Source organism: Photobacterium sanguinicancri, from assembly GCF_024346675.1.
In the GTDB taxonomy this organism is placed as follows: Bacteria; Pseudomonadota; Gammaproteobacteria; order Enterobacterales; family Vibrionaceae; genus Photobacterium; species Photobacterium sanguinicancri.
In genome coordinates, this window is the sequence record NZ_AP024850.1 from 230,686 (window position 1) to 461,371 (window position 230,686).

Sequence of the window (230,686 nt, forward strand, 5' to 3'; positions counted from 1 at the left end):
TTAGAGCGCATCTTGGATCTTGATATTCGTTGGCTTAATCCCTTTCAGCGTTTTTCGGTGAATAACAAGCTAGCGCTTGAGCCGCACCGTCAATATTGCCAGTTTGGTGTCGCGACAGGGTTAGCCCTTCGAGGAGCCTTACGATGATTAAACAAATTAACTTGTTACCTTGGCGCGAACAGCAAAAGCTGCAGCATAAAAAACGGTTTCTCAGTGGGATTGGTGGCGCGTTGCTATTGGTCCTTTTTGTGCAGATTGGTGTTGCACAGTATTTCCTTGAGCAGCAAGACATCCAACAAGCACGTAATCAAACGTTGCATCAAGAAATTGCGGTGCTTGAACACCGCCTAGCTATTTTACCTGAGTTAGATCGCCAACGAGATGCGCTGAATAAACGCTTACATGTGATTGCCGAGATCCAGCGAGAGCGAAATCGAGTGACGCGTTTATTCAGCGTATTACCAGGACTAATTCCGCAAGGGGTGTATTTGGAGTCACTCGTGCTGAACGAGCATACGGTGGATTTGCATGGATTCGGTGATTCAAATGGGCGATTAGCCACCCTGCTGGGCAATATTGAAAAAACGGTATGGCTAAATGAAGTCGCTATGCATTCCATCGTCGCGACAAAAGGGGATTCGCAGCAGAACCTTACACGGTTTAATGCTTCATTTTCGATGCTAGAGCGTGGCGCGATGAAGCAAGCCGACACGCCCCCCGCAGAGCAGCTCGTCAGGAGAACGCAATGAGCCAGTGGCAAGACCTCGAACTTGATGAAATTTTAGAGTGGCCCTTTGGCCCGCAATGCGTGGTGCTGGTCTTGATTGTTGCTTTGCTCTCTGGTGGTGGTCATTGGTATTGGCAACAGCCACTCAATGATGAGTTAGAGCAACTCAAGCAAACTGAAATTGAATTACGAACCAAAATCAGTAACCGCGCCGCACAGGTTGCCGCGTTACCTAAGATGCAGGCGCAAGTTGAAGAATTGAATCGGCGCTATCAACAAGTGATTAAGCAGTTACCTGAAGAAGATGAGCTCGCAAGCTTTTTAGCGGGAGTTAATGATGTTGGTGTGCGTAATGGCTTAGATTTTCAACGCATTGAATGGGCGCCCACACGTGAAGACCAATGGTATTACGAGCTGCCCATAAATATGGAAGTCACGGGTAACTATCAACAGATGGGGCGCTTTGCGTCATCGGTCGCTAAGTTATCTCGGATTGTGACCTTGAAAGATATTGATTTATCCGTGGTGTCGTTGACGCCTGATGAACAAATCTTGTCATTGAGAGTATCAGCGAGTACCTATCGCTTTAAGCCGCCGACAGAAACAGGTACAGAGGAGCGACCATAATGAAGAAAGGATGGCTCTATATTTCGATGATCTTGTTATTAGTTGGTTGTCGCGCGAATACAGACTCGATTGATCAATTTGTCAGTGATGCTCACACCCATGCCAAAATCCACGTAGATCCACTGCCTGAGCCTTATTATTTTGTTGCTGATGATTTCGTGATGACCAGTGACCGACTCCCTTTTGTACAGCCCCAGCCTGAAAAAATTGATGGTCAAGAAGCGCAAGGCAAAGATTGCTGGCAACCAGATAATACCCGTCACCCGCAATCATTGGAGCGTTTCCCGCTTGATCAGTTAGCGATTAAAGGTGTGATGGATGGCGGCAAACAACGGTGGGCACTTATTTATACCCCTGAGTCAAAGTTAGTCAAAATTCGAGAGGGACAATACCTCGGCCTTAATCATGGTCGGGTGCTTAAAGTCACTCCACAGTTTATTGATATTGAAGAAATCTTATCGGACGGTAAAGGATGTTGGTTGAAGCGTGAAACGCAACTGGCACTCAAAGCTGAAGATACACCTGTATTTTAAGGGAAATGTTGAAATGAGAAGGATGTTCACAAAGTTAGTGACTGAAAAGCGGTTCTCTGTGCTGCTATATGGGGTTGCTTGGCTGATGTTGCTATTAATGTTTCCCCGTTGGGCGTATGCAAGTAATCAAATTGCAGAACTTGATTTCCATCGTAGTGAAACAGGACAAGGTATTCTCAGCGTTCAATTAGATAAAGCGCAATCATTGATTGATATCCGTCAGTCTGGTTTACAGCTCTATGTCGAGGTGGTCGATGCCACAATCAATGATGATATGCTGTATGTACTTGATGTTAATGACTTTGCTACTGCGGTGAAAACCGTAGAAACTTTTCGAAGTGAGAAAGGCGTTAAGTTATTACTGACGATGTCAGAACGTTTTGATTATGACTATACAACCAAAGGCAATCAGCTTGACGTGATTGTGACGGCTAAGCCAAAAGCAAGTGAAGCAGATCCAGAAAGTATTACTTACAAAGGCAAACCGATATCAATTAACTTCCAAGATGTACCTGTGCGTAATGTTTTGCAATTGATTGCGGATTACAACGATTTTAACTTGGTTGTTTCGGATACCGTTGAAGGTAATGTGACATTACGCCTTGATGATGTGCCGTGGCCGCAAGTGCTCGACATTATTTTACAGTCAAAAGGTTTAGACAAGCGTGTTAATGGCAAAGTACTACTCGTAGCGCCGAAAGTGGAACTTGATGGTCATGAACAACAAGCGCTAGCGGCGAAGCGTAAATCGGAAGAATTAGCCGCATTACGTTCTGAGCTGATTCAAGTGAAATACGCTAAAGCCATCGACTTAGCCAGTTTATTACTAGGGGATGAAGACGGTGTTAGCATGCTTTCTGCTCGTGGCTCTTTACATGTGGATGAACGCACTAACTCACTAATCATAAAGGATCTTCCTGAGAGCATCGAAAGTATAAAAGATATTTTGAGTGCCTTGGATATTCCAGTTAAGCAGGTCCAAATTGAAGCTCGAATCGTCACCGTGAGCGAAGGGGATTTGGAAGAGTTGGGTGTTCGTTGGGGGGTGATCAGCAACAATGGCGATACCACTATTGGTGGCTCAGTAGAAAGCAATTTGCACAACTCAGGTTTGTTAGATCGTAAAGCGACAGTGGATGATTTCTTGAATGTAAACCTAGGTGCAACCACCGCTGGTGCATCAAGTATTGCATTTCAGGTGGCAAAAATGGGTGATATATTGCTAGATTTAGAACTGTCTGCACTGCAGTCTGAAGAAAAAGCTGAGATTATCTCAAGCCCTCGCTTAGTGACGACAAATAAGAAAACAGCGTATATCGAACAAGGTACTGAGATCCCATATCTTGAAGGGTCGTCCAGTGGTGCGGTGACGGTTAGCTTCAAAAAAGCGGTTTTGAGCCTAATGGTGACCCCACAAATTACGCCGGATAATAAGTTAGTACTGGATTTGGTAGTCACGCAGGATAAAGTCGGTAAAACGGTGAAAACAGGTACAGGTGAAGCCGTTGCTATCGATACTCAGCGAATTGGTACTCAAGTGTTAGTGAATAATGGCGAAACCTTAGTTTTAGGTGGTATTTATCAGCATGCGTTGTCGACCAAAGTCGAACAAGTGCCACTTTTAGGGGATATTCCTTTTCTTGGGGCGCTATTTCGCCGTACAAAAGAAGACTTAGACAAGCGTGAGCTGTTGATTTTTGTCACTCCGAAGATTGTTTTTCAGTAATCTTGCTAATTGAGGGGCTCTAGCTATTGCCAAGTGGCGGTGAGTCCTGAGATAATTTTCGGTCTTATCACGAATTACATGTGAGGAAGTTGGCGCCTCGGGCTTATTTGAATAAAGCCTGCGGGCGGTGTCGTTTTATTAACCGCGCGTAAAATTGCTAAAAATGGCTGAAAAACGAAATATTTTCCTGGTCGGCCCAATGGGTGCCGGCAAAAGCACTATTGGTAGACACCTTGCACAGCAACTGCATATGGAGTTTTTAGACTCCGATACAGTTATCGAAGAACGTACAGGGGCTGACATTAGTTGGGTTTTTGATGTTGAAGGTGAAGGCGGGTTCCGCATTCGCGAAGAAGGCGTCATTGACGATTTGACTCAAGAGCAAGGTATTGTACTTGCGACTGGCGGTGGCTCTGTAATGAGCAAAGAAAACCGCAATCGCCTATCTGCTCGTGGCATCGTGGTGTATTTGGAAACCACCATCGAGAAACAATTGGCGCGTACACAACGCGACAAGAAGCGTCCATTGCTACAAACTGATGCTCCACGTGAAGTATTGGAAGCGTTAGCTGAAGAACGTAATCCATTGTACGAAGAAGTCTCAGACTACGTCGTACGCACTGATGATCAAAGCGCAAAAGTTGTGGCTAATCAGATCATCAAAATGCTTGAAGAGCGTTAATTACTTGCAGAGAAGCTGACCATGGAACGGATCAACGTTAATCTTGGTGACAGAAGTTACCCAATCTCTATCGGCGCCGAGTTATTTAATAACCCGGCGTTGTTTTCGTCTGCAATCAAAAGTGGTCAGCGTGTTGTTGTTGTGAGTAACGAAACCGTTGCTCCCTTATACGCTGATCAAGTGATTGCAACGTTAGCATCGCTTGAATGTGATGTTGCACTACTGTCTTTACCTGATGGTGAGCAGTACAAAACATTAGAAACCTTCAATCAAATCATGTCGTTCTTGCTCGAAGGCAATTATGGGCGTGATGTTGTGATTGTGGCATTAGGCGGTGGAGTGATTGGTGATGTGGTCGGCTTTGCTGCTGCGAGCTATCAGCGCGGCGTCGATTTTGTGCAAGTACCGACAACTTTGTTGTCACAGGTAGACTCCTCGGTAGGGGGGAAAACCGCTGTCAATCACCCGCTTGGTAAAAACATGATCGGTGCGTTTTATCAACCAAAAGCGGTTGTGATTGATAATTATTGTTTACAGACCTTACCGGCTCGTGAATTTGCAGCGGGTATGGCTGAAGTGATCAAATACGGCATTATTGCTGATTATGATTTCTTCGTATGGCTTGAAGATAATATAGAAAAACTTCAGGCACTCGATAACAAAGCACTTTGCTATGCGATTGCGCGTTGTTGTCAGATCAAAGCGGATGTCGTGGCTGCCGATGAAAAAGAATCGGGTGTGCGCGCACTGCTTAATTTAGGTCACACCTTTGGCCATGCCATCGAAGCCGAAATGGGCTACGGTAATTGGTTGCATGGTGAGGCCGTGTCTACGGGTACCGTACTTGCGGCACATACAGCGCAGCGTCAAGGGCTGATGTCTAGTGACGACGTTGCCCGCATTACCGCGTTATTGCAACGCGCTCAACTACCTACTCATATTCCTGAATCGATGGATTACGACTGTTTTATTAAGCACATGATGCGTGATAAAAAAGTATTGTCTGGCCAACTTCGGTTAGTACTACCTACTGCTATTGGTAGTGCTGAAGTGGTTACTGATGTGACGGAATCTACGCTACGTGATGTTATTAATGGTTAGCGTGGCGGCTGAGTATGGTCAGTGACCTAACTTTGAAAAGTTTGGATTTGGATAGTCAAATCCAACTTTTGTCTCGCCTCCAATTCTTAACGCGCTTTAGCTCTAATCTTATCCAAGTATCTGGTCGTGAAGGTTCAGGTAAAACATGGTTAGCGCAGTGTTACCTCGAAACATGGGCAAAAGATAGCAAACAAGCGTTGCTTTTATGCCACCCAAGCCAATCTGATGCTCAGCATCGCACGTTTATTCTTAACCAACTTGTACCGTCCCCATTGTTCAATGAGCAAGATCCATTGCTGCAAAGCATCGATCGGATGTTAGGGGGAGATAAAGTACAATTGCTATTGGTGATAGATGATGCTCATCTACTGAGCCCAACCATGATTGCCGAATTGTGGGCTTTGGTAGTGAAGGCGCAGACGATGCCTCATTGGCAAATCAATGTGTTGCTTTTTAGCCAAACGGGACGGCTAAATAAGTATTTAAGCCAAGTGTCACACGGCCAAGGGCAAACACCATTAGAATTAGAAATCGGTGACTTTAGCGAAGCAGAAGTACAGATGTTTGTGGAAGTGATGTTCACTACCTCTGGCCTGGATGCAACCGCTCGTCGCCAATTAAAGGAACAAGCTAAGCTGGTAGAACCTAGGCCTGGTGAGTTAGTCCGTTTGAATGACAAGGAAGACCAAGGAATGGTGAACACCTCAAATCGAAAATTATCTCCCGCCTTGTTGGTGACTTTGTTGGCTGTTGTTGTTGGTGCTGCTGCCATATGGCTGTTCTTACCAAGTGAAACCTCTTCTTCATCTTCTGTTCCATTGATTACTGAGTCAACAGAAGTGCCAATGGAGCTAACACCGTTACGTGATGTTTCTGCAGCATTGTCGGCGGACTCTGATTTACTTTCGGTCAGTGACGCATCAGCTACCTTGCCAAGTAGTAACGGTGCGAGATTTGATGATCCATCGGTGTTACCGCCTGAAGTAAAAGTAGACGGGTTGACGGTCGGCCGTCGTGATGAAGGCAAACGTATCGTTGTCCCTGCTGAATTAGTTGATGGTTTATTGGCAGAACAAGCACAAGGTGGTAGCGGCGAAAGAGCAGTGCACAGCTTGTCAACGGAGCACGCTCAACCGACTCATATCAATGAGAATTCGCCAGTTACTCCTTCTGTTCCAGAGGAGAGTGCAAATGCGCCGATGGCCTCTGCTCAACCGAGTGTGGCACCGCGTGAAAATACCTTAGGCTATGAATTGAAGCGGGTTCCTGCACGCCAATATGCACTCCAACTCGCCGCACTTAGGTCATTATCGGCAGCACGCAATTTCATTGCGAAACATGGCATTAATGATATCGCCAGTATTTATGAAACACGACGTAGCAATGAACCATGGTTTATTGTGGTAACGGGTGAATTTAATACAGTGGCTGCGGCTCGTCGTGCCGAGCAAAACCTGTCAAATAGCGTAAAAGCTGGTCAACCTTGGGTAAAATCATACAGCCAAATTCACCGTGAGATAGACCGCGTAAAATAATCTAATGTGATGGCAAATAATTCCGCCAATTGGTATCAGCTTACCCATGAAATGGGGTACAATCCGCCACCTTTCGTAACATTCGTGCTATTGGTGGTGGCTAGCTAAATGAAAAAGCATCGTGCATTCCTGAAGTGGGCTGGAGGCAAGTATTCTCTGGTCGAGGAAATCGAGCGCCATTTACCGCCCGCGCGTAAGTTGGTCGAGCCTTTTGTTGGTGCCGGTTCTGTGTTTTTGAATACAGATTTCGACCAATATCTTCTGGCGGATATCAATCCTGATTTGATCAACCTGTACAATATTCTCAAAGAAAATCCTGAGCGATACGTCGAAGATGTTCGTCAATTTTTCACGCCTGAATATAATCAGAAGGGCGCCTATCTTGAGATCCGTGCTGCGTTTAATGCAACCAAAGATCCTTACCTGCGTTCACTGTATTTTCTTTATATGAACCGTCATGGTTTTAATGGCTTATGTCGCTATAACAAGAAAGGTGGTTTTAACGTCCCATTTGGTTCGTACAAAAAACCGTATTTCCCAGAAGCGGAAATGTACTACTTTGCTGAAAAAGCCAAGCGTGCCACATTTGTGTGTGAAGGGTATCAGCAGACGTTTTCACGTGCCCGTAAAGGCAGCGTAATTTACTGCGATCCACCGTATGCACCATTATCAACTACGGCTAATTTTACTTCGTATTCAGGTAATGGCTTTAGCTTAGATGATCAAGCAGCGCTTGCCGATGCGGCAGAAAATGCAGCGAATGAGCGTGGGATCTCGGTGTTGATTTCAAACCATGACACCACTTTGACGCGTCGTTTGTACCATGGTGCTGATTTATCTGTGGTAAAAGTGAGACGTACCATTAGTCGCAATGGCAGTGGGCGCAATAAGGTTGATGAGCTACTGGCGTTATTCAAAGTCAAGTAAGTCACCGTTATATTTTTTCTGTGATACAGCCTTTTAGTGGGTAACTAGCCAAGTTACCCCTAATAACCCTCCGACAAAACAACCAATTGCCACCACTCCTGCAATAATAAATGGCCATGGACTTGATTGCCCAAAGTCTCTTTGGTGATTGCTTTGTGATTGCACCCCAAATAACGCTGCGATAGCGCTGGTAAATACCTTATAAATGGATGGTTTCTCCTGATCCGCCATTTTAGCCTCATCATTATTCTGCCACTACAATGAGCATAGCGTGAAATGGAACAGATATTGATATAGGACAACGTTTGCGTGATCGGGTAGAATTGCGCCGATTTCTCTTATTCGGTGGCATACACTCTCGGTATCGCCATCGGCAATAACGTGTTTCTAATGAGGCTGAACATGAAGGACTTTTTGATCGCACCATCTATCTTATCGGCAGACTTTGCGCGTCTAGGCGAAGATGTAGAGAAGGTACTCGCAGCAGGTGCAGACGTGGTGCACTTTGATGTAATGGACAATCACTACGTACCTAACCTGACGTTTGGCGCACCAATCTGTAAAGCTCTACGTGATTACGGCATCACAGCACCAATCGACGTTCATCTAATGGTGAAGCCTGTTGATCGCATTATCCCAGACTTCGCGAAAGCGGGTGCAACCATGATCACTTTCCATGCGGAAGCGACCGAGCACCTTGATCGCACGTTACAGTTGATCAAAGAAAATGGCTGTCAGGCTGGTGTGGTCTTTAACCCAGCAACACCATTACACCACCTTGATTATGTGATGGATAAAATCGACATGATCTTACTGATGTCGGTTAACCCAGGCTTTGGTGGTCAATCATTCATTCCTGCAACGCTAGACAAACTACGTGAAGTGCGTAAGCGCATTGATGAGTCTGGTTACGATATCCGTCTTGAAATTGATGGTGGCGTGAAAGTGGATAACATTCGTGAAATCGCTGAAGCGGGTGCCGATATGTTCGTGGCGGGCTCTGCCATCTTTAGCCAACCGGATTACAAAGCGGTTGTTGATGAAATGCGTGCTGAACTAGCGAAAGTTGAACGCTAAGATGACGTATCTAGAAGGCATTACCTTTATTGCTTTTGACCTAGATGGCACTTTGCTTGATAGCGTGCCAGATCTAGCAGAGGCCGCCGATAAGACCATGCAAGTGCTTGGTCGTGAACGCGTGACGGTTGAGCAAGTCACTACATGGATTGGTAATGGCGCTGATATTTTGATTGGTCGCTGTTTAAGCCAAAGTCTCGAGGTTGATCCCAACCTTGACCCTGCAATTCATCGTGAAGCTCGCCAATTGTTTGATCGCTTCTATGATGAAGGCGGCCACCAAAAAAGTGCCCTTTATACCGGAGTTAAAGACACGCTTGCCGCTTTCCATCAAGCTGGTATCCCGATGGCGATTGTGACTAACAAACCAGCGCAGTTTGTACCGCATTTGCTAGATCAACATGGTATCAGCGAGTACTTTGTTGATGTGATCGGTGGTGATACTTTCCCGTTGAAAAAGCCGGATCCTTTTGCATTAAACTGGTTACTGGAAAAGCACCAACTCACACCAGCACAAATGCTGATGGTTGGCGATTCACGCAATGATATTTTGGCGGCTAAGGCGGCATCGTGTTATGTTGTTGGGCTGACTTATGGTTACAACTATGGTCAACCAATTAGCGCAAGTGAACCCGATATTGTGCTGGATCACTTTAGTCTTTTGACAGAAGTGGTTAAACTAGACAGCTAGTACGAACAGCCTAGCTGATCATCGGAAATATATTCAGCGGCCACTTTGGCCGCTGCTTAGTTTGGTTAATGAGCAAATCAGGGAAATCCCATCATGAGTAAACCCATTGTATTAAGTGGCGTTCAGCCATCTGGCGAATTAAGTATTGGTAACTACCTGGGTGCGCTGCGTCAGTGGGAACAGATGCAAGATGATTACGATTGTCAGTACTGTGTTGTCGATCTGCATGCAATCACTGTGCGTCAAGACCCCAAAGCCCTTCATGAAGCAACATTAGATGCGCTGGCTATTTGTTTAGCGGTTGGCGTTGATCCGAAGAAGAGCACCTTATTTGTTCAATCGCATGTACCAGAGCATGCCCAACTAGGCTGGCTACTTAATTGTTACACCCAAATGGGTGAGTTAAGCCGCATGACCCAATTTAAGGATAAATCAGCGCGTTACGCGAATGATGTAAACGCGGGTTTATTTGGTTACCCAGTACTGATGGCTGCTGATATTTTGCTATACGGCGCTCATCAAGTGCCTGTCGGTAACGATCAGAAACAACACTTAGAGCTAGCGCGTGATATCGCGACTCGCTTTAATAATATCTACACGCCGGAAGCGCCATTGTTCCAAGTGCCAGAACCTTACATTCCAACCGTGAATGCACGTGTAATGAGCCTGCAGGACGCGACTAAAAAAATGTCGAAGTCGGATGATAACCGTAAAAATGTTATTACCCTGCTAGAAGAACCGAAGTCGATTTTGAAGAAAATCAAAAAAGCGCAGACAGATGCTGAGATGCCACCGCGTATCGCTCATGATGTCGAGAACAAAGCCGGTATTGCTAACTTGATGGGTTTATATTCAGCAGCAACAGGTATGAGCTACGCAGAAATTGAAGCGAAATACCAAGGCGTTGAAATGTATGGTCCATTCAAAAATGACGTTGGTGAAGCTTTGGTTGCTATGCTAGAGCCGATTCAAGCGGAATATAAGCGTATTCGCGCTGATCGTGCTTACATGGACGAAGTGATGAAAGCGGGTGCCACGAAAGCCTCTGAGCGCGCAGCTGTTACATTGAAAAAAGCCTACGAAGCGGTGGGTTTTGTTACGCGTCCATATTAAAGTTTATCTCGTAAGCTGACGAGCGCGAACTGAATGCGTATTGATGGCTAAGCGATGCTAACGAATGAAGAAGCAGTCACCCCGGTGGCTGTTTTTTTGTTTTTAAAGGCTGATGTAGATTTGCTCGGGCTAAAATGAAATAACCCAGCCAATGGCTGGGTTATCGCAAGAGGAAAGCTGTCAGAGAGAGTAGGGGGATTACTCTGCTACTGCAATTGCTTCAATTTCTACCTTTGCATCCATAGGTAGGCGTGCCACTTCGACACAGCTACGCGCAGGATATGCGCCGCACTCTTTATCAAAGAATGCACCGTAAACTTCATTTACTTTAGCGAAGTCATTGAGGTCTTTAACAAAGACTGTCGTTTTCACAATGTTGCCCACGGTTAGACCAGCTTCTTCAACGATCGCTTTCACGTTCATTAATGATTGAAGTGCTTGCTCAGCAACGTCTTCAGGCATGGCTTTTGTTTCGTGGTTAATTGGAAGCTGACCAGAGGTGATTAGCATGTTGCCAAACTTTTTCGCTTGTACGTAGGGACCGATTGCTGCTGGTGCTTGGTCGCTGGCGATAGTTGTTGTCATTTCAAACCTCAAAGTTATCAACAATAGATGTTCTAAATATTCCACAATGCTTTTCAAAGCGGGTATGACTTGTCTGACTCAACAAAATCAAACTAATGATAACCGCTGAAAAAAAAGCGCCGTCAGTTGTGGAGCAAAAGAGGCGCAGCCTTGGGTTCCGTCTTTGCATACCGCGATAACGCCGTATACCGAAGAATTGGATACATTTTTATTATGTTGCGAAGTATCACATCAAATTTTGAGTGATGCAAATTTTTTCTAACTAAATTTGATATATTAAAAAATATTTAAGTTTGTGCGCATTTTTTAACTGGTCATGATCGTTATCTTCAGTGGATCTTTATATAGAGTGGGTAAGCCTGAGAATTACCTTGCCTTTCATCGAGGGATTTGCAAAATACCAACCAGCCAAGTAAGGATGTAACGCTATGCTGTTGATGATCGATAATTATGATTCGTTTACCTATAACCTGTACCAGTACTTTTCAGAGCTGGGCGCCGAGGTCAAAGTAGTACGTAATGATGATATTGATATTGCGGGTATTGCAGCGTTAGCACCAAGCCATTTGGTTATTTCCCCTGGGCCTTGTACACCAGATGACGCCGGGGTATCTCTGGATGCTATTCGTCATTTTGCCGGTAAACTGCCCATTCTTGGGGTATGTTTGGGCCATCAGTCTATTGCGCAAGTGTTTGGCGGCGATGTGATTCGAGCGCGACAAGTTATGCATGGTAAAACCTCCCCCGTTATTCATACTAATCGTAGTGTCTTTGAAGGCCTTAATAACCCGCTAACCGTCACCCGCTACCATTCACTGGTAGTAAAAGCAGATACTTTACCAGCGTGTTTTGAAGTAACAGCTTGGACTGAGCGTGATGGTGAGTTTGATGAAATCATGGGGATTGCCCATAAAACATTGCCGATTGAAGGGGTGCAGTTTCACCCAGAGAGTATTTTGACCGAGCAAGGTCATCAGCTATTAGCCAATTTCTTACGCCGAACCTGAAAAAAACATCAATATAGAGCTGTAAAGGTCTCTCAAATACGAGATCTTTATCACTATTGTTAACATATATTTCATTTTTATCTGCATTTTTAGGCTGAGGTGTTATTTGGGAGAATATTCTTCTGAATAATCGCGGCTAAAACATAATATTTCCCTCGTATTTCCTACTTTTTCTACTTTTCCCTTTTAACCTCCTTGTTATACAGGGCCTAAAGCTGTCGTTTACTTTTTTATTTCCTTAAGGGAAAGACACTCTTTATTACTGTGCTCTTCATAAATCCGCTTATTACGCGCATAAATATCTACTCATAATCCAATCGTCGGGGAGCTTTAACGTGCAAAAAGAATTTTCTGCTATTGGAATTCGTTAATAAAATGTAAATACTATGCTTAAGGCGGTATACACAGAAGGAAAGTGTGATGGCAATGGAACAAAAAGTAGAACGTCATTTATTTGATGAGGTGATGGTGCCTTGTTACTCCCCAATGCAGATTATCCCTGTTAAGGGGCAAGGTGCTCGCATATGGGATCAGAATGATCGCGAATATATCGACTTTGCCGGTGGTATCGCGGTGAGTTGTTTAGGGCATTGTCATCCTGTGATGGTGAACGCACTGAAAGCGCAGGCAGATAAACTTTGGCATTTGAGCAATGTGATGACCAATGAGCCCGCATTACGCCTAGCCAAAAAGCTGACTGAGCACAGTTTTGCTGAACGAGTATTTTTTGCCAATTCTGGGGCAGAAGCAAATGAAGCGGCGTTAAAATTAGCGCGTCGTTACGCGGCTGATAAATTCAGTGCTGAAAAATCAGAGATTATTGCGTTTAAACAAGGGTTCCACGGTCGTACTTTCTTTACGGTGACGGTTGGCGGGCAAGCGGCTTACTCGGATGGTTTTGGTCCTAAGCCGGGGGATGTTACGCACCTTCCTTACAATGATTTAGCGGCACTTGCTGATCATATTTCAGACCGTACTTGCGCTATTATGATGGAGCCACTGCAAGGTGAAGGTGGCATTATCTCGCCAACACCTGAATTTATTCAGGGTGTACGTGAGCTTTGTGATAAACACAATGCACTGCTGATTTTTGACGAGGTGCAAACAGGTAATGGCCGTACGGGTGAGTTTTATGCTTACCAAGGTTTAGGGATAACCCCTGATATTCTCAGTACCGCGAAATCACTGGGTGGTGGCTTCCCGATTGGTGCCATGCTCACAACTGCGGAATTAGCCAAGCATTTAAAAATTGGTACGCACGGTTCAACTTACGGTGGTAACCCGCTGGCGTGTGCGGTGGCTGAAGCTGTGGTGGACGAAGTCTCTAAGCCTGAAGTATTGGCGGGCGTGAAAGAACGTGAGCAATGGTTCCGTGATGGTATTGCTGTCATTAATGCTAAATACCCAATTTTTGCTGAAGTGCGTGGCAAGGGACTATTACTGGGCGCTGCTTTAAACGATGAATGGCAAGGCCGTGCGCGTGATGTTCTGTTAGCGGCTATTGATGAAGGTTTGATGGTGCTTGTCGCGGGTACTAATGTGGTGCGCTTTACGCCGTCGTTAGTGATAAGCAAAGAAGATGTTGATCTAGGCTTAGCGCGTTTAGAAGCGGCAATCGCCAAACTCTATAACGCGTAATTTTTTATGTCACAGTAACACCACGTGTAATGCTCATGCATTACACGTCTTTTCTCTCTCGCAGCGCGAGAGCATAACGGCTGGCCCGTTTATAACTGACTACAGCATTGGCAGGAGCTTGATCGCTGTAACTTTTCGCCCCCTACACTGGCGAAGTTATTTCCACACTTAGTTAGCGACATGATCGCTACCTGCATCAGGAGGGAGTTCGATGCTGGTTATTCGTCCTATTACTGCAACAGATTACCCGGCGCTTATGCGCTGCGCGGAAGAATCTGGTCATGGTTTTACTTCACTGCCTGTCAACGAAGGCATGCTTCGTAATCGTATTGCCCACTCAGAAGAGAGTTTTGCGAAAGAAGTAACGGAAATTGGTACCGAAGGCTACTTGATGGTGGCTGAAGATACTGACACGGGTGAAGTGGCAGGTACTACTGGGATAGAAGCTGCCATTGGTTTAGATACCCCTTTTTATACGTATCACTTGAGTACTGTGGTGCATGCGTCACGTCGCCTTGATGTTCACAATGTGGTGAAGTTACTGACTTTTGGTAATAACTACACCGGCAATAGTGAGCTGTGTACGTTATTTTTGCGTCCTGAGTGGCGTAAAGGCCTGAATGGTCGTTTGCTGTCTAAAGCGCGTTTTTTGATGATGGCTGAACATAGCCATCGATTTTCACCGACAGTGATTGCCGAAATGCGTGGCGTGTCAGATGAAGACGGTCACTCACCATTTTGGGAGTGGCTGAAAGAGCATTTCTTCTCGATTGATTTTACCCATGCCGATTACCTAACGGGGATTGGCGCCAAAGGCTTTATTGCCGACTTAATGCCGAAGCTGCCGATTTACGTCAATTTGCTCAGTGAAGAAGCGCAGGCGGTGATTGGTCAGGTACATGACAATACCGCCCCCGCATTGCGTTTATTGGAGCAAGAGGGCTTTACCTGCCGTGGTTACGTCAACATCTTTGATGCTGGCCCTATGGTGGAGTGTGAGGTCCGTAATATTGAGTCGGTGCGTCACTCTTTGCGTTGCCGTGTCGAAATTGGCGAACACAGTAGTTCGCACGATTATTTGATCAGTAATACCTCGTTTGAAAACTTTCGCGCCACGGTAGGAAAAGTAGCGGTAGATGGTGAGCGTAATATCGCGATTATTTCACCTGCGATGGCAACAGCATTACAGCTACAGCAAGGCGATATGGTTCGCTTGATGGGACAATAGGATAAGGGGAATATCATGACACAATCATTCGCAGTAAATTGGATTGCAGGAAAGTGGGTCGCAGGTCTTGGTGAGTCTTTTCATTCGTTAAACCCATTTAGTTCTGAGGTGATTTGGCAAGGACAAGCAGCCACTGCAGATCAAGTTGAACATGCGGTGAAAAGTGCTCGTGAAGCCTTATTAAGCTGGCGTCATACCTCGCTTGAGGAGCGTCAGGCGATTGTTGAAAAGTACGCTGAGTTGCTAAAAGAGCACAGCGAAGATATTGCCACCACCATAGCGGAAGAAACGGGTAAACCTTTGTGGGAAACCCGCACCGAGGCGGGGGCTATGGTCGGTAAGATTGCGCTTTCATTGCGTGCTTACCATGAGCGTACTGGTCACAAAGAAAAAGAAGTGGCAGGGGCGACAACGGCTGTGCTGCGCCATCGTCCACTCGGTGTGATGGCGGTCTTTGGTCCGTATAACTTCCCTGGACATTTACCGAATGGCCATATTGTTCCTGCATTATTGGCGGGCAATACCGTGGTATTTAAGCCGTCGGAGCTAACACCCAAAACGGCCGAAGTGGCAATGAAACTCTGGCAACAAGCAGGCTTACCTGCTGGTGTGATTAACTTAGTCCAAGGTTCGCGCCCGACAGGAGAAGCCCTTGCCAGTTCGACGGGTATCGATGGCTTGCTGTTCACGGGCAGTGCCAATACAGGTCATATCCTTCATCGGCAGTTTGCTGGGCAGCCTGGTAAAATGTTGGCACTTGAAATGGGTGGCAATAATCCGATGGTGATCTCGAACGCCCATGGTGAGGTTGAAGCAACCGTATACACCATTATTCAATCGGCGTTCATTAGTGCAGGCCAGCGTTGTACTTGTGCCCGTCGCTTGTATTTACCGAACGGTGAAGTGGGTGATGCCATCGTCAAACGCTTGGTAGAAGCAACAGCACAGTTACGCATTGATGGCCCATTTGCTGATCCTCAGCCATTTATGGGGCCACAAATCTCTAAGCAGGCCGCTGATGGCATTATTGCTGCACAAGCTAACCTTATTAGCCTTGGTGGGAACGTCTTACTAGAAGCCAAACGTGGCCAAGGGGCGATTGTCTCACCAGCAATCATTGAAGTGAGCGCCATTGCTGAGTTACCTGATGAAGAATACTTTGGTCCGCTGCTACAGGTGGTGCGCTACGACGATTTAGCTCAAGCGGTTACTTTGGCTAATAATACCCGCTATGGGTTATCGGCGGGCTTGATCTCAACCGACGATGCGGAATGGCAATATTTTATTGATCATATTCGTGCCGGCATTGTAAACCGTAACCGCCAGTTGACGGGCGCGAGCGGTGATGCGCCATTTGGTGGGCCGGGTGCATCCGGTAACTTACGCCCAAGTGCTTACTATGCCGCTGACTATTGTGCTTACCCTATGGCATCGATGGAAGGTGAACAAGCGGAGCTACCCACTCAGTTATCACCGGGCATTACGCTATAAATGTACGAGTGGGCACCAAATGGTGCCCATTTTTATGAATACCACCACACACTGTAACGCTACCACTCAGTAACAAGATAAATAGCCAATAAGTGCCATACTGATTAGGTCGGATCAGGGCATTGTGACAACTATCAATTAACGGGGAGCATCTCAACATGGAAAGAGTAGAGCAACTTTTTGACAATCTGTGGCAAGACTATATTCAGCGCCTGTGTCCATCAGCCGATCAAGTGCATACTTTGCTAACGGAAGATGAGCCTTTATTGAATGATCATATTGCGTTGCGTACCTTCAATCTGCCTAAGGTAGGATTAGATGTGTTGGCAGCACCATTTATTGCGATTGGCTACCAGCCTTGTGGCACCTACCATTTTGAGGGCAAAAAGCTGTATGCCGAGCACTTTGAGCACCCTAATCCAGCCGCACCAAAAGTGTTCATCAGTGAACTATTAGTCGGGCAGTGTTCATCACTGTTGCAGCAAGCGGTTCGTGACTTAGTGAAACAAGTGCCAGAGATGGCGATGAAAGATCCCGCTTTTTTATACGGCGGCCGTTTGTGGGATATTGATTTGGCAACCTATGAAATGCTTGCCGCGGAAAGCGAATACGCGGGTTGGTTAGCTGCGCATGGGTTTGGTGCTAATCATTTCACGGTCAGTATTAATCAACTTGAGCAATTTACCGAAGTCGCAGAGGTGAATCATCTGCTGGAGCATAATGGCTTTGCTATCAATATGTCAGGGGGGGCGGTCAAGGGGAGTCCCGAAGAGATGCTGGAGCAATCTTCCACTATGGCCGATAAAGTACCAGTGGCATTTTTAGAAGGCGTAAAACAGGTCTCGGGTGGTTTCTATGAATTTGCCAAGCGTTACCCCAAAAGTGATGGAGAGCTGTATACCGGGTTTGTAGCGGCATCTGCAGATAAGATATTTGAAAGTACAAATAGCGATTAAGGATATCCCCAGCTCCTATGGCGCTGAGGAAAGATAGCGCTTCGGAAAGATAGCGCCGAGAAAATATGGCACTGAGAAAGCATGACAATAAGAATAATCGCCGTAGAGCTGATAACAGGTAATTGTGGGATCAGTGCAAGCTGTCTAGTGGTGGGGACCACTGCACATTACTTTGGCGATGTGGCATCTGCGTCAGCGCGATATGCTGCTCAAGATAATGGCGTTGACCATTAAAACCTGTCATTTCAACAGTGCTTGGTAGTGGGGCTATCGCTGTTGGTGGTGTCGCAGTTGCGCAGTGCGGAGAAAAACGTTCGATATCCATATCGTAAATCCCATAGTACTTGCCATCTGATGGCGATTGTCAGGCGAGGTTCTTAGTATCACCGGCCTGATAGTTGTTATGCATAATGTAGCACTGGTGGTGAAGTTAGCAAGAGAATAATCAGTGACAGCGCTAGCAAATGTATAACTGAGTATACGCTGAGAGTATTGGGTATTTTAGGTACAAAAAAAGCCGCAAAAGCGGCTTTTTTATTAGCTGTAATCGAGTCATCAAAAGATTAACGAGTACCGTATACCACGATAGTTTTACCGTGTGCAGAAATTAGGTTCTGCTCTTCAAGCATTTTCAAGATACGACCAACGGTTTCACGTGAACAACCCACGATTTGACCGATTTCTTGGCGAGTAATTTTGATTTGCATGCCGTCAGGGTGAGTCATTGCATCAGGTTGTTTTGCTAGGTTTAGTAGCGTCTGTGCAATACGGCCTGTTACGTCTAAGAACGCAAGGTCGCCCACTTTTTGGCTTGTTACTTGAAGACGAGTCGCCATCTGTGCAGATAGGCGCATCAAAATATCTGGGTTTACTTGGATTAGTTGACGGAATTTCTTAAATGAAATCTCAGCCACTTCACAAGGTGTTTTAGCACGAACCCAAGCTGTACGCTCTTGACCTTCTTCGAAAAGACCAAGTTCGCCGATGAAGTCACCTTGGTTTAGGTAAGAAAGAATCATCTCTTTGCCTTCTTCATCCTTGATAAGAACAGCAACAGAGCCTTTTACAATATAGTAGAGCGTTTCCGCTTTCTCACCAGCATGAATCAAAGTGCTTTTTGATGGGTACTTATGAATGTGGCAATGTGAAAGAAACCACTCTAGTGTTGGATCTGTTTGAGGTTTACCTGGAACCATATTACTAACTTCCTCTGCGTTTGTTGCCCAACAACGACATCCCTATAATTTCAGTTTGGGCTTAACAATAGAATTGTTCACTGGCTAGAATATAAAGCCAGCCGCTGGGCTGCAAGCTCACTTGAATAATTAATTGAGAGTTTAACTTTTTTCGGTGGGCATTTCTTGATATTGATCTATCTGAAATCGTCATTTTGTACTCATAAGTGTGCACATGATCACACGGTTGTTAGATTATGCAGAATTGACGCCAAAACACTAAGGAGAAAGCAATGCAATCACGTGTGAAATGGGTTGAAGGAATGACATTTTTAGCCCAGTCAAATTCCGGTCACAGTGTGGTAATGGACGGTAATGGTGGTGAAAAAGCACCCAGTCCAATGGAGCTAGTGTTAATGGCTGCTGGTGGGTGTAGCTCGGTCGATGTGGTGAGTGGTCTCCAATCAGCCAATCAAAAAATCACGGGCTGCGAAGCACAAATTTCCTCTGTTCGTCGCGAAACCGCCCCTCGCATTTTCACAACGGCGAATCTGCACTTCGTGGTAACAGGTCATGATCTTGATGATGCCTTAGTGGCGAAAATGGTTGCTGATTCACTCGAGAAATATTGCTCAGTGTGTTTGATGTTAGGCGAGGGCGTTGAGCTAACGCATTCGTATGAGGTGGTTGTTGCGTAAAGCCATTGTAAAATGAGCTTATCGTAGTCGCGTAAAACGGAGACATTACGGTCTCCGTTTTTGTTGGTGCTGAATGTGGGAGCCAAATTCGAGGCGTTAACCAATTTTTCCGGTATCAATCAGTTGTTGGATCAACGGGCGCATAATCAACTCCATTGCAAAGCTCATTTTTCCCCCGGGAACAACCAAGGTGTTATGGCGTGACATGAAAGAGCCCTGAATCATCGACAGTAAATACGGGAAATCGACATTTTTGATACCACGAAAGCGGATCACGACAAAACTCTCATCCAAGCTTGGGATCCCTTTGGCGCTGAGTGGGTTCGAGGTATCCACCGTAGGAACTCGCTGAAAGTTAATATGAGTGCGTGAAAATTGCGGCGTGATGTAATTAAGATAATCATCCATCGAACGGACGATAGATTCCATGACGGCTTCGCGCGAATGGCCCCGATCGCGGGTATCGCGCACAATTTTTTGGATCCACTCTAAGTTGACGATAGGCACCATGCCAATCAGTAAGTCGACATGCTGTGCAACATTGGTTTCACCATCGACAACCCCACCGTGCAAGCCTTCATAAAACAAGACGTCGGTATTTTCGGGTAATTCTTGCCATGGGGTGAAGCTACCTGGCATTTGGTTGTAGGGGACGGCTTCGTCAAAGGTGTGGAGATAACGGCGGAATTTACCTGTGCTGTCTTCACCATATTGGCAGAAGAACTGCTCTAGTTGTGGAAAGTCATTTGCTTGTGGGCCGAAATAACTGATATGACGACCTTGTTCTTTGGCTTTACGAATTTCAACATCCATTTCAGGACGGGTAAATCGGTGGAAACTATCGCCTTCAAGCCATGCTGCGTTGATGCTCATCATATTGAACATTTTGCGGAAGGCTTCTGAAGTGGTCGAGGTGCCCGCACCGGACGACCCTGTTACTGCAATGATGGGATGTTTTGCAGACATGACAAACCCTGTCGTTAAGATTAACGATGAGTTATTAACAGGATGTTGCGATTAGATCAAGCGTAAGCGTCCGCGAGTATTAGAAATTGAGATCTCGACGAAGCTTAATGTCCACTGATTCATGCAACTCTGAGAACATGACAACGGCATCGCCTTTCGCCAATTGGCCGCGAACATGTTGGACTTTTTGTTCTAGCGTTTTTTCGTGTTCACCATAATCGGTGCCTTCTCGTAGCACGAAGTGCTCGATCAAGTTGTCGAGTGTTTCTGGGGCGATGTCTTGCCAAGGAATAATCATAACAACCGCTTACTGCTAGGGAGGGTATATTAACCACTGATAACATTATTATCAGTGGTTAAGGATAGTAATGGCAAGAGCCGCTTTTGCTATTCGCGCTTATTTACGCCAGCAAAAGGTGCAAACCAAGCGGGTACTGTTGTTTCTAACCAAAATGTAGGATTACGCCATGAGCCCGTTAAAAAGCCGACATGCCCCCCGTTAGGGCTGAGGTGGTAATCGATATGGTCAGGTAATGGTTGTGAGGGGATCACATCATGCGTCATGAAAGGGTCGTCCTTCGCATGAATGACCCGCAGCGGTACTTTGACCTGATGCAAACGTTGTAAGCCGCTACAGCGCTGATAATAGTCATTGGCGTCCTGATAGCCGTGCAAAGGGGCTGTCACTAGATCATCAAACTGGCGCAGAGTGCTAATGGCTTCGATACGTGTTTGATCTAATGGTAAGGCGTCAGGCAGCAGGGCCATTTTCTTGCTGATGTTCTTTTTCATCGAGCTGAGCAAGTATTGCTTATAAACCTTAGAGAATCCCTGCTCGATACGTTCTGAACACGCGCTTAAATTTAGCGGGGGAGAAATGACTTGGGCGGCACACAATTCACTGTCATCGCCATGCTCAGCAAGGTAATTGACCAGCATATTGCCCCCTAACGATACTCCGACTGCAAATAACGGCGAGTCAGGAAACTGCTGGCGGATCCATTGAATGAAAAAACGCGCATCGCTGATTTCACCTGAATGATAACTGCGGGCTTGGCGATTCATCTCGCCGCTACAGCCACGGAAATGCATCATTACTCCAAGCCAGCCTTGCTGCATAGCGGCATGTAATAGTCCATTGGCATAGGGGCTATTGAAACTTCCTTCTAAACCATGAAACAGGATCATAATCGGCAATGGTGTCTGCTTGGTTTTCGTTTCACTCTTTCTTTGATGATTGCTGGGAACATCGGTCCATGCAATATCGAGAAAGTCACCATCAGGTGTTTCGATCCTCTGAGTATGTGGCGTAAACAACGGCTTGCGACGAATAAATCGAGGCAATAAGGTTTGTAAATGTGGATTACCTAACCCGACTGCCGGTGTAAATGCTGCGGTCATCATGGTGTCCTTATAGTGGAAAGTCTGAAATGGGATCCGTACGCAGTAAATCACTCAGGATCTGTAATCCTTGTTCTAATTGTTGGTGATTGACTGGCGCACTGATAGCGAGCCGTACCGCGGGGGGCGTGGTGCAACCCGGTGGGGTAAATAGCTCTGCAGATTTCACCGTCACCTTGGCATCTTCGGCCGCTGAAACAAAATCACTTAATCGCCAGTGTTCTGGCAGCGTCAACCAGACATGGAAGCTGGCATTATCATGAGCGATAGTAAATTCCGCCAAGTAATGCGTCACTAGCCGCTGTCGCGCTGCAATATCATGTCTTATCTGTTGCAAGATACGATCCGCATCGCCTTGCTGGATCAATTTACACGCTAATGCACTCAGCAGTGGGCTGATCATTAAGCTGTGATTATGCAGTGCGGTATTTAGCCGTTTTTGATGGCGAGTAGGGACTTGGATATAGCCTAAGCGTAGCCCAGGCGCGAGACACTTCGATAGCCCACCGATGTGGATCACCTGCTCACTATTGAGATTCACTAGCGGGCTAGGACGGCGAGTGGGCATTAAGCCGTTGACGTCATCTTCAATGATCAACACTTGATGCTGCTGGCATACCGCCAAAATATCACGGCGGCGCTGTTCGCTCATCGTTACTGTCGTTGGGTTTTGCATGGTGGGAGTACAGTAAATCAAACGTGGCTGATATAGCTGGCACGCTTTCTCTAAACTGGCGGGTATTAATCCCTCGCCATCCATCTCAACACTCTTCACCGTCACTTGCTGTTGCTTAGCTAAGCTCAAAAATCCCGGGTACGAGACGGATTCTACTAAAACGGTATCACCGCCGTGACAAAAAGCAGAAAGGGCGAGCTGGGCGGCATGTTGTCCGCCAGAGGTGAAGTGCATCCGCTCTGCGTCAATCGTGATGTCTTTTTGTTTGAGCCACTGAGCAATGATTTGGCGGTGGGCTGTTAAGCCCTGTGGGTCTTGGTACAGCATCAGTTGATTGAGTTGTTGCGGGTCGCTACTCAAGCTTTGCATGGCTTGGGTCAACATCGCGGCACGATCAAGCTGTGGTGGGATGTTATAGCCGAAATTACAGCCATCCGCAGGCGATGCCTCTGAGTAGTTGTATACCCAGTTAGGCTTATTGGCTTGGCTGACAAAGGTGCCGGCCCCAATACGTGCTTCGACTAATCCTTGGCGTTCTGCTTCCGCGTAGGCACGGGTGACCGTACCGACCGTGACAGCGAGATGATCTGCCAATGCACGATGGGTCGGTAATTTTCCGCCGCCAGTTAATGTGCCATTGAGGATCAACTGATTGATCTGTTGTGCTATTTGGCGATAGATGGGATCACTTTTAGGGTGATCTGTGGTGATGATAGGGGTGAATGCTTCGATTGTCATGGTGACAATAAACCTTTTGATCCAAGAAAACAGCGCTGTTATGGTGTGATTGTGCGTATTTTAGCACGAATTAACAACCCTTAGCTCCAATTGTATCGGTACAATTTAGCGCTAAGGGTTAGTTCTCGAATCAAATCACCATGGGTAGCAAAGAAGGGAGGAATGCGTCATGTCATCAATGCTGTTTTTTGAATGGTCATTTATTTTATCACTGATCACTTTTGCGACCACAATGACAGGCACACCGGGTCCCAATAACCTGATGGTGACGGCATCAGGCGCTAATTTTGGTTACCGCCGCACTGTGCCACATATGTTGGGGATAGGCAGTGGTTTGGTGTCGATGATTTTACTTGTGGCTGGTGGCCTTGGCGTTATCTTCACTCAATTTCCCGTTTTGCATGATGCTTTACGTTGGTTAGGCAGTGGCTACTTACTCTATTTAGCATGGAAAATTGGCTCTTCAAGCAGTGGCTTTGCTGAGACTGAACAAGAAGCCAAGCCGATGAGTTTTATGGCGGCGGCTATCTTTCAATACGTAAATCCGAAAGCATGGATGATGTCAGTGACCGCCATCAGTACATTTACTTTTACTGGGGAGCTGTATTGGTATTCCGTGGCTGCTATTGCAACTATCTTCTTTTTAGTCTGTTACCCCTGCGTATCCTTATGGGCAGGCTTTGGTATTTTTATACGACGTTGGTTGGCGCAGGCAAAAACACGTCGGATATTTAATGGATTGATGGGCGTATTAACGGCAGCTTGTGTGGTGATGATTTGGCAGTAAGTGCACTGTCGGTGGCTGGGTAGAAAGGGATTAGAGTCGGTGAAAAAATAGAGGAGACATTCTCCTCTATATATCTGGTTCTCAAAGGGATGATTAGGTTAGCGAGCTTGCAGTTTTTCGACTAACGATAACGCATCCAGTGACTGGCAGTAGCGTACTAAATTTGTCGCTAATGCTGTAGGGTGACCTTGTTCGATGAGTGTTGCGAGTGGCATGGTATTGAGCTGTGCCACTAAATCGTGTTGCTGCTGACGTTCAACCGTTAGCTCAAAATCCATCAACTGTTGATAACCTGCTTGGTCGAGTTGCGGTTTGAGCGAGCGGCGCATGGCGCGGTACTGCTGCAATAAGCCATCCGTCGGTTGTAAGCCTGCAATTAATTGGTTGCGTTGCTCACCAGTAAGCAAATATCCCTGTTCATCTAACCACAGCATAAGTAGTGCCAGGTTCACACTGCCATGATGAAAGGTTTGCAAACATAGGCATGTCGCTTCAACATCCGCTTTAAAGTAATGGGTGTAGCTGAACTGCCAAAAGTCATCGTGATTGAAAAGCTTAACTATCGGCATTGAGTTCATGCTCCATCTCTTCGAGTTGCTCATGCAGATCCATCCACGTCATTTCTACATCTTCAAGGGCCGACTTTGCTTCAGCCTGACGTTTAAGCTGTTCGGTTAAACGGGCTTTATTCTCCGCTTCATAAATACTAGCGTCGCTCAGCTGTTCTTCCGCTTCGGTGATCGTCGCATTTAGCTTATCCATTTGATCATCGAGCTTGCTAATTTGCTTACGCAAAGGGGCTGTTTTCTTACGCAGTTCAGCTTCAAGGCGCTTTTGTTCTTTGCGTGATGCGGCACTGTTGTCTTTATTGACGTCAGGTTTGCTCGCTTGCTGTTCACGACGTTCGTTGCGTTGTTGCTCGGTCAGCCATTTATGGTAATCCTCAAGATCGCCATTAAACGGTGCCACTTGACGATCATGGACTAGGTATAAATCATCAGTGGTTGCTCGCAATAAGTAACGGTCGTGACTGACGATAACCATCGCACCTTCATAAGATTGCAGTGCAAACGTCAATGCTTGGCGCATATCTAAATCAAGGTGGTTGGTCGGTTCATCGAGTAGCAACAGGTTAGGGCGCTGCCATACAATTAATGCCAAGACTAAACGGGCTTTTTCACCGCCCGAAAACGGACCGACTTTTTCGAGTGCTTTATCACCTAAGAAGCCAAAGCTACCTAAATAATCACGCAATTGTTGTTCTGTTGATTGTGGTGCAATGCGTGCCATGTGCTGAATAGGCGTGTCATCAAGGTATAACGTTTCAAGTTGATGCTGAGCAAAGTAGCCAATTTTAACCCCTTGTGAATAGGTTAAATCACCGGCTTTGGCTGGTAAGTCACCCGCCAGCATTTTAATCAGGGTCGATTTACCCGCACCATTACGGCCAAGTAAACCAATACGGCTACCAGGAACCAAGTTCAAACGAATCTTTTCGAGGATCAGGTTGTCATCGTAACCTGCGGCCACTTCATCCATCATCATGATAGGGTTCGGTAGTGCAGTGGGTTCACGAAATTCAAAGCTAAATGGGTTATCAAATTGTGCGGGTAGCACTTTTTCCATTCGCTCTAACGCTTTGATTCGACTCTGTGCCTGACGAGCTTTACTGGCTTTATAACGGAAGCGATCGATGTACGATTGCATGTGCGTCATTTGCTTTTGCTGTTTCTGGTACATGGCTTGTTGCAGTACCAGCTTCTCAGCACGCTGAGTCTCAAACGATGAGTAGTTGCCGGTATATTCATTCAACCCTTGGTTTTCAACGTGAATAATACGGTTGACCACAGGGTCGAGGAAATCACGGTCATGCGAGATCAGTACGAGCGTACCACGGTAATTTTGCAGCCATTTTTCCAGCCACATTACGGCATCTAAATCTAAGTGGTTGGTTGGTTCATCGAGTAGTAAAAGATCTGAACGGCATAATAGGGCTTGGGCGAGGTTTAAACGCATACGCCAACCACCAGAAAACTGGGTAAGGTGCCATTGCATTTGCTCTTGTGAGAATCCCAGACCATCAAGCAGTTCGGCTGCGCGAGCATTAATGCTATAGCCACCAATGGTTTCGAGTTTACCGTGTAACTCAGCAACCCGGTGGCCATTATCGGCAGCTTCTGCCGCGGCTAAGTCACGCTCAAGCTGGCGGTATTCGCGATCACCATCGATAACATATTCAAGTGCGCCACGTTCAAGTGCGGGGGTCTCTTGGGCAACCCAAGCCAGTTCCCAGTTAGATGGGAAGCGACAATTACCCGCATCAAGGCTTAACTCGTCTTTGAGTAAAGCAAATAAGGTAGATTTACCGCAGCCATTTTTCCCCACTAAGCCGACTTTATCGCCGGGATGAATGGTGGCTGTAGCTTGATCAAGCAGGACTTTCCCGCCTCGTAATAGTTGGATATCTGAAAAGGTAATCATCGAACTGTCTCGGGGACGGATCCCGCTCCGCATTAAACTGCCATAAACCAGCGGCAGTCTATACCAATCTTAAGGGGATACCAAACTAGCGCGAAACACGTTACCCATACCGAGAATTAAAGGCTGACGGAAAATCAGTGGTTTGGATTACGTTATAATTAGGTATGATGCCTTTAGCGCGGTTAAACATCGCGTTAACGTATCTCATGCTATTCACGTATCGTGTGCCAAATAATTCAATAACACAGGGAAGGAGTGTTATGACGTTACACGCACCACCGAAAATTTTGGTGATTTACGCTCACCCCGATCCTCAAGCCTCATTAGCTAATGCTGAAATGGTCGATGCCATTGCAGGGTTACCTCATGTCACTATTCATGATTTGTACGGCGTTTACCCTGACTTCTTTATTGATGTTACTCGTGAACATGCATTACTTGCTCAGCACGATATCTTCGTTTTTCAACACCCACTTTATATGTATTCGTGCCCCGCACTATTAAAAGAATGGATTGATGTGGTCTTGGGTAAAGGTTACGCCCACGGCGAAGGCAATGCATTACAAGGCAAATATTGGCGGTCAGTGATCAGTACGGGCGGTGCTGCCGAAGCCTATACACCTGACGGGTACAACCGTGCCAATATCGATGCAATTTTGAAACCGTTTGAGCTCACCGCTGCATTATGCCAAATGCAATGGTTGCCGCCATTGGTGTTGCACTGGGCACGCCGCATTCCTGCACTGGAGCGCCAACAGCATGCCAAGCTTTATCATGATTGGTTGATAAACCCTATGGCCGTAATCCACAGCGAGGTGGCACATGGCGAATGATTTACTGTCGGTTAGCGTTATTTTTCTCGCGGCTGCGGTAGTAGCCGTGCCGATCGCTCAGCGTTTAGGCTTGGGATCTGTACTGGGTTATTTATTGGCGGGCATTGCGATTGGTCCATGGGGCCTCGGGCTCATTTCTGATGTGGACGCCATTTTACACTTCTCTGAATTTGGGGTGGTGCTGCTGCTCTTTTTGATTGGTTTAGAGCTGAATCCGAAAAAATTATGGCAAATGCGTAAACCCATCTTGGGGTTAGGCGGTGGCCAAGTCGTTATTACGAGCTTAGTGATCACGGCCATCATGATGGTGGGCGCTTATGGTTTAGCCCTCATAGGTTTACGTGCTGAAATGAGTTGGCTGGTGGATATACGCTGGCAAGATGCCCTGGTGGTTGGGATGGGGTTGGCACTGTCATCCACAGCGATTGCGTTACGGGTAATAGAAGAGCAAGGACTGGATGGCAGTGAAACCGGGCAATCAGGTTTTGCTGTTTTGCTGTTTCAAGATATTGCAGTGATCCCCATGTTGGCGATTTTGCCAGTGCTTGCTGGCGGTGGGGGCGGAAGCTGGCTAGATTTTGCATGGATGATTGGCGGCATTGCAGCGCTACTTATTGGCGGACATTTTTTATTGCGGCCTTTGTTTCGCTGGGTCGTGTTAAGTGGTGTACGAGAACTGTTTAACGTCGCGGCCTTACTGCTCGTGATTGGTATTGCGGTTGTCATGCAATCTCTCGGCTTATCGATGGCGTTAGGCACATTCTTAGCGGGCGTGCTGCTGGCAGAAAGCGAGTACCGGCATGAACTTGAAATTGCGATAGAACCCTTCAAAGGGTTACTACTTGGACTGTTTTTTATCTCTGTTGGGATGGCGGTTAACCTTGGTTTACTGGTGCAATATCCTTTGATGATCCTTGCTGCTGTGGTCGCGTTGGTGTCACTTAAAGGTTTCATACTCTATGGATTGGCGCGGTTGTTCGGTACACGCGCCAAAGCCCGTAGCCAGATGTCGGTGATATTAAGCCAAGGCGGTGAATTTGCATTTGTGTTGTTTACCGCCGCTCAAGGCGAAGGTCTACTTGGCCAGCAGTTGAACAGCATGCTACTGGTCGTGGTGAGCCTTTCGATGATGACGACACCGCTACTGTTAGTGTTGCAAAATCGTTGGTTTGCATATCGCTTTAAATCGGCAGGCAGCGATTTAGAAACTGATGTTATTGACCGCGAGCCACGGGTGATCATTGCGGGTTTTGGCCGGTTTGGCCAAGTCGTCGGGCGATTGTTGTTTGCTAATAAAATTCGGGTCACAGTACTCGAGCGAGATCCCAGCCAAATCCAATTCCTGCGCAAGTTCGGCTATAAAGTGTATTACGGCGATGCCACTCAACTGGATCTATTACGAGCAGCTGGCGCTGATAAGGCTGAGGCCATTATTATCTGCACCGATGAACCGAGTGAAGTCATTGAAGTTGTTGAATTGTGTCAGCAGTATTTTCCGAACTTAAAAGTGTTAGCGCGGGCGAGGAGTCGGGTTGAAGCACACCAACTGTTAAATCATGGTGTTGAAAGTTTTTCACGAGAAACCTTTGCGGGTGCCCTTGATTTAGGCCGACAAGCCCTAATATCTCTTGGCATGCACCCGTATCAAGCGAAGCGTGCGGAAGCGCATTTTAGTAAGCTCGACGATGTCGCCCTACGTGATTTATTACCACAGCACTCCGAAGATGTGCATTTAGCGACACGGGCAAAAGAAGCACGTAAAGAGTTGGAAGACATTTTTGAACGTGAAATGCGTGGTGAACGTGAACGGCATAACGGTTGGGACTGAACCTGATTGTGTCTTATTGCTATATGCGCTGGAATACGCACGAGTGATATAGGGAAGGTAACATGGTGAAGAAACGTTTTATTGCAGGCGCGATTTGCCCTGCATGTAAGCAACAAGATACGTTGCGCTGGTGGCAAGAAAATAACATTGAGATGGTGGAGTGTGTCGAATGCGAACATACTGACCGTCGCTTGCCGCAAGCTGCAGAAAACAGTGAACATATTGCAGATGATAAGCCAGAGCAAGTCATCGGAATTTTTAAGCCAGAGTGACAGCGAAAAAATCCGCTGTGCTTATGAGACCGATTTTAGGTATCATGCCCACTTTGCACCCCGCTCAAATTTGGAGTTAACATGAAAGTCACTAAAGACATCGTAGTAAGCTTAGCTTATCAAGTAAAAACAGAAGAAGGTGCAGTAGTTGACCAATCAACGACTGAAGCGCCATTAGATTACCTACACGGTCACGATAACCTAATCGTAGGTCTTGAGAAAGCGCTTGAAGGTCGTGAAGCTGGCGACAAATTTGAAGTGACAGTTTCTCCTGAAGAAGCATACGGCGAGCACATGGACGAAATGGTTCAGCGTGTTCCTGCTGACGTATTCCAAGGTGTAGATGAAATCACTGTTGGCATGCGTTTCCTTGCGGATACAGACCAAGGTCAGATCCCAGTAGAAGTAACTGAAGTTGATGGCGACCACGTTGTTGTTGATGGTAACCACATGCTTGCTGGCCAAACACTGTCTTTCGTTGTAGAAATCGTAGCAGTACGTGAAGCAACAGCAGAAGAAGCTGAACACGGCCATATCCACCAAGGTGGCGGTTGTTGTGGTGGCGGTAGCTGTGGCGACGACCATGGTCATGATCACGGCCACGAGCACGGTGAAGGCGGCTGTTGTGGCGGCGAAGGCAAAAGCGAAGGCGGTTGCTGCTCTCACTAAGTTGAGCTTTACTGAGCATAGCTCGGTAATAGTGATACCTAGCTGAAAAGAATATAAAAACGGGAAGCCAAGGCTTCCCGTTTTTGATCCTGCATCATTACGCTATTAATAATGCGGCGGTGGTGTTTCTTCTGATTCGTCTGCAAGATTCGATGTTTGGCTGCTTTTTTGTTTATCAACCAAGAATTTCATTTGCACCTGCATGCGTTCAATTAAGAACTGCTGAGCGGTTAACGCTTCATTGAGGTCTTCAATTGTTTGGTCTTGAAACGCTTGTTTCATTTCCAATTCATCGATTTGTGTACGTAGATGTTCAAGTTCAGTCATAGCAATAAACACTTTCTCAATCGGTTGTCCATGCCTGAGCAATGCCAGAAGAAGCCCCTGATATTACCTGCCCAGTAGACGTAATGGCCACATCATACACGACTGCCGATGGCGGTCGAGCATCTTGCTGCGTTGCAGCTTCCCAGCGACCTAAGTTTTCTCCTGTGGTGGTATCCCACAATTCGACCCGTTTAGCGGGCGTCCCCGTTGCTAACATTTTACCGTCATCAGAGAAACGTGCGCTGGATAAATTCTGTTGGCGTAATCGAACAGATAACTGTGCCTGCTGTTCGCCCGTGGTTAAATCCCAAATGTAAGCTTCATTGGTGCCATCTGCGGTTAAGGCTAATAGGCCATCACGCTGCAGCGCAACACGGCTGATCCGTGATTGATGTTCAAAGCGGTTACGCACCTGTCCCGTCTTCGTATCCCAGAAGTACGCCATGTAATCATTGCCCCCTGATAATACATATTGTCCATTAGGAGAAATGGCGACGGAATTAACTTTTTCTCGGTGAGCAAGGAACTCTAAGCGCCGTCCGGTGCCCAAGTCGATATAAAGTGCTTTGCCATTTGATAGCCCAAGCACGACATGCTGGCCATTATTAGCGATATCGACATCGCGAATGATGCCATCTGAAATCGACCATAAGCCGTCAGATTGCCCCCAAGCGAGATCCCAAACAGCAAAGTTTTGGGCTGTTGCTGTAATGGCGTAGCGGTTATTGTCTGAAATTGCACTACTTATTACGGTATTGTGCGCTGGATCTTGTGAACCAAACTTTGCTAAGTTTTTGTTTTGCTGTAGATCCCACAGTACGATACCTTGTGCATTAGTGTAGTACAGCGCAAAACGGCCATTACGGCTAAGGCTAAAACTGGTGGCGCCATCAGTGGCAAGTTGCCAGCGCTGTACCTCTGAGCCTGTGAAAAAACAGCCGCTTAGGGCTATAACTGTCAGGATTAAGCAAATTCTTTGCGAAATTGAACGCATTAAGCTCGAGTTCCGGTTGTTTTATCGGGAAAGAGATTAGTATATTGATATGGCATGCTTTTCACACCTTCTAGATGAAAAGCTAAGCATAAAAAATGAGGGAAAACCTCGGTGAGAATGGAGAATTACATGAAACCTGTTCTAAAAATGTCAGTTTTGGCTGCAACAATTTTGCTTGTAGTGGGCTGCCAAGATGAAAAAGCGGCGGAAACAAAATCGGCAGAGCCAGCAAAAGTAGAGCAGGTTGCAGCTGAAGCAGCACCAGCCACTTTCGCAACTGAAGACGAGAAAGCAGCATACGCAATTGGTGCTTCGTTAGCGCAATACTTATCTGCAAACCTTGAGCAACAAAAAGAGCTAGGGTTGAACTTAGATCGTGAAAGCGTGCTTGCCGGTGTAAGTGACGTATTTTCAGATAAGAGCCGTCTAACGCCAGAAGAGACGCAACAAGCACTGCAAGATTTAGACAAGCGTGTTTCTGATATCGTAGAAGCAAAAGCACAAGCTGAAGCTGAAAAAACAGTGAAAGCGGGTGAAGAGTACCGTGCTGATTTTGAAAAATTGGACGGCGTAACGAAAACTGAATCCGGTCTACTTTACCAAGTAGAGACGGCAGCTGAAGGTGATAAGCCAGCAGCAACAGATACTGTAAAAGTACACTACAAAGGTATGCTAACAGACGGTACTGAGTTCGATAGCTCGTACAAGCGTAATCAACCAGCAACTTTCCCACTTAACCAAGTGATCCCAGGTTGGACTGAAGGTGTTCAACTGATGCCTGTTGGTTCTAAATTTAAGTTTGTTATCCCGCCTGAGCTTGCATACGGCGCACAAGCTAACCCAACGATTCCGGCTAACTCAACACTTGTCTTCGAAGTTGAGCTACTGGAAATCGTAAAAGCAGAAAAACCAGCGACCGACGCTAAAACGCAGTAAAGTTACATGCGTTAATTCGCAAAATCTGCAATGACTTTGATAAGACCCAGCTATTGCTGGGTCTTTTCATATCAATTTTCTGATAAACTTGCCACCAACAGTTGAATTTATGCTCATACTATTGCTATAGCCATACTTGAGAGGCGTAGCTATTGATACCAATCGGCATACTATCGAGCACTCGATACCTTTGTGCCGATTGGTATATGAGTATTAGCAAGGAAGAGTTGATAGTGGTATCTACAGATAATTTTGGTCCTGAAATGATGGTCGAAGGTGAAGTGGTAAAAACCCGCGTTTTCACTGAACACGACTTCATTATTTTACGTTCATACGAAGCCGTGGTTGATGGCCTTGCCGCATTGATCGGTCCTTTTTGTGAAATCGTATTGCACTCGCTCGCTGATATTAATACTTCAGCCATTAAAATTGCCAATGGCGAGAATACCGGCCGTAAAGTGGGCTCACCGATCACCGATTTAGCATTACGTATGCTACGTGATATCGAAGGGTCTGAGCGCAACTTCTCTCGCGCTTATTTTACCCGCGCTAAAGGTGGCAGCTTGATGAAATCGATCACTATTGCGATTCGCAATGGTGATAATGTGATTATTGGCTTGCTGTGTATCAACGTAAACCTTGATGCACCTTTTGCTCAAATCCTGCAATCTTTCATGCCAACCGATGAAGCGAAACAAGCGGCATCAACCGTTAACTTCGCGAGCGATGTGGATGAATTGGTTGACCAAACGGTCGAGCGTACTATCGAAGAAATTAATGCCGACAAGAACGTCTCGAACAATGCGAAAAACCGTCAAATTGTGATGGAGTTGTTTGATAAAGGCATCTTTGATATTAAAGACGCGATTAATCGTGTTGCTGATCGCTTGAATATCTCGAAGCACACCGTGTACCTATATATTCGCCAGCGTAAAACCGAGGACGGCGACAAATGACATTGAACTATGTCTTAGTCGTTGATGGACCTGCTTATGGAAGCCAAGCTGCGCGCTCGGCTTACCAGTTTGCGATCGCACTTTTAGAGGCAGGTCATCAGCTTTCTCGGATCTTCTTTTATCAAGATGGGGTCTATAACGGTTCAGTGTTAACGGCCCCAGCTTCTGATGAATTTGATTTAGTGTCGGCATGGCAGGCACTCGCAAAGCAACATAATATTGAATTGCAAACCTGTGTGGCTGCGGCGCTTCGCCGTGGCATTGTTGGCGAGCAAGAAGCAACGCTAAATGCATTACCCAGCCAAAATCTTGCCGAAGGTTTTGAACAAGCGGGGCTAGGGGGGTTAGCGGAATCTCTGCTTACCGCCGATCGCGTTATCCAATTCTAAGTACCTGTTATTAATGCTAGTAATGCAGTAAGCAATTGCATTTAAGAATTTCATTACTTATCCCCAAGCGTTAATAACGGTAAATCATGGTAGACAAAACATGAAACCGCTAGGCTTTGTATTTCGAACAGCTCCGCACGGCGTTACTGCTGGGCGTGAAGGGCTAGATGCTGTGTTGGCGACCTCAGCCTACAGTGAAGACCTACATCTATTTTTTATTGGCGATGGTGTTTTTCAATTATTGAAAAATCAGCAGCCCAAGGCCATTCTTTCGCGCGACTATATTGCGACGTTTAAAATGTTAGCACTGTACGATATTGAGAATATATTCGTCTGTCAGCAGTCTTTAGCTGAGCGTGGAATAACAGAAGACGACATGCTGATTGATGTTTCTGTGTTATCCCCTGACGCACTTACTGAGCGTCTGCAAACCTGCCAACGTGTACTAAGCTTTTGAGGTCGAGATGCTCCATACCGTCACAACATCACCGTTTCAAACTGCTGCACTTGCCGATTGCTTACGCTATAGCAGCCAAAATGATGCAATTTTATTGCTACAAGATGCCATTATTGCCGCAATAGATGAAAATAACTGGTGCGAAGCATTAAAAAAATCAGGGCGAAAAATTTACGTTCTTCAAGAGGATGTAGTCGCCAGAGGTCTCGCTGGAAAAGTTGCCGAAAGCTTTGAAGTTGTTGATTATAATGGTTTTGTTTTGCTTTCTGTTAAGTGTGAAACACAAATGAAATGGTGATAATTCTTACGCTATAACCCCACGAAAGACACGGATTGTAGATTGTTTAAGAAATGATCACCTGATTGATCGTTGGTTAGATCTTGACACCCTCAAGTGCGACGCCTAAAATTTCGCGTCCTCCTGTTGTTGGGAGGCAGATTTTTCACATTTACGAAAGTAATATTTTCAGGAGCTATTTAATGGCAACTATTAACCAGTTGGTACGCAAGCCACGTGCAAAGCAAGTTGTTAAAAGCAACGTGCCTGCGCTAGAAGCGTGTCCACAAAAGCGTGGTGTATGTACTCGTGTTTACACTACTACACCTAAAAAACCGAACTCAGCATTACGTAAAGTATGTCGTGTTCGTCTAACTAACGGCTTTGAAGTTACTTCATACATCGGCGGTGAAGGTCACAACCTTCAAGAGCACAGTGTTGTTCTTATCCGTGGTGGTCGTGTTAAAGATTTACCAGGTGTGCGTTACCACACTGTTCGCGGTGCACTTGACTGTGCAGGCGTTAATGACCGTAAGAAAGGTCGTTCTAAGTACGGTGTGAAGCGTCCTAAGTCTTAATGGATTCCGTTAAGTAAGGCCAAACACTCAATTTAATTATTTGAAGAAACTGCAAAGTTTTGGATAACCTGAAGAAGACAACGGAGAATATCCATGCCACGTCGTCGCGTAATCGGCCAGCGTAAGATCCTTCCAGATCCTAAGTTCAAATCTGAACTGCTGGCAAAATTCGTTAACATCCTAATGGTTGACGGTAAAAAATCTACTGCTGAAAAAATCGTTTACACTGCTCTAGAAGCAATGGCTGAAAAGTCTGGTGAAGAACACCTAGCTGTATTCGAAAAAGCTCTTGAAAATGTACGCCCATCGGTAGAAGTTAAATCTCGCCGTGTTGGTGGTTCAACTTACCAAGTACCTGTAGAAGTACGTCCGGTTCGCCGTAACGCACTTGCTATGCGTTGGTTGGTTGAAGCTTCGCGCAAGCGTGGTGAAAAATCTATGGCTATGCGTCTTGCAGCTGAAATGCTAGATGCGGCTGACAACAAAGGTTCTGCTGTTAAGAAACGTGAAGACGTTCACCGTATGGCAGACGCGAACAAAGCGTTCGCACATTACCGCTGGTAATACCGCTGGTAATAATAATGGCGCGACAGGCTTCTGCCTGCCGCGCCAATTTTACTCTAAGGACTTCCTTAGTAAGAGGATACAATCGTGGCTCGTAAAACTCCTATTGAGCGCTACCGTAACATCGGTATTTGTGCTCACGTAGACGCTGGTAAAACCACTACAACAGAGCGTATCCTGTTCTACACCGGCCTATCCCATAAGATCGGTGAAGTACACGACGGCGCAGCAACCATGGACTGGATGGAGCAAGAGCAAGAGCGTGGTATTACTATCACATCTGCTGCTACTACTACCTTCTGGCGTGGTATGGAAGGTCAATTTCCAGAGCATCGCGTTAACATCATTGACACCCCTGGACACGTTGACTTTACTATTGAAGTAGAACGTTCTTTGCGCGTACTAGATGGTGCTGTTGTTGTATTTTGTGGCTCTTCAGGCGTTGAACCTCAGTCTGAGACTGTATGGCGTCAAGCTGATAAATATGAAGTTCCACGTATGGTTTTCGTTAACAAGATGGACCGTACTGGTGCAGACTTCCTACGTGTAGTTGACCAGATCAAAAGTCGTCTTGGCGCAAACCCTGTTCCTATTCATTTGAATATTGGTGCAGAAGAAGATTTTAAAGGCGTTGTTGACCTTATCAAGATGAAAGCAGTCAACTGGAATGAAGATGATCAGGGTATGACATTTACCTATGAAGATATTCCAGCTGATATGCAAGACTTGGCCGAGGAATGGCGTGAAAACTTAGTAGAAGCAGCTGCAGAAGCAACTGAAGAACTAATGAATAAGTACCTGGAAGAAGGCGAATTGTCAGAATCTGAGATTAAATCAGGTTTACGCCAGCGTACTATTAACAACGAAATCGTCCTAGCGACTTGTGGTTCTGCATTCAAGAACAAAGGTGTTCAAGCAGTACTAGACGCGGTTATCGAATTCCTACCATCACCAACGGAAGTAAAAGCTATCCATGGTGAGGATATGGACGGTAACACTGTAGAGCGTCACTCTAGCGACGAAGAACCTTTTGCGGCTCTAGCATTCAAGATCGCAACAGACCCATTCGTTGGTAACCTTACGTTTATGCGTGTTTACTCTGGTGTTGTTAACTCAGGTGACACGGTCTATAACCCAGTTAAAGAAAAACGTGAGCGTTTTGGTCGTATCGTACAGATGCATGCTAACAAGCGCGAAGAAGTAAAAGAAGTTCGTGCTGGTGATATTGCTGCTGCAATCGGTCTTAAGTATGCGACTACGGGTGATACCCTATGTGACCAAGATCATAAAGTGATTCTAGAGCGCATGGAGTTCCCTGAACCAGTTATTCAGATCGCGGTTGAACCGCGTTCTCAAGCGGATCAAGAGAAAATGGGTGTTGCACTAGGTAAACTAGCTGCAGAAGATCCATCTTTCCGTGTAGAAACAGACGATGAATCAGGTCAGACGTTAATTTCTGGCATGGGTGAACTTCACCTAGATATCATCGTTGATCGTATGAAGCGTGAATTCAGCGTTGAATGTAATGTTGGTAAACCTCAAGTTTCTTATCGCGAAACTATTCGCGGTAGTACTGAAGTGGAAGGCAAGTTCATTCGACAATCTGGTGGTCGTGGTCAATACGGACATGTATGGCTAAAAATCGAACCGTCAGAGCTGGGCGAAGGCTTTGTATTCGTTGATGAAGTTGTGGGTGGCACTGTACCTAAAGAATATATTAGTTCAGTCGCTAAAGGTATCGAAGAGCAGATGAACAACGGTGTACTAGCGGGTTACCCGGTACTCGATGTGAAAGCAACGCTATTCGATGGTTCTTACCACGATGTTGATTCAAACGAAATGGCGTTTAAGATCGCAGGTTCAATGGCATTCAGGAAAGGTGCCCTTGAGGCAAACCCTGTAATTCTTGAACCTATGATGAAAGTTGAAGTAACCACACCAGAAGACTGGATGGGTGATGTTGTTGGTGACCTAAACCGTCGTCGCGGCATGATTGAAGGTATGGATGATGGCCCTGCTGGCCTTAAAATTATTCGTGCACAAGTGCCACTATCTGTGATGTTTGGTTACGCAACTGACTTACGTTCTGCAACACAAGGTCGTGCATCTTATTCAATGGAATTTAGCGAATACGCTGAAGTACCAAAGAATGTTGCTGATAGTATTATTGCAGATCGCACGTAATTGATATTGCGTCAACGTTCGTTGGCGCATAAAATACAAACTTCGGACGCGCTCCCTAACCTAGTAGGGGGCGCATCTTAACTAGGAAGGAACACGATTGTGTCTAAAGAAAAATTTGAACGCGTAAAACCGCACGTTAACGTTGGTACTATCGGCCACGTCGATCACGGTAAAACAACTCTAACAGCTGCTATCTGTACTACACTTGCAAAAGTGTACGGTGGTGTTGCTAAAGATTTCGCATCTATCGATAACGCTCCTGAAGAGCGCGAGCGCGGTATCACAATCTCAACTTCTCACGTTGAGTACGATACTCCAAGCCGTCACTATGCACACGTTGACTGTCCTGGACACGCCGATTACGTTAAAAACATGATCACTGGTGCTGCTCAAATGGACGGCGGTATCCTAGTTGTTGCTGCAACTGATGGCCCTATGCCACAGACGCGTGAGCACATCCTTCTTGGTCGTCAAGTTGGTATCCCTTACATCATCGTATTCATGAACAAATGTGACATGGTTGATGATGAAGAGCTACTAGAACTAGTAGAAATGGAAGTTCGTGAACTTCTTTCTGAATACGAATTCCCTGGCGATGATTGCCCAGTAATCATGGGTTCTGCTCTTGGCGCTCTAAACGGCGAACAACAGTGGGAAGACAAGATTGTTGAGCTTGCAGAAGCACTAGATTCTTACATCCCAGAACCAGAGCGTGCTATCGATCTACCGTTCATCCTTCCAATCGAAGATGTATTCTCAATCCAAGGCCGTGGTACTGTTGTAACTGGTCGTGTTGAGCAAGGTATCATCACTGTAGGTGACGAAGTAGCTATCATCGGTATCAAAGACACGACTACAACTACTTGTACTGGTGTTGAGATGTTCCGTAAACTTCTTGACGAAGGCCGTGCTGGTGAGAACGTTGGTGTTCTTCTACGTGGTACTAAGCGTGATGAAGTTGAACGTGGTCAAGTTCTAGCTAAGCCTGGTTCAATCACTCCACACACTACTTTCACTTCAGAAATCTATGTTCTTTCTAAAGATGAAGGCGGTCGTCACACTCCTTTCTTCAAAGGTTACCGTCCACAGTTCTACTTCCGTACAACTGACGTAACAGGTACTATCGAGCTACCTGAAGGCGTAGAAATGGTAATGCCTGGTGATAACATCTCTATGACTGTTACTCTAATCGCACCTATCGCGATGGATGAAGGTCTACGTTTTGCTATCCGTGAAGGTGGCCGTACAGTTGGTGCTGGTGTTGTTGCAACTATCGTTGCTTAATAGCAATTAGTGCATAACTAAGTACTAAAAAGGGAGCTTCGGCTCCCTTTTTTAATGCCTGCAGTTTCACTGGCTAACTATTTAAATTTTATACTTATACTTTTCCTCCCCACATATCCCTTATTGATAGCTAAATCATCTAATAAATACCTCACCATAAGTGGTAATGAAAACCGTTCTTGTTTATATTTACTTTTAAATAAGTAATCAGTGAGTCGATCATGTACGTGTGTTTATGCCATGCAATATCCGATAAGAAGATCATGAAGTTAACGATGGAACATAATCTGACTGATATTCGCGGCATTCGAGATATCACACCGCTAGGCTCACAATGCGGTAAATGTATTCGGCAAGCTAAGGTCATTATCGAACAGACGATTATCTCTAAGTACCAAAAAGCCAGTTAATTACGCCTTTTTCATCATGGGCTTTTTTGACACTCTTCGATTCGGTTCTATTCTTTTATGAACTGACAGAGGAGCGTTACTGCATGAAAGCTGATCCGAAAATTATCCAACACCTCAATAAAATACTCGGTAACGAGCTCGTTGCCATTAATCAGTATTTTCTTCATGCCAGGATGTATAAGGACTGGGGGCTGAAGCACCTCGCCGATAAGGAATATCATGAATCTATCGACGAGATGAAGCATGCCGATCACCTAATAGAGCGGATCTTGTTCCTTGAAGGTCTTCCGAATTTGCAAGATTTGGGCAAATTGAACATAGGTGAAGATACCCAAGAAATGATTGAGTGTGACTTGGCTTTAGAGATGGCTGCAATTCCAGATTTACGTAATGCTATCGAATACGCGGAAGGAGTAAGGGATTATGTCTCTCGGGATTTATTCCAAGACATCCTTGAAGACGAGGAAGAACATGTTGATTGGCTCGAAACACAATTAGGCTTGATAGATAAGGTTGGGATTGCCAATTATAATCAAGCGCAAATAGTCGATGATGATTGAGCTGTCGTAAATGTGGTTTCTTTAGCACCATAATCAATCACTGTTTGACGTATATAAAAGAGGGCCATTGCTCTCTTTTTTGCTTTTTTGGATAAAGAAAATAAGCATGATATTTGAGGCTTTAACCTCCTTATGATTAATTTTCACACAAGGGTTGCGTTCTAAAATGTGATCTGTATAATGCATCGCACTGCCAGAGGTCACCATATCTTGTAGGCGCAGTTGTGAACCAATAAGCATTGAGGAAGAAGCTGTTTACAGCTTGAAAATGTATACTCTGACTTATGTTCGCAGTCATTAAATTGGCTGACAATGTATCCGATAGGGATGCTACGTTCACATAAATCAATCGGCATTCCCTCGTCTTGACGAGCGTGAGTGGCGATATTGTTTGTGTAATTTTTATTTGGAGCTCTGTCTCATGCAGAACCAACGTATTCGTATCCGCCTTAAGGCTTTCGATCACCGTTTGATCGATCAGTCAACTGCGGAAATCGTTGAAACAGCTAAGCGTACTGGCGCGCAGGTTAAGGGTCCAATCCCTCTTCCTACACGTAAAGAGCGTTTCACTGTTCTTATTTCTCCTCACGTTAATAAGGACGCACGTGACCAGTACGAAATTCGTACTCACAAGCGCCTTATCGACATCGTTGAGCCAACAGATAAAACTGTTGATGCTCTTATGCGTCTAGACCTTGCTGCTGGCGTTGATGTTCAGATCAGCCTAGGTTAAGGGGAGATAAGAGAATGATTGGTCTAATCGGTCGTAAAGTGGGCATGACCCGCATCTTTACCGAAGAAGGCGTTTCTATTCCAGTAACAGTGGTTGAAGTTGAAAACAACCGTGTAACTCAAGTTAAATCTCTTGAGTCAGACGGTTACAACGCAATCCAAGTAACTGCTGGAACTAAGAAAGCTAGCCGTGTTAATAAGCCAGAAGCAGGTCACTTTGCGAAAGCAGGTGTTGAAGCTGGTCGCGGTCTTTGGGAATTCCGTCTAGATAGTGGTGAAGAGTTTGCAGTTGGCGCTGAGCTAAACGTAGAACTGTTCAACGAAATTAAAAAAGTAGACGTTACTGGTACATCTAAAGGTAAAGGTTTCCAAGGTGCTATTAAGCGCTGGAACTTCTCTACTCAAGATATGACCCATGGTAACTCCTTGTCTCACCGTGCTCCGGGTTCAATTGGCCAATGTCAAACTCCAGGTCGCGTATTTAAAGGCAAGAAAATGGCTGGTCACATGGGAGCTGAGCGTGTAACGACTCAAAACCTAGAGATCGTACGTGTTGACGCTGAGCGCAATCTGCTTCTTATTAAAGGTGCAGTACCAGGTGCTACAGGCGGTAACGTGATCGTAAAACCAGCTGTTAAAGCGTAACGTCGAGGAGTTAGTAATGGAATTGGTAGTCAAAGGCGCAGACGCGCTAACTGTCTCCGAAACTACTTTTGGGCGTGACTTCAATGAAGCGCTTGTACACCAAGTAGTTGTTGCTTTTGCAGCAGGTGCTCGTCAAGGTACACGCGCTCAGAAGACTCGTTCTGACGTTTCTGGTGGTGGTGCTAAACCATGGCGCCAGAAAGGTACAGGTCGCGCTCGAGCTGGTACAATCCGTAGCCCAATTTGGCGCTCGGGTGGTGTAACTTTTGCTGCACGTCCACAGGACCACAGCCAAAAAGTTAACAAAAAAATGTACCGTGGTGCTATGAAGAGCATTCTTTCTGAGCTAGTTCGTCAAGAGCGTTTAATCGTTGTTGATGAGTTCTCTCTAGAAGCACCAAAGACAAAGGCACTAGTTGCTAAGCTTAATGAGCTTGAGCTAACTGATGCACTGATCGTAACTGGCGAATTAGATGAGAATCTATTCCTTGCAGCACGTAACCTATACAAAGTAGACGTACGTGACGCAGCGGCAATCGACCCAGTTAGCTTGATCGCTTTCGATAAAGTTGTGATGACTGCAGCAGCAGTTAAAGCAGTTGAGGAGATGCTAGCATGATCACTGAAGAGCGTATTTTAAAAGTTCTACGTGCTCCGCACATCTCTGAAAAAGCTACAATGGCAGCTGAAAATGCGAACACTATCGTATTTAAAGTAGCTATGACAGCAACGAAGAAAGAGATTAAAGCAGCAGTTGAAAAACTGTTCGAAGTTGAAGTTAAGTCTGTTAATACTCTTATCACTAAGGGTAAGACCAAACGTCAAGGTATGCGCCAAGGCCGTCGTTCAGACGTGAAGAAAGCGTACGTTATCTTGAAAGAAGGTCAAGACATCGACTTCGCTGGTAGTGCAGAGTAAGACTAGGAGCTAAGAAGAATGGCTATTGTTAAATGTAAGCCGACTTCCCCGGGTCGTCGCCACGTAGTTAAAGTGGTTAACTCTGACCTGCATAAGGGTAAGCCGTACGCACCACTACTAGAGAAAAACTCTAAGTCTGGTGGTCGTAACAATAACGGTCGTATCACAGTACGTCACATCGGTGGTGGTAATAAACAACATTACCGTCTAATCGACTTTAAACGTACTAAAGATGGTATCCCAGCTAAAGTAGAGCGTTTGGAATATGATCCAAACCGTAGCGCAAACATCGCGCTAGTACTTTATGCTGACGGTGAACGCCGTTACATCATCGCGCCAAAAGGCATCCAAGCTGGTGATTCAATCCAGTCTGGCGTAGATGCTGCGATCAAAGTTGGTAACACGTTACCAATGCGCAACATCCCAGTAGGTTCAACAATTCACTGTGTTGAACTTAAGCCTGGTAAAGGTGCTCAGCTGGCTCGTTCAGCTGGTGCATACGCTCAGATCATTGCACGTACAGGCACATATGTGACTCTACGTCTACGTTCTGGTGAAATGCGTAAAGTTCTTGCTGAAGGTCGTGCGACTCTAGGTGAAGTTGGTAATGCAGAACACATGCTACGTGAGCTAGGTAAAGCTGGTGCTTCACGCTGGCGCGGTGTTCGCCCAACTGTACGTGGTGTTGTAATGAACCCAGTGGATCACCCACACGGTGGTGGTGAAGGTCGTACATCAGGCGGTCGTCACCCAGTATCACCTTGGGGTGTTCCAACTAAGGGTTTCAAAACTCGTAAGAACAAACGTACCGACAAGTACATCGTACGTCGTCGTAACAAGTAATTATAAAGAGGATACGCCATGCCACGTTCTCTCAAGAAAGGTCCATTTATTGACCTACACTTGCTGAAGAAGGTAGAGAAAGCGTTGGAAAGCGGTGACAAGAAGCCTGTAAAGACTTGGTCCCGTCGCTCAATGATCATTCCACAAATGATCGGTTTGACCATCGCTGTCCATAATGGTCGTCAGCACGTTCCTGTTTTCGTTTCTGAAGAAATGATCGGTCACAAGCTAGGCGAATTTGCACCAACACGTACTTACCGCGGTCACGCTGCGGATAAGAAAGCTAAAAAGCGCTAAGGAGTAAGTAATGGAAGCTATCGCTAAACATCGCTTTGCTCGCATTTCGCCGCAAAAAGCTCGTTTGGTTGCAGATCAACTGCGCGGTAAGCCAGTTGACCAAGCTCTAGAAATTCTTCAGTTCAGCAACAAGAAAGCTGCTGACCTGATCAAGAAAGTTCTAGAATCAGCTATCGCTAACGCAGAACACAACGAAGGCGCAGACATTGATGATCTTAATGTTGCTAAGATTTTCGTTGATGAAGGTCCTATCATGAAGCGTATTATGCCTCGTGCTAAAGGCCGTGCCGATCGCATCTTGAAGCGTTCTAGCCACATCACTGTTGTTGTAGCAGACCGCTAAGAGACTAGGAGAGAAAGCAATGGGTCAGAAAGTACATCCTAATGGTATTCGTCTAGGCATTTGTAAGCCTTGGAATACCACTTGGTTTGCTAACAGCCAAGAGTTCGCTGACAACCTAGACGGCGACTTCAAGGTACGTCAGTTTCTTACAAAAGAACTGAAAAAAGCATCTTTATCACGCATCGTTATCGAGCGTCCTGCTAAGAGCATCCGTGTGACTATTCACACTGCTCGTCCAGGCGTAGTAATCGGTAAGAAAGGCGAAGATGTAGAAAAACTACGCGCTGCAGTAGCTAAGATCGCGGGCGTTCCAGCTCAGATCAATATCTCTGAAGTACGTAAGCCAGAGCTAGACGGTCAATTAGTTGCAGACAGCATCGCGTCTCAACTAGAACGTCGTGTTATGTTCCGTCGCGCTATGAAGCGTGCAGTTCAAAACGCTATGCGTCTTGGCGCTAAGGGTATCAAAGTTGAAGTAAGTGGTCGTCTAGGCGGCGCTGAAATCGCACGTACTGAGTGGTACCGTGAAGGCCGTGTGCCTCTACACACTCTTCGTGCTGACATTGATTACGCAACTTCTTCGGCTCACACCCAATACGGTGTAATTGGCGTTAAAGTTTGGATCTTCAAAGGTGAAGTTCTAGGCGGCATGCCAGTTGAAGAGCCTAAGGCTGACAAGCCTAAGAAGCAGCGCAAAAGCCGTAAATAAGGAGTTTATTGATGCTGCAACCTAAACGCACTAAATTCCGCAAGACTTTTAAAGGTCGTAACCGCGGTTTAGCGAACGGTACTGACGTAAGCTTCGGTACATTTGGTCTTAAAGCTGTTGGTCGTGGTCGTTTGACTGCTCGCCAAATTGAAGCTGCTCGTCGTGCTATGACTCGTCATATCAAACGTCAAGGCCAGATCTGGATTCGTGTTTTCCCAGACAAACCTATTACATCTAAGCCTCTTGAAGTTCGTCAAGGTAAAGGTAAAGGTAACGTAGAATACTGGGTTGCTCAAATTCAACCAGGTAAAGTTCTATATGAAATGGATGGTGTTTCTGAAGATCTAGCTCGTGAAGCTTTTAAACTTGCTGCACGTAAGCTACCAATCAAGACAACATTTGTAACTAAGGCGGTGATGTGATGAACGCACAAGATCTGCGCGCGAAAAGCGTTGAAGAACTTAATGCTGAGCTTGTTGGCCTGCTACGTGAACAGTTTAACTTGCGCATGCAAGCTGCGACTGGTCAACTACAGCAGACTCACACTCTAAAAGCTGTACGTCGCGATATCGCACGTGTTAAAACCGTTCTGACTGAAAAGGCTGGCGCATAATGAGCGAAATTCGTACTCAGCTTGGTCGTGTTGTTAGCGACAAAGGCGATAAGTCTATTGTTGTTGCAATCGAGCGTAAAGTGAAGCACCCGATCTACGGTAAGTACATCACGCGCACGACTAAACTTCACGCACATGACGAAAACAACGAGTGTGGCCTAGGCGATACTGTTGAAGTTCGTGAGTGTCGTCCAATGTCTAAGACTAAGTCTTGGTCACTGGTACGTGTAGTTGAAAAAGCTCGCGGTTAAGCGAACTTAGCAACTAACTAAACAAACGGCCCTGAGAAAGTTTGGGGTCGTTTATTTTTTGTCTACCCATCGGTCGAAAATGGTGTTATCATTCGCCGCCTTTGAAGAAAAGGCATATCGATCCGAAAGGGTTTAGATGTTTTAAAATAAGCGGAGCACTAACATGATCCAAATGCAAAGTACGCTTGAAGCAGCCGATAACTCCGGCGCTCGTCGCGTAATGTGTATTAAGGTTCTGGGTGGTTCTCACCGTCGCTATGCACATATCGGTGACATCATCAAAGTTACTGTGAAGGAAGCAATTCCTCGCGGTAAAGTTAAGAAAGGTGATGTTCTGAAGGCGGTGGTTGTACGCACCCGTAAAGGCGTTCGTCGTCCAGACGGCTCTGTCATTCGCTTTGACCGTAATGCTTGCGTACTGTTGAACGACACAAGTGAGCAACCAATCGGTACTCGTATTTTTGGCCCTGTGACGCGTGAACTTCGTAACTCGAAATTCATGAAAATTGTGTCACTAGCGCCTGAAGTACTGTAAGGAGCGATCAAAATGGCAGCAAAAATCCGTCGTAACGACGAAATTATCGTTCTTGTTGGTAAAGATAAAGGCAAGAAAGGTAAGGTAACTAAGGTTTTAGCAACCGGTAAAGTTATCGTTGAAGGTATCAACATGGTTAAGAAACACCAGAAGCCTGTACCGGCAATGGGTGTTCAAGGCGGCATCGTAGAGCAAGAAGCTGCGATTGACGTATCAAATGTTGCTATCGTTAACGGTCAAGGTAATGCGGACCGTGTAGGCTTCCGATTTGAAGACGACAAAAAAGTTCGTTTCTTTAAGTCGACTGGCGAAACTATCAAGTAAGTTTGGAGTAGTACTATGGCGAAACTGCATGATTACTACAAAGAGTCTATTGTAAAAGAGCTTTCTGAAAAGTTCGATTACAAGAGCATCATGCAAGTCCCAAGGATCGAAAAAATCACACTTAACATGGGTGTGGGCGAAGCGATCAACGACAAGAAGCTTTTAGAGAACGCTGCTGCTGACATGACTGCTATTGCAGGTCAGAAGCCGCTAATCACTAAAGCTCGTAAGTCTGTTGCTGGCTTTAAGATCCGTGAGGGCTACCCGATTGGCTGTAAAGTAACCTTACGTGGCGAGCGTATGTGGGACTTTTTCGAGCGTCTAATTTCAATTGCTGTACCTCGTATTCGAGATTTCCGTGGTCTTAACCCGAAATCATTCGATGGTCGTGGTAACTACAGCATGGGCGTTCGCGAGCAGATTATCTTCCCAGAAATCGACTACGACAAAGTAGATCGAGTGCGTGGTCTTGATATTACTATCACGACTACAGCAGCATCTGATGAAGAAGCTCATGCTCTGCTTTCTGCTTTTAACTTCCCATTCCGTAAGTAAAAGTAAGGGTTACTAATGGCTAAAGAATCGATGAAGGCGCGTGAAACTAAACGCGCTAAGCTAGTAGCTAAGTTCGCTGAGAAGCGTGCTGCGCTAAAAGCACTAATTAATGACGTGAACACGTCTGAAGACGACCGCTGGAATGCAGTTCTTAAGCTTCAGTCACTTCCACGTGATTCTAGTCCTTCTCGTCAGCGTAACCGCTGTAACCAGACAGGACGCCCGCACGGCTACCTACGTAAGTTTGGTCTATGCCGTATCAAGGTTCGCGAAACTTGCATGAAAGGCGAGATTCCGGGTCTACGTAAGGCAAGCTGGTAATTTACTTACCAATTTAGAATCACGGAGTATTGACTTATGAGCATGCAAGATCCGATTTCGGATATGCTGACCCGCATTCGTAACGGTCAGGCAGCGCAAAAAGTTGCTGTTAAAATGCCATCTTCTAAGCAGAAAGTTGCAATTGCTGCACTTCTAAAAGAAGAAGGTTTCGTGGCTGACTACACTGTTACTGGTGAAGTTAAGCCTGAGCTAGAAGTTACACTTAAGTACTTCGAAGCTAACCCAGTTATCGAGCAAATCCAACGTGTATCACGTCCTGGTCTGCGCATCTACAAGAAAAAAGATGCTCTACCTTCAGTGATGGGTGGCCTTGGTGTTGCTGTTATTTCCACTTCCAAGGGTCTTATGACCGACCGCGCTGCACGCAAAGCGGGTCTTGGCGGTGAGATTATCTGCTACGTAGCTTAATAGGAGTAGGACATGTCTCGTGTTGCAAAAGCACCTGTAGTAATTCCTGCTGGCGTAGAAGTTAAACTTAACGGTCAGGAAATCACTGTGAAAGGCGGTAAAGGCGAACTAGTTCGTGTTATCAACCAAGCAGTAGTTTTAACCCAGGAAGAGAACACCATTACATTCGGTCCTCGTGAAGGTATCGATAAAGCTTGGGCACAAGCAGGTACTGCTCGTGCACTAGTTAACAACATGGTTGTTGGTGTTACCGAAGGTTTCACTAAGAAGCTGATTCTTAAAGGTGTAGGTTACCGTGCTGCTATCAAAGGCAACGCTGTAGGTCTAACCCTTGGCTTCTCTCACCCAGTTGAGCACGAATTGCCGGAAGGTATCAAAGCTGAATGTCCATCACAAACTGAAATCGTACTTACGGGTACTGATAAGCAGTTAGTTGGTCAAGTAGCTGCAGATATTCGCGCTTACCGTAGCCCTGAACCTTACAAAGGTAAAGGTGTTCGTTACGCAGATGAAAATGTGCGTACTAAAGAAGCTAAGAAGAAGTAAGGTAACACTATGGATAAGAAAGCATCTCGTATCCGTCGTGCGACCCGTGCACGTCGTAAGATTGCTGAACTGGGCGTTACACGCCTAGTTGTACACCGCACTCCACGTCACGTGTACGCTCAGGTTATCGCACCTAATGGCTCCGAGGTTATCGCTGCCGCTTCTACCGTAGAAAAAGCGATCCGCGAGCAAGTTAAGAGTACCGGTAACAAGGACGCTGCTACAGCTGTAGGTAAAGCTATTGCTGAGCGCGCGATTGAAAAAGGCATCTCTAACGTTGCATTCGATCGCTCTGGTTTCCAATACCACGGCCGTGTAGCTGCACTAGCAGAAGCTGCTCGTGAAGCTGGTCTGAAATTCTAAGGTAGGCGGAAGATGGCTAACGAAAAAACTCAATCAGATTTGGCTGAAAAGCTGATCGCTGTTAACCGTGTTTCAAAAACGGTTAAAGGTGGTCGTATTTTCAGCTTTACTGCACTAACAGTAGTTGGTGACGGTAACGGTCGCATCGGTTTTGGTTACGGCAAGGCACGTGAAGTTCCTGCTGCAATCCAGAAAGCGATGGAAAAAGCACGCCGTAACATGGTTACTGTTGCGCTAAACGACGGTACTCTACACCACGCTGTTAAAGGTCGCCACACTGGTTCTAAAGTGTACATGCAACCTGCATCAGAAGGTACTGGTATCATCGCCGGCGGTGCAATGCGTGCAGTGCTAGAGGTTGCGGGTATCCGTAACGTACTAGCTAAAGCATACGGTTCTACTAACCCAATCAACGTTGTTCGCGCAACAATTGATGGTCTAAGTGGAATGAACTCTCCAGAAATGATCGCTGCTAAGCGTGGTCTTTCTATCAAAGAAATTCTGGAGTAATCGACATGGCTAAGACTATTAAAGTAACACAGACAAAGAGCTCTATCGGTCGTTTACCGAAGCATAAAGCATCTTTGCGTGGCTTAGGCCTTCGTCGTATCAACCACACTGTTGAACTTGAAGATACTGCTTGCGTACGCGGCATGATCGCTAAAGTTTACTACATGGTTAAAGTTGAGGAGTAATCAGAATGCGTTTGAATACTCTATCACCGGCTGCGGGTTCTAAGCCTTCTGCGAAGCGCGTAGGTCGTGGTATCGGTTCAGGTCTGGGCAAAACTGGTGGCCGCGGTCACAAAGGTCAGAAATCACGTTCAGGTGGTTCTGTGCGTCCAGGCTTCGAAGGCGGTCAAATGCCTTTGAAACAGCGTCTACCAAAATTCGGTTTTACATCTCGTAAGAGCTTGGTAACAGCTGAAGTTCGTCTAGCTGAGCTAGCGAATGTTGAAAGTGACGTAGTTGATCTAAACAGCCTAAAAGCTGCGAACATCATTACTAAGAACATCCTTTTTGTTAAAGTTGTTCTTTCTGGTGAGATCGCACGCTCTGTGACTGTTAAAGGTCTTCGCGTGACTAAAGGCGCAAAAGCTGCAATCGAAGCTGCAGGCGGTAAAATCGAGGAATAATTAACTCGAGGATGAGGTACAGATGGCTAAACAACCAGGACAAGATTTTCGTAGCGCACAAGGTGGCCTAGCAGAGCTTAAGACTCGCCTATTATTCGTAATAGGAGCTATCTTAATTTTCCGAGCTGGCTCTTTTGTGCCTATTCCTGGTATTGACGCTGCTGTACTTGCCGATCTGTTCGAACAGCAAAAGGGTACCATCATTGAACTGTTTAACATGTTCTCTGGTGGTGCACTTGAGCGTGCATCAATCTTAGCATTGGGCATCATGCCGTATATATCGGCATCGATCATTGTTCAATTGCTAACGGTTGTTCACCCGGCGTTAGCCGAGTTGAAAAAGGAAGGAGAGTCTGGTCGTCGTAAGATTAGCCAGTACACTCGTTACGGCACGCTTGTTTTGGCAACCTTCCAAGCAATTGGTATTGCGACGGGGTTACCAAGTATGATTCCAGGCCTGGTGGTTAACCCTGGGCTTGGTTTCTACTTTGTTGCGGTTGTGAGTTTGGTTACCGGTACCATGTTCTTAATGTGGTTAGGTGAGCAAGTTACAGAACGCGGCATTGGTAACGGTATATCTTTGATTATTTTCACTGGTATCGTTGCTGGTTTGCCACCGGCTATTGGACAGACCGTAGAGCAAGCACGTCAAGGTGAATTGCACGTACTTCTTCTACTGTTAATTGCAGTTATTTCTTTCGCTGTAATTTACTTTGTAGTGTTCATGGAACGTGGTCAACGTCGTATCGTCGTTAACTACGCCAAGCGTCAACAAGGCCGTCGTGTCTTTGCTGCGCAGAGCACTCACTTGCCGTTGAAAATCAACATGGCAGGTGTTATTCCAGCGATTTTTGCATCAAGCATCATTTTGTTTCCAGGCACACTTGCACAGTGGTTTGGTCAAAATGAAAGCCTAGGTTGGCTAAGTGAAATTTCACTGGCTTTAAGCCCAGGTCAACCGCTTTATGTAATGCTTTATGCTGCTGCGATTATTTTCTTCTGTTTCTTCTATACCGCGTTGGTGTTTAACCCTCGCGAGACAGCTGATAACTTGAAGAAGTCTGGTGCGTTCGTACCTGGTATTCGCCCGGGTGAGCAGACTGCGAAATATATCGATAAAGTGATGACACGTTTAACCCTAGCGGGTGCAATGTACATTACCTTTATATGTCTGATCCCCGAGTTCATGATGATTGCATGGAACGTACGCTTCTATTTTGGCGGTACGTCGCTACTAATCGTAGTTGTAGTAATCATGGACTTCATGGCTCAAGTTCAGACACTTTTGATGTCTCAACAGTATGAGTCTGTTTTGAAAAAGGCTAATCTTAAAGGCTCAGGCCGTTAAGACTGGTTATTCCATTTACGGAGTTTAGCAATGAAAGTTCGTGCTTCCGTTAAGAAAATCTGCCGTAACTGTAAAGTTATCAAGCGCAACGGTGTTGTGCGTGTAATTTGCAGCGAGCCAAAGCATAAACAACGCCAAGGCTAATTAGCAGAAATATTTCTTGCAAATTGAAGATAGGTTGGCTAAATTAGCCAACCATCTTTTGTGTGTGCAAAAGAATTGTACCCCCGCTGCGTATCCTACACGGGCTTTGCAGCGGTTATTCTTGAAAAGTACTAGGAGTGAATAGTGGCCCGTATTGCAGGCATTAACATTCCTGATCATAAACATTCTGTAATCGCTTTAACAGCGATCTACGGTATCGGTAAAACCCGTTCTCAAGCTATTCTAGCTGAAGTGGGTATTGCTGAAGATGTTAAGATCAGTGAACTGAATGAAGAGCAGATCGATCAACTGCGTGATGGTGTAGCTAAGTACACTGTAGAAGGTGATCTACGTCGTGAAGTTTCCATGAACATCAAGCGTCTTATGGACCTTGGCTGTTACCGTGGTCTTCGTCATCGTCGCAGTCTACCACTACGTGGACAGCGTACTAAAACCAACGCTCGTACCCGTAAGGGTCCGCGCAAGCCGATCAAAAAATAATCGGATAAGGTAGAGTACAATGGCAAAACAACCAACTCGCGCGCGTAAGCGCGTACGTAAGCAAGTAGCTGATGGCGTTGCGCATATTCATGCTTCTTTCAACAACACAATCGTAACCATTACTGACCGTCAAGGTAATGCTCTTTCATGGGCAACTGCAGGTGGTTCTGGTTTCCGTGGTTCTCGTAAATCTACTCCGTTCGCTGCACAGGTTGCTGCTGAACGTTGTGGTGAAATGGCCAAAGAATATGGCGTTAAGAACCTAGAAGTTATGGTTAAGGGCCCTGGTCCTGGTCGTGAGTCTACAATCCGCGCTCTAAACGCAGCGGGTTTCCGTATCACTAACATTGTTGATGCGACTCCGATCCCTCATAACGGTTGTCGTCCACCTAAGAAACGTCGCGTATAACGTTTCGTTTTTAGGAAAACTGGAGAAAGAACATGGCAAGATATTTGGGTCCTAAGCTGAAGCTTAGCCGTCGCGAAGGTACTGACTTATTCCTTAAGTCTGGTGTTCGCGCGATTGATACCAAGTGTAAGATTGATAACGCGCCGGGCCAGCATGGTGCTCGTCGTGGCCGTCTATCTGATTACGGCGTTCAGCTTCGTGAGAAGCAGAAAGTTCGTCGTACATATGGCGTACTAGAAAAACAATTCCGTAACTACTACCAAGAAGCTGCTCGCATTAAGGGCAATACAGGTGAAAACCTGCTTCAACTTCTTGAAGGTCGTCTAGATAACGTAGTTTACCGTATGGGCTTTGGTGCAACTCGCGCTGAATCTCGTCAACTGGTAAGCCACAAAGCGATCCTAGTTAACGGTCAAGTCGTAAACGTTCCTTCTTTCAAGGTAGCGGCTAACGACGTTGTTAGCATTCGTGAGAAAGCTAAGAACCAAGCACGCATCAAAGCAGCTCTAGAAGTTGCTACGCAGCGTGAACTACCGACTTGGGTCGAAGTAGACAACAGCAAAATGGAAGGTACGTTCAAGCGTCTTCCAGAGCGTTCTGATTTGTCTGCCGACATCAATGAACACCTGATCGTCGAGCTTTACTCTAAGTAAGGCTATAGTTAAGAGAGGACACAATGCAGGGTTCTGTAACAGAATTTCTTAAGCCACGTCTTGTTGATATCGAACAAGTTAACACGACGCATGCAAAAGTAACTCTAGAGCCACTAGAGCGTGGTTTTGGCCACACTTTAGGTAACGCTCTTCGTCGTATTTTACTTTCTTCAATGCCGGGTTGTGCCGTAACTGAAGTTGAAATCGACGGTGTGTTACACGAGTACAGCACCAAAGAGGGAGTACAGGAAGATGTTCTTGAGATCCTTCTAAACCTTAAAGGTCTAGCCGTTAAGGTTGAGGGTAAAGACGAAGTTATCCTTACTCTGAACAAATCTGGTGCAGGCCCTGTTGTTGCAGGTGACATCACCCACGACGGTGATGTTGAGATTGCGAACTCAGAACACGTAATCTGCCACCTAACTGATGACAATGCTGATATCAGCATGCGCATCAAGGTAGAGCGTGGTCGTGGCTATGTACCAGCATCTGCTCGTATTCACACTGAAGAAGATGAGCGTCCAATTGGTCGTCTGTTAGTTGATTCAACTTTCAGCCCAGTTGACCGTATCGCTTACTCTGTAGAGGCAGCTCGCGTTGAACAACGTACTGACCTAGACAAATTAGTAATCGATATGGAGACAAACGGTACGCTTGATCCTGAGGAAGCTATCCGTCGCGCAGCAACTATTCTTGCTGAGCAACTGGATGCATTCGTAGATCTACGTGATGTACGAGTTCCTGAAGAGAAAGAAGAGAAGCCAGAGTTCGATCCGATCCTACTGCGTCCTGTAGACGATCTTGAACTAACTGTTCGCTCTGCTAACTGTTTGAAAGCAGAAGCGATCCATTACATCGGTGATCTTGTTCAGCGCACTGAGGTTGAGCTACTTAAAACGCCAAACCTTGGTAAGAAGTCTTTAACAGAAATTAAAGACGTGCTGGCATCTCGTGGTCTGTCTCTAGGCATGCGCTTAGAAAACTGGCCGCCAGCATCAATCGCTGAAGATTAATAGTTACTGATATCTAGTTAGAAGGATTAGGTCATGCGCCATCGTAAGAGTGGTCGTCAACTCAACCGCAACAGCAGTCATCGCAAAGCGATGTTCAGCAACATGGCTAGCTCTCTGGTACGTCACGAACTTATCAAGACTACCTTGCCTAAGGCAAAAGAGCTACGTCGCGTAATTGAGCCGTTGATTACCCTAGCTAAGACAGACAGTGTTGCTAACCGTCGTCTTGCATTCGCTCGTACTCGTGATAACGAGATCGTTGCGAAACTATTTAACGAATTAGGTCCACGTTTCGCTCAACGCCCAGGCGGTTACACTCGCATTCTTAAATGCGGTTTCCGTACTGGCGATAAAGCCCCAATGGCTTACATTGAGCTTGTAGATCGTCCTGCAAAGGAAGAAGCTGCTGCTGAATAAGCACTAGCCGTTAAATTAAAAAGAGCCGAGTCTTAGACTCGGCTTTTTTTTTGCATTGAATTTCTTGATAGCATAAGGAGTTTGATGTGATTTACTTACTACTCGATAGTTCAGGCTTTGGTGGCATTGAAAGCCATGTTCTACAATTGGCTCGCTTACTGAAAAACAAGCAACAAGCGGTTACCGTTGTTTTTATTCGTCATTATGTTGATCACCCTCTGTATCAGCAGTTAGAGGATGCTGCTATCCCTTTTCATTTCTTGCATGCTTATGGCAAGAAAATTCATTCTGCATACACATTTGCAAAGCAATTGAACGGTGATGATGTGCTGCACGCACATGGTTACAAAGCATCTATTTTTATCCGCGCCCTTCGTTTTTTTACTACTTCCACTATCGTCACGACATTTCACGCCGGTGAAACATCATTCGGCCGCGTCGCTTTCTATGAATGGTGTAATCGTGTCTCTAGCTTTATGTCGTATAACCTTGCAGTTAGCCAAGCAATACAATCTTCGATTCCAGCTCGGTGTGAGCTACTTTCTAATTTCGTTCCTATTTCCGCCAATGTCGATTGCTTACCGTTTGGCAAGCCGCGCCGTTTGCAGGTGGGATTTGTTGGGCGACTGTGCGCTGTAAAAGGGATTGATCGGTTTTTATGGTTAGCGGCTCAAAATGATGGATGTGATTACCATGTTTTCGGTGATGGTGATGGTGAAGATGTTGAATTGCTCCAGAGTATTGAGAGCCTGAGCGCTAAATTCTCTATCCATTGGCATGGTCGAGTTGATGATATGGCTGAACATTGGCATGTGTTAGATATTTTACTGATGCCTTCTCGTGCAGAAGGCTTACCTATGGCCGCATTAGAAGCTATGTCGCATGGGGTGATTACTATCGCGACCGATGTTGGTGATCTTGCTCGTTTATTACCAAACAACTGTATTGTTGAACAATCAAAATGGAAGACCTTGGCTGACATAGTCAAGACTTTTGATAACGACAAAGCTTTGGCCTTGGATGTTGCCATTAAGCAACAGCAACATATTAAAGATACTTATAGCTGTGAAGCTCGGTGGCCGCAATTGAAAGCTATTTATCAACTAACAGAGTAACTCACAGTCAGATTTAGTGGTGGCTATGGCAGTAGCTAATGCTAACTAACGTTTTATCATCGGCAGTCATGGAGGCGTTGTATTGCCACAATTCTTGGTGGCGTTGTTCGGGGGTAAGATCTGTTAATAGCCTAAGAGCTTTCTTATTCCACTCCGATTCCGCTAGACCATCACTATAGCAATGGATGCTGGCACCTGAACTCAATGTGTTTAGCCATGGCTCATCATCTATTTCATCAAATAGCCCCAGCAATCCAGAAGTTTGTTGAATCTCATCGCTTTGCTTTTGTGAACAATACAAAGGTGCTGGCATACCCGCGTTGAAACACGCAACTTGGCCATCTTCTTGTAAATGGATCAGCATTAAGCACAGTAGATGCTGTGATTGGCTTAGATACAGCCTAGTATTGAGGTGCTGGTAAAGCTGGGCCGGACTAATGTCATCATTTTCCAACAGCCCACTAATATAACCTAGCCATACTGCGCCATTGGCTTTCGCTATAGCACCGTGTCCCATGTGATCACCTAAGATGACTAACGTCGTGCCGTCAGCTAGGCTATGTTGCATTACAAAGTCTCCACTGTTTTCTGCTTGTTGGCTGATTTCGATGTGCCAGTGGGTTACTTCTGTTTGACGTATAGGTAGCGGAAGACATAAAGCTAGCTGTTGCTCGAATTGTAATTGGTATTGAGTCGTAAGGTGCTGATGCCTTTCTAACACTCGCTGGATAACGCCGAGTAAATGAGGTTTATTGATTGGTTTCAGTAAGTAGTCATCAATGGCTGATTGTCCTGCCAGTTCTATGCTGTCAGCTAAGCTGTCACCAGAGATAAAGACAAAAGGTAATATTGCATGTCTTCGTTGCTGTTTGACGTGATCACGGAAGGTAATCCCACTCATGATAGGCATGTGAAAATCAGTTAATACAAGGTCACAATGATTATGAGTCAGCCATTCAATTGCTTCTGTTGCTTGGCTAAAAATAGTGAGCTGATAATTATCTTCAAGGAAGTGCGCTAATAGCTTCAACTGGCTTTGGCTGTCATCAACAATTAATAGATGCTGTTTTTGCTTTTGATTAGACAGGTAAAACGTAATTATATTGGTATCGTTTGATGTTCGGTAATCAAAATCAGCAAAGGTAGCTTTGATAATAGCAAGCCCCATACCTGACTCGCTCAACATATTGGGGAGATCAGCTGCGTTGATCATTGCGTTCAGCTCCTCCCATGGTGAACCATTATCATGAATTTCTAGGCAGTCTCCTTGCTTGTTTCTTCCGTAGCGAATTGTGATGGTGCTGGGTGGCTGTGGAGGATGTTTCAGTAAGTTAGTACTATATTCACTACATACGAGTTGTAATTGCTGTAAACGAGTAGGGTTAATGTCTAGCGCTGCTGCTTTATCAGTGAAAAGACTACGAATATGACTTAGTGTCGAGTAGTTAAGTTGAAAGCGGCGTTGCAGCAATACTTGATCCATTACTGATACTTACCTTGTAATAATGGATTGGTTTGTAAGTAGTTTCTGATTTGCTGTTTCATTATTTTGGGTAACCACTTCGCTTTATTTTCCATAACCCGTCGTATCTCTTCTGCCAATGTTGGATTAATTTGATCGTTAATTAAGGTCCCGATTAAATCTACATTCCCTTGCTCAAGTCGCTGGACACTTGCGAGCACTTCGCTTTCGGTTGTTTTACCCGCAGCAATACACAAGATAGTGCCATTACTTGCATGACTGATAGAGGCAATAGCAAGATTTCGCCAATTGGCTGTATTGATATTGCCTACATCACAGATAATGTACTGATAGTCATCAAGCCATTGCTTAACCGCTGCGGCGAGTATTTGTGGTTGGCGCAGCTCTAAAATTGTTTGTTGTGATTGAGGCTGAGGTAGTAAATCGAGCTCTTCACTTAACACTCTGATGTGTTTGGAAAAGTCTGCAGCCTGACACGACCAATCGGCTTTGGGGTAACCTTGACCTGATCCAGCAAGATCGAGGTCGATCAGTAATGTCTTCGGCTGATCGGCGGATAAACGTTGTGCCAGCCAATAGGCTTGCGTTGAGGTGCCACAGCCTGAACTGGCACCAGCAAAGGTAATAATACGGCATTGACGCTGATGGATTTGTTGAAATAGTTGGTCAAATTCCTGACTTAGCCACGGCTTCATAATGCAGCTCCTAATACGACCAAAGTGACGATGCCGAGTGCATCGCGGAGTGTTTGACGAAGTTGTGAAGCGGTCGAGTCATCTTCACTAGGTACATAAACTGTGTCGCCAGGCCGCAACAATGGCAAGGGGGATTGGCCTGGATTTTTGACGTATCCCCGTAAATCGAAGGTCTGTGCTTGATCGCCACAGCAAGAGGTATTCACTATCATGATGCGTTCGATATAAGCGGTATCTTTGGGGCCGCCAGCTTCGGCTAATAGATCTAAGATATTCATTTGATTATTAAAGGCATAGCGGCCGGGCTTATTGACTGAACCCATCAGGCGAACCACCCGTTCTGCGGGTTTATCTAGCCAGTTACCTTGTTCTTTAGGGACATAGATAACATCGCCAGGTACCACGCGGGGGATCAGCGTCTCATCGCCTGTTTCAAAATACAGCGAAAGATTCAGTTTGGTGACTTTACTGGTGTTGCCGCTGCGGTGACTGATGCGGATCTGACGAAGATCGGCCTCGCCGTTAGGGCCATCAGCCGCTGAGAGAATATCGAGAAAGCCTAATTCGCGATTGAAGGCGTAGCGTCCAGGTGCGCCGACTTGGCCAAAGACGTAAATAGAGTCATCTGCAGATTGGCGGATCCAACTAGATTTGTTGTCGGTCGGATCATGGGGTAATTCGTCAATTACGATTGTATCGCCAGTCGCTAGCCGAGGAAGCCCCGCAAAACTGCCCCCTTCGGTAATGAAGTTATCGAGATCGAAATAAAGGACATTCTCTTGTGCTTGACGGTGTTCTTTAATGATACGAATGTTGGTGATATTGGCTTCTTTAGTTGGGCCGCCAGCCATCGCGAGTACATCAAGGAATGTCATACTGGCATTCCAATTAAATCGGCCAGGTGCTTTAACCGCACCGATGACTTTGACTGCGTCTGTATCGGCAACAGCATCAACTTGCGGTAAGAAAATCACATCGCCAGCCACCACTTTGGGGAGCAGGGCTTCATTACCTGTCTTAAAGTAACGTGCCAAGTTAAAGCGACTGACTTTGGTGGTTTTTCCGTCACGGTGAGTGATCAGTACTTCTTGAATATCGGCTTCACCTGTTGGGCCATCGGCAGCAGAGAGAATATCGAGAAACCCTTGATCGTTGTTGAATGCATATCGGCCAGGAGCACCGACCTGGCCAAATATATAGATAGAGTCTTGTGCTGATTGACGTAACCAGCTGGCTTTATTATCGCTAGGGTCGTGTGGGAGCTCATCGAAGATAATGGTATCACCCGCTTGAAGCGGAGGAAGTTGGCTATTTGGTTTGTTTTTTTGGGTAAAATCTTCGAAGTTGAAGGTGATTATTCTCGCTTCATCGGCGGCTGCACTCTCGCGCACAATACGAATATTCGAGAGGTTGGTTTGTTGTTTTGGTCCGCCAGCATGTGCGAGTAAATCCATGAAACTCATGGTGTCATTCCACTCAAAACGTCCAGGATTGTTGACGGCTCCGATGATCTTGATGGCACGATCATTGGTCACTTTAAGCCAAGATTTTTCATTAAAATCAATTTTCTCGGGAATGAAAATGACATCGCCTGGCATCATTGTCGGCAGGGTGTATTGATCGGGTGCTTGGGTGTATTTCACCAAGTTAATCGCAATAGCGGGTTTGGTATTGCTCAATAATTTGATTTGGGTGGTATCAGCAAAGCGGGTTGGGCCGCCTGCGTTGGCGAGTACATCGATAAACCCTGTACCAGCACTGCTTTCATAGGCGCCGGGAGCTTGTACTTCCCCCATGACATAGACGGTACGAGAGGTGGTATTAATATCTTCAACTTCTATTGGCGCAAAAATAGTGGTACCAGGCTTGATTGGGGGGAGGTTAGTGGTATCGCCACTGTCTAAATAGGCTTTAAGATCGAATTGATAGGGAACATTATCGGTGATCACTCGGATCTTGGTTACATCGGCATATCGAGTCACGCCATCGGCTCGCATAATGGCATCAACCACTGTCATGTCGGGCTTATAGCTGAATGTGCCAGGATTGCGGAGTTCACCAAAAATGGTGAGTCCTTGCGCCTCATCGGCATCGCCTCCCTCGCGTAAAGAGGCGGCATCAAAATTCACTTCTATGTTGCCAAGTAGTGGCGAGGTAGGTACGAAAATCGTATCCCCCCCCTTTAAAGCGGGCAGAGGTTGTGCTTGTTTACCATCAAGATAGGCTTTGTAGTCAAACACAATTGACTTATCGCCGCGGATTAACTTGAACTGATCTAGCTGTGCGCCGGGTCTCGCACCGCCCGCTGCGGCGAGTGCCATTTGAACATTACTGTCTGTTTTTAATGAGACCATCCCTGGCTTTTCAACATAGCCGAGAACTTTTACCCGCAAGAGGTGTTCCATAATCCGCAGCTCGAATTCATCTAGATTTCGGTAGATCACCTGGAGGAGCTGTCTGATTTTTTGCTCTGCTTGTGGAACCGTTAATCCTGCGACGGCGACGAGCCCCACTTCAGGAAGTAAAAGTTGCCCTTGATCGTCGATAGTAAAAGGATCCTCAAAATCACTTTCGCCTGGTAGCTGAAGGTATACGCGATCCCCTGCAGTCAAGGTCGTGGCTTGCACGCCCATAACTGGGAAGATGAGTAATACGATCAACAGCAGGAATCTCATAATGACTCCTTCACTGCATGCCAATCTTGCAGCGAGTAAACACGATGCTGCGAACGGGTGTGATGCTCGACTAGAACCACGGCTTCCACTTTTCGGTTACTCAAACGTTCAGTTCTTGATGTTGGATCTTCAACTGAAGTTTTTTCTCCTGCACTAAAGATGGCGATTTGCTTAGGTTCAACCCCTAGCTCAATTAAGAAGCGTTTGACGGTATCAGCGCGGCGCATACCGAGGTCGTCGTTATAAGATTCAGTGCCGAGAGTGTCGGTGAATCCAGTCAGCTGAAGGTGCCAATGGTTCTGACGTTTGAGTATTGAGGCGGCGCGGCGCAGGGCTTGCTGATAGTCTGGCAGTAACTGAGTGCGGTTAAAGGCAAACTGATTGTCTATTTTCATTAAGACTAAGAATTTATCGCGCAATTCTACTTCGGAGTAATGTGGGTTTAAACATAAGGTATGGTATTCCAACCAGTCCATTTGCTGTTGGATTTTGGCAAATTGCGTTTGATATTGCAGAAGAGTGATATCGGCATCATCATCAAAGCCAGCCTTCGCTTCTTGACGTGCTTTGCTATAGAGATTTTCTAACGTTCGGTATTGGCCGGGAAGACAAGATTTTGCCCCGCGGGTTGCCAGGATCTGTAATTCAAAATCATGATGCTCAAGTTCATGCCATTGATCGGTTTCTGGTGGGGAATAAGGATTTTCTCCTGCGGCAGGCCAGCTTGAACACCCATTAAGCATGAGGGCGGTCACAACGAGAGATAATCTGATCATATTAATGCAGCTCCGCTGTGGTGATCAGCGGGATCACCTTGTCAATCCGTAACATTATTATCAGCTGGCGAGGTTGGCCATTCACGTTAAGTAGGCGTAACGCTTTGCCGCGGCTTTTCAACCGCTTGTATAAGAAAACAATGGCACCAATTCCACAGGAGTCAATAAATTGTACCTTGGTCATGTCAATAACGAGCTCAGATAGCTCGGTTTTACTCAGGGTTTCTAACTGGCTTTCCATCTGCTTGGCAACATGCGCATCGAATTCATCCTGCAGAGAAAGTGCGATTACTGATTCAGTCATACTTGGCATATTAACCTCTTTATAGTGCCATCAGCGTTGTGATTCTGTGTGATGGCCATGTGTGTATCGAGAGGAACAAGCGTGATGAGATTACTCCTGTTCCATTAGGGTAATAATGTCTATTCAAGCTATATGCCAAATTGCTGGGTGAAGGTGAGCACGGGAGGATATGTCGTGATCGTGACGATTATTGGCCGCGTTTAGTCACCATAACGAGAATGGTTTTGAATATGATAAACGTGTCCATCTTTAGCCATTGCCACGGCGAGCCTAGTGCGGCGGCATAAGCATGGTCCCAGGCTATTTTGGCTTTTACATCGTCAAGACAGCGATCATAGCCTTGGCTGACCTGTGCTAACCCAGTTATCCCAGGGCGTAAACCCACGGTGCGTTCTATGTAGAATGGCAATGCATTTTGCAAATCGCCACAAAGTTGTGGTCGCTCAGGGCGTGGCCCTATCAGTGCCATATCGCCTTTAATGACATTGATAAATTGTGGTAGTTCATCTAATCGTGTTACACGTAAAAATCGGCCGATACGGGTGATCCTTGGATCGTCTTGTTGTGCCCATACTGCGCCTGAATCTTGCTCGGCATTATGAGTCATAGTGCGAAATTTAATGACTTCAAATAAGTCCGTGTGTTGTTCACTGATTTGACCGACTCGCAGTTGACGATAGAAAACGGGGCCTTTTGAATCGAGCTTAATCAGCAGTGCGATCACAGGCCAAAGCGGCAAAGTAAGCACTAATCCTATAAAACTTAATACGAGATCACTGAGACGCTTACAGCATTGTGTTGAGCGCGCCTGGTAGTCGTAGAGCGGTGGTAGGTGGCGCCAACCTTGTTTAAATTGACCATTGAGATAACGCACCATGCCAAACAGCGAAGAGTAATAGCCGCCCACTAAATAATGCCATTTACTCAAGTGCTTCTGATTAACCCCCCAGGCTGGCAGCACTGCGAGGAAGTAGGCGCTGAGTTGGCCAATGACAAGCAGGCCCGCCAGTAACGATCCTTGGATAGCGAGTGCACTGGTTGCAAGAAGATAGCCAATCAAAATGAAAGGCATGACAGTGCGAAGCCCTTTACCTGAACCAAATAGCCATCCCAGCTTTTTTTGTTTTGGCGAAAATAAGAATCGACAGCGTATCAGTTGTTGCAAATTTCCTGCCCCAATGCGTTGACGACGCTGGTGGTTTTGCTGGTCTGTTGATGGTGAAATTTCTACGCTGTTTATGTCTTGGTTGAGGAGAACGTTGTAGCCTTGTTTTATCACCATCATAGGCAACATGAAGTCATCATTAATGGTGTCTTCTGGCAAGGGCGTAAACAGGGAGGCGCGCATAATATAAAAAGCCCCGTTGCCTCCCATTACACTACCAAGTTGGGATTCAGCGTGACGAATTTTATTTTGCCATTGCCAATACTGCTTTTCCCCTTCAGTCGCATCTGCGAGTAGGTAACAACTGGTAATAGCACCGGTTTCAGTGTTTTGAAAACTGTGGGCAGCCTGAGTGAGTGCATCAATAGAAATAAGTGCAGAGATATCACTGAGCGCAATAAGATCGTATTGGGTGGACACTTGCGCCATCAAGGCATTCAGACGTGCAAGCTTACCTCGGTTGTTTGCTTTATCTGTCCATTCTAGCTTAATCCCCGCTTGCTCAAATTTGGGGTGCCATTCTTTAATGATCTCAGCGGTATTATCGCTACAGCCATCGCAGCAAATATGGACGCTAAGTTTTTCTGCAGGGTAATCGAGCATTAATATGTTCGCCAGTTTGGCGGCCATATAATTGGCTTCATTATGAGCGGGCATGACTAAAGCAATACTCGGGTATTCGTCATGGTGAGAAGCGGCCGGCGAAGTGGATCGATCATCGGTGTGATACTTACCTAAACGGATCATTACCGCGGTGTACACAATATGATGATAGATAATCAAGATGCTTAGAAATATAACGATAAACCACAACATCATTACGCTCCTTTGCTAAAAAGCTAATGATTCATAACGGGTTGTCATGGTTCTCACATCGGCACAGTCACGTACAAACCGTGCATTGTGAATGCTGACTTCTTTATTGTGTTTCAACCCTTCGATTAATGCATTGGCAAACAGTTGAGGGAGGTCTGACTCAACCAGTATTCCTGATAGTGGACACAGTAGATCAGGGATCCCACCCACTTTTGTCGCCACCACACTTTTGCCACAGGCTTGGGCTTCAAGCAAAGCCAGTGGTAATCCTTCTTGTCGTGATGGCATACAAAAAAGATCAATAGCACGATAGAAGTTTCGCATTTTGCTGCAATAGCCTAACCAATGAATGCGATGGCTTACTTGGTATTGTGAGGCGAGTTGTTTGAGGGCGGATTCTTCAGGGCCCTGTCCGGCAATCACAAGGTGATGATCGTTAGGTAGTTGGGTAAGTGCCATTATCGCAATATCAAGCCCCTTTTCTTTGACTAAGCGTCCAGCACAGCCGATTAATATTTTATCGAGAGGGAGGCATAAGTGCTGACGAGAAAAAAGCTGATGCCCGGGTGAAAAGTAGTTGGTATCTATACCGTTGAGGATGATGTGATCTGCTGGACGACCAAGCATTCGTTCAAGCTGTAATGCAACACGAGGAGCATCTGCGACCAACTGTACTTTGTTGCTACTTAATAACCATTTGGTTAATCGACGCTGTTTCGCATTTTGCAAATGCCAACTATCATGTTCGGTTTGGATGTGACGGATAGAGGTTGTGATAGTGGCAAGACGGCTATATAAGAGTGGGCCTATGTGGTGTGAGTGAACCACTTTGACCTTCAGCTTACGGATCAAGTGACGTAGCTTAATCACGGTCGTGAAGCTTTTTCCTGTGGGTTTGTTCAGGAAAAAAAGTTGGTCTTTAAAAGGAAGCAGTTCAGGCCATGCTTTAATCGCGTCGACTTTGTTGCCTTCAAGCGCTACCACATACTGCTTATAGCCTGGTGAAGAGAAGCGCAATAGGTTTAACACCAGGTGTTCAATGCCACCAGGATGAAGATGCTGAACGACTTGCAAGGTGACATGATCCATAGTGACTCCCTAATTAGCAGTATGTTGAAAATTTGGAATACGAATAAGCACGGGGGCATTCGTGAGTCGACTAATATGTGCACTTTGGTATAAACGCGTATCAAAGAGTTGCACTACACAAGCGAGCGACAATCCAAGCCCAAGCCCTCCAGCTATACCTAAGCAAAAGTTGAGCCACCAAGGCCAATTGAGTGGTTGGGTCGGTACGCTCGGGCGGTCAATGATTTTAAGTTTGTCAGGTTCTTCAAATCGCCCTAGTTGACCTGTGACTTTTGCCATTTCAAAGCGCTCAAATAAGCGGTTGTAAATACGAGACTTTACATCATGATTACGCTGTAGCGTGGTGAGCTGTTGTTCCAACTCTGCGTATTCAGATCGCATCATGTTAACGTTATCGGCTTGTTTGTTTAGTAGTTTTAATTCTTCATCGAGTGCCAGTATTTGATTTTCTGCTTGCTGTAATTTCTCAAATTGACTGAGTAAAATGGGTTGCGATTTGCTATCACTGGATGAAGAGTGGCTGGCGATACGCTGCCAAAGTTGACTGATCTCTTGTTGAGTCAACGATTGCTGCGAATTCATTAACCTTGCACGTTCTTGCTTGAGTCGATTCAGTTTAAGTAATAATGCTTTTACCGATGAATGCTTGTCGGTGTAGCTGGCGCGTAAGATGGCGAGCTTTGCTTCCGCAAGGACGATTTTTTCTTCCATCATCCCTATAACGGGGTTGGTACTGGCGAGGCGTGCAAATAAGTTGTCACGTTGGGATTTAGCATGAAGCTGCTTGAGCTCAGTATCGCGAATCAGGGTTTTAAGCTGCGTATCATTTTGAATATTAGAACCCTGTAAGTGGGGCAAGTTATCCGCATTATTAGCCTTGAATATCGCAAGCTCTTTTTCAGCAGCCTCTAAATCTTGTTGGGTGGCTGTTAGTTGACGCTGTAGAAAAACTTCAGAGTTATCGATTGATGCGCGTCCTGGGGCGCGAAGCTTTTCAAGAAAAACGGTGGATATTGTATTGAGGATAAGAGGGATCTCTTGGGGTTCATGCCAAGTTAAACCGAGTTGAACCACGTCATTACCAATGAGCTCCAGCCTCAGTTGCTGATTGATCATCTTACAGTAATAAGCAATGGCATCTGGATCTTGCGCGCCGGCCAAGCCTGATTGAACCGCGACATCATCCAGTACACTTTTACTATGAATTAAAACCCGTAATGCTTTGATCCTTTGCTTTAAATTCATTGAGATAGAAAGATCTTCTAGGAAAGGATTTAGCATAGCAGTTTCTTGTACCAGGATGGTTGTCTTCCCGTAGTAGCGCTTGGCTTTTACCATGCTGCCTGCGGTCATCAAAAGTGGCACGACGATCATTGGGATCACCACTAAATAGCGATGTTTCCACAAGGCCAGCAGTAACGGATAAAGTTGGGCAAATAACTTAGAACGCATTGTTATAGCCTCTTGAGTAGCACGGTATCAGGTTGTTGTTTGGGGGCGAATTCAGTGCGTAAAGGTATGTTTTTCGCTGAGGATATTTTGTTGATTGCCTGCATCCGCTTTTGGCTTTGTAGTAGCGAATCAAAAGGATTGTTGAGATTCGCAGGGGCAATATAAGCCGCAAGCTGGTGGTAGGGATTATCCTCAAAAAATTGTTGGACCTTACGTTGTTGCTCAACATTGAGTGAGACTTGCTCTGGGCTAAAAAAGATCTCAAGTTGCTGAGCTGTTTGTGTGGTTGTCGCGCAGCCACTCAGTAATAGCAACCCTAAGTAGCTAACACGTAAGATGTGTTTGGTTGTGCTTGGCATACTTGATCCTTTATTTATTCGAATATCCTTCTCTCAGTAGTAGCAAAAAAAGTGCCGTGTTGTCGTTTGATTAACTTACTTTGTGTTTTAGCTGATGAGATATGCGATCTGTCACTTCTTTCGCCCTGACTTGCCATGTTTCAGCGGCTATCAGTTGACGCGTTTGTGTTTGGTAGTGATTGCGCTCGATTCGCCCCCAATGGCTGTAGTGGTCAATAGCCTGTAGCCATTGCTCGGTTGTGGTGGCTGTTTTAATGGCAGAGCGATAAGGCTGTGTTGCAGGAAAGTCACTGCTGATAGTGGGACAACCTGCGGCTAAATACTCTCTTAATTTTAAAGGGTTGCATGCTTGGATTTGTGGTGTGTTTTTAAAGGGTAGGATTGCCATATCCCAGTGCTGTAGATAGCGTGCAAGTTGCTCATGCGGTTGGGCTGGGAGTAAGTGAATATTGTTAAGATCAGTCAGTGCGGAGATATCCGTATTAATGGGCCCAAGTAAATAGAAGTTAATAAGCGGCCGCTTTATGGCGAGCTCTCTTAGCAATTGTTGATCTAACCATTGATCGATACTGCCGTAGAAGCCAATGCTCGTTCGCTTAAGGTTGATATTGGCTGGTGCGGATTGAGGCGTCGCAAATTGCGAAAGTGAAACGCCATGTGGCAGCAATATAACTGGGTTCTGTGGATTCAGTTGCTGCAATTTTGCTTGCAGCATCGGGCTGCAAGCGAAGACTAAATCAGCGCGAAGCATTAAGCGTTGCTCGGCAGCCGCGGTGGCTTGATGATCGACTCCTGCTAATGCTGAAAAGTCATCGCCACAGTAATAAATGACTAAGTCACTGTCGCAGATAGAGAGGAGATCGATAGCGCTTGGTAGTGCAGTCCAGATAACGCGTTGATAACACTTTTTAGGCAGCTGCCGTTGTAGGCTCAATTTATTTAATATTTTCAACCAAGCATGCTGTGCCAGTGGCCAAACTAAGGGCTGAATGATTTGGGCGGGTTGTGGATTTGCTTGCTGGTGGTTTTGTATAGTGTTAACCGCTGAAGGTGTGTGGTGTTTTACGGCGTTGAACTTGGCGAATACCTTTTCCTTTATTCGCATAATGTCACGGTAGTTAAGGCTGGGTTGGCGCAGTCCTATCGAGTTAATCCAGGTCACTGGGTAGGCGTGAATGAGTTGCGAAATAATATGTTGGCTACTGGATGGGTGGCGTCCCCAGTCTTCTCCAAAAACAACAAATTCCATGTTCAGTACTCCAGTTGTTTGATGACACGTGCTGGATTACCGCCAGCGAGCACTCCGCAAGGGATATCTTTTGTGACAACACTCCCCGCAGCAATGATGCTGTTTTCCCCAATGGTCACGCCAGCCATCACCATAACGCCAGTTCCTAACCAGACATTACGGCATAAATGAATATCCCCCACTTGATGCGCTAAATCAGGCTCGCCCGCTGCTCGGTCATGAGGATTGAGTGGATGTCCTGGAAATCCGGCGAGAAAGACTTTTCCAGCTAGGCGAACATTGTCATCAATCTGAATCTTGCGGCCCACAGCTAAGGTATTTTGCCAGCCAATATCGACGTTTTTACCAATGATGAGCTCTGGCGTTTTACTTCCCCACACTCGGCCACACAGGGTTGAGATCCCTGAGATACGGCAGTCATCGCCAAGGGTGATATGTAGTTGCCCTAAGATTTGCGGCATCCCTGAGTACAATTGAAGTTGTGTAGGGCGGGAGAGTACTTGTGATAGAAAAAGTGGCGTGTAATAGCCTTTTTGTAAGCACCAAGCAAATAGGTTTTTGAGCGAGAGGTGACACTGATAAAGACTAGCGTGGAAAAATGGGATCACAGGGAAAGCATAACCACGGAAAGTGCGAGCACTGTGCTTTAATTTAGAGAGTTGGACTGGCGTTAAGTGTTGTTTTAGTAATGCACGCATAGTGCCTCTCCTTAATAATTAAATATGCTTAGTTAGCCGATGCAAAGCGAGTAATAGGGCGATTAAAATATAAATCGGCCAGGTCGTGCCTTGAGTAAGAAAGGTGCCACCGACACAAAATGACAGCAGTCCCAGCCATAACCCTTGTGCAAAGGGGGCCATATAGTGTTGAGATAAACGTTGCAGTAACTGATAACTCAACCTAAGGGCACCTATAACCATAAGCAGGAATAGTACCAACCCGACAAAACCCGTTTCGGACAGTATTTGGAGCCAAGTACTGTGTACAGCATGGTTTTTACCATCCCAATGGGGGGAATAGAGGTAGTAGTTAAAATAGAAGTTATCAAGCCCGACACCTGTAAATGGATGATTGAGCGCCATTCGCCATGCTGCCTGCCAAGCATAAATCCGCCCCATCGCTGATTCATCGACCCCAGATTCTGCAGCGCCACCAGATGCGCGATCGCTGATCCCTGCGAGTGCAATAAGTGCAATACCCCCTATCGCAGTGATGATAGTGGGTAAAACAAACGAGCGGCTTTTGAGCACGAGAATGGTAAAGATACCGCAACCAATGCCGAGTAATCCGCCACGACTTTGTGTTGCGATCACCCCGATGATTAAGATGACGAGAATCACAGCGCAACATGCGCGTAGCCAGACTTTTCCATTGAAGGTATAGGCGAGTGCGAAGGCGACAGGAAATTGTAAAACTAACGCGAGATCATTGGGGTCGCCGAGCATCGAGCCGATATCTCGGCTAATGGTGACACGTGTGCCTTCCACTAAACCTATGCCATTGGCTTTATTCATAATGGCGAGCACAGCAATCGCAAGTCCACTTATGAGTAAGAAGAAAGGCACAATCTTAAGCTGGCTTAATTGGGTGGGTAGCCAAGCAATCGCAAAAACCATGATAAGGATCTTGATGAAATTACCATTGAAGTTGGCAAAGGCTTCTGCGCGGTTGGTGGCCAAGAAGCAACATACCAAGACCCAGCAACTAAAAAGGATAAGATAGGTTTGCAAAGGGTGCCATTCAAGTTTGTCGCGACTTAGCCAAAGTTGCCAGAATAGCCCTGCTAAGCTTGCCAATGCTAGCAGCTGAGGGATTTTGAAAGGCATAAGTACAGGGAAGGCTTCGTGAATCCGAAAGTATGAAAAGATGATAAATCCTAAGCACACCCAAAAGGCTTGGTTTATCACAAAGGGTAAGATAAACAACACGCCAGCAACGAGCACGATATTGCCTTGTTTGTACCAAGCGATCACGAACAAGAGACTGCAAATGAAGGCGAGTAATTGCTGCTTTGCTATAGCCATGAGCGCCTCATGACTTGAGTTTGTTGCCATAAAGTCATTCGCCATGGCCAAATAACCGATGACATTAGCATGAGTGTGATTAGACACTTGATGCTGAACGAGCCCCAGTAATGGGCAATAAGTAGCAAGATAATAAAAAGATAACTAATGAGTAAGCGCACTTTGGGGTAAGGGAGCGGCAATAGTCTTTGGCTCCATGTATAAAAGAGAGCGAGTCGAAGCAATTGGACACTGACTCCTCCAATTAATAAGGCGGACAGCCCCCATATGGGAAATATAGAAAAAATGATAGTGATAGCAACGATAGCGCTTATCACATTAATCAATAGAACACTTCGTCCATCCTCTTGCTGATAGCAACCCATATTTAAGTAGGTTGATGCTTGTTTTAGCATCATCATAGTGGCCAATATCGGTAAAATATCAGCGCTTGCATGAAAATCATTAGGAAGCCAATACGTTAGAAACATCGGACCTATAGTGATGACGCCTGCAGCAATTAGGCTGCTTAATTGGCAAGCGCTGATACTGACGAGTGCTGCATGAGCAATTCCTGTTGAACAATTAATAAAGCTGAATCGTTTCGGGAACCACCACAAGCCCAAAGGTTCAAGTAGAAGACTTGCCGCCATGGCCCACTGCATTGCGATCGCATAAGTGGCTAATTCAGCCAAGCTGAGCATGTCGGCTATTGCCCAGCGCTCAATGCCTAATGTCATAAAAGCCAATAGTCCGGCAAGGGTGATTGCTCGCCCATAACGTATTAGGCGTTTTAAATGATAGAGCCCAGGGCGAGGTAAATGAGGGGATAGGTAGATAAGTTGAATAAATTGGCCAATAAGCCCTGCAGCCATAATGCCGTTGATGCCGTAGCGTGGCGCAAGCAATACAATCAATATTGCTTGGCTAAATGAGAAGAGCAGTAATGCGGTGACAAATTGTTTGGGCTTGTGGGCGAGACGTAACTTAGTTAAAGGGACGGTACAAACCGCATTTAAGCATAAATTAACCACTAAACAATAAAGGGAGAACAGCGGAGGTGACCCAGGTAACCAGTCTTGGATGGTGGTGATGTTTGTAATGAATAGAAGCGAAGATCCACCGCAGATAAGAAGCAATACGCCTAAAGCGCCACTTAATAATTCATTTCTTTTTATCGCGCTGTCATGAGCAAAGCGACAGAGCGCATCTGGAATACCAAAAGTGACTATTAACGATAGACACGTGATTAATGTAATTAATACATCTAGTCGACCATACTCTGTCGTGCCTAACCATTGGGTAACCCAAGGCTGTAATAATAAGCCAACTAACTTACTTGTGATTAAGGCTATGCCATAAATAAGTACGGTTAAAGGTGCATTCATTGCGTCGACCTAATTCTAAGTTAATCGCAAAATGCAGTTAGTATTGCAAGTTGAGCCTCAAGATGAGGGGCAAATCTAAATTACGAAAGATCATGCGCAGGACTTACTAACGGCATCGTATGTAAAGTGAATCTGTCCTGGGGGAGATACAAGTTTGATGCCACAAGTCTGCTGGCTTATAGATTGCATAAGGTTGGAGATACTTATGACGTAAGTGAGGAGATAGGTATGAATAATGAAATCGGCGTGAGTGTGGTTATTCCTAACTACAACTGTTTATCGTCGTTACCTCGGGCCATTGACAGTATTCGAATTCAAGGGATGAAGACTGAGATTATTGTTGTAGATGATGGTTCGACAGATGGCTCTCGTGAGTGGCTGTTAACGCAAGACGATATCAAAGTCATACACAGCCAGCGCATTGGAGCTTCTGCTGCAAGAAATTTGGCGATCACTCATTGCATGCACGAACTTATTGCCTTTCTTGATGCAGATGATTATTGGATGGAAGCTAAACTACGACATCAATTAGCCTTACATCAATTGTCTCCGGAGATAACCTTCAGTTTTAGCGATTATCAGCATGTCACAGAGCAAGGATCTAAAATCATTGGCTGCTTTGATTTTTGGCCGCGTTTTAATGTATTCATTAATCAAAAAGAGCCCCACCGGATTGAAGGGGCTCTATTTCCTCTTATATTTGCAGAGAACGTAGTGGGAACAAGTACAGTTATTGCCAATAAAGCCGCACTAATGGCTGTGGGTGGTTTTGATGAGAATTTGCGCTCAGCATCTGATTGGGATTTATGGTTGAAATTGGCACAACGAGGATCAGTTGGCATTGTTAACCGAGAGCTTTGTCATTATGTATCTGATCGTGTTGGTGCGATCAGCAGAGACCAACAGACTCGGCTGAAAGCGATGAAAGCCATTCTATGGCGACATACTGGGGCGATAAAGCGTCATCCTTCAGCCTTGATTGCGGGTTATAGTCGCTGGGTGTTGGGTATTGCGGAGTATAACCGTAGTCAGCAGGCGTATATATTGGCTTTCTTACAGCAAACACTGGCTTGTTGTACTCAACCTAATCGTCGACATTTCCGAGCTATGGGCGGTGACATACTTCGTATATTGATGGTTAAAAGGGCAGAATAAACCCTTCTGTCTATTATCTGTTCGCTCGGTTGTTTTTTTTAATTTTCTGCTTGCCAGCAGGAAAGTAATCTCTATAATGCCGCCTCACTGACACGGAGAGCTGCTTCTCAAAACGAGATGACTAGCAACGAGTTAGTACGGTGAAAGCCTTTAAAAATAAAGTTTCAAAAAGTGTTTGACACTTACCTTGATTTCTTTAGAATGGCGCACCTCTTCAGAGCGAAAGCAACGAAGAAAAGCTCTTTAACAATTTGACCATGCAATCTGTGTGGGCACTCGTGAAATGAATAGTCAAAACTGTTCATTGTTACTTTTTAAGTGACAATGAATTTGGCATCAATGAACTGAGTGACCAATACAAAACTTAAGTTTACTTAAGCTTTGGCACAGTCAATTCGAATATAATGACTAGCTTCTAGTTATCGATATTCAATCAGTATTCATTGAGCCATCAAAAACTTTAAATTGAAGAGTTTGATCATGGCTCAGATTGAACGCTGGCGGCAGGCCTAACACATGCAAGTCGAGCGGTAACAGGAATTAGCTTGCTAATTTGCTGACGAGCGGCGGACGGGTGAGTAATGCCTGGGAATATGCCTTGATGTGGGGGATAACTATTGGAAACGATAGCTAATACCGCATAATGCCTACGGGCCAAAGAGGGGGATCTTCGGACCTCTCGCGTCAAGATTAGCCCAGGTGGGATTAGCTAGTTGGTGGGGTAATGGCTCACCAAGGCGACGATCCCTAGCTGGTTTGAGAGGATGATCAGCCACACTGGAACTGAGACACGGTCCAGACTCCTACGGGAGGCAGCAGTGGGGAATATTGCACAATGGGGGAAACCCTGATGCAGCCATGCCGCGTGTATGAAGAAGGCCTTCGGGTTGTAAAGTACTTTCAGTTGTGAGGAAGGCGGTAACGTTAATAGCGTTGCCGTTTGACGTTAGCAACAGAAGAAGCACCGGCTAACTCCGTGCCAGCAGCCGCGGTAATACGGAGGGTGCGAGCGTTAATCGGAATTACTGGGCGTAAAGCGCATGCAGGCGGTCTGTTAAGCAAGATGTGAAAGCCCGGGGCTCAACCTCGGAACAGCATTTTGAACTGGCAGACTAGAGTCTTGTAGAGGGGGGTAGAATTTCAGGTGTAGCGGTGAAATGCGTAGAGATCTGAAGGAATACCGGTGGCGAAGGCGGCCCCCTGGACAAAGACTGACGCTCAGATGCGAAAGCGTGGGGAGCAAACAGGATTAGATACCCTGGTAGTCCACGCCGTAAACGATGTCTACTTGGAGGTTGGGACCTTGAGTCCTGGCTTTCGGAGCTAACGCGTTAAGTAGACCGCCTGGGGAGTACGGTCGCAAGATTAAAACTCAAATGAATTGACGGGGGCCCGCACAAGCGGTGGAGCATGTGGTTTAATTCGATGCAACGCGAAGAACCTTACCTACTCTTGACATCCAGAGAATTCGCTAGAGATAGCTTAGTGCCTTCGGGAACTCTGAGACAGGTGCTGCATGGCTGTCGTCAGCTCGTGTTGTGAAATGTTGGGTTAAGTCCCGCAACGAGCGCAACCCTTATCCTTGTTTGCCAGCACGTAATGGTGGGAACTCCAGGGAGACTGCCGGTGATAAACCGGAGGAAGGTGGGGACGACGTCAAGTCATCATGGCCCTTACGAGTAGGGCTACACACGTGCTACAATGGCGTATACAGAGGGCTGCCAACCAGCGATGGTGAGCGAATCCCAGAAAGTACGTCGTAGTCCGGATTGGAGTCTGCAACTCGACTCCATGAAGTCGGAATCGCTAGTAATCGTGGATCAGAATGCCACGGTGAATACGTTCCCGGGCCTTGTACACACCGCCCGTCACACCATGGGAGTGGGCTGCACCAGAAGTAGATAGCTTAACCTTCGGGAGGGCGTTTACCACGGTGTGGTTCATGACTGGGGTGAAGTCGTAACAAGGTAGCCCTAGGGGAACCTGGGGCTGGATCACCTCCTTAAACGATAGACTGCTTGTTTGATGCAGTGTCCACACAGATTGCTTGGTTAAAATGTAAAAGAGTGAAAAATCATTAGTGATTTTTCAAGAAAGTACTTAGTCCCGTTCGTCTAGAGGCCTAGGACACCGCCCTTTCACGGCGGTAACAGGGGTTCGACTCCCCTACGGGACGCCACTTTCTAAAAACATTCGCTTGAGTGTAATTAGAAAGTGGATGTCTACGGACAAACACAATGCTCTTTAACAATCTGGAAAGCTGACTAGTAAATTCAATCGAATGATTGAATTACAATAGTTTTTATCTTTAATGATAAAAACGAGTTCTCAAAACAACACACATTCAAGTGTCTTGTGTAGAGTCCGGCGAAAAACCAATGTCCTCATTTTTCTTGATCGGAAATGAGTGACGATAAAACCTTGGTTGTTTGAACATACAGACCTCTTGGGGTTGTATGGTTAAGTGACTAAGCGTACACGGTGGATGCCTTGGCAGTCAGAGGCGATGAAGGACGTATTAACTTGCGATAAGCCCAGTTTAGATAGTAAAAATCACTTGAGACTGGGATTTCCGAATGGGGAAACCCACGTGCATAAGCACGTATCGTTACGTGAATACATAGCGTAACGAGGCGAACTCGGGGAACTGAAACATCTAAGTACCCGAAGGAAGAGAAATCAACCGAGATTCCGAGAGTAGCGGCGAGCGAAATCGGATTAGCCCTTAAGCCAGTCTTGCGTTAGGTGAATGTGCTGGAAAGCACAGCGATACAGGGTGATAGCCCCGTAACCGACAACGCATTATTAGTGAAAACGAGTAGGACGGGACACGTGATATCCTGTTTGAACATGGGGGGACCATCCTCCAAGGCTAAATACTCCTGACTGACCGATAGTGAACCAGTACCGTGAGGGAAAGGCGAAAAGAACCCCTGTGAGGGGAGTGAAATAGAACCTGAAACCGTGTACGTACAAGCAGTAGGAGCCCACTTGTTGGGTGACTGCGTACCTTTTGTATAATGGGTCAGCGACTTAATTTTAGTAGCAAGGTTAACCGTTTAGGGGAGCCGTAGGGAAACCGAGTCTTAACTGGGCGTCATAGTTGCTAGGATTAGACCCGAAACCAGGTGATCTAGCCATGGGCAGGTTGAAGGTGAGGTAACACTTACTGGAGGACCGAACCGACTAATGTTGAAAAATTAGCGGATGACTTGTGGCTAGGGGTGAAAGGCCAATCAAACCTGGAGATAGCTGGTTCTCCCCGAAAGCTATTTAGGTAGCGCCTCGGACGAATACTACTGGGGGTAGAGCACTGTTAAGGCTAGGGGGTCATCCCGACTTACCAACCCTTTGCAAACTCCGAATACCAGTAAGTACTATCCGGGAGACACACGGCGGGTGCTAACGTCCGTCGTGGAGAGGGAAACAACCCAGACCGCCAGCTAAGGTCCCAAAGTTATAGCTAAGTGGGAAACGATGTGGGAAGGCTCAGACAGCCAGGATGTTGGCTTAGAAGCAGCCATCATTTAAAGAAAGCGTAATAGCTCACTGGTCGAGTCGGCCTGCGCGGAAGATTTAACGGGGCTAAGCTATACACCGAAGCTGCGGCAATATGACTTGTTCATATTGGGTAGGGGAGCGTTCTGTAAGCCGTTGAAGGTGGTCTGTAAGGGCTGCTGGAGGTATCAGAAGTGCGAATGCTGACATGAGTAACGATAAAGGGAGTGAAAAACTCCCTCGCCGGAAGATCAAGGGTTCCTGTCCAACGTTAATCGGGGCAGGGTAAGTCGACCCCTAAGGCGAGGCCGAAAGGCGTAGTCGATGGGAAACGGGTTAATATTCCCGTACTGCTTATAACTGCGATGGGGGGACGGAGAAGGCTAGGTGGGCTTGGCGACGGTCGTCCAAGTTCAAGGGTGTAGGCTGATAGTTTAGGCAAATCCGGACTATCTTAAGGCTGAGACCCGATGTCGAGTCACTACGGTGATGAAGTCATTGATGCCATGCTTCCGGGAAAAGCCTCTAAGCGATAGGTTATAAGCAATCGTACCCCAAACCGACACAGGTGATCAGGTAGAGAATACCAAGGCGCTTGAGAGAACTCGGGTGAAGGAACTAGGCAAAATGGTACCGTAACTTCGGGAGAAGGTACGCTCCTCGCGGTGATGAGACTTGCTCTCTAAGCTGCTGGGAGTCGCAGATACCAGGTGGCTGCAACTGTTTATTAAAAACACAGCACTGTGCAAAATCGAAAGATGACGTATACGGTGTGACGCCTGCCCGGTGCCGGAAGGTTAATTGATGGGGTTAGACTTCGGTCGAAGCTCTTGATCGAAGCCCCGGTAAACGGCGGCCGTAACTATAACGGTCCTAAGGTAGCGAAATTCCTTGTCGGGTAAGTTCCGACCTGCACGAATGGCGTAATGATGGCCACGCTGTCTCCACCCGAGACTCAGTGAAATTGAAATCGCAGTGAAGATGCTGTGTACCCGCGGCTAGACGGAAAGACCCCGTGAACCTTTACTACAGCTTGGCACTGAACATTGACCCTACATGTGTAGGATAGGTGGGAGCCTTTGAAGCATTGTCGCTAGATGATGTGGAGGCAATCTTGAAATACCACCCTTGTATGCTTGATGTTCTAACGTCGCCCCCTAATCGGGGGTGCGGACAGTGCCTGGTGGGTAGTTTGACTGGGGCGGTCTCCTCCCAAAGAGTAACGGAGGAGCACGAAGGTGGGCTAATCACGGTCGGACATCGTGAGGTTAGTGCAATGGCATAAGCCCGCTTGACTGCGAGAATGACAATTCGAGCAGGTGCGAAAGCAGGTCATAGTGATCCGGTGGTTCTGAATGGAAGGGCCATCGCTCAACGGATAAAAGGTACTCCGGGGATAACAGGCTGATACCGCCCAAGAGTTCATATCGACGGCGGTGTTTGGCACCTCGATGTCGGCTCATCACATCCTGGGGCTGAAGTCGGTCCCAAGGGTATGGCTGTTCGCCATTTAAAGTGGTACGCGAGCTGGGTTTAGAACGTCGTGAGACAGTTCGGTCCCTATCTGCCGTGGGCGTTAGATGATTGAGAGGGGCTGCTCCTAGTACGAGAGGACCGGAGTGGACGAACCGCTGGTGTTCGGGTTGTTATGCCAATAGCATTGCCCGGTAGCTACGTTCGGAATCGATAAGCGCTGAAAGCATCTAAGCGCGAAGCGAGCCTCAAGATGAGTCATCTCTAGACCTTTAAGGTCTCTAAAGGGTTGTCGAAGACTACGACGTTGATAGGCAGGGTGTGTAAGTGCTGCGAGGCATTGAGCTAACCTGTACTAATTGCCCGTGAGGCTTAACCATACAACACCCAAGGGGTTTTACGGACTCCATAAACGCTTGAATGCGTGTTAAGAACGATATTGTAACTAGTTAGATTTTCCCAGATTGTATCTTCCGCCAACGGCGTAAGATAAACCGAATTTGCTTGGCGACCATAGCATTATGGACCCACCTGATCCCATGCCGAACTCAGTAGTGAAACGTAATAGCGCCGATGGTAGTGTGGGGTCTCCCCATGTGAGAGTAGGTCATCGCCAGGCTTTAATTTCGACTTGTCTCAATGAGACGAGTCAACATAATGTTTTGTGTGAATTACATAGAATTTTATGTTGACTTTCAAAGTAGAAAGCGTATTATACGCCTCCTGCTTAAGTGTTAAGGCACTGAAAGCAAAGCTCTTTAATAATTTGACCATGCAATCTGTGTGGGCACTCGTGAAATGAATAGTCAAAACTGTTCATTGTGACTTTTTAAGTAACAATGAATTTGGCATCAATGAACTGAGTGACCAATACAAAACTTAAGTTTACTTAAGCTTTGGCACAGTCAATTCGAATATCATGACTAGCTTCTAGTTATCGATATTCAATCAGTATTCATTGAGCCATCAAAAACTTTAAATTGAAGAGTTTGATCATGGCTCAGATTGAACGCTGGCGGCAGGCCTAACACATGCAAGTCGAGCGGTAACAGGAATTAGCTTGCTAATTTGCTGACGAGCGGCGGACGGGTGAGTAATGCCTGGGAATATGCCTTGATGTGGGGGATAACTATTGGAAACGATAGCTAATACCGCATAATGCCTACGGGCCAAAGAGGGGGATCTTCGGACCTCTCGCGTCAAGATTAGCCCAGGTGGGATTAGCTAGTTGGTGGGGTAATGGCTCACCAAGGCGACGATCCCTAGCTGGTTTGAGAGGATGATCAGCCACACTGGAACTGAGACACGGTCCAGACTCCTACGGGAGGCAGCAGTGGGGAATATTGCACAATGGGGGAAACCCTGATGCAGCCATGCCGCGTGTATGAAGAAGGCCTTCGGGTTGTAAAGTACTTTCAGTTGTGAGGAAGGCGGTAACGTTAATAGCGTTGCCGTTTGACGTTAGCAACAGAAGAAGCACCGGCTAACTCCGTGCCAGCAGCCGCGGTAATACGGAGGGTGCGAGCGTTAATCGGAATTACTGGGCGTAAAGCGCATGCAGGCGGTCTGTTAAGCAAGATGTGAAAGCCCGGGGCTCAACCTCGGAACAGCATTTTGAACTGGCAGACTAGAGTCTTGTAGAGGGGGGTAGAATTTCAGGTGTAGCGGTGAAATGCGTAGAGATCTGAAGGAATACCGGTGGCGAAGGCGGCCCCCTGGACAAAGACTGACGCTCAGATGCGAAAGCGTGGGGAGCAAACAGGATTAGATACCCTGGTAGTCCACGCCGTAAACGATGTCTACTTGGAGGTTGGGACCTTGAGTCCTGGCTTTCGGAGCTAACGCGTTAAGTAGACCGCCTGGGGAGTACGGTCGCAAGATTAAAACTCAAATGAATTGACGGGGGCCCGCACAAGCGGTGGAGCATGTGGTTTAATTCGATGCAACGCGAAGAACCTTACCTACTCTTGACATCCAGAGAATTCGCTAGAGATAGCTTAGTGCCTTCGGGAACTCTGAGACAGGTGCTGCATGGCTGTCGTCAGCTCGTGTTGTGAAATGTTGGGTTAAGTCCCGCAACGAGCGCAACCCTTATCCTTGTTTGCCAGCACGTAATGGTGGGAACTCCAGGGAGACTGCCGGTGATAAACCGGAGGAAGGTGGGGACGACGTCAAGTCATCATGGCCCTTACGAGTAGGGCTACACACGTGCTACAATGGCGTATACAGAGGGCTGCCAACCAGCGATGGTGAGCGAATCCCAGAAAGTACGTCGTAGTCCGGATTGGAGTCTGCAACTCGACTCCATGAAGTCGGAATCGCTAGTAATCGTGGATCAGAATGCCACGGTGAATACGTTCCCGGGCCTTGTACACACCGCCCGTCACACCATGGGAGTGGGCTGCACCAGAAGTAGATAGCTTAACCTTCGGGAGGGCGTTTACCACGGTGTGGTTCATGACTGGGGTGAAGTCGTAACAAGGTAGCCCTAGGGGAACCTGGGGCTGGATCACCTCCTTAAACGATAGACTGCTTGTTTGATGCAGTGTCCACACAGATTGCTTGGTAAATTAGTTTTAGAAATAGCGAAAGCGCTAATGAATGACTTCGGTTATTGATTAACGCTTTTTGCGTTATGCTCTTTAACAATCTGGAAAGCTGACTAGTAAATTGAATCAATAGATTCAATTACAATAGTTTTTATCTTTAATGATAAAAACGAGTTCTCAAAACAACACACATTCAAGTGTCTTGTGTAGAGTCCGGCGAAAAACCAATGTCCTCATTTTTCTTGATCGGAAATGAGTGACGATAAACCTTGGTTGTTTGAACATACAGACCTCTTGGGGTTGTATGGTTAAGTGACTAAGCGTACACGGTGGATGCCTTGGCAGTCAGAGGCGATGAAGGACGTATTAACTTGCGATAAGCCCAGTTTAGATAGTAAAAATCACTTGAGACTGGGATTTCCGAATGGGGAAACCCACGTGCATAAGCACGTATCGTTACGTGAATACATAGCGTAACGAGGCGAACTCGGGGAACTGAAACATCTAAGTACCCGAAGGAAGAGAAATCAACCGAGATTCCGAGAGTAGCGGCGAGCGAAATCGGATTAGCCCTTAAGCCAGTCTTGCGTTAGGTGAATGTGCTGGAAAGCACAGCGATACAGGGTGATAGCCCCGTAACCGACAACGCATTATTAGTGAAAACGAGTAGGACGGGACACGTGATATCCTGTTTGAACATGGGGGGACCATCCTCCAAGGCTAAATACTCCTGACTGACCGATAGTGAACCAGTACCGTGAGGGAAAGGCGAAAAGAACCCCTGTGAGGGGAGTGAAATAGAACCTGAAACCGTGTACGTACAAGCAGTAGGAGCCCACTTGTTGGGTGACTGCGTACCTTTTGTATAATGGGTCAGCGACTTAATTTTAGTAGCAAGGTTAACCGTTTAGGGGAGCCGTAGGGAAACCGAGTCTTAACTGGGCGTCATAGTTGCTAGGATTAGACCCGAAACCAGGTGATCTAGCCATGGGCAGGTTGAAGGTGAGGTAACACTTACTGGAGGACCGAACCGACTAATGTTGAAAAATTAGCGGATGACTTGTGGCTAGGGGTGAAAGGCCAATCAAACCTGGAGATAGCTGGTTCTCCCCGAAAGCTATTTAGGTAGCGCCTCGGACGAATACTACTGGGGGTAGAGCACTGTTAAGGCTAGGGGGTCATCCCGACTTACCAACCCTTTGCAAACTCCGAATACCAGTAAGTACTATCCGGGAGACACACGGCGGGTGCTAACGTCCGTCGTGGAGAGGGAAACAACCCAGACCGCCAGCTAAGGTCCCAAAGTTATAGCTAAGTGGGAAACGATGTGGGAAGGCTCAGACAGCCAGGATGTTGGCTTAGAAGCAGCCATCATTTAAAGAAAGCGTAATAGCTCACTGGTCGAGTCGGCCTGCGCGGAAGATTTAACGGGGCTAAGCTATACACCGAAGCTGCGGCAATATGAACTTGTTCATATTGGGTAGGGGAGCGTTCTGTAAGCCGTTGAAGGTGGTCTGTAAGGGCTGCTGGAGGTATCAGAAGTGCGAATGCTGACATGAGTAACGATAAAGGGAGTGAAAAACTCCCTCGCCGGAAGATCAAGGGTTCCTGTCCAACGTTAATCGGGGCAGGGTAAGTCGACCCCTAAGGCGAGGCCGAAAGGCGTAGTCGATGGGAAACGGGTTAATATTCCCGTACTGCTTATAACTGCGATGGGGGGACGGAGAAGGCTAGGTGGGCTTGGCGACGGTCGTCCAAGTTCAAGGGTGTAGGCTGATAGTTTAGGCAAATCCGGACTATCTTAAGGCTGAGACCCGATGTCGAGTCACTACGGTGATGAAGTCATTGATGCCATGCTTCCGGGAAAAGCCTCTAAGCGATAGGTTATAAGCAATCGTACCCCAAACCGACACAGGTGATCAGGTAGAGAATACCAAGGCGCTTGAGAGAACTCGGGTGAAGGAACTAGGCAAAATGGTACCGTAACTTCGGGAGAAGGTACGCTCCTCGCGGTGATGAGACTTGCTCTCTAAGCTGCTGGGAGTCGCAGATACCAGGTGGCTGCAACTGTTTATTAAAAACACAGCACTGTGCAAAATCGAAAGATGACGTATACGGTGTGACGCCTGCCCGGTGCCGGAAGGTTAATTGATGGGGTTAGACTTCGGTCGAAGCTCTTGATCGAAGCCCCGGTAAACGGCGGCCGTAACTATAACGGTCCTAAGGTAGCGAAATTCCTTGTCGGGTAAGTTCCGACCTGCACGAATGGCGTAATGATGGCCACGCTGTCTCCACCCGAGACTCAGTGAAATTGAAATCGCAGTGAAGATGCTGTGTACCCGCGGCTAGACGGAAAGACCCCGTGAACCTTTACTACAGCTTGGCACTGAACATTGACCCTACATGTGTAGGATAGGTGGGAGCCTTTGAAGCATTGTCGCTAGATGATGTGGAGGCAATCTTGAAATACCACCCTTGTATGCTTGATGTTCTAACGTCGCCCCCTAATCGGGGGTGCGGACAGTGCCTGGTGGGTAGTTTGACTGGGGCGGTCTCCTCCCAAAGAGTAACGGAGGAGCACGAAGGTGGGCTAATCACGGTCGGACATCGTGAGGTTAGTGCAATGGCATAAGCCCGCTTGACTGCGAGAATGACAATTCGAGCAGGTGCGAAAGCAGGTCATAGTGATCCGGTGGTTCTGAATGGAAGGGCCATCGCTCAACGGATAAAAGGTACTCCGGGGATAACAGGCTGATACCGCCCAAGAGTTCATATCGACGGCGGTGTTTGGCACCTCGATGTCGGCTCATCACATCCTGGGGCTGAAGTCGGTCCCAAGGGTATGGCTGTTCGCCATTTAAAGTGGTACGCGAGCTGGGTTTAGAACGTCGTGAGACAGTTCGGTCCCTATCTGCCGTGGGCGTTAGATGATTGAGAGGGGCTGCTCCTAGTACGAGAGGACCGGAGTGGACGAACCGCTGGTGTTCGGGTTGTTATGCCAATAGCATTGCCCGGTAGCTACGTTCGGAATCGATAAGCGCTGAAAGCATCTAAGCGCGAAGCGAGCCTCAAGATGAGTCATCTCTAGACCTTTAAGGTCTCTAAAGGGTTGTCGAAGACTACGACGTTGATAGGCAGGGTGTGTAAGTGCTGCGAGGCATTGAGCTAACCTGTACTAATTGCCCGTGAGGCTTAACCATACAACACCCAAGGGGTTTTACGGACTCCATAAACGCTTGAATGCGTGTTAAGAACGAAATTGTAACTAGTTAGATTTTCCCAGATTGTATCTTCCGCTTGACGGCGTAAGATAAACCGAATTTGCTTGGCGACCATAGCATTATGGACCCACCTGATCCCATGCCGAACTCAGTAGTGAAACGTAATAGCGCCGATGGTAGTGTGGGGTCTCCCCATGTGAGAGTAGGTCATCGCCAGGCTTCAAATTTAAGAAGTTTGTAATAACGAGCTTCATAACAAAATTGTGTGCTGGTATGGCTCAGTTGGTAGAGCGCACCCTTGGTAAGGGTGAGGTCCCCAGTTCGAATCTGGGTACTAGCACCATTAAATTTTTTCAGCGACCATAGCGCAATGGAACCACCTGATCCCATGTCGAACTCAGTAGTGAAACGTTGTAGCGCCGATGGTAGTGTGGGGTCTCCCCATGTGAGAGTAGGACATTGCTGAAACCCATTCTAAAACCCAGCCTTCGGCTGGGTTTTTTCATTTCTACCGTTTAATAATTCAAATTCAGACTAATCAGCCTTTCTCGCTTGCGTATACCTCTTATATTGTATATTTTTATTTAGATATCTGGACGTCTAAACATCTTAAGGAGTAAGAGAGATGCCAATTAAAATCCCCGATCGTTTGCCTGCAACGGATATTTTGCGAGGGGAAAATATCTTTGTCATGACAGAGGCACGTGCTGCAAGCCAAGGGATACGTCCATTGAAAGTGCTGTTATTGAATTTGATGCCCAAGAAAATAGAAACAGAAACGCAATTTTTGCGTTTGCTCTCTAATAGTCCACTTCAAGTCGATGTTGAGTTGCTAAGAATCGATAATCGTCCTACTCGAAATACGCCACAAGAGCACCTTGATACTTTCTATCGTCAATTTGAAATGGTGAAGTCACGTAATTTCGATGGCTTGATTGTGACGGGAGCGCCGCTAGGGCTCGTACAGTTTGAAGATGTGCTTTATTGGGAAGAGATCCAAGCCATCATGAATTGGGCGAAAGAGCATGTTACCTCAACATTATTTGTGTGTTGGGCAGCTCAGGCTGGGTTGAAGCTGCTATATGATTTACCTAAGAAAACGCGCAAAGAAAAGTTATCAGGTATCTACAATCATGCCATTCATGACTGTCATCATCCTCTTCTACGTGGATTTGATGAGACGTTTAAAGCCCCTCACTCCCGCTATGCTGACTTTTCTCCTGATTATTTAGCGGAACACACGGATCTTGATATTTTAGCAACGTCAGAACAAGCAGGCGTGTATTTAGCCGCAACCAAAGATAAACGTAATGTCTTTGTGACTGGCCACCCTGAATATGATGTTAGTACCTTGCACAATGAATATGTGCGTGATTGCGGTGAAGGGATGGAGCCGAATATTCCACTTAATTATTATCCAGATGATGATCCTAGCCGATCACCGATTGCGAGCTGGCGAAGTCATGGTCATTTATTGTTTGCTAACTGGCTTAATTACTGCGTTTACCAGCAAACGCCTTTCGATCTCGACCACTTTTCTGAAGACAATTTTACAAAAGACTGATGCTACATATCCATCAATAACAATTTATCTTGTCAGAATTAAGAATATAAAAAAGGCCTGCGACTGCAGGCCTTTTTTGTATTGAGTGTAGCTTAAATCAGCTGTTCTGTGATTCCCAACCTTTCGCTTTTTGGATCAGGGAGGTAATGGTTGAGCCTTGAATCAAAATAGAGAACACGACTACGGCATAAGTCATGACGAGGATGATTTCTCGGACATCAATGTTCTTTTCTGGAATAACAATGACACCAGCAGGAATTGCCATTGCCATGGCGAGCGCTAAGCCACCACGCAAGCCACCCCAAGTAAGGATTCGTACAGAGTAAGGGTTGTAGTCTCGGTATCGGTTAAAGCCGACATACGATAAACGTACGCTTAAGTAGCGGCTAAGCAGTACTAGCGGTACGGCAATCGACATTAGAATCCAATCTTCAGAGTGGAAATTAAATTGCAGCATACTCATACCAATCAATAGGAAAAGTACACCATTTAGGAATTCATCAACGAGTTCCCAGAAGTGATCTAAGTGATCTTCACTTTCTTTTGAGAAGCCAATGTAGCGTGTCCAGTTACCAATCATGATACCTGCAACCACCATTGCTAGCGGGCCAGATACATGAATCACATCAGCAAAGACGTAACCTGCAGTAGGAATACCTAGTGTCAAAAGCAATTCCATTGAGTGATCATCGGTTGCGCTGATCAAGTAATGGAATAGCAGGCCGAGTGCAAAGCCGTAGGCTATACCGCCAATTGCTTCTTGTAGGAATAGTTGACCTACACCTAATACCGTCGGTGCTTCTTGGCCAAAGGCGACAGTAAAAAGGGTGACGAAAATTACAAGGCCAAAACCATCATTGAAAAGTGACTCACCTTCAATTTGGGTTGAAATACGGCGTGGCGCATCCATTTTCTTCACAATGGCCAGAACAGCGATGGGGTCGGTCGGTGAAATAAGAGAACCAAAAATCAGGCAGTAAATGAAATCAAATTGAATGCCGATAACTTGGCAAATACCCCAGAGAGCACCACCGATAAAGAAGGTTGAGAAAAGAGTGGCACCTAATGCCAATACGGTGATTTCCCATTTTTGGTCTTCGAGGTTTGGTAGTTTAATACCAAGGCCGCCAGCAAAAAGAAGAAAGCCTAAGATCCCTTTGAGAAGGAAACTTTCAAAATTTATTTTCCCCAGTTGTTCTGCGGCGATGTCTTGAAGATTAAACCACCCATTTTGTCCGGCAATAACGATCCCTATAGATAAAACCAGCGCTCCTGCTGTAATGGCTATGGTTGTTTGCATCTTGCCTATTTTGCTATTAACAAAAGCGATGAGCATCGCCGCTGCGGCAAGGAAACATAAGGTACTGTATACGGACATTCGAAACCTCGGGTTGGTGAATGTGTAAAGTTAAAAATTGTCACAAAATATAAAACCATCGGGTCATGATAGCCATAAAAAAATCAGGCTTTTGATGAATTAGTTTTTCTATTCCAATTATCTTTAGACGTCTAGATTTCCATTGTTGCTGTGATAGGATGTGAATTAGCTGTAACACTAAAAAAGGAAGTAGATAGTGGCTAAGGGCAAAGGAATACTTGAACAAAGGTTAGCACAACAGATCCTAATCATAGATGGTGGCATGGGCACCATGATTCAGGGGTATAAATTAGAGGAAGAAGATTACCGGGGTGAACGCTTCCGCGATTGGCATTCAGATCTGAAAGGTAATAACGACCTACTTGTCCTGACCCAGCCACAGTTAATCAAAGATATCCATCTTGCTTATTTAGAGGCAGGCGCTGATATTTTAGAGACGAACACTTTCAATGCCACCACGATTGCGATGGCTGACTATGATATGGAAAGCTTGAGCGCAGAAATCAATTATGAAGCTGCGAAGCTTGCTCGCCAAGCTGCTGATGAGTGGACAGCTAAAACGCCTGATAAACCTCGCTTTGTTGCTGGTGTGTTGGGCCCAACGAACCGTACGTGTTCTATTTCTCCTGATGTTAATGATCCCGGCTATCGCAATGTCACCTTTGACCAGTTGGTGGAAGCTTATTCTGAATCGACGCGTGCGCTTATTGCGGGCGGAGCTGATATTATTTTGGTGGAAACTATCTTTGATACCTTGAATGCAAAGGCCTGTACTTTTGCTGTTGAAACGGTATTCGAAGAAGATGGTATCCACTTACCTGTGATGATATCAGGTACGATCACCGATGCTTCTGGTCGTACACTCTCAGGTCAAACGACCGAAGCATTTTATAACTCATTGCGTCACGTAAAACCGATTTCATTTGGCTTGAACTGTGCGTTGGGGCCTGATGAGTTGCGTGAATATGTGAGTGAATTATCGCGTATTTCAGAATGTGCCGTTTCTGCTCACCCTAATGCAGGCTTACCTAATGCTTTTGGTGAATATGATTTAAGCCCTGAAGAGATGGCTGAACATATTCAAGAATGGGCGCAAAGCGGTTTCTTAAATCTGGTTGGTGGGTGTTGTGGTACAACCCCTGATCATATTCGTCAAATGTATGAAGTCACGCGTGACCTTCAACCTCGGCAATTACCTGAAATCCCGGTTGCTTGCCGATTATCCGGCCTTGAGCCACTGACCATTGATGCGGATACTTTGTTTGTAAATGTTGGTGAGCGTACTAACGTTACGGGCTCCGCTCGCTTTAAACGGCTTATCAAAGAAGAACTATACGACGAGGCATTGGAAGTCGCACGACAACAAGTCGAAGCGGGAGCACAAATCATCGATATTAATATGGATGAGGGGATGCTGGATGCAGAAGCTGCGATGGTGCGCTTTTTAAACCTTTGTGCCACCGAGCCTGAAATCTCAAAAGTGCCCATTATGGTCGACTCCTCTAAATGGGAAGTGATTGAGGCGGGCCTTAAATGCGTTCAAGGTAAACCGATTGTTAATTCGATTTCTTTGAAAGAAGGAAAAGAGAAATTTATAGGCCAAGCTAAATTACTGCGTCGCTATGGTGCTGCGGTGATAGTGATGGCATTTGATGAAGTAGGTCAGGCCGATACTAGAGAGCGAAAAGTTGAGATTTGTACCAATGCGTATCGAGTATTAGTCGACGAAGTGGGTTTTCCACCTGAAGATATTATCTTTGACCCTAATATTTTTGCCGTCGCAACCGGTATTGAAGAGCATGATAATTATGCGGTCGACTTTATTGAAGCGGTCGGTGATATCAAGCGCACGTTGCCATACGCCATGATTTCGGGCGGTGTGTCTAACGTTTCTTTTTCTTTCCGTGGTAATAACGCGGTACGTGAAGCTATTCATGCTGTTTTCCTTTATCACTGCTTTAAGCAAGGCATGGATATGGGGATCGTCAATGCAGGTCAATTAGCTATTTATGATGATTTACCGGATGAATTACGCGAAGCCGTTGAAGATGTTGTCCTTAATCGTCGCTCTGACAGCACTGAACGTTTACTCGATATTTCAGCAAAATACCGCGATAGCGGCAAAGTAGAAGAAGATCGCAGTGCGCAAGAGTGGCGTGGTTGGCCTGTTGAAAAGCGCCTTGAACATGCGTTAGTTAAAGGCATTACAGAGTTTATCGTTGAAGATACAGAAGAAGCGCGCGCCAAAGCGAGTAAGCCTCTTGAAGTGATTGAAGGCCCATTAATGTCGGGCATGAATGTGGTCGGTGACTTGTTTGGTGAAGGTAAAATGTTTTTACCTCAAGTAGTCAAATCGGCTCGTGTAATGAAACAAGCCGTTGCCTATTTAGAGCCTTACATTAATGCTGAAAAGCAGGCGGGTTATAGCAACGGAAAAATATTGCTGGCGACGGTAAAAGGCGATGTCCATGATATTGGTAAGAATATCGTAGGGGTTGTTTTGCAGTGTAATAACTATGAGATTATTGATCTTGGAGTGATGGTATCTTGTGAAAAGATCCTCAAAGTGGCGAAAGAAGAAAATGTCGACATTGTTGGGTTAAGTGGCCTGATTACCCCATCGCTTGATGAAATGGTCCACGTAGCCAAAGAAATGGAACGACAAGGTTTTGATTTACCGCTTTTGATTGGCGGTGCCACCACTTCAAAAGCACATACAGCGGTTAAGATAGAGCAAAATTATCATGCGCCTGTGGTGTATGTATCGAATGCATCTCGTGCTGTTGGAGTATGCTCTGCGTTATTGTCTGATGCGCAGCGACCAGCTTTTGTTGAGCGGTTAGATAAAGAATATGACGTAGTACGCGATCAACATAGTCGTAAAAAAACTCGCACCGCCCCTGTCACGCTAGAGCAAGCTCGTGAGAACTGTGTTGATATTGATTGGAATGAATACACGCCCCCTATTCCTGCGAAGCCGGGTGTACATATATTCAAAGACTTTCCGGTTGCGGAATTACGCCAATATATCGATTGGACACCCTTTTTCATGACTTGGTCGCTAAGTGGTAAATACCCGACGATTTTACGCCATGAAGTGGTAGGGGAAGAAGCACAGCGTTTGTTTAATGATGCGAATGCATTATTGGATGAGATCGAACAAAAAGGCATGATCAAAGCAAATGGTGTTTGTGGCTTATTCCCGGCTAATAACATTGGCGATGACGTTGAAGTATATACCGACGACACTCGCACGGAAGTATTAACAGTGCTGCATGGTTTACGTCAGCAGACAAAGAAAACCAAAGGGGCTAACTACTGTCTGTCGGACTATATTGCACCGAAGAAAAGTAATAAGCCTGATTGGATTGGTGCGTTTGCGGTAACTGGTGGTATTGGTGAATATGACATTGCCGAGCAATTTAAAGAAGCGGGTGACGATTATAATGCCATCATGATCCAAGCCGTTGCGGATCGATTGGCGGAAGCATTTGCTGAATGTTTACATAGAAAAGTACGCACAGAACTATGGGGGTTCTCCCCTGATGAAGAGCTGACTAATGATGATTTGATCCGAGAGAAATATCAGGGCATTCGCCCTGCACCGGGTTACCCTGCATGTCCAGAACATACTGAAAAAGGCGCGATTTGGTCACTGCTAGAACCTGAACAAAATGCTGGAATGACGTTAACTGAAAGCTATGCGATGTGGCCGGGAGCTGCAGTTTCAGGTTGGTACTTCTCTCACCCAGAATCTCGTTATTTTGCAGTCGCACAAATTCAGAAGGATCAGGCGGAAGACTATGCACAACGAAAAGGTTGGACATTAGAAGAGGCTGAAAAGTGGTTAGGGCCAAATTTATAGCGATTACCCTTACGCATTAAAATGGAAAGGCACTCACAGAGTGCCTTTTTATTTTTTATCTATTATGAGAGCTTAATGCTCTTCAAATAATTGCTGATGTAGCTGTTGCACGATTGGCTTCGCATTGTCTTGATCAATCAAGAAACAGAGATTGTGCGGGCTTGCGCCATAGCAGACCATCCGAAGCTGATAATCATCGAGAGAACCAAATACTTGACTCACAGAGCCTTGGATATGGCTCATTTGGTTACCAATCAATGCGACTAAGCAGAGCCCTTGCTCTACTTCTACTCGGCACCATTCGTTCAGAGCTTCAATTGCTGCTTGTGGTAGTGTCGGAGCACCACCTGCCGTATCGGTTTGATCCAGTGTCAGTGAAACGCTAACTTCTGATGTCGTAATTAAATCAACCGATATTTTATGCTCAGCTAAAATACGAAAGACTTCAGCGAGAAAACCATAAGCATGGAACATATTCAAACTAGTGAGCGTCACCATAGTTTGGTTGCAACGTAGTGCTACCGCTCGAAAAAGAGGTGCATCGCTAACTGTTTGTCGAATCCAAGTCCCTCCTTGCCCTGGTGCTTTTGACGAGCCAACAAAAACTGGAATTTGTTGGCGTATCGCAGGAACTAAGGTTGAGGGGTGGAGAATTTTCGCTCCGAAATTGGCCATTTCAGAGGCTTCGCTAAAGCTGATTTCTTTAATGGGTTGTGCTTTGGCGGTAATACGAGGATCTGTGGTGTACATCCCTGGCACATCGGTCCAAATTTCTAAGGTGGTTGCATTGATTGCCTCTGCCATTAATGCGGCACTGTAATCACTGCCGCCACGACCTAGAGTTGTCGTGTGGTTGCTCTCATCAGAACCAATAAACCCTTGGCTAACCACAACGTGATGCTGTAATTGGCTGCGGAGGTGATCGTTACTGAGTTGACGAATCGCAGTGGGGTTAGGAATGGCTTTGCCGTGTTGACTGTCCGTTCGCATCACTTGGCGGATATCGAATCGAATTGCATCAATACCTTGCTCTCGAAGAATTTGTGTAAATAAATGGGTCGAGAGTAGTTCGCCATTTGCTACTAATTGATCGGTAATCGCAGCACTCGGTTGCTCAATGGCTTGCTCTGAAAGTGCAGCTATATTCTCTAATAGAACTTGGATAGCGGCGGCTGGGATTTCAGGTGACTGAAGTTGATCGAGCACGGATTGGTGGGTATCGTTCAGGGTTTGGAGTCGCTGCTGACGTAATGCATTATCTGCAATGCCCTGAGATAATTCTACTAGCAAGTTGGTGACCCCAGAGCATGCGCTGATCAAGACAAGGCGTGTTGCTGGGCTATTTGCCACAATGTGAGCACTACGCTGCATCGCATTAAAGTCGGCAACACTAGTGCCACCAAACTTAGCGACGGTCAGGGCTGGTGATGTTGAGGGTGATACAGTCGGGCTCAAAACATGTCTCCTAAAAACAGCATAAAGTATAGGAATCGGATGAAATAAGCGGGAGGTGCTGCTAGTACTGTAGCAGTATCAAACGGTGAACGGATAAAAATCACGACAACCAGAAGCTCCCCATATCAGACCTTTTTGATTCCATTCAAAAGGCAAAATATGACAGCCAGAAGGATTCAACCTTCAAAGCCGATATAGCCGATCCCCTGTTCGGACATATCTCGGCGTTACTCCCCCTCTTAGCTTGGCATTGGGGTGGGGCCCCGCCAAACAAATACCTGGGTAACGCTCCTCTTCTGTTTTTACCTGCTGAGAATATCAGCAGGATGAACAAAAACTGAATAGCCATTCAATAGGATTTATGGTGGGGTTGTCAATACATCAATGATTGATTATGCAAATAAATTGAAATAACTTGTGTAGGTAAACCGAAATCGCGAGCTTTGAAACAAAGATAAACATCGACCTACATTATTCTGATATATAACTACACATAAGCGTCAGATACCTTTTAAGGAGAATTACAATGACAATAGGAAGCTTCTACCCACCTCAACGTACTTTGATGGGGCCTGGTCCATCCGATATCTACCCACAAGTATTACAAGCGTTAAGTCGTCCGACTGTTGGTCACCTTGATCCGAGTTTCATTGGTATGATGGATGAACTAAAGCAGTTATTACAGTACGCATTTCAGACCAAAAATAGCTTTACGATTGCGGTCTCTGCGCCGGGAAGTGCGGGGATGGAAGCGTGTTTTGTTAACTTGGTTGAACCAGGCGATAAAGTCATTGTATGTCGCAATGGGGTATTTGGCGATCGTATGCGCGAGAACGTAATTCGCTGTGGTGGTGAGGCGGTTATTGTTGATAACGCATGGGGAGAGCCCGTTGATCCCGCATTGGTTGAACAAGCGTTGGTACAGCACCCCGACGCTAAAGTGGTCGCTTTTGTGCATGCCGAAACATCAACAGGGGCATTGAGTGATGCAAAGGCAATCGCAGAAATCGCACGTCAGCATGATTGCTTAACCATAGTTGATGCAGTGACATCTCTGGGTGGGGTTCCTTTGCTGGTGGATGAGTGGCAACTTGATGCTGTCTATTCTGGCAGTCAGAAATGTTTATCTTGTGTTCCGGGATTATCACCACTGACGTTCTCACAACGCGCTATCGATAAGATAGAAGCGCGTACGACCCCTGTTCAGAGCTGGTTTTTGGATCAAAGCTTAGTACTGGGTTATTGGAGTGGGGAAGGTAAGCGTAGCTACCACCATACCGCGCCAGTGAATAGCCTTTATGCATTACATGAAGCGTTAGTATTATTGCAGCAAGAAGGCTTAGAAAATGCCTGGCAGCGTCATCAAGATGCGCACTTAGCTTTACGTGAAGGTCTTGAGCAACTCGGTATTCAATTTGTGGTGGCAGAAGAACACCGTTTACCGCAATTAAACGCTATTTATATTCCTGATGGTGTAGATGATGCCGAAGTGAGAAAGACCTTACTGATGCGATATAACCTTGAAATAGGGGCTGGCCTAGGTGCATTAGCGGGTAAAGCATGGCGTATTGGCTTGATGGGGTATGCAGCACGGAACGAGAATGTCGCTCTGTGTTTAAAAGCATTAGAAAGTACCTTGAAATAGTACGATGAGACAGTGATGTAGAAATGGCGACCGTTATGGTCGCCATTTTTATATGTTAAATGATCGATAGGTGGCGAAAAGAGGGTTATTCAACGGCAGGTTTAGCTGCTGATGTGACATCTGATAGCTCACTCAACGATTGAACCGCGAGTGCATCACTGAAATCACCCTCAGGAAATAAGAACTTAGCCTCTTGATAGATCTGTTCGGCATGAGCGTTATCTCCGAGTAAGCAATAAGACAATATTAAGTTGCCATACAGTTGTTCCCGTGGCCATGTTTTTGCTTTCACGGTCGCCCAGCGAATATATTCTTCAATCAATTCGGGTTTATTCAGCGTTTGAGCCAGTTCAAGCTGGGGCTGATGTAATGCCCACTCATAGCGGTGTTTCCAGGCCCAAGGGTTATTGACCTTCATTAAATAATCGATATTTAACGGTAAGGTGCTTTCAAACTTTGTCAGCATACGACCTGAATATAGGGTGGTGATCATATAACTACTGACGAGTAGCGGAATGAGTAAGGCACTGACCTTTATCCCTAATACGTAATTCAGTCCTTTTTTATGGTATTTCGCGGTGAGGTTATCCACCCAGTAGATCAGAATAATAAAGATCACCCAATGTACCAGCGAGTGATAAAACGGATACTCTAATTGGGTATGCAGTGTGATTGGGAAAAACAGAGCGACAAGTGCTAACTGCGTGCCATCACGGGCTTTTTTAATTTTAAATATAACCGCAGCGGCTGCAATCAGTAATACGATAAGTGGCACTATGCCACCTTCAGCAGCCCAAAAGGTTAACTCATTGTGTGGATGATCAAGTGCCGGCAATCCCGCAGGTTGCGATGGATCTGCGTGATGCCAACGGGCTGTTTGGGTAAGGTAAGACACTTCAAAAGTGCCGTAGCCATAACCTGTTAAGGGCTCAGTGGTGAACATCTTAATAGCTTGAGGTGTAATTGTGCTGCGTACATCAGATAATGTGATCTTATTTGTATTGGTCTCTATTTGTGAGTGTTGATTTACAGCATAAGACGTCGTTAGACCGAGTACGATCATCAATAGCCACATCCGCCACTGTGCTTTAGCGGCGAATTGTTTGAGGTAAGGGATCAGTAACGCAACACCGACAATTGCGCCAAGCCAACCCGTGCGAGAACTCAGCACGATAAGAATTGGAATAATCAGTACAGGCGTAATAAGTAGCAGCAGTTGTTGGAACGACCATTTACCACGGTACATCGGCATACGTGCAAGTAAGTATCCTGAAAGCACGAGTCCTGTCGCTAAGAAGCTGGCCATGACATTAGGCTGTTGGAAAATACCGTGCGGACGACTTTGGGTTGGATCAAAGCCAAAGGCGTTATTCGGTTCTATCCATAAGTATTGATACCAGCCAAATAAGGTCTGAGTCAGAATGCCTAATAGGATAAACCATAAAATGAGTTGGCGGCGACTTGGGGTGAACGCGAATTGTTGCAGGGCAACAAAGAACAAAAAACCGGCCCATAAACCAATGATGCGATCACTGACCGCTGCAATATCTGCGTTGTCGTATAGCATAGGAATCGACAATAAAATGCAGCAAATGAACAATACGATCGTTAAGCGAGTGTAGCGCCAAATACGTTGGCGGCTGATTTCAAGTAAACCTACACCAATCGCAAAGCTAAAGGGCATCCAGCTGGTGGCATTAAAGGGGAGTTCTAACCCTGATCCCCCTGGGTTGTGTTGGAAATATAACAGCGCATGTACGAACAGCGCACAAAGGGCCGCGAGAAAAGGTTTAACCAAAGGTTTACTGATCCCTGGTTGAGCAAGCCGGGTTCCTTGGATATGTAGCACTGTCATGTTGCGTCCATTAATAATGATTCAAAAAACGATCCAGTTTTATAAATAAAAAGCAGGTAACCATGTGATCACCTGCTTTGGCTGACAACATTATAAATGTTATTGGAGTGCGGGTAGCATAGGTTTTAAGAACCGTGCGGTATGTGAGCCTTCCACTAATGCCACCTCTTCTGGTGTGCCAGTTGCAATAATTTTACCACCGCCGCTGCCACCTTCTGGGCCCAAATCGATGATCCAATCAGCCGTTTTAATGACATCGAGATTATGCTCGATAACCACAATGGTATTGCCGTGCTCACGTAAGCGGTGCAGAACCACTAACAGCTGCTGGATATCATGGAAATGAAGGCCGGTTGTCGGCTCATCCAGAATATATAATGTTTTGCCTGTATCGCGTTTAGATAGCTCGCGTGCCAACTTAACGCGTTGTGCTTCACCCCCTGAAAGGGTTGTGGCAGCTTGACCTAAGCGAATGTACGATAAGCCTACATCCATTAAGGTTTGCAGCTTTCTTGCAATTGCTGGCACAGGGTCAAAAAATTGGCGAGCATCTTCGACGGTCAAGTCTAACACCTCATCAATGGTTTTTCCCTTGTATTTCACTTCCAACGTTTCACGGTTATAACGCTTGCCTTTACACATGTCACACGGTACATAAACATCAGGTAAAAAGTGCATTTCGACTTTGATAACACCATCTCCCTGACACGCTTCACAGCGTCCACCTTTTACATTAAAGCTAAATCGGCCGGGCTTATAGCCTCGCGCTCGTGATTCTTGTGTTCCTGCAAAGAGCTCACGGATAGGGGTGAATATCCCAGTGTAAGTGGCAGGGTTCGATCTCGGGGTACGACCAATAGGGCTTTGATCGATATCGATGACTTTATCGAAGTGTTCGAGATCTTGAATTTCACGATATGGTGCAATCTCCCCAGTAGTTGCACCATTGAGCTGGTGGTGTGCAATACGGAAAAAAGTGTCATTGATCAGGGTTGATTTACCTGAACCAGATACCCCCGTGATACAAGTAAACAGACCAACTGGAATTTCGACATCGACGTTGTTGAGGTTGTTACCACTTGCGCCAAGTAGCTTCACTGTCTTGGCTGGATCCATCGCAATGCGTTGCTCTGGGATCGCAATAGATTGCTTGCCACTTAAGTATTGGCCTGTGAGCGATTCTGGCGCTTTTAGAATATCTTCCATAGTGCCTTCGGCAATAATCTGGCCACCGTGAACGCCAGCGCCAGGGCCAATATCAATCACGTGATCGGCTGCACGAATCGCATCTTCATCGTGTTCAACCACAATCACGGTATTACCTAAATCACGAAGATGTGTCAGGGTTTTGAGTAAGCGTTCGTTATCACGTTGGTGTAAACCGATTGAGGGTTCATCCAGCACATACATCACCCCGACTAAACCTGCACCAATTTGACTCGCTAAGCGGATACGTTGTGCTTCACCACCAGAGAGCGTATCGGCACCACGAGAAAGGTTAAGGTAATTCAGGCCAACATTGACTAAGAACGATAAACGATCGCGGATCTCTTTTAAGATCTTCTCGGCAATTTTTGCTCGTTGACCTGTAAGGTTTAGTTGTTCAAAGAAAGTCAGTGCTTCTTGAATACTGAATTCACAGATTTCAGGCAGCGTGGTTTCGGTGATGAACACATTACGGGCTTCTTGGCGAAGGCGAGAGCCATCGCAACTGGCACAGGGCTTTTTCGAGACAAACTTACTGAGTTCTTCACGCACCGCGTTTGATTCTGTTTCGCGATAGCGACGCTCCATATTATTGAGGATCCCCTCAAAGGGATGACGACGTACCGTGATATCACCGCGATCATTGATGTACTTAAACTCAATATCCGTTTTGCCTGAACCATTTAAAATGATGGTTTGGATTTTTTTCGGTAAGTCATTGAACGGGCTTTCAACATCGAAGCCATAATGATCAGCTAAAGAGTTGAGCATTTGGAAGTAATAGAAATTGCGTTTATCCCAGCCTCGGATTGCTCCGCCTGAAAGACTGAGCTCTTCATTCTGTACTACACGGTCGGGATCAAAATATTGCTGAACACCCAGTCCATCACAAGTACCACAGGCGCCCGCCGGGTTATTGAAAGAGAACAGGCGAGGCTCTAGCTCCTGCATGCTATAGCCGCAATGTGGGCAAGCGAAGTTGGCAGAGAAAACGATATTTTCATGTTCGCCTTCGGTCATCGGGATTACCGTAACAGTACCGCCAGAAAGCTCTAACGCGGTTTCAAATGACTCAGCCAAACGCTGCTGAAGATCATCTCGCACCTTAAAGCGATCCACGACCACTTCAATGGTGTGCTTCTTGTGGAGTTCTAATGTTGGAGGATCGGATAGATCGCAGACCTCGCCATCAATGCGTGCACGGATATAACCTTGTGCGGCAAGATTGGCGAGCGTTTTAACATGTTCACCCTTACGGTCTTGTACGATTGGCGCGAGCAGCATCATTTTGCTGCCTTCAGGTAGCGATAATACTTTATCAACCATTTGACTCACGGTTTGTGCCGCAAGGGTAACATTATGAGTAGGGCAACGAGGTTCTCCGACACGGGCATACAATAGACGCAAATAATCGTAGATCTCAGTGATGGTACCCACTGTCGAACGTGGATTGTGGGATGTTGATTTTTGTTCGATAGAAATCGCAGGAGAGAGGCCTTCGATGTGATCAACATCGGGCTTTTCCATTAATGATAAAAACTGACGCGCGTAGGCAGATAATGACTCAACATAGCGGCGCTGTCCTTCCGCATAGAGAGTATCGAAGGCAAGCGAGGATTTACCTGAACCAGATAGTCCTGTGATAACAATCAGCTTGTCACGTGGAATAGTAAGATTGATATTCTTGAGGTTGTGCGTACGCGCACCCCTGACTTCGATTTGATCCATAATCTACCGACTAATTATTGATGACAATTAAGACAATGATTATGGCATAGGGTTTTGGGGCTTGAAAGAGTAAGCTGTATAAAGATACAGTAATATGAAGAGACTATTTGATTGCTATCGCAGTGCAACACTACCTATTTCGGTGAAGCGTAGCCGTAAGATAGTTATCCGTGATAGACTTCGCGATCACATCTAAACTTACATTTGTAGCAGCGACGAATAGACGCTGCGTCTGAAGAAATTTGGAGCTAACTATGGCCAGTCGTGGCGTAAATAAAGTTATCCTAGTCGGTAACTTAGGTAATGACCCAGAGATCCGTTACATGCCAAGCGGCGGTGCAGTAGCAAACATCACTATTGCTACTTCAGAGTCATGGCGTGATAAAAACACTGGCGAACAACGTGAGAAAACAGAATGGCACCGTGTGGCGCTATTCGGTAAAGTTGCAGAAGTTGCTGGTGAATACCTACGTAAAGGCTCACAAGTTTACATTGAAGGCCAACTACAAACGCGTAAGTGGCAAGACCAAAACGGCCAAGAACGTTACACAACAGAAGTTGTTGTTCAAGGCTTTAACGGCACAATGCAAATGCTTGGTGGTCGTCAAGGCGGCGGTCAAGGTATGGGTGCTCCTTCACAGGGTGGCGGTCAGCAGCAAGGTAACTGGGGTCAGCCTCAACAACCTGCAGCGCAACAGCAGAATAACTTTGCACCACAGCAACAGTCTGCACCGCAACAACAAGCGCCGGCTCAACAGCCACAGCAGCAATACAATGAGCCACCAATGGACTTTGATGACGATATCCCGTTCTAAGGATCTTCGTACTGAAAGTCGATTATGATAATTGGTAAATGACAATAAAAAAGCAGCGTATTTAGCTGCTTTTTTTGTGTCTGTTATTTGGCGTTATGTTTATTAGGTTGTTGGTGGTGTTGCTTTTTCTTTAATAAAATCAATGAATAGCTTGGTTTTGACGTGATTGTAATCCAGCTTAGGATAGTAAGCGTAAGCGGTACCTGTTGCCTGTTTTAATTCGGGTAATACCGGAACTAATAAGCCTTTACCTAACTCGCGTTTAATGGTGTTTTCACCCGTGAGGATGATGCCCATCCCAGCGACAGCCGCAGCCACTAAAGCTTCGGGATTTTGAGTGGTAAAATTACCACGTAAGCGAAGCTGAATGTCATTTTCAAACATATGCACTTGTTCATGGCCATAAACGCCAAACAACAGGCAATTATGCTGAGTCAGTTGTTCTGCTGTTTCAATTAACGGCTTACTCGCCAAGTAAGATGGTGCAGCATAAAAACACGGCTGGAAATTAAAGAGCTTGGTTGCGATGTAGCTCGAAGAATTAAAATCAGTCAGCTCGCGAGTGATAAATACATCCAAATTCAAATCGGGTAATTGACCCGCTGTAATGGTGTGCAGCTCGACTTGAATATTAGGGTAGCGCTTCATAAATTCAGCAAGGTAGTGGACTAATACTCGGCTCCCTGTCGCTAACGGAGCGCCAATACGAAGCACACCACTGACTTCTCCATAGGCCGATGTTGTTTCTGCCAGCATCTGGTGCCAATCATCCAGTAACCGAGTACTTCTTTGATAGAACAATTCTCCTGCATCTGTCACGGTTAAACTACGCGTTGTGCGTTTTAATAACTGGACTCCTAGTTGTTTTTCTAACCATGAAAGGCGTTTCGAGAGGGCTGAACTCGACGTGTTGAGCTGAGTCGCTGCTTGTGCCAGCGAGCCTTGGTCAACCACAGTCACGAAACTTTTGGTGCAGGTAATCCAATCCATAAAAATCCAGTGATGAAAGATGCGAAATAGCGTAGTAGCAGTTCACATTGTATGTGGAACAAGTGATAATCATTACAAATAGGCAACATAAACGATCATAACAGTCTGTATGTGAAGGCAGCACACTGTTTTCGATACTTGTAGGGTGGCGCATTGTAATCATCTAGCAACCCTTTATATTTTATTCAGAACGTTATGTGAAGCAGGAAGTTATGAGAAAAGCCTCAGGGATGAAGTTAACTAATCGACTGGTTACTTTTGTCACGCTTATAGTGATTTGTGCCATCTTCGTCATTTTTATTGGCGGGGCGCTGAGTTTTCGAAAATTAGGTCAAGATTACCTCACGCACTACCTTGATGGTGTCGTCGAGGTGATAGATCAAGAGTTAGCCGATCCACAAGGTTCACAAGCTATTTCTCGTTGGTTACCCAAGTTACTTAAAGCCAGTAATGTGGTGGAGTTGGATGTCAGTAGTGATGCTGGGGTGATTTACTCTTTTAGAGGGCTTCAAAAAATTAATGATCCTAACATTCTTCATCAGGGACATTATCAACTAGAAAAAAACTCCGGCTTTTACATTGATCTGAAATCACTGCCACCATATACCGAATTTACCTACTCTTTAGGGGCGATGTCATCGATTAGTCTCGCGATTGCCATGATCATTATGGGGCTCGTTTGGGGGATGAATTGGCTGCGTTTGCAACTGTATGGTTCTGAGTTATTGGAAGAGCGTGGCCGGATGATATTAGCCGGTCGGGTTGAAGATTATGAAGTCGGTGATGAAAAAGAATGGCCTGCAACGGCAAGCTTAGCACTTGACCAAATGGTTGCAGAGCTGAAAGATGCCCGCCAAGAACGCAGCCGCTTTGATACTTTTATCCGAACTCATACTTTCCTTGATCAGTTAACGGGCGCAGCAAATCGAGTGTTATTTGATAGCCGTTTAGAATCGGCAGTACAAGATCAAGAAACACACGGCGCTGTCATATTGATCCGTCTTGCGGATTGGGATGAGCTCTTAGCGGAAAAAGGTAAAGAGGCCGCTGATGAACTTATCCATGATGTGGGTATGATTTTATCTAACTTGGTTCAGCGTTACCCTGATACGGTTTTATCCCGATATTTTGATGCTGAGTTTGCAATTATGCTCCCTCAGCAATCAGCAAAAGACGTTCGTTTGTTTACCAACCAGATGTTAAATGCATTAGAGCGCCTGGTACCACCGGCACCGCTAGAGCTAGATAATTGGTGTCACATAGGGATGACATCTTTTGTGAGTGGTGAACGCCGTGGGCGAATTATGGATGAAGCGGATATGGCGCTCCGAAGCGCCCAATTGCAGGGCTCAAATAATTGGTTTGCGTTTAAAAAAGAGCAGCAAACGGAAGATGCCCGTGGTAGTGTGCGATGGCGAACCTTGTTGGATGCGGTTCTCGATGCAGATGCAATTCAGCTTCATCAGCAACCCGTGATAAATGCAAGTGATGGTCATATTTTACAGCGAGAGTTGTTGGCTCGAATTCGAGATGAAAATGGTTTACAAATCAAAGCATCACGATTTTTACCTGCAGTCGAGCAGGTTGGGTTTACCATTCGGATGGATAAGCAAGTCGTTAGTCAGGCGTTAGCGACATTAAAGCTGATGCCTTCCAGTGAGGTCTTTTCTGTTAATCTCAATGTGGCTTCATTGCTAGAGCGCAGCTTTGTCAGATGGTTACGAGATGAGTTATTACAAACCCCTCGAACAGTGTTGAACCGTTTATCATTTGAAGTGACTGAAGGGGCTTTAGTGAAGCATTTAGATGCCATGCGGCCGATTGCTCGGATGATGATTGGATTGGGCTGTAAGTTAGTCGTTGATCAGGCTGGGCGTACTATTGTTAGTACTCACTACATCAAGGATTTAAATATTGATTATATCAAGCTGCATCGCAGCTTGGTTCGTGAAATTAATTTGCGACAAGAAAATCAACTTTTTGTTCGTTCAATGCTTGGTGCTTGTGGTGATAGCCGAGCAAAAGTTATTGCGGTTGGCGTTGAAAATGAAAAAGAATGGGATGTATTGAAATCGCTGGGTGTCTATGCAGGACAAGGCCGCTATTTCTCTCCAGAAATGAGCTTAGAAAAGCATTTAATCGCTGATAGGAAAGAAACTAGTTCTGTATTTCACAATAATACCAAAAAGTAATTTATCAATATTCTTATTGTGAATGATTTAATGTAAAATAGTCAAACTATTGACGAGGTGGCTCTGCCACTAGTTGTACTGTTTATAGCCGTCGAATTGGAAAATCATGAAAAATCACCCTTTTTTCAGCCGTTTTACTAAAAACAAAAAGCAGGCTCCAGTCCTCTGTTTGGCTGTGTTTCCAGAATCGATTACCTTAGCGTTTGAATCAAAATCATTATGGATAGTTGATAACCATGATGCCGTTAATACCGCTCAACGTGAATCTGCTATTCAGGCGTTATTAGCGAAACATCAATTAGTTGGTTTCCAAGTGAAGCTCGTAATAGGGCACGGTTTATATCAATCTTTACTGATTGAAAAACCAGAAATTCCACAGGATGAACTATCTACAGCGTTACCTTTTTTGATCAAAGATTTGGTCAATGAGTCACCAATGGAGTTGGTTGCCGATGGCTTTCCTGCGCCATTAAAAGAGCGTTTACAAGTTTTTGCTGCTGGACGGAAAAACCTTGAACCATTGATTAAGGTTATAGCCAAAGCAGGCAGTGAAGTTTCCTCTATCTCAACAGAGGAAGTGCAATGGGGGGCGTTAACTTCGCCATCCATGAGTCAATTAATATTGCATCGCCGTGAAAATGCAGGGTTACAGTTAACCGCATTTAAACAACAGGTGATGTGCTTCCAACGCCAGTTGCGAGGGGTGAGCTTCCCGCTGATGGCAGAAAACGACAGTGATCAGCAAGTTGCCTTGCAACTAGATAGTCTCGCCCTTGAGCTACAACGGTCATTAGACTTTTTAAGCGCTCAGCTACGGAACCATCCCATATCTCAATTATTGATTTCGTGTGATGGTGAAGATGACACAGCATTAGCACAGGCTTTGAGTCAACGTTTGAACGTAAAAGTCGTCGCAATTGTACCGCCGTCAGACGTTTTGCTGTCGAATGCCTCGCGTATTGCATGGGCCGCGAGCCACGAAATTAAAGGGGCCGCTCTCGACCTTTATACAGATAGCCTGAAACCAAAAACGCAGTTACTAACGTTACGTAACATTATGGCGAGTTGGTTAATGGGCGGCATCTTGATGACCTCGTTATTTGGTTGGCAGCAGTGGCAAAGCTATGTGGTTGAGCAACAATTGGCAGCAGAGCAAAGTCGATTATCGCTAAAACAAGGCGAAATCAATCGGTTGAAAGAATCGTTATCTCAGCACCTCCCAAGTGAGGTGAAAGTTGAGTTAGCGGGTAACCTTGAGCAGCATGTAGCGACGCAACAAGCGACATTAAATGCAATTGAAGGCCATGATAGTAGCCTGCGAGTTGGGTTTTCTGGCATGTTGCGAGAGCTCTCTGATGCTGCAAATGGTGATATTTCACTGAGTCATATTCATGCGACAGGACAGTCACTTGATTTATCTGGTGTTGCGCGTAGCCCTGAATCAGTGCCGAGTTGGATTCAAGCTTTTAAAGATTACGAACACCTGATGGATCGCCGTTTTCAAGTGATGTCATTAGGCCGTAATGACAAAAATATCGTCACGTTTGAGTTACAAGCCCGACGAGTCAGTAAAGCGGTAGGAGAAGTGAAATGATGAACCTATGGCATCAACTGTCTGACCGTTTTGATGAGCTTAGCCAGCGTGAGCAAATTTTGATTTTTGTCTCTGGCTGGATAGCGCTGCTTTTTGTGGGATATTTACTGTTCCTTGAACCACAAATGAAGCAGTTGTCGAGTATTAAGCTTGCGGTTATCAATACCAGTAATCAGCTAATCAATAGTGAAAATCAAGTTCTGGTGATGGAGCGCAAGCTCAATGTTGATCCAGATGCAGAAGTGGATCAACGCATCGCGAACCTAAGAGTGCAAAATCGTCAGTTGAATGCTCAGCTTGAAGGGCGCGTGGGTAGCTTAGTCACGCCAATGCAAATGTCGACGCTAATGGAAGATGTATTGCGTCGTAGTGACCGGTTGAAGTTGGTTAGTTTGCAGTCTCAAGCACCAGCCCAATTGCTCAGTGGTGAAGATGAAGGCTATTACATTCACCCTGTGCGCCTTAGTTTACGTGGTCGATATTTTGATGTGGTTAATTATTTACAGCAGCTTGAAGCCTTACCCGTTAAGTATTACTGGCAGAGCTTAAATTATCAGGTCGATACATACCCGTGGGCAGACATCCAGCTCAATGTGTACACCTTGGGTGAAAGTAAGGACTTTATCGGTGGGTAATCACTTGGTAGCGAATAAATCAGTGATGAAAGGAATTTTTATCATTTCATTGGGGTTGGGCATGCTGACAAGCAATGTGCATGCAAATCAAGATCCAACAGCCCCGCTTGGGTGGCAAGCACCCGCGAAAAAACATACGTCAACACGTGCACGGTTACCACAGTTACAAAGCATTCTTTGTGATGAGCAAAGTACTTGTACTGCCATTTTGAATAATACCGTGGTTAGCGTGGGCGGGCGAGTGAGCGGTTACACCTTATCGTCAATACAAGATGAGAGCGTCACGATTCGTCGCGGAAATAAGCAGTGGCGATTGGACATGTTCGCTGAAAATATAAAAACAGATTAAGGGTTAGTAGTTAAGATGCGTAGATTAGTTATTGGAGTACTTTTAGCGTCGTTACTTGGCTGCTCAACTAACATGGGACACCGCGATCCTGTTGAGATCAAGCAAGAGCTAAATACCGCAGCGAATGAAGCCAGTAGCCGCCCGTTGATGGATTTGCCTTCTGCGGTAAACGACGACTTGATGCCGAGCCTCGACGGGAAAGATTTTGCGTCGACGTCGTCATTAGAAAAACGCTTTCGTGTTAATGCCCGTAATGTTGATGCGCGTGTATTTTTTGGCAGCTTAGTAAAGGGTACGCCGTTTAATATGGTGATCCACCCAAAAGTCGCTGGTCGCATCTCGTTAACGTTACGCGATGTCACTTTGGACGAAGTATTAGCGGTAGTGTCTGATATTTATGGTTATAACGCGACGCGTCAAGGCAACATTATTAAAGTATTTCCTGCCACTTTACGCACGGAAGTGATCCCTGTTGATTACTTGCAACTGCAACGTCGTGGGGTTTCTCTTACTTCCTTAACGACAGGGTCGATGACCAGTAATAGCCAGAATTCTAATTCTGGTTCAAATAATAAAAACAGCAGTAACAAAGACAATAATTCAAATAACAATTCTAATAAGAAAACGAGCACACCAACCGGTGGCAGTAGTATTGAAACGGTGTCAGAAAGTGATTTTTGGCAGCAGTTAGAAAAAGCAGTCACCGCGATGATCGGCAACGGTCAGGGACGAAGCATTGTGGTTTCACCGCAAGCGAGTTTGATCAGTGTTCGTGCTTACCCTAACGAACTACGTGAAGTGAAAGAGTTCTTGAATATTTCACAAGAACGCCTTAAACGCCAAGTGGTACTTGAAGCAAAAATTATGGAAGTCACGTTAAGCGATGGTTACCAGCAAGGGGTTAACTGGAGCAACATAACTTCCAGTATTGGCGGCACTGATATCATCTTTGGGCGAACTGCCGCTAACGCGGCGGCTGGCATTGTTCCTCTTCCTGGTGGCGACGCTATTGCTGCAGCCCTTGGGGGGCAAACCAACATCACGATTAAAGACGGTAACTTTGAAGCTGTATTGAGCTTCTTAGAAACCCAGGGTGATCTTAATGTGCTATCAAGCCCTCGAGTCACCGCAGCCAATAACCAAAAAGCGATCATTAAAGTTGGTGGTGATGAGTATTTCGTGACAGATATTTCTGGCGGTGAAGTGAATGGTGATAACAGCACAGCGTCACCCGATATTGAACTTACCCCATTTTTCTCCGGGATTTCATTAGATGTCACACCACAAATTAATGATAGTGACGAAGTGCTATTGCATGTGCATCCTGCGGTTGTTGATGTTGTTACCGAATCGAAAGAGATTGATTTAGGTAATACATTTGGAGTGTATAAATTACCGTTAGCGAAAAGCTCTATCCGCGAATCTGATTCTGTGATCCACGCACGTAGCGGGGATGTGGTGGTGATTGGTGGTTTGATGAAATCACAAACCGCAGATCAAGTCTCTAAAGTACCAGTACTTGGCGATATTCCAATGCTTGGGCATTTATTCCGTAACGTTAATAAGATCACGCAAAAGACTGAGCTGGTGATTTTGCTGAAGCCTACCGTGGTAGGTGAGCAAACATGGCAAAATGAAATTGAACGCTCACGTGCACTTGTAACTGAATGGTTCCCTGAAGATAACTAAGCAGTGGCAGTATGTATGAATCGTACTTCGGCTGTCAGCAGTCGCCCTTTACCCTAACACCGAATACGGCAATGTTTCATGCATTGCCACCGCATCTTGAGGCGATCCAAACGGCCTTGGCTGCGTTGGATATGGGTGAGGGTATAGTGCATATTTCGGGGGAAGTAGGCACAGGGAAAACATTGGTCTGTCGCATGTTGATCAACCAATTGCCTGACCATTTTGACTTGGCTTATTTACCTACGCCAGCGGCATCAGCGCAAGAGTTACGTGTTGCGATTGCCAATGAATTAAATATTGCCAGCGATGGCGATATGACTACCCTGACGGCATGTTTACACCGTGAGTTGATTGCCCGTAAAGAAAAGGGGCAATCAGTGGTAGTGATTCTGGATGAGGCCCAAGCTTTACCCGATGAAGCACTCGAAGCTATTCGTTTACTGGGTAACCTAGAAACCGAACAAGAAAAACTGCTGCATATTGTGCTGATTGGTCAACCAGAGTTGGATGCCCGACTACAGCTACATCATTTACGTCAGTTTCAACAACGCGTGACATTCAGAGCGGCTCTACGGCCTCTGGATTTAGCTGAAACTATAGCTTATATCGAATTTCGTTTAGCCTGCGCTGGCTGCTATCGAACGCTATTCACTTTGCCTTTGTATAAGGCATTGTGGCAATCGAGCCAAGGTATTCCGCGTGTTGTTAACTTGCTGTGTCATAAAGCGTTGTTAGCAACGTACAGTCGAAAATTACCTGTTGTGGGTCAGCAAGAATTGTTGCTGGCAATGAAAGAAACCAATGGTGCCCGTCAGCCCCTATGGACATATCCAGTACTGTGGGGATGGAAATTAGCATGAGTGAACTAAATAAAATGCTCTCGCGTTTAGCCGAGAAGCAACAAACCCGCGGTAATCAACACGCAAAGCACAAACAGCAAGCGCCATTAGTTGCTGCGAAAATTCGGCCTGTTCCGTCAACTAAAGCGCCACGTGCCATTTTCGGAACGTGTTGCGCAGTGCTACTGGCCGGAGGTGTTGGCTGGTGGTTTGGACAACAACCAGATACGAGCGTGGCACAAACATCTACATCAGGAGATAGTTTTTCTCCTGTCATGGCGGCGAATGCGGCGGAGTTAGCGCTTGAAGAACCGACGACAGCTATCGTTGCAGGTTCAAGTCTGTCTCCTAAAGCGACTGCACCTAAAGTGACAACACCTGTACAGCGTCAGGTTGATGAACCGTTATTATCATCGACTACAACACCGGTGCCAGAGAGTAAGTCTAACTTAGCCGCCCCTCAATCAGTCGCGCTACCTGCTGAAGAACAACGTCAGCCTGAGATGAAAACAACGTTAAAGATTGCTGCAGTTTCAAATCCGCCAGTGACGCACTCTCGGGCGATAGCTAAGCGTGCTCCATCAGTAGTACAAGCCCCTACAGTGGAAGATGATGCTTTACAGGAAGACGCAAGCTTAAGTATTGAAGCGGTTGAATTAACGGGGCCTGAGTTAGCTAAAATTGAATACTCACGAGCAATGAAAGCCGTCAAAGCGGGTGACAGTAAAAAAGCCGTTGAGTTTTTAACTAAGGCGATCCAATACCATCCCGATTGGATTGATGCCCGCCAGCGCTTGTCGGCTTTGCATTATGGCCGCGGTGAAGTACGCCAAGCCATTTTGGTTTTACAGCGTGGTTTGGCCCGTGATAGTGAACAACCAGAATTACGTCTAACAATGGCCAAGCTGTTAGTGAACGAGTCACAACCTCAAGCAGCATTAACAGTATTAAGTGATCTACCGACAGACGCCCCAAGCAAATACATTGCAATGCGGGGGGCGCTAGCACAGCAGCTTAAAGACAACACGCGCGCACTTGAAAGTTATCAGCACTTAGTGAAAAGCGAGCCGTTTGATGGACGCTGGTGGTTAGGGTTAGGGATTGCACTTGAGCGAACTCATGATGCAGAAAAAGCGTTACATGCCTATCAACAAGCCTTGGTAATGGGGCAAATATCAGCCCAAACACAGCAGTTTATTCAACAGCGTGTGTCATACCTTCAGTCGCAGGGGAGCTAAAACCATGCAAATCCGATTACGTAAACGTCTTGGTGATTTGTTGGTTGAGGAAGACATTATTTCTCAGCAACAGCTGGAGCATGCGCTTGATCAACAACAAGTATCAGGCCGAAAGCTAGGTGATACCTTAATTAGCTTAGGCTTTTTGACTGAAAAACAGATGCTGGAATTTTTGGCGCGCCAGCTTGATATTCCACTGGTCGATTTGAACCGCGCCAATATTGATGCAGAAGCGGTAGCCCTATTGGGTGAAGTTCATGCTCGTCGCTTACGCGCCTTGGTGATCAGCCATCGCGGCGATACTGTGCGTGTTGCGATGAGTGATCCCGCAGACCTTGCGGCTCAGGAAGCAGTTTATGATCAGTTGCAGGATTACCGTGTTGAGCTGGTGATCACCCGTGAAGGTCAATTAATTAATGCATTTGATCGTTACTACCGACGTACTAAAGAAATTGTCTCGTTTGCTGAGCAATTACAAGCTGAGCATCAAAGCGACTCTGATTACACCTTTGGTTTAGAAGATACTGAAAACGACGAAGTAACCGTTGTAAAACTGATTAACTCTTTATTTGAAGATGCGATCCAAGTGGGCGCTTCAGATATTCATATTGAACCGGATACAAACGTATTACGTATTCGCCAACGGATCGATGGTGTCCTTCATGAAACCTTACTTAATGAAGCGAGCGTAGCGTCTGCGCTAGTACTGCGCTTAAAGCTCATGGGGGGATTAGACATTTCAGAAAAACGTCTTCCGCAAGATGGCCGCTTTAATGTCAAAGTGCGTGGTCATTCGGTTGATGTGCGTGTGTCCACTATGCCTATACAGCATGGGGAGTCGGTCGTGATGCGTTTGCTCGATCAGTCTGCGGGGATTTTAAGCCTTGACGAAGTCGGAATGCCTGCCGGTATTTTGGTGCGTTTTCGTCGTCAACTTAAACGCCCACACGGCATGATATTAGTCACTGGGCCTACGGGTTCTGGTAAAACGACCACACTTTACGGCGCATTGAGTGAGCTGAATAAGCCTGGGAAAAAACTGATCACCGCAGAAGATCCTGTGGAATATCGATTACCTCGCGTTAACCAAGTTCAGGTGAATGCCAAGATAGGTCTGACATTTTCATCGATTCTACGGACTTTCTTACGCCAAGATCCCGATATCATTTTGGTGGGGGAAATGCGAGATCAAGAAACGGTCGAAATTGGCCTGCGCTCGGCACTAACAGGACATCTTGTATTATCGACGTTACATACCAATGACGCGATTGATAGTGCACTGCGAATGATGGATATGGAAGCGCCAGGTTACCTTGTTGCCAGTGGTGTGCGTGCTGTTTTAGCACAGCGTTTAGTGCGAAAAGTCTGCGCGGACTGTGGTGAGCCCGAGCAACTTGATGACGGCAAAGCACAGTGGTTGAAAGCACGCTTTCCTGATGCACAGGAAGAAGTATTCCAACAAGGCCGAGGGTGTCAAAGCTGTAACTTTACGGGGTATCGTGGACGTATCGGTGTCTTCGAGTTACTTGAATTTGATCAATCGATGATGGACGCTTTGCGAGATAACAATGCCGTACTATTTAGCCAAATTGCCCGTATGAGTAAAGGTTATAAGCCACTGATTAATTCTGCGTTAGAACTCGCATTAGCGGGAAGAACGAGTTTAGATGAAGTGATCCAGCTTGGCGAAGGGGATTTTATCGATGATAGCTTGTTATAGAGAGCGAAAGCATGCCGATTTTTAACTATCGAGGACGTGACAGCCAAGGCAAGATGCTGCGGGGTCAATTGGATGCGGCGTCGCAAGAAGCGGCTGCTGATGTATTGATGCGCCAAGGTGTTATTCCACTCGATATTCGTCAAGGAAGGGCGAAGTCTGCTGGCCTCGATGTGAAAGTGCTTTTCCAAAGTACAGTGCCACTCGATATGTTGGTTATCTTTTGCCGCCAGATGTTCAGTTTGACGAAAGCGGGTGTTCCACTGCTGCGCTCAATAAATGGATTGGCTCAGAGTGCAAACCATCCTCTGATGAAAGCTACACTGGAAACGGTTTCTGCAGAACTGACCAATGGTCGTTCATTGTCATCATCAATGGGCCAGCACCCTCGCGTTTTCTCTGAACTTTTTGTGTCGATGATCCATATTGGTGAAAATACTGGCCGTTTAGACGATTCGTTATATCAGCTCGCACTTTATTACGAGCAAGAAATGGAAACCCGTCGTCGGATTAAATCCGCGATGCGTTATCCCATTTTTGTTTTATCGGCCATCATGATTGCGATGACAGTGCTGAATATTAAAGTGATCCCGCAGTTTGCTTCCATGTTTGAACGTTTCGGTGTTGAGCTGCCACTGCCAACGCGGATTTTGATTGGTACGTCTAACTTCTTTGTTAACTATTGGCCGTTAATGTTCGGTGGGCTTGCTATTACTTGGATTGGTGTACGTTTGTGGCGTAATACCGCAGAGGGTAAAGAAAAGTGGGATGGCTGGCGCTTAAAAGTACCGATTATCGGCACCATAGTCAATCGAGCTCAGTTATCACGTTTTTCTCGCACTTTCTCATTGATGATCCGAGCGGGTGTTCCACTTAACCAGGCGTTGCAAATGGCAGCGGAAGCGTTAGGTAATCGTTATTTAGAAAAGCGCCTCATTGAAATGAAAAATGGCATCGAGGGCGGTAACAGTATTTCACAAACAGCCACTCAGTCTGGGGTATTTACGCCTTTAGTACTGCAGATGATAGCGGTAGGCGAAGAAACCGGCCAAGTCGACGAGTTACTGCTTGAGGCGTCTGATTTCTATGATCGTGAAGTGGATTACGACCTCAAAACGCTAACCGCGCGTATCGAGCCTCTTCTATTGGTGGTGGTTGCTGCGATGGTGCTAGTCCTAGCTTTGGGGATCTTTGTCCCAATGTGGAGCATGCTTGATGTTGCCCGAGGCGTTTAATTTACGCCAAGTTAGGCGCTATAAATTTTTCATATGGTTTGTCTTGATACTAACGCTGGTTTTTGTGCTGCAAAATGAGTGGCGAAAAGTGAATGCCAAGGCGGAAGATGTTGCCTTGAAACTGACCATCAATTCATTGTATGAAAGTGCGTCTTCCTTACGGCAATCATGGGAGTTAAACAACCGGCCTGATCATTTGGAAATTGATGGTGTGGATCTCCACTTTACCAAGCTAGGCTGGCCTCTTATTGAGCAAAATAATAACCTAGATTGTTATCAATTATGGCGAATATTAACCCCCGTCAATATATCGGCACCCTATGTTTCTTTGCTGTATACAAAAGAAGCAAGAACTGTGACTTCCGAGTCATGTATATACCAAATAAGTACAGGGAAATGGCTGGAATTATTTTACGAAAATGAGACAATAAAGTTTAACGACTTTGTGGCAATAAAATAGTCGTAAAGTTGACGCTTTGCGTGGGGTGGGTATGAAAAAACAAGTAGGCTTTTCATTAGTCGAATTAGTGATTGTGATTATTGTTGTCGGTTTACTGGCAGTTGCAGCACTTCCTCGCTTTTTGAATGTGACGGATGAAGCTAAAAAAGCGTCTATTCAAGGCGTTGCGGGTGGTTATGCGACGGCTGCGTTATCTGCGAGGGCGCAATGGGAAGCTTATGGTCGTCCCGTTGAGGGCTCTGGTGCAAGTCGCGTGCAAAAAGTAAATTATGATGGCACTGAATTTTACCTAACAGTCGCAACGACAGATGGCACTGTTAGTGATGGTTACCCAGTATCTTTGAGTGACAAAAAAATTACAGCTGTGGACAGTTCAGATTGTGTGGATTTAATGCAAAACCTATTGCAAAACCCACCTTTGGTAACCAGTAGCAGTGCAGAAGCAGAAACAGGGAAATACCTGTTTTATGTAACGAAAGAAACAGCAGATGCACAAAGTGCCTGTCGTTATTATCAGTTAGCGTCAGCTAACTCTCAAGGTGATGTCGTGAGTAATTTAACCTCCGGACATTCATTCATTTATAAGCCTGCAAAAGGGCAAGTAGAAGTAGTGCTTAATTAGCCTATAACCAAGTTATTAAAAAGGTAGGAGTTATTTATGAAGCGTCAAGGTGGTTTCACGCTTATAGAGTTAGTGGTTGTTATTGTTATTCTGGGTATTTTAGCGGTGACCGCGGCACCTCGATTCTTGAATCTGCAAGGCGATGCGCGTAATGCCTCGCTGCAAGGCTTAAAAGGCGCAATCAATGGCGGTGCAGGTATCGTTTACGGTAAAGCTGCGATTGAAGGTAAAGAGGCCGATACATCTGCAAGTACACTTGGTAAAGCACCAAATGAAGTCAGGGTTATTCATGGCTACCCAACAGCAACATCTGCTGGGATTGTCGCAACGCTTTCAAACTTTAATGATGATTGGGAAATAGTCAAAAGTACAGGAGCAACTGAAGCTGCTGGTGGAACTATCCAATTAACGTTCAAGCAATACAAAGATACGCTAACTGCTGATATCCCAAATAACTGTTACGTTACTTATACAGCTGCGGATGCATCGAATCCAGCAAAAGTAACTGTTGATACAGACGCTTGTAAATAAGCTTAATTAAAGTAAAGAGTGAATATAATGAAACGTCAGAATGGTTTTACCCTAATTGAATTAGTGGTTGTGATTGTTATTTTGGGTATTCTTGCGGTAACAGCGGCACCACGATTCCTTAACCTACAAGATGATGCGCGTGATGCATCGCTAGAAGGTCTTAAAGGTGCCATTAACGGTGCAGCAGGTATCGTTTATGGTAAATCTGCGATTGAAGGTATTGAAAGTAAAGTATCAGATAAAATTACGGTTGATAATCAAGATCTAGAAGTTGCTTATGGTTATCCGACAAAAGCATCTGTAGAGAAAGCTGTTCAGCTTGATTTAACTAATGAATGGCAGAAAGTAACTGCGGTTGATCCTGCACCTCAAGGTAACTATATTGCATTTACTCTACAAAATTACACTGTAAGTGGCGCAGCTAAGTCTTGTTACGTTTTATATGAAGAAGCGACTTCTGTAACTTCGGCAGCTAAAACAACTGTTAAAACGTGTAAGTAATCATTTTAATAGAGCCTCTTCCTGAGGCTCTATTTCATAAGTACATACCGTGTTTTTATGAAATAGAGTCAGCTATCGCAAGGCAATGTATGACCCACCGTAATAGAGGTTTCACCCTCATTGAACTCATTGTCGTGATTTTACTGATAGGTATCGTTAGTGGAACGGTTGCTTCTCGATTTGTTGGTCGTGATAGCTTCGATGCTTTCCTCAATCGTGATGTCGGTATTTCCCTCGCTCGACAAATACAAATTATGACGATGAATCAGTCGATATCATCCCCTGATATTTGCTACGCCTTAATTATTGCACCTGATTATTTAGGAAGCTCCAATAGTGCGGCGTGTAATAAGCAACTACCTGATTTACTTCCACCATTAACCTCAAACGATAAGTTAGCGATTCGTTCAAGTGAATTTGGTATCTCGCAAGAAACAGTAGAAATGTACTTTGATATCACGGGCAAACCTTTTTATTTTACTGGTAAAGGGGTGACTGCCAAGAAGGTACAGGCGTGTACTACAATCTGTCAGTTTGATTTTTTAAATAGTAATAACCAAAAAAGCAGTATGTGTATCAACAAAGAAGGGTACATATATGCCTGCTAAATTATCATCGAATAGACAAGCGGGTTTTACCCTTATCGAAGGCGTGATTACCATTGTCATTCTGGGGATTGCTATGGTGACCATGACCAGTTTTATCTTCCCGCAAGTTGAGCGTTCCGCCACGCCGCATTACCAAGCTCGTGCAGCTGCAATCAGTAATGCTTTTTTGAATGAAATTTTGTCACGCAAGTTTGACCATAATTCTGAACCTGTACGTGATGTACATTTACGTTGTGGTGAGAGTGGTATTGCTTGTACCGTGCCTGATGTTGTAACTGGCCGCTGGCCCGAAGATGATCCGTTGGAATATACCGATATTCTCGATGGTCACGGGAATGTGATTGGTAAACGCTTAAACGTCGAGTTTGCCGATGATGTCGATGATTTTCATGGTTGCTGGGGAGATGCCAAGCTGTGCCGCCAGCGCTATTTATCTTATCAATGGCAAGGGTTGATTGAGAATTTATTAGACCCAAGCCGCACCCCAGATGAAGATGTTGGCTATAACAATATGACGCTGCGGGTTGATGTGAGTTACGGCTCACCTTCGACTGGGGTGGGAGACCCAGCTCAACGAACCTTTAAGCGGATTACAATTGAAGTTGATACTGGGCGCTATGGTCGGTATGACTTTGTTGCCTATCGAGGGAATTATTAATGAAGCTCTCTCGTGGTTTTACGCTATTAGAGATGGTGATATCACTGGTCGTGCTAGGGGTGATCTCTTTAGCGGTTGGTAGTTACTTTCAATTAGGCGTGCAAGGATATACCGATACGGTCAATCGTGATCGTGCGCAAACGGAACTGCGCTTTGCGGTAGAGAAGATCACCCGTGAAGTCCGTCATGCTGCACCTAATAGTGTCTTTCTAGATTCAAATACTGTTGGTGAAGCAAATACCTGTCTATCGTTTTATCCTGTTACTCAATCGGGCTTTTACTTGAGGCAGCCACAAGGAAGAAGTGTTGATTTTATTTTGAGTGGCTCAGACCAAGAATCAAAAGCGTTAGTTACGGATATTAACAAACAGCTAAGCAATTATTTTTTGGCTATTGGGTTTGGCTCTTCATCACAATATATCAATGGCAATAAAGTCACTAAGGCCGCAGCGGATCCCGCTGGTCATATTGAGCTAACGACTCAAGATGACTTAACCGTTACCTCACCAGCGAATCGGGCTTACTTGTACAGAGAACAAGTATCATATTGTTATTTTCAAAATAAAATTTATCGATTTACTGGTGATAAGAAGCCATTGGCAAAGTATATGCCTGAGAATCTCATAGCGGGGGGGGTATCAAATATGGATATCTCGGCGCAAGCACCTGGATTAAGCCGTAATGGGATGATTCATATTAGCCTTTCTGCTGACGTTGATGGTGAGGTAACGAGTTATGATCATACAGTGCAGGTGTTGAATGTCTTATAAAAAACAACAAGGTAGTGCACTGGTTCTGTCTCTGGTAGTCATTACTGTCATGGCGGTGTTTGCGGCTGCCATGGTCAAACTGGATTGGTCGAATCAAGAGATGACCAGCCGTGAAGTGTTTGCCACACAAGCGTGGTTTGCGGCCCATAGTGCCAATGAGTATGCGCTTACTCAGTTGTTTCCGCTAGGCAGTAAGCAGTCGAATCCAAAGGCTTGTATATCTAATTATCCAATATCAGCAGATAAGTTTTCTTGTTCATCAGTATCGGCATCTTGCACTGCCACAACAATTACAGAAAACGGTAAGACGATTAATCGCTATCAGCTGGAAGCGACAGCAACATGTGGTACGGGTAAGTATGCGGTGACACGGATCCAAGAAACTTGGGCAAAAGATCTGAGTGAGAATGAATAATGAAAATAATAAAATATTTGATCAGTATTTGCCTTATTGCGTTTAGTTTTTCACTGCATGCGGCCGAGCCACAGTTTGAGTTTGGTGAGTTGAATGTTAGTGGTTGCTTTAATCATGAATGTGAAATTACCTTTAAAAAGACGTATACAAAAAAACCATTGGTTTTTGTTATGTCGACTATTACACGCAATGGTTTAGATGCACCGTCTGCATTGAATATCGTTAATATCACTAATAAGTCGGCTAAAATTCGTCAATTCTTGGCTCCTTATGACAGTAGCTTAGTGCAAATAAAGCCTGAAAGTAGCGTATGTTCTTCGAGTTATTGTTTAAAAAAAATAGCCAACAAAAAAATATATTATTTTGTTATAGAGGAAGGTGAGGTTAATTTTGGGTCCAAAGGTCGAATAAAGGCTGGACTAGCAAAGGTAGATCGTTATGTGGTGAGTGGAAGCCGACCATCATATTCCGAACTTAATCAAGTTGATTTTGGTAGCGGCTTTGGCTCACCAGGTGTGATTGTTTCACTACAAGGGAATCGAAGTGATATGACCACCCGTCCAAAATGGATTACGCCTGTCGTTCCTTATATCGAAAATAATTCATCTAATCATGCTTTCTATGTTGGACTTGATCATTCTGAAGTTAATCAGTGGAATCATCGATATCAGAATAACTATAAGGGCGGTAATCGAGATGTTGCTTATTTAGTCGCAGAAGGTACCGGTGTTTATAAGGGCCTTCAATTTACTATGGGCTCTGGTACGACCCCTAATACACTTGATAACTCGCTAAAGTGGTTTCAGAAAGTAACTCAGCCGGTTCTTGATCAATGCGATGGCATGATGACGATTCCTAGTTCAAGTGCATTTACAGAAGAACCTTTTATTCTGGCTTCAAAAGCGTCACGTCAAGGGCCTAACGGCGGTTGGCTACGAATGTGCCAACTAAAGAAAAAAAATGGTAACTATGCAGTTAGCTTTGTTAATGATGAAGATTTAAATGAAGCAAAGCAAAAACAATTAGAACGAAAACATGCCGATGAAGAAGTGGGCTTTATGGCTTTTCAGCGCAAAGTCAGCGAAGAGGTTTGCGATATTTTTACTGGGCCTGCGCAGACATGGAGCCATAGTGCGGAAGCTGAAGTAAAAGAATACTCTAAAATTTATAATGCGATGAGTGGCTACCAGCTTGGTTTTCCTCAAAATGGTGACATGAAATTTAGCTACGATAGCTGTGTTAATCGAGCCTGTGAGCCTACACCTAGTTTAATGATTCCATCGCCATCTTTAGAAACTTTCCGTTATGGTAATAAAGAAGTTAAATTAAGTACCGGTAGTAAAACTATTTCGCCTGACCGATATAAAGAGATAAAAGTCGAAGGTTCTTCAAATTTAACTTTAAATTCTGGTGAATATTGGGTGCAAGAGTTTAAGTTGGAAGGGAGTTCTAAGCTTATTGTCAATGGTCAAGTTACCGTTCATATTTTAGATGAATTTAAAGTGAGTGGCTCAGGGTTTATTAACTATGAACAAGGTAGCAAGCCTGATAATTTAATTATTCTTGGTCATAATTCAGATTCTGAAGTCAAAATGGATGCGGGAAGTGCAGGTCAAGATAATCGCCAGGGAATTGTGGCTAAAGCCCTAATCTTGGCTGGCGATGAGGTATTATTAAAAAATACCGTGTTGTATGGCGCCGTCACTACTCGTGAATTAAAAATGGAGTCTTATGCCAAAATTATTGGCGATAGTGACTGTTTTGATTCTGGCCCGACTTATCGCTTAGAAATATCGCCAGATAAAAAAGATAAAGTATTGGCCTGTGATGGTGAAGAAATTACTTTCTCCATCATTGATGAAACCACCAATAAAGTAGCGCAAAACTTTACAGGCACGATGGCAATCACAGCGCCATCAACAACACCCAATAACGCCGATGTTTGTTGGTTTGATAGTGCTTCAGCACCCATTGGTACGTGTCCTTCAAAAATCACTCATCGGTTTAATAGTGAAACCGGCTCGGTTAAATACAAGCTATCAAGTAAAGATCTCGCATCAATCAATATTCAAGCCAAACTCACCAGTCATGGTGATGTTACTAAAACAGCTGGTGCTTACACTTTTGTGCCTTTTGCATTAGCCATTGAGAATAAAGACTTTGTCGATAATGTCCCATTTGGCCAAATTGCTGGGCGCGAATTTAGCTGGGATATTGTCGCTAAGGCTAGATCGGGGAATAGTCGACGTTGTGATGTGATGGAGGATTATACGGGGGAGCGTAAATTAGCCGTTACTCATAGCCAAAGTATTTCTACAGCGGGCAAACAGTTACAAATTAAAGCTAATAAATCGGGTTCAACGTATAAAAATGCGACCGGTGATTTTCACTTTACTTTTGTTAAAGGGAAAGCGGCAGGTAACAAGGGTAAATATCCCGAAGCAGGGCGAGTGACGTTAACGCTAAAAGATAAAGCATTTGAAGGTAAACCGTCAGAGATGACTGCCAGTGAAGACTTTTATTTCCGTCCATTTGCATTGGCGCTATGTGATTGGAAAGATAAAAATCACTCTTTGTTTAAAGGCGATGCAACCAGTGGCGCTGGGTTAGCTAAATCCGGTGAGCACATTAATTTTTATGCTAAGCCGCTTGCATGGCTGGGTAATAGCTATGCATCGAATGATGATTTTAAAACCCCAATAGTTAATCAAAATGAAGATTATTACTGTGCTGCGGCTCGTCCTGAGTTAACTCAGTTTGTTGATGATACCGTTCAAACGAATTTAAACGTGGGGGTTTATTCGTTAGATACCCCGACTAATGGGCAACTTGGGGGCAATGTTTTTGGTGGTGATGCTAAATTCAAAGCGGGTTCTGAATATGGTAAAGGTATTGTTGGCTGGGGTGATGTAGGCAGTTTCAAGGTCGGATTAGGATCGGATGATTACTTGAAAAAGGGCTTTGCGGTTCCACCTGCACCGTTTCGAATTGGTAGGATCTATCCTGCCTATTTTGAGTTAACCTCAAGCGCAGTGAAAAATACTCACCCTGCAAATTCGCTGACAGGGTTCACCTACATGAATCAAGGGTGGAGTTATGATTTTACGCTAACGGCAAAAGCGAATGGTTACACCGAAGCAACAACCAATTACAGTAAGTTTGCTGAGTCGCTAAAAGCTAAAGTGAATGTGGCCTTAGTGGATGGTGATGCTGCGCTAAAAGCTAATAATGACTGGCGTTCACGCGTTACACCGACGATGCCGACTGGGTTGGTTAATTGGAATAAGGCAACAATTTCTAAAGCGGTTTCTGGTGCTAAATTTACTCGCTTGATTGATCCAAAGAAAAGCACTGCAACGGTGACAGACAATCGCAATTTTCCAAATATGAAAGTAGTGCTCTATAGCAAAGGAAGTGATCATACCGATCCCATTGATTATCGTTCATCACCGCAAAATCTAATCACTGACAATGAAACCTTTGTCGGTTCAGCGTTAGCTGGTCGACTTGATGCCCGTTATGGTCGAATGGCTTTGGATGATGTTGGCACTGCATTTGATAAAACGGTTACTGTGCCGATGCGTGTTGAGTACTGGGATGGCCAGAAATTCATATTAAATACTGATGATAGCTATTCGCCATTTGATGGTGGCAATTACTGTAAGCAAATGATTTGGCCTGCTGATAGTGCGAATTCTAAGTCGGTTCTACAAGGTAACGGTACGCATGTCACTACGGGTAAGACACTAGATATTCAGGCTAACCCAAATCGCACTGATTACTACCGTGAGCAGGTGCGTTTTTGGCATAAGTTAGTATCCACTCCACCAAAGGCAAAAGCTGGAGAGCAAACTATTGCTTGCCCTGCAGGCCTTGGTGTTACCAAGTTGCCTTGGTTGACGTATAACTGGCGGGGAGAAGGTGACGAAAGCCCTTCAACTGTCGTGACCTTTGGGGTTTATCGAGGTAATGACCGAATTATCTATCGAGGCGAAAAAGGTATGACAGCCTTGCCGAATTAAGGTGATTGTGAAATAAAATGCCGATCTGTGGCAGGTTTGACAAAGCATACCTTGTGTCACTTCCTGCCCCTTGGTACATTTAGCGCAATTTAACGAATTTGTAAGCTTGCAGGATTAGCCGAAGACTATGTTTAAAAAACTTCGTGGCATGTTTTCTAATGACCTGTCTATTGACTTGGGTACAGCCAATACTCTTATTTATGTCAAAGGACAGGGCATCGTACTTGATGAACCATCTGTTGTTGCTATTCGCCAAGATCGTGCGGGTGGTACAAAAAGTGTTGCCGCTGTTGGCCACGATGCGAAGCAAATGCTTGGTCGTACACCGGGCAACATTGCAGCTATTCGTCCGATGAAAGACGGTGTGATCGCTGACTTCTACGTGACAGAAAAAATGTTGCAGCACTTTATTAAGCAAGTGCATGACAACAGCATTCTTCGCCCTAGCCCTCGCGTGCTAGTGGCTGTTCCTTGTGGTTCTACCCAAGTTGAGCGCCGTGCAATCCGTGAATCAGCACAAGGTGCTGGTGCGCGTGAAGTCTACCTAATCGATGAGCCAATGGCAGCTGCTATTGGTGCTGGTATGCCAGTGTCTGAAGCGACAGGCTGCATGGTGATCGATATCGGTGGTGGTACAACGGAAGTTGCGGTTATCTCACTAAATGGTGTGGTTTACTCATCGTCTGTTCGCATTGGTGGTGACCGCTTCGATGAAGCTGTGATCAACTACGTTCGCCGTAACTACGGTAGCCTAATTGGTGAAGCAACGGCAGAACGTATTAAGCACGAAATCGGTTCAGCTTACCCTGGCGATGAAGTACGTGAAATTGAAGTGCGCGGTCGCAACCTTGCTGAAGGTGTACCACGTAGCTTTACGCTGAACTCAAACGAAATCCTAGAGGCGCTACAAGAGCCGCTAACAGGTATCGTATCAGCAGTAATGGTTGCACTAGAGCAATGTCCACCAGAACTAGCATCTGATATCTCAGAGCGCGGTATGGTATTGACTGGCGGTGGTGCACTACTACGTGACTTAGATCGTCTACTAACTGAAGAAACAGGCATTCCTGTTGTTGTTGCTGAAGATCCACTAACGTGTGTTGCTCGTGGGGGCGGTAAAGCGCTTGAAATGATCGATATGCACGGTGGCGACTTATTCAGCGAAGAATAATGCCAGCAATGGCAATTTTAAAAACAGGTTATAGCGTTACATGAAACCTATCTTTGGCAGAGGCCCCTCTCTGCAACTGCGCCTGTTTCTAGCCATATTACTATCGGTCAGCCTTATGCTGGCCGATAGTCGCCTTGATGCTTTTGCCAATATCCGTTACCTGCTTAACTCCGCGATAGCGCCGCTGCAATATGCTGCGAATATTCCTCGCGCGATGCTCGATAATGTGTCTGGTCAACTCAGCTCGCATCAGCAATTATTGGCTGAAAACAACAGTCTAAAACGCGATATATTGGTTCAACAAAGCGATGTATTGTTACTTGAGCAACTAAAGCAAGAAAACAAACGTCTGCGTGATTTACTTGGTTCGCCCTTTATTCGGGATGAACGAAAAATGATCACCGAGGTGATGGCTGTCGATTCAGATCCTTACAGTCACCAAGTGATGATTGATAAAGGGCGTACTGATGGTGTCTACGAAGGCCAGCCTGTTATCAATGATAAAGGCATTGTGGGGCAGGTGTCTTATGTGGGCGCCCATAATAGTCGCGTATTATTGCTGATCGATCCGACGCATGGTATTCCTGTTCAGGTTGTGCGTAACGATATACGCGTGATCGCATCGGGTAGTGGGCAGATTGATCAAATCCAGCTAGAGCATGTACCAAGCAGTACTGATATTGAAGTGGGTGATTTACTGGTGACATCAGGCTTAGGTGGCCGTTATCCAGAAGGTTATCCGGTTGCAAATGTGACGGAGTTTTCGTTCGACAACAAACGCCCTTTTGCTCAGATCAAAGCGCGTCCAACGGTGCAGTTTGACCGTTTACGTTATTTGTTACTGGTATGGCCGACACCACAAGAACTGAATAACACGGGAGGGCTAAGCGATGGCTTATAGTCGCTCTAATGGGCGCATCTGGATATGGCTGTCCATTATGGTAGCCTTGATATTACAAGCTGCGCCATGGCCCGGAGAATTAGACCCATTTCGCCCATCTTTGGTATTGTTAGTGACCTTTTACTGGGTGCTCGCCTTACCTCATCGCGTGAATGTGGGGAGTGCGTTATTTATCGGCTTATTGTGGGATCTTATGCTAGGTTCCACGCTAGGTGTTCGTGGTTTAATGATGGCGATTGTGTGCTATTTAGTGGCACTCAACTTCCAAGTCTTACGTAATCTATCCTTATTACAGCAGGCACTTTTGATTGCCATGTTGACGTTACTTGGAAAGTTAATTGAGTTTTGGGCGGAATACTTAGTCTCAGAAGTCACGTTTGAGCCGCAACGCACTTGGGCTATTTTACTTAATTTTATCTTGTGGCCTTGGGTGTTTTTGTTATTACGAAGGATGCGACGTAAGTTCTCAATTCGTTAATAATGTGCAGTGTGGGTGCAAAAATAAAAGTAAAAACACGGTATATACGTATATTTAGCAGAGCTCCAGATGGAGCTCTGTTTGTCTGATTTAGCCTAAAAGCCCACTCTTTGAAGACGTTTTTAGGTGGATAATAGAAAGAAGGTTTTCATGTCAGCGATACAACTGCTTTTAGCTTCGGGATCACCACGTCGACAAGAATTATTAGCACAGCTCGGTTATACCTTTAAGCGAATCGTTGTCGATGTAGAAGAGCAGCATCAAGCTCATGAAAGCCCAGCGCAGTATGTACAGCGTCTCTCACAAGATAAAGCGTTGGCTGGCGTCGCCGCTAGTGAGGGAAATAAGCCCGTTTTAGGGGCTGATACCATCGTTGTCGTTGACGATATTATTTTAGAAAAACCTGCTGACTTCGCAGATTCCCATCGCATGCTGCGTATGCTATCTGGTCGCGAACATCAGGTTTTAACCGCCGTGACGCTTGCAAAAGCGGGTCATATTGAAACCCAGTTAGTTACCACGAAAGTCTGGTTTAAAACCCTGTCAGAGCAAGAAATAGAACTATATTGGCAGAGTGGTGAACCGCAAGATAAAGCGGGTAGCTACGGCATTCAAGGTATTGGCGGCAAATTCATTGAGCGTATCGATGGCAGTTATTACGCTGTGATGGGGTTACCTTTAGTAGAAACCGACATCATGGTTACAGCATTTTTAGAATTAGATTAGAGGCAATAATGAGTACAGAATTGCTAATTAATGTAACGCCAAGTGAAACACGCGTTGCAATGATTGAAGCCGGAACATTACAAGAAGTCCATGTTGAGCGTGAATCTAAGCGCGGCATTGTGGGTAATATTTACAAAGGCCGAGTAAGCCGCGTTTTACCGGGGATGCAAGCCGCATTTGTTGATATTGGTTTAGATAAAGCCGCCTTCTTGCATGCGTCTGATATTGTTCCGCATACTGAATGTGTTGCTGAAAATGAAAAAAAACAATTTCAGGTACTGGATATATCAGAGCTTGTTCGCCAAGGCCAAGATCTTGTAGTTCAAGTTGTCAAAGATCCTCTCGGGACCAAAGGTGCTCGCCTGACGACGGATGTTACATTACCGTCGCGCTACCTTGTCTTTATGCCTGGGGCTGGCCATGTTGGTGTTTCTCAGCGCATTGAAAGTGAAAAAGAGCGTGATCGTCTAAAGAAAGTGGTTTCTCACCATTGTGATGATTTGGGTGGCTTTATTATTCGTACTGCAGCGGAAGGTGCAACGGAAGATGAAGTGGCACAAGACGCAGCCTTCTTGAAGCACTTATGGCGCAAAGTATTAGAGCGTCGTGTCAAGAATAAGCCTAAATCTATGTTGTACGGTGAGCTTGGTTTAGCACAACGCATTTTACGTGACTTTGTTGGTACTGAATTAGACAGTATTCAAGTGGATTCGCGTTTAGGCTTCGAAAAACTAAAAGAGTTTACCGATGAGTTTGTCCCTGAGCTCAGTGATAAGCTGCAGTATTACGCTGGCGAACAGCCAATTTTCGATTTGTTTGACACCGAAAGTGAAATTCAACGTTCACTGGATCGTAAAGTAGAGCTTAAATCGGGCGGCTACTTGATTATTGATCAGACTGAAGCCATGACGACAGTTGATATCAATACCGGTGCGTTTGTTGGTCGTCGTAATCTCGAAGAGACTATCTTCAACACCAATATTGAAGCGACTAAAGCCATTGCTCGTCAGCTACGTTTACGTAACTTGGGTGGCATTATCATTATCGACTTTATCGATATGGCCTCAGAGGATCACCAACGTCGGGTGTTACTTGCGCTTGAACAAGCATTGTCTTACGACCGAGTGAAGACCAACATTAATGGTTTCACTCAGTTAGGTTTAATCGAGATGACGCGTAAGCGTACGCGTGAAAGCATTGAACACGTACTTTGCGGGACTTGTCCTACATGTGAAGGTCGAGGTTCGGTTAAAACGGTTGAAAGCGTGTGTTATGAAATACTACGCGAGATCACGCGTGTAAACCGCGCTTACGATGCCGATCGCTTTGTCGTATATGTTGCCCCAGCAGTAGCGGAAGCATTGGCTGGTGATGAGTCTCATGCATTGGCAGAGCTAGAAGTTTTCATTGGTAAGCAAGTGAAGATCAAAGGCGAGCCGTTATATGTGCAAGAGCAGTTTGATGTAGTCATGATGTAAGTGAGGCTCTGCGTGACAAACGTTACCGTTCGTCTGGCGAGAGGGATGATGTGGCTGGTACTAATTATGTTAGTACTGGCTTCGATTGCTGTTAGTGGTTTACGTCTTCTTCTTCCTCAGCTTAACGAATATCGCGAACCCATTCGTCAATGGGTTTCTGCGCAGGTCGACATGGACCTGCAAATTGAACAAGTCGAAGGGCACTGGCGCACATTTGGTCCTTCTTTGATGTTGCAGGGGATCAGCGTTGGTTCATCTGACCTAACTCCATCTTTGGTTAAAGTGGGTGATGTTGAAGTCCGCTTTGATTTATGGCGATCTGCATTTCAATTACGTCCAGTTTTTAAAGATGTTAGCATTCATGGTCTTGCTGTCGATCTGACTCAAATCCCCAGTTTAAACCCAAACTTGCCTGACGTAGAGGTAGATCAACCGACACCTGAACATCAAGATAAATTGTCGATTGCCCAGCAATTAGAGCAAGTGTTTTTTGTTCGCTTAGGTCATTTCTCATTGAAAGATGCCAAAGTGAAAACGTGGACGCCATCGGGTGAAATTGTCCAAATCGATATTAACCAACTTAAATGGGCGAATAATAAAGGCGATCATCGTGCGGAAGGCGTGATTAGCATTGTTGGCACCCATTTAAGTGAGCTTGATGTTAGTGCCAATTTATCGGAACAGGGCGATCTTGAATCGTTATCAGGGCAGATTTATGCCAACGGCAAGAAGTTGTCGTTTACCCCGTGGTTGCGCAAGCAGCTGACTGGTGGTGTCGACATTACCAGTAGTGAAGTGAATGCGGAGCTTTGGATCTCGTTACAAAACGGTGATGTGACTAATGGCCAAGTCCAACTGACAGACAGTAGCTTATCCTGGCATCAGAACAAACAAAGCCACCAAATGGGTATTAAGAACGGGATCATTACGGTTAAGCCTGATCGCGAAGATGATGGTTCAGTCTCGTGGCGGGTTGATACGAATGCGATGTCATGGCAAAGCGATAATACGAGCTGGCCAGCATTGAAGCTTGCTGCTGAATGGCAAATGGGTAAGTGGCAGTTAGCGGTTAATACGATCAAACTCGATCATTTGCAGCCATTGATGGATTTTTTACCTGACAACGAAGGGATGGATGTATTACGTAAGTTATCACCCTCAGGCTTTGTCAGTGATATCCGTGTTGCTCAAGTGGGTGAGCAGTCTCCGCGCTTTTCTTTGAAGCTTGAGCAGTTTGGTATTAAGCAATGGGAACTGATTCCAGGCATACACAAACTGGACGCAAATGTCAGCGGCGATTTGCATTCAGGCCGAGCCATTTTGAGCGTGCAAAATGATGTGCTGCCGTTTGGCGATGTGTTCCAAGCGCCGCTAGCGGTTGATAGTGGTGATGTTACAGCTTATTGGCAAGTGAACGATGGTGGTTGGCGACTTTGGAGCGATAGCTTAAAAGTGACCACACCACACCTAGCGATTAATGGTGAGTTTCGGATTGATTTCCCAGCAGATAAACCAAGTTGGTTATCATTTTATGGTGAAGCTTCTGCGTATGAAGTAGGTGAAACGTGGCGCTATTTACCGACGTTGTCGTTGGGAAGAGAACTCACTGATTATCTATCTGCCGCCATTCGCGGTGGGCAGGCGAAAGGCGCTCAACTGCTGTGGTATGGCGATCTGCAAGATTACCCATACAGCGATCATAGCGGGATCTTTCAAGCAAAAGTACCACTGGAAAATGCAAAATTCAGCTTTGATACGGAATGGCCCGAGCTGACTGATTTGCAGCTGGACCTACTGTTTGAGAATGATTTCATGTATCTCGATTCTCGCCATGCTAAAACCATGGGAGCGACAGCGAAAAAGGTCACTGGCGTATCAGAGCTGAGTGAAAATGGCCATTTGGAGCTCAACGTTGCTGTTGCTGCTGAAGGTGAAGCTGTTCGCGATTACATGATGGCAACGCCATTAGTTGATTCTGTCGGAGCTGCATTATCAACAGTACAAGTTTCGGGGCCTGTTACTGCTGATTTTAAATTGGATATTCCTTTTGATGGCACTGATGTTCGAGCATGGGGTTCAGCCAAACTAGATAACAATACGGTTCTTATTGATGCGCCACCACTTGCGCTAGCGCAGGTAAGCGGCAGCATTGGGTTTGATAACGATGTAATTTCAGCGAAAGGATTGAGTGGCAAGTTACTGGATCAAAAAGTCGATATTGGTTTTGACGGTAAAAGTCTTGAAACGGGTTATCAGGTTGATATTGGTGTGAAAGGCAATTGGCAAGTTGCACCGCTTCAGATGCAACTTAATGATCCTTTGCTAGCACATGTTGATGGCCACAGTGAATGGCAAGCGGATGTAGGGGTGAGTTTGCATGATATCGGCTTTAAATATCAGGTCGATCTTAAAGCGCCGTTATCGAGCCTGTCTAGTGATCTTCCGTATCCATTAACCTTATCGAGCAAGCGCTCAGGCCAAATGGCTAGCTTGCATGTCGAGGGTAATGGCGATGTGTTAACCGCCGATCTGTTATTGCCGGATGTGAAGTACCGCACGCGTTTGGCATTGACCAAACCGCGCCTAACTTTAGCATCGAGTTATCTTGCTGTCGGAGGAAGCCAGTTACGCCCATTGGGTAAGCGTACTCATATCGTCAACATTAATAGTGATTACCTTGATGGTGATCGTTGGATTGATTTGGCCAACGAGGTGATTGAACGTTATGACTCAGCATCGCTGAAAAGCATGAAAACGCCCCCTTCAGCCTTTCCTGAGTTACCGCTACCGACTAGGGTGAATGTCCAGCTTAAACGTTTGAGTCTAGCGACGCTTGATTGGCATGATGTTGCGCTTGCTGCGCGTGATAGTCGTAAGCAGTGGCACTTTATTGTCGGCAGCCGAGAAGCAACCGGTGAAGCATTCTGGCCGCAATATAAGCCGCTGAATGTGGTAATGGATAAAATTCACGTTAATTTACCATTGTTAGAAGGGATAGAAGACGATCTTCCTACTGATAAGTACGTACCACAAACGGATGTACCTTTAGCTACCAGTTTTGATCAGAGTGTGATGAAAAACATGCCTGATATGGATCTCACGATTAAAGATGCTTGGCTTCAAGGTTACCGTTTAGGGAAGGTATCAGGTCAACTTCGCCATGATGAGTCCACATTAGTACTGCAGAACCTACAAATTGATTCTGGGGTAACTTCGTTGAGCCTTGATGGTCACTGGACGTTGGCAAATGGTCAGAATGAAACCCACATCGCTTTTGATATTGATGGTGAAAATAGCTCTGACTTAATGGGACGTTTTGGTATTTCGGGCGGGGTAGAAGATGCGTCCTTCAGTAGTTATGCATCGATTCAGTGGCAAGGCGCACCTTGGTCAATGCACCGTGAAACGTTATCCGGTGAGATTAAAACGGAAACGGGTAAAGGCTTTATCAGTAATGTGGGTGGAGCCGGACGTTTATTAGGTTTATTCAGTATTGATTCGATCATCCGTAAAATGCAGCTCGATTTTTCAGGTGTATTTGATAATGGTTTAGCGTTTGATTACATTCGAGGTTCAGGCAAGTTAGATAACGGCATTTTCACGACTGACGACATAAAAATGAAAGCCCTAGCAGGTGACATGTTTATTCAAGGTAAAGCGAATTTAGTCGATGAAACTGTTGATGCTCGGGTACGATTTAATCCCGATCTGACGTCTGGTATTCCGGTCTTAACGGCTTTTGCCATTGCACCGCCGACGGCGTTATATGTATTAGCTATTTCGACTGCGCTAGCGCCAGTAGTTGATGTATTTACCCAGATTAACTATCAGATCAAAGGGCCAATTGATGCGCCTGTTGTGTCTGAAAAATCCCGCTTTACAGGGGAGTTTGTGGTACCAGAATCGATGGGTGAAAGTGACAGTAAATAAACGTCGATAGATAAGTGGCAGGGTACTTTTTTCATTGTCGAGGGGCAAAAGTACTGCTGTAAGCGAAATCAACAATCATTCAAGGAGTGAGAATGATGAAGAGCATGATCAATAAGGTTGGCGTCGTACAGATGAATTCAGGTCGAGATCCTGAAGTGAATGTCGCCAAGCTTAAAAAGAAACTGAAAGGATTGCAGTTACAGGGTGCTCGTTTAGTGATTACGCCAGAAAATGCCCTGATCTTTGGTAGCACTGATGACTATCAGCAACATGCAGAAGCATTAGGTGATGGCCCTTTGCAGTCGACAGTTGCCCAAATGGCCGAAAGATTGGGGGTCTGGTTACTGATTGGATCATTTCCAATTCGTCAGCAAAGTGGTGCAATGACGAGTACTGCACTGCTTTATGATGATAAAGGCCAGCTTGTCGCACACTATAATAAGCTTCACATGTTTGATGTGGAGATTGAAGATAAGCACCACAGCTATCGAGAATCAGACACTTTTCAAGCTGGTGACGAAACGGTTGTTGTCGATACACCGTTTGGTCGATTAGGGCTTTCGATTTGTTATGATGTACGATTCCCCCAGCTTTACAGCGCACTTCGTGCGAAAGGTGCGGATATCATTATCGTGCCAGCTGCATTTACCCGAGTCACAGGGCAAGCGCACTGGGATGTATTGTTACGTGCTCGTGCGATTGAAAACCAGTGCTGGTTAATTGCCGCTGCACAGTCGGGTGAGCATTTTGACGGTCGTGAAACATGGGGCCATTCGATGATTATTGACCCTTGGGGGCAGGTAGTGGCATGCCAAGCACAAGGGACTGGGGTATTAACCGCAGACATTGATTTGAAATTAAGCCACACTATAAGAACAAATATGCCGGTGATGCAGCATGCAAGATTTGCAGTGCATCAGCGCAACGATAAGAGCTGAGTAGATGACGCTAAAAACTGTAGAAAACACCATGCTGGATCAATCAGGGATTGGGCGTGACGATCTTCAACGTATTCTTGGTCAAATTGCGACGCGAGATGTTGATTATGCTGATATTTATTTTCAGTCATGCTGGCACGAATCTTTAGTGCTAGAAGATAGCATTATCAAAGATGGCTCCTTTAACATTGACCGTGGTGTTGGCGTTCGTGCTGTCACTGGTGAAAAAACAGGTTTTGCTTACTCGGATCAAATTAACGAATTAGCTTTAACGCAAAGTGCAAAAGCTGCACGTGGTATTGCGCGTAAAGGTACCAGCGGTAAGGTACAAGCCTTTACGGCGGTTGAAGCGCCAATGATTTATGCGGCGATTGATCCGCTCTCAAGTTTTGATAAGTACCAGAAAATCGCGTTACTTGAAGAAATTGACGCGTATGTTCGCAGTAAAGAACCTTTGGTAACCGAAGTTTCAGTCAGCATTAATGGTGTGTACGAGCAAGTGCTGGTGGCAGCGCTTGATGGTACTTATGCTGCTGATATTCGCCCATTAGTACGTCTGTCAATTAGCGTATTGGTGGAACGTGGTGATAAGCGTGAACGTGGTAGTGCGGGCGGCGGTGGCCGTTACGGTTATGAATTCTTTATCCAAGAGGAAGCGAACGGTAAAACGGTCGCACTGAACTTTGCTGATGAAGCGATTCGACAGGCATTGGTTAATCTGGATGCTGAAGCGGCACCTGCGGGTACTATGCCTGTTGTTTTAGGCGCAGGTTGGCCTGGGGTGCTATTGCACGAAGCAGTAGGTCACGGTTTAGAAGGCGATTTTAATCGTAAAGAATCATCCATGTTCTCAGGTCAAATGGGCGAACAAGTGACTTCATCGCTTTGTACTATCGTTGATGATGGTACCTTAGCTGATCGTCGTGGCTCGTTGAACATTGATGATGAAGGCACCCCAGGCCAATACAATGTATTGGTTGAAGGCGGTAAGCTAAAAGGTTACATGCAAGATAAGTTGAATGCGCGTCTTATGGGCGTAGCTCCAACTGGTAATGGCCGTCGTGAATCTTACGCGCATTTACCTATGCCACGCATGACCAATACTTACATGTTACCAGGCGAACATTCGCGTGAAGAGATTATCTCAAGCGTGAAGAATGGTATTTATGCGCCAAACTTTGGTGGCGGTCAGGTTGATATTACATCCGGTAAGTTTGTATTCTCGGCATCGGAAGCATACTTGATCGAAAATGGTAAAATCACTCGCCCAATTAAAGGTGCAACCTTGATCGGTAGTGGTATTGAAGCCATGCAGCAAGTGTCGATGGTGGGTAATGATCTAGAGATCGATCGCGGTGTGGGTGTGTGTGGTAAAGCAGGTCAAAGCGTGCCTGTTGGTGTAGGACAGCCAACCTTGAAAATTGATTCCATGACGGTGGGTGGTACTGACTAGGTTAGTACTCACTTCATCGTTAAAACAATAACGCCAGCATCATGCTGGCGTTATTGTTTGAGTCTAATACAGAGTATTAGTTGCTCATGTACAGTTCTTTTAAGTACTGGAAAATTTCGCGATATGCTTTCGCTGGCTTTTCCTGTTCTTTTTCTTTATTCGCTTGGCGAACAAGTTGGCGTAGACGCTGACGGTCAGCATCTGGGTGATCAACTAAAATAGCATTGATCATACTGTCGCCATTAGTAATGAGCTTATCGCGCTTTTGCTCAAGCTTTTTCAACTCAACAGTGGTTTGTGAGTGCTTGTTGTTTAGCTTATCCAATGCCGCTTGGATTGGATCAAGATCGATATAGCGCATTTGCTTACCGATGTATTGCAGTTGGCGACGACGCGCTTCATTTTTAAAGCGTTGTGCATCTTTGACTGCTGCATGCATATCGTCATCTAGCGGTATTTTTGCTAGTGCATTAGGCGTTAAGTTTACTAACTCTTCCCCTAGTTTTTGCAACGCTTCCATGTCACGTTTCATCTCAGTTTTACTTACCCAGATGATTTCTTCTTCTGGTTCCCAAGGGGCTTTTTGATTTTTACGGCTCATAAAAGGGCTCACTAACCTGCTAATGACAAACCGCACTAATGTCGGTTTGGTGGTAATGGTTCTATTTTATCAGTTTAAACACAAATTTGGGCGCAAATTAGCACACGAGAGTGTTATTCTAATTATATCAGCATAACAATAAGTGAAATTATGGACGTGAGAGAACAGGTCGCACAACAGCGCGTGGAGCTGGAAGCTGCGGTTGCTAAAGCATTAGAGCTAGCAGGCCAACAAGCCGACGCGGCAGAAGTTGCTATTAATAAAACAACAGGCATTAGTGTTTCTACCCGTATGTGTGAGGTGGAAAACGTTGAATTTAATAGTGATGGTGCACTTGGCATCACCGTTTATCGTGGTCAGCGTAAAGGTAGCGCATCAACATCTGATTTAAGTGAGAGCGCCATTGCTCAAACGGTTGCCGCTGCGTTAGACATTGCACGTTACACCTCTGAAGACCCTTATGCCGGCCCCGGCCCTGAAGAACTGATGGCGCGTGAGATCCCTGATTTAGACTTATTTCACCCAGATGAACCTGAGCCTGACCGTGCTGCTGCGATTGCGATTGCTGCTGAGCAGGCGGCGCTCGATTTCGATCCTCGTATCAAACAAAGTGATGGTGCAAGTTACGACAGCCATTACGGGGTACGTGTTTACGGTAACAGCCATGGCATGCTAGCGAGCTATGCATCAAGCCGTCATAGCACCAGTTGCTGTGTGATTGCACAGGGCAAAAATGGTGAGATGGAGCGAGATTACAGCTACACCTCGGCACGTGTCGCATCAGAATTATGGACGCCTGAGTGTGTTGGTCAACATGCGGCTGAGCGTACTGTTGGTCGTGTTGATGCTCAAAAGCTAACAACCCGTGAAGCGCCAATTATGTTTGCTGCTGATATTGCGACAGGCTTGTTTGGCCATTTAGTGATGGGGATTAGCGGTTCAAATTTATACCGTAAATCGTCTTTCTTACTGGATCAGCTGGGTGAGCAAATTTATCCAGAGTGGATGAACATTAGCGAACGTCCTCACATTTTACGAGGGATGGCGAGTACACCGTTTGATAGTGAGGGTTTAGCCACTCACGATCGTGAAATTATTACTGATGGCTGTCTGCAAACGTATCTGATGACCAGCTACGCTGCTCGCAAGTTGAAGATGCAACCGACAGGTCATGCTGGTGGTATCCATAACTGGATGGTGAACTCGACTGGCGAAAGCTTTGAGCAGATGCTGAAAAAAATGGATCGTGGTTTATTGGTCACCGAGTTAATGGGCCAAGGCGTGAATATCATTACGGGTGATTACTCTCGTGGCGCGGCTGGCTTCTGGGTAGAAAATGGTGAAATCCAATATCCAGTCAGTGAGATTACCATCGCGGGTAACTTGAAAGACATGATGAAAAATATTGTCGCGATTGGTACGGATACCGAAATGCGTAGCCAGATCCAAACGGGTTCTATTTTGCTTGATACCATGAAGATTGCTGGCGAATAAGCCATACGCGAGCATCATATTCGATGTAATAAAAAAACCGAGACGCTAGCGCCTCGGTTTTTTGTGCCTTTTGAAAAGAGCTTTGGTTACACCAAGAAGATAGTAGCTAGTCCCAAGAACACAGATAGACCAACAATATCGGTGATGGTGGTCAATGCCATGCCTCCCGCTAAGGCGGGGTCGATATTGAATTTTTTGAGCATAACAGGAATACAAACCCCCGCCACACCGGCAATGATCAAGTTGGTGAGCATGGCGCCAGCGATGATCGCTCCGAGTATGATGTCGCCTTTCCACAGAACAACGACGCCACCAATGATCAGTGCCCATAGCAGGCCATTGATTAAGCCAACGCGAGCTTCTTTGCTTAGTAGCCAGCGGGTGTTCGAATCCCCGATATGACCAACGGCTAAACCACGGATCACTAGCGCGACCGTTTGGTTACCAGCCACCCCACCCATCGATGGCACAATCGTCATTAGAACGGCAATGGCAGCCATTTTATCGAGTGTGGCTTCAAACATGTTAGACACAGATGCCGCCGCAAGCGCTGCCAGTACGTTAACCCCAAGCCAAATACTACGGCTACGGGCCGACTTCATAACTGGTGCAAAGGTATCCTCTTCATCATCCATACCCGCCATACTCATCATGGAGTGCTCAGCGTCTTCACGAATGATATCGACCACATCATCGATGGTGATACGACCGACAAGGTGATTGTTGCTATCAACAACAGGTGCCGATAACCAGTTACGACGTTCAAACAGGTTAGCGATTTCACTGTCATCCATGTCGACAGGGATCGCTTCATCCGAATCTTCCATGACTTCACGGATTTCAATGTCAGGCTGGGTGGTAACGAGTGTTGCCAATGAAATATGGCCGATTAGATATTCATTTTCATCGACCACATACAGAGCATCTGTCGCTTCAGGCAACTCACCACGCATGCGCAAATAACGTAAAACCACATCAGCCGTTACATCACCACGAATGGTAATGAAGTCGGTACTCATCATACCGCCGGCACTGTCTTCTGAGTAGGCTAAAGCTTTCTCAACACGATGACGGTCAGTGGCATCCATTTGCGCCAATACTTCTTGGTAGCGCTCGTCTGGTAGGCTACGAAGGACATAAGCGACATCATCACTTTCCATGCCTTCAGTAACAGCCGCCAGTTTCTCTGGTGCCATTTGTGCAACGATGCCGTCTTTTACGTCTTCAGACAGCTCGTCAAGGATTTCACCTTGCTCTTCAGGATCGGTTAATTGCCACAGCACCTGACGTTCTTTCGGCGGTGAAGCCTCTAACAGGTGGGCAATGTCTTCCGGTTCCATGTCTTGCAACAGGCGGCGAACGTGAACAAACATGCCATTTTCTAAGGCCTTGTTCACTTCTTGTAAGGTTTGGTGGGTATTGTCTTGCTCTAGTAGATCCGCCATAGATACAAACTCGGTTGTGCCATCTGAGCAATTCTCTGGATCAAAATGGTTACTCAGCCGATGGTGCGCAGAGTGAAAGGGGCCAGAAGATTGGTCAGATGGAAATAATACCGAACAGCTGATATTACCCATGAGGGCAACTGCTGCTCTGTTTGAGTATGCGTGAGTGCCTGTGTAATTGGGTATGATTGAAACCCAAAATAGAGACGATTCAGCATAAACGCAATAAGCTGAATTTTAACGCAATAATGCGGCTGTTGTCTCACCAGATTTGAGAGTTCGATGAAATTTCATCTGCGTATGAAAAAAGAGCTGGGAAACGGAGGTGTGATATTTCGCAACAAGCGACTATTTAGCAACAAGTTAGCTGAGGATGATGACATAAATGGCCATATCATCCTCTGGAGCTTTATTTTTGAAGTGAGTGTTTTTTAAACAGATTTAAGCTGATGGCAAGTCGATTATCTGGGATTAACTTTCTTCATCGAAGCCCGCTTCTATCAACGAGATAACGGCCTCAAGAGCTAACTCGGCATCGTTGCCTTCAGCGCTGACCGTGATTTGCTGGCCCTGAGCGGATTCCAGCATTAATAATCCCATCACGCTGTCTGCCGTCGCTTGTTTCTCATGGTTACTGATCGTTACCGTTGCATCAAAACTTTGTGCCAATTCAACCAGCTTAATCGCAGCTCGGGCATGAAGGCCTAGGCGGTTATTGATAAACACATCGCGGCAAAGGTCTGTCATATCAAGCCTTCTAGTGTACGGTGGCGAATTTGAACTTGTTGGCCTGCATGGATAAAGTGCTCGGCCAATTGCTGCGCGACATAGACAGAACGGTGTTGACCACCAGTACAACCGATAGCGATGGTAAGGTAACTACGGTTGTTTTTTTCTAGCATAGGTAACCAGGTTTCCACGAAATTACGGATCTGATTGGTTAACTGATTCACTTCTGGGTGACTAGCTAAGAATTCTTTGACGCCAAGATCAAGCCCTGTCTGGGGTTTGAGTTCAGGCACCCAGTGTGGATTAGGTAAGAAACGAACGTCAAACACATAATCGGCATCGGTGGGTAGACCATGCTTAAAGCCAAAAGATTCAAACACCATGATTAAGTCGCGGTTTTCACGGCCTAAAACACGTGAACGTACGGTTTCACTTAAATCATGGATAGATTGCTTAGTGGTATCTATGACTAAATCAGCATGTTCTTTTAGATCCGAAAGAATGGCGCTTTCTGATTGGATTGCTTGTTCCAAGCTCATGTTATTACGTGAGAGTGGATGCAGACGGCGTGTTTCACTATAGCGCTTAACTAGCTCTTTATCGTCAGCATCTAAGAAGATGACGTTGACATCAAGTTGGCTACTGAGTGATGACAGGATTTTTTGAATCTCACCCGATTGGGTTGGCATATTGCGAACATCAATACTGACGGCAATATCCTGCTGATTGTTTTCCACGGTTTTGATGAATTGTGGGAGTAAATTTACAGGCAGGTTATCGACACAATAGTACCCAAGATCTTCGAGTACTCGTAATGCCACGGATTTCCCTGAGCCAGAACGCCCACTTACGACCATTAACATCATGGTTGAATTACCTCAAACAACTTGGAAGGATTACACTCATTATGAGTCATTGGTCATGATTTGATAAAGCTCTTGATCAGATTTAGCAGTACGTAATTGTTTACATATCTGCTTATTACTGAGCTTTTCAGCCATGCTTGATAGGGTTTTAAGATGCTCTTTACATTGTGCGTCTGGCACGAGTAAGGCAAATAACAAGTCGACAGGTTGATTGTCGATGGCATCAAATTCGATAGGATTATCGCATTGGATTAAAATGGCAATGGCTTCATCGCTTTGTGTGATGCGGCCATGAGGTATGGCGATGCCATTACCTATGCCGGTACTGCCCATTTTTTCCCTGCTGAGCATACACTCAAATAAAGGTTGGGGATTCTGGTCTAAGTGATCTGCAGCGATTTCGCTGATGATTTCTAGAGCGCGTTTTTTGCTAGAGCAGTGGACTGCACTTTTAGTGCAGTCCAGGCTCAATACCGATCTCAGTTGCATGATTAATGACTATTGAGTTTATCTTTATGTTTATTTAATTGACGTACGAGTTTATCGGTCAACGCATCGATCGCGGTATACATATCATCTGCATCCGCTTTGGCGTGAATTTCGCCATTATTTATGTGCAAAGTCGCTTCCGCCACTTGCTGTAATTTTTCTACATTTAAAATCACATGGACATTATTAATTTTGTCAAAGAAACGTTCAAGCTTTTCAAACTTAGTGTTTACATAGTCACGCATAGAATCCGTAACTTCCACATGGTGTCCTGTGAGATTGATTTGCATAGACATCTTCCTTCTGTTGGGCGTTTGGAGCATTTACGCTATATCAAACGTTTACGTTGGTTCGATGGTGGGATCCCAAGAGATTCACGGTACTTCGCGATGGTACGTCGCGCTACCATGATGCCTTGTTCAGCCAGTAATGTTGCAATCTTACTATCACTTAATGGTTTCGCTTGGTTTTCAGCGGCAACCAGTTTCTTGACGAGTGCACGGATGGCGGTTGATGAACATTCGCCTCCATTATCCGTGCTTACATGGCTTGAGAAGAAATATTTTAATTCAAAAATGCCACGTGGGGTATGCATGTACTTTTGGGTGGTAACCCGTGAAATGGTGGACTCATGCATATCAACATCTAATGCAATATCATTAAGTACCATAGGTTTCATGGCTTCTTCACCGAATTCAAAGAAATCTTGTTGATGCTCTACAATGCATCGTGCCACTTTTAGTAGGGTTTCGTTACGGCTTTCTAAGCTTTTTATGAGCCACTTCGCATCCTGGAGGTGGGTACGAATAAATTGGCTATCAGCACTGTTACGGGTGTTTTTACTCAGAGCGGCGTACTGCTCGTTTACTTTAATACGAGGAACGCTGTCTGGGTTGATCGTGACGATCCATTTGCCATGATCTTTAAAGACGGAAACATCAGGCACGACATACTCGGTCTCTGATGAAATGACCAAGTTCCCCGGGCGAGGGTCTAAACCGTGGATCAATTGCATCACGGCTTTCAACTCGGGCTCTTTTAGCTTGGTATCGCGCATCAGTTGGCGGTAATCACGGTTACCCAATAAACCGATGTGGTGCTCAAGAATGTGTTTGGATTCGCTCAACCACGGTGTGTCTTTCGGGTATGTTGCTAATTGAAGTAACAGGCATTCTTGTAGATTACGAGAGGCAACACCAAGAGGGTCAAATTGCTGTACGCGTTTTAGTACGGCTTCGACTTCATCGAGTTCGATTTCATCGACACCTAAGCTTTCAAGGATATCGTCGGCAGAACAGGTTAAATACCCTTTATCGTCAATTGCATCAATGATGGCGGTCGCGATAGCGAGGTCTGTTTCACTGAACGGTGTTAGCTGAACTTGCCACATCAAGTAATCTTGCAGCGACTCAGTGGTTTCACCTTGGTAAATCGGCATGTCATCATCCATGCTGATCCCTGTGCTTCCTGTGCCAGCGCTGTACACGTCTTCCCAAGTGGTATCGACAGGTAAATCTTCTGGCATTTCACGCTGCTCGATCACTTCAGAAGTGTCATACGGATCGGGTTCAGAATCTTGGCTACTGTTGTCTTGTGCTGATGCGTCAATATCGTTGTTGTCAGACGATTTGTCATCGGCACTGTTCTCACTCTCACTCTCTTCCAGCTCTAGCAATGGGTTAGCATCTAAGGCTTCTTGGATTTCTTGTTGTAAATCCAACGTCGAAAGCTGCAGTAAGCGAATGGCTTGCTGCAGTTGAGGCGTCATTGCAAGTTGTTGGCCTAGCTTAAGCTGGAGCGAGGTTTTCATGAGTATCAATGCACCTTGTCGTTATTGTTGTGCGTGCCGATCTATTACTAACTATAGACGGAACTGGTCGCCCAGATAAACACGTTTTACATGTTCATCGTTAAGAACGTCGGTTGGCGAGCCGTGCGCAATCAATTGTCCTTGACTAACAATGTAGGCATGTTCACATACGTCGAGAGTTTCACGAACATTATGGTCGGTGATCAGAACCCCAAGGCCTCGATCACGTAAATGCTCAATGACTTTTTTGATGTCGATCACGGATATCGGGTCAACACCGGCAAAAGGTTCATCGAGTAAAATGAATTTTGGATTGGCTGCTAGCGCGCGGGCAATTTCAACACGGCGGCGTTCGCCCCCTGATAATGCCATACCTAAGCTATTGCGTATGTGCTGTATGTTGAATTCATCCAATAATTCTTCAAGCTTGTCTTGGCGTTCTGAACGGCTAAGCTCTTTGCGAGTTTGTAATACGGCCATGAGGTTGTCATGTACGCTTAAACGGCGAAAGATTGAAGCCTCTTGGGGCAGGTAGCCAATCCCCATACGAGAGCGGTTATGCATCGGCTGCAAGCTGATATCAGTATCATCAATACTGATGGTGCCTTCATCACGTGCGACTAGGCCGACGATCATGTAAAACGAGGTAGTTTTACCTGCACCGTTAGGGCCAAGTAAGCCAACAATTTCACCTGATTTCACTTCAATGCTTACATCAGACACGACTTTGCGGCCATTGTAGCTTTTTGCGAGATGTGCTGCTTTTAACGTTGCCATAGTCGTGCTTATTTCTTATTCGAGTTTAACTGGGCGGGCTGCAAGATAGTGGTTACACGTTTCTTATCGCCACTTTGTGCTGCCAGTTTTTGTTCATCGATTTTGTAAGTGATCACTTTACCGCGGATCTCACTGCCATCTTGGATCAGCAGTGCTTCATTGGTCATCTTCAAAAATTCAGTGGCGGTAAGGTAGCGCATTTCTAACGACTCACCATCAATAGGCTTGCCGTCATCCATGATTTGATGGAAGGTTGCAGGCTTACCATAGGCATCAATCACCTCTTGGCCTTCTTGCCCTTTAGGTCGTGTTACCACAACTTTATCGGCACGAATATCGATACTGCCTTGGCGTAAAATTACATTACCCGTGAAGGTCACGATATTGTTTTGAATATCGAGATTTTGCGTATCCGAATCAATGTAAATTGGTTGCTCGGTATCGTCACTCAGTGCCCAGCTCGATGTACTGATACAAAGGCAAAGTAGGGTACTAATTTTGAATAGATTCATATCTACCTTTCACGTTGTTGAGTAGGGTCGCAACACTGCGATCCATGTTCCCCGTCATACCGTCGCCTTCGTTAATAAAAGCATCGCCCGTCATTACGACGTGGTCAGGGGTATCAAAATCTTTGCTGACAAGATCAATACGCAGGTTGTCGGTTTGGATTACTTTCAGGGTTGAGTCTGGCAGTAAATTAAAAATCCGAACATTGCCTTTCATATATAAAATCTGGTCTTGATCGAGTGTTGCATCATTAGAGCTAATACGCCACTCAGTTTCTGTGCCTTCTCGAAAGAGCCACAACACTGGTTTGACGAAATCAGTGTCACCACTTTTCTTAAAGTGCTCAAGATACTCAGAATCGACTTGATAACTGCGAATACCTGTTTCGGTATGTGAGGTGCTCGTAACGATACTGCCCGTAAAGATAGGCTTTTCATCGTCAGGTTTAACTTGAACATCACCTTGCCAGTAGTCATTAATCAAGTAAAAGCCAGCCGATACACACACTATAAAAGCGAGTGTATAGAGTAGCTTATGTAAGTTCATATGCTTAAGCCTTTATGTTTATCCAGTTCACCTTTTGCTTCAAGGATCAGATCACAAACTTCGCGTACTGCGCCATAGCCACCTTGAATGCGTGTAATGAAATCAGCACGCTGTGCGAGTAATGGGTGACCGTCGGCAACACATACGGATAGACCGACTTTTTCCATCACTGGCCAATCAATCAGATCATCACCAATGTATGCCGTGTGTTCTGGGGCGATATTCAGATTATTGTGAATATCGGCGTAAGCAGCCAGCTTGTTATCTTGCCCTTGGTAGACGTGTTTGATGCCCAAGGCTGACATGCGGTTTTCAACAATGGCGGATTTACGGCCTGTGATAATTGCGATTTCAACGCCAGCGCCCATCAATGACTTAATGCCATAACCGTCACGTGTATGGAAGGTTTTTAATTCCTCGCCATCGTTACCCATGTAAATACGGCCATCGGAAAACACACCATCGACATCACAAATCAGTAAGCGAATCTGTTTCGCTTGCTGGTATACGTTTTGACAGACAGGACCATAAATAGTTTCGATTGTTGCCATTACATAACCCCTGCTTTTAGTAGGTCATGCATGTTTAAAGCGCCCACTAAGCGGTTATCTTCAGTGACAAGCAAGCCATTAATCTTCCTATCTTCCATCACTTTTAATCCTTCAGCGGCCAATATATTTGGCGAAATAGTTGAAGGGTTGCGTGTCATCACATCACCGATACTGGTGTTATGGATGTCGACACGGTTATCGAGTAAACGGCGCAGATCGCCATCAGTAAAAATACCCGTTAGCATTTGGCTATTATCGATGATCGCTGTCATCCCTAAGCCTTTGCGAGAGACTTCAAGTAGGGCATCTTTAATTGTGGCTTCTTCATTAACGATAGGCAGTAAGTCACCTTTGTGCATAACATCGCTAATACGCATTAACAGTTTGCGACCTAGCGCACCACCTGGGTGAGAAAGCGCGAAATCGTCAGCTGTAAAACCGCGCGCTTCCATTATTGCAATCGCTAGCGCATCGCCCATAACTAATGTCGCGGTGGTGCTAGAGGTGGGTGCTAAGTTTAATGGGCATGCTTCTTTCTCTACGGTAATTTGCAAGTGGATCTGAGCAAATTTCGCCATGCTTGATTCTGGCTTACCTGTCATGCTGATAAGCGGGATACCAAGGCGTTTGATCACGGGTAATAACGCCATGATCTCAGACGCTTCACCTGAGTTTGATATCGCTAATACCACATCGTCTTTTTTGATCATACCAAGATCACCATGGCTCGCTTCGCCTGGGTGAACAAAGAAGGCTGGAGTACCCGTGCTTGCAAACGTTGCGGCTATCTTGTTACCAATGTGGCCGGATTTACCCATGCCCATGACAATAACCTTGCCTTTGCATTGGCAAATAAGCTCACACGCAGCGGCAAATTCGCTATTAACATACTGCTGAATGTTTTGCAGGGCTGCGATTTCAGTTTCCATTACTTTGCGACCATGGGCGCAAAAATCAAACATGTGCGACATCATTTACTCTCCGTTAACCTGCAACATTATAAAACAGATATCCCTGATAGGCGATAAAGCAGCAGAGAAGTATACCACCTTCTATACGGTTGATTCGGCGACGTTTTCCAAGTGCCATCAGCATTAATAAGACAGAAACGGCTAGCATCACGTAGAAGTCACGACCCATCGCGAGTGGACTTAATACCGATGGGTTTAATAAACCAGGGATACCCATAACCGCCAGAATGTTGAAAACGTTAGAGCCGATGATATTACCCACCGCCATATCATCTTCACCTTTGAAGATACTCGCGATAGACGCTGCTAGTTCTGGCAAGCTGGTACCAATTGCGATGATGGTTAAGCCGATCACTAGATCGCTCATGCCATAGTATTTGGCAATAGTCACCGCAGATTCAACCACCATATCTGAAGAGTAAAGCAGCAGCACTAGGCCAATGACAATCCAAACACCTGCCGCGGTGTTACTGACACCGTCGGGGATTTCTGATTCTTGTTCATCAGCCAGCGCATCGCCTTCTACTTTTGCTTTTTGGCTGATTTTAAACATCGCGAACAAGAAAAGGACAAACAATATAACCAGCAGTACACCTTCATGGAAGCCTAAGTGACTATCCCAGAGCAAAGCACCCGCAACCAGCGTAACGCCCAGCATTAGAGGTAATTCACGGCGAATAATGCCGGAACTGATACTCAGTGGTTTGATAATGGCAGTGAGACCGATGATAAGGGCAATATTGGCAATATTAGAGCCAAGTACGTTGCCTACAGCTGTATCTGTTTTTCCCGCGAGAGCTGCAGTTGCTGATACCATCATTTCAGGGGCTGACGATCCCATGGCAAGGATGGTCATACCGATGATCAGCGGTGCAACGCCAAAGTTTTTAGCGAGCGCAGCAGCACCAAAAACGAGGCGGTCTGCACTCCACACCAGAAGAGTTAAACCGATACAAAGTAAGACAATGGCTTCAAGCATTGTTATCCCTTTCTAATTCAAATTAATTGTGAACATTAGTTAAGAGGACAATTTTGACGTTTAGCAACTCAAAAGGGAAGGATAAACGCAGTGAATTTAGCGTGATTATCTAAAGCTTTCGGTGAAGACGTTGAAAACCTACCGCATTGTTGTGCCTGAATGAATAGGCTTAGAGGGAAGTGATTGCTCACAATTAGAGGGATATTCGATTGTTTTGACCTAAGCTTTGCGAGGAAATAACGGAAAACTGACAGTTATTTTCTTGAGTTGCATGTATTATCTTTATTATTATCTGTCGCTTAGCTCATTTATCTGCTTATTGTGAACCTCGTGAATCGACAGAATCAGGGTATTGCACCAGAGAATAACCAACAGGAATGTTATGGGGCCAACTAACTCGCTTGTTACAATTAATAACATGACTTTCATGCGTGGTGAACGCCGAATTTTCGACAATGTCTGTATTGAGGTGCCCAAAGGGAAGATTACCGCCATTATGGGGCCATCAGGCATAGGTAAAACGACTTTATTACGCTTAATTGGTGGACAGTTAGCGCCTGATAGCGGCGAGGTTTGGTTTGATGGTCACAATATTCCGACATTGAACCGCAAAACGTTATACCAAGTTCGAAAGCGCATGAGTATGTTGTTTCAGTCTGGTGCGTTGTTCACTGATATGACGGTATTCGACAATATTGCCTTTCCGCTACGTGAGCATACTGATTTACCTGAAGACTTGTTACGTACATTGGTGCTCTTGAAATTGGAAGCTGTGGGCTTACGGGGTGCTGCCCAGTTGATGCCAAATGAGTTATCCGGCGGGATGGCGAGACGGGCTGCGTTAGCCCGTGCAATTGCATTAGACCCTGAATTGATCATGTATGACGAACCGTTTGTTGGCCAAGACCCGATTACCATGGGAGTATTGGTTAAATTAATCCGCGACATGAATCAAGCTCTGGGTGTTACTGCTGTTATCGTATCGCACGATGTCCCCGAAGTGATGAGTATTGCTGACAAAGTGTATTTACTCTCGGGTGGGAAAATTATTGGCAGTGGTAGTCCTGACGAACTACGCGCAAACCAAGATCCTCAGATTCGTCAGTTTCTTGATGGGGATGCCGACGGCCCAGTGCCGTTTCAGTATCCAGCTCAGCCGTTGGCTGATGATCTTTTTTCTTCTCAATCCTAAGCGGTATTAAACATGGAATGGATTCGCCGTCTCGGACGATTCACCTTAGATAAATGTACGGCGATAGGGCGAGCAACCTTGATGTTGTTCGGCGCGATATGCTGTAAGCCGCAGCCGAAAAAAATGTGGCCGTTGTTATTGGCTCAATTGTATTCAGTGGGTGTGCGTTCGATTGCTATTATTTTGGTTTCGGGTTTGTTCATTGGCATGGTTTTAAGCTTACAAGGCTATATCGTGCTAGTGGATTTCGGTGCAGAAACCAGCCTTGGTCAAATGGTCGCTTTGTCGTTATTACGTGAACTGGGTCCGGTGGTGACAGCATTATTGTTTGCTGGTCGAGCGGGCTCGGCATTAACGGCTGAAATTGGGTTAATGAAAACCACAGAACAACTCTCCAGTATGGAAATGATGGCGGTCGATCCACTACGTAGGGTTATTGCTCCACGTTTTTGGGCGGGTGTTATTTCTATGCCGCTGCTCGCGATGATGTTTGCTGCCATTGGTATATGGGGTGGACAGCTCGTTGGGGTCGACTGGAAAGGGATCGACTATGGTAGTTTTTGGTCGGTAATGCAGTCGTCGGTTGAATTGGGGTATGACATTGGTAATAGCATTATCAAGTCGGTCTTTTTCGCAATAACCGTGACATGGATTGCCGTATTTAATGGGTACGATGCAGTACCCACTTCAGAAGGAATTAGTCAGGCAACAACCCGCACTGTGGTGAATTCATCCTTGGCGGTATTGGGGCTAGACTTTGTACTGACCGCGCTTATGTTTGGGAATTAACAGATGCAGCAGACAAAAAAAACAGAATTATGGGTAGGTTCATTTGTATTAATGGGCATTATTGCTTTGTTAATCCTTATCTTTCAGGTTGCTGATGTGAAAAATATTGGCAGTCGAGATACGTACAGTTTGAGTGCGCACTTCGACAATATTGGCGGTTTGAAAGTTCGTTCACCGATCAAAGTTGGCGGTGTCACTGTTGGTCAAGTAAGCAGTATCACATTAGACGGCGAAAGCTATGTACCTGTCGTCGAATTGACGATTGATAAGCAATTTGGTTACTTCCCCGAAACGAGCTCAGCTGCCATTTTAACGTCAGGGTTACTGGGGGAACAATATGTGGGTATTAGCCCTGGGTTTGTTGATGATGATATTGAAATGCTAGGTAATGGCGATTTGATTGAAGATACAAAATCCGCGCTAGTATTAGAAGATATGATCGGTCAGGTGCTCTATAGCATCGGCGGTGATCAGAAATAGTGCGAGCGACATTGCGTAGATCAGAGAGGGAACAAAAAATGATACGATCTTTTATGATCAGTGTGTTGGGTGTAATACTGACATTAACCAGCGCAATAGCGGCACCAGTGGTTGATAAAACGGACCCATATACAATGATGGCTGCAGTTTCGACCACCATGTTTGATCGCTTGAAAGCTGAGCAGGCCACGATAGCGCAAAACCCAGAACATTTGCGCGTGGTAGTACAGCAAGAGCTTTTACCGTATGTAAATAGTCGTTACGCTGCGTATAAAGTACTCGGTCCTCAACTAAAGAAAACGACGAAAGAACAACGTAACGCGTTTGTTGATGCGTTTACTGATTACTTAGTGGCATCTTACGCTCAAGTGCTTACGCAATATTCTGATCAAAATATTCAAATTGAGCCTGCCAAAGCGGTTCCAGCGGATCGCAGTATTGTGTCGGTACGGGTTGATATTATCGATAAGCAACGTCCACCGATTCGATTGGACTTTAAAATGCGTAAGAATAAGAAAACCAATGAGTGGCAAGGGTACGACATGGTGGCGGAAGGTGTCAGCATGATCTCGACCAAACAAAGTGAGTGGAGTGGCCAATTACGCACCGAAGGTGTAGACGCGGTAACTAACACGCTGAAAACATTAGCAGCGAAGCCTATTCGCCGTGAAACAGATAAGTAATGGCCATGTCGAGTGCTAATACTGAAGTAAAATGGCAAATGATCTCTGATGGTCATTATTGCTTGTCAGGTCGCTTAGAACATGACACAGTCTCGACATTTTGGCGACAAAGAGAAGAGTGGGTACCCCAACAATTGGCGGTCACACTTGATTTGTCAGCACTTGAGCGAGTTGATTCTGCTGGTATGGTAATGCTGTTGCATCTATGCCAATACATCGAACAATCTGGTGGTCAATTGACGCTATGTAAGATGCCTGAACAACTTAGCACTTTGCTTCGCCTAAGCCATGTGGATTCATTATTCGCTGCCAATATCGCCTGAGCAGCAAAGAGGATAGATTGTGGAAATCTCTGAAATTAAAAAACTTCTTGAAAATGCCTTAGAACTTGATGAAGTCATCGTTAAGGGTGAAGGTAGTCACTACGAAGTGATTGCTGTTGGCGCGATGTTCGATGGTATGAACCGCGTGAAAAAACAACAGGCCATCTACGCACCGCTAATGGCACAAATTTCTGCTAACGAAATTCATGCGTTAAGCATTAAAACATACACGCCAGCAGAATGGGCGCGTGATAAAAAATTGATGTCGCTGTAGAGGTTATGATGCAGAAGTTTCGAATCCAGGGCGGTGGCCCATTAAGTGGCGAAGTCTCCATTTCTGGTGCTAAGAATGCAGCATTGCCTATTTTGTTTTCTGCGCTATTAGCAGAAGGCCCTGTTGAAGTAGCGAACGTGCCTAAATTGCGCGATATCGATACGACAATGGAACTGCTGACCCGTTTAGGTGCAAAAGTATCGCGTAATGGTTCTGTCCACGTTGATGCTAGCGGTGTAAATGAGTTTTGTGCTCCGTATGATTTAGTAAAAACCATGCGCGCTTCTATTTGGGCGTTAGGTCCATTGGTGGCACGTTTTGGTAAAGGCCAAGTTTCATTGCCTGGTGGTTGTGCGATTGGTGCGCGTCCTGTTGATCTTCATATCAGCGGCCTTGAGCAACTTGGCGCAAGCATTACGCTTGAAGAAGGTTATGTTAAAGCCAGCGTTGATGGTCGCCTGAAAGGTGCTCACATCGTTATGGATAAAGTCAGTGTTGGCGCAACAGTGACTATCATGTCTGCGGCAACCTTAGCTGAAGGCACAACGGTCATTGAGAACGCTGCGCGTGAACCAGAGATTGTTGATACAGCTGATTTCTTGAATGCATTGGGCGCGAAAGTGACGGGTGCAGGTACAGATACCATCACGATTGAAGGTGTTGAGCGTTTAGGTGGCGGTTATCACCGTGTGGTTCCTGATCGCATTGAAACGGGTACTTTCTTGGTTGCAGCAGCGGTATCTGGTGGCAAGATCATGTGTCGTAATACGCGTCCGTCTTTGATGGAAGCTGCGTTAGCGAAACTAGAAGAAGCTGGTGCTTCGGTTGAAACCGGAGAAGATTGGATCAGTCTGGACATGACAGATCGTGAGTTGAAAGCGGTAAACATTCGCACGGCACCACACCCAGGTTTTCCGACAGATATGCAAGCACAGTTCTCGTTGCTAAACCTTGTTGCTAAAGGCACTGGTATTATCACTGAAACGATTTTTGAAAACCGTTTCATGCACATTCCTGAGCTTATTCGTATGGGTGCGCATGCCGAGATTGAAGGTAACACGGTTATCTGTGGTGACACCGACGGTCTTAGTGGCGCTCAAGTGATGGCGACAGATTTACGTGCATCAGCAAGCCTTGTGATTGCGGGTAGCATTGCAGAAGGCGAGACAATTGTGGATCGTATTTACCACATCGATCGTGGTTACGAACACATTGAAGAAAAATTCAGTGGCTTAGGTATGAGCATCGAACGTATCGATGGTTAATCTTTAGTACTGTATTGAACAAAAAGCCTCGCTATTGCGAGGCTTTTTGTTTCGGGTGTTTATTGAGAAAGTTACTCTGTCGGGTCATCACCGATTAAAACATCAATAAAGACCGGTTCACCGTTACGTAACACTTTTACTTTCGCTGTGGTACCTGGACGTAAATCCGTGACAATATCTTGAACATTACGTTTACCGGTCACCGGTTTATCGTTGATCTCTAAGATGATGTCTTGTGTTTTAAAGCCAGCTCGTTGCGCAGGACCATTCGGATCCATTCCCATGACTATTACGCCATTGATCTGCTCTGCATCGTAAAGGCGTGCCATCACTGGGTTTATTTCACGGCCATCAATACCGATATAGCCACGAATAACGCGACCATCTGCAATGAGTTTCTCCATGATCTTATGAGTGAGCTCATAAGGGATGGCAAAGGAGATGCCATAGGTTTCAATATCGGTTGCTTGTTGAAATGAGGCGGTATTGATCCCCACTAACTCACCGCGCGTATTTACTAACGCGCCGCCGGAGTTACCGTTATTAATGGCAGCATCGGTTTGTAGGAAATCTTGGCGACCGTAGAAACTCATGCCTGAACGTCCCGTTGCCGAGATAATCCCATAAGTGGTCGTTTGGCCTAGGTTATAGGGGTTACCTATAGCCAGCACAACATCACCTACGGCAGGGTTGTATTCTGCATTGGTTGGAATAACAGGTAAGTTTTCAGCTTGGACCTTCAATACGGCTAAATCTGTACGGCGGTCTTTACCGATTAATTGGGCGGTAAATAGACGACCATCTTGAAGTGCGACAATAACCTGGTCAGCTTCAGCAACCACATGGTAATTGGTAACAATATAACCTTTATCGCTCATGATAACGCCAGAGCCTAAGCCTTGGGTACTGAGCTTAAGTTGTGCTTCTGCGTTATAACGACGGTTATAAATATTGACGACAGCTGGTGAAGCCCGACGTACCGCATAGTTAAAAGAAAGCTGTGCCGCATTAACAGGTTTAGCCTCTGAAAGGCTTACAGAAGGGGTAAACATCTGCGTACGTAAGCTAGGGATGGCCACAAGCAAGGCGATGGCAGTGATAACCCCAAGGGCTATCGATCGTGTAATAAATGCCAGCATCAAGGCTCCCAGAACTTAACATATTGATAGTAATGGCAGTGAGAATAGCACTCTCAAGCCTTTACCAACAAGTATTGATGTACGTGAGCTTGAGTGCAAAACAATAAATAAAACCGCGAGTTGAAAAAAGCATAATCCCTTAAGGAATAACTTTTTAAAACACCGCGGTTTGACGATTGTTTTATTGCGTCTTTTTTTAGTTCTCGGTTAGCGGATCACAAGATAAAGCACTGCTTCATCGCGTTGGATTTCTAATGCCAGCACATTGGGTTGATCTTCAAGTGCTTTACGCAGTTCACCGAGATTTTTTATTGGCGAGCGGTTCAGGCCAATAATGATATCGCCTTTTTCCAGTCCGTAGCGCGCAGCCATAGAGCGCTCTTCTAGGTTAGTGACTTTCACGCCCTTAACACCATCGCTGCTGGTGGTGTTAGCAAACTCAGCACCCGCTAACCCTTTGTGCAAGTTATCGGCTTTTACTTTAGTTTGCGCTGATTCGTGGAGAGTGACGTTAAACTCTTTTTTCTTGCCGTCACGCACGACGCCTAATTTCACTGTTTTACCCGCCCCTAAGGTGGCAATTTTTGCGCGAAGTTCGCCAAAGGTGCGGATAGCTTTACCGTTGATCGAAGTAATAATATCGCCCGCTTTAAGCCCCGCTTCGTGTGCGGCAGAATCTGGCATGACTTGGCTAACGAAAGCACCGTGATTGGTTTCATAACCAAAGGCTTCAGCCAGTTCATTATTTAGCTCTCCACCCTGTACACCCAGTACGCCACGTTTCACTTCACCGAATTCTAAAATTTGTTCGCTGAGGTTTTTCACCATATTGGCGGGGATGGCAAAGCCGATACCGACGTTGCCGCCATTAGGGCCAAGAATAGCGGTGTTGATACCAATTAACTCTCCGTTGAGATTGACCAGTGCACCACCTGAGTTACCGCTGTTGATAGCGGCATCGGTTTGGATGAAGTTCTCAAAGTTTTCAATGTTAAGGCCGCTTCGACCGAGTGCTGATATGATGCCCGAGGTCACCGTTTGGCCTAGGCCGAACGGGTTACCAATTGCGACCGCAAAATCGCCAACACGAAGGCCGTCAGAATCTGCGATTTTTATCTCTGTAAGGTTGTCTGCGGTCTCAAGTTTGAGTAGGGCAATGTCAGACATTTTATCGCTACCGATAAGTTCAGCGCTGACTTCACGACCATCAAATAACTGCACCATGATTTTATCGGCGCCATCGATAACGTGGTGATTCGTGACTATGTAGCCTTTTTGAGCATCAACGATCACACCTGAGCCTAAACCACGGAAGGGCTGCTCTTGAACTTGCTCGGCAGGAAAGTCTGGGCCAAAGAAAAAGCGGAATGATTCAGGTACACGCTGTCGCGAGACGTGCTTACCTTCGATTGCAATACTCACAACGGCAGGGGTCACTTGCTCAAGCATGGGCGCAAGGCTTGGAACCTGTTGATTATTTACAGAGAGAGGTAATGCCGCCGTTGCTGTAATAGGGGCAATAACTGAACTGATACCTAATGCTAATACACTGAAAGCAAGCAAAGGTTTTTTCATTATGAATACTCCGATTTTACAAGTGTTTGTATGACTCACTATCCGGCGCGAAAGTTCAAAAAAATAGCACCTAAGGATAAATTACTGACGTATTTTATTACCTTGGTGCTAGTTATTTATTGTCTTTATTTTAGCTTGCTTTTGGGGCTTCGACGATTTCTTCAGGTTTGTCTTTTAGTAGCCCTGTCGCGCCATTGGCGTAGTCACGAGGTTGATCGGTGACATCATCGGTTGCATTGTTTTTCACTGATTCCAGTGTGCTAATACGATGGGCAAATGGGTTATCTTGTGCGGGTAGGTTTGGCATAAGCTCAGTAGATGTCTTAGCCATATGCTCGTAAAGTTTGCTGTAGTCTTTTGCAATGTTATCAAGCAAGTCAGCACTGCGAGCAAAGTGATCAACTAGCTCTTGGCGGTACTGTTCCAATTCGTACTTTGATTTGTCGAGATCTTTTTGAAGCTCTTTTTGCTGTTTTAAGCTTTTATTGCCTAAACGGGCTGCGAATACCCCAACAATCGCACCTGCAGCAAAAATAAGCAGCGCATAAATCCAAGCCATGAAAAAACTCCTTGTGACTGAATTAAAAACTAGGTCAATGCCTGTGTATTAACTATACATGCACTCATTCGGGCATGATACTATTCGTTGTTAAAGATGGAATGCTTTTAGGTCTCAATACGGATGACACCACTCGAACAATACCAGCGTGACTTACAACGGGAAGACTTCTTTGCCGATGAGGCTCAGGCCAACGCGGTTGCCCACCTTGACGGTTTGTACCATCGCATGTTGGCCCCTAAACCCGAAGTGAAAACTTCGTTCTTCGAACGTTTATTTAAGCGTGATCACACCCCATCGTTCCAACCTGAACAAGGCCTGTATTTCTGGGGTGGTGTTGGGCGAGGGAAAACCTACCTCGTTGATACTTTCTTTGAATGTTTGCCCACAGAACGTAAAACCCGTATGCATTTCCATCGGTTTATGCACCGAGTTCATCATGAATTACAGCTGCTGGCTGGGCAGAGCGACCCCCTTGAAAAGGTAGCTGATACCTTTAAAAAAGAAACCGACATCATTTGCTTCGACGAGTTTTTTGTTTCAGATATCACCGATGCAATGTTGTTAGGTACCTTGTTTGAGGCCTTATTCGCCCGAGGAATCACGCTTGTCGCAACGTCCAATATTCCGCCGGATGACTTGTACCGAAATGGTTTACAGCGCGCGCGTTTTTTACCTGCCATCGCGTTAATTAATCAGCATTGCCAAGTAGTGAATGTAGACTCTGGAGTGGATTACCGTTTACGGACATTAGAGCAGGCTGAAATCTATCATTATCCACTTGATGCCGTTGCTGAACGTAATCTTCGCCAATACTTTGAGCAGCTATCTGTTGAGCCTCGCCATCATAATGGCGCCATTACAGTGAACAACCGTGAGGTAATGACTGAGCAAGAGGCCGACGGTATTGTCCATTTTTCCTTTTCCACCCTATGCCAATCAGCGCGTAGCCAAAATGATTATATGGAATTGGCACAGGTCTACCATACCGTCTTGTTGTCTAATGTATTGGTGATGAAAGAAGACGACAATGATTCAGCTCGACGCTTTATTGCGATGGTGGATGAGTTTTACGAACGTAATGTGAAATTAATTATGTCAGGCCAAGTTGAAATGGAGCGCCTGTATGTCGGGGAGCGGCTTCAATTTGAATTTAAGCGCTGTTGCTCTCGGCTGATTGAAATGCAAAGCCACGACTATTTAGCGAAACCACATCAACTGTAGTGGTATTTAATCATTAGAGAACGAATGATTGTTTGTTTAGTTACTGGGTGACGTCGTTTTAGTTGTTCTGATGACAGTGTGATTTTAAGTTTTCAGCCGAAGGGGCGAATAGGTTGGCTTTGCTAACAAGGTTTTGTTCATAAATCAGTGGGTTCATCGGGGTTTATAGAGATGAAGGTAGCCATTCCCGCTATTTGTTGAATAAAAGCCGTATGTTGCCTTGGCTGCCTATCTTCCCTCTAGTATCAGGAAAGGGGCAATACAGTTCTAAATTCCCTCAGTAAAGTCCTTAAATTCCACCTTTCCGTGAGTTTTTTTCATTAGGAACAAAAAATATCAGTTTTTTTTGAAAAAAAGGTGATTTTTTCTCCACCCTTCCCTATAATCTTGCGACCCACCGTACCTGTACGGCTTTTGCCGTGAGTGCCAACCACTCGAAGGGGTGATGACTGGGCTCTATACAGTTGGGAGCATTACTGCTCTTATAGTGAATCAATTTTAATATCGGGTAATAATTAGCATGAAAACTTTCGTTGCTAAACCAGAAACTGTAAAACGTGACTGGTATGTTGTTGACGCTGAAGGTAAAACTCTTGGCCGTCTAGCAACTGAAATCGCATCTCGTCTACGTGGTAAGCATAAGCCGGAGTACACTCCGCACGTTGACACTGGTGACTACATTGTAGTTATCAACGCTGAAAAAGTTGCTGTAACTGGCGCTAAGAAGACTGACAAAATGTACTACCGCCACACTGGCTTTATTGGTGGTCTTAAGTCAATCAGCTTTGAAAAGCTTATCGATAAAAAACCAGAAATGGTTATCGAAACTGCTGTTAAAGGCATGCTTCCTAAGGGTCCTCTAGGCCGTGCAATGTACCGTAAACTTAAAGTTTACGCGGGTACTGAGCACAACCATGCTGCACAGCAGCCTAAAGTACTAGACATCTAATTGGGGATTATGACAATGGCAGAGAATCAATACTACGGCACTGGCCGTCGCAAAAGCTCAGCTGCTCGCGTTTTTATCAAACCGGGTACTGGCAACATCGTAATCAACAAGCGTAGCATCGAAGTTTACTTCGGTCGTGAAACTGCTCGTATGGTTGTTCGTCAACCACTTGAGCTAGTTGAAATGCTAGACAAGCTTGACCTATACATCACTGTTAAAGGTGGTGGTATTACTGGTCAATCTGGTGCTATCCGTCACGGTATCACTCGCGCTCTTATGGAGTACGATGAGACTCTACGTCCAACTCTACGCGCTGCGGGTTACGTTACTCGTGATGCACGTTGTGTTGAACGTAAGAAAGTTGGTCTACGTAAAGCACGTCGTCGTCCACAGTTCTCTAAGCGTTAATATTACGCGCCAGAATTTATTTCTGGTTACTGTGTACACGAAAAAGCTCAACCTTCGGGTTGGGCTTTTTTTTATCCAAAATTTCACACTTCTTACCTATAAAATCCTCATTTAGCAGCCTGTTTCCTAGAATTTAATACAAAAAGAACATACCTCTCACATTTGTTGCAAAAAAGTAGCTTTATCTTGTCAAAAAGTAGGGTTTTCTTTATCATTTCCGCTGAATAACAACAGTAAAAATTTAATAATTTGGTTTCTCTGTTGTGTCATTTTTGTTAAAAGTTAGCCGTAAGCTCCAGGGACGCATAAGGAAATAATAATAAATCCAGAGCGGGAGTACATGGGAGAATGTTGGATGAGCAATGCGCCAGTAAGTAACGGCCGCCGCCGCTTCCTAACTGCGACGACTTCGGTTGTTGGAGGCTTGGGTGCAGTCGCTGTTGCCGTGCCTTTTATCAAATCTTGGAACCCGAGTGCGCGAGCAAAAGCCGCCGGTGCGCCAGTTGAAGTTGATATCAGTAAGTTAGAAGATGGCCAAATGGTTCGTGTCGAGTGGCGAGGCAAGCCTGTTTGGGTTGTGCGTCGTAGCGAGGCTATTTTAGAAGAATTGAGTGGTCATGATGGCCAGTTACGTGATCCTTCATCAGAGGAACCGCAACAACCAGAATACGCTCAGAATAAATATCGTTCAGTTAAGCCTGAAATCTTTTTAGCCGTAGGTATCTGTACCCACCTTGGCTGTTCCCCTACTTATCTACCCGATAGCTTTAGCGAGCAAGTGAGTGGTGTCTCGGCTGGTTTCTTCTGCCCGTGTCACGGTTCTAAGTTCGATATGGCTGGGCGTGTATTTTCAGGGGTGCCAGCACCGCTTAACCTTGTGGTACCACCGCATCAGTTCTTGGACGATCACACTATTATTGTCGGTGTCGATGGGGAGGCTGTCTAATGAGTGGTTTGCTCGACTGGGTCGAAAAACGATTACCTGTGATGGATGCTTACAAAAAGCACCTGTCTGAATACCCAATGCCAAAAAATTTCAACTTTTGGTATATCTTTGGGTCGTTAGCCATGCTGGTGTTGGTAAACCAACTTGTTACCGGTATTTGGCTGACCATGAATTACGTTCCATCGGGTGATGGGGCGTTTGCGTCTGTTGAATATATTATGCGTGACGTCGAGTACGGTTGGTTACTGCGCTATATGCATTCAACAGGGGCGTCTGCATTTTTCATTGTGATTTACCTGCATATGTTCCGCGGCTTAATTTATGGCTCTTACCAGAAGCCTCGCGAACTACTGTGGCTATTTGGTATGTTGATTTTCTTAGTGTTAATGGCTGAAGCCTTCATGGGCTACCTATTACCATGGGGACAAATGTCATACTGGGGCGCACAGGTTATCATTTCGCTGTTTGGGGCTATCCCTGTCATTGGTGATGATTTAACACTGTGGATCCGTGGTGATTATGTTATTTCTGGAGCGACGCTCAACCGCTTCTTTGCATTGCATGTCATTGCGCTACCTATTGTGTTGTTACTGCTGATTGTCTTGCACGTATTAGCATTGCACGAAGTGGGTTCCAATAACCCAGATGGCATTGAAACTAAATTGCCAAAAGGCAGCAAAGGCGACGGGTACAAAACGCAGTTCCCATTCCACAAACAATACAGTGGTAAGTACGACGTTATTGATTCCATCCCGTTCCATCCATACGGTACGGTGAAAGATCTTGTCGGGGTTGCAGTGTTTGCATTCTTCTTTAGTTATGTGCTGTTCTTTAACCCTGAAATGGGTGGGTATTTCCTTGAGCCGCCTAACTTCGAAGCCGCTAACCCATTGAAAACACCAGAACATATCGCGCCAGTTTGGTATTTCACACCTTTCTATGCCATTTTGCGTGCAGTACCAGATAAGTTAATGGGCGTCATTGCGATGGGGGCTTCGATTGTAATGCTGTTCCTACTGCCATGGTTTGATCGCTGTAAAGTACGTTCATACCGTTACCGTAGCAAAATTCATCTAGCGAACATTATTCAGTTTACTATCTGTTTTGTGGCATTAGGTATTCTTGGTGCATTGCCTGCAACGGCAACTTATACATTAATGGCTCAGATATTTAGTTTAGGCTACTTCATGTTCTTCATTTTGCTGTTTGTTTACAGTAAGAATGAAGCAACTAAACCGCTACCAGAGAGGGTGACATTCAAATGAAAAAATTGATTGTGATGCTGCTAACTCTGTTACCAGCCATGGCGATGGCAGCGGGTGGTAATGTCCATCTTGATGCGGCGAATAATGATTTATCTGATAATGCGTCGTTACAGCGTGGTGCTAAAACGTTCATGAACTACTGCTTTGGTTGTCATGCTACGCAGTACCAACGCTATGAGCGTGTTGCAACAGATTTAGATATTCCACTCGATATTATGCGTGAAAACATGATCTTTGATCGTGACGCTAAGATCGGTGATTTGATGGTCAATGCGATTCCAACGGAATACGCGGCCAATTCTTTCGGTGCTCCGGCACCGGATCTAACCTTGGTAGCACGTGTTCGTGGTACTGATTGGATCTACACTTACTTACGTTCATTCTATGCAGATCCTAGTCGTCCGTTTGGGGTGAATAATGTGGTTTTCCCAAGTGTGGGTATGCCCCATGTTTTGGAAGAACTACAAGGTGTACCAAGCAAGGTATATGAAACACGCCTTGTTGACGGTGAAGAAGTACAAGAATACGTAGGCATTAAGTCAGACGGTACCGGTGAATTGAACACCGAAGAATATGACGAAGTGGTACGTGATTTGGTGAACTTCTTAGAGTATTCCGGTGAGCCAATGAAGCTTGAACGCCAGAACCTTGGCCTTTGGGTGATGGGCTTTATCGTAATATTCTTTGTACTTACGCTGCTATTGAAGAAAGAGTATTGGCGTGATGTCCACTGATCAGGTAATCTAATGGGTTAAGAATCTCGCAATGGGGGCACTTCGCCTCCATTGTTTTTTGTGTCTTGATTATACTGGAGGGGTTGATGGCTGTAGCTGCCAATAAACGCTCTGTGATGACTCTGTATTCTGATGCTTCGGATATCTACAGCCATCAGGTGCGTATCGTACTAGCAGAAAAGGGTGTGAGTGTTGAGATCGAGCTGGTTGATCCAACTAACCTGCCAGAAGATTTGCTAGATTTGAACCCGTACAACTCTGTACCAACCTTGGTTGATCGTGAGTTGGCGTTGTACCAAGCGGGCATCATTATGGAGTACTTGGATGAGCGTTTCCCTCACCCACCTCTAATGCCTGTTTACCCTGTTGCTCGTGGTAATAGCCGTCTAATGATGTACCGCATTGAGCGTAACTGGTACACACTAGCGGAGAAAGTAGCAAAAGGCACAGCAGATGAAGCTGATAAAGCTCGTAAACAACTACGTGAAGAGTTACTTGCTCTTGCGCCAGTGTTTGCTGAGTTCTCATACTTCATGAGCGATGAGTTCAGCCTAGTTGATTGCTACCTAGCACCACTGCTATGGCGTTTACCTGAAATGGGTATTGAGCTAAGCGGCGCTGGTTCGAAAGAAGTAAAAGCTTACATGACTCGCGTATTTGAACGTGATTCATTCCTTGCATCACTGACTGAAGCAGAGCGCGAGATGCGTTTGGCTGGTCAGTAATGGATATGGAAAACATGACGCCGCGTCGGCCTTATTTGGCGCGTGCGTTTTATGATTGGTTAGTCGATAACGATTTGACACCTCACTTGGTGGTTGATGCAACTTTGCCGGGTGTAAAGGTGCCAATGGAATTCGTGACTGACGGTCAGATTGTGTTGAATATCGCTCCGCGTGCGGTTGGCAACCTAGAGTTGGGTAACGAGGCTGTTAGCTTCAATGCGCGCTTTAGTGGCCGCCCTCATACGGTGATTGTACCGTTTTACGCTGCTATTGCGATTTATGCGCGTGAGAATGGTGCTGGTACTATGTTTGAACCAGAAGCGGCTTATGAACTTGATGAGCAAGCAATGGAACAAGGCAATGATGCTGACTTTGAAGGCATTATTGAGGCACCAGAAGAGAATGTTTCACCATTGGTAACTGTGGCTGAAACGAGCGATGAAACACCTGATGATGAGCCGCCACGTCCTCGTGGTCGCCCAAGTTTGCGTGTCGTGAAATAACATATTTCACCAATGCATATAAAAAAACGCAGCCAATGGCTGCGTTTTTTTATATCGGTATGTGCTGAGATTAAACGAGCAACTTACTGATCGGGATATTCAAAAACTTTGATGACTTGTTTTACGCCATCCACATTACGCGCAATGTCGGTTGCAATGTTTGCTTGTTCTTGAGTGACATAACCAAGTAAGAACACTTCTTGGTTTTCAGTGATCACTTTAATCGAGGCATCTTTTAGTTGCTTACTGCCGACCATCATTGATTTTACTTTGGTGGTGAGCCAGCTGTCTTTACTTACTTCGCCAAGGTCAGGTAGAGCACGTATTCTTACTTGGTTATAAACCGCGTTAACATTTGTCAGCTGTTTAATTGCCTGTTCTAACTGATTCGCAATCTCTTGCTTTGTTGCCTGTCCGATCAACAGTACATTTCCGTCGTAAGACACTACATTGATTCGAGCTTGCTGGCGAAAAGGTGGCTTATTTACCATCCCCGCCACTTCCATCTCGATCTCTTTGTCAAACCACTGCTGTTTAGCGCCTCGTGGGTCAGCATCGGTAATGCCTGCGCAACCTTGCACAAACCACAGGCATACTGCCATTAAACATACACGCCATGCTGTCATTACTTAGCCCTCGTGGTGGGGGAATAGAACTTTATCAATCAGATCACACAGGCAGTGAACTGTGAGTAAGTGGCCTTCTTGAATGCGACAGGTACGCATCGATGGAATGCGGATCTCTACATCTTGAATGCCAAGTAAGCCGGCCATCTCTCCGCCATCTTTACCTGTTAGAGCAATGATTGTCATGTCGCGAGTTAGGGCAGCTTCCATCGACTTGATAATATTTTTACTGTTACCGCTAGTCGATAAAACAAAAAGAATATCGCCTTTTTGACCAAGAGCTCGTACTTGCTTAGAAAAGACTTCATCATGGTGGTAGTCGTTTGCAACTGCCGTTAGTGTCGTCGTGTCTGCGGTTAATGCAAGAGCAGGAAGGCTAGGGCGCTCAGTTTCAAAACGGTTGATCATGCATGATGCAAAGTGTTGGGCGTTAGCTGCTGAACCACCATTGCCGCAACAAAGAATTTTATTGCCGTTAAGTAGGCTTTGCACCATAACTTGTGCTGCTTGTGAGATGGCATCAGGCAGTGCTTCTGCGGCTGCAATCTGAGTTTGGATGCTCTCGGTAAAACTTTCTCTAATGCTTTCTAGCATGAATTAACCTTCCACTAAGGTATTCGTCAACCATTCAATATGGTGGTCAGAACCTTGGATTGCGACGATATCAAACCGAAATGCAGTATGTTCGGCAGATAACCCTTGTTTGCTGAGCCAATAGAATGCAGCTCGTTTTAATTTTTGCTGTTTTTGCCAGGTCACCGCTTCAACAGCCGAACCGTAACGAGCCTGTTTGCGATATTTCACTTCAACAAAGATCCAGCAATTACCTTCACGCATGATTAAATCTATTTCACCACCGCGGCAGTGGAAATTGCGTGTGACGGGTATTAGCCCTTGCTCGCTGAGATAACGCTCGGCAAGGGCTTCAAATTGCTGGCCAACTTGGCGTTTATTGAACAGATTGAATTCCCGTATTGGTGAATTCTGCCCAGCTTATCTGGCGTTGAACAACACATTGTTCATCAATGCTCAAGATCCCCGTTTTCCCCGGCGTGCTGTAGCTTTCAACGACACGCATCTGTGGTAATTCAGTGATCATTTTGTAAGCATCCATACCAAAGGCATGCAAGCGAATCGCACCATTGTTTTTGTTCGGCCATAGTGTATCAAAACGCGTCATAAAGTTCTGGTTTGGTTCGACCAGCAGTGGAATATCACTGAACTCAATGCCACGAAGCTCACTGGTATCACTGGTTTTATCCGGATTGCCTCGTGAGCTGGCGTACAGTTTTGGTGGCTTTTGATCTGGGTTGATTGCAACATCAATAAAAGGTTTTAGCAGGGTGAGTTCTGCTTTGTTGGCAATTAAATACACGGCATCAGTGTCACGGCGACTACGTTGCTGTGACTCCAACGAACGACCCGTGACTTGTTGCATTTGGTTAATGCGTGTTTGGCTTTCTGTTAAACCAAAGATTGTCGCAATTTGCTGTTGAATTTGTTTCCGAGAACCAAATGATTCAACATCAGGTGATTGACCTGTTAGCTGTTGCCACTGCTCTGTAAAGGCGGCGCTTACACGTTGACCAAATTTACTGCTTGGTGCTAGGACTAATGGGAATTTGTGTCCTTTAGCGAATAAGTGTTGTGCGGCTTGCTCAGCTTCCTGTTCAGGCGAAAGCGAGAAATAACACGTATTGGCTTGGCGCAGATCGAGCTGTGCTGGTTCGTTAAGTGCAAGCTGAGTGATTTTAGTACTGTTCAGTTGCTGGAATTCAGTCACTTTATTTTTACGTAATGGACCGATCACGAACTGAACGCCATCTTGCGTTAGCTTATCGAGAATGATATTCATCGATTCGCCTTCGGTATCAAACACGTTTAGCTCGGTGTTGATATCGCGGCCACTATCATCCAGCATGGCATTAATAAACCCATCACGTACAGCCTTGCCTTGTGTCTCGTAGCGACCACTCATAGGGAGCAGCAACGCCACTTTATCTAATTGTGCGATCTCTAAGTCCATGATGGCTTGTAAATCTGCAGGTAGATATTGGTTGGCAGGGTGATAAGGATTGGCTGTTAACCATTCTTCGATTGCCCCTTTAAGCTGGGTTGGGCGTGACAAGTAAGTGTTTTTCAATATAGTCAGTTGAACCCAACCACGCAGTACGGTTTCATTGTCTGCGAGTGTTACGCTTTGCAGTTGATTATTGCTGTAGCGTGATAGATCGCTCCACAATGCCTGCCAGTTATCTGCTTTTTGGGTATTATCAAGGTATTGATCAAGTGCCGTTCGGGCTTGAGCAGCTTTAAATGGTTGGTTCGTTTGAGCAAACAGTTCAGCTCTAAATTGGTGATAGCGACTGTATTGGCTTGGTGATAATTGCCACCAAGGTTGAAAATTCAGTGTTTCGAGTGCTTGTTGCGGTTGGCCTTGCTGGTAGCGTAGCGTTGCGCGTGCTAATTGCCATTCCGCCAGTTGAACAGGCGTCAGCGACATGCGTGATAAACGCATTGCTTGTTTGTCAGCTTGTGGCCAACTACCTTCTTTGATAAGGGCTTTCAATGCCAAAATATGCCAGTTGATGCTGGTTACACCTTCGGACGATTCGGCTTTGATAAGGTAAGATGCTGAGCTTTGTTGCGCGACAGCGGTAATATCAGCGACATTTGCTTGCTGTTGTGGCGATGAGCTACAGCCTGCCAAAATCACAGCAAGGGCTACAGGCGCGAGTAGTCGTGATACACTTTTACGCTTCTGGGTAAAATTAAGCATTGAATTCTTTCAACTGTGACAAATTACTCTCTATATTAATTGCAGATGAGATCTTAGACAAATGAGTGAGACCAATTCATGCGCGGTAGATGTCGCAACTTTGTACATCGTCCCGACACCAATCGGTAATTTAGCCGACATTACACAGCGCGCATTGGATGTATTGGCAAATGTCGACCTAATTGCGGCCGAAGATACCCGTCATACTTCCCGTTTGCTGTCCCATTTTTCTATCTCAACCCGCACCTTTGCGCTTCACGATCATAATGAACAGCAGAAAGCGGACTTTTTGATCGAAAAACTTCAGGCTGGTACAAGCATCGCATTAGTGTCAGATGCTGGTACACCGCTGATCAGTGATCCAGGATACCACTTAGTCAACCGTTGTCGTCAGGCCGGTGTTAAAGTTGTTCCTTTGCCAGGACCGTGTGCTGTTATTACGGCACTAAGTGGTGCTGGCCTGCCGTCAGACCGCTTTAGCTTTGAAGGCTTTTTACCGCCAAAGAGCAAGGGACGACGCGATACGTTTACGGAATTAGAAAATGACGCACGTACGCTTATTTTTTATGAATCACCTCATCGTATTTTAGACTCTTTAGCTGATATGTTGGCAATTTTGGGGCCAGATCGTCAGGTTGTTTTAGCGCGTGAGCTGACTAAAACTTATGAAACGATCCACGGTGCACCCTTGGGTGAGCTTATTCCATGGTTAAACGAAGACCGCAATCGCCTTCGTGGTGAAATGGTAGTGCTTGTTGCGGGTCACCGTGCTGATAAAACAGAGCTCTCGCCTGAAGCACTGCGTACTGTCACATTGTTGGCTAAAGAGTTACCACTTAAAAAAGCGGCAGCACTGGCGGCAGAGATCCATTCATCTAAAAAGAATGCCTTGTATAAATGGGGTTTAGAAAACCTAGAGTAATCAAGGTCGGTGATAGATTCGGTTTTTGAGTAAAGCAAATGGCCTTAGGTTGCGCATAAAGATGTGCTTTTTTTGACCAAGCTACCGCGCCGATACTGATTTCACTGGTAACTGCGGCGGGAGTCTTATACAATCCGCCGCCTGAGTTGGCCAAGGTAACCGCTGCTTCGTTAATATCCTTAGGGAGAGTGACGAGGGGGAGGAAAGTCCGGGCTCCACAGAGCAGGGTGCCAGATAACGTCTGGGGGGCGTGAGCCCACGACCAGTGCAGCAGAGAGTAAACCGCCGATGACTCGCTTGCGAGAACAGGTAAGGGTGAAAGGGTGCGGTAAGAGCGCACCGCGCGGCTAGTAATAGTTCGTGGCACGGTAAACTCCACCCGGAGCAAGACCAAATAGGTCCCTATTGGCGCGGCTCGCGTTGGGGACGGGTAGGTTGCTTGAGCCTGTGAGCGATTGCAGGCCTAGATGAATGGTTACCACCGCGTAAGCGGGACAGAACCCGGCTCATCGGCCAACTCACCCTACAAAGAATGAAGGTGGTGCTGTGTTCATATGAACTGCAGCATCACCTTTTTTCGTTTTAAAACCGCTATATCGCGACTTTAGTAGCAAGAAGTGTGATTTTTCTGCTAATTATTCTCTGCTTTCTTGACTTCTTTTTTGACTAATACGTACACTTCAAAGTGGCTTATTGTGGTGAAAAGTGGGAATGCCTTGCGAAATCTAACTATTAATAATAAACACTTTATATAAGTGTTTGATTGATAATAGGGATATTACAGAGCACATTTTATGCTTCGAGGTGTCACTGCCGTTTCAATGGACGGAAAAGGACGTTTGGCTGTGCCCAAACGCTACCGAGAGCTATTACACTCATCGTGTGATGGCTTATTTGTGTGCACCATCGATCATCAATACCCCTGTCTGCTATTATATCCCCTTCAGGAATGGGAGCGCATTGAGCAAAAGCTTTCCCGTTTATCCAGCTTTCAGCCCGCAGAGCGTCGCTTACAGCGCTTGCTATTAGGGCATGCGAGTGAATGTGAAATGGATAGCCAAGGTCGTTTATTAATTGCACCATCGTTACGTGACTACGCCGAGCTAGAAAGTAAGGTCATGCTGGTGGGGCAGTACAATAAATTTGAGATTTGGCATGCGCCTCATTGGCAGCAACAGATCATAACGGATACACAATTTCAGGCTGAGGATCCCACTGCTTTATCAGTGCGCCTTAGTGAGCTTTCACTCTAGTTGAAACTATATTATTTATGTCAGAACAATTTGAGCACATCTCCGTCTTACTCCATGAATCAGTAGACGGTCTCGATATTAAGCCCGATGGTATTTATATCGATGGCACGTTTGGCCGTGGTGGCCACAGCCGCCTGATTTTATCTAAGCTGGGCGAAAATGGCCGTCTTTACGGTATCGACCGTGATCCACAAGCGATTGCTGAAGCTCAGACAATTGATGATCCGCGTTTCTCTATTATCCATGGCCCATTTTCAGGGATGGCTAATTATATGGAAACCCGAGAACTGTTAGGCCAAGTTGACGGCGTATTGCTTGATCTTGGTGTTTCATCACCGCAACTGGATGATGCAGAGCGTGGCTTTAGCTTCATGCGTGACGGCCCACTTGATATGCGTATGGACCCTACAACGGGCCTTTCAGCTGCAGAATGGCTAGCTGAAGCGGATGCTGATGATATTGCATGGGTACTCAAAGAGTTTGGTGAAGAACGTTTCGCTAAGCGTATCGCGCGTGGCATTGTTGAGCACCGTGAAAACCCAGAAAAAGAGCCATTAACGCGCACGACCCAATTAGCGAGCTTGATTGCTGCTGTATCGCCATTCCGTGATAAGCATAAGCACCCAGCGACGCGTAGCTTCCAAGCGATCCGTATCTACATTAACAGTGAACTAGAAGAAATTGATGTTGCTTTGAATGGCGCTCTTAAAGTGTTAGCTCCTCAAGGCCGTTTATCTATTATTAGCTTCCACTCGCTAGAAGATCGCATGGTTAAACGTTTTATGCGTAAACACAGCAAAGGGCCTGAAGTACCTGCTGGTTTACCATTAACGGAAGATCAAATTAAAGCGCTAGGCAGTGCCGATTTGAAATTGGCGAGTAAAGCGATTAAACCTTCAACTAATGAACTCGGCCACAATACCCGTGCGCGTAGTTCTGTGTTGCGTTTAGCCGAGAAGTTATGAAGCCAACCGCTGAACCATCAATTAACGTAGCGCGCTTGATCGTCAAAGATCTCTTTTCGATTGGGCGACTGCCGTTATTACTCTTGATATTGATCTTAGGGTCGGCGTTGGCGGTGGTGTATATCACCCATCACTCGCGTCAATTGATCGTTCAGCAAGAGCAACTCCTTATCGAGCGTGACCAGCTCGATATTGAGTGGCGAAATCAAATATTGGAAGAGAATTCTCTGGCCGAGCATAGTCGTGTGGAGCGCTTAGCTGAAACACAACTTGAGATGAAGCGCCCAACCGCGGCGAATGAAATAGTTGTCCAGTGATGATGAATATCTTCAAACGAACTAAAACCACCAATCAACGCCGTGTTAAAGCGCCTCCCGTATTCATACCGTGGCGTTTTAATCTTATTTGCGGCTGCGTTATTTTAGCCTTAGGTCTATTGATCGGTCGTGCGGCTTATATTCAAGTGTTAGAGCCGGGCAAACTTATCCAAGAAGGCGATTTGCGTTCACTTCGCGTGAAAGCACTCCCGTCAGCGCGCGGTATTATTTCTGATCGTAACGGTGAGCAGCTTGCCGTGAGTGTACCTGTACAGGCGGTATGGGCCGATCCTGTTCAAATTTATAAGCATGGTGGCATGGTCGAACAGGCCCGCTGGCATGCGCTTGCTGATGTCTTAGGCCTTGATCGCCAAAAGTTAGTTAAGCGAATTGAAAAAAATCAAAAGCGTCGTTTTATTTATTTAGCCCGTCAGGTTAGTCCTGCTATGGCGGCGTATGTGAGTAAGCTCAAGCTTGCTGGCGTAGGCCTAAAAGACGAATCCCGCCGTTTTTACCCTGCTGGTGAAGTGAGTGCGCATTTAATTGGTATGACGGGCATTGATAGCCACGGTTTAGAAGGCGTTGAACGTACCTATGATGGTTGGTTAACTGGTGAACCCGGGCGTAAAACGGTGCGAAAAGATCGCTATGGCCGCGTAGTTGAAAATATTTCGCTTAAACAGCGAGAGCCAGGTAAACCGCTAGAACTGAGTATCGATCAGCGTTTGCAAGCCATGGCATACCGCGCCGTAAAACAAGCGGTTGTCGATTACCGTGCCACGTCTGCCAGTGTGGTGATGGTTGACGTTCGGACTGGTGAAGTGCTGGCCATGGTGAATGCCCCCTCTTATAACCCTAATAACCGTGATGGTTTGCAAAGTTTTCGAATGCGTAATCGGGTCATTACTGATGCGATGGAGCCAGGCTCAACCATTAAACCTTTTGTGGTGCTAACGGCACTCGAAAATGGTGTCGCTGATGAAAACACGATTATTGATACTGGCAATGGCATTATGCAGGTCGGTGGAAGTCGAGTGCGTGACGTATCAAAAGTCGGTAAAGCCAACTTAGCCCGTATCTTACAAAAATCCAGTAACATTGGTGTCAGTAAACTATCACTAGCTATGCCTGTTGAAGCCTTGCTCGGTATGTATAGCAGTGTTGGTATGGGAGACCCGTCAGGCATTAACCTGATTGGCGAATCACAAGGTTTCTTCCCAGATCGCCGTCGTTGGTCCGATTTTGAACGTGCTACCTTAGCTTTTGGCTACGGTATTTCGGTTACACCCATTCAGTTAGTACGTGCTTACGCAACCTTGGGTGCGCTAGGTGTGAGCCGTCCGCTCTCCATCCTAAAAACGGATGATGTTATTCCTGGGCGCCAAGTGGTGTCTGTTGAGAATACGCGTAAGTTACTAAAAATGCTTGAAATGGTAACGGGGAAAGAAGGCAGTGCTAAACGTGCTGCGGTACCTGGTTACCGCGTGGGTGCCAAAACGGGGACCGCAAAAGTTGCTGCCGCTGGCGGATACAGTGATGAATACATTGCGATGACGGCGGGTCTTGCGCCTATCAGTAATCCGCGTATTGCTATGGTTGTCGTCGTAAATGAGCCTCAGGGTGATCAATATTATGGCGGCGCAATTGCGGCGCCGATATTTGCAGATGTGATGGGAAGTGCACTGCAAATTTTGAATGTGCCGCCAGACGCGGGTTCTGGCGAAAAGTTAAATGTTGTCCATAACAGAGGCACCTCGAATGCCGATACATAATCAGAACAAAACTATCGGATGCTTACTGGCACCTTGGTTGTCAGTAGCAACAATATTGAGCGATGAAATAAGCGCATTAGCACCGTCATCATTTACGTTAGACAGTCGTGATGTTAACAGTGGTAGCTTGTTTGCTGCTGTTAAAGGTCATCAGATCGATGGTCGTCGCTTTATCGATAAAGCGATAGAGCAAGGTGCCATTGCGGTGTTGGCTGAAGCTGAGGGCGAGGCTTTACACGGAGAGGTACGCCTACAGCACTGTGTGCCAATTATCTATTTTTCGCAACTGAACCTACATCTATCTGCCATCGCCAAGGTTTTTTATCAGCAACCGGATGAGCAGCTAAAACTGGTGGCGGTGACGGGCACCAATGGCAAAACAACGATTAGCCAAATTCTGGCACAGTGGGCAGAGCTGGTCGGTTACCGTGCTGGCGTTATGGGCACTACAGGTAACGGTTTGCTGAGCAATCTAATACCTGCAGCAAATACCACTGGCAGTGCGATTGAAATTCAACATGTACTGGCTGATTTATACCAGCAGGGGGCGTCTTTTGCTGCGATGGAAGTCTCGTCGCACGGGTTAGTGCAAGGGCGTGTTAAAGCACTGCATTTTGCAGCCAGTATTTTTACCAACTTGAGTCGAGATCACCTAGATTACCACGGTGACATGGCCAATTACGCAGCGGCTAAACAAACCCTCTTTACTGAACATCACGCAGGTGTTGCTGTCATTAATATGGATGACGAAGTTGGGCGCCAATGGCTAATGACCTTACCTGATGCTGTTGCGGTGACAACACAAGCGAGCGTTGCTGCTGAGCATCAAGGGCCCGCATTGTGGTTAACCGCGGTGACGTACAGTACTCAAGGTGTCACGCTGAGTGTTGATTCATCATGGGGAGCTGGGACGTTTACTGCGCCATTGGTTGGTTCGTTTAATGTCATGAATATTATGTTGGCGTTAGCGACGCTACTGGCGACAGGGCATGATATCGCTCAGCTTATTGCGACCGCACCAAAGTTAAACGCCGTGATAGGGCGAATGGAAGTTTTTCAAAAAGCTGACAAACCTATGATGGTGGTGGATTATGCTCATACGCCAGATGCGCTAGAAAAAGCTTTGCAGGCATTACAAGTACATTGTGACGGTAAGCTATGGTGTATTTTTGGTTGTGGCGGTGATCGAGATACCGGCAAACGTCCAATGATGGCGGCAATTGCAGAGCAGCAAGCTGATCATATTATCTTAACTGATGATAACCCGCGCAGTGAAGATCCAGAGCAGATCATGCTGGATATGAAAGCTGGGTTGGTGAATGCAAATCAAGCATCAGTGATCCACGACCGATTCAGTGCTTGCCAATATGCAATGCTGCACGCTAGCGAACAAGACATTGTTTTAGTGGCTGGGAAAGGTCATGAAGATTACCAAATTCTAGCTGATCAAACGATCCACTATTCTGACCGTGAAACGGTTCAAACCTTATTGGAGACGCATGCATGATTGACGTGCAATTGTCTCATCTAGCCGATGAGTTAGATGCCACATTAATGGGTGATGATATCCGCATCACCTCAGTATCAACAGATACTCGCCAGATCGATTGCAACGCTTTATTTGTCGCATTGAAAGGTGAGCGATTTGATGCGCATGACTTTTGTCAGACGGCAGTTGATAGCGGCGCGAAAGCTTTACTGGTTAGTTGTTACTTACCAATTGATATTCCACAGCTAGTGGTGTCTGATACTCGATTAGCACTGGGTCAACTCGGTGCTTGGGTTGCAAAAACGCTGACGCAAACAAACGGACTTAAAACCGTTGCGTTAACAGGTAGTTGCGGTAAGACCACGGTGAAAGAAATGGTGGCGGCAATTCTTGGCCTAAAAGGCAAGGTGTTAGCCACGGCGGGTAATTTCAATAATGATATTGGTGTCCCTCTAACGTTGTTACGTTTAACCTCAGATCACGATTATGCGGTGATTGAACTGGGTGCGAATCATCAAAATGAAATTGCTTATACAACGAACCTGGTTAAACCCCAAACGGCGTTAGTGAATAACTTAGCCGCTGCGCACTTAGAAGGTTTTGGCTCATTGGCTGGCGTAGCTAAAGCGAAAGGTGAAATTTTCGAGGGTTTACCTGCTGGTGGTATCGCCATTGTTAATCTTGATTCAAATGATCTGCCTAATTGGCGTGAAAATTTGACGGAACAGCGCATTTTAACTTTCTCTGCATCCAATCCTGACGCTGATTTTTTCGCAAATGACATAATTGTTAACTCTGACGGTCGCGCTTGTTTTACAATGCGTACCCCCGAAGGAATGGGTTCGGTCATATTGACACTTGCCGGTGTGCATAATGTATCGAACGCCCTCGCTGCTGCGGCTCTGAGTTATACGCTTGGCGCGTCTTTGGATGATGTCATTCGTGGCCTTGGTCAAGTGGTAAACGTAAAAGGGCGGGTTGATATCACTCAACCGCAGGCTGGACTTCGTCTTATCGATGACACTTATAATGCTAGCGTGGCATCGGTGAAAGCTGCCATTGATTTACTTGCGTCATTTGCTGGTCAACGTTGGTTTGTGCTGGGTGATATGGCTGAACTTGGCGAAGAAAGTGCATTACTTCATCGTGAAGTTGGCGAGTACGCAAAAGACAAATTGCTTGATGGCGTCTTCACATATGGCCGTACGAGTGCCGTAGTGAGTGAGCTGAATCAAGGGCAACACTTTGATGATAAACAAACACTGATTGCGACATTGATGACACAATTAGATCAAGAACTTAAACAACACCAAGAGGTTACAGTGTTGGCAAAAGGAGCACGCAGCTCCCGCATGGAAGATGTGATTGTCGCACTGCAGGAAAATAAATAATGATTTACTGGTTAGCCGATGCACTTCAGTCTACGTTCCCATTTTTTCGTCTTTTCGAATATTTGACGTTCCGCGCTATTGTTAGCGTACTTACTGCTTTAGTTATCTCGTTATGGATGGGCCCACGTCTGATTGCACGTTTACAAATGTTGCAAATTGGCCAAGTGGTACGTAACGAAGGTCCTGAATCTCACTTTAGTAAACGAGGTACGCCTACAATGGGCGGCCTCATGATTTTGGCTGCAATTACCATTACGGTTTTGCTTTGGGCTGATTTATCAAACCCCTATGTATGGGCGGTGTTAGTCGTGATGCTGGGCTATGGCGTAGTGGGTTTTGTGGATGATTACCGTAAAGTCGTGCGTAAGAATACCGATGGCTTGGTTGCGCGCTGGAAGTACTTCTGGCAGTCAGTCATTGCTCTGGGGGTCGCATTTGCCTTGTATATGTATGGCAAAGATACAGCGGCGACTCAACTTGTTGTGCCTTTCTTTAAAGATGTGATGCCGCAACTGGGCCTGTTCTACATCGTATTTACCTATTTTGTGATTGTCGGTACCAGTAATGCGGTTAACTTAACCGATGGCCTTGATGGCTTGGCCATTATGCCAACGGTCATGGTGGCATCGGGCATGGCATTTATTGCGTGGGCAACGGGTAATGTGAATTTTGCTAACTACCTGCATATTCCTTATTTAAGTAACGCGAGTGAGCTCGTTATTGTCTGTACCGCCATTGTCGGTGCTGGACTTGGTTTCCTTTGGTTTAATACTTACCCAGCTCAAGTGTTTATGGGCGATGTAGGTTCACTAGCACTCGGTGGCGCACTGGGCACTATTGCGGTCTTAGTTCGCCAAGAGTTGCTACTTGTGATCATGGGCGGTGTATTTGTAATGGAAACGGTCTCCGTTATCTTACAAGTGGGCTCGTACAAACTTCGCGGACAGCGTATTTTCCGAATGGCGCCGATTCATCACCATTACGAATTAAAAGGTTGGCCAGAACCTCGTGTTATCGTGCGTTTTTGGATCATTACTATGATGCTAGTGTTAATTGCTCTTGCGACATTGAAGGTACGTTAAATGAATGGCTTAGGTGGGGTAAAACGCGTTGTAGTGATTGGGTTAGGAATGACAGGACTTTCTGTTGTTCATCACCTCGTGCGACAGTCTTTGGCTTATGATCTGAATTTAGAGATTAAAGTCATTGATACACGTGCGACTCCACCGGGCCAGGAATCGCTCCCGAGCAGTGTTGAGCTGTGCTGCGGAGAGTGGAATATGGCGTGGTTACTCGCGGCTGATATGATAGTTGCGAGTCCAGGCATTGCACTGGCAACCCCAGAGCTTCAGCAAGCCGCTGAAGCTGGTATTGAAATTGTGGGCGATATCGAACTATTCGCGCGTGCAGTTACCAAGCCAGTCGTGGCGATCACTGGGTCCAACGGTAAGAGTACCGTGACTAGCCTTGTCGGTGAGATGGCGAAAGAGGCCAATATCGATGTCGGAGTGGGCGGTAATATTGGCTTCGCTGCATTAGATATGCTGGCCAATGACCACGATGTGTACGTACTCGAATTATCAAGCTTTCAACTTGAGACAACCTCTTCCCTAAAACTGAAAGCGGCCACTTACTTAAACCTATCTGAAGATCATATGGATCGTTACCACGGTTTAGCGGATTACAGCGCGGCGAAAATGCGTATTTTCGAGCATGCTGAATTAATCGTGTATAACCGTGATGATCTGGCGACACGTCCAGCGGCTTCTTTTGGGTTTGATGCGCCAGAAACCAGTTTTGGCTTTGATTGCCAAGCTTATGGCTTGATTGAACAAAACGGTCAAGAGTTCCTGGCTGTCGATCAACAGCCGCTCATGCCAGCTAACGAAATTGCATTGGTTGGTCGTCATAATGTGGCGAATAGCCTTGCAGCGTTGGCACTTGCTGATGCCGTAAATATTGACCATACCGCAGCATGCCGTGCTTTACGCCGCTATACGGGCTTAGTGCACCGTTGCCAACTTGTGGTGCAACAGCATGGCGTAAAATGGGTGAATGATTCAAAAGCAACTAACGTGGCGAGTACTTTAGCGGCACTTAAAGGGCTCAGCCTTGAAGGTAAGCTTCACCTGCTGGTCGGCGGAGATGGCAAAGGGGCGGATTTTTCTGAATTGCAGCCAGTATTGGCGGCGCTAAATGTTCAGTTGTATTGCTACGGCCGTGATGGCAACCAATTTTCATCTTTGGTTGAATCGCCAATTTGTGTCGAAACGATGGCACAAGCAATGGCTTTAGCAGCGGTAACGGCGCAATCAGGTGACATGATTATGCTCTCTCCTGCCTGTGCGAGTTTTGACCAATTTCCAAATTTTATGACGCGAGGTGATACTTTTGTCACTTTAGCGCAAGAGTTACAGCATCAAGTCGCAGGAGCGAATGAATGCTAAGACAGACCAAGGAAGGAATGACATCCGTCACTGAATGGTTTACTAAGCCATCCAGTCCTTCGTTATACGATCGCCAGTTAGTGTGGATAGCATTAGCCTTGATGGTGATTGGGTTGGTGATCGTGACATCGGCCTCTGTGCCTATTGCAACCCGTTTAACGGGGATCCCATTTTACTTTGCTCTTCGCCATGCTTTTTTCCTCTGCTGTTCTATTTTTATCATAGGCATCATGGTGCAAGTCCCGCTGTCTCGTTGGCAGCAATTAAGCGTGCCCATGCTATTGGTGTCGGTCTTTTTACTTATTGTCGTGCTGGGTATTGGTCGCTCGGTGAACGGTGCGGCGCGTTGGATCCCATTGGGCATCTTTAACTTACAGCCAGCAGAAGTGGCAAAGCTTTCTTTGTTTATCTTTTTAGCGGGTTATTTGGTTCGTCAATATACACAGGTACGTGCAAGCTTTCTTGGTTTTGCTAAACCGTTAGCTGTGCTGGTGGCATTAGCTGTTCTATTGCTACAACAACCCGATTTAGGGTCATTTGTTGTGATGTTTGTGACCACGGTAGGCATGTTATTTATTGCAGGTGCCCAATTATGGCAATTCCTCGCTATGATAGCGGTCGCGATATTTGGCATCGTTATACTGATTGTCTTTGAGCCTTATCGTATGCGGCGGGTGACATCCTTTCTCGACCCATGGGATGATCCTTTTGGTAGTGGTTACCAACTTACACAGTCATTAATGGCATTTGGTCGCGGTGATTGGCTAGGGCAAGGGTTGGGTAATTCAATCCAAAAGCTAGAATATTTACCCGAAGCGCATACCGATTTTGTTTTTGCGGTACTCGCAGAAGAACTCGGATTAATCGGTGTTGTGAGTGTATTAGTGCTGATTTTCGCTTTGGTGTTTAAAGCCTTATTGATTGGTCGTAAATCATTGCAAAGCGAGCAGCTATTTGGTGGTTTCCTCGCATTTGGTATAGGCATTTGGTTTGCTTTCCAGACGTTAGTCAATGTTGGTGCTGCTGCGGGAATTGTGCCAACCAAAGGGTTGACCTTGCCACTGATCAGTTATGGTGGCTCCAGTTTATTTATTATGGCGACGGCGGTTGCGATTTTGATCCGCATTGATTACGAACAGCGGCTTCATGCTAAATATCATCCCACCGAATCGGAACCAGAAGAAAATAGTGTTGAAAAAGATTAATGACAAAAAATAAACGATTACTTGTTATGGCGGGTGGTACTGGGGGACATGTTTTTCCAGGCCTTGCGGTAGCGAAACAATTACAGCAGCAAGGATGGGACATCCGTTGGCTGGGTACCGCTGATAGAATGGAAGCGGAACTAGTGCCAAAGCACGGTATCGAAATTGATTTTATTAAAGTCAAAGGGCTAAGAGGCCAAGGTATCGTTAGGCTGTTAGCTGCACCATTTAAAATCCTAGGTGCAATCAAACAAGCACGTGCACATATTAAAGCATGGCAACCGGACGTCGTTCTTGGCATGGGTGGCTATGTGAGCGGTCCTGGTGGCGTTGCTGCATGGCTGAGTGGTATTCCTGTGGTATTGCATGAACAAAATGCAGTCGCAGGGTTAACTAATCAATGGCTATCTAAAATTGCCCGTCGTGTCTTACAGGCATTTCCTGGAGCATTTACAAATCAAGAGGTTGTTGGTAACCCTGTTCGCCAAGATGTGACTGAGCTACCACAACCAATGGAACGTTTTGCCCAACGCAGTGGTCCTATCCGTGTGTTGGTCATGGGCGGTAGCCAAGGCGCTCGTATTCTGAATCAGACTATGCCTGAAGTGGCGGGGTTACTCGGTGAAAATATCACAGTGTGGCACCAAGCAGGTAAAGGGGCACAAGCTGAGACCGAGCTGGCCTACCAAGCACAACCTGAAGCGTCAGCCGGTGTGAAAGTGACCGAATTTATTGATGATGTCGCCACTGCATATGAGTGGGCTGATGTCGTTGTGTGTCGTTCAGGTGCACTGACTGTATCAGAGTTATCTGCCGCTGGTGTCGCCGCTATTTTTGTCCCGTTTATGCATAAAGATCGGCAGCAAGCATTGAATGCCGATCATTTGGTGCAAGCGGGCGCTGCATTAATGATTGAACAGCCAGATTTAACTGCTGTGAAATTAGCACAACAACTTCAAAAACTTGACCGTCCAGCCCTGCTATCAATGGCACAGGCTGCTCGAGAAGCTGCGATCCTCGACGCCGATGTTCGCGTTGCAGATGTAATTAAATCGCTAGCAAAAAACTAGAACGAGAAACAGTGATGAACAACAAATTGGATAACGAACAATTAGCCAAAATTAGAACCATGGTGCCTGAAATGCGTCGTGTAGAGCGTATTCACTTTGTCGGTATCGGCGGAGCTGGCATGAGTGGTATTGCGGAAGTTTTGGTTAATGAAGGCTACCGGATTAGTGGTTCTGACATTGCCCCCAATGCCGTGACAAACAGCCTTGAAAGTAAAGGTGCTGAAATTTTCTTTGGTCACCGCCCAGAAAACGTTCAGGGAGCCAGTGTTGTCGTTGTATCAACGGCTATTTCGCAAGATAACCCTGAATTGGTTGCTGCACGTGAGTCACGTATCCCAGTGGTTCGCCGCGCAGAAATGTTAGCTGAACTTATGCGTTACCGTCATGGCATTGCGATTGCAGGTACGCATGGTAAAACGACCACGACAGCGCTAGTGACGCAGATTTATTCAGAAGCAGGATTAGATCCAACGTTTGTTAACGGTGGATTAGTGAAAAGTGCAGGAACGAATGCACGTTTAGGTTGCAGCCGTTACTTGATAGCAGAAGCGGATGAAAGTGATGCTTCTTTCTTGCACCTGCAGCCAATGGTGAGTGTTGTCACTAATATTGAAGCTGATCATATGGAAACGTATGGCGGTGATTTTGAAGTCTTAAAACAGACGTTTATCGACTTCCTGCATAATTTACCGTTTTATGGCTTGGCCGTAGTGTGTATCGATGATCCTGTGGTACGTGAATTATTGCCACGTATTGGTCGCCAAGTGATTACCTATGGTTTTGCTGACGATGCCGATGTGCGTCTACTGAATTATCGTCAAACAGGCCAACAAGGGCATTTTACGATTGCACGCCAAGGCAAACCGAGTCTTGATATTACCTTGAATGTTCCTGGTAAACACAATGCCTTGAATGCGACGGCTGCAGTTGCTGTTGCGACAGAAGAAGGCGTTGATGATAGTGCGATTATTCGCGCATTAGTTGAATTCCAAGGCACTGGTCGTCGTTTTGATCACTTAGGTGAGTTCGAGAGCGGGAATGGCAAGGTGATGCTAGTCGATGATTACGGTCATCATCCAAGCGAAGTTGATGTCACTATTCAGGCAGCTCGCGCCGGTTGGGAAGATAAGCGCTTAGTGATGATCTTCCAACCGCATCGTTATAGCCGCACCCGCGATTTGTACGAAGATTTTGCGAATGTGCTTGAGCAAGTTGATGTATTGGTGATGTTAGATGTTTACTCTGCTGGTGAAACGCCGATTGCAGGGGCTGACGGCCGCGCACTGTGTAGAACAATCCGTGGTCGAGGCAAAATAGACCCTATTTTTGTTCCAACTATTGAGGCGCTACCTGCCGCTTTAGCAAATATTATTGCTGAAGATGACTTGGTGCTGACGCAAGGTGCTGGTGATGTGGGTAAAGTAGCCCGCCAACTAGCAGAAATGCAGCTAAATGTTGCAACCATGCGTGAAGCGTGATTTTTAGCGCATATAACTGAGAATGTAGACCTTTTTATTGCAAAGTTTTCATCATTGAAATAGATATGAACTCAGAGTCGGCATTAAATTAACCAACAAATGTTGGAGAGTTACGGCTTGGTCGGTATAATCGACCAACTTTGCTCAAAAATCATTTATTCAAGTTGAATTAGCGTGTCGAGCATAGGTCTACACATTAATAGGTAAGGTTTTTGGCGAAATGACGGACGTAGTCAAAAAAAGCGTATTTTTAGCTTCGCCGCTACCCACTAAGCATTTAGGGGGCGTCGCTTTTTTTATTGCCGTTATCGTGTTTATTGCATGGTTGCTGAGTGCTGCATTGAGCTGGATGACAGATGCTAATCGTCTCCCGCTTTCGCAGCTCATCATCCAAGGTGAGTTAAAGCATTTAACCACCAATGATGTTCGGCAAGCCATTTTGCAGCTCGACCATTTGGGTACATTTATGACCCAAGATATTGAAAGTCTGCAAAGTGCTTTGGAATCTCTACCTTGGGTTGCCCATGCGTCAGTGCGAAAGCAGTGGCCAGAAACGGTAAAGGTTTATTTGCTAGAACATCAACCTGCAGCCATTTGGAATCAGGATAATCTGGTCAATATGAACGGTGAGGTGTTTTATGCTGATGCCAATCAGGTAGCTGACTTAGCATTAGTGCACTTATCTGGACCTGATGGCAGTAGCCAGCAACTCTTAGCTGCATTGGATGAAATGCAACCAAGGTTACAGCTTGCGGGCTTTGAAATTGATACGCTTATCTTAAATGAACGCCGAGCTTGGCGTGTTGAGTTAACTAATGGTATTCGGTTAGAGCTAGGTCGAAAAACACGAATGGAGCGTTTAGAACGTTTCATTAGCTTATACCCTGAGATAGAAATGCAGGGTAAAGCAATAGAGTACGTAGATTTACGGTACGATATTGGTGCGGCTGTAGGCTGGAAAACGATACCGAAAGAATAAGAGCGTGCGCGAATGACTAAGGCAACAGATAAAAAACTCATAGTTGGCCTTGATATCGGTACTTCCAAAGTTTGTGCTTTGGTTGGGGAAGTGCTGCCAGACAGTAATGTCAACGTTATTGGTGTTGGTAGCAGCCCGTCTCGCGGTATGGACAAAGGCGGAGTCAATGATCTTGAATCTGTCGTTAAGTCTGTTCAGCGCGCTGTCGATAAAGCGGCTTTGATGGCAGATTGTGAAATTGATTCAGTCTACTTGTCGCTATCTGGCAAACATATTCGTTGCCAGACAGAAAAAGGCATGGTGCCTATTTCTGACAAAGAGGTAACGCAAGATGACGTCGATAGTGTTATTCATACGGCGAAATCAGTAAAAATTAGCGATGAACATCGAACTTTACATGTAATTCCTCAGGAATTTGCTATTGATTATCAAGAGGGAATTAAAAATCCTGTTGGTTTATCTGGCGTTCGGATGGAAGCGAGTGTTCATTTGATTACCTGTCACAACGATATGGCGCGTAACATTGTTAAAGCGGTAGAGCGTTGTGGCTTAAAAGTGGATCAACTGATCTTTTCCGGTTTAGCGGCAAGTCATGCGGTATTAACCGCAGATGAGCGTGAACTGGGTGTCTGCGTAGTCGATATTGGCGGCGGCACTATGGACATAGCTTTCTGGACTGGCGGTGCTTTACGCCATGCAGAAGTGATCCCTTATGCGGGTAATGTTGTCACCAGCGACATTGCTTATGCTTTCGGTACACCTCCGGGTGATGCTGAAGAAATTAAAGTTAAATATGGCTGTGCACTCAGCGAGTTAGTTAGCAAAGACGCCAAGGTTGATGTACCTAGTGTTGGTGGCCGACCATCGCGTAGCTTGCAGAGCCAGACCCTAGCGGAAGTGATTGAACCTCGCTATAGCGAATTATTAGGTTTAGTTAATCAGAGGCTAGTAGAGATCCAAGAACAATTGCGTAATGCGGGCGTAAAACACCACTTAGCAGCAGGCATTGTTTTAACGGGTGGCGCGGCACAAATTGAAGGGCTTAATGAGTGTGCGGAACGTGTGTTCCAAAACCAAGTCCGAATTGGCCAACCACTTGAGCTAAGTGGATTAACAGATTATGTGCAAGCACCGCATTATGCGACAGCAGTGGGTTTGCTGCACTACGGAAAGGATAATCAATCGTTTAACGATAGCGAAGTAGAGCCAAAACGTTCAGTTTCGGGTTTATTTTCTAAAGTGAGCGGCTGGTTTAAAAAAGAATTTTAAAACCTGATGCGAACAGGAATAACGGAGAGAACAAATGTTTGAACCGATGATGGAAATCTCTGACGAAGCGGTAATCAAGGTCATTGGCGTTGGCGGCGGCGGCGGTAATGCTGTCGATCACATGGTTCGTGAATCAATTGAAGGTGTTGAGTTCATCACCGTTAATACCGATGCACAAGCACTGCGTAAATCGAGTGTAAGCACTGTGATTCAAATCGGTGGCGATATCACTAAAGGTCTAGGTGCGGGTGCAAACCCACAAGTAGGTCGTGATTCGGCGCTGGAAGACCGTGAAGCTATCAAGAATGAACTGCAAGGTTCAGACATGATCTTCATTGCGGCAGGTATGGGTGGCGGTACTGGTACTGGTGCGGCTCCAATCATTGCTGAAGTGGCAAAAGAACTGGGTATTCTTACAGTAGCGGTGGTGACTAAACCATTTAGCTTCGAAGGTAAGAAACGTATGGCATTTGCAGAGCAGGGCATCGAGGAGCTTTCTAAGCACGTCGATTCTCTTATCACAATTCCAAACGAGAAATTACTGAAAGTTCTTGGCCGTGGTATCACGCTACTGGACGCTTTTGCGAAAGCAAATGACGTGCTTAAGAATGCGGTTCAAGGTATTGCTGAGCTAATTACACGCCCCGGTATGATCAATGTCGATTTCGCTGATGTACGTACAGTGATGTCGGAAATGGGTCATGCAATGATGGGTAGTGGTATGGCTGTCGGTGATGATCGTGCTGAAGAAGCGGCTGAAATGGCTATTTCTAGCCCGCTACTTGAAGATATTGATCTTGCTGGTGCTCGTGGTGTTCTTGTTAACATTACAGCAGGCATGGATATGCGTCTTGATGAGTTTGAAACTGTGGGTAACACAGTGAAAGCATTCGCATCAGATAACGCAACCGTTGTTATCGGTACGTCACTTGATCCTGAAATGACAGACGAACTACGCGTAACTGTTGTTGCGACAGGTATTGGTAAAGAAAGTAAGCCAGATATTACATTGGTGACAACCTCTAAACCTGCGCCTGCTGTTGCCTCTTCACAAGAGAAGGCTGCAGTATCTGCGATTGAAGAACAGCCTAAAGCGGCTCCTTTAACGCAAAGCAACTCTGTTGAATCGCCAGCATCGTCGTCATCTTCTGCGGCTACAGCGCCAAAAGCGTCACCGCAAAGTGAACATGACTACCTTGATATCCCTGCGTTTTTACGTCAGCAAGCTGATTAAACAACGTAAATTGTTTGGGATATGACCAGATGAGTGGTAACATCAGCCCCCATTGCCTATTATGTGATAGGGCAGTGGGTGTTTTTGGCTTTCATAAGTTGAGAGAAATTAGATGATCAGACAACGTACATTGAAAAGCATTGTCCAAACTACTGGTGTGGGTCTCCACTCTGGTCGTAAAGTCACGCTTATTCTACGCCCTGCTGCGGCGAATACGGGTGTGATCTATCGTCGTACTGACTTAAATCCACCAGTGGATTTTCCTGCTAATGCAGACTCGGTGCGCGATACTATGCTGTGTACAGCCCTTGTGAATGACGAAGGCGTACGTATCTCAACCGTTGAGCACTTAAACGCTGCGCTTGCAGGTATGGGTATCGATAATGTGATTATCGAAGTAGATGCGCCTGAAATTCCTATTATGGATGGCAGTGCGAGCCCATTTATTTACTTGCTACAGTCTGCAGGTATCGACACGTTGAATGCGCCAAAACGCTTTTTACGTATCAAGAAAACTGTTCGCGTAGAAGATGGCGATAAATGGGCAGAGTTACGTCCATATAACGGTTTCCGTTTAGACTTCGCTATTGAATTCAATCACCCTGCGATTGATTCTGAACAGCAGCGTTTATTGTTAGATTTTTCTAGCCAATCATTCGTAAAAGACATTAGTCGTGCACGTACTTTTGGTTTCATGCACGATATCGAATACCTACAATCGCAAAACTTATGTTTAGGCGGTAGTTTCGATAACGCAATTGTATTAGACCAGTACCGTATTCTTAATGAAGACGGTCTGCGCTTTGATAACGAGTTAGTGACACACAAAGTATTGGATGCCATTGGTGACCTTTATATGTGCGGTCACAATATTGTGGGTGAAATGGCTGCATATAAGTCAGGTCACGCATTAAACAATAAACTATTGCGTGCAGTGTTAGCTGATCAAGAAGCTTACGAGTGGACAACCTATCAAGATGAGAAAGATTCACCCGTTACTTTGGCTCAGCCTGGTATGGTATTAGCGTAATACGTTAATTCTTTTCATCGAACGAATTTAAAAACGCCAGACATTGTCTGGCGTTTTTGTATCTGTTGTTTGTGATTATTTTTAATAGCTAAACACGGCTTAAATTATTCTGACTGGCGACGTTTAGCTAATGCAGCAATGCGCTCTAACCGAGCTTTTACTTTATCTGGTGCGTGCTGAGCGGTATAGAGTAGATAACCAGCAGCTTTTTCTGTAATGGGTTTTCGTACTATATCCGGTAATTTTTGTTGTTTACGTTCAGCATCAGCGGCGAGGTTGGGGTTAACCTTGATATCAATTTGTATAAGCTGTGGCAGTAAATGCTCTCGTAGCTTATTTATCAAACTATTTCTTTCAAAGTTTAGGCGCATTGACCAACTGGCCGATGAAACTTCAATGATCAGTGTTTGCTGACGGTAATTACTGACACGGCAATGGGCTGCACAATTTAAGTGCTGTTTAACGGCTTCATTTAATTTAGCCAGTGCTACGGCACGTTGCTGGATATTGCCAAGTGTGGAGTCATCCAATAGGTGAGCCGGTGTTTGTGGGCGATGATCTCTCATAACTCTCGCTTAAATATCCGTTATTAATAATAGAATAAATGCCACTATTGTGGGCTGACACCTAATTTTCGCATATGAAAAACTAGACTCCAGCTTTAACCATAGGCGACTTAAGTATTATGGCTTATTATATCATTCAAGTGGGTTGGCGGGGACGCTAGTATCAAGGCTTTGCTTGGTTAATATTTTCGTTTTGTGGGGATATCTACTTCGGTGTTTAACCTATAGAATGACTTTGTTTGACTGTGCCCCTTGAAACTGAAATAAAGTGCCACAATATCCAATAGTAAGCATTAACTTGGCCTTATTTGCTGCACATTGTGCACGGCTCTGTTGAGTAGGGATAGGATATCCCTGTGACAACCTGATCCTTTGATTCAGAGGCCTATTGCGCTGAATCTACATAACTTAGAGAAACGGCATCACCATGTTATCAAAACTACTGACAAAAATTATCGGTAGCCGTAACGACCGCACTCTGCGTCGTTTGCGCAAAATCGTCGATCAAATCAATAAATTAGAACCTCAATTTGACAGCCTGTTAGATGAAGAGCTTAAGGCCAAGACGGTCGAGTTCCGTGAGCGTATCGAACAAGGTGAAAATCTAGACCAACTACTACCAGAAGCATTTGCTACTGTTCGCGAAGCATCAAAACGTGTATTCGGTATGCGTCACTTTGATGTTCAGCTCATTGGTGGCATGGTGTTGAACAACTGCCAGATTGCAGAAATGCGCACTGGTGAAGGTAAAACGCTAACAGCAACACTACCAGCCTACCTTAATGCTCTAACGGGTAAAGGCGTTCACATCGTTACAGTGAATGATTACCTAGCGGCACGTGATGCCGAAACAAACCGCGCACTATTTGAATTCCTAGGTATGACTGTTGGCGTTAACGTGCCAAACATGCCGCCTCAAGCGAAGAAAGAAGCGTACCAAGCGGATGTACTTTACGGTACAAATAATGAGTTTGGTTTCGATTACCTGCGTGACAACATGGCATTCCGTCCGGAAGATCGTGTTCAACGTGAGCGTTTCTTTGCGGTTGTCGATGAAGTGGATTCCATCTTAATCGATGAAGCGCGTACGCCATTGATTATTTCAGGTCCAGCCGAAGACAGCTCTGAGCTTTACACTAAGATCAATACATTGATCCCTCTGTTAGTGAAGCAAGATAAAGAAGACAGTGAAGAGTACCGCGGTGACGGCCACTACACAGTCGACGAAAAATCGAAGCAAGCGCATTTAACTGAAACAGGCCAAGAGTTTGTTGAAGAGCTACTACAAAAAAATGGCTTGATGGAAGAAGGTGATACGCTTTACTCCCCTGCCAACATTAGCTTGCTACACCACGTGAACGCGGCTCTGCGTGCTCATGTGCTGTTTGAACGTGATGTTGATTACATCGTAAAAGATGATGAAGTCATCATCGTCGATGAGCATACTGGCCGTACTATGCCGGGTCGTCGCTGGTCTGAAGGTTTGCATCAAGCTGTTGAAGCAAAAGAAGGTGCAAAAATTCAGAACGAGAACCAAACTCTCGCTTCTATTACTTTCCAGAACTTCTTCCGCTTGTACGAAAAACTGTCTGGTATGACAGGTACGGCTGATACTGAAGCATTCGAATTCAAGTCAATCTACAACCTTGAAACCGTTGTAATGCCAACCAATAAGCCAATGATCCGTGATGACATGGGTGATTTGGTTTACATGACTGAGCAAGAAAAATTTGGCGCGATTGCTGAAGATATCAAAGAACGCGTAGAGAAAGGTCAGCCAGTGTTGGTTGGTACAGTTTCGATTGAAAAATCAGAACTGCTATCTAATGCATTGAAAAAAGAAGGCATCAAGCATGAAGTGCTTAATGCTAAATTCCATGAAAAAGAAGCTGATATTGTTGCGAATGCTGGTCAGTCAGGTGCGGTAACTATCGCAACTAACATGGCAGGTCGTGGTACCGATATCGTATTGGGCGGTCACTGGCAGAGTGAACTTGCGCAGATAGAAGAGCCAACTGAAGCGCAAATTGCCGACATTAAAGCGAAGTGGAAAGTACGCCACGATGCTGTACTTACGTCGGGCGGTTTACATATTATTGGTACTGAGCGTCATGAATCTCGCCGTATCGATAATCAGCTACGCGGTCGTTCTGGTCGTCAAGGTGATGCGGGCTCATCTCGTTTCTACTTGTCGATGGAAGATGGCCTGATGCGTATTTTCGCTTCAGATCGTGTTTCTGGCATGATGAAAAAACTGGGTATGGAAGAAGGCGAAGCGATCGAGCACCCTTGGGTGACTAAGGCTATCGAGAACGCACAACGTAAAGTTGAAGGCCGTAACTTCGATATTCGTAAGCAATTGCTTGAGTTTGATGACGTTGCCAATGATCAACGTAAAGTGGTTTATGAGTTGCGTGATGAATTAATGAATGCTGAAGATATCAGCGACATGATTTCACAAAACCACCATGACGTACTAACGTCAGTCTTTGAGCAATATGTGCCAGCACAATCACTTGAAGAAATGTGGGATATTCAAGGCCTTGAAGAGCGTCTAAAAGCAGACTTCGATCTAGCGTTACCTATTCAGGAATGGCTAGATAGCGAAGAGAAGCTTTACGAAGAAGCGTTACGTGAGCGTATCATCGAGCAAGCTGTTGCTATTTACCAACAGAAAGAAGAAGTTGTAGGTGCGCCAGTACTACGCAACTTCGAGAAAACGGTAATGCTGCAAAACCTCGATATGTTGTGGAAAGAACACTTGGCGGCGATGGATCATCTGCGTCAAGGTATCCACCTACGTGGTTACGCCCAGAAAAACCCGAAACAAGAATACAAGCGTGAATCTTTTGAGTTATTTGAAGAGATGCTTGAAAGCCTGAAATCGGACGTGATTGCGATTCTGAGCCGTGTACGTGTTCAACAGCAAGAAGATGTTGATCGTATTGAAGAAGAACGTCGTCAACAAGCTGAAGAGCTTGCTCGTCGTCAGCAATTCCAGCATCAAAATGCGGAAAATCAAATTGCAGATGAAAGTACGAGTGATGAAGAAGGCGCGGGCACTTTCCAGCGTGAAGAGCGTAAAGTGGGCCGTAACGAGCCTTGCCCATGTGGTTCAGGTAAAAAATACAAACAGTGTCACGGTAAAATCAATTAATTGATAAACTATGCTCACTAAAAAGAAAAGGTCGCTGATGCGGCCTTTTTTATAAATATAAAATAGCGATCTTCAGCTAGAGAAGAGAGCAATGGAACAAAGAGAAGTCAGAATGGATAAGCAACAACTATGGATCTCGGCAGGGATCATTCTTAATGCTCAACAAGATAAAGTGTTTATTACTCAGCGTGCGGCTAAAGCCCATCAAGGTGGATTCTGGGAATTTGCTGGCGGAAAAGTAGAGCAGAATGAAACGGCTGAGCAAGCAGTGATCCGTGAGCTTCATGAAGAGGTGGGGATCGATGTGACTGAGTTAGTGCATTTTCTTTCTTTGGCTCATGATTACCCTGATAAGTCGCTTAAGTTTGATTTCTTTTTGGTGACGGATTTTGTTGGTGATGCTTATGGCAAAGAAGGTCAGCCGGGTAAATGGGTTGATATTTCTGCATTGAATCCTAATGATTTCCCTGAAGCCAATGCTGTTGTACTTGATAAGTTGCAGCTGCGTGTAATGAGCTAATACTGCGTTATATAAGTAGTTGATGACTCTTGTTGGTTAAAATTACCGAGAGCGATGTTGTAGCTTTCGTCGTTAATGTACTCGCTTGATGTCAATTTCAGCTAAAAGAAAAGGCGCATCATGCGCCTTTTTTTACGTATCTTAATCGATAATTAATAGTTCATATCTTCTGACCAGCCATCAGAGTCTGATAAATCTGGTGCACCAGGAATAGCTTTTTCTTCTTCTGCCCATTCACCTAAATCAATTAATTGGCAACGCTTAGAGCAAAATGGACGATAGGCACTTTTTTCATTCCATTCTACATCTGCTTTACAAGATGGACATTTAACAATTGTCGGTGCGCTTGGTTGTGACACGGGCTGACCTCAGCAAATAGCAAGTTTAAATTCAATGGTATCGGCAATCGGTGCACCATCCTCAAATGGGATGAAGCGGATCGAAAAGCGATTACGATGCCCTGATATCATAGGGTATACACCGTAGCTCGGGCAAATTTGAATGCGCAATAAACATGCATCATCGGCATCGTGCTGAAAGAACCCACCACGAGCGACCTGCGGTTGAAATTGACCTTGTTCACGCGTTAGGCGTAACCAAAGCAGTAAAGCATTGGATATCTCAGATATTGCCTCTAGCCAATTGGTCATATCGCTTTGCTTGTGTACCAAGGGTAAATGCAGCCAATGGTGCAGTGCGGGTAAATCAAAGCAGCAACTACCACCCGGGATTGAAAAGCGTTGCTTGATCCCACAAAGAAAGCGATCGTTACGTAATTCTTGACCTAAACGTGATGCTGTCATCAGCTGGCGTTGCATTAGCTCGAGTTTATCCAGTAGCGTTAAAAGGGCTTGTTGGTCAACCCCTGGTACATCTAGCCAACGCTTAAGCTTGCTCGCTTGGTGGGTCAAATCTTTCGCTAACTCTGCTTTAAGCTGAATTTGCTCTAGGATCTCTAATAAATCAAACAGTGCTCGAAAGAATATTTGGTGTTGCCAGTGATCCGTTTTTTGGCAAGAAGACTGCATCTGGCGAATGAGGTATTCCAGTCGCAGGTAAATTCGCACTTTTTCGTTGAGCGGATGTTCAAAATTATTTGTCTGCATAAGGTCGGTCATCTGCTGAGTTATCCATAACGTATTAAAGCGTTATTGGTAACGTTGGCTCAATTCGAGATAGTGATGATGCAATTGCGCCACTTTATCGGGTAAGGCGCTGCTATCACCATTATTACTAATAATGTCATCGGCTGCGGCGTTGCGCTCTTTCCTTGAGGCTTGCGCGGCCAATATGTTTTTTACTTGCTCTTCGCTAACGAGATCGCGCTGTAAAGTACGTTCAATTTGCACGGACTCTTCTACATCTACGACCAATAAACGGTGAGCTAAAGACTGTAAGTTATTCTCAACCATTAGCGGAATAACCAGTAAGCAATAGGCTGATTGGCTATTATCTATTTTCGTCAGCATGCGTTGACGAATTAAGGGGTGTAACAGTTCATCTAACCAGCTTTTTAATCGTGGTTGAGAGAAAATTAACTCTCTTAACTTACTACGGTTTAATTGGCCGTCTGTCAGTAAGATGTCAGCACCAAGTTTTAGTTCAATGGCAATTAACCCTTCGCTGCCAGGTTCAACAACTTCACGTGCAATTACATCTGCATCAATAAGATCAATACCATATTGGGCAAATAGATTTGCAACTGTGGTTTTACCACTGCCAATGCCACCGGTAAGGCCTACAACCATCGTCATTTTTACAGTCCTAAGTAGCTTGTCAGATACCAATCAATAATCTGGGTTCCCCACAGCATGCTGACCCAACCCGCCATTGCTAGGTAAGGGCCAAAGGAGAATGGTGCTTGGGTATCTGATTTCTGAATTTTCATTAAGATAATGCCACAGATTGCACCAATTAACGAAGATAGTAAGATCACAAAGGGTAATGATTGCCAACCTAACCATGCACCAAGTGCCGCAAGTAGCTTGAAATCACCGTATCCCATCCCTTCCTTACCGGTCAGTAGCTTAAAGCACCAGTACAAACTCCAAAGTGACAGATAACCAAACATGGCGCCAATCAGGGCGTCTTCAATGGAAACCGGACTTATTCCTAACACCGCCAGCATTAAGCCTGCCCACATGAGTGGCAGGGTGAGTTGATCAGGTAGCAGCATTTTATCGATATCGATAAAAGTTAATGCGATTAAAGTGAAAGTGAAAAAGATCACTGCGATCGACCATTCTGATGGTGGTAGCAGTAAGGCCACCGTTGCTGTCAATGCGGCTGTGAGTAATTCCACTAAAGGATAGCGTGCACTGATAGGGTGCTGGCAGTGGCGGCAGCGGCCTTTTAGCCACAACCAACTGAATATCGGAATATTATCTTTCGCCGTAATGAGCTCGCTACAGTTTGGGCAGCGTGAGCGCGGTACACTCAGGTTGAATGCCGGTTGTTTTTCCGCTGTTTTGTCTTTTTCTTCACCAGTACCATCACCTTGTTGAAACTCAGGGAAACAGTCAATACAGTCACGTTTCCACTCACGTTCCATCATGATGGGTAAACGGTAAATCACCACATTTAAGAAGCTGCCGATTAATAAGCCGAAAAGGGCGGCGAATGCAGGGTAAAGCCAAGGGTAATAAGTCAGCAGTTCCATGATGAAATCTCTAGTCAATCTATGAGGTTATTGTAACGTGAACGCGAGGAGGATCGCGAGTATTCAAGGCGTTAGCATCAATATACTCGCAAGTTAGGTCGAAAGTGTTAGCGAAGGCGTTAGCCCATAACACTCATCAGGGTGAATATTGGCATATACATAGCTACTAATAGTCCACCGATGAGCCCACCAAGGATAATAATGATCAAAGGCTCAATGATTTTACCTAGGTTATCGACCGTATTATCGACATCGCTCTCATATAAACTGGCAATCTTATTGAGCATGTCATCCAATGAACCAGATTCTTCGCCGATCATGACCATTTGTAGCATCAGTTCGGGAAACTCATTGCATTGGCGTAAAGACAGATACAGAGGCATGCCAGCAGCCGCGGCGGTATGGGCTTGTTCGACCGCTCGCTGAATATGTAAGTTCCCTGCTGTTTTTCCCGCGGATTGCAGCCCTGATAGCAAGGGAATACCCGCGGTAAAGGTGGTGGCGAGCGTTCGAGCAAATCGCGCAATGGTGGCTTTCATAAACACGGTGCCCAGAATGGGAAAGCGTAAGCTCCACCGACTGACGGTAAGTTGAATACGAGGGGACTTTTTATAACTGAAAGTGAATATGATGATCGCAGCAATTAAGGATACTGAAATAAGTAATCCATTGGAAGTGAGTAGATCTGAAGCCTTAATCACCTGGCGAGTAAACCAAGGTAACTGCGCACCAAAACTATGGAAGATGTCGGCAAATTGCGGGATCACAAACACCAGCATCATCACAGTGACGATAATGGCAGTTAGGGTCACCATGCCTGGATAAATCATGGCTTTAATCACTTTTTTGCGCATTGCCTCGTGCTTTTCCCTGTATGTGGCAAGGCGTTCAAATATTTGTCCTAAATGCCCCGTTTCTTCACCTGTTGCGATTAAATCACAATAAAAATTGTCAAATAAAGGCGAGCTGGTATGCAGTGCTTTTGACAGTGAAGCGCCTGCTTCGACTTGTTTATTAACCTGAGTCAGGGTAGCTCGCACTTCACTCTTTTGATGACTTTCTGCGATTAATTTTAGTGATTGCACCACAGGCACGCCAGATTCAATCATAGTGGCTAATTGACGAGTGACCGCAGTGACGTCGCTGGCTTCCATCTTGTTTTTCATTCGCGCGAATGTTGATGGATTACGGCGTTTGATTTTCTTTACTTGGATGCGCTGTTCGAGCAGTTTTTCACGGGCTTCTTGCTCTTGAAAGCCGACAATGACACCAGAGACTTTTCTCCCTGAACTATTGGTCCCTCGCCAGTGGTAATAGCGTAATTTGCTCACTTGCTTCATGCTGTGTCCTAAGTAATCGTATTTATTATGGCCTGGGTTATGCTCAGGGTTATGGTCAAGGTTATAGTTCGGTTAAAAATGCAGGACGCGCTGCAATTCCGTTAAACTGGTTGTGCCTTCACACAGCTTTTCTATTCCCGCTTGATTGAGGATTTGCATTCCTTGTTGACAGGCAATTGCTTCTAATTGCAGGGTGGTCGCTTTGGCCATTAAGGCTTCAGCCAGTTCACGGCTAAAGGTCATGACTTCATAAATACCGACTCGCCCAACATAGCCTTTATTGCAATCATCACAACCTTGTTCATTGGCTTGGAAAAGTTCAGCATCAACTGGGATGGAGAGTCGTGCGCGATGAATAGCTGCGAGAGAATGAGGTTGTTTACAGTTGCTGCATAAACGGCGTGCCAGTCGCTGGGCAATAATCAGGCTAAGTGATGAGGCTAAGTTAAAATCTTCTACCCCCATATTGGTTAAACGGGTGAGGGTTTCGGCGGCAGAGTTTGTGTGTAGTGTCGATAAAACAAGGTGGCCCGTTTGGGCGGCTTTGACCGCAATAGCGGCGGTTTCGATATCACGAATTTCCCCCACCATTACTACATCGGGATCTTGGCGCAAGAATGATCGCAGCGCATCGGCAAAGCTAAGCCCGGCTTGGTTATTGATGTGAACCTGATTAATGCCGGGTAAGTTAATTTCGACCGGATCTTCGGCGGTAGAAATATTACGCTCATCGGTATTGAGGATCTTAAGGCCAGTATAAAGCGAGACAGTTTTGCCACTCCCCGTCGGCCCTGTCATTAAAATCATCCCTTGCGGTTGTTGCAATGCTGCAAGGTAAGCGGCTTTTTGTTGTTGGTTATAACCTAGAATATCAATGTTTAAGCTGGCGCTGGTGCTGTCTAAGATCCGTAGCACCACTTTTTCGCCCCACATTGTGGGTAGAGTCGATACTCGAAGATCAACTGTAACTGTCGGGCTAAGTTTGAGTTTTATTCGCCCATCTTGTGGTTGACGGCGCTCGGCTATGTTGAGCTTTGACATCACTTTCAAGCGAGTTGATAGCCGCCGAGATAGATGTGCTGCTGGCGTGGAATACTGGTGCAATAAACCGTCACAACGAAAACGAATTCGAAAGAATTTTTCGTATGGCTCAAAGTGAATATCAGAGGCTTTCTTTCGTACCGCATCAAGTAGCACTTGGTTGATATAGCGGGTAACAGGTGCGGTGTCTTGGCTTAGATCATTCTCTTGTTCAATTTCACCCTCACTCAGATCGACCAGCTGATCCAAGTCATCTTCGCTGATCCCGCGTTGGTGAGAGGTTTCACCGACATTGCTGCCGTAAATTCGGCGAATAGCACTTTCTAATTGCTTATTATCAAGTAGCAGTGGCTCGATTTGCTTGCCTGTAGCGAAACGAAATTCATCTTGGGCGGCAACATTGGTTGGATCGCTGGTGCCCAAAAATAACGTGGTTTCAGTTAGCTTTAGCGGGATAACTCGATGGCGCAGGATTGTTTCGCGCTGGCGTAAATTTTCGCAACAGCTTTGGTAATCGTATTGGTGGATATCGGTTAAAGCTATGCTGAAAATAGATTCAAGCTGACGGGCTAAATCGTCACTGGTCAGTATAGTAAGATCGACCAACGCCGAGGGGATCGAGATCCCCTCGGCGTGGGCGAAACTACAGACTTCTTGTTGCTGCATCAGGTTAAGTAAACCTGATTGATGTAACACGGAAGTAAGTGTAGTTTGCATTAGCTTGCAGGACACCAATCAGCATTACCGGCACCAGCACAAGTTACAGCCCAAACAACACCGTTGGTAGAAAGGGTTGGTGTTACTGTAACAGTACCGCTAGCAGGTAAAGATCCTTTCGCTACAACTGTAGCAACGATAGCACCAGTAGATGTACCTAGTGTTGCCTGTGCCGCAGTTGAATCAATAGTAAAGTCATCAGTTGCACTTTTCTGGAACTGTTGTGTACCTGGTACACCGCCAACGCCACTAGTACAATCGGGTTTCCCATCAATCAAACAGATACCAACGGCAGTTTTAAAGGCGGCTGTTGCATTTAGCATTTCACTTGCGTGTGCTCGCTTGGTGTAATTCTGATAAGCGGGCACTGCAAACGCTGACAAAATCCCGATAATTGCCACTACAATCATCAATTCAATCAGCGTAAAACCTTTTTGCATCTTTTTCATGTTTCTATCCTTGTATGCCCGAAGGCCTCGTAATTTGTTTAGCCAGATTAAAAGTTGGCTACAAGTGACGGAATCGAAAGGAATACTTTGCGCGGCGCAGTTTGAATAAATAGTTGGGGTATTACATTTGTTGCACTAGGTGCTTCGAGCTGGGTTGGAGCAATTGGTTATACCTGCTGAGTGTAGATCTTATTGATAAATATAGAAAAGGAGAGCATAAGCTCTCCTTTAGATATTTTAAGATTCAATACTGTGTGTATTAGGTATGAAGGCCAGTGTCGGCCATACCTTTGCTTTAACTGTTTTGAACCGAATATATTTAAGCGACTTATTTGAAACGCCTTATTGGAAGCGCATAGACAAATCCATAGCCTTAAGATGCTTAGTGAGTGCACCAACAGAAATGTAATCCACGCCAGTTTCGGCAAACTCACGAATCGTCGCTAGCGTTACGTTGCCTGAGTTTTCTAATGCTGCGCGACCTGCATTGATTTTCACGGCCTCACGCATCATCTCGGTGGTGAAATTATCGAGCATGATAATGTCAGCACCTGCATCAATCGCTTGTTGCAGTTCTGCTAAGCTTTCGGTTTCAACTTCAACAGGCTTGCCAGGGTTGAGTTGTTTTGCCGTGCTGATGGCTTGTTGAATGCCGCCACAGGCAATAATGTGGTTTTCTTTGATTAAGTACGCGTCGAACACCCCGATACGGTGGTTGTAACCGCCACCACAAGTCACTGCATATTTCAGTGCGCTACGCAGACCCGGAATGGTTTTACGGGTATCGAGTAGGCGAGTATGGGTGCCTTCAAGCTGTTTGGCGTAGGTTGCCACCGTTGTCGCACAGCCTGACAGTGTTTGGATGAAGTTCATCGCATTACGCTCACCGGTTAACAGAATGCGCGATGGGCCAGACAGAGTACACAAGGTTTGATTCGGTTCGACGGTATCGCCATCTTGAACATGCCATTCAATAGTCACTTGGCTACCCAATTGCTCAAACACTTCATCAGCCCAAAGCTGACCACAAAAAACACCGTGTTCACGGGTGATGATGGTTGCCACACCTTGGCTATCAGCAGGGATCAAACTGGCGGTAATATCATGTTCGGGATTGATCGGCTCACCAACCTCGCCACCCAAATCTTCACGCAGCGTTTCTGTGACTGCACGGCTGATTTCTTGTGGGAGTTGCTGTTTTAAGTAGGCTAAACGCGCTTGGCTATCGTGATTTTGTTCCATCTTGGTCATGCTGTATCCGTCACTATGGTTGAGGCTGTAGGCTGAGCGGGTGAAGTTATAGAAAGAGCCATGGCTCTTTTATGTAATGGATCATACCGCGACTGGTTCTCTGTTGCAGCATTTTCAGCAGAAGGTGTGATTTGGTGCTGTTCCGACTAAAATACCCTTGTTATATAAAATATCCTGGTTATAAGTGAGCGAGAATCTATTCAATGGAGCAGTTAGCTATTCAAGCCGATCACTGGCTTAGCGGTATCAAACACGTACCATCCCCTTTTTATGACTCCCGTCCACAAGGTGAAGCGGTTTCTCTGCTGGTGGTGCACAATATCAGTTTACCGCCCGGTCAATTTGGCGGACCTTATATTGAGCAGCTGTTTACTGGCAAGCTTAACCCTGACGAACATCCCTATTTTGAGTTAATTTCAACATTTCGCGTGTCTGCGCATTGTTTAATTAGACGAAATGGCGATATCATTCAGTTTGTACCACTAGATTGTCGTGCTTGGCATGCGGGTGTTTCCCAGTTTGCTGAGCGTGAAAGATGCAATGATTTCTCGATTGGCATCGAACTGGAAGGCACGGATACCCTCCCTTATACCCAAGCTCAGTATGTATCACTCACTGAGTTATCTCGGGTGCTTATGGACTATTACCCACATATTGACTCCTCACGGATCACTGGTCATGAGTTTATCGCTCCAGGGCGAAAAACAGACCCAGGATTGGCATTTGATTGGCATGCGTTTAAAACGACGTTAGCAGACCACAAAAGCTAATCACTTGATTGGAAAATGAAAGGCAATTGGTCTGACCATTTAAACATCTTATGGCTGAGTCGCACGGTTATTTGTTTCGAGCTGTGAATTAATTTGTCTTAATAAGTTTTCATAAGTTGAAATTTTTGTTAAATCCCCCTTTGTTCTATGATTTCAATCAAGTTGCCAGTGGACATCTAAAAAAAATTCTGTAAACTTTCAACTAATTCGTAAATTGGTAATACCAATTACCCACGCAGCGGACTGGCCGAAATGCGGTTAAGTATAAGAACGATAAAGAAAAAATGACTTATAAACGCATCCGTCAACCTAAGCTTTCTGACGCTATCGAGCAAGAGCTCGAGCGATTGATCCTTGAGGGAACCTTATCCCCAGGGCAGCAATTGCCGCCTGAGCGTGAGCTAGCAAAACAATTTGATGTGTCACGCCCGTCTGTTCGCGAAGCAATCCAGCGCCTAGAAGCTAAAAAGCTACTTACTCGCCGTCAAGGTGGGGGAACATTTGTAACCGAAAAACTATGGCAGAGCTTTTCGGAACCATTGTTAGAGTTGTTGGCGGCGCACCCTGAAACTCAGCTAGATTTGCTGGAAGCGCGCCATGCGCTTGAAGGACTAGCGGCTTACTATGCGGCATTGCGTGGTAATGAAGAAGATTTTACTCGGATCCGTGACTGCCATGCACGCATTCAAGACGCTCAGCAGCAAGGCGATTTAAATGCCGAAGCATCGGCAGTAATGCAATACCTGATAGCAGTGACTGAATCTGCACATAACGTGGTATTGCTTCACATCATTCGCAGCCTTGCCCCAATGCTAGAGCAAAACGTATTACAAAACTTTGAACTCCTGAATCGCCGCCCTGAAGTGGTAATGAAGGTGAGCAAACATCGAGCCGATATTGTGCAGGCGATCGTTTCTGGCGAACCGATTCTGGCTCGTGAAGCATCGCATGCACATTTGGCTTACATCGAGGAAACCCTGTTGGATTTATCGCGTGAAGATAGCAGACGTGAACGCTCTCTTCGTCGGATTCAACAACGCAAGGACGGGCTGGATTAATACCTTCATAACTATAACGTAGGGTATTAGACAGTCGCGACATTGTTAGTTTTGTAGATTATCAACGAAAGGATAGATCGCATGTCTGAAGTCATGAAGAATGACGTTGACGCACTTGAAACTCAAGAGTGGCTAGAAGCTCTTGAATCAGTCGTTCGTGAAGAAGGTGTAGAACGTGCACAGTACCTGCTAGAGCAAGTACTAGATAAAGCACGTTTAGATGGCGTAGATATGGCTACAGGCGTAACTACCAACTACATCAATACGATTCCAGCAGCACAAGAACCTGCATACCCAGGTGACACAACACTTGAGCGTCGTATTCGTTCCATCATCCGTTGGAACGCAATCATGATCGTACTACGTGCCTCTAAGAAAGATTTAGACCTAGGTGGCCACATGGCTTCTTACCAGTCTGCTTCTGCATTCTACGAAGTATGTTTCAACCACTTCTTCCGTGCACCAAACGAAGTAGATGGCGGCGATTTAGTTTACTACCAGGGCCACATCTCTCCAGGTATCTATTCTCGCGCATTTGTTGAAGGTCGTCTAACTGAAGAGCAGCTAGATAACTTCCGTCAAGAAGTTGATGGTAAAGGTATCCCTTCATACCCACACCCTAAACTGATGCCTGAATTCTGGCAGTTCCCAACAGTATCTATGGGTCTTGGCCCTATCTCTGCTATTTATCAAGCACGTTTCCTTAAGTACCTTAACGGTCGTGGCTTGAAAGATACCTCTGCGCAACGTGTTTACGCGTTCCTAGGTGATGGCGAGATGGATGAGCCAGAATCACGCGGTGCGATCTCTTTCGCTGCACGTGAGAAGCTAGACAACCTATGTTTCCTAATCAACTGTAACCTACAACGTCTTGATGGCCCTGTAATGGGTAACGGCAAGATCATTCAAGAGCTTGAAGGCCTATTTAAAGGTGCTGGCTGGAATGTGGTTAAAGTGGTTTGGGGCAACAACTGGGATGCACTACTAGCGAAAGACACTACTGGTAAGCTTCTTCAGCTAATGAACGAAACTATCGATGGTGACTACCAGACATTCAAATCTAAAGACGGTGCTTACGTACGTGAGAACTTCTTTGGCAAGTACCCAGAAACAGCTGCACTAGTTGCAGACATGACTGATGACGAAATCTTCGCGCTTAAGCGTGGTGGTCACGAGTCTTCTAAGCTGTTTGCTGCGTTCAACAACGCACAAGAAACTGGCGGCAAGCCAACTGTGATCCTAGCTAAAACTGTTAAAGGTTACGGCATGGGTGATGCAGCGGAAGGTAAAAACATTGCTCACGGTGTGAAGAAAATGGACATGACTCATGTTCAACACCTGCGCGATCGTCTAGGCCTACAAGACATTCTATCTGATGAAGATATGAAGTCTCTTCCATACTTGAAGTTGGAAGAAGGTTCTGCAGAGTACAACTACCTGCACGCTCGTCGTAATGCTCTACACGGTTACACGCCTAAGCGTCTTCCTAAATTTACGCAAGAGTTCAAAGTGCCTGAGCTAGATGCATTTGCTCCGCTACTTGGCGAGCAGAAGCGTGATATCTCTACCACAATGGCTTACGTACGTACGCTAAACATCCTTCTTAAAGATAAGAATATTGGTAAGAACATTGTTCCTATCATTTGTGATGAAGCACGTACATTCGGTATGGAAGGTCTATTCCGTCAGGTTGGTATCTACAACCCACACGGTCAAGAATACACACCAGAAGACCGCGGCGTAGTGTCTTACTACAAAGAAGCGACTTCAGGTCAGGTTCTGCAAGAAGGTATCAACGAACTAGGTTCAATGGCATCTTGGGTTGCTGCAGCAACGTCTTACAGCACCAATGATCTACCAATGATCCCATTCTACATCTACTACTCAATGTTCGGTTTCCAACGTGTTGGCGACATGGCATGGCTAGCAGGTGACCAACAAGCACGTGGCTTCCTATTGGGTGCTACTGCTGGTCGTACAACGTTGAATGGTGAAGGTCTACAACATGAAGATGGTCATTCTCATGTTCTAGCGAACACAATTCCAAACTGTATCTCTTACGACCCAACGTTTGCTTACGAGCTAGCGGTTATCATGCAAGACGGTATCCGTCGCATGTACGGTGAGAACCAAGAGAACGTTTACTACTACCTAACAGTAATGAACGAAAACTACGCAATGCCAGCAATGCCAGAAGGCGCTGAAGAAGGCATCCGTAAGGGTATCTACAAGCTAGAATCTTACGCAGGCGATAAGAAAGTTCAGCTAATGAGCTCTGGTACTATCATGAATGAAGTACGTAAAGCAGCTCAAATCCTAAGCGACGACTACGGTGTTGCATCTGACGTTTACTCTGTAACTTCATTCAATGAACTTACTCGTGACGGCCAAGATGCTGAGCGTTACAACATGCTGCACCCAGAAGCTGATAAGAAAGTACCTTACATCACAACTGCGATGGGTACTGAGCCAGCAATCGCTGCGACGGATTACATGAAGAACTACGCAGAGCAAGTACGTGCATTCATGCCGTCTGAGTCTTTCAAAGTTCTTGGTACTGATGGTTTCGGTCGTTCTGACAGCCGTGAGAACCTACGTCGTCACTTCGAAGTTAACGCAGGCTACGTAGTAGTTGCTGCACTGACTGAACTGGCTAACCGTGGTGATATTGAAAAATCAGTTGTTGCACAAGCAATTGCTAAATTCAACATCGACGCTGACAAGATCAACCCGCTATACGCGTAAGAGGCAATAAAACATGGCAATCGAAATTAATGTACCTGACATTGGTGCGGATGAGGTTGAAGTAACTGAGATTCTTGTTAGCGTTGGCGACAAGGTTGAAGAAGAGCAATCTCTGATCACTGTAGAAGGCGACAAGGCTTCTATGGAAGTACCAGCCTCTCAGGCGGGTATCGTTAAAGAAATCAAAATCGCAGAAGGCGACTCGGTTTCTACTGGCTCTCTTATCATGATCTTTGAAGCTGAAGGCGCAGCGGCACCAGCTCCTGTAGCTGAAGCGGCGGCACCTGTTGCAGCTCCAGTAGCGGCAGCAGCAGCTGAACTGAAAGAAGTTCATGTACCGGATATCGGTGGCGACGAAGTAGAAGTTACTGAAATCATGGTAGCTATCGGCGACAGCATCGAAGAAGAGCAATCTCTTCTTACGGTTGAAGGCGATAAAGCATCAATGGAAGTACCGGCACCTTTCGCTGGTGTTCTAAAAGAAATTAAAATTGCAGCGGGCGACAAAGTATCTACTGGTTCTCTAGTCATGATCTTTGAAGTTGCTGGCTCTGGTGCACCTGTTGCTCCAGCAGCAGTTGAAGCGCCAGTCGCGGCAGCTCCAGCAGCATCTGCAGCAAAAGAAGTTAACGTACCAGACATCGGCGGTGATGAAGTAGAAGTTACTGAAATCATGGTTGCTGTTGGCGATACAGTGGAAGAAGAGCAATCTCTTATCACTGTTGAAGGTGACAAAGCTTCTATGGAAGTTCCAGCACCATTCGCAGGTACAATTAAAGAAATCAAGATTGCAGCTGGCGACAAAGTGTCTACTGGCTCACTAATCATGGTCTTTGAAGTTGCGGGCGCAGCACCTGCTCCAGTTGCAGCAGCATCTGCTCCGGCAGCAGCTCCAGCTCCTGCGGCGGCACCTGCGAAAGCAGCGGCAGCACCAGCAGCAACGGGCGAGTTCGAAGCAAACAACGAGTACACACACGCGTCTCCAGTTGTTCGTCGTCTTGCACGTGAATTCGGTGTAAACCTTGCGAAAGTTAAAGGTACTGGCCGTAAGAACCGCATCCAAAAAGAAGATGTTCAAAACTTCGTTAAAGAAGCACTTAAGCGTCTTGAGTCTGGTGCAGCTGCAGCAGGCAATGGCGACGGTTCTGCACTTGGTCTACTACCATGGCCAAAAGTTGATTTCAGCAAGTTTGGTGAAACTGAACTTCAGAAACTGTCTCGTATCAAGAAGATCTCTGGCGCTAACCTGCACCGTAACTGGGTAATGATCCCGCACGTTACACAGTGGGATAATGCAGATATCACAGCGTTAGAAGCATTCCGTAAAGAGCAGAATGCAATCGAAGCGAAGAAAGATACTGGCATGAAGATCACACCACTTGTGTTCATCATGAAAGCGGTTGCTAAAGCACTAGAAGCATTCCCAGCGTTTAACTCTTCTCTTTCTGATGACGGTGAAAACCTAATCCTTAAGAAATACGTGAACGTAGGTATCGCTGTTGATACGCCAAACGGCCTAGTTGTTCCTGTCTTTAAAGACGTGAACAAAAAAGGTATTTACGAGCTTTCTGAAGAGCTAATGGCTATTTCTAAGAAAGCACGTTCTGGCAAGCTAACAGCATCTGATATGCAAGGTGGCTGTTTCACTATCTCTAGCCTTGGTGGCTTAGGTGGTACTGCGTTCACGCCAATCGTGAATGCACCAGAAGTGGGTATCTTAGGTGTATCTAAGTCTGAAATGAAACCAGTATGGAATGGCAAGGATTTCGAACCTCGCCTAATGCTTCCTCTATCACTATCTTACGATCACCGTGTGATCGATGGTGCTGAAGGTGCACGTTTCATTACTTACCTAAATGGCTGTCTATCAGATATCCGCCGTTTAGTGCTTTAAGGTTTCAATCGCAACGTCCATGCCTGTAATGACAGGCATGGAATTGTTGTGCAGCTCACAGGCTATGGCAATTTACTTTTCAGTTTGTTAACACCTCTGTAAACTTGTTGGCTAACTGAAAGTAAAAGTAGAACATAAAAGAACATCGCCTGTTAGGGATATAAGACTTACAACGAGGTCATGATGAGTAAAGAAATTAAAGCTCAAGTAGTGGTATTGGGTTCAGGCCCTGCTGGTTACTCTGCTGCGTTTCGCTGCGCAGATTTAGGTCTGGACACAGTCCTAATCGAAAAATTCAACACCCTAGGTGGTGTATGTCTGAACGTGGGTTGTATCCCATCTAAAGCTCTACTTCACGTAGCAAAAGTTATCGAAGAAGCTAAAGCAATGGCTGAACACGGTGTTGTTTTCGGTGAGCCTCAGACTGATATCAACAAAATCCGCCTTTGGAAAGACAAAGTAATTACCCAGCTAACTGGCGGTCTTGGCGGTATGGCTAAGATGCGTAAAGTTAACATCGTTAACGGTTACGGTAAATTTACTGGTCCTAATACGATTGTTGTGGAAGGCGCAGAAGGTCAAACGACTGTAAACTTCGACAACGCAATCATCGCTGCTGGTTCTCGTCCTATCGAGCTTCCGTTTATTCCGCATGAAGACCCACGTATCTGGGATTCAACTGACGCGCTTGAACTGAAAGAAGTACCAGAGAAGCTACTTGTTATGGGTGGCGGTATCATCGGCCTAGAAATGGGTACGGTTTACCACTCGCTGGGTTCTCAGATCGACGTTGTTGAAATGTTTGATCAAGTGATCCCTGCTGCAGATAAAGACATCATCAAAGTCTTCACTAAACGCATCAAGAAGAAATTCAACCTGATGCTAGAGACTAAAGTAACCGCTGTTGAAGCGAAAGAAGATGGTATCTACGTTTCAATGGAAGGCAAAAAAGCACCTGCTGAGCCTGTACGTTACGATGCAGTTCTTGTTGCTATCGGTCGTGTGCCAAACGGTAAACTTCTTGACGCTGAAAAAGCGGGCCTTGAAGTTGACGAGCGTGGCTTCATCAACGTTGATAAGCAAATGCGTACTAACGTACCGCACATTCATGCTATCGGTGATATCGTTGGTCAACCAATGCTTGCTCACAAAGGTGTGCATGAAGGTCACGTAGCGGCTGAAGTTATTTCTGGTAAGAAGCACTACTTCGATCCTAAAGTAATTCCTTCAATTGCCTACACTGAGCCAGAAGTTGCGTGGGTTGGTAAGACTGAGAAAGAAGCGAAAGCTGAAGGTCTAAACTACGAAGTGGCGACTTTCCCTTGGGCTGCTTCTGGTCGTGCAATCGCATCTGATTGTGCTGACGGTATGACGAAGATGATCTTCGACAAAGACACGCACCGTGTTATCGGTGGTGCTATCGTTGGTACTAACGGTGGTGAGCTACTAGGTGAAATCGGTCTAGCGATCGAGATGGGTTGTGATGCAGAAGATATCGCACTAACAATCCACGCGCACCCAACGCTACACGAATCAATCGGTCTAGCGGCTGAAGTATTTGAAGGCTCAATCACTGACCTTCCAAATGCAAAAGCAGTAAAGCGTAAGTAATTACCTCGCTGTTTATTGAATAAGAAAAAAGCGCCCCTTTAATGAAGAGGGCGCTTTTTTTGTATCTGATGCTTAGTCCTAAATATGCTTTAACTAGCAAAAATATTCAGTTACTTAGATAGATATTAGTACTGTGAGTCTTTAACGATCTTCTCACCATAGATGCCGTTTTGCGGTACTGGTTTGTAGCTAGAAGCCGAGTTACGCATGATACGGATCCCTTCAGCGCCTGCATTACGTGCTGAAATCACATCACCGTCTGAATCGCCGTAGTACATCTTAATGTTGTTGGCTTTAATGTACTTGGTCTTGGTGTATTCGGTTTTGCTTGAACCTGCAAAGATCACCTTATTCATTTTCTCAATGCCAAATGTATCTTTTAGGTATTGAGTTGAAATTTCACACTTAGAGCCTGTACGGCCAGTGATGAAGAAAATGCTATCACCGCGTTTTTGGTGCATGGTGATCAGCTTCTGGCCCACTTCTTTAGGTAGACTGAATTTTTCCCATTCACAGTTCATTTTGTCCCAAAATTGCTGAGATTTTAGGTAGCTGTAACCATTCGGCGAGAATTGTTGCTGACCACGGTAAAAGCCTGGTGAGCTAAAAAGAACAGTATCATCAATATCAAAGCCGACGGCCATAGGCGGCTTGCCTTCAAGGCTTTTGGCGATATCTTCAACTGATACCCAATGAAGCTGTGCAGGTTCACCCTGCTGCATGATTTGAACTGAGCTAAAGCCTGCTTCGGTACCCGGTAATTTAGGGTCGGCAAACGCTGAACCTGATGCGAAAGCACAGGCGAGTAGGGAAGAGACGGCAATTGTAGTGAGTTTCATTGTTTTGTTTTTTAGTTATTGATCAAATTGAGATGTAAAACTACCCCTCTGTGACACATTAAAATCTAGCGAGAGTCACAAAATACTAACTGCGTAGCATAATGTTATTTTACCGTTTTCGTCTATTGACAGTCTTTGTTACCGACAAAGGTGTGATTCGTAATGAGTTGTTGTCCATTAATCAAGACGATAAAAAGGAGAGCCGAAGCTCTCCTGTTATTTGCATTGTCGTATTCAGGCTAATGCTACAGCTTGAAGGTGCCCACCATGCTGTCTAGGCGTTGTGATAGAGCACGTAGCTCTTGGCTGGAATCGGCCAGTAGCGCCGCTGTTTCTGCGGTACGTTGGGTGGTGTCGTTGATCTCTTCAATGTTGCAATTGATGTCATTAACCACAGTTGATTGTTCCTCGGTTGCGGTAGCAACTTGGGTATTCATATCTGAAATCAGTGAAATACGATCAGCAATGGACACGAGTGCTGCCGATGCCTCATCAGCAGAAGAGACGCCATCAGACGTTAGCTGACGGCTTTGTTGCATCGCGCCAACCGCATTACTTGCTTCCTCTTGTAAGCGATTAATCATCGACTGAATTTCATTGGTTGAATCTGAAGTACGGCTGGCTAAGTTACGCACTTCATCGGCAACCACGGCAAAACCACGGCCTTGTTCACCTGCACGCGCCGCTTCAATTGCAGCATTCAGTGCTAATAAATTGGTTTGCTCTGAAATGCCCCGAATTGTGTCGAGAATACTACCAATTGCTTGGGTGTTATTGGCTAATGAGCCAATAACATCACTGACATTAGCGACATCATTCGACAGTTGATTGATGGTATTACGTGCCTGACCCACCACTGTTTGACCGTTCTGAGTTTCACTTTCGGCATTTTGGGCGGCATCCGCAGCTTGCGCGGCATTGCCTGCAATTTCGTTGACGGTTGCTCCCATTTGATTAATGGCAGTCACCACTTGGATAGTGCGGTCACGCTGGCTGTGGCTATTGTCGAGTGTCAGTTGTGCTTGTGAAGCGACAGCTTCTGCTGCACTACGCAATGCGTTACCTGTTTCTGCGACTTCGCGTACGGAAAGGTGAATCTTACTGATAAAGCCATTAAAGCCTTGTGATAGTTGAGCAATCTCGTCTTTACCTTCAACGTCAATTCGATGGCGTAAATCGCCTTCACCTTCTCCTAAGTCTTTAAAGGTGGCTGCAAGGTTAGATATTGGTCGAGTAATTGAGTTAGCCAGCCAAAGTGCGACAAGGGCAAACAGTGCTGCGATCACTAATGTCCATATCATGATCTGCTGGGTGGCTTTATCGAGTTCGGAGAAAATCTCTTGGTGTGGTACTTCAGCAACCACAAACCAATCCATTGAGGGAATGTAGCTGGTGGCGATAAGAATTTCTTTTCCGTCGCGGTCGACAGTCGCAAAGTTAAAATCAGTTTTATTGAGGAGCTGCTGACTCGCGCTGGCAGAATATTCAGATTGAAGTGTGGCTTTGCCTAATTTTTGGGTGTTTTTATGTAGGCGGAACGTACCTTGATTATCAACAAGGTAGATAAATCCTGTTTGCTCAAGGGTAAATTGGTTGATGAAGCTCACCATGCCGTTCATCGATTTTGATAAACCCGCAAGGCTACGTCCGTGTGGGCGCTGGTAGTTGAGGAACAGTTTTACTTCACCACTGTCTTCACGGTACACACTTAATGATTTTTCCTGACCACTCGCAACCAGCTTAGTAAACCAACCATTTTCACGGTGTTGACGAGACTCAGTGAAGCTATCCATCCAGTAAGTACCGGTATGGCGGTTAGCGATAGAGGCATCAATCAATTGGTATTGCTGCTTAACGGCTTTGAGCTCATCGAGAATCACTGTGTCCTGATTAACGCTCAGATCTTGGTTTGCGATAGGGTTAGGTTGGATTTTTTCAGTGAGTAGACGGCTATTACCAAGCTGTTCTGCTGCCGCTAATAAGATCGAAATTTCTTTATCTATGCTGCGATTAAATTGCATCAAGGTTGCAGGAAGCTCGGATTTAAGCAATCGCTGTTCAATCACATGATGTGCTTGGCGTTGGCTAACAAAACCCACTAATGAGGTAGAGATTAAAATGGCAAAAATAAAGCTAAACGCTAACTTTTGCTTGATGGTTAACTGCTTAATATTCATTTGGTATGTTATTAGGATAGTGAGCAATTGCCATACATCATGTACCGACGTTTACCCTTGTTGAACGAGATGCTTCCTGCGTGACTGAGTTATATTCTGCTGAGTTAATTAATAGAACTGGTCTAGTTGCAATTTATTGCTTTTTTGGTTTGCCAGAGGCTAAAAAGGGAAAGCCGAAGCTTTCCCTTTACGTATTGTGTTACCGCGTTATCGCTTACAATTTAAAGGTTCCAACCATAGAATCTAAGCGCTGAGATAGTGCACGTAGTTCTTGGCTTGAATCTGCCAGTTCAGCTGCGGTATCTGCTGTACGTTGGGTTGTTTCATTTATTTCTTCAATGTTGCAGTTAATGTCGTTAACCACAGTTGATTGTTCTTCAGTTGCGGTAGCAACTTGGGTGTTCATATCTGAAATCAGTGTAATACGTTCAGCAATAGAGACGAGCGCACCAGATGCTTCGTCTGCGGCTGATACACCGTCTGACGTTAGCTGACGGCTTTGCTGCATGGCATTTACAGCGTTGCTTGCTTCTTCTTGTAGTCGATTGATCATTGTTTGAATTTCGTTGGTCGAATCAGACGTACGGCTTGCTAGACTGCGTACTTCATCGGCAACAACGGCAAAGCCACGACCTTGCTCACCTGCACGAGCCGCTTCAATCGCAGCATTAAGTGCTAGCAAGTTGGTCTGCTCTGAAATGCCACGAATGGTATCTAGGATGCTGCCAATCGCTTGAGTATTGTTAGCCAGAGAACCAATAACATCACTTACTTGTGCGACATCATTTGACAATTGGTTAATGCTGTTGCGGGCTTGACCAACGACGTCTTGACCATTTTGTGTTTCGCTTTCAGCATTCTGAGCTGCATCTGCGGCTTGTGCAGCATTACCTGCAATTTCATTTACCGTAGCGCCCATTTCGTTAATAGCGGTAACAACTTGAATGGTTCGGTCGCGTTGGCTGTGGCTATTATCTAGTGTTAGTTGAGCTTGTGAAGCAACAGCTTCAGCGGCACTGCGCAATGAATTACCCGTTTCTGCTACTTCACGCACCGAATTATGGATTTTGCTGATGAAACTGTTAAAGCCAGCAGATAGCTGCGCGATCTCGTCTTTACCTTCAATGTCGATACGGCGACGTAAATCACCTTCACCCTCACCAAGATCTTTAAATACAGCGGCAAGGTTGGCGATAGGGCGAGTCACTGAACTTGCTAAAACGATAGCAACAAAAATGAACAAAGCAGCGATGCCTAATGTCCAAAGCATGATTTGTGTTGTAGCTTTATCTAACTCCGAGAAAGCTTCATGTTTTGGCAGCTCAGCAACCACATACCAATCCATTGATGGAATGTAGCTTGTTGCGACTAAAGTAGCAGTGCCATTAATCTCGGTTTCAGTGATATTAATATCGTGTTGGTTTAGGATTTTGCGCGATACATTGGCACCATAGAGCTGGTCTAAACTGGTTTTACCCATTTTGCTGGTATCTTTATGTAGGCGAACCTGACCTTGTGCATCAGCAAGGTATACAAAACCTGTTTGCTCTAGCTGGAAACGGTTGATAAGGCTAACCATGTCATCAAGTGACTTAGACAGGCCTGCCATCCCTTTACCATTCAGTTGCTGGTAATTAATGAATAGTTTGACATCACCATTCTCTTCACGGAAGACATTGAGCATGCGAGCCTGGTTGCCAGATGTAAAGCCATAGAACCAGCCATCTTGCTGGTGATTCAAGCGGCGTAAAAAGCCATCTTGGTTCCAGTAATCGCCTGTAGAGCGATTGGCTACAGATGCATCGAAAAGTTGATACTGATTTTTGGTATCATTGAGCAACTGAATTAAATTTTGTTCTTGAGCATTGCTTTGGTCTGAATTATAAAACTCAAGAATAAAGCGATTTGTTGCTATTTGCTCAGCCGCCGATTGAAGCTGCGAGACTTCTTTATCAATGGCATTACGAATTTGCATTAAAGTTGCTGGTAACTCGGAGTTGAGTAATCGGTTTTCAACAACAGTGCGAGCTTGATTTTGACTAATAAACCCCACTAAGGCAGTAGAAGCCAGCACGGCGAGTACCATCGCAAAGATTAGCTTTTGTTTTATGGTTAAACTATTGAATTTCATAAGGCTTAGCTGTTTCTTTTATAGGAATTAGTAGAAGAGTAGAACACGAAGATGATAACGAGACTTTTCCCCGCAGCTATTCAGGCTCTACAGCCCAGTTGTTATCTGCCGCTAAAGCGAATTTCTTTAGTTTTATTTGCGTTATTTTGCAGTTTTATTCATTCCGCCACTGCATTGGCGCAAGAACGTCCAAAAATAGGTGTTGTTCTTGGTGGTGGTGGGGCTAAAGGTGCTGCTCATATCGGTGTTTTGCGCGCGCTTGAAGAGATGCATATTCCTGTTGATTATATTGCCGGTACCAGCATGGGAGCCTATGTCGGTGGGCTATATGCGACAGGGATGAGCGCGAATGAAATTGAATCTTTCCTTGAGACAATTGACTGGAACAATGGCTACAAAGACCGAGTCGAGCGAAGCGATCGACGAGTGCGCGATAAGCAAAAAGAAGACCGCTTTCAAATTGGCACTGATGTTGGGTTTGATTTTTGGCAGCTGAAGGTGCCGAAAGGCTTTGTTCAAGGCCAAAATATGGCGAAGATTCTGCGTGAAACATCGGGAAATATTGCCGCTAAAGAAAGCTTCGATTTACTGCCTATCCCTTTTCGAGCGATGGCGACGGATATTGAAAATTTAACATCGGTTGAACTGAAAAGTGGCGATTTAGCCAGGGCGATGCAGGCGAGTATGTCGATCCCTGCGATTTTGCCACCATTAGAGTTAGGTGAGCAGTTATTGGTTGATGGTGGTATCACCAATAACTTGCCTGTTTCTGTGGTGAAAGCCATGGGAGCTGACATTGTTATTGTGGTGGATATTAGTAACGACTTTAAAGGGCGAGATGAATTAAAGAGTTATTTTGCAGTAATGGATCAGCTAACTGACTTTATGATTCGAAAAAACACTGAGCATCAGTTGAGTTTATTGACTGACAGCGATGTGCTGATTAAGCCCGATGTCCTCGGGATTTCAACGACAGATGTCACTAAAATGCCAGAGGCTAGTCAGCATGGTTATGACGCAACAATGGCGTTAGCACCACAATTGGCATCTTTAGGTAATAGCCGGGATTTTCAAACGTATATTGATAAAAAACAACGTCTTCGCCGTCAGTTAGAACGAGTGGATGATGTGCATGTCGATAGAATTGAACTCGTTAATGACAGCTACTATTCCGATCAAGTGCTTCTTAATCGCCTTAATTTGCAAGAAGGGCAAGAGCTTAATACCGAACAGTTGGAAGCAGGTATCAGTAGCCTCTATGCGCTGGATCGGTTTGAGCGTATTGATTATCACCTGATCCAAGAAGGGGGACAGAATGTTGTGCAAGTCGATGTACGGGAAAAAAGCTGGGGCCCTAACTATATCGATTTACGATTTGCCCTCGAAGATGATTTTGATAACGTCACCAAGTATTCATTAGGGATTGGGTTCAATGTCACTGGGCTGAGTGAATCGGGTGCTGAGTGGCGAACGGAGCTTGAATTTGGCTCAGATAAGCGAGCGAGTACCGAGCTGTATCTCCCTTTCGTCGATGAGCAAGAGTGGTTTGGCTTATTGGGTGCAGAGTACAGTGTAGAGCGCCGTAATGTGCCACTGAGCTTTATTAGTCCTGAGTTACCTGATGAGCGCTTTATTGATCCCGTAAACTATAACAGGTTGACCTTAGATGCATCGGTTGGCTGGCAACCGCAATTATGGCAGGAGTTGAACTTAGGTTATCGTTATATTTCAGGTACAACAGAATTTGTAAACTTCCCAGAATCAGGCCGACAAAAGCGCCAAAGCTTACAGGGCTATACACGATTTAATTATGACACTCTTGATGATATCGCGATGCCAACACAGGGTAACTTGCTAATGTTAGAACTCGCCGTGTCTCGTGATGATTTGGAATTTGATGGTAACGGATCTTCTAAAGATGTATCGACCAGTATTGATTTAGTCTGGAAAGGTGCTTATACCATTGATCGCCATACTTTTGTGGGCAAAGGTGAATATGGAAGAATTGACTCTGACTCGCAATTCCCTTTAGACCCTAAAGAATTAGGGGGCTTTTTGAATTTATCAGGGGCACCGAAAGACATTATTGCGGCAAAGAACAAAATATTTACAGCGGCCATCTATCGTTATCGCATTATGGATAATGACTTTGGTTTATTTAAATCGCCGGTCTACATCGGTGGCTCGGCAGAATGGGGTGGTGTGTACAACAGCACGAAATTATCGTTATCGGAAATACCGACCTATTTTGCTGGCAGTATTTTTACGGGAATTAGTACGCCTGCAGGGCCGTTAATTTTCGCTTATGGTAAAACAGAGCGTAATTACTCTTCATTTTATGTGCAATTTGGCGGTTCCTTCTAAAGTTATGCGTTGTTATTAATATATAGAAGTGTGAATGTTGTAAAAGATTGGTTGATTTTAAATTTACGTTAACAGTGGTATGGTAAATAAACGGTTTTGGCCTCTTCTTGATGCATTTGAATCTGATAAGATTTATCAATATGCGATGTTCTGACAGGGGGGCCAATCACTTCCAAGGATGTTTAACCGCAAAGGTTGAACCGAAATAAGAGGAATATGTCGTGCTTGAAGCCTACCGTAAACACGTCGAAGAACGTGCTGCAGAAGGAGTTGTTCCTAAGCCTCTCGATGCTGAACAAGTTGCCGCTCTGGTTGAGTTACTAAAAAGCCCACCAGCGAGCGAAGAAGCTTTTCTGTTAGATCTACTTGAAAACCGTATTCCCCCTGGTGTAGATGAAGCTGCATATGTAAAAGCGGGCTTTTTGGCTGCTTTAACGCAAGGCGAAGCATCGTCACCTATTGTTTCTGCTGAAAAAGCCGCTGAGCTGCTTGGCACAATGCAAGGTGGTTATAATATTGAACCCCTGATTGCATTGCTTGATGATGCAGCACTCGCACCCATAGCCGCTAAAGCGCTCTCGCATACCTTGCTGATGTTCGATGCATTTTACGATGTGGAAGAAAAGGCAAAAGCGGGTAACGTTATCGCACAGCAAGTTCTTCAGTCTTGGGCCGATGCTGAGTGGTTTTTATCTAAGCCAGAATTGGCAGAAAAAATCACATTGACCGTCTTTAAAGTGACGGGTGAAACCAACACTGATGATCTTTCTCCAGCTCCAGATGCGTGGTCTCGTCCAGATATTCCACTTCACGCCCTTGCGATGCTTAAAAATGAGCGCGAAGGAATTGAACCTGATCAGCACGGCGCAATTGGCCCGATCAAGCAAATTGAAGCACTCCAACAAAAAGGTCACCAACTGGTTTACGTTGGTGATGTTGTAGGAACAGGATCATCGCGTAAATCAGCCACTAACTCGGTACTTTGGTTCATGGGTGATGATATCCCGAATGTGCCAAACAAACGTGCCGGTGGCTATGTACTCGGTGGCAAAATTGCCCCTATCTTCTTCAATACCATGGAAGATGCAGGTGCACTGCCTATTGAAGTTGATGTTACTGCACTGAACATGGGTGATGTCATTGATGTTTACCCATTCAAAGGTGAAGTTCGTTTACATGGTAGCGAAGAAATTATTTCTACGTTTACTCTGAAAACTGATGTCTTGGTTGATGAAGTCCGTGCTGGTGGTCGAATCCCATTGATCATTGGTCGCGGCTTAACGGATCGTGCTCGCCAAGCGCTGGGCCTACCATCGTCTGACGTTTTCCGCCGCCCTGTCGCTGTGGCTGATACAGGCAAAGGCTATAGCCTTGCTCAAAAAATGGTGGGTAAAGCATGTGGTGTTGAAGGCATTCGCCCTGGCACTTACTGTGAACCAAAAATGACCACGGTGGGATCGCAGGATACCACTGGCCCTATGACGCGTGATGAACTGAAAGATTTGGCCTGTCTAGGCTTCTCTGCTGAGCTGACAATGCAATCTTTCTGCCATACATCGGCATACCCGAAACCGATAGATGTGAATACTCACCACACTTTGCCTGATTTTATTATGAATCGTGGTGGGGTATCGCTACGTCCGGGTGATGGCGTTATCCACTCATGGCTTAACCGTATGTTATTGCCTGATACTGTCGGTACTGGCGGTGACTCGCATACACGTTTCCCATTAGGTATTTCGTTCCCTGCTGGGTCTGGTTTAGTGGCATTTGCTGCTGCAACGGGTGTTATGCCGTTGGATATGCCAGAGTCCATCTTGGTGCGATTTAAAGGTGAGATGCAAGAAGGGATCACTCTGCGCGATCTGGTTCATGCCATTCCTTATTATGCGATCCAGAAAGGTCTATTAACGGTAGAGAAAGCCGGCAAGATCAATGAATTCTCTGGTCGCGTATTAGAAATTGAAGGTGTTGAGCACTTAACTGTTGAGCAAGCTTTCGAATTGTCTGACGCCTCAGCAGAGCGAAGTGCTGCGGGTTGTACTGTTAAGTTGTCACCTGAATCGATCACGGAATACTTAAGTTCTAACGTTGTCATGCTTAAGTGGATGATCGCCGAAGGTTATGGTGATCGCCGTACTATCGAGCGTCGAGTTTCAGCAATGGAAGCTTGGATTGCAAACCCTGAGCTGATGGAAGCCGATAGAGATGCAGAGTACGCACATGTCATTGAAATCGATTTAGCCGAGATCACTCAACCGATCCTTTGTGCGCCAAACGATCCTGATGATGCGCGTCTACTGTCTGATGTGCAAGGTACCGAAATTGATGAAGTCTTCATTGGTTCGTGTATGACTAACATTGGTCACTTCCGTGCAGCCGGTAAGTTACTTGAGAAGTTTGGTGGTCAACTAGATACGCGTTTGTGGATTGCTCCGCCAACCAAGATGGATAAAGATCAGCTTACCGAAGAAGGTTACTACGGTATCTTTGGTCGTGCAGGGGTGCGTATTGAAACCCCTGGTTGTTCATTGTGTATGGGTAACCAAGCGCGTGTTGCTGACAAAGCGACTGTTATCTCAACATCGACGCGTAACTTCCCTAACCGTTTAGGTACTGGGGCGAATGTTTACTTGTCATCAGCTGAACTGGCGGCGGTAGGGGCGATTATTGGCCGTATACCAACCATGGAAGAATACTTAGCGTACGCGAAGCAAATCGATGCGACAGCAGCCGATACATACCGCTACCTTAACTTCCATCGTATGGATCATTACACCAAGAAAGCCGATGACGTTATCGTGCAGACGGCGGTGTAGTTAGCCAGTTAAGCGTTACTAGATAAAGCAAAGCCCTCATACTGAGGGCTTTTTTACATTGGAAGATCTTTGTCTTCTCTGTCTCTCTTTTACACGTCAGTGTTGGTTTATTTTTTTACGTTATACAATTTGCTTCAATTATTTGTTCAGTAGCCCTAGTTTTAATACGCGTGCCACATTCGCTGATGTTAGTTCCACGTTGACAGCAGCATCGCGTAAAGCCTCTTCTAGTGAAACAGAACGAGGTACAACGCTAAATACGGCGTCAATACCGTGTTCATGTACCACATGACAATCGTTAGATAGGCAGCCCGCAATCCCAACTACTGGAATACCAAAGGCTTTCGCGCAACGTGCAACACCAATCGGTGTCTTGCCATGAATAGTTTGGCTATCGATGCGCCCTTCACCTGTAATCACTAAATCGGCACCGGCGAGTTGTGCTTTTAGATCAACCGCATCCATCACAATTTCAATGCCAGGGCGAAGGCTTGCAGAGAATAAACCAATTAACGCTGCGCCAAGGCCACCTGCAGCGCCTGCTCCCGCGGTATCTTTTACTTCATTACCCAGCTGTGTTTTGATGAGCTCTGCATAGTGAGCAAGGTTGGCATCTAATTGCTCAACCATTGATGGGGTTGCCCCTTTTTGCGGGCCAAAGATATGCGATGCACCTTTAGGACCACACAGCGGGTTATCCACATCACAAGCCACTTCAAGATGAATGTTGGCTAAACGCGGATCAACATTATCCATCTTGATGGTCGCAAGGCGTGCTAGAGCACCGCCACCATAGCCAATCTCTTTACCAGAAGCATCCAGTAGCTGAACCCCCAGAGCTTGGGCCATACCAATACCGCCATCATTGGTAGCGCTGCCACCAATTCCCACGATGATATGCTCAACCCCTTGATCTAATGCCGCGATGATTAATTCACCGGTACCGTAAGTGGTTGTTTGCAATGGGTTGCGTTGATCATTGGGTACAAGGTGCAAACCTGATGCTGCTGCCATTTCGATTATTGCTGTTTTGCCATCGCCCATTAGGCCGTAAAACGCATTGACCTGTTCGCCTAAAGGCCCAGTTACTCGACACTCAATAATTGAACCTTGGGTTGCATCAACCAGTGATTGCACTGTGCCTTCACCACCGTCAGCCATTGGCAGTTTATGGTACTCAGCGTTAGGTAACACTTGACGGAAGCCTGCTTCAACAGCGATTGCTACTTCCATTGCCGATAGGCTTTCTTTGTATGAGTCGGGTGCGATAACAATTTTCATAATCTATAAGCCTTTAAACGAAGAAACCAAATACACCAAAGATGAGTGTTGAAACAACAGCTATCATCAAGCCCACTGCTGATTCATAAGGAATCAGTTTTAAACGTTCTTTAATATCCATGTGTACTGCACCGCCTGTCGCATGGAAGAAACTACCATGTGGCATGTGGTCCATAACGGTTGCACCTGCATGGATCATTGCAGCCCCTGCAAGTGCGGGTACACCAAGTTCTAAAATAGTGTGACTAAAGACACTGGCAGCCACAGCAGTGCCTGCAGTAGTAGAGGCTGTCGCGAGTGACATCATGGCACCAGAGATAGGTGCTAGTAAGTAAGAAGGTAGACCAGACGCTGTTAAGACATCGATTAAACCCGATTTTAAGCCCGAGTTCGCAATGATGCCTGCCAGAGTACCAGTACCGAGTAACATGACAGCAACAGGTGCCATGCGGTTTAAGCCCGAAACGGCAAAGTGGTTGGTATCGCGAAGGCGACCCATTACAACCGCACCGATAAGGCCACCAAGAGGTAGGGCGATCAGTGGGTCAACATTAATGCCAGCTAATGGACGCAGTGCCAGTAGCGCAATCGCAACCAGTGGTGCCACAATTGCTGCACCGAATTTAGGAAGGCGGCTATGGTCAACAGCGACCACTTCATGCTCTTGTACCTTGCTGCCTTTATTGACCAGTTTTTTCGCGATGAAGTAAGCGAAGATCATGCCGCACAGGCCAGGAATAACACCTGCAGCCATTACAGATGTTAGGGGCACATTGAAAGCATCAGCAGCTGCAATGGCATTGGGGTTAGGTGACATGACGTTACCCGCTTTACCACCACCGACCATCGCCAGCAGAATCGCCATTTTTGATAAATCAGCACGACGGGCAATCGCCAGTGCAATAGGGGCGACGGTAATAACGGCAACATCTACGAATACCCCAACAGCGGTTAGGATCATTGTGGCGACTGCCAATGCCAGTAGCGCACGGGTTTCACCGACTTTTTTAACGATGGTTTCAGCGATAGAGGTAGCTGCGCCAGACTCAATCAGCACACCCGCTAGCACACCCGCTGCCAAAATACGCAGTACAGCAGTCACGATGCCTTGAGCACCACCAATCATTAATCCAACGGTGTCGGTAAGGGAAACACCACCGACGATACCACCAACAAGAGCACCAATGATCATGCCATAGGCTGGTGGAACTTTACGTAAAATGAGTGTGATCGCGACAATCAGTGCCGAGAGTGCGCCAAGGGTGGATACTTCTACCATAACGATGCGTCCGTACAGAGGCGATTGGGTGCATGCCCATCGCAAATTTTAATAAATAGGGGGAGGTTTGTAGGCGGCTACTCTAATCAGTCTGATCGTAATTAGCTTTGGGCAGGTGACCAAATTATCTAGCAGTAAAAACCTCGTATCTTGTGCAGTTGCACAAAATACGGTTTTTTAGCAGTTGTTTAGCACTGCAAGGTAAAGGTGGGTTTTGTCTTGTATCTTATTGATATTTAATGAAGTTAATTGTTCTATTTTTTCCATTCGGTATCTGAGCGTATTACGATGAATATGGAGTTGTTGGCAGGTTTGAGCTAAATCACAATTTTGGATAAAAAATGTCTTCAAGGTTTTTAGCAGTACACCACGTGGGTCACAGTTATTTAATTTTTGCAACGGAGCGCACAATTGTTCGTGTCGCCAAGGATCTTTTTTCAATCCAGAGAGCAACACCGGCAGCATGTAGTCTTGGTAAAACAAGATATTATTATCAGCAATATCGGCATCGAGTGTTGCTTGTGCGGTAAGGTAAGATTTTGCCAACCCCTGCAGAGAGGGGAAGTAGCCGCCTAGTGCAATTTTGATGGTAAAGCTGTTGTCTTGTGCGACCCGTCTCATTAATTTCTTGGCTCGCTGGAGTTCGGCTTCTTTCGACCAATCATCACCATCGATAGTGATGGGTTTGAGTACCACGACCTCATTGAGTGACACAGATACAATGCCAACCAGGTTATCGCGTTCAGGATGCTCTAATAAATGAACAACTCTTTGTAAATGTTCAAGCGACAGTTGCTGGCCTTTGGAAGGGAAGACTTTAACGATGGCGGCAATACGCGGTTGGGATAAGTCCAAATTAAGACGCTCAGCCATGGCAGTTAGCTGGCTTTCATTGAGTTTACTGCCATTGATCAACTGTAACACTAACTCTTCACGATGGCGTTTATCCCATTGAATTTGTGCCATGAGCGCAGCTTGTTCAACAATAAGCTCAGCGGTCATTTTGACTAACTCACCGTAATTTCTCACCTCTTCAGGTATCGCTGAGATGCCGATAACGCCAATGACCCTATCATGGAATAAGATAGGCAGGTTGATCCCCGGTTTTACGCCTTTAAGTTGGTTAGCGGTGGCCTGATTGATTTCGACAACACGGTTATCGTTGATCGCCAGAATCGCCCCTTCATGACGCTGATTGATGCGAGATGGATCGCCAGAACCAATAATGCGGCCTTGTTCGTCCATGACATTCACTGAGTAATGAATAATCTTCATGGTGCGCTCAACAATTTGACGAGCAATGGTGGCATTGAGTTGCATTCTTGTCTGATTTCCTGAAAATGTGCTCACGACAGTACCAATCTAATAGTGGCGTTGATTGGCGATACAGAAGCCACATTGTACGCATGGTTCAGAATGAGGATAGCTATGGATTACGAATTTAAAAAAAATACCTTAGATGGTAGCTATCATGCGGTATTTTCTATGGGTCATGAAGCCCTTGGCCGCTGGTTAATTGAAGAAGTAGGTAAAGACTTTACCAAAATGGATTCGGTATTGGCGCAAATTGGTGCATTGAAAAATAGTACCCAAGAATGGCGGTTGATTGGCGATGAGCTAACGTTGAGTCTGCAAGATCATGAAGCGTTGATTCAGGCTAACTTTTTGTTTTCAGAAGATGATGACGAATACGAAGAAGATCTTCACTTATACGATGAGGAAAGTATGTCGTTATGCGGATTTGAAGATTTCACGCTGGTATTAGAGGCATGGCGAGCGTTTGTGACCCGTTTTTGATCAACTAAGGTAAGATCGAGATACCTGCATAGTTTTAGTGAAAAAGCCGCACCTTTTTGGTGCGGCTTTTTTTGTGTCTGTGGCTGATGATTTATTAAGTGATTGAAAGTTAACTGTAAAAAAAGTTGGCACGTTGATTGTTTATCTAACGTTGTACGCAGCAGCATTCAATGTTTAAGGAGTAAGCAATGAAACTAATTAATGCGATTATCAAGCCATTTAAACTTGACGATGTCCGTGAAGCGCTAGCCGATGTAGGTGTTGAGGGGATGACGGTTTCTGAGGTGAAAGGTTTTGGGCGCCAGAAAGGTCACACCGAATTATACCGGGGGGCAGAGTATCAAGTGGATTTTTTACCCAAGGTTAAGCTTGAAATTGCCACACAGGCTGAAAACTTAGATGCGATTGTTGAGGCGATAGCGAATGCTGCGCAAACCGGAAAAATCGGTGACGGTAAAATTTTCGTATACGACTTAAATCATGCGGTGCGTATTCGTACCGGTGAAACAGACACTGAAGCGCTTTAAATAGTTAGGTTAACGGTGATTAGGGGATATAAACCATGGAATTATCAACCACAGTAACTGAGTTGCGTTATGCGCTCGATACTTTTTTCTTTCTAATGTCAGGGGCATTAGTCATGTGGATGGCAGCAGGATTTGCCATGTTAGAAGCGGGTTTGGTGCGCTCTAAAAATACCACTGAAATTTTAACCAAAAATATTTGTTTATATGCCATCGCCTGTACGACTTACTTGGTTGTTGGTTACAACATTATGTATGTCGACAACGGTGAAGGAGGCTGGCTTCCTTCTATCGGGATGCTGATTGGTAGCCAAGCAGAAGGAGCTGATCACTCATTAGAATCCGACTTCTTCTTCCAAGTTGTGTTTGTTGCAACAGCGATGTCAGTTGTTTCTGGTGCAGTAGCAGAGCGTATGAAATTATGGTCGTTCCTCATTTTCTCAATCATTTTGACGGCCTTTATTTATCCAATGGAAGGATACTGGACATGGGGTGGTGGTTTCTTATCAGAAGCCGGTTTTAGTGACTTCGCAGGCTCAGGTATTGTGCATATGGCTGGCGCATCAGCGGCCTTAGCTGGAGTGATTTTGCTGGGAGCTCGTAAAGGTAAATACGGTAAAAATGGTGAAATTTATCCGATTCCGGGTTCAAACATGCCGTTGGCAACATTAGGGACTTTTATTCTGTGGTTTGGTTGGTTTGGCTTTAATGGCGGCTCACAACTGATGGTTTCTGATTTTGAAAACGCAACAGCAGTGGGGCAAATCTTCTTAAATACCAATGCCGCCGCCGCAGCAGGTGCCATTGCAGCACTAGCAGTGTGTAAAACAACGTGGGGTAAAGCGGATTTAACTATGGTGTTGAATGGTGCATTAGCGGGCTTGGTTGCGATTACTGCAGATCCATTGTCACCATCACCGCTTGCAGCGGTAGCGATTGGTGTTGCGGCTGGTGCATTGGTTGTCTTTAGTATTATCGGTTTAGATAAAGTGAAGATTGATGATCCAGTTGGTGCTATTTCAGTCCACGGTGTTTGTGGTTTCTTTGGTCTGATGGTTGTGCCATTTAGTAATGCCGATGCCTCGTTTGGTGCTCAGCTACTAGGCGCCGTTGTTATTTTTGGCTGGGTCTTTGGTGCGAGCTTAGCGGTATGGGCTGTGCTAAAAGCGACCATGGGGATTCGTGTGACCGAAGAAGAAGAGCTTGAAGGGATGGATACTCATGACTGTGGTGTTGATGCATACCCTGAGTTTGTTAGCGTGAAGTAAGTTAAGAAACTAATAACATATATTCAGTTCACACCTTTTAAAAGCACTGCCAACTTGGCGGTGCTTTTTTTGTGTTTAATTGTTTCTGCTGAGTTGTGTTACTTAAGTGTTGCAGTATAATTAATCGCATTGATAACTGTTATCATTTTACTTTGCGTTAAAGGGATGAATAGATGAAAAAGCTGTTAGCTTCGGCAATTTTCTGTGCTTTGGCAGCACCTCAGGTAGCAACTGCTGCTGAAGAAGTAAACGTATACTCTTACCGTCAACCTTTCCTCGTTGAGCCTATGTTCAACGAATTTACTAAAGATACAGGCATTAAAGTAAACGTTAAGTTTGCAAAGAAAGGCTTATCAGAAAAGCTGCAGCAAGAAGGTGAATACAGCCCTGCAGACGTAATCTTAACAACAGATATTAGCCGTCTTGTTGAATTGGTAAATAAAGATCTTGTTCAACCTGTTGATAGCAAAGTAATTGAAAGTAACGTACCTGCTCAATACCGTGATAACGATGATGAGTGGTTTGCTTTAACCCTGCGCGCTCGTAATGTGTATTCATCACGCGATCGTGTTGGTCGTTTACCGGCTGATTTCGATTATGCAAATCTTGCAGATCCTGAGTGGAAAGGCAAAATTTGTACCCGTTCTGGTAAGCACCCATACAACGTTTCTTTAGTGTCTTCGATGATTGCTCATCACGGTGAAGTTGAAGCAAAAGAGTGGCTCGAAGGCTTAAAAGCAAACCTTGCGCGTAAGCCACAAGGTAATGACCGAGCACAAGTTAAAGCCGTTAAAGAAGGCTTATGTGATATCGCGATTGGTAACAGCTACTACTTAGGTAAAATGGTTAACGACGAAAAGCAAAAGTCGTGGGCTGAAGCGGTATACATCAACTTCCCTGGTCAAAAAGCGAGTGGCACCCACGTAAACGTGAGTGGCATGGCAATGGCTAAGTATGCACCAAACAAAGAAAGCGCCCAGAAGCTGATGGAATTCTTAACGGATGACAAGGCGCAGCAAATGTACGCAGAAGTAAACTATGAATACCCAGTAAAAGAGGGCGTTAAGCGCTCTGAGCTAGTGGCATCGTGGGGTGACTTCGATGCGGATACACTTTCATTAGAGAAAGTGGCCGAATACCACAATGCAGCGATTAAACTTCTGGATGAAGTGAAGTTTGATCTGTAATTGCAATTCAATAAATGGGGCGTAAGGCCCCGTTTTTTGTTTTGCGCCAAGTTTATTTCTAATCAGCTATGGTAGCGTGCTACATAGACGAATGAGGGATCATACGTTAAACCAAGTGAGTTAATTAAACTGTCTGATTGAGATGTGCTAAGTAGTTGGCAATGAAAGATAAATATATATTCTGGCGAACCAGTAGTTGGGGGCTTTCCCTGCTGCTGGTTTTGCCTATTTTGGCGATCTTCGTGACCGCTATGGGTGAAAGCGATGACGTGTTCGCTCACCTGATGAATACCGTAATGGGTACTTATACGGCCAATACTTTCTGGTTGGTGGTAGGTACGCTATTGCTTGCTTTGTTGTTTGGTCTTCCTTCGGCTTGGATCATGGCAATGTGCCGTATACCAGGCGAAAAAGTACTGCAGTGGTCGCTCGTGCTGCCATTAGCCATGCCCGGTTATATTGTTGGTTATATCTATACCGACTGGTTTGACTACGCGGGCCCTATTCAAATTTTCCTCCGTGATACCTTTGGCTGGCAGTCTGTTCATGATTATTGGTTTCCTGATATTCGCAGCTTAGGCGGCGCCTGCTTAGTGCTTGCCCTTGTGCTTTACCCTTATATCTACTTACTAGCGCGTGCTGCTTTTATGGAGCAAAGTGTCAGCTTATTGCAGTCAGCTCGGCTATTACGTTGTTCGCCATGGGAAAGCTTTCGTCGTATTTCACTGCCGTTAGCGCGTCCTTCTATAGCGGTCGGTATGTCGTTGGTCGCGATGGAAACCTTGGGTGACTTTGGCACCGTGAGTTATTTTGCGGTGAATACCTTAACCACGGCGGTGTATGACACTTGGCTGGGGTATTCCAACTTGAATGCGGCAGCTAAGATTTCAGCCATTATGCTGGTGGTGATCTTTTTATTGATCAGTGCGGAGCGCTTTAGTCGTCGAAAACAAAAGTTATTTCAGCAGCAATTTGAGCATGGTGATGATGTTCGTTATACCTTAAGCGGTGCTAAAAAGTGGTTTGCTGTGATCTGGTGTTGGGGCTTGGTCAGCTTAGCGTTTATCTTCCCGATCCTTCAACTTGGCTATTATGCATTCCATTATTTTGCAGAAAGTTGGACCACAGAGTTTCAGCAATACAGCATCAATAGTTTGTTTGTTTCCATTGTTGCTGCAGTGATCGCGGTGGGTTTAGCACTAGTTGTGAACTTTTATTGTCGCTTAGACGGTCGCTCAAAGACGGCGATTCCAATGCGATTATCGTCATTGGGCTATGCGGTTCCAGGGACAGTTTTAGCTATTGGAGTGATGATCCCGCTAACGTCTGCGGATCATTTGGTGAATGATTTCGCGCGTGATTGGGGGCTTGGTCGTCCGGGGTTAATTTTCTCTGGCACTATGGTGGCGATTATATTTGCTTTTGTGGTGCGATTTGCCGCTGTGGCAATCGGCAGTATTGAAAGTAGTCTATCGAAGATCCCACCGTCGTTGGACATGGCATCGAAAACCATGGGGTTTGCGTCTACCGCGATGTTGCGCCGAGTACACTTGCCGTTGATCCGTCGTGGTTGTTTGATTGCAGGTTTGCTGGTGTTCATTGAGTCAATGAAAGAACTGAACGCTGCCTTGCTATTACGCCCGTTTAATTTTGAAACCTTAGCAACTTATGTATTTAACTTTGCTTCTGATGAGCAGCTTGAATTAGCCGCTTTACCTGCAATTTTATTGGTTGTTGTTGGCTTGATCCCTCTGGTGATGGTTAACCGTTCTTTGGAGCAAAAGCACTGATGAGTTATGCATTATCTGTCCAAGACCTGACATGCCGTTATAACGGCCAAGCGGTATTGAAGAACCTTTCTCTACCGGTAGAGCAGAACGAGATTGTTTGTCTATTAGGTGCGAGTGGCTGTGGTAAAACAACCTTGCTTAAAGCCATTGCAGGTCTATTACCATTAGACTCTGGCACTATGCATATCCAAGGTAGAACCGTAGCGGATACGACCACTTGGCTACCGCCAGAAAAGCGCAATATCGGTATGATCTTCCAAGATTACGCCTTATTTCCCCACCTGACGGTAGCCGAAAATATAGCCTTTGGTTTACGTGATTGGGATAAAACCCGCGTTGTTAATAAAATCAACGACATGCTGGAGCTGGTACACCTTACTGGACTTGATGCTCGTTACCCTCATCAGTTATCGGGTGGTCAGCAACAGCGTGTGGCAATTGCACGTGCTTTGGCCTGTGAGCCGGATTTAATTTTATTGGATGAACCGTTTTCGAATATTGATACCCAAGTTCGCCATGGGCTGATCAAGGACATTCGCCGTATTTTCAAAAAGCAGGGTGTAACTGCGATCTTTGTTACCCATAGTCGAGAAGAAGCTTTTGCATTTGCAGATCGTATGGCAGTGATGAACAACGGTGTTATTGAGCAATTTGGTACATCGACTGAGCTGTATTACCGTCCAAGTAGCCGTTTTGTCGCTGAATTCTTGGGTAGCAGCTCATATTTACCGGCCAAGGTGCAACAAGATCATCTGGCAACGCCATTAGGTGAAGTTGCCTTAGCCGCCAGCCACCCTTATTGCAATGAAAGTAATGTTGAATGGTTACTGCGTCCGCAAAACCTGAAGGTTAAACCTGATGAGAGTGGAGAGTGTGTGATCATCGAGCAGCAATTCATGGGTGACAGCTGTCGCTACACCGTTGATCTGCAAGGTCATCGCTTGGTGGTGAATTCTAATTTATTACTGCAAGTGGGTGAGAAGGTATCGTTAAGAGTTGAGCCTCATGAGCCCGTCTTGTTTGCCGCGACGGCATAGCGAGATCAGCGAATCATATTGCGCAGGCTGTTGATGCGCCAATAATGCGGTAAAGAAAAGCCGATACGATTAAGTATCGGCTTTTTGCATTTTAGCTAAGTCACTAAGCAGCTTATGCTTTGTGGTAAATATTAGCGAGATATTGCTCAGCTTGCTCACGCATCTGCGCCTGATCTGGGTGCAGGTTGGTATGAAGGTAAAGTACGTAACAAATGCCATGAAGCAGGCCACCAAGCTGTTTAGGATCGCGATCTGCGGTGATTTCACCACTCTCAATGGCTTCAGCAAACATTTCAGTGATTTGTTTCAGGCTGTTTTTATTACCGGTAATGAAATGTGGCCAGATGTCGTCACGTACGGAAGTACTCCACTCAAACCATACTTTGATCCAATCTTTTTGGTCGATCACAGCATCGATTAAGTTATGACTGATACAGGTTAAACGTGCAGACAAGGTTTTATCTGGCTCACCGAGACACTGGTTTAGCAGCAGGTTAAAATGATTTTCGACTTGCGACAGGACTTCTTCAACCAGTGCTTCACGAGTTGGAAAGTAATTGAAAACAGTCGCGACAGAAACATTGGCCATTTCTGCGATATCGGCATGACCCGCACGGCCAATACCACGTCGAGCGAAAACGTCTAGCGCATAGTCAAGAAGTTGTTGTTTGCGCTTTTCTGGTGATAAACGTGTACGCGTTTTTTTAGTGATGGTATCCATATTCGCTTAAATCCCTAGCCTAAGTATTTATAAAGATTATTTATTTCTTTTGTTCAATAACTGTACAGGAGCAACTTAAGGGGTTCAAACGAGTTTTAGCCTAAGTGTGTCGTATAATTGACACTATTGATAAAATAACGTTTGCGTCGAAGGAGTGGTACAATGCATTCCTTTGTGATGGTTACCTACAGGCGGCTTAGCTTGCAGTCGTACTGATGGAGAGAAAGATGAAGCATACAGTTGAAGTAATGATTTCTGAGCAGGATGTTCAGGCACGTGTTAAAGAGCTAGGAAAGCAAATTACCGAGCACTATAAAGGGTCAGAAGATTTAGTCATGGTAGGTTTACTACGTGGCTCATTTGTTTTCATGGCTGACTTAGCGCGTGCTATCGATCTACCGCACGAAGTTGATTTCATGACTGCTTCTAGTTACGGCAATACGATGGAAAGTACGCGTGATGTACGCATCCTGAAAGACTTAGACGATGATATTAAAGGCAAAGATGTTTTGCTGGTTGAAGATATTATCGATACCGGTAATACCCTAAGTAAAGTTTGCGAAATCCTATCTATTCGTGAACCAAACTCAATCCGTATTTGTACCTTGCTTGATAAGCCAGAGCGCCGTGAAGTACACGTGAACGTTGACTGGTTTGGTTTTACGATTCCAGATGAGTTTGTTGTTGGCGTAGGCATCGACTACGCACAAAAATACCGTCACTTACCCTTCATTGGTAAAGTGGTTCCACTAGAAGGTTAATCCTGATATCTAGTGAAAAAAAGCGACCATAGGTCGCTTTTTTTGTTTGTCTTGTTTTATTCAAAGCCGTATTTAATGGCTTTGAATCGTCACTATCTTACACTTCACTACTTGGTAGAATAGAGGACATTGCTGCTTGGTAATTGACTTCCAATGATTCGCGGCTAGTGGATGTCATGCCTAAATCACGTAAAACACCATTGTTAATACCGTAGATCCAGCCGTGAATTTTCACTTTTTGACCACGTTCCCAGGCTTGTTGCATGATGGTGGAGTTACCCAGGTTATACACCTGTGATGCCACATTGATCTCGCACAGTTTGTTGTCACGCTCTTCACGTGGTAACGCACCAATATCAGAACGGTGCTTTAAATACAGATCGCGAATATGCAGTAGCCAGTTGTTGATTAAACCTAATTGTGGGTTTTCAATCGCTGCAGTGACGCCACCACAGCCGTAGTGACCACATATAATGATATGGCGGACTTTCAGTACGTCGACTGCGTATTGCACGACAGAAAGACAATTTAAGTCGGTATGGATAACTTGGTTGGCAACATTACGGTGAACGAATAACTCACCTGAATCGAGGCCAGTAAGTCGCTCGGCAGGAACACGGCTGTCAGAGCAGCCAATCCAAAGGTATTCTGGATGTTGTGATTTTGCTAAGTGGGTAAAGAACTCGGGAGTTTCATCCTTGATATTTTCAGACCAAGAGAGGTTGTTTGCGAATAATTGCTTAATATCTGCCATGATTGTGCCTTCTTTGATACATTCCCTACTATACACGTACTTGACTGTTAGCAAATCGGAGTAGTTAGCTAAAGCCGTTAGTTTTTATTTATAATTCTATCAGCTGCTGCGACGAGCAAATGTTGTAATTTTTTAACACAAAGAGCGCATTAGATGAACGCTTTAGAAATAAAAAATGTAAACAAAACTTACAAGGGTGGCGTTAAGGCATTGAAAAATATGAGCCTTAATGTCGAAGCTGGCGATTTTTTTGCTTTGCTTGGTCCCAATGGTGCTGGTAAATCGACAACGATAGGCATCATTAGTTCATTGGTGAATAAGACTTCAGGTGACGTAAAGGTCTTTGGCTATGATTTAGATCGTGAAGTGGTGGAAGCGAAAAATCATCTCGGTTTAGTGCCGCAAGAGTTCAACTTTAACCAGTTTGAAACGGTTGAGCAGATCATCATAAATCAGGCGGGTTACTACGGTGTTGAGCGTGATTTAGCGAAAGAGCGTACTAAGAAGTACCTGACTCAACTCGATTTGTGGGAAAAACGTCATGAGCGTGCGCGTAACCTTTCTGGTGGTATGAAACGTCGCTTAATGATTGCCCGAGCTTTGGTGCACGAGCCAAAACTGTTGATCCTTGATGAACCGACTGCTGGTGTTGATATTGAACTTCGTCGTTCTATGTGGGCATTCCTTCGTAGGATCAACGAAGAAGGGGTAACGATCATTCTCACGACTCACTATCTCGAAGAAGCAGAAATGCTGTGTCGTAATATCGGCATCATTAATCATGGTGAGTTAGTCGAAAATACCAGTATGAAAGACTTACTGAGTAAGCTCGAAGTGGAGACCTTCATTTTAGATGTTAATTTGAATGGAAATAAGCCCGATCTCGGCGATGTGAAGTGGCGCATGCCGGATAACCATACTTTAGAAATTGATATTCAAAAGGGAATGGGGCTCAACAGTATCTTTACTCAACTCACAACCCAAGGTATTGATGTTCTATCAATGCGCAATAAGGCTAACCGTTTAGAAGAGTTGTTTGTCACCTTAGTCGCACAAAGTGAAAAACAAGGGAAGCAATCATGAGACACCAATACTGGATCGCTTTTAAAAGTTTGATTAGCAAAGAAGTGAGCCGCTTTGCCCGTATTTGGGTGCAAACCTTGGTACCGCCCGCTATCACAATGACATTATATTTCATCATTTTTGGTAGTCTGATAGGCAGCCGTATCGGTGAAATGAATGGCTTTAGTTACATGGAATATATAGTGCCGGGTTTGATCATGATGTCGGTGATCACTAACTCGTATTCTAATGTTGCCTCATCGTTCTTTAGTGCTAAATTCCAGCATAACATTGAAGAGTTATTGGTTGCTCCTGTACCTAACTACATCATCATTGCAGGGTATGTTGGCGGTGGTGTACTACGTGGGATCGGTGTTGGCTTTATCGTGACGATTGTTTCACTGTTTTTTGTTGATCTGCAAATTGCTCACCTTTGGGTGATCATCGCCACTGTGCTTCTGACCTCGATTGTTTTTTCGCTTGGCGGTTTGATCAATGCCGTGTATGCACGCACCTTCGATGATATCAGTATTATTCCTACGTTTATTCTGACGCCATTAACGTATTTAGGCGGTGTGTTTTACTCGATCAGTTTGTTGCCTGAGTTCTGGCAAGGTGTGTCAAAACTTAACCCTATCGTTTATATGGTTAACGCCTTCCGTTACGGTTTCTTGGGGGTTTCAGATGTTGGGATAGGCACATCATTTGCGGTATTAGCGGCGTTTATCCTAGGCTTATACGCTTTTGCTTACTATCTGATTTCTCGCGGTATTGGTTTACGTTCTTAACGGCTAGCTTGTATTTATCGATAGTTGAATAAAAAAGCCCGCTTATCCACCTTTTGTAAAGGGGAGGATAAGCGGGCTTTTTATTGGTTTGAGCTTTAAATAAGTAAAACTCGAAACTCAGGATAGGTGTTACTCAGCTACTTCTGGTGCCGCAACAGGTGCAACAGGTGTTAGCTCAACCACTTGGTTGTCGATCAAGCGTGCTTTACCAAGATGTGCAGACATCAGGATAACAGCTTGCTTAGTCTCGTCGCCAACGGGCTGTAATGTCGCAGCATCACGGATGTAGCTTTCATCTGGCTGTAGGCCTGCAGCACGAAGTTGATCGTTCGCATCAACCACTAACTCAGAGTAATCGGTACGACCACCACGCATTTGGCTGCTGATCCAACGCATGGTACGAGCCAGTACAGGGGCGCGTTGACGTTCATCAACGGTTAAGTACCCATTACGAGAACTTAATGCAAGGCCATCCATTTCACGTACGGTTGGTACGCCAATGACTTCGATGTCCATTGCCATGTCTTCTGCCATTTGACGGATAAGCGCTAGTTGTTGGTAATCTTTTTCACCAAAACAGGCAACGTCAGGCTGTACTATGTTAAAGAGCTTGGTCACTACGGTTGATACGCCACGGAAGTGACCTGGGCGTAGTGCGCCCTCGAGCATTTGTGATAATCCAGGTACATCCACAGACGTTTGGCGATCCAGGCCTTGTGGGTACATAACATCCGGTGTTGGTGTGAAAACCAGATCAACCCCTTCACCATTCAGCTTAGCGAGATCCTCATCTAAGGTGCGTGGGTAGTTGTTAAGGTCGTCTGCTTTATCAAACTGCATAGGGTTAACAAAAATGCTTACCACAACCACATCAGCATGTTCACGTGCTTTGCGAACTAGAGTCAGGTGGCCTTCATGCAGATTGCCCATGGTGGGAACAAACGCAATACGACGACCTTCACGACGCCATGTACGTACTTGTTCTCTAATTGGACTAATCTCATCGAATGTCTGCATTGTTATTCCTTACTCAAAAGTATGCTCAGGACCAGGGAAAGTCCCTGCTGCAACCTCTTCAATGTAGCGAGTTACAGCTGCACGCATTTCACCGGTTTCTGTCAGATAGTTCTTAGAAAAACGCGGAATGTAATTAGCGGAAATGCCGAACATGTCGTGCATTACCAAGATTTGACCATCAGTTGCGTTGCCAGCACCAATACCAATAACGGGTACTTCAACTGCTTTCGTGATGCGCTCGGCAAGACTTGCTGGCACACACTCAAGTAAGATGATCTGAGCACCTGCATTTTTCAGCAGAATAGCATCTTTTACCATCTGCTCAGCGTGGTCGGAGTCACGTCCTTGTACTTTATAACCACCAAAAATATTGACCGACTGTGGTGTCAGGCCAAGGTGGGCACAAACAGGAACTGCGCGCTCGGTCAATTTAGTTACGGTTTCAGCAAGCCAAGCACCGCCTTCTAATTTTACCATGTTCGCACCAGCACGCATCAACTCAGCAGCGCTCTCGCAAGCTTGCTCTGGGGTGCTATAACTCATAAATGGCATATCAGCCATTAGTAGAGCATTTGGGCTACCAGCGCGTACACAGCGCGTGTGGTAAGCAATATCAGCAACGCTGACAGGTAGCGTATCGGGTTTACCTTGTAAAACCATGCCTAACGAGTCACCGACAAGCATGACTGGCATTTCTTGTTGCTCAAATAGTTGAGCAAAACTCGCATCGTATGCGGTGACAGATGCAAACTTACGACCTTCTTGCTTCCATTTCATCAGGTCGTTAATTGTTACCTTTTTCATTGTCTCTCCCTCTTCCCCTGCGGGTTAGTCAGTCCAGATGGACAAACCATTACGGTCTACGTCAGCCAGCAGTGTTTGCAACGCTGATTGATCAGGTAGTACCAAATCAGGGGCTATTTCAGCTAGTGGATAAAGCACGAATTCACGTACTTTCATTCCATAGTGTGGAACGGTTAACCGTTCACAGTGATGTTCTAGATCACCGTACAAGATGATATCGAGATCCAGTGTTCGCGGACCCCAACGTTCATCTTTACGCACTCGGCCATGTTCTAACTCGATAGCTTGCGTGCGATCGAGTAAGGACAATGGTGATAATGTGGTATCAATTGCAACAACAGCATTGATGTAATCGGGCTGATTTTGTGGCCCCATTGGTGTGCTGCTGTAAAGCGATGAAGCCGCAACAACCTGAATATCAGGCTGCTGCTTTAAGATTTCAATCGCGCTTTTTGCTTGGGCAACAGGTTCACTGAGATTGCTGCCAATAGCAATATACGCGCGAATCATGACGGTTTGGCTTGTGGCTTACGACGACGTTGCTGCGGTTTACGACGGCGTGGACGGCGGCTGCCGCTACCATCGTTAATTTGTTGCACCATCTTATTACGATTGGTGTTGTCACCGTGTTGGAAGTCATTCCACCACTGCGCCAATTCACTAACATCATCGCCTTCAAAGTTGCTACGCATTTCTAGGAAATCGTAAGCAGCACGGAATTTTGGATGTTCCATTGCCTTGAATGCACGCTTGCCCGTACGACGAGTAAAGCGCAGTTGTTGCTGCCAAATATCACGCACAGTTGTGGTATGACGACGTGGAATTGCGATGGTTTTCACCTGCTCATCCAGAATGTCATTCGCAGCAACCATGAAGGCATCGTAGTACGATAACCCGCTTGTGATCGAAATCTCTTCTGCGCGTGTGGTCATTGGGTACCACAGCATAGCTGCGTACATGAAGGCTGGATTAACGCGCATATCTTTGGCGATACGTTTGTCAGTTGCCTTCAAAATGTATGCAATCATTTTTTCAGTGTCGCTGTTTTTATCTTCAGTGAAGTGTTCACTTTGGATAGGAAACAGCTGCTGGAATAGATTGTATTCACGCAGCAACTCGTAAGTTGCAAAACCTTGGCCTGATTGCAGTAGCTTTAAGCTTTCTTCAAACAGACGTGCCGCGGGAATATCACGTAATAGTGTCGACAACTCTTTAATCGGAGCCGCAGTACGCTCTTCAATGGTCATATCCAGTTTCGCAGCGAAGCGTGCCGCACGTAGCATACGTACTGGGTCTTCACGGTAACGCGTTTCTGGATCGCCAATTAAGCGAATGATGCGGTCTTCAAGATCTTGTACACCGTTGGTGTAATCGCTGATCGAGTAATCATCAATGTTGTAGTAAAGCGCGTTGACAGTGAAGTCACGGCGCTCGGCATCTTCATCAATTGAACCGTACACATTATCGCGTAGTAACATCCCTTCCTGATTTTGCGCAGAAACGGGTTGTTGCTTCTTATTATTACCTGCTTGTGGGGCGGGTTTAGCATCTTCGTGGTGACCACGGAAGGTAGCGACTTCGATAACATCACGGCCAAATAAAATATGCGCCAAACGGAAACGGCGGCCAATTAGGCGGCAGTTACGGAACAGATCTTTGATCTCTTCAGGCGTTGCATTGGTCGCGATATCGAAATCTTTGGGTTGTTTGCCAAGTAAAATATCACGTACACCACCGCCAACAAGATAAGCATCAAAGCCTGCCTTATTTAAGCGATATAGTACTTTCAGCGCATTTTCGCTGATGTCTCGACGTGAAATACCGTGCTCTTGGCGTGGAATAATTTGCAAGGTTAGGTCCTCGGTAGTGCGAGTACTGTTCTCAATATTCAATACCTTACGGCAAAAGCTGGCGACTCGATTAAAGATAATACACCCCATTTTCGTGCATCGGATTCAACAAACAGCCGCATATCATATATCACAGCACGCCATTTTTGAATGCTAGTGTGATAGCGGTCGACTTTGGCAATGTATTATGTTGCCAGTTCTGGACACCCCAGTTGAGGATTTCAGCTAAGCTTGCTTGGCCGAGTGCCTCGGGTGGTGTCATCGCCAAGAAGCGCATTGCAGCCAATAAGGCTGGCTTGGGCTGTTGTTTATCAATGGCGGGCGCATGATTTTGTTTCGATAGCTTATTACCATTTTCGGTGACTGCCAATGGTAAGTGCAAGTAGCGTACTTCTGGTTGATTTAATTGACGATAAAGGCCAATTTGTCGGCCTGTAGGTTCAATTAAATCGGCACCTCGAACCACCTCGGTAACGCCTTGTTCGATATCATCAAGCACGACCGCGAGGTTATAAGCAAATAACCCGTCGCGACGGTGGATAATGAAGTCTTCTTGCGCCAGCGAGAGTGGGATCTCGATACGACCATGTAATAAGTCATCAAATTCAGTGATTGGCGCATTCACTTTTAAGCGAACAGCGCATCCTTGAGCTGACAAGTGCAAGTCACGGCATGTGCCAGGATAAAAACCACCAGCTTCTTTGATTTGCTTACGCGTACATTGGCAGTAATAAGCGTGTTGTTCGCTTAACCACTGATCAATCTGGGCTTGATAAGCATCATGGCGTTGGCTTTGATACATCACATCGCCATCCCAATGTAAGCCATAGGCTTCAAGAGTACGGAGAATATCATCAGCAGCACCGGGCATTTCGCGTGGGGGATCAAGATCCTCCATGCGTACTAACCATTTCCCTTGTTGAGATTTTGCTTGTAAATAGCTACCAAGGGCTGCGATTAAAGAGCCAAAGTGCAAAGGTCCTGACGGGGAGGGCGCAAAACGACCTACATAGCCTTGTGTTGTACTTATCATGCGTTACTTGGGGTTACCAAAGTCGTTATACCTAAATGAACAACTATCTGATCATTTTCTTAATAATCACCTACTCACATAGGGATAAGCAAAGAAAATCAATCACATACTTATTCAGATCGATATGGGCGGTATTGAATGTTCGAATGGTTATAAATGAAAGAGGGAGCTAACGCTCCCTCTTCACAGTGGTTGAAATACGTAAGTATTAGCCAGCCATCTGTTTTTCTTTGATTTCTGCCAATGTCTTACAGTCGATACAAAGATCAGCTGTTGGGCGAGCTTCAAGACGGCGGATGCCAATCTCGATGCCGCAAGAATCACAGAAACCAAAATCATCATCTTCGATACGTTGAAGCGTTTTCTCGATCTTTTTGATCAGTTTACGTTCGCGGTCACGGTTACGAAGCTCAAGACTGAACTCTTCTTCTTGAGCTGCACGGTCAACAGGATCCGGGAAGTTTGCTGCTTCGTCCTGCATGTGATTCACAGTACGATCAACTTCTTCACGAAGCTGGTTACGCCACGACTCAAGAATGACTGTGAAGTGCTTTAGTTGCGCTTCACCCATGTATTCTTCACCAGCTTTTTCCTGGTATGGCTCAACCCCAGCAATAGCCAGGATGCCTAGCGATTTTTTAACGTTGCTCTCTGGCATATAGCGTCTCCTAATATACCTAATAACCGTCACTGGTTAATTTTGGGCGGTATCTATAGCAGAAAGGTGTATTGGTGGCAATTGCTGCATATATTCAATTTTATACCATTGTGAAGAAAGCATCATTTTTCACGACGGATGACTAAATTCTATACAAGTATGCAATTCGATATCATGCTGGCTCAAGTTAGCCTTGTAGCTGATAATTTCGACGCCTGCCTTTTCTGCTTCTTTTATCAATTGGTGATAGTTCGGGTCTATATGGTGTGCCGCAGCCACATTTTCAATCCCTGAGTGCAAAATAGCGAAAAAAAGTACGGCACGTTGCCCACTCTGTGCGACTTCCATTAATTCTCTTAGGTGTTTTTGCCCACGAGTAGTCACCGCATCTGGGAAATAACCCTGTCCATTTTCCAGTAATGTCACGCTCTTTACTTCAATATAGCAGGCTGGTTTAGAGTCATCCTCTAAGAGGATATCTATCCTGCTGTTTTCGCTACCATACTTAACTTCAGTTTTGAGTGATGAATAACCAAGTAATTCTGTGATAGCGCCCTTGTTTATTGCCTCAACAGCTAACTTATTCGCTTGAATGGTGTTTACACAGATCCAGTCTCCAGCCAATGTTTGGGTGAGCTCCCAGCTATTGGGGTATTTTCGTTTTGGATTGTCAGATGTTGAAAACCAAACGGTGCTGCCTGGTTCTGCACACCCTGTCATCGCGCCAGTGTTGGCACAATGGATAGTACGAATTTCACCATCAGGCAATTTTATATCAGCTAAAAAGCGTTTGTAGCGTTTGATGAGCAGCGCCGATTGTAATGGCTGAGCAAATTTCATTGAGCTTCCTGTTTTTTATTTTTATAGGTCAAGGCACCAAGGTTACTGCTGAAGCTACCTCTCGCTCGCTTGCTAGCCAGCTTAATCCTGATTATCTCAGTGTGATCAAAATCTAGCGTAAAAAGCAGTATTTGGTTTATTCGTGCATTTGACCTCTGTAGTAGGTGCCATACAATGATGGCTCACGCCCCGTAATTCAACCATGACACAAGGTTTTTACATTGTCACAGCTGCCTATTGATGCCGTTATTCCCGATCTTCTTCGCCAGTTGACCACGCACTCACAATTGATCCTCAAAGCGCCACCGGGTGCAGGTAAGTCGACTCGTTTGCCATTAAGACTATTACAAGCATCGGCAGTCACAGGCAAAATTGTCATGTTAGAGCCGCGTCGGCTGGCGGCCCGCAATATTGCGACTTACCTCGCAGATCAGCTTGGTGAAAAAGTCGGGCAGACAATTGGTTTACGTGTACGTGGCGAAACCAAAGTGAGTGCAGCAACACGGTTAGAAATTGTAACCGAAGGGGTAATGACCCGTATGTTGCAACAAGACCCTGAGTTAGCTGGTATTAGTTTACTGATTTTTGATGAGTTTCATGAGCGCAGTATTCATGCTGATACGGCGTTAGCATTAGCGCTGGAAGTACAAGAAGCGTTACGTGACGATTTACAGTTGTTAGTCATGTCGGCCACGCTGGATGAACAGGCACTGACTCAATTATTGCCACAAGCCAGTTATACCGAATCGCTAGGGCGCTGTTTCCCGGTTGAATATCGCTACCATGCAATTGCCGATGATCGTGACTGGCTCGCAGGGGTTGAGCGTGAAATTCATCGCTTGCTGAACCAAGAAAC

The 230,686-nt window shown here is 45.6% G+C and carries 219 protein-coding genes, 2 tRNA genes, 7 rRNA genes, 1 other RNA gene and 1 riboswitch (2 of these 230 running past the window's edge); of the genes, 155 read left to right on the top strand and 74 right to left on the bottom strand.

The genetic code is table 11. The features are described 5' to 3' along the window. The 9 genes from pilM to OCU87_RS01095 form a co-directional block, all read left to right on the top strand. A protein-coding gene (gene pilM, locus OCU87_RS01055; RefSeq protein ID WP_261857690.1) for a type IV pilus biogenesis protein PilM crosses the window boundary here: on the top strand, positions 1–147 show its 3' end. The gene continues 870 nt to the left of window position 1, outside the view; 147 of the gene's 1,017 nt are visible here — the last part of the coding sequence; the start codon falls outside the window, past its left edge; it ends in the stop codon at positions 145–147. Then, positions 144–749: a PilN domain-containing protein gene (locus OCU87_RS01060; RefSeq protein WP_062688377.1), complete on the top strand. Its 606-nt coding sequence runs from the start codon at positions 144–146 to the stop codon at positions 747–749. Before pilM ends, OCU87_RS01060 begins: the two co-directional genes overlap by 4 nt. After that, a complete protein-coding gene (gene pilO / locus OCU87_RS01065) occupies positions 746–1,354 on the top strand; it encodes a type IV pilus inner membrane component PilO (protein ID WP_062688379.1) in 609 nt (202 codons plus the stop codon). Before OCU87_RS01060 ends, pilO begins: the two co-directional genes overlap by 4 nt. Continuing rightward, a complete protein-coding gene (locus OCU87_RS01070; RefSeq protein ID WP_062688381.1) occupies positions 1,354–1,887 on the top strand; it encodes a pilus assembly protein PilP in 534 nt (177 codons plus the stop codon). Before pilO ends, OCU87_RS01070 begins: the two co-directional genes overlap by 1 nt. A 13-nt stretch (positions 1,888–1,900) precedes the next feature. Further along, positions 1,901–3,613, top strand: coding sequence for a type IV pilus secretin PilQ (locus tag OCU87_RS01075; RefSeq protein ID WP_390960288.1), 1,713 nt, complete (start codon positions 1,901–1,903; stop codon positions 3,611–3,613). Positions 3,614–3,776: 163 nt separating this feature from the next. Then, positions 3,777–4,295, top strand: coding sequence for a shikimate kinase AroK (gene aroK, locus OCU87_RS01080; RefSeq protein ID WP_062688382.1), 519 nt, complete (start codon positions 3,777–3,779; stop codon positions 4,293–4,295). Between the two features lie 21 nt (positions 4,296–4,316). Continuing rightward, positions 4,317–5,396, top strand: coding sequence for a 3-dehydroquinate synthase (gene aroB / locus OCU87_RS01085; RefSeq protein ID WP_094957261.1), 1,080 nt, complete (start codon positions 4,317–4,319; stop codon positions 5,394–5,396). 47 nt (positions 5,397–5,443) lie between these two features. Continuing rightward, positions 5,444–6,931: an SPOR domain-containing protein gene (locus OCU87_RS01090; RefSeq protein ID WP_261857691.1), complete on the top strand. Its 1,488-nt coding sequence runs from the start codon at positions 5,444–5,446 to the stop codon at positions 6,929–6,931. Between the two features lie 108 nt (positions 6,932–7,039). After that, positions 7,040–7,858, top strand: a complete 819-nt coding sequence (locus tag OCU87_RS01095; RefSeq protein WP_261857692.1) for a Dam family site-specific DNA-(adenine-N6)-methyltransferase — start codon at positions 7,040–7,042, stop codon at positions 7,856–7,858. Positions 7,859–7,891: 33 nt separating this feature from the next. On the opposite strand, the gene OCU87_RS01100 is transcribed toward OCU87_RS01095, so the two are convergent. Further along, positions 7,892–8,089, bottom strand: coding sequence for a DUF2970 domain-containing protein (locus OCU87_RS01100; protein ID WP_261857693.1), 198 nt, complete (start codon positions 8,087–8,089; stop codon positions 7,892–7,894). Positions 8,090–8,260: 171 nt separating this feature from the next. On the opposite strand from OCU87_RS01100, the gene rpe reads away from it, so the two are divergent. From rpe to trpS, 3 genes are all read left to right on the top strand, one after another. Beyond that, entirely contained in the window at positions 8,261–8,935 is a 675-nt protein-coding gene (gene rpe, locus OCU87_RS01105) for a ribulose-phosphate 3-epimerase (protein ID WP_062688391.1), read from the top strand. 1 nt (position 8,936) lies between these two features. Continuing rightward, positions 8,937–9,626: a phosphoglycolate phosphatase gene (locus tag OCU87_RS01110; protein ID WP_261857694.1), complete on the top strand. Its 690-nt coding sequence runs from the start codon at positions 8,937–8,939 to the stop codon at positions 9,624–9,626. 93 nt (positions 9,627–9,719) lie between these two features. After that, positions 9,720–10,739, top strand: coding sequence for a tryptophan--tRNA ligase (gene trpS / locus OCU87_RS01115; protein ID WP_062688394.1), 1,020 nt, complete (start codon positions 9,720–9,722; stop codon positions 10,737–10,739). A gap of 198 nt (positions 10,740–10,937) precedes the next feature. On the opposite strand, the gene OCU87_RS01120 is transcribed toward trpS, so the two are convergent. Beyond that, positions 10,938–11,324, bottom strand: a complete 387-nt coding sequence (locus OCU87_RS01120) for a RidA family protein (RefSeq protein ID WP_062688397.1) — start codon at positions 11,322–11,324, stop codon at positions 10,938–10,940. 428 nt (positions 11,325–11,752) lie between these two features. On the opposite strand from OCU87_RS01120, the gene OCU87_RS01125 reads away from it, so the two are divergent. From OCU87_RS01125 to OCU87_RS01145, 5 genes are all read left to right on the top strand, one after another. Continuing rightward, on the top strand, positions 11,753–12,331 hold the full coding sequence (locus tag OCU87_RS01125) for an aminodeoxychorismate/anthranilate synthase component II (protein ID WP_261857695.1): 579 nt from the start codon (positions 11,753–11,755) through the stop codon (positions 12,329–12,331). 420 nt (positions 12,332–12,751) lie between these two features. Then, positions 12,752–13,969 (top strand): aspartate aminotransferase family protein, encoded by a 1,218-nt coding sequence (locus tag OCU87_RS01130; RefSeq protein WP_094957038.1) that lies wholly within the window; start codon positions 12,752–12,754, stop codon positions 13,967–13,969. A 211-nt stretch (positions 13,970–14,180) separates the two neighbouring features. Continuing rightward, positions 14,181–15,197 carry an arginine N-succinyltransferase gene (astA, locus tag OCU87_RS01135; protein WP_062688402.1) on the top strand — a complete coding sequence of 339 codons (1,017 nt, stop codon included), beginning with the start codon at positions 14,181–14,183 and terminating at the stop codon, positions 15,195–15,197. 15 nt (positions 15,198–15,212) lie between these two features. Next, positions 15,213–16,688: a succinylglutamate-semialdehyde dehydrogenase gene (astD, locus tag OCU87_RS01140; protein WP_261857696.1), complete on the top strand. Its 1,476-nt coding sequence runs from the start codon at positions 15,213–15,215 to the stop codon at positions 16,686–16,688. Between the two features lie 158 nt (positions 16,689–16,846). Further along, positions 16,847–17,644 (top strand): DUF1338 domain-containing protein, encoded by a 798-nt coding sequence (locus tag OCU87_RS01145; protein ID WP_094957040.1) that lies wholly within the window; start codon positions 16,847–16,849, stop codon positions 17,642–17,644. A gap of 130 nt (positions 17,645–17,774) precedes the next feature. On the opposite strand, the gene OCU87_RS01150 is transcribed toward OCU87_RS01145, so the two are convergent. After that, positions 17,775–17,969, bottom strand: a complete 195-nt coding sequence (locus OCU87_RS01150; protein WP_094957041.1) for a hypothetical protein — start codon at positions 17,967–17,969, stop codon at positions 17,775–17,777. Positions 17,970–18,207: 238 nt separating this feature from the next. Continuing rightward, positions 18,208–18,840, bottom strand: coding sequence for a cAMP-activated global transcriptional regulator CRP (crp, locus tag OCU87_RS01155; RefSeq protein WP_048898901.1), 633 nt, complete (start codon positions 18,838–18,840; stop codon positions 18,208–18,210). A gap of 272 nt (positions 18,841–19,112) precedes the next feature. Between crp and OCU87_RS01160 the strand changes: the two genes are divergently transcribed. Then, a complete protein-coding gene (locus OCU87_RS01160; protein WP_094957042.1) occupies positions 19,113–19,517 on the top strand; it encodes an OsmC family protein in 405 nt (134 codons plus the stop codon). Between the two features lie 96 nt (positions 19,518–19,613). Here the strand turns inward: OCU87_RS01160 and OCU87_RS01165 are convergent, their stop codons facing one another. The 4 genes from OCU87_RS01165 to OCU87_RS01180 all read right to left on the bottom strand — a co-directional run bounded on the left by OCU87_RS01165 (position 19,614) and on the right by OCU87_RS01180 (position 23,298). Continuing rightward, positions 19,614–20,483 (bottom strand): phosphoribulokinase, encoded by an 870-nt coding sequence (locus OCU87_RS01165; RefSeq protein WP_261857697.1) that lies wholly within the window; start codon positions 20,481–20,483, stop codon positions 19,614–19,616. Positions 20,484–20,562: 79 nt separating this feature from the next. Beyond that, a complete protein-coding gene (locus OCU87_RS01170; RefSeq protein WP_062688410.1) occupies positions 20,563–20,781 on the bottom strand; it encodes a YheU family protein in 219 nt (72 codons plus the stop codon). An 89-nt stretch (positions 20,782–20,870) separates the two neighbouring features. Beyond that, complete coding sequence (locus tag OCU87_RS01175; protein ID WP_261857698.1) at positions 20,871–21,887, bottom strand: hydrolase; 1,017 nt, start codon at positions 21,885–21,887, stop codon at positions 20,871–20,873. A gap of 7 nt (positions 21,888–21,894) precedes the next feature. After that, complete coding sequence (locus OCU87_RS01180; protein WP_261857699.1) at positions 21,895–23,298, bottom strand: aminotransferase-like domain-containing protein; 1,404 nt, start codon at positions 23,296–23,298, stop codon at positions 21,895–21,897. A gap of 169 nt (positions 23,299–23,467) precedes the next feature. Here OCU87_RS01180 and OCU87_RS01185 point away from each other — a divergent pair, with 169 nt between their 5' ends. After that, positions 23,468–24,085: a LysE family translocator gene (locus OCU87_RS01185; RefSeq protein WP_261857700.1), complete on the top strand. Its 618-nt coding sequence runs from the start codon at positions 23,468–23,470 to the stop codon at positions 24,083–24,085. Between the two features lie 98 nt (positions 24,086–24,183). Here OCU87_RS01185 and OCU87_RS01190 read toward each other — a convergent pair whose 3' ends face one another. Next, positions 24,184–24,654, bottom strand: coding sequence for a TIGR02444 family protein (locus OCU87_RS01190; protein ID WP_261857701.1), 471 nt, complete (start codon positions 24,652–24,654; stop codon positions 24,184–24,186). After that, positions 24,641–26,566: an ABC transporter ATP-binding protein gene (locus tag OCU87_RS01195; RefSeq protein ID WP_261857702.1), complete on the bottom strand. Its 1,926-nt coding sequence runs from the start codon at positions 26,564–26,566 to the stop codon at positions 24,641–24,643. Before OCU87_RS01195 ends, OCU87_RS01190 begins: the two co-directional genes overlap by 14 nt. 260 nt (positions 26,567–26,826) lie before the next feature. Here OCU87_RS01195 and kefG point away from each other — a divergent pair, with 260 nt between their 5' ends. The 4 genes from kefG to slyD all read left to right on the top strand — a co-directional run bounded on the left by kefG (position 26,827) and on the right by slyD (position 30,168). Continuing rightward, entirely contained in the window at positions 26,827–27,399 is a 573-nt protein-coding gene (kefG, locus tag OCU87_RS01200; RefSeq protein WP_261857703.1) for a glutathione-regulated potassium-efflux system ancillary protein KefG, read from the top strand. After that, positions 27,389–29,227, top strand: a complete 1,839-nt coding sequence (gene kefB / locus OCU87_RS01205; RefSeq protein ID WP_261857704.1) for a glutathione-regulated potassium-efflux system protein KefB — start codon at positions 27,389–27,391, stop codon at positions 29,225–29,227. Before kefG ends, kefB begins: the two co-directional genes overlap by 11 nt. Positions 29,228–29,289: 62 nt before the next feature. Beyond that, positions 29,290–29,499 carry a YheV family putative zinc ribbon protein gene (locus OCU87_RS01210; protein ID WP_094957049.1) on the top strand — a complete coding sequence of 70 codons (210 nt, stop codon included), beginning with the start codon at positions 29,290–29,292 and terminating at the stop codon, positions 29,497–29,499. Positions 29,500–29,580: 81 nt separating this feature from the next. Beyond that, the gene (gene slyD / locus OCU87_RS01215) at positions 29,581–30,168 is read left to right on the top strand and encodes a peptidylprolyl isomerase (protein ID WP_062688419.1); all 588 of its coding nucleotides are present in this window, start codon (positions 29,581–29,583) and stop codon (positions 30,166–30,168) included. 105 nt (positions 30,169–30,273) lie between these two features. Here the strand turns inward: slyD and OCU87_RS01220 are convergent, their stop codons facing one another. Both OCU87_RS01220 and OCU87_RS01225 read right to left on the bottom strand, forming a co-directional pair. Further along, complete coding sequence (locus OCU87_RS01220; protein ID WP_062688421.1) at positions 30,274–30,495, bottom strand: SlyX family protein; 222 nt, start codon at positions 30,493–30,495, stop codon at positions 30,274–30,276. Positions 30,496–30,511: 16 nt separating this feature from the next. After that, positions 30,512–31,489: a WD40 repeat domain-containing protein gene (locus OCU87_RS01225; protein WP_062688423.1), complete on the bottom strand. Its 978-nt coding sequence runs from the start codon at positions 31,487–31,489 to the stop codon at positions 30,512–30,514. A gap of 129 nt (positions 31,490–31,618) precedes the next feature. On the opposite strand from OCU87_RS01225, the gene fkpA reads away from it, so the two are divergent. The 40 genes from fkpA (at position 31,619) to OCU87_RS01425 (ending at position 55,243) form a co-directional block, all read left to right on the top strand. Continuing rightward, on the top strand, positions 31,619–32,425 hold the full coding sequence (gene fkpA, locus OCU87_RS01230) for an FKBP-type peptidyl-prolyl cis-trans isomerase (protein ID WP_261857705.1): 807 nt from the start codon (positions 31,619–31,621) through the stop codon (positions 32,423–32,425). 263 nt (positions 32,426–32,688) lie between these two features. Next, complete coding sequence (locus OCU87_RS01235; protein WP_239928779.1) at positions 32,689–33,381, top strand: helix-turn-helix transcriptional regulator; 693 nt, start codon at positions 32,689–32,691, stop codon at positions 33,379–33,381. Further along, on the top strand, positions 33,378–33,770 hold the full coding sequence (gene tusD / locus OCU87_RS01240; protein WP_062688428.1) for a sulfurtransferase complex subunit TusD: 393 nt from the start codon (positions 33,378–33,380) through the stop codon (positions 33,768–33,770). The genes OCU87_RS01235 and tusD overlap by 4 nt, the downstream gene beginning before the upstream one ends. Before the next feature lie 100 nt (positions 33,771–33,870). Further along, complete coding sequence (gene tusC, locus OCU87_RS01245) at positions 33,871–34,227, top strand: sulfurtransferase complex subunit TusC (RefSeq protein ID WP_261857706.1); 357 nt, start codon at positions 33,871–33,873, stop codon at positions 34,225–34,227. 7 nt (positions 34,228–34,234) lie between these two features. After that, a complete protein-coding gene (tusB, locus tag OCU87_RS01250) occupies positions 34,235–34,525 on the top strand; it encodes a sulfurtransferase complex subunit TusB (RefSeq protein WP_062688430.1) in 291 nt (96 codons plus the stop codon). A 182-nt stretch (positions 34,526–34,707) separates the two neighbouring features. Continuing rightward, positions 34,708–35,082: a 30S ribosomal protein S12 gene (gene rpsL, locus OCU87_RS01255; protein WP_005417208.1), complete on the top strand. Its 375-nt coding sequence runs from the start codon at positions 34,708–34,710 to the stop codon at positions 35,080–35,082. A 93-nt stretch (positions 35,083–35,175) separates the two neighbouring features. After that, complete coding sequence (gene rpsG / locus OCU87_RS01260) at positions 35,176–35,646, top strand: 30S ribosomal protein S7 (RefSeq protein ID WP_062688432.1); 471 nt, start codon at positions 35,176–35,178, stop codon at positions 35,644–35,646. An 87-nt stretch (positions 35,647–35,733) separates the two neighbouring features. Further along, positions 35,734–37,830, top strand: a complete 2,097-nt coding sequence (gene fusA / locus OCU87_RS01265; protein ID WP_062688434.1) for an elongation factor G — start codon at positions 35,734–35,736, stop codon at positions 37,828–37,830. A 99-nt stretch (positions 37,831–37,929) separates the two neighbouring features. Next, positions 37,930–39,114: an elongation factor Tu gene (gene tuf / locus OCU87_RS01270; RefSeq protein ID WP_261857707.1), complete on the top strand. Its 1,185-nt coding sequence runs from the start codon at positions 37,930–37,932 to the stop codon at positions 39,112–39,114. Positions 39,115–39,335: 221 nt separating this feature from the next. Next, positions 39,336–39,524 carry a (2Fe-2S)-binding protein gene (locus tag OCU87_RS01275; protein WP_083540893.1) on the top strand — a complete coding sequence of 63 codons (189 nt, stop codon included), beginning with the start codon at positions 39,336–39,338 and terminating at the stop codon, positions 39,522–39,524. An 83-nt stretch (positions 39,525–39,607) separates the two neighbouring features. After that, positions 39,608–40,084 carry a bacterioferritin gene (gene bfr, locus OCU87_RS01280; RefSeq protein WP_062690096.1) on the top strand — a complete coding sequence of 159 codons (477 nt, stop codon included), beginning with the start codon at positions 39,608–39,610 and terminating at the stop codon, positions 40,082–40,084. A gap of 421 nt (positions 40,085–40,505) precedes the next feature. Continuing rightward, positions 40,506–40,817, top strand: coding sequence for a 30S ribosomal protein S10 (rpsJ, locus tag OCU87_RS01285; RefSeq protein WP_002541412.1), 312 nt, complete (start codon positions 40,506–40,508; stop codon positions 40,815–40,817). 14 nt (positions 40,818–40,831) lie between these two features. After that, the gene (gene rplC / locus OCU87_RS01290; protein ID WP_048900841.1) at positions 40,832–41,461 is read left to right on the top strand and encodes a 50S ribosomal protein L3; all 630 of its coding nucleotides are present in this window, start codon (positions 40,832–40,834) and stop codon (positions 41,459–41,461) included. Positions 41,462–41,477: 16 nt separating this feature from the next. Beyond that, complete coding sequence (gene rplD, locus OCU87_RS01295; protein WP_048900842.1) at positions 41,478–42,080, top strand: 50S ribosomal protein L4; 603 nt, start codon at positions 41,478–41,480, stop codon at positions 42,078–42,080. Then, positions 42,077–42,379: a 50S ribosomal protein L23 gene (rplW, locus tag OCU87_RS01300; protein WP_062690092.1), complete on the top strand. Its 303-nt coding sequence runs from the start codon at positions 42,077–42,079 to the stop codon at positions 42,377–42,379. Before rplD ends, rplW begins: the two co-directional genes overlap by 4 nt. Positions 42,380–42,397: 18 nt before the next feature. Further along, entirely contained in the window at positions 42,398–43,222 is an 825-nt protein-coding gene (gene rplB, locus OCU87_RS01305; protein ID WP_094956755.1) for a 50S ribosomal protein L2, read from the top strand. 18 nt (positions 43,223–43,240) lie between these two features. Further along, positions 43,241–43,519 carry a 30S ribosomal protein S19 gene (rpsS, locus tag OCU87_RS01310; RefSeq protein ID WP_005302795.1) on the top strand — a complete coding sequence of 93 codons (279 nt, stop codon included), beginning with the start codon at positions 43,241–43,243 and terminating at the stop codon, positions 43,517–43,519. 10 nt (positions 43,520–43,529) lie between these two features. Beyond that, the gene (rplV, locus tag OCU87_RS01315) at positions 43,530–43,862 is read left to right on the top strand and encodes a 50S ribosomal protein L22 (protein WP_048900845.1); all 333 of its coding nucleotides are present in this window, start codon (positions 43,530–43,532) and stop codon (positions 43,860–43,862) included. Positions 43,863–43,881: 19 nt separating this feature from the next. After that, complete coding sequence (gene rpsC / locus OCU87_RS01320) at positions 43,882–44,571, top strand: 30S ribosomal protein S3 (RefSeq protein ID WP_062690089.1); 690 nt, start codon at positions 43,882–43,884, stop codon at positions 44,569–44,571. An 11-nt stretch (positions 44,572–44,582) separates the two neighbouring features. After that, positions 44,583–44,993 (top strand): 50S ribosomal protein L16, encoded by a 411-nt coding sequence (rplP, locus tag OCU87_RS01325; protein ID WP_062690087.1) that lies wholly within the window; start codon positions 44,583–44,585, stop codon positions 44,991–44,993. Next, positions 44,993–45,184: a 50S ribosomal protein L29 gene (gene rpmC, locus OCU87_RS01330; protein ID WP_048900848.1), complete on the top strand. Its 192-nt coding sequence runs from the start codon at positions 44,993–44,995 to the stop codon at positions 45,182–45,184. Before rplP ends, rpmC begins: the two co-directional genes overlap by 1 nt. Next, positions 45,184–45,435 (top strand): 30S ribosomal protein S17, encoded by a 252-nt coding sequence (gene rpsQ, locus OCU87_RS01335; protein ID WP_062690085.1) that lies wholly within the window; start codon positions 45,184–45,186, stop codon positions 45,433–45,435. The genes rpmC and rpsQ overlap by 1 nt, the downstream gene beginning before the upstream one ends. Positions 45,436–45,598: 163 nt before the next feature. Next, on the top strand, positions 45,599–45,970 hold the full coding sequence (gene rplN / locus OCU87_RS01340) for a 50S ribosomal protein L14 (protein WP_062690083.1): 372 nt from the start codon (positions 45,599–45,601) through the stop codon (positions 45,968–45,970). Positions 45,971–45,982: 12 nt separating this feature from the next. Continuing rightward, positions 45,983–46,294 (top strand): 50S ribosomal protein L24, encoded by a 312-nt coding sequence (rplX, locus tag OCU87_RS01345; RefSeq protein WP_062690081.1) that lies wholly within the window; start codon positions 45,983–45,985, stop codon positions 46,292–46,294. A gap of 15 nt (positions 46,295–46,309) precedes the next feature. Beyond that, positions 46,310–46,849, top strand: a complete 540-nt coding sequence (gene rplE / locus OCU87_RS01350) for a 50S ribosomal protein L5 (RefSeq protein ID WP_062690079.1) — start codon at positions 46,310–46,312, stop codon at positions 46,847–46,849. Between the two features lie 15 nt (positions 46,850–46,864). After that, complete coding sequence (rpsN, locus tag OCU87_RS01355; protein ID WP_062690077.1) at positions 46,865–47,170, top strand: 30S ribosomal protein S14; 306 nt, start codon at positions 46,865–46,867, stop codon at positions 47,168–47,170. Between the two features lie 36 nt (positions 47,171–47,206). Further along, positions 47,207–47,599: a 30S ribosomal protein S8 gene (gene rpsH / locus OCU87_RS01360; RefSeq protein WP_062690075.1), complete on the top strand. Its 393-nt coding sequence runs from the start codon at positions 47,207–47,209 to the stop codon at positions 47,597–47,599. A 12-nt stretch (positions 47,600–47,611) separates the two neighbouring features. Next, positions 47,612–48,145: a 50S ribosomal protein L6 gene (gene rplF, locus OCU87_RS01365; protein WP_062690074.1), complete on the top strand. Its 534-nt coding sequence runs from the start codon at positions 47,612–47,614 to the stop codon at positions 48,143–48,145. Between the two features lie 9 nt (positions 48,146–48,154). Continuing rightward, a complete protein-coding gene (gene rplR / locus OCU87_RS01370) occupies positions 48,155–48,508 on the top strand; it encodes a 50S ribosomal protein L18 (RefSeq protein WP_048900856.1) in 354 nt (117 codons plus the stop codon). A 12-nt stretch (positions 48,509–48,520) separates the two neighbouring features. Next, on the top strand, positions 48,521–49,018 hold the full coding sequence (rpsE, locus tag OCU87_RS01375; RefSeq protein ID WP_062690072.1) for a 30S ribosomal protein S5: 498 nt from the start codon (positions 48,521–48,523) through the stop codon (positions 49,016–49,018). Between the two features lie 5 nt (positions 49,019–49,023). Beyond that, positions 49,024–49,203 carry a 50S ribosomal protein L30 gene (gene rpmD, locus OCU87_RS01380; protein WP_048900858.1) on the top strand — a complete coding sequence of 60 codons (180 nt, stop codon included), beginning with the start codon at positions 49,024–49,026 and terminating at the stop codon, positions 49,201–49,203. 5 nt (positions 49,204–49,208) lie between these two features. Beyond that, positions 49,209–49,643 carry a 50S ribosomal protein L15 gene (gene rplO, locus OCU87_RS01385; RefSeq protein ID WP_094956757.1) on the top strand — a complete coding sequence of 145 codons (435 nt, stop codon included), beginning with the start codon at positions 49,209–49,211 and terminating at the stop codon, positions 49,641–49,643. 22 nt (positions 49,644–49,665) lie between these two features. Beyond that, positions 49,666–50,991 carry a preprotein translocase subunit SecY gene (gene secY, locus OCU87_RS01390; protein ID WP_062690068.1) on the top strand — a complete coding sequence of 442 codons (1,326 nt, stop codon included), beginning with the start codon at positions 49,666–49,668 and terminating at the stop codon, positions 50,989–50,991. Positions 50,992–51,021: 30 nt separating this feature from the next. Continuing rightward, positions 51,022–51,135, top strand: coding sequence for a 50S ribosomal protein L36 (rpmJ, locus tag OCU87_RS01395; RefSeq protein ID WP_000868186.1), 114 nt, complete (start codon positions 51,022–51,024; stop codon positions 51,133–51,135). Between the two features lie 144 nt (positions 51,136–51,279). Then, complete coding sequence (gene rpsM, locus OCU87_RS01400; protein ID WP_094956758.1) at positions 51,280–51,636, top strand: 30S ribosomal protein S13; 357 nt, start codon at positions 51,280–51,282, stop codon at positions 51,634–51,636. A 19-nt stretch (positions 51,637–51,655) separates the two neighbouring features. Beyond that, positions 51,656–52,045 carry a 30S ribosomal protein S11 gene (rpsK, locus tag OCU87_RS01405; protein ID WP_005370963.1) on the top strand — a complete coding sequence of 130 codons (390 nt, stop codon included), beginning with the start codon at positions 51,656–51,658 and terminating at the stop codon, positions 52,043–52,045. A 32-nt stretch (positions 52,046–52,077) separates the two neighbouring features. Then, on the top strand, positions 52,078–52,698 hold the full coding sequence (gene rpsD / locus OCU87_RS01410; RefSeq protein WP_062690064.1) for a 30S ribosomal protein S4: 621 nt from the start codon (positions 52,078–52,080) through the stop codon (positions 52,696–52,698). Between the two features lie 23 nt (positions 52,699–52,721). Next, positions 52,722–53,711, top strand: a complete 990-nt coding sequence (locus OCU87_RS01415; protein ID WP_062690062.1) for a DNA-directed RNA polymerase subunit alpha — start codon at positions 52,722–52,724, stop codon at positions 53,709–53,711. A gap of 33 nt (positions 53,712–53,744) precedes the next feature. Then, on the top strand, positions 53,745–54,128 hold the full coding sequence (gene rplQ / locus OCU87_RS01420; protein WP_094956759.1) for a 50S ribosomal protein L17: 384 nt from the start codon (positions 53,745–53,747) through the stop codon (positions 54,126–54,128). Positions 54,129–54,214: 86 nt separating this feature from the next. Then, positions 54,215–55,243 (top strand): glycosyltransferase family 4 protein, encoded by a 1,029-nt coding sequence (locus OCU87_RS01425; protein WP_062690060.1) that lies wholly within the window; start codon positions 54,215–54,217, stop codon positions 55,241–55,243. Positions 55,244–55,256: 13 nt separating this feature from the next. Here the strand turns inward: OCU87_RS01425 and OCU87_RS01430 are convergent, their stop codons facing one another. From OCU87_RS01430 to OCU87_RS01490, 13 genes are all read right to left on the bottom strand, one after another. Then, complete coding sequence (locus OCU87_RS01430; protein WP_062690058.1) at positions 55,257–56,726, bottom strand: response regulator; 1,470 nt, start codon at positions 56,724–56,726, stop codon at positions 55,257–55,259. Then, positions 56,726–57,421 (bottom strand): P-loop NTPase family protein, encoded by a 696-nt coding sequence (locus tag OCU87_RS01435; RefSeq protein WP_062690057.1) that lies wholly within the window; start codon positions 57,419–57,421, stop codon positions 56,726–56,728. The genes OCU87_RS01430 and OCU87_RS01435 overlap by 1 nt, the downstream gene beginning before the upstream one ends. After that, complete coding sequence (locus tag OCU87_RS01440; RefSeq protein ID WP_261857708.1) at positions 57,418–60,096, bottom strand: SLBB domain-containing protein; 2,679 nt, start codon at positions 60,094–60,096, stop codon at positions 57,418–57,420. Before OCU87_RS01440 ends, OCU87_RS01435 begins: the two co-directional genes overlap by 4 nt. After that, entirely contained in the window at positions 60,093–60,872 is a 780-nt protein-coding gene (locus tag OCU87_RS01445; RefSeq protein ID WP_062690055.1) for an OmpA family protein, read from the bottom strand. The genes OCU87_RS01440 and OCU87_RS01445 overlap by 4 nt, the downstream gene beginning before the upstream one ends. A 1-nt stretch (position 60,873) precedes the next feature. Further along, positions 60,874–61,185 carry an STAS domain-containing protein gene (locus tag OCU87_RS01450; protein WP_062690053.1) on the bottom strand — a complete coding sequence of 104 codons (312 nt, stop codon included), beginning with the start codon at positions 61,183–61,185 and terminating at the stop codon, positions 60,874–60,876. Between the two features lie 178 nt (positions 61,186–61,363). Then, on the bottom strand, positions 61,364–63,160 hold the full coding sequence (locus OCU87_RS01455) for a sugar transferase (RefSeq protein WP_261857709.1): 1,797 nt from the start codon (positions 63,158–63,160) through the stop codon (positions 61,364–61,366). 12 nt (positions 63,161–63,172) lie between these two features. Continuing rightward, positions 63,173–64,246, bottom strand: coding sequence for a glycosyltransferase (locus OCU87_RS01460; RefSeq protein WP_062690050.1), 1,074 nt, complete (start codon positions 64,244–64,246; stop codon positions 63,173–63,175). Between the two features lie 9 nt (positions 64,247–64,255). After that, positions 64,256–65,698 carry a GumC family protein gene (locus OCU87_RS01465; RefSeq protein WP_062690048.1) on the bottom strand — a complete coding sequence of 481 codons (1,443 nt, stop codon included), beginning with the start codon at positions 65,696–65,698 and terminating at the stop codon, positions 64,256–64,258. Positions 65,699–65,700: 2 nt separating this feature from the next. Further along, on the bottom strand, positions 65,701–66,057 hold the full coding sequence (locus OCU87_RS01470) for a hypothetical protein (protein WP_062690046.1): 357 nt from the start codon (positions 66,055–66,057) through the stop codon (positions 65,701–65,703). A 70-nt stretch (positions 66,058–66,127) separates the two neighbouring features. Then, positions 66,128–67,306 (bottom strand): glycosyltransferase family protein, encoded by a 1,179-nt coding sequence (locus tag OCU87_RS01475; RefSeq protein WP_062690044.1) that lies wholly within the window; start codon positions 67,304–67,306, stop codon positions 66,128–66,130. Between the two features lie 2 nt (positions 67,307–67,308). Next, positions 67,309–68,004 carry an acyltransferase gene (locus tag OCU87_RS24975; RefSeq protein ID WP_062690042.1) on the bottom strand — a complete coding sequence of 232 codons (696 nt, stop codon included), beginning with the start codon at positions 68,002–68,004 and terminating at the stop codon, positions 67,309–67,311. Positions 68,005–68,022: 18 nt separating this feature from the next. After that, complete coding sequence (locus OCU87_RS01485) at positions 68,023–69,330, bottom strand: O-antigen ligase family protein (protein ID WP_261857710.1); 1,308 nt, start codon at positions 69,328–69,330, stop codon at positions 68,023–68,025. Further along, positions 69,321–70,697, bottom strand: coding sequence for a lipopolysaccharide biosynthesis protein (locus tag OCU87_RS01490; RefSeq protein ID WP_261857711.1), 1,377 nt, complete (start codon positions 70,695–70,697; stop codon positions 69,321–69,323). The genes OCU87_RS01485 and OCU87_RS01490 overlap by 10 nt, the downstream gene beginning before the upstream one ends. Before the next feature lie 228 nt (positions 70,698–70,925). Here OCU87_RS01490 and OCU87_RS01495 point away from each other — a divergent pair, with 228 nt between their 5' ends. The 11 genes from OCU87_RS01495 to metA all read left to right on the top strand — a co-directional run bounded on the left by OCU87_RS01495 (position 70,926) and on the right by metA (position 84,157). Then, positions 70,926–71,852: a glycosyltransferase family 2 protein gene (locus tag OCU87_RS01495; RefSeq protein ID WP_261857712.1), complete on the top strand. Its 927-nt coding sequence runs from the start codon at positions 70,926–70,928 to the stop codon at positions 71,850–71,852. Between the two features lie 462 nt (positions 71,853–72,314). Further along, positions 72,315–73,857: ribosomal RNA gene (locus OCU87_RS01500) — 16S ribosomal RNA — on the top strand. A gap of 98 nt (positions 73,858–73,955) precedes the next feature. Further along, a tRNA-Glu gene (locus tag OCU87_RS01505) sits at positions 73,956–74,031 on the top strand. Between the two features lie 279 nt (positions 74,032–74,310). Continuing rightward, positions 74,311–77,203 (top strand): 23S ribosomal RNA (locus tag OCU87_RS01510). A 123-nt stretch (positions 77,204–77,326) separates the two neighbouring features. Beyond that, positions 77,327–77,442 (top strand): 5S ribosomal RNA (gene rrf, locus OCU87_RS01515). 358 nt (positions 77,443–77,800) lie between these two features. After that, positions 77,801–79,343, top strand: a 16S ribosomal RNA gene (locus OCU87_RS01520). 335 nt (positions 79,344–79,678) lie between these two features. Further along, positions 79,679–82,572: ribosomal RNA gene (locus OCU87_RS01525) — 23S ribosomal RNA — on the top strand. Positions 82,573–82,696: 124 nt separating this feature from the next. Beyond that, positions 82,697–82,812: ribosomal RNA gene (gene rrf / locus OCU87_RS01530) — 5S ribosomal RNA — on the top strand. A 48-nt stretch (positions 82,813–82,860) separates the two neighbouring features. Then, a tRNA-Thr gene (locus tag OCU87_RS01535) sits at positions 82,861–82,936 on the top strand. Between the two features lie 9 nt (positions 82,937–82,945). Beyond that, positions 82,946–83,061: ribosomal RNA gene (gene rrf, locus OCU87_RS01540) — 5S ribosomal RNA — on the top strand. The 16S, 23S and 5S rRNA genes sit together here with 2 tRNA genes alongside, the layout of an rRNA operon. A 157-nt stretch (positions 83,062–83,218) precedes the next feature. After that, entirely contained in the window at positions 83,219–84,157 is a 939-nt protein-coding gene (metA, locus tag OCU87_RS01545) for a homoserine O-acetyltransferase MetA (RefSeq protein ID WP_261857713.1), read from the top strand. Positions 84,158–84,254: 97 nt separating this feature from the next. On the opposite strand, the gene OCU87_RS01550 is transcribed toward metA, so the two are convergent. Further along, the gene (locus OCU87_RS01550) at positions 84,255–85,535 is read right to left on the bottom strand and encodes a cation:proton antiporter (RefSeq protein WP_261857714.1); all 1,281 of its coding nucleotides are present in this window, start codon (positions 85,533–85,535) and stop codon (positions 84,255–84,257) included. 193 nt (positions 85,536–85,728) lie between these two features. Here OCU87_RS01550 and metH point away from each other — a divergent pair, with 193 nt between their 5' ends. Next, a complete protein-coding gene (gene metH / locus OCU87_RS01555) occupies positions 85,729–89,400 on the top strand; it encodes a methionine synthase (RefSeq protein ID WP_261858336.1) in 3,672 nt (1,223 codons plus the stop codon). A 72-nt stretch (positions 89,401–89,472) separates the two neighbouring features. Here the strand turns inward: metH and lysC are convergent, their stop codons facing one another. Next, entirely contained in the window at positions 89,473–90,771 is a 1,299-nt protein-coding gene (lysC, locus tag OCU87_RS01560; protein WP_261858337.1) for a lysine-sensitive aspartokinase 3, read from the bottom strand. A 189-nt stretch (positions 90,772–90,960) separates the two neighbouring features. Next, positions 90,961–91,159, bottom strand: a riboswitch (Lysine riboswitch). Positions 91,160–91,381: 222 nt separating this feature from the next. Here lysC and OCU87_RS01565 point away from each other — a divergent pair. Continuing rightward, positions 91,382–92,500, top strand: coding sequence for a pyridoxal-phosphate-dependent aminotransferase family protein (locus tag OCU87_RS01565; RefSeq protein WP_062689563.1), 1,119 nt, complete (start codon positions 91,382–91,384; stop codon positions 92,498–92,500). 85 nt (positions 92,501–92,585) lie between these two features. Here the strand turns inward: OCU87_RS01565 and OCU87_RS01570 are convergent, their stop codons facing one another. Together OCU87_RS01570 and uvrA are read right to left on the bottom strand one after the other, a co-directional pair. Then, positions 92,586–94,355 carry a PglL family O-oligosaccharyltransferase gene (locus OCU87_RS01570; protein WP_261857715.1) on the bottom strand — a complete coding sequence of 590 codons (1,770 nt, stop codon included), beginning with the start codon at positions 94,353–94,355 and terminating at the stop codon, positions 92,586–92,588. 99 nt (positions 94,356–94,454) lie between these two features. After that, entirely contained in the window at positions 94,455–97,289 is a 2,835-nt protein-coding gene (uvrA, locus tag OCU87_RS01575) for an excinuclease ABC subunit UvrA (RefSeq protein WP_261857716.1), read from the bottom strand. 254 nt (positions 97,290–97,543) lie between these two features. On the opposite strand from uvrA, the gene OCU87_RS01580 reads away from it, so the two are divergent. Continuing rightward, positions 97,544–98,104 (top strand): single-stranded DNA-binding protein, encoded by a 561-nt coding sequence (locus tag OCU87_RS01580; RefSeq protein ID WP_062689569.1) that lies wholly within the window; start codon positions 97,544–97,546, stop codon positions 98,102–98,104. 102 nt (positions 98,105–98,206) lie between these two features. On the opposite strand, the gene OCU87_RS01585 is transcribed toward OCU87_RS01580, so the two are convergent. Beyond that, positions 98,207–99,094 (bottom strand): LysR family transcriptional regulator, encoded by an 888-nt coding sequence (locus OCU87_RS01585; protein ID WP_062689571.1) that lies wholly within the window; start codon positions 99,092–99,094, stop codon positions 98,207–98,209. 212 nt (positions 99,095–99,306) lie between these two features. On the opposite strand from OCU87_RS01585, the gene csrD reads away from it, so the two are divergent. From csrD to tldD, 26 genes are all read left to right on the top strand, one after another. Next, complete coding sequence (gene csrD, locus OCU87_RS01590) at positions 99,307–101,286, top strand: RNase E specificity factor CsrD (RefSeq protein ID WP_062689573.1); 1,980 nt, start codon at positions 99,307–99,309, stop codon at positions 101,284–101,286. Positions 101,287–101,392: 106 nt separating this feature from the next. Further along, complete coding sequence (locus OCU87_RS01595) at positions 101,393–102,880, top strand: PilN domain-containing protein (protein WP_261857717.1); 1,488 nt, start codon at positions 101,393–101,395, stop codon at positions 102,878–102,880. Then, a complete protein-coding gene (locus tag OCU87_RS01600) occupies positions 102,877–103,515 on the top strand; it encodes an MSHA biogenesis protein MshJ (RefSeq protein ID WP_239928691.1) in 639 nt (212 codons plus the stop codon). The genes OCU87_RS01595 and OCU87_RS01600 overlap by 4 nt, the downstream gene beginning before the upstream one ends. Then, positions 103,508–103,864 (top strand): MSHA biogenesis protein MshK, encoded by a 357-nt coding sequence (locus OCU87_RS01605; protein WP_241148843.1) that lies wholly within the window; start codon positions 103,508–103,510, stop codon positions 103,862–103,864. Before OCU87_RS01600 ends, OCU87_RS01605 begins: the two co-directional genes overlap by 8 nt. Before the next feature lie 15 nt (positions 103,865–103,879). Then, positions 103,880–105,553: a pilus (MSHA type) biogenesis protein MshL gene (gene mshL / locus OCU87_RS01610; protein WP_261857718.1), complete on the top strand. Its 1,674-nt coding sequence runs from the start codon at positions 103,880–103,882 to the stop codon at positions 105,551–105,553. A gap of 11 nt (positions 105,554–105,564) precedes the next feature. Next, entirely contained in the window at positions 105,565–106,413 is an 849-nt protein-coding gene (locus tag OCU87_RS01615; protein WP_261857719.1) for an ExeA family protein, read from the top strand. After that, positions 106,410–107,630 (top strand): tetratricopeptide repeat protein, encoded by a 1,221-nt coding sequence (locus OCU87_RS01620; protein ID WP_261857720.1) that lies wholly within the window; start codon positions 106,410–106,412, stop codon positions 107,628–107,630. The genes OCU87_RS01615 and OCU87_RS01620 overlap by 4 nt, the downstream gene beginning before the upstream one ends. Positions 107,631–107,634: 4 nt before the next feature. Then, positions 107,635–109,350, top strand: coding sequence for a GspE/PulE family protein (locus OCU87_RS01625; RefSeq protein WP_261857721.1), 1,716 nt, complete (start codon positions 107,635–107,637; stop codon positions 109,348–109,350). A gap of 11 nt (positions 109,351–109,361) precedes the next feature. Further along, positions 109,362–110,582, top strand: a complete 1,221-nt coding sequence (locus OCU87_RS01630; protein ID WP_261857722.1) for a type II secretion system F family protein — start codon at positions 109,362–109,364, stop codon at positions 110,580–110,582. After that, positions 110,563–111,042: a hypothetical protein gene (locus OCU87_RS01635; RefSeq protein WP_261857723.1), complete on the top strand. Its 480-nt coding sequence runs from the start codon at positions 110,563–110,565 to the stop codon at positions 111,040–111,042. The genes OCU87_RS01630 and OCU87_RS01635 overlap by 20 nt, the downstream gene beginning before the upstream one ends. 31 nt (positions 111,043–111,073) lie before the next feature. Further along, on the top strand, positions 111,074–111,664 hold the full coding sequence (locus OCU87_RS01640; protein WP_062689723.1) for a prepilin-type N-terminal cleavage/methylation domain-containing protein: 591 nt from the start codon (positions 111,074–111,076) through the stop codon (positions 111,662–111,664). Between the two features lie 36 nt (positions 111,665–111,700). Further along, on the top strand, positions 111,701–112,195 hold the full coding sequence (locus OCU87_RS01645; RefSeq protein ID WP_261857724.1) for a type II secretion system protein: 495 nt from the start codon (positions 111,701–111,703) through the stop codon (positions 112,193–112,195). A gap of 27 nt (positions 112,196–112,222) precedes the next feature. Further along, the gene (locus OCU87_RS01650) at positions 112,223–112,696 is read left to right on the top strand and encodes a type II secretion system protein (protein WP_261857725.1); all 474 of its coding nucleotides are present in this window, start codon (positions 112,223–112,225) and stop codon (positions 112,694–112,696) included. Between the two features lie 89 nt (positions 112,697–112,785). Next, on the top strand, positions 112,786–113,304 hold the full coding sequence (locus tag OCU87_RS01655) for a type II secretion system protein (RefSeq protein WP_261857726.1): 519 nt from the start codon (positions 112,786–112,788) through the stop codon (positions 113,302–113,304). Then, positions 113,294–113,962: a type IV pilus modification PilV family protein gene (locus OCU87_RS01660; protein ID WP_261857727.1), complete on the top strand. Its 669-nt coding sequence runs from the start codon at positions 113,294–113,296 to the stop codon at positions 113,960–113,962. Before OCU87_RS01655 ends, OCU87_RS01660 begins: the two co-directional genes overlap by 11 nt. After that, a complete protein-coding gene (locus tag OCU87_RS01665) occupies positions 113,962–114,732 on the top strand; it encodes a PilW family protein (RefSeq protein ID WP_261857728.1) in 771 nt (256 codons plus the stop codon). The genes OCU87_RS01660 and OCU87_RS01665 overlap by 1 nt, the downstream gene beginning before the upstream one ends. After that, positions 114,722–115,147, top strand: a complete 426-nt coding sequence (locus OCU87_RS01670; protein ID WP_094955687.1) for a hypothetical protein — start codon at positions 114,722–114,724, stop codon at positions 115,145–115,147. The genes OCU87_RS01665 and OCU87_RS01670 overlap by 11 nt, the downstream gene beginning before the upstream one ends. After that, the gene (locus tag OCU87_RS01675; protein WP_261857729.1) at positions 115,147–119,169 is read left to right on the top strand and encodes a DUF6701 domain-containing protein; all 4,023 of its coding nucleotides are present in this window, start codon (positions 115,147–115,149) and stop codon (positions 119,167–119,169) included. The genes OCU87_RS01670 and OCU87_RS01675 overlap by 1 nt, the downstream gene beginning before the upstream one ends. Positions 119,170–119,296: 127 nt before the next feature. After that, positions 119,297–120,340 carry a rod shape-determining protein gene (locus tag OCU87_RS01680; RefSeq protein WP_048899201.1) on the top strand — a complete coding sequence of 348 codons (1,044 nt, stop codon included), beginning with the start codon at positions 119,297–119,299 and terminating at the stop codon, positions 120,338–120,340. Positions 120,341–120,380: 40 nt separating this feature from the next. Next, positions 120,381–121,241 (top strand): rod shape-determining protein MreC, encoded by an 861-nt coding sequence (gene mreC, locus OCU87_RS01685; protein ID WP_094955689.1) that lies wholly within the window; start codon positions 120,381–120,383, stop codon positions 121,239–121,241. Next, a complete protein-coding gene (gene mreD, locus OCU87_RS01690; protein WP_062689597.1) occupies positions 121,231–121,719 on the top strand; it encodes a rod shape-determining protein MreD in 489 nt (162 codons plus the stop codon). The genes mreC and mreD overlap by 11 nt, the downstream gene beginning before the upstream one ends. A 150-nt stretch (positions 121,720–121,869) precedes the next feature. Next, a complete protein-coding gene (locus OCU87_RS01695) occupies positions 121,870–122,445 on the top strand; it encodes a Maf family protein (protein WP_094955691.1) in 576 nt (191 codons plus the stop codon). Between the two features lie 8 nt (positions 122,446–122,453). Next, positions 122,454–123,923 carry a ribonuclease G gene (rng, locus tag OCU87_RS01700; protein WP_062689600.1) on the top strand — a complete coding sequence of 490 codons (1,470 nt, stop codon included), beginning with the start codon at positions 122,454–122,456 and terminating at the stop codon, positions 123,921–123,923. Between the two features lie 12 nt (positions 123,924–123,935). Next, complete coding sequence (locus OCU87_RS01705; protein ID WP_261857730.1) at positions 123,936–127,853, top strand: YhdP family protein; 3,918 nt, start codon at positions 123,936–123,938, stop codon at positions 127,851–127,853. Between the two features lie 107 nt (positions 127,854–127,960). Beyond that, positions 127,961–128,791 carry a carbon-nitrogen hydrolase family protein gene (locus OCU87_RS01710; protein ID WP_062689725.1) on the top strand — a complete coding sequence of 277 codons (831 nt, stop codon included), beginning with the start codon at positions 127,961–127,963 and terminating at the stop codon, positions 128,789–128,791. Positions 128,792–128,822: 31 nt separating this feature from the next. Continuing rightward, a complete protein-coding gene (gene tldD / locus OCU87_RS01715; protein ID WP_390960777.1) occupies positions 128,823–130,244 on the top strand; it encodes a metalloprotease TldD in 1,422 nt (473 codons plus the stop codon). Positions 130,245–130,320: 76 nt separating this feature from the next. Here tldD and yjgA read toward each other — a convergent pair whose 3' ends face one another. Further along, entirely contained in the window at positions 130,321–130,845 is a 525-nt protein-coding gene (yjgA, locus tag OCU87_RS01720; protein WP_062689604.1) for a ribosome biogenesis factor YjgA, read from the bottom strand. A gap of 150 nt (positions 130,846–130,995) precedes the next feature. Between yjgA and pmbA the strand changes: the two genes are divergently transcribed. Next, positions 130,996–132,339, top strand: a complete 1,344-nt coding sequence (pmbA, locus tag OCU87_RS01725) for a metalloprotease PmbA (protein ID WP_261857731.1) — start codon at positions 130,996–130,998, stop codon at positions 132,337–132,339. An 86-nt stretch (positions 132,340–132,425) separates the two neighbouring features. On the opposite strand, the gene mgtE is transcribed toward pmbA, so the two are convergent. From mgtE to OCU87_RS01785, 12 genes are all read right to left on the bottom strand, one after another. Beyond that, positions 132,426–133,784 (bottom strand): magnesium transporter, encoded by a 1,359-nt coding sequence (mgtE, locus tag OCU87_RS01730; RefSeq protein WP_062689727.1) that lies wholly within the window; start codon positions 133,782–133,784, stop codon positions 132,426–132,428. A 471-nt stretch (positions 133,785–134,255) separates the two neighbouring features. After that, the gene (locus OCU87_RS01735; protein WP_094955695.1) at positions 134,256–134,531 is read right to left on the bottom strand and encodes an HPr family phosphocarrier protein; all 276 of its coding nucleotides are present in this window, start codon (positions 134,529–134,531) and stop codon (positions 134,256–134,258) included. Further along, positions 134,528–135,379 (bottom strand): RNase adapter RapZ, encoded by an 852-nt coding sequence (rapZ, locus tag OCU87_RS01740; RefSeq protein WP_261857732.1) that lies wholly within the window; start codon positions 135,377–135,379, stop codon positions 134,528–134,530. Before rapZ ends, OCU87_RS01735 begins: the two co-directional genes overlap by 4 nt. A 39-nt stretch (positions 135,380–135,418) precedes the next feature. Continuing rightward, complete coding sequence (ptsN, locus tag OCU87_RS01745) at positions 135,419–135,868, bottom strand: PTS IIA-like nitrogen regulatory protein PtsN (RefSeq protein WP_062689608.1); 450 nt, start codon at positions 135,866–135,868, stop codon at positions 135,419–135,421. Between the two features lie 2 nt (positions 135,869–135,870). Continuing rightward, complete coding sequence (gene hpf / locus OCU87_RS01750; protein WP_062689610.1) at positions 135,871–136,158, bottom strand: ribosome hibernation promoting factor; 288 nt, start codon at positions 136,156–136,158, stop codon at positions 135,871–135,873. A 38-nt stretch (positions 136,159–136,196) separates the two neighbouring features. Continuing rightward, positions 136,197–137,678 carry an RNA polymerase factor sigma-54 gene (locus OCU87_RS01755; RefSeq protein WP_094955661.1) on the bottom strand — a complete coding sequence of 494 codons (1,482 nt, stop codon included), beginning with the start codon at positions 137,676–137,678 and terminating at the stop codon, positions 136,197–136,199. Between the two features lie 51 nt (positions 137,679–137,729). Next, positions 137,730–138,455, bottom strand: coding sequence for an LPS export ABC transporter ATP-binding protein (gene lptB, locus OCU87_RS01760; protein ID WP_094955662.1), 726 nt, complete (start codon positions 138,453–138,455; stop codon positions 137,730–137,732). Between the two features lie 8 nt (positions 138,456–138,463). After that, entirely contained in the window at positions 138,464–138,967 is a 504-nt protein-coding gene (gene lptA / locus OCU87_RS01765) for a lipopolysaccharide transport periplasmic protein LptA (RefSeq protein ID WP_261857733.1), read from the bottom strand. Then, on the bottom strand, positions 138,948–139,511 hold the full coding sequence (lptC, locus tag OCU87_RS01770; protein WP_062689612.1) for an LPS export ABC transporter periplasmic protein LptC: 564 nt from the start codon (positions 139,509–139,511) through the stop codon (positions 138,948–138,950). Before lptC ends, lptA begins: the two co-directional genes overlap by 20 nt. Then, positions 139,508–140,062, bottom strand: coding sequence for a 3-deoxy-manno-octulosonate-8-phosphatase KdsC (gene kdsC / locus OCU87_RS01775; protein ID WP_062689613.1), 555 nt, complete (start codon positions 140,060–140,062; stop codon positions 139,508–139,510). The genes lptC and kdsC overlap by 4 nt, the downstream gene beginning before the upstream one ends. After that, a complete protein-coding gene (gene kdsD, locus OCU87_RS01780) occupies positions 140,062–141,033 on the bottom strand; it encodes an arabinose-5-phosphate isomerase KdsD (protein WP_062689729.1) in 972 nt (323 codons plus the stop codon). The genes kdsC and kdsD overlap by 1 nt, the downstream gene beginning before the upstream one ends. A gap of 13 nt (positions 141,034–141,046) precedes the next feature. Continuing rightward, positions 141,047–142,012, bottom strand: coding sequence for a calcium/sodium antiporter (locus tag OCU87_RS01785; protein WP_062689615.1), 966 nt, complete (start codon positions 142,010–142,012; stop codon positions 141,047–141,049). Positions 142,013–142,394: 382 nt separating this feature from the next. On the opposite strand from OCU87_RS01785, the gene mlaF reads away from it, so the two are divergent. Genes mlaF through murA form a run of 7 tightly spaced genes read left to right on the top strand, consistent with a single transcriptional unit; the run spans position 142,395 to position 147,018 of the window. Next, complete coding sequence (mlaF, locus tag OCU87_RS01790; protein WP_094955666.1) at positions 142,395–143,204, top strand: phospholipid ABC transporter ATP-binding protein MlaF; 810 nt, start codon at positions 142,395–142,397, stop codon at positions 143,202–143,204. Positions 143,205–143,216: 12 nt separating this feature from the next. Then, on the top strand, positions 143,217–143,993 hold the full coding sequence (gene mlaE / locus OCU87_RS01795) for a lipid asymmetry maintenance ABC transporter permease subunit MlaE (protein ID WP_062689617.1): 777 nt from the start codon (positions 143,217–143,219) through the stop codon (positions 143,991–143,993). A gap of 3 nt (positions 143,994–143,996) precedes the next feature. Next, positions 143,997–144,473 (top strand): outer membrane lipid asymmetry maintenance protein MlaD, encoded by a 477-nt coding sequence (gene mlaD, locus OCU87_RS01800; protein WP_062689619.1) that lies wholly within the window; start codon positions 143,997–143,999, stop codon positions 144,471–144,473. Positions 144,474–144,526: 53 nt separating this feature from the next. Beyond that, a complete protein-coding gene (mlaC, locus tag OCU87_RS01805) occupies positions 144,527–145,156 on the top strand; it encodes a phospholipid-binding protein MlaC (RefSeq protein ID WP_157072590.1) in 630 nt (209 codons plus the stop codon). A 5-nt stretch (positions 145,157–145,161) separates the two neighbouring features. Further along, positions 145,162–145,479, top strand: a complete 318-nt coding sequence (locus tag OCU87_RS01810; RefSeq protein WP_062689731.1) for an STAS domain-containing protein — start codon at positions 145,162–145,164, stop codon at positions 145,477–145,479. Positions 145,480–145,498: 19 nt separating this feature from the next. Beyond that, a complete protein-coding gene (gene ibaG, locus OCU87_RS01815; protein ID WP_062689622.1) occupies positions 145,499–145,753 on the top strand; it encodes a BolA family iron metabolism protein IbaG in 255 nt (84 codons plus the stop codon). Between the two features lie 8 nt (positions 145,754–145,761). Further along, positions 145,762–147,018, top strand: coding sequence for a UDP-N-acetylglucosamine 1-carboxyvinyltransferase (murA, locus tag OCU87_RS01820; RefSeq protein WP_062689624.1), 1,257 nt, complete (start codon positions 145,762–145,764; stop codon positions 147,016–147,018). Positions 147,019–147,089: 71 nt separating this feature from the next. Here murA and degS read toward each other — a convergent pair whose 3' ends face one another. The 3 genes from degS to zapG all read right to left on the bottom strand — a co-directional run bounded on the left by degS (position 147,090) and on the right by zapG (position 150,291). Then, entirely contained in the window at positions 147,090–148,157 is a 1,068-nt protein-coding gene (gene degS, locus OCU87_RS01825; RefSeq protein ID WP_261857734.1) for an outer membrane-stress sensor serine endopeptidase DegS, read from the bottom strand. A 207-nt stretch (positions 148,158–148,364) separates the two neighbouring features. After that, positions 148,365–149,732, bottom strand: a complete 1,368-nt coding sequence (locus OCU87_RS01830) for a Do family serine endopeptidase (protein WP_062689626.1) — start codon at positions 149,730–149,732, stop codon at positions 148,365–148,367. A gap of 130 nt (positions 149,733–149,862) precedes the next feature. Further along, the gene (gene zapG / locus OCU87_RS01835; protein WP_062689627.1) at positions 149,863–150,291 is read right to left on the bottom strand and encodes a Z-ring associated protein ZapG; all 429 of its coding nucleotides are present in this window, start codon (positions 150,289–150,291) and stop codon (positions 149,863–149,865) included. A gap of 123 nt (positions 150,292–150,414) precedes the next feature. Here zapG and zapE point away from each other — a divergent pair, with 123 nt between their 5' ends. From zapE to sspB, 8 genes are all read left to right on the top strand, one after another. Continuing rightward, a complete protein-coding gene (zapE, locus tag OCU87_RS01840; protein WP_062689629.1) occupies positions 150,415–151,515 on the top strand; it encodes a cell division protein ZapE in 1,101 nt (366 codons plus the stop codon). A 520-nt stretch (positions 151,516–152,035) separates the two neighbouring features. Then, complete coding sequence (gene rplM, locus OCU87_RS01845; protein ID WP_062689631.1) at positions 152,036–152,464, top strand: 50S ribosomal protein L13; 429 nt, start codon at positions 152,036–152,038, stop codon at positions 152,462–152,464. Positions 152,465–152,479: 15 nt separating this feature from the next. Beyond that, positions 152,480–152,872: a 30S ribosomal protein S9 gene (gene rpsI, locus OCU87_RS01850; RefSeq protein WP_048899224.1), complete on the top strand. Its 393-nt coding sequence runs from the start codon at positions 152,480–152,482 to the stop codon at positions 152,870–152,872. Positions 152,873–153,227: 355 nt separating this feature from the next. Next, entirely contained in the window at positions 153,228–153,818 is a 591-nt protein-coding gene (petA, locus tag OCU87_RS01855) for a ubiquinol-cytochrome c reductase iron-sulfur subunit (protein WP_094958410.1), read from the top strand. Further along, positions 153,818–155,083 (top strand): cytochrome b, encoded by a 1,266-nt coding sequence (locus OCU87_RS01860; RefSeq protein ID WP_094958409.1) that lies wholly within the window; start codon positions 153,818–153,820, stop codon positions 155,081–155,083. The genes petA and OCU87_RS01860 overlap by 1 nt, the downstream gene beginning before the upstream one ends. Next, positions 155,080–155,817, top strand: a complete 738-nt coding sequence (locus OCU87_RS01865) for a cytochrome c1 (RefSeq protein ID WP_062689635.1) — start codon at positions 155,080–155,082, stop codon at positions 155,815–155,817. The genes OCU87_RS01860 and OCU87_RS01865 overlap by 4 nt, the downstream gene beginning before the upstream one ends. An 86-nt stretch (positions 155,818–155,903) precedes the next feature. Further along, a complete protein-coding gene (gene sspA / locus OCU87_RS01870; RefSeq protein ID WP_062689637.1) occupies positions 155,904–156,542 on the top strand; it encodes a stringent starvation protein SspA in 639 nt (212 codons plus the stop codon). Continuing rightward, complete coding sequence (gene sspB / locus OCU87_RS01875) at positions 156,542–157,045, top strand: ClpXP protease specificity-enhancing factor (RefSeq protein WP_062689640.1); 504 nt, start codon at positions 156,542–156,544, stop codon at positions 157,043–157,045. Before sspA ends, sspB begins: the two co-directional genes overlap by 1 nt. Positions 157,046–157,128: 83 nt before the next feature. Here sspB and OCU87_RS01880 read toward each other — a convergent pair whose 3' ends face one another. The 4 genes from OCU87_RS01880 to OCU87_RS01895 are packed head-to-tail and all read right to left on the bottom strand — an operon-like array spanning position 157,129 to position 160,450. Next, complete coding sequence (locus tag OCU87_RS01880; RefSeq protein WP_261857735.1) at positions 157,129–157,671, bottom strand: BON domain-containing protein; 543 nt, start codon at positions 157,669–157,671, stop codon at positions 157,129–157,131. Between the two features lie 3 nt (positions 157,672–157,674). After that, positions 157,675–158,265, bottom strand: a complete 591-nt coding sequence (locus OCU87_RS01885) for a phosphoheptose isomerase (protein WP_062689643.1) — start codon at positions 158,263–158,265, stop codon at positions 157,675–157,677. 3 nt (positions 158,266–158,268) lie between these two features. Then, entirely contained in the window at positions 158,269–158,646 is a 378-nt protein-coding gene (locus tag OCU87_RS01890) for a YraN family protein (RefSeq protein ID WP_062689644.1), read from the bottom strand. Then, a complete protein-coding gene (locus OCU87_RS01895; protein ID WP_261857736.1) occupies positions 158,621–160,450 on the bottom strand; it encodes a penicillin-binding protein activator in 1,830 nt (609 codons plus the stop codon). Before OCU87_RS01895 ends, OCU87_RS01890 begins: the two co-directional genes overlap by 26 nt. A 61-nt stretch (positions 160,451–160,511) precedes the next feature. On the opposite strand from OCU87_RS01895, the gene rsmI reads away from it, so the two are divergent. The 17 genes from rsmI to lpxC all read left to right on the top strand — a co-directional run bounded on the left by rsmI (position 160,512) and on the right by lpxC (position 179,271). Further along, complete coding sequence (gene rsmI / locus OCU87_RS01900; protein WP_062689646.1) at positions 160,512–161,372, top strand: 16S rRNA (cytidine(1402)-2'-O)-methyltransferase; 861 nt, start codon at positions 160,512–160,514, stop codon at positions 161,370–161,372. Positions 161,373–161,514: 142 nt separating this feature from the next. Beyond that, an RNA gene (gene rnpB / locus OCU87_RS01905) (RNase P RNA component class A) lies at positions 161,515–161,897 on the top strand. A gap of 269 nt (positions 161,898–162,166) precedes the next feature. Next, a complete protein-coding gene (mraZ, locus tag OCU87_RS01910; RefSeq protein ID WP_062689647.1) occupies positions 162,167–162,625 on the top strand; it encodes a division/cell wall cluster transcriptional repressor MraZ in 459 nt (152 codons plus the stop codon). Between the two features lie 17 nt (positions 162,626–162,642). After that, positions 162,643–163,590: a 16S rRNA (cytosine(1402)-N(4))-methyltransferase RsmH gene (rsmH, locus tag OCU87_RS01915; protein WP_261857737.1), complete on the top strand. Its 948-nt coding sequence runs from the start codon at positions 162,643–162,645 to the stop codon at positions 163,588–163,590. Continuing rightward, positions 163,587–163,907: a cell division protein FtsL gene (gene ftsL, locus OCU87_RS01920; protein ID WP_062689649.1), complete on the top strand. Its 321-nt coding sequence runs from the start codon at positions 163,587–163,589 to the stop codon at positions 163,905–163,907. The genes rsmH and ftsL overlap by 4 nt, the downstream gene beginning before the upstream one ends. 2 nt (positions 163,908–163,909) lie before the next feature. Beyond that, positions 163,910–165,679 carry a peptidoglycan glycosyltransferase FtsI gene (ftsI, locus tag OCU87_RS01925; RefSeq protein WP_094957115.1) on the top strand — a complete coding sequence of 590 codons (1,770 nt, stop codon included), beginning with the start codon at positions 163,910–163,912 and terminating at the stop codon, positions 165,677–165,679. Next, a complete protein-coding gene (gene murE / locus OCU87_RS01930; protein ID WP_261857738.1) occupies positions 165,666–167,186 on the top strand; it encodes a UDP-N-acetylmuramoyl-L-alanyl-D-glutamate--2,6-diaminopimelate ligase in 1,521 nt (506 codons plus the stop codon). The genes ftsI and murE overlap by 14 nt, the downstream gene beginning before the upstream one ends. After that, entirely contained in the window at positions 167,183–168,559 is a 1,377-nt protein-coding gene (murF, locus tag OCU87_RS01935) for a UDP-N-acetylmuramoyl-tripeptide--D-alanyl-D-alanine ligase (RefSeq protein ID WP_261857739.1), read from the top strand. The genes murE and murF overlap by 4 nt, the downstream gene beginning before the upstream one ends. Then, on the top strand, positions 168,559–169,641 hold the full coding sequence (mraY, locus tag OCU87_RS01940) for a phospho-N-acetylmuramoyl-pentapeptide-transferase (RefSeq protein WP_062689653.1): 1,083 nt from the start codon (positions 168,559–168,561) through the stop codon (positions 169,639–169,641). Before murF ends, mraY begins: the two co-directional genes overlap by 1 nt. Beyond that, positions 169,642–171,006, top strand: a complete 1,365-nt coding sequence (murD, locus tag OCU87_RS01945; protein ID WP_261857740.1) for a UDP-N-acetylmuramoyl-L-alanine--D-glutamate ligase — start codon at positions 169,642–169,644, stop codon at positions 171,004–171,006. It begins immediately after the preceding gene. Continuing rightward, positions 171,000–172,211, top strand: coding sequence for a cell division protein FtsW (ftsW, locus tag OCU87_RS01950; protein ID WP_062689655.1), 1,212 nt, complete (start codon positions 171,000–171,002; stop codon positions 172,209–172,211). The genes murD and ftsW overlap by 7 nt, the downstream gene beginning before the upstream one ends. After that, positions 172,211–173,281, top strand: coding sequence for an undecaprenyldiphospho-muramoylpentapeptide beta-N-acetylglucosaminyltransferase (gene murG, locus OCU87_RS01955; RefSeq protein ID WP_062689656.1), 1,071 nt, complete (start codon positions 172,211–172,213; stop codon positions 173,279–173,281). Before ftsW ends, murG begins: the two co-directional genes overlap by 1 nt. Before the next feature lie 14 nt (positions 173,282–173,295). After that, the gene (gene murC, locus OCU87_RS01960; RefSeq protein WP_062689659.1) at positions 173,296–174,759 is read left to right on the top strand and encodes a UDP-N-acetylmuramate--L-alanine ligase; all 1,464 of its coding nucleotides are present in this window, start codon (positions 173,296–173,298) and stop codon (positions 174,757–174,759) included. A gap of 220 nt (positions 174,760–174,979) precedes the next feature. Beyond that, a complete protein-coding gene (locus OCU87_RS01965) occupies positions 174,980–175,738 on the top strand; it encodes a cell division protein FtsQ/DivIB (RefSeq protein WP_062689661.1) in 759 nt (252 codons plus the stop codon). Positions 175,739–175,750: 12 nt separating this feature from the next. Further along, positions 175,751–177,007 (top strand): cell division protein FtsA, encoded by a 1,257-nt coding sequence (ftsA, locus tag OCU87_RS01970; protein WP_062689662.1) that lies wholly within the window; start codon positions 175,751–175,753, stop codon positions 177,005–177,007. Positions 177,008–177,041: 34 nt separating this feature from the next. Next, positions 177,042–178,241 carry a cell division protein FtsZ gene (gene ftsZ, locus OCU87_RS01975; protein ID WP_094957103.1) on the top strand — a complete coding sequence of 400 codons (1,200 nt, stop codon included), beginning with the start codon at positions 177,042–177,044 and terminating at the stop codon, positions 178,239–178,241. Positions 178,242–178,353: 112 nt separating this feature from the next. Continuing rightward, positions 178,354–179,271, top strand: coding sequence for a UDP-3-O-acyl-N-acetylglucosamine deacetylase (lpxC, locus tag OCU87_RS01980; RefSeq protein WP_048899240.1), 918 nt, complete (start codon positions 178,354–178,356; stop codon positions 179,269–179,271). Positions 179,272–179,375: 104 nt separating this feature from the next. Here the strand turns inward: lpxC and OCU87_RS01985 are convergent, their stop codons facing one another. Further along, positions 179,376–179,837 carry a DUF721 domain-containing protein gene (locus tag OCU87_RS01985; protein WP_062689664.1) on the bottom strand — a complete coding sequence of 154 codons (462 nt, stop codon included), beginning with the start codon at positions 179,835–179,837 and terminating at the stop codon, positions 179,376–179,378. A gap of 427 nt (positions 179,838–180,264) precedes the next feature. On the opposite strand from OCU87_RS01985, the gene secA reads away from it, so the two are divergent. Together secA and mutT are read left to right on the top strand one after the other, a co-directional pair. Then, positions 180,265–182,994: a preprotein translocase subunit SecA gene (gene secA / locus OCU87_RS01990; RefSeq protein WP_062689666.1), complete on the top strand. Its 2,730-nt coding sequence runs from the start codon at positions 180,265–180,267 to the stop codon at positions 182,992–182,994. A 112-nt stretch (positions 182,995–183,106) separates the two neighbouring features. After that, a complete protein-coding gene (mutT, locus tag OCU87_RS01995; RefSeq protein ID WP_261857741.1) occupies positions 183,107–183,514 on the top strand; it encodes an 8-oxo-dGTP diphosphatase MutT in 408 nt (135 codons plus the stop codon). A gap of 152 nt (positions 183,515–183,666) precedes the next feature. On the opposite strand, the gene yacG is transcribed toward mutT, so the two are convergent. From yacG to nadC, 8 genes are all read right to left on the bottom strand, one after another. After that, positions 183,667–183,873 (bottom strand): DNA gyrase inhibitor YacG, encoded by a 207-nt coding sequence (gene yacG, locus OCU87_RS02000; protein ID WP_062689667.1) that lies wholly within the window; start codon positions 183,871–183,873, stop codon positions 183,667–183,669. A 9-nt stretch (positions 183,874–183,882) separates the two neighbouring features. After that, positions 183,883–184,620, bottom strand: coding sequence for a cell division protein ZapD (gene zapD, locus OCU87_RS02005; protein WP_094958512.1), 738 nt, complete (start codon positions 184,618–184,620; stop codon positions 183,883–183,885). Between the two features lie 42 nt (positions 184,621–184,662). Beyond that, positions 184,663–185,268: a dephospho-CoA kinase gene (coaE, locus tag OCU87_RS02010; protein ID WP_062689669.1), complete on the bottom strand. Its 606-nt coding sequence runs from the start codon at positions 185,266–185,268 to the stop codon at positions 184,663–184,665. A 2-nt stretch (positions 185,269–185,270) separates the two neighbouring features. Next, a complete protein-coding gene (locus OCU87_RS02015) occupies positions 185,271–186,173 on the bottom strand; it encodes a prepilin peptidase (RefSeq protein ID WP_094958507.1) in 903 nt (300 codons plus the stop codon). Positions 186,174–186,292: 119 nt separating this feature from the next. Then, complete coding sequence (locus OCU87_RS02020; protein WP_261857742.1) at positions 186,293–187,513, bottom strand: type II secretion system F family protein; 1,221 nt, start codon at positions 187,511–187,513, stop codon at positions 186,293–186,295. Between the two features lie 72 nt (positions 187,514–187,585). Then, positions 187,586–189,271, bottom strand: a complete 1,686-nt coding sequence (gene pilB, locus OCU87_RS02025) for a type IV-A pilus assembly ATPase PilB (protein WP_261857743.1) — start codon at positions 189,269–189,271, stop codon at positions 187,586–187,588. Continuing rightward, positions 189,271–189,720 (bottom strand): pilin, encoded by a 450-nt coding sequence (locus OCU87_RS02030; protein ID WP_261857744.1) that lies wholly within the window; start codon positions 189,718–189,720, stop codon positions 189,271–189,273. Before OCU87_RS02030 ends, pilB begins: the two co-directional genes overlap by 1 nt. A gap of 342 nt (positions 189,721–190,062) precedes the next feature. Beyond that, positions 190,063–190,962, bottom strand: a complete 900-nt coding sequence (gene nadC / locus OCU87_RS02035) for a carboxylating nicotinate-nucleotide diphosphorylase (protein WP_261858338.1) — start codon at positions 190,960–190,962, stop codon at positions 190,063–190,065. Between the two features lie 212 nt (positions 190,963–191,174). Between nadC and ampD the strand changes: the two genes are divergently transcribed. From ampD to lpdA, 5 genes are all read left to right on the top strand, one after another. Beyond that, the gene (gene ampD / locus OCU87_RS02040) at positions 191,175–191,741 is read left to right on the top strand and encodes a 1,6-anhydro-N-acetylmuramyl-L-alanine amidase AmpD (RefSeq protein WP_062689676.1); all 567 of its coding nucleotides are present in this window, start codon (positions 191,175–191,177) and stop codon (positions 191,739–191,741) included. Positions 191,742–192,025: 284 nt separating this feature from the next. Next, on the top strand, positions 192,026–192,799 hold the full coding sequence (gene pdhR, locus OCU87_RS02045; RefSeq protein ID WP_062689678.1) for a pyruvate dehydrogenase complex transcriptional repressor PdhR: 774 nt from the start codon (positions 192,026–192,028) through the stop codon (positions 192,797–192,799). 81 nt (positions 192,800–192,880) lie between these two features. After that, positions 192,881–195,544, top strand: a complete 2,664-nt coding sequence (gene aceE, locus OCU87_RS02050; protein ID WP_261857745.1) for a pyruvate dehydrogenase (acetyl-transferring), homodimeric type — start codon at positions 192,881–192,883, stop codon at positions 195,542–195,544. 13 nt (positions 195,545–195,557) lie between these two features. Further along, the gene (gene aceF, locus OCU87_RS02055) at positions 195,558–197,438 is read left to right on the top strand and encodes a pyruvate dehydrogenase complex dihydrolipoyllysine-residue acetyltransferase (RefSeq protein WP_261857746.1); all 1,881 of its coding nucleotides are present in this window, start codon (positions 195,558–195,560) and stop codon (positions 197,436–197,438) included. Positions 197,439–197,621: 183 nt separating this feature from the next. Continuing rightward, positions 197,622–199,049, top strand: coding sequence for a dihydrolipoyl dehydrogenase (gene lpdA / locus OCU87_RS02060; RefSeq protein WP_094956336.1), 1,428 nt, complete (start codon positions 197,622–197,624; stop codon positions 199,047–199,049). A 125-nt stretch (positions 199,050–199,174) separates the two neighbouring features. Here lpdA and aphA read toward each other — a convergent pair whose 3' ends face one another. The 3 genes from aphA to OCU87_RS02075 all read right to left on the bottom strand — a co-directional run bounded on the left by aphA (position 199,175) and on the right by OCU87_RS02075 (position 204,196). After that, complete coding sequence (gene aphA / locus OCU87_RS02065; protein WP_062689683.1) at positions 199,175–199,888, bottom strand: acid phosphatase AphA; 714 nt, start codon at positions 199,886–199,888, stop codon at positions 199,175–199,177. A gap of 245 nt (positions 199,889–200,133) precedes the next feature. After that, positions 200,134–202,065, bottom strand: a complete 1,932-nt coding sequence (locus tag OCU87_RS02070) for a methyl-accepting chemotaxis protein (protein ID WP_261857747.1) — start codon at positions 202,063–202,065, stop codon at positions 200,134–200,136. A gap of 214 nt (positions 202,066–202,279) precedes the next feature. Then, the gene (locus OCU87_RS02075; protein WP_261857748.1) at positions 202,280–204,196 is read right to left on the bottom strand and encodes a methyl-accepting chemotaxis protein; all 1,917 of its coding nucleotides are present in this window, start codon (positions 204,194–204,196) and stop codon (positions 202,280–202,282) included. A 51-nt stretch (positions 204,197–204,247) separates the two neighbouring features. On the opposite strand from OCU87_RS02075, the gene OCU87_RS02080 reads away from it, so the two are divergent. After that, positions 204,248–206,560, top strand: coding sequence for a patatin-like phospholipase family protein (locus OCU87_RS02080; protein WP_261857749.1), 2,313 nt, complete (start codon positions 204,248–204,250; stop codon positions 206,558–206,560). Between the two features lie 221 nt (positions 206,561–206,781). After that, positions 206,782–209,379, top strand: coding sequence for a bifunctional aconitate hydratase 2/2-methylisocitrate dehydratase (gene acnB / locus OCU87_RS02085; protein WP_261857750.1), 2,598 nt, complete (start codon positions 206,782–206,784; stop codon positions 209,377–209,379). 138 nt (positions 209,380–209,517) lie between these two features. On the opposite strand, the gene OCU87_RS02090 is transcribed toward acnB, so the two are convergent. The 3 genes from OCU87_RS02090 to OCU87_RS02100 form a co-directional block, all read right to left on the bottom strand. Further along, positions 209,518–210,660: a glycerate kinase gene (locus OCU87_RS02090; RefSeq protein ID WP_261857751.1), complete on the bottom strand. Its 1,143-nt coding sequence runs from the start codon at positions 210,658–210,660 to the stop codon at positions 209,518–209,520. Positions 210,661–210,673: 13 nt separating this feature from the next. Beyond that, complete coding sequence (locus OCU87_RS02095; RefSeq protein ID WP_062689689.1) at positions 210,674–211,939, bottom strand: GntP family permease; 1,266 nt, start codon at positions 211,937–211,939, stop codon at positions 210,674–210,676. A gap of 177 nt (positions 211,940–212,116) precedes the next feature. Further along, a complete protein-coding gene (locus tag OCU87_RS02100) occupies positions 212,117–213,259 on the bottom strand; it encodes a sugar diacid recognition domain-containing protein (RefSeq protein ID WP_261857752.1) in 1,143 nt (380 codons plus the stop codon). Positions 213,260–213,367: 108 nt separating this feature from the next. On the opposite strand from OCU87_RS02100, the gene OCU87_RS02105 reads away from it, so the two are divergent. The 6 genes from OCU87_RS02105 to OCU87_RS02130 all read left to right on the top strand — a co-directional run bounded on the left by OCU87_RS02105 (position 213,368) and on the right by OCU87_RS02130 (position 219,542). After that, the gene (locus tag OCU87_RS02105; RefSeq protein WP_062689690.1) at positions 213,368–213,736 is read left to right on the top strand and encodes a YacL family protein; all 369 of its coding nucleotides are present in this window, start codon (positions 213,368–213,370) and stop codon (positions 213,734–213,736) included. A 188-nt stretch (positions 213,737–213,924) separates the two neighbouring features. Next, positions 213,925–214,263 carry a P-II family nitrogen regulator gene (locus tag OCU87_RS02110; RefSeq protein WP_062689692.1) on the top strand — a complete coding sequence of 113 codons (339 nt, stop codon included), beginning with the start codon at positions 213,925–213,927 and terminating at the stop codon, positions 214,261–214,263. Positions 214,264–214,298: 35 nt separating this feature from the next. Then, positions 214,299–215,528: an ammonium transporter gene (locus OCU87_RS02115; protein ID WP_062689694.1), complete on the top strand. Its 1,230-nt coding sequence runs from the start codon at positions 214,299–214,301 to the stop codon at positions 215,526–215,528. Positions 215,529–215,701: 173 nt separating this feature from the next. Continuing rightward, on the top strand, positions 215,702–216,715 hold the full coding sequence (locus OCU87_RS02120; protein WP_261857753.1) for a Fe(3+) ABC transporter substrate-binding protein: 1,014 nt from the start codon (positions 215,702–215,704) through the stop codon (positions 216,713–216,715). A 161-nt stretch (positions 216,716–216,876) separates the two neighbouring features. Next, positions 216,877–218,505 carry an ABC transporter permease gene (locus OCU87_RS02125; RefSeq protein WP_261857754.1) on the top strand — a complete coding sequence of 543 codons (1,629 nt, stop codon included), beginning with the start codon at positions 216,877–216,879 and terminating at the stop codon, positions 218,503–218,505. Continuing rightward, the gene (locus OCU87_RS02130; protein ID WP_062689698.1) at positions 218,505–219,542 is read left to right on the top strand and encodes an ABC transporter ATP-binding protein; all 1,038 of its coding nucleotides are present in this window, start codon (positions 218,505–218,507) and stop codon (positions 219,540–219,542) included. Before OCU87_RS02125 ends, OCU87_RS02130 begins: the two co-directional genes overlap by 1 nt. Positions 219,543–219,654: 112 nt before the next feature. Here OCU87_RS02130 and OCU87_RS02135 read toward each other — a convergent pair whose 3' ends face one another. Beyond that, on the bottom strand, positions 219,655–220,263 hold the full coding sequence (locus tag OCU87_RS02135) for a TetR/AcrR family transcriptional regulator (protein WP_062689699.1): 609 nt from the start codon (positions 220,261–220,263) through the stop codon (positions 219,655–219,657). Between the two features lie 227 nt (positions 220,264–220,490). On the opposite strand from OCU87_RS02135, the gene hpt reads away from it, so the two are divergent. Continuing rightward, the gene (gene hpt, locus OCU87_RS02140) at positions 220,491–221,024 is read left to right on the top strand and encodes a hypoxanthine phosphoribosyltransferase (protein ID WP_062689701.1); all 534 of its coding nucleotides are present in this window, start codon (positions 220,491–220,493) and stop codon (positions 221,022–221,024) included. 97 nt (positions 221,025–221,121) lie between these two features. Here hpt and can read toward each other — a convergent pair whose 3' ends face one another. After that, entirely contained in the window at positions 221,122–221,778 is a 657-nt protein-coding gene (can, locus tag OCU87_RS02145; protein ID WP_062689703.1) for a carbonate dehydratase, read from the bottom strand. Between the two features lie 153 nt (positions 221,779–221,931). On the opposite strand from can, the gene OCU87_RS02150 reads away from it, so the two are divergent. Both OCU87_RS02150 and OCU87_RS02155 read left to right on the top strand, forming a co-directional pair. Further along, positions 221,932–222,861 carry an ABC transporter ATP-binding protein gene (locus OCU87_RS02150; protein WP_261857755.1) on the top strand — a complete coding sequence of 310 codons (930 nt, stop codon included), beginning with the start codon at positions 221,932–221,934 and terminating at the stop codon, positions 222,859–222,861. Further along, the gene (locus OCU87_RS02155) at positions 222,858–223,628 is read left to right on the top strand and encodes an ABC transporter permease (RefSeq protein WP_062689705.1); all 771 of its coding nucleotides are present in this window, start codon (positions 222,858–222,860) and stop codon (positions 223,626–223,628) included. Before OCU87_RS02150 ends, OCU87_RS02155 begins: the two co-directional genes overlap by 4 nt. Positions 223,629–223,757: 129 nt before the next feature. Here the strand turns inward: OCU87_RS02155 and panC are convergent, their stop codons facing one another. From panC to sfsA, 7 genes are all read right to left on the bottom strand, one after another. Continuing rightward, positions 223,758–224,645, bottom strand: coding sequence for a pantoate--beta-alanine ligase (gene panC / locus OCU87_RS02160; RefSeq protein ID WP_062689707.1), 888 nt, complete (start codon positions 224,643–224,645; stop codon positions 223,758–223,760). A 9-nt stretch (positions 224,646–224,654) separates the two neighbouring features. After that, positions 224,655–225,449 (bottom strand): 3-methyl-2-oxobutanoate hydroxymethyltransferase, encoded by a 795-nt coding sequence (gene panB, locus OCU87_RS02165; protein ID WP_062689709.1) that lies wholly within the window; start codon positions 225,447–225,449, stop codon positions 224,655–224,657. Between the two features lie 24 nt (positions 225,450–225,473). Beyond that, positions 225,474–225,959, bottom strand: a complete 486-nt coding sequence (folK, locus tag OCU87_RS02170) for a 2-amino-4-hydroxy-6-hydroxymethyldihydropteridine diphosphokinase (protein WP_261857756.1) — start codon at positions 225,957–225,959, stop codon at positions 225,474–225,476. After that, on the bottom strand, positions 225,956–227,341 hold the full coding sequence (gene pcnB / locus OCU87_RS02175; RefSeq protein ID WP_261858339.1) for a polynucleotide adenylyltransferase PcnB: 1,386 nt from the start codon (positions 227,339–227,341) through the stop codon (positions 225,956–225,958). Before pcnB ends, folK begins: the two co-directional genes overlap by 4 nt. Positions 227,342–227,429: 88 nt before the next feature. Further along, positions 227,430–228,332, bottom strand: a complete 903-nt coding sequence (gluQRS, locus tag OCU87_RS02180; RefSeq protein WP_062689713.1) for a tRNA glutamyl-Q(34) synthetase GluQRS — start codon at positions 228,330–228,332, stop codon at positions 227,430–227,432. A gap of 208 nt (positions 228,333–228,540) precedes the next feature. Continuing rightward, entirely contained in the window at positions 228,541–228,990 is a 450-nt protein-coding gene (gene dksA / locus OCU87_RS02185; protein WP_094956347.1) for an RNA polymerase-binding protein DksA, read from the bottom strand. Between the two features lie 129 nt (positions 228,991–229,119). Continuing rightward, positions 229,120–229,830, bottom strand: a complete 711-nt coding sequence (sfsA, locus tag OCU87_RS02190) for a DNA/RNA nuclease SfsA (protein WP_062689717.1) — start codon at positions 229,828–229,830, stop codon at positions 229,120–229,122. Between the two features lie 221 nt (positions 229,831–230,051). Between sfsA and hrpB the strand changes: the two genes are divergently transcribed. Further along, positions 230,052–230,686: the beginning of an ATP-dependent helicase HrpB gene (gene hrpB, locus OCU87_RS02195; RefSeq protein WP_261857757.1), read on the top strand. 1,834 nt of this gene lie beyond the right edge of the window; 635 of the gene's 2,469 nt are visible here — the first part of the coding sequence; the start codon lies at positions 230,052–230,054; its stop codon lies beyond the right edge, outside the window.

Excerpts from the sequence above, each read along its gene's own strand:
- OCU87_RS01060 (WP_062688377.1), top strand. The coding sequence starts at position 144 with ATGATTAAACAAATTAACTTGTTACCTTGGCGCGAACAGCAAAAGCTG.
- pilO (WP_062688379.1), top strand. The coding sequence starts at position 746 with ATGAGCCAGTGGCAAGACCTCGAACTTGATGAAATTTTAGAGTGGCCC.
- OCU87_RS01070 (WP_062688381.1), top strand. The coding sequence starts at position 1,354 with ATGAAGAAAGGATGGCTCTATATTTCGATGATCTTGTTATTAGTTGGT.
- OCU87_RS01075 (WP_390960288.1), top strand. The coding sequence starts at position 1,901 with ATGAGAAGGATGTTCACAAAGTTAGTGACTGAAAAGCGGTTCTCTGTG.
- aroK (WP_062688382.1), top strand. The coding sequence starts at position 3,777 with ATGGCTGAAAAACGAAATATTTTCCTGGTCGGCCCAATGGGTGCCGGC.
- aroB (WP_094957261.1), top strand. The coding sequence starts at position 4,317 with ATGGAACGGATCAACGTTAATCTTGGTGACAGAAGTTACCCAATCTCT.
- OCU87_RS01095 (WP_261857692.1), top strand. The coding sequence starts at position 7,040 with ATGAAAAAGCATCGTGCATTCCTGAAGTGGGCTGGAGGCAAGTATTCT.
- OCU87_RS01100 (WP_261857693.1), bottom strand. The coding sequence starts at position 8,089 with ATGGCGGATCAGGAGAAACCATCCATTTATAAGGTATTTACCAGCGCT.
- rpe (WP_062688391.1), top strand. The coding sequence starts at position 8,261 with ATGAAGGACTTTTTGATCGCACCATCTATCTTATCGGCAGACTTTGCG.
- OCU87_RS01110 (WP_261857694.1), top strand. The coding sequence starts at position 8,937 with ATGACGTATCTAGAAGGCATTACCTTTATTGCTTTTGACCTAGATGGC.
- trpS (WP_062688394.1), top strand. The coding sequence starts at position 9,720 with ATGAGTAAACCCATTGTATTAAGTGGCGTTCAGCCATCTGGCGAATTA.
- OCU87_RS01120 (WP_062688397.1), bottom strand. The coding sequence starts at position 11,324 with ATGACAACAACTATCGCCAGCGACCAAGCACCAGCAGCAATCGGTCCC.
- OCU87_RS01125 (WP_261857695.1), top strand. The coding sequence starts at position 11,753 with ATGCTGTTGATGATCGATAATTATGATTCGTTTACCTATAACCTGTAC.
- OCU87_RS01130 (WP_094957038.1), top strand. The coding sequence starts at position 12,752 with ATGGCAATGGAACAAAAAGTAGAACGTCATTTATTTGATGAGGTGATG.
- astA (WP_062688402.1), top strand. The coding sequence starts at position 14,181 with ATGCTGGTTATTCGTCCTATTACTGCAACAGATTACCCGGCGCTTATG.
- astD (WP_261857696.1), top strand. The coding sequence starts at position 15,213 with ATGACACAATCATTCGCAGTAAATTGGATTGCAGGAAAGTGGGTCGCA.
- OCU87_RS01145 (WP_094957040.1), top strand. The coding sequence starts at position 16,847 with ATGGAAAGAGTAGAGCAACTTTTTGACAATCTGTGGCAAGACTATATT.
- OCU87_RS01150 (WP_094957041.1), bottom strand. The coding sequence starts at position 17,969 with ATGGATATCGAACGTTTTTCTCCGCACTGCGCAACTGCGACACCACCA.
- crp (WP_048898901.1), bottom strand. The coding sequence starts at position 18,840 with ATGGTTCCAGGTAAACCTCAAACAGATCCAACACTAGAGTGGTTTCTT.
- OCU87_RS01160 (WP_094957042.1), top strand. The coding sequence starts at position 19,113 with ATGCAATCACGTGTGAAATGGGTTGAAGGAATGACATTTTTAGCCCAG.
- OCU87_RS01165 (WP_261857697.1), bottom strand. The coding sequence starts at position 20,483 with ATGTCTGCAAAACATCCCATCATTGCAGTAACAGGGTCGTCCGGTGCG.
- OCU87_RS01170 (WP_062688410.1), bottom strand. The coding sequence starts at position 20,781 with ATGATTATTCCTTGGCAAGACATCGCCCCAGAAACACTCGACAACTTG.
- OCU87_RS01175 (WP_261857698.1), bottom strand. The coding sequence starts at position 21,887 with ATGATGACCGCAGCATTTACACCGGCAGTCGGGTTAGGTAATCCACAT.
- OCU87_RS01180 (WP_261857699.1), bottom strand. The coding sequence starts at position 23,298 with ATGACAATCGAAGCATTCACCCCTATCATCACCACAGATCACCCTAAA.
- OCU87_RS01185 (WP_261857700.1), top strand. The coding sequence starts at position 23,468 with ATGTCATCAATGCTGTTTTTTGAATGGTCATTTATTTTATCACTGATC.
- OCU87_RS01190 (WP_261857701.1), bottom strand. The coding sequence starts at position 24,654 with ATGCCGATAGTTAAGCTTTTCAATCACGATGACTTTTGGCAGTTCAGC.
- OCU87_RS01195 (WP_261857702.1), bottom strand. The coding sequence starts at position 26,566 with ATGATTACCTTTTCAGATATCCAACTATTACGAGGCGGGAAAGTCCTG.
- kefG (WP_261857703.1), top strand. The coding sequence starts at position 26,827 with ATGACGTTACACGCACCACCGAAAATTTTGGTGATTTACGCTCACCCC.
- kefB (WP_261857704.1), top strand. The coding sequence starts at position 27,389 with ATGGCGAATGATTTACTGTCGGTTAGCGTTATTTTTCTCGCGGCTGCG.
- OCU87_RS01210 (WP_094957049.1), top strand. The coding sequence starts at position 29,290 with ATGGTGAAGAAACGTTTTATTGCAGGCGCGATTTGCCCTGCATGTAAG.
- slyD (WP_062688419.1), top strand. The coding sequence starts at position 29,581 with ATGAAAGTCACTAAAGACATCGTAGTAAGCTTAGCTTATCAAGTAAAA.
- OCU87_RS01220 (WP_062688421.1), bottom strand. The coding sequence starts at position 30,495 with ATGACTGAACTTGAACATCTACGTACACAAATCGATGAATTGGAAATG.
- OCU87_RS01225 (WP_062688423.1), bottom strand. The coding sequence starts at position 31,489 with ATGCGTTCAATTTCGCAAAGAATTTGCTTAATCCTGACAGTTATAGCC.
- fkpA (WP_261857705.1), top strand. The coding sequence starts at position 31,619 with ATGAAACCTGTTCTAAAAATGTCAGTTTTGGCTGCAACAATTTTGCTT.
- OCU87_RS01235 (WP_239928779.1), top strand. The coding sequence starts at position 32,689 with ATGATGGTCGAAGGTGAAGTGGTAAAAACCCGCGTTTTCACTGAACAC.
- tusD (WP_062688428.1), top strand. The coding sequence starts at position 33,378 with ATGACATTGAACTATGTCTTAGTCGTTGATGGACCTGCTTATGGAAGC.
- tusC (WP_261857706.1), top strand. The coding sequence starts at position 33,871 with ATGAAACCGCTAGGCTTTGTATTTCGAACAGCTCCGCACGGCGTTACT.
- tusB (WP_062688430.1), top strand. The coding sequence starts at position 34,235 with ATGCTCCATACCGTCACAACATCACCGTTTCAAACTGCTGCACTTGCC.
- rpsL (WP_005417208.1), top strand. The coding sequence starts at position 34,708 with ATGGCAACTATTAACCAGTTGGTACGCAAGCCACGTGCAAAGCAAGTT.
- rpsG (WP_062688432.1), top strand. The coding sequence starts at position 35,176 with ATGCCACGTCGTCGCGTAATCGGCCAGCGTAAGATCCTTCCAGATCCT.
- OCU87_RS01275 (WP_083540893.1), top strand. The coding sequence starts at position 39,336 with ATGTACGTGTGTTTATGCCATGCAATATCCGATAAGAAGATCATGAAG.
- bfr (WP_062690096.1), top strand. The coding sequence starts at position 39,608 with ATGAAAGCTGATCCGAAAATTATCCAACACCTCAATAAAATACTCGGT.
- rpsJ (WP_002541412.1), top strand. The coding sequence starts at position 40,506 with ATGCAGAACCAACGTATTCGTATCCGCCTTAAGGCTTTCGATCACCGT.
- rplC (WP_048900841.1), top strand. The coding sequence starts at position 40,832 with ATGATTGGTCTAATCGGTCGTAAAGTGGGCATGACCCGCATCTTTACC.
- rplD (WP_048900842.1), top strand. The coding sequence starts at position 41,478 with ATGGAATTGGTAGTCAAAGGCGCAGACGCGCTAACTGTCTCCGAAACT.
- rplW (WP_062690092.1), top strand. The coding sequence starts at position 42,077 with ATGATCACTGAAGAGCGTATTTTAAAAGTTCTACGTGCTCCGCACATC.
- rplB (WP_094956755.1), top strand. The coding sequence starts at position 42,398 with ATGGCTATTGTTAAATGTAAGCCGACTTCCCCGGGTCGTCGCCACGTA.
- rpsS (WP_005302795.1), top strand. The coding sequence starts at position 43,241 with ATGCCACGTTCTCTCAAGAAAGGTCCATTTATTGACCTACACTTGCTG.
- rplV (WP_048900845.1), top strand. The coding sequence starts at position 43,530 with ATGGAAGCTATCGCTAAACATCGCTTTGCTCGCATTTCGCCGCAAAAA.
- rpsC (WP_062690089.1), top strand. The coding sequence starts at position 43,882 with ATGGGTCAGAAAGTACATCCTAATGGTATTCGTCTAGGCATTTGTAAG.
- rplP (WP_062690087.1), top strand. The coding sequence starts at position 44,583 with ATGCTGCAACCTAAACGCACTAAATTCCGCAAGACTTTTAAAGGTCGT.
- rpmC (WP_048900848.1), top strand. The coding sequence starts at position 44,993 with ATGAACGCACAAGATCTGCGCGCGAAAAGCGTTGAAGAACTTAATGCT.
- rpsQ (WP_062690085.1), top strand. The coding sequence starts at position 45,184 with ATGAGCGAAATTCGTACTCAGCTTGGTCGTGTTGTTAGCGACAAAGGC.
- rplN (WP_062690083.1), top strand. The coding sequence starts at position 45,599 with ATGATCCAAATGCAAAGTACGCTTGAAGCAGCCGATAACTCCGGCGCT.
- rplX (WP_062690081.1), top strand. The coding sequence starts at position 45,983 with ATGGCAGCAAAAATCCGTCGTAACGACGAAATTATCGTTCTTGTTGGT.
- rplE (WP_062690079.1), top strand. The coding sequence starts at position 46,310 with ATGGCGAAACTGCATGATTACTACAAAGAGTCTATTGTAAAAGAGCTT.
- rpsN (WP_062690077.1), top strand. The coding sequence starts at position 46,865 with ATGGCTAAAGAATCGATGAAGGCGCGTGAAACTAAACGCGCTAAGCTA.
- rpsH (WP_062690075.1), top strand. The coding sequence starts at position 47,207 with ATGAGCATGCAAGATCCGATTTCGGATATGCTGACCCGCATTCGTAAC.
- rplF (WP_062690074.1), top strand. The coding sequence starts at position 47,612 with ATGTCTCGTGTTGCAAAAGCACCTGTAGTAATTCCTGCTGGCGTAGAA.
- rplR (WP_048900856.1), top strand. The coding sequence starts at position 48,155 with ATGGATAAGAAAGCATCTCGTATCCGTCGTGCGACCCGTGCACGTCGT.
- rpsE (WP_062690072.1), top strand. The coding sequence starts at position 48,521 with ATGGCTAACGAAAAAACTCAATCAGATTTGGCTGAAAAGCTGATCGCT.
- rpmD (WP_048900858.1), top strand. The coding sequence starts at position 49,024 with ATGGCTAAGACTATTAAAGTAACACAGACAAAGAGCTCTATCGGTCGT.
- rplO (WP_094956757.1), top strand. The coding sequence starts at position 49,209 with ATGCGTTTGAATACTCTATCACCGGCTGCGGGTTCTAAGCCTTCTGCG.
- secY (WP_062690068.1), top strand. The coding sequence starts at position 49,666 with ATGGCTAAACAACCAGGACAAGATTTTCGTAGCGCACAAGGTGGCCTA.
- rpmJ (WP_000868186.1), top strand. The coding sequence starts at position 51,022 with ATGAAAGTTCGTGCTTCCGTTAAGAAAATCTGCCGTAACTGTAAAGTT.
- rpsK (WP_005370963.1), top strand. The coding sequence starts at position 51,656 with ATGGCAAAACAACCAACTCGCGCGCGTAAGCGCGTACGTAAGCAAGTA.
- rpsD (WP_062690064.1), top strand. The coding sequence starts at position 52,078 with ATGGCAAGATATTTGGGTCCTAAGCTGAAGCTTAGCCGTCGCGAAGGT.
- OCU87_RS01415 (WP_062690062.1), top strand. The coding sequence starts at position 52,722 with ATGCAGGGTTCTGTAACAGAATTTCTTAAGCCACGTCTTGTTGATATC.
- rplQ (WP_094956759.1), top strand. The coding sequence starts at position 53,745 with ATGCGCCATCGTAAGAGTGGTCGTCAACTCAACCGCAACAGCAGTCAT.
- OCU87_RS01430 (WP_062690058.1), bottom strand. The coding sequence starts at position 56,726 with ATGGATCAAGTATTGCTGCAACGCCGCTTTCAACTTAACTACTCGACA.
- OCU87_RS01435 (WP_062690057.1), bottom strand. The coding sequence starts at position 57,421 with ATGAAGCCGTGGCTAAGTCAGGAATTTGACCAACTATTTCAACAAATC.
- OCU87_RS01440 (WP_261857708.1), bottom strand. The coding sequence starts at position 60,096 with ATGAGATTCCTGCTGTTGATCGTATTACTCATCTTCCCAGTTATGGGC.
- OCU87_RS01445 (WP_062690055.1), bottom strand. The coding sequence starts at position 60,872 with ATGATCAGATTATCTCTCGTTGTGACCGCCCTCATGCTTAATGGGTGT.
- OCU87_RS01450 (WP_062690053.1), bottom strand. The coding sequence starts at position 61,185 with ATGCCAAGTATGACTGAATCAGTAATCGCACTTTCTCTGCAGGATGAA.
- OCU87_RS01455 (WP_261857709.1), bottom strand. The coding sequence starts at position 63,160 with ATGATGTTGTGGTTTATCGTTATATTTCTAAGCATCTTGATTATCTAT.
- OCU87_RS01460 (WP_062690050.1), bottom strand. The coding sequence starts at position 64,246 with ATGGATCATGTCACCTTGCAAGTCGTTCAGCATCTTCATCCTGGTGGC.
- OCU87_RS01465 (WP_062690048.1), bottom strand. The coding sequence starts at position 65,698 with ATGCGTTCTAAGTTATTTGCCCAACTTTATCCGTTACTGCTGGCCTTG.
- OCU87_RS01470 (WP_062690046.1), bottom strand. The coding sequence starts at position 66,057 with ATGCCAAGCACAACCAAACACATCTTACGTGTTAGCTACTTAGGGTTG.
- OCU87_RS01475 (WP_062690044.1), bottom strand. The coding sequence starts at position 67,306 with ATGGAATTTGTTGTTTTTGGAGAAGACTGGGGACGCCACCCATCCAGT.
- OCU87_RS24975 (WP_062690042.1), bottom strand. The coding sequence starts at position 68,004 with ATGCGTGCATTACTAAAACAACACTTAACGCCAGTCCAACTCTCTAAA.
- OCU87_RS01485 (WP_261857710.1), bottom strand. The coding sequence starts at position 69,330 with ATGGCTATAGCAAAGCAGCAATTACTCGCCTTCATTTGCAGTCTCTTG.
- OCU87_RS01490 (WP_261857711.1), bottom strand. The coding sequence starts at position 70,697 with ATGAATGCACCTTTAACCGTACTTATTTATGGCATAGCCTTAATCACA.
- OCU87_RS01495 (WP_261857712.1), top strand. The coding sequence starts at position 70,926 with ATGAATAATGAAATCGGCGTGAGTGTGGTTATTCCTAACTACAACTGT.
- metA (WP_261857713.1), top strand. The coding sequence starts at position 83,219 with ATGCCAATTAAAATCCCCGATCGTTTGCCTGCAACGGATATTTTGCGA.
- OCU87_RS01550 (WP_261857714.1), bottom strand. The coding sequence starts at position 85,535 with ATGTCCGTATACAGTACCTTATGTTTCCTTGCCGCAGCGGCGATGCTC.
- lysC (WP_261858337.1), bottom strand. The coding sequence starts at position 90,771 with ATGCAGCGTAGTGCTCACATTGTGGCAAATAGCCCAGCAACACGCCTT.
- OCU87_RS01565 (WP_062689563.1), top strand. The coding sequence starts at position 91,382 with ATGACAATAGGAAGCTTCTACCCACCTCAACGTACTTTGATGGGGCCT.
- OCU87_RS01570 (WP_261857715.1), bottom strand. The coding sequence starts at position 94,355 with ATGACAGTGCTACATATCCAAGGAACCCGGCTTGCTCAACCAGGGATC.
- uvrA (WP_261857716.1), bottom strand. The coding sequence starts at position 97,289 with ATGGATCAAATCGAAGTCAGGGGTGCGCGTACGCACAACCTCAAGAAT.
- OCU87_RS01580 (WP_062689569.1), top strand. The coding sequence starts at position 97,544 with ATGGCCAGTCGTGGCGTAAATAAAGTTATCCTAGTCGGTAACTTAGGT.
- OCU87_RS01585 (WP_062689571.1), bottom strand. The coding sequence starts at position 99,094 with ATGGATTGGATTACCTGCACCAAAAGTTTCGTGACTGTGGTTGACCAA.
- csrD (WP_062689573.1), top strand. The coding sequence starts at position 99,307 with ATGAGAAAAGCCTCAGGGATGAAGTTAACTAATCGACTGGTTACTTTT.
- OCU87_RS01595 (WP_261857717.1), top strand. The coding sequence starts at position 101,393 with ATGAAAAATCACCCTTTTTTCAGCCGTTTTACTAAAAACAAAAAGCAG.
- OCU87_RS01600 (WP_239928691.1), top strand. The coding sequence starts at position 102,877 with ATGATGAACCTATGGCATCAACTGTCTGACCGTTTTGATGAGCTTAGC.
- mshL (WP_261857718.1), top strand. The coding sequence starts at position 103,880 with ATGCGTAGATTAGTTATTGGAGTACTTTTAGCGTCGTTACTTGGCTGC.
- OCU87_RS01615 (WP_261857719.1), top strand. The coding sequence starts at position 105,565 with ATGTATGAATCGTACTTCGGCTGTCAGCAGTCGCCCTTTACCCTAACA.
- OCU87_RS01620 (WP_261857720.1), top strand. The coding sequence starts at position 106,410 with ATGAGTGAACTAAATAAAATGCTCTCGCGTTTAGCCGAGAAGCAACAA.
- OCU87_RS01625 (WP_261857721.1), top strand. The coding sequence starts at position 107,635 with ATGCAAATCCGATTACGTAAACGTCTTGGTGATTTGTTGGTTGAGGAA.
- OCU87_RS01630 (WP_261857722.1), top strand. The coding sequence starts at position 109,362 with ATGCCGATTTTTAACTATCGAGGACGTGACAGCCAAGGCAAGATGCTG.
- OCU87_RS01635 (WP_261857723.1), top strand. The coding sequence starts at position 110,563 with ATGTTGCCCGAGGCGTTTAATTTACGCCAAGTTAGGCGCTATAAATTT.
- OCU87_RS01640 (WP_062689723.1), top strand. The coding sequence starts at position 111,074 with ATGAAAAAACAAGTAGGCTTTTCATTAGTCGAATTAGTGATTGTGATT.
- OCU87_RS01645 (WP_261857724.1), top strand. The coding sequence starts at position 111,701 with ATGAAGCGTCAAGGTGGTTTCACGCTTATAGAGTTAGTGGTTGTTATT.
- OCU87_RS01650 (WP_261857725.1), top strand. The coding sequence starts at position 112,223 with ATGAAACGTCAGAATGGTTTTACCCTAATTGAATTAGTGGTTGTGATT.
- OCU87_RS01655 (WP_261857726.1), top strand. The coding sequence starts at position 112,786 with ATGACCCACCGTAATAGAGGTTTCACCCTCATTGAACTCATTGTCGTG.
- OCU87_RS01660 (WP_261857727.1), top strand. The coding sequence starts at position 113,294 with ATGCCTGCTAAATTATCATCGAATAGACAAGCGGGTTTTACCCTTATC.
- OCU87_RS01665 (WP_261857728.1), top strand. The coding sequence starts at position 113,962 with ATGAAGCTCTCTCGTGGTTTTACGCTATTAGAGATGGTGATATCACTG.
- OCU87_RS01670 (WP_094955687.1), top strand. The coding sequence starts at position 114,722 with ATGTCTTATAAAAAACAACAAGGTAGTGCACTGGTTCTGTCTCTGGTA.
- OCU87_RS01675 (WP_261857729.1), top strand. The coding sequence starts at position 115,147 with ATGAAAATAATAAAATATTTGATCAGTATTTGCCTTATTGCGTTTAGT.
- OCU87_RS01680 (WP_048899201.1), top strand. The coding sequence starts at position 119,297 with ATGTTTAAAAAACTTCGTGGCATGTTTTCTAATGACCTGTCTATTGAC.
- mreC (WP_094955689.1), top strand. The coding sequence starts at position 120,381 with ATGAAACCTATCTTTGGCAGAGGCCCCTCTCTGCAACTGCGCCTGTTT.
- mreD (WP_062689597.1), top strand. The coding sequence starts at position 121,231 with ATGGCTTATAGTCGCTCTAATGGGCGCATCTGGATATGGCTGTCCATT.
- OCU87_RS01695 (WP_094955691.1), top strand. The coding sequence starts at position 121,870 with ATGTCAGCGATACAACTGCTTTTAGCTTCGGGATCACCACGTCGACAA.
- rng (WP_062689600.1), top strand. The coding sequence starts at position 122,454 with ATGAGTACAGAATTGCTAATTAATGTAACGCCAAGTGAAACACGCGTT.
- tldD (WP_390960777.1), top strand. The coding sequence starts at position 128,823 with ATGCTGGATCAATCAGGGATTGGGCGTGACGATCTTCAACGTATTCTT.
- yjgA (WP_062689604.1), bottom strand. The coding sequence starts at position 130,845 with ATGAGCCGTAAAAATCAAAAAGCCCCTTGGGAACCAGAAGAAGAAATC.
- pmbA (WP_261857731.1), top strand. The coding sequence starts at position 130,996 with ATGGACGTGAGAGAACAGGTCGCACAACAGCGCGTGGAGCTGGAAGCT.
- mgtE (WP_062689727.1), bottom strand. The coding sequence starts at position 133,784 with ATGGCGGATCTACTAGAGCAAGACAATACCCACCAAACCTTACAAGAA.
- OCU87_RS01735 (WP_094955695.1), bottom strand. The coding sequence starts at position 134,531 with ATGACAGACCTTTGCCGCGATGTGTTTATCAATAACCGCCTAGGCCTT.
- rapZ (WP_261857732.1), bottom strand. The coding sequence starts at position 135,379 with ATGATGTTAATGGTCGTAAGTGGGCGTTCTGGCTCAGGGAAATCCGTG.
- ptsN (WP_062689608.1), bottom strand. The coding sequence starts at position 135,868 with ATGCAACTGAGATCGGTATTGAGCCTGGACTGCACTAAAAGTGCAGTC.
- hpf (WP_062689610.1), bottom strand. The coding sequence starts at position 136,158 with ATGCAAATCAATCTCACAGGACACCATGTGGAAGTTACGGATTCTATG.
- OCU87_RS01755 (WP_094955661.1), bottom strand. The coding sequence starts at position 137,678 with ATGAAAACCTCGCTCCAGCTTAAGCTAGGCCAACAACTTGCAATGACG.
- lptB (WP_094955662.1), bottom strand. The coding sequence starts at position 138,455 with ATGGCAACGTTAAAAGCAGCACATCTCGCAAAAAGCTACAATGGCCGC.
- lptA (WP_261857733.1), bottom strand. The coding sequence starts at position 138,967 with ATGAATCTATTCAAAATTAGTACCCTACTTTGCCTTTGTATCAGTACA.
- lptC (WP_062689612.1), bottom strand. The coding sequence starts at position 139,511 with ATGAACTTACATAAGCTACTCTATACACTCGCTTTTATAGTGTGTGTA.
- kdsC (WP_062689613.1), bottom strand. The coding sequence starts at position 140,062 with ATGGCAACAATCGAAACTATTTATGGTCCTGTCTGTCAAAACGTATAC.
- kdsD (WP_062689729.1), bottom strand. The coding sequence starts at position 141,033 with ATGTCGCACATGTTTGATTTTTGCGCCCATGGTCGCAAAGTAATGGAA.
- OCU87_RS01785 (WP_062689615.1), bottom strand. The coding sequence starts at position 142,012 with ATGCTTGAAGCCATTGTCTTACTTTGTATCGGTTTAACTCTTCTGGTG.
- mlaF (WP_094955666.1), top strand. The coding sequence starts at position 142,395 with ATGGGGCCAACTAACTCGCTTGTTACAATTAATAACATGACTTTCATG.
- mlaE (WP_062689617.1), top strand. The coding sequence starts at position 143,217 with ATGGAATGGATTCGCCGTCTCGGACGATTCACCTTAGATAAATGTACG.
- mlaD (WP_062689619.1), top strand. The coding sequence starts at position 143,997 with ATGCAGCAGACAAAAAAAACAGAATTATGGGTAGGTTCATTTGTATTA.
- mlaC (WP_157072590.1), top strand. The coding sequence starts at position 144,527 with ATGATCAGTGTGTTGGGTGTAATACTGACATTAACCAGCGCAATAGCG.
- OCU87_RS01810 (WP_062689731.1), top strand. The coding sequence starts at position 145,162 with ATGTCGAGTGCTAATACTGAAGTAAAATGGCAAATGATCTCTGATGGT.
- murA (WP_062689624.1), top strand. The coding sequence starts at position 145,762 with ATGCAGAAGTTTCGAATCCAGGGCGGTGGCCCATTAAGTGGCGAAGTC.
- degS (WP_261857734.1), bottom strand. The coding sequence starts at position 148,157 with ATGCTGGCATTTATTACACGATCGATAGCCCTTGGGGTTATCACTGCC.
- OCU87_RS01830 (WP_062689626.1), bottom strand. The coding sequence starts at position 149,732 with ATGAAAAAACCTTTGCTTGCTTTCAGTGTATTAGCATTAGGTATCAGT.
- zapG (WP_062689627.1), bottom strand. The coding sequence starts at position 150,291 with ATGGCTTGGATTTATGCGCTGCTTATTTTTGCTGCAGGTGCGATTGTT.
- zapE (WP_062689629.1), top strand. The coding sequence starts at position 150,415 with ATGACACCACTCGAACAATACCAGCGTGACTTACAACGGGAAGACTTC.
- rplM (WP_062689631.1), top strand. The coding sequence starts at position 152,036 with ATGAAAACTTTCGTTGCTAAACCAGAAACTGTAAAACGTGACTGGTAT.
- rpsI (WP_048899224.1), top strand. The coding sequence starts at position 152,480 with ATGGCAGAGAATCAATACTACGGCACTGGCCGTCGCAAAAGCTCAGCT.
- petA (WP_094958410.1), top strand. The coding sequence starts at position 153,228 with ATGAGCAATGCGCCAGTAAGTAACGGCCGCCGCCGCTTCCTAACTGCG.
- OCU87_RS01860 (WP_094958409.1), top strand. The coding sequence starts at position 153,818 with ATGAGTGGTTTGCTCGACTGGGTCGAAAAACGATTACCTGTGATGGAT.
- OCU87_RS01865 (WP_062689635.1), top strand. The coding sequence starts at position 155,080 with ATGAAAAAATTGATTGTGATGCTGCTAACTCTGTTACCAGCCATGGCG.
- sspA (WP_062689637.1), top strand. The coding sequence starts at position 155,904 with ATGGCTGTAGCTGCCAATAAACGCTCTGTGATGACTCTGTATTCTGAT.
- sspB (WP_062689640.1), top strand. The coding sequence starts at position 156,542 with ATGGATATGGAAAACATGACGCCGCGTCGGCCTTATTTGGCGCGTGCG.
- OCU87_RS01880 (WP_261857735.1), bottom strand. The coding sequence starts at position 157,671 with ATGACAGCATGGCGTGTATGTTTAATGGCAGTATGCCTGTGGTTTGTG.
- OCU87_RS01885 (WP_062689643.1), bottom strand. The coding sequence starts at position 158,265 with ATGCTAGAAAGCATTAGAGAAAGTTTTACCGAGAGCATCCAAACTCAG.
- OCU87_RS01895 (WP_261857736.1), bottom strand. The coding sequence starts at position 160,450 with ATGCTTAATTTTACCCAGAAGCGTAAAAGTGTATCACGACTACTCGCG.
- rsmI (WP_062689646.1), top strand. The coding sequence starts at position 160,512 with ATGAGTGAGACCAATTCATGCGCGGTAGATGTCGCAACTTTGTACATC.
- mraZ (WP_062689647.1), top strand. The coding sequence starts at position 162,167 with ATGCTTCGAGGTGTCACTGCCGTTTCAATGGACGGAAAAGGACGTTTG.
- rsmH (WP_261857737.1), top strand. The coding sequence starts at position 162,643 with ATGTCAGAACAATTTGAGCACATCTCCGTCTTACTCCATGAATCAGTA.
- ftsL (WP_062689649.1), top strand. The coding sequence starts at position 163,587 with ATGAAGCCAACCGCTGAACCATCAATTAACGTAGCGCGCTTGATCGTC.
- ftsI (WP_094957115.1), top strand. The coding sequence starts at position 163,910 with ATGAATATCTTCAAACGAACTAAAACCACCAATCAACGCCGTGTTAAA.
- murE (WP_261857738.1), top strand. The coding sequence starts at position 165,666 with ATGCCGATACATAATCAGAACAAAACTATCGGATGCTTACTGGCACCT.
- murF (WP_261857739.1), top strand. The coding sequence starts at position 167,183 with ATGATTGACGTGCAATTGTCTCATCTAGCCGATGAGTTAGATGCCACA.
- mraY (WP_062689653.1), top strand. The coding sequence starts at position 168,559 with ATGATTTACTGGTTAGCCGATGCACTTCAGTCTACGTTCCCATTTTTT.
- murD (WP_261857740.1), top strand. The coding sequence starts at position 169,642 with ATGAATGGCTTAGGTGGGGTAAAACGCGTTGTAGTGATTGGGTTAGGA.
- ftsW (WP_062689655.1), top strand. The coding sequence starts at position 171,000 with ATGCTAAGACAGACCAAGGAAGGAATGACATCCGTCACTGAATGGTTT.
- murG (WP_062689656.1), top strand. The coding sequence starts at position 172,211 with ATGACAAAAAATAAACGATTACTTGTTATGGCGGGTGGTACTGGGGGA.
- murC (WP_062689659.1), top strand. The coding sequence starts at position 173,296 with ATGAACAACAAATTGGATAACGAACAATTAGCCAAAATTAGAACCATG.
- OCU87_RS01965 (WP_062689661.1), top strand. The coding sequence starts at position 174,980 with ATGACGGACGTAGTCAAAAAAAGCGTATTTTTAGCTTCGCCGCTACCC.
- ftsA (WP_062689662.1), top strand. The coding sequence starts at position 175,751 with ATGACTAAGGCAACAGATAAAAAACTCATAGTTGGCCTTGATATCGGT.
- ftsZ (WP_094957103.1), top strand. The coding sequence starts at position 177,042 with ATGTTTGAACCGATGATGGAAATCTCTGACGAAGCGGTAATCAAGGTC.
- lpxC (WP_048899240.1), top strand. The coding sequence starts at position 178,354 with ATGATCAGACAACGTACATTGAAAAGCATTGTCCAAACTACTGGTGTG.
- OCU87_RS01985 (WP_062689664.1), bottom strand. The coding sequence starts at position 179,837 with ATGAGAGATCATCGCCCACAAACACCGGCTCACCTATTGGATGACTCC.
- secA (WP_062689666.1), top strand. The coding sequence starts at position 180,265 with ATGTTATCAAAACTACTGACAAAAATTATCGGTAGCCGTAACGACCGC.
- mutT (WP_261857741.1), top strand. The coding sequence starts at position 183,107 with ATGGATAAGCAACAACTATGGATCTCGGCAGGGATCATTCTTAATGCT.
- zapD (WP_094958512.1), bottom strand. The coding sequence starts at position 184,620 with ATGCAGACAAATAATTTTGAACATCCGCTCAACGAAAAAGTGCGAATT.
- coaE (WP_062689669.1), bottom strand. The coding sequence starts at position 185,268 with ATGACGATGGTTGTAGGCCTTACCGGTGGCATTGGCAGTGGTAAAACC.
- OCU87_RS02015 (WP_094958507.1), bottom strand. The coding sequence starts at position 186,173 with ATGGAACTGCTGACTTATTACCCTTGGCTTTACCCTGCATTCGCCGCC.
- OCU87_RS02020 (WP_261857742.1), bottom strand. The coding sequence starts at position 187,513 with ATGAAGCAAGTGAGCAAATTACGCTATTACCACTGGCGAGGGACCAAT.
- pilB (WP_261857743.1), bottom strand. The coding sequence starts at position 189,271 with ATGCAAACTACACTTACTTCCGTGTTACATCAATCAGGTTTACTTAAC.
- OCU87_RS02030 (WP_261857744.1), bottom strand. The coding sequence starts at position 189,720 with ATGAAAAAGATGCAAAAAGGTTTTACGCTGATTGAATTGATGATTGTA.
- nadC (WP_261858338.1), bottom strand. The coding sequence starts at position 190,962 with ATGGAACAAAATCACGATAGCCAAGCGCGTTTAGCCTACTTAAAACAG.
- ampD (WP_062689676.1), top strand. The coding sequence starts at position 191,175 with ATGGAGCAGTTAGCTATTCAAGCCGATCACTGGCTTAGCGGTATCAAA.
- pdhR (WP_062689678.1), top strand. The coding sequence starts at position 192,026 with ATGACTTATAAACGCATCCGTCAACCTAAGCTTTCTGACGCTATCGAG.
- aceE (WP_261857745.1), top strand. The coding sequence starts at position 192,881 with ATGTCTGAAGTCATGAAGAATGACGTTGACGCACTTGAAACTCAAGAG.
- aceF (WP_261857746.1), top strand. The coding sequence starts at position 195,558 with ATGGCAATCGAAATTAATGTACCTGACATTGGTGCGGATGAGGTTGAA.
- lpdA (WP_094956336.1), top strand. The coding sequence starts at position 197,622 with ATGAGTAAAGAAATTAAAGCTCAAGTAGTGGTATTGGGTTCAGGCCCT.
- aphA (WP_062689683.1), bottom strand. The coding sequence starts at position 199,888 with ATGAAACTCACTACAATTGCCGTCTCTTCCCTACTCGCCTGTGCTTTC.
- OCU87_RS02070 (WP_261857747.1), bottom strand. The coding sequence starts at position 202,065 with ATGAATATTAAGCAGTTAACCATCAAGCAAAAGTTAGCGTTTAGCTTT.
- OCU87_RS02075 (WP_261857748.1), bottom strand. The coding sequence starts at position 204,196 with ATGAAATTCAATAGTTTAACCATAAAACAAAAGCTAATCTTTGCGATG.
- OCU87_RS02080 (WP_261857749.1), top strand. The coding sequence starts at position 204,248 with ATGATAACGAGACTTTTCCCCGCAGCTATTCAGGCTCTACAGCCCAGT.
- OCU87_RS02090 (WP_261857751.1), bottom strand. The coding sequence starts at position 210,660 with ATGAAAATTGTTATCGCACCCGACTCATACAAAGAAAGCCTATCGGCA.
- OCU87_RS02095 (WP_062689689.1), bottom strand. The coding sequence starts at position 211,939 with ATGGTAGAAGTATCCACCCTTGGCGCACTCTCGGCACTGATTGTCGCG.
- OCU87_RS02100 (WP_261857752.1), bottom strand. The coding sequence starts at position 213,259 with ATGCAACTCAATGCCACCATTGCTCGTCAAATTGTTGAGCGCACCATG.
- OCU87_RS02105 (WP_062689690.1), top strand. The coding sequence starts at position 213,368 with ATGGATTACGAATTTAAAAAAAATACCTTAGATGGTAGCTATCATGCG.
- OCU87_RS02110 (WP_062689692.1), top strand. The coding sequence starts at position 213,925 with ATGAAACTAATTAATGCGATTATCAAGCCATTTAAACTTGACGATGTC.
- OCU87_RS02115 (WP_062689694.1), top strand. The coding sequence starts at position 214,299 with ATGGAATTATCAACCACAGTAACTGAGTTGCGTTATGCGCTCGATACT.
- OCU87_RS02120 (WP_261857753.1), top strand. The coding sequence starts at position 215,702 with ATGAAAAAGCTGTTAGCTTCGGCAATTTTCTGTGCTTTGGCAGCACCT.
- OCU87_RS02125 (WP_261857754.1), top strand. The coding sequence starts at position 216,877 with ATGAAAGATAAATATATATTCTGGCGAACCAGTAGTTGGGGGCTTTCC.
- OCU87_RS02130 (WP_062689698.1), top strand. The coding sequence starts at position 218,505 with ATGAGTTATGCATTATCTGTCCAAGACCTGACATGCCGTTATAACGGC.
- OCU87_RS02135 (WP_062689699.1), bottom strand. The coding sequence starts at position 220,263 with ATGGATACCATCACTAAAAAAACGCGTACACGTTTATCACCAGAAAAG.
- hpt (WP_062689701.1), top strand. The coding sequence starts at position 220,491 with ATGAAGCATACAGTTGAAGTAATGATTTCTGAGCAGGATGTTCAGGCA.
- can (WP_062689703.1), bottom strand. The coding sequence starts at position 221,778 with ATGGCAGATATTAAGCAATTATTCGCAAACAACCTCTCTTGGTCTGAA.
- OCU87_RS02150 (WP_261857755.1), top strand. The coding sequence starts at position 221,932 with ATGAACGCTTTAGAAATAAAAAATGTAAACAAAACTTACAAGGGTGGC.
- OCU87_RS02155 (WP_062689705.1), top strand. The coding sequence starts at position 222,858 with ATGAGACACCAATACTGGATCGCTTTTAAAAGTTTGATTAGCAAAGAA.
- panC (WP_062689707.1), bottom strand. The coding sequence starts at position 224,645 with ATGCAGACATTCGATGAGATTAGTCCAATTAGAGAACAAGTACGTACA.
- panB (WP_062689709.1), bottom strand. The coding sequence starts at position 225,449 with ATGAAAAAGGTAACAATTAACGACCTGATGAAATGGAAGCAAGAAGGT.
- folK (WP_261857756.1), bottom strand. The coding sequence starts at position 225,959 with ATGATTCGCGCGTATATTGCTATTGGCAGCAATCTCAGTGAACCTGTT.
- gluQRS (WP_062689713.1), bottom strand. The coding sequence starts at position 228,332 with ATGATAAGTACAACACAAGGCTATGTAGGTCGTTTTGCGCCCTCCCCG.
- dksA (WP_094956347.1), bottom strand. The coding sequence starts at position 228,990 with ATGCCAGAGAGCAACGTTAAAAAATCGCTAGGCATCCTGGCTATTGCT.
- sfsA (WP_062689717.1), bottom strand. The coding sequence starts at position 229,830 with ATGAAATTTGCTCAGCCATTACAATCGGCGCTGCTCATCAAACGCTAC.